The organism is Actinoplanes oblitus (assembly GCF_030252345.1).
GTDB classification, from domain to species: Bacteria; Actinomycetota; Actinomycetes; order Mycobacteriales; family Micromonosporaceae; genus Actinoplanes; species Actinoplanes oblitus.
Window position 1 is genome coordinate 7,088,420 of sequence record NZ_CP126980.1, and the last position, 230,686, is coordinate 7,319,105.

Annotated in this window: 119 protein-coding genes and 1 pseudogene (2 of these 120 cut by a window edge); 28 read left to right on the forward strand and 92 right to left on the reverse strand. The window is 73.4% G+C overall.

Annotation, left to right across the window (positions count from 1 at the left end; genetic code table 11):
- From fabD to Actob_RS32005, 6 genes and pseudogenes are all read right to left on the reverse strand, one after another.
- Nucleotides 1-2,443, reverse strand: the 5' portion of a protein-coding gene (gene fabD, locus Actob_RS31980; RefSeq protein WP_284915579.1) for an ACP S-malonyltransferase. The gene continues 722 nt to the left of window position 1, outside the view; 2,443 of the gene's 3,165 nt are visible here — the first part of the coding sequence; it begins with the start codon at nt 2,441-2,443; its stop codon lies off the left edge, out of view.
- A complete protein-coding gene (locus tag Actob_RS31985) occupies nt 2,427-3,683 on the reverse strand; it encodes a cation:proton antiporter (RefSeq protein ID WP_284915580.1) in 1,257 nt (418 codons plus the stop codon). The genes fabD and Actob_RS31985 overlap by 17 nt, the downstream gene beginning before the upstream one ends.
- Before the next feature lie 329 nt (nt 3,684-4,012).
- Nucleotides 4,013-24,061, reverse strand: a pseudogene (locus Actob_RS31990) (amino acid adenylation domain-containing protein); the annotation flags it as partial.
- 38 nt (nt 24,062-24,099) lie between these two features.
- Nucleotides 24,100-31,242: an SDR family NAD(P)-dependent oxidoreductase gene (locus tag Actob_RS31995; RefSeq protein ID WP_407653727.1), complete on the reverse strand. Its 7,143-nt coding sequence runs from the start codon at nt 31,240-31,242 to the stop codon at nt 24,100-24,102.
- Nucleotides 31,243-31,265: 23 nt separating this feature from the next.
- Complete coding sequence (locus Actob_RS32000; protein ID WP_284915583.1) at nt 31,266-40,355, reverse strand: non-ribosomal peptide synthetase; 9,090 nt, start codon at nt 40,353-40,355, stop codon at nt 31,266-31,268.
- Entirely contained in the window at nt 40,352-52,666 is a 12,315-nt protein-coding gene (locus tag Actob_RS32005) for a non-ribosomal peptide synthetase (RefSeq protein WP_284915584.1), read from the reverse strand. Before Actob_RS32005 ends, Actob_RS32000 begins: the two co-directional genes overlap by 4 nt.
- 723 nt (nt 52,667-53,389) lie before the next feature.
- Between Actob_RS32005 and Actob_RS32010 the strand changes: the two genes are divergently transcribed.
- Together Actob_RS32010 and Actob_RS32015 are read left to right on the forward strand one after the other, a co-directional pair.
- Nucleotides 53,390-54,880 carry a tryptophan 7-halogenase gene (locus tag Actob_RS32010; protein WP_284915585.1) on the forward strand — a complete coding sequence of 497 codons (1,491 nt, stop codon included), beginning with the start codon at nt 53,390-53,392 and terminating at the stop codon, nt 54,878-54,880.
- Nucleotides 54,881-54,951: 71 nt separating this feature from the next.
- Nucleotides 54,952-55,710, forward strand: coding sequence for an SDR family NAD(P)-dependent oxidoreductase (locus Actob_RS32015; protein ID WP_284915586.1), 759 nt, complete (start codon nt 54,952-54,954; stop codon nt 55,708-55,710).
- A 106-nt stretch (nt 55,711-55,816) separates the two neighbouring features.
- Here the strand turns inward: Actob_RS32015 and Actob_RS32020 are convergent, their stop codons facing one another.
- The 4 genes from Actob_RS32020 to Actob_RS32035 are packed head-to-tail and all read right to left on the reverse strand — an operon-like array spanning nt 55,817 to nt 59,637.
- On the reverse strand, nt 55,817-56,503 hold the full coding sequence (locus tag Actob_RS32020; RefSeq protein WP_284915587.1) for a 4'-phosphopantetheinyl transferase family protein: 687 nt from the start codon (nt 56,501-56,503) through the stop codon (nt 55,817-55,819).
- Nucleotides 56,500-57,333, reverse strand: coding sequence for a metallophosphoesterase family protein (locus Actob_RS32025; RefSeq protein WP_284915588.1), 834 nt, complete (start codon nt 57,331-57,333; stop codon nt 56,500-56,502). Before Actob_RS32025 ends, Actob_RS32020 begins: the two co-directional genes overlap by 4 nt.
- Before the next feature lie 7 nt (nt 57,334-57,340).
- Complete coding sequence (locus Actob_RS32030; protein WP_284915589.1) at nt 57,341-58,963, reverse strand: MDR family MFS transporter; 1,623 nt, start codon at nt 58,961-58,963, stop codon at nt 57,341-57,343.
- A gap of 56 nt (nt 58,964-59,019) precedes the next feature.
- Nucleotides 59,020-59,637, reverse strand: a complete 618-nt coding sequence (locus Actob_RS32035; RefSeq protein WP_284922411.1) for an acyl-CoA-like ligand-binding transcription factor — start codon at nt 59,635-59,637, stop codon at nt 59,020-59,022.
- A 588-nt stretch (nt 59,638-60,225) separates the two neighbouring features.
- Between Actob_RS32035 and Actob_RS32040 the strand changes: the two genes are divergently transcribed.
- Nucleotides 60,226-60,876 (forward strand): response regulator transcription factor, encoded by a 651-nt coding sequence (locus Actob_RS32040; protein ID WP_284915590.1) that lies wholly within the window; start codon nt 60,226-60,228, stop codon nt 60,874-60,876.
- Here Actob_RS32040 and Actob_RS32045 read toward each other — a convergent pair.
- The 22 genes from Actob_RS32045 to Actob_RS32150 all read right to left on the reverse strand — a co-directional run bounded on the left by Actob_RS32045 (nt 60,785) and on the right by Actob_RS32150 (nt 105,939).
- Nucleotides 60,785-62,101, reverse strand: coding sequence for a cytochrome P450 (locus Actob_RS32045; RefSeq protein WP_284915591.1), 1,317 nt, complete (start codon nt 62,099-62,101; stop codon nt 60,785-60,787). The genes Actob_RS32040 and Actob_RS32045 overlap by 92 nt on opposite strands.
- Nucleotides 62,098-67,452 carry a type I polyketide synthase gene (locus tag Actob_RS32050; RefSeq protein ID WP_284915592.1) on the reverse strand — a complete coding sequence of 1,785 codons (5,355 nt, stop codon included), beginning with the start codon at nt 67,450-67,452 and terminating at the stop codon, nt 62,098-62,100. The genes Actob_RS32045 and Actob_RS32050 overlap by 4 nt, the downstream gene beginning before the upstream one ends.
- Nucleotides 67,449-69,176 carry a fatty acyl-AMP ligase gene (locus tag Actob_RS32055; RefSeq protein WP_284915593.1) on the reverse strand — a complete coding sequence of 576 codons (1,728 nt, stop codon included), beginning with the start codon at nt 69,174-69,176 and terminating at the stop codon, nt 67,449-67,451. The genes Actob_RS32050 and Actob_RS32055 overlap by 4 nt, the downstream gene beginning before the upstream one ends.
- On the reverse strand, nt 69,173-70,459 hold the full coding sequence (locus Actob_RS32060) for an LLM class flavin-dependent oxidoreductase (RefSeq protein WP_284915594.1): 1,287 nt from the start codon (nt 70,457-70,459) through the stop codon (nt 69,173-69,175). Before Actob_RS32060 ends, Actob_RS32055 begins: the two co-directional genes overlap by 4 nt.
- Nucleotides 70,459-71,823: a condensation domain-containing protein gene (locus Actob_RS32065; RefSeq protein WP_284922412.1), complete on the reverse strand. Its 1,365-nt coding sequence runs from the start codon at nt 71,821-71,823 to the stop codon at nt 70,459-70,461. The genes Actob_RS32060 and Actob_RS32065 overlap by 1 nt, the downstream gene beginning before the upstream one ends.
- 74 nt (nt 71,824-71,897) lie before the next feature.
- On the reverse strand, nt 71,898-86,774 hold the full coding sequence (locus tag Actob_RS32070) for a non-ribosomal peptide synthetase (protein ID WP_284922413.1): 14,877 nt from the start codon (nt 86,772-86,774) through the stop codon (nt 71,898-71,900).
- A 37-nt stretch (nt 86,775-86,811) separates the two neighbouring features.
- Nucleotides 86,812-87,603 carry an enoyl-CoA-hydratase DpgD gene (gene dpgD / locus Actob_RS32075; RefSeq protein ID WP_284915595.1) on the reverse strand — a complete coding sequence of 264 codons (792 nt, stop codon included), beginning with the start codon at nt 87,601-87,603 and terminating at the stop codon, nt 86,812-86,814.
- Nucleotides 87,600-88,829: a (3,5-dihydroxyphenyl)acetyl-CoA 1,2-dioxygenase DpgC gene (dpgC, locus tag Actob_RS32080; RefSeq protein WP_284915596.1), complete on the reverse strand. Its 1,230-nt coding sequence runs from the start codon at nt 88,827-88,829 to the stop codon at nt 87,600-87,602. The genes dpgD (Actob_RS32075) and dpgC (Actob_RS32080) overlap by 4 nt, the downstream gene beginning before the upstream one ends.
- Nucleotides 88,826-89,461: an enoyl-CoA-hydratase DpgB gene (gene dpgB / locus Actob_RS32085; RefSeq protein WP_284915597.1), complete on the reverse strand. Its 636-nt coding sequence runs from the start codon at nt 89,459-89,461 to the stop codon at nt 88,826-88,828. The genes dpgC (Actob_RS32080) and dpgB (Actob_RS32085) overlap by 4 nt, the downstream gene beginning before the upstream one ends.
- A gap of 17 nt (nt 89,462-89,478) precedes the next feature.
- Nucleotides 89,479-90,606, reverse strand: a complete 1,128-nt coding sequence (gene dpgA / locus Actob_RS32090; protein WP_284915598.1) for a 3,5-dihydroxyphenylacetyl-CoA synthase DpgA — start codon at nt 90,604-90,606, stop codon at nt 89,479-89,481.
- Between the two features lie 107 nt (nt 90,607-90,713).
- Nucleotides 90,714-92,015, reverse strand: a complete 1,302-nt coding sequence (locus tag Actob_RS32095; RefSeq protein ID WP_284915599.1) for an aminotransferase-like domain-containing protein — start codon at nt 92,013-92,015, stop codon at nt 90,714-90,716.
- Complete coding sequence (locus Actob_RS32100) at nt 92,012-92,221, reverse strand: MbtH family protein (protein WP_284915600.1); 210 nt, start codon at nt 92,219-92,221, stop codon at nt 92,012-92,014. The genes Actob_RS32095 and Actob_RS32100 overlap by 4 nt, the downstream gene beginning before the upstream one ends.
- Nucleotide 92,222: 1 nt before the next feature.
- Nucleotides 92,223-93,368, reverse strand: coding sequence for a tryptophan 2,3-dioxygenase (locus Actob_RS32105; protein WP_284915601.1), 1,146 nt, complete (start codon nt 93,366-93,368; stop codon nt 92,223-92,225).
- A 124-nt stretch (nt 93,369-93,492) separates the two neighbouring features.
- A complete protein-coding gene (locus Actob_RS32110) occupies nt 93,493-97,392 on the reverse strand; it encodes a non-ribosomal peptide synthetase (protein WP_284915602.1) in 3,900 nt (1,299 codons plus the stop codon).
- Between the two features lie 42 nt (nt 97,393-97,434).
- Nucleotides 97,435-98,487 carry a TauD/TfdA family dioxygenase gene (locus Actob_RS32115; RefSeq protein WP_284915603.1) on the reverse strand — a complete coding sequence of 351 codons (1,053 nt, stop codon included), beginning with the start codon at nt 98,485-98,487 and terminating at the stop codon, nt 97,435-97,437.
- 20 nt (nt 98,488-98,507) lie between these two features.
- Complete coding sequence (locus Actob_RS32120; protein WP_284915604.1) at nt 98,508-99,821, reverse strand: MFS transporter; 1,314 nt, start codon at nt 99,819-99,821, stop codon at nt 98,508-98,510.
- A 166-nt stretch (nt 99,822-99,987) separates the two neighbouring features.
- On the reverse strand, nt 99,988-100,971 hold the full coding sequence (locus tag Actob_RS32125) for a TauD/TfdA family dioxygenase (protein WP_284915605.1): 984 nt from the start codon (nt 100,969-100,971) through the stop codon (nt 99,988-99,990).
- Between the two features lie 33 nt (nt 100,972-101,004).
- Nucleotides 101,005-101,958 carry a TauD/TfdA dioxygenase family protein gene (locus Actob_RS32130; protein WP_284915606.1) on the reverse strand — a complete coding sequence of 318 codons (954 nt, stop codon included), beginning with the start codon at nt 101,956-101,958 and terminating at the stop codon, nt 101,005-101,007.
- Complete coding sequence (locus Actob_RS32135; RefSeq protein ID WP_284915607.1) at nt 101,955-102,791, reverse strand: AfsR/SARP family transcriptional regulator; 837 nt, start codon at nt 102,789-102,791, stop codon at nt 101,955-101,957. The genes Actob_RS32130 and Actob_RS32135 overlap by 4 nt, the downstream gene beginning before the upstream one ends.
- A 268-nt stretch (nt 102,792-103,059) precedes the next feature.
- Entirely contained in the window at nt 103,060-103,839 is a 780-nt protein-coding gene (locus Actob_RS32140) for a thioesterase II family protein (protein WP_284915608.1), read from the reverse strand.
- A gap of 42 nt (nt 103,840-103,881) precedes the next feature.
- A complete protein-coding gene (locus Actob_RS32145; RefSeq protein ID WP_284915609.1) occupies nt 103,882-105,168 on the reverse strand; it encodes an MFS transporter in 1,287 nt (428 codons plus the stop codon).
- Between the two features lie 60 nt (nt 105,169-105,228).
- The gene (locus Actob_RS32150; protein WP_284915610.1) at nt 105,229-105,939 is read right to left on the reverse strand and encodes a LuxR C-terminal-related transcriptional regulator; all 711 of its coding nucleotides are present in this window, start codon (nt 105,937-105,939) and stop codon (nt 105,229-105,231) included.
- A gap of 588 nt (nt 105,940-106,527) precedes the next feature.
- Between Actob_RS32150 and Actob_RS32155 the strand changes: the two genes are divergently transcribed.
- From Actob_RS32155 to Actob_RS32215, 13 genes are all read left to right on the forward strand, one after another.
- The gene (locus Actob_RS32155) at nt 106,528-108,819 is read left to right on the forward strand and encodes a beta-ketoacyl synthase N-terminal-like domain-containing protein (protein WP_284915611.1); all 2,292 of its coding nucleotides are present in this window, start codon (nt 106,528-106,530) and stop codon (nt 108,817-108,819) included.
- Nucleotides 108,816-109,562, forward strand: a complete 747-nt coding sequence (locus Actob_RS32160; protein ID WP_284915612.1) for a thioesterase II family protein — start codon at nt 108,816-108,818, stop codon at nt 109,560-109,562. The genes Actob_RS32155 and Actob_RS32160 overlap by 4 nt, the downstream gene beginning before the upstream one ends.
- A 32-nt stretch (nt 109,563-109,594) precedes the next feature.
- A complete protein-coding gene (locus Actob_RS32165; protein ID WP_284915613.1) occupies nt 109,595-110,416 on the forward strand; it encodes a 3-hydroxyacyl-CoA dehydrogenase family protein in 822 nt (273 codons plus the stop codon).
- Nucleotides 110,413-110,676, forward strand: coding sequence for a phosphopantetheine-binding protein (locus Actob_RS32170; protein WP_284915614.1), 264 nt, complete (start codon nt 110,413-110,415; stop codon nt 110,674-110,676). Before Actob_RS32165 ends, Actob_RS32170 begins: the two co-directional genes overlap by 4 nt.
- Nucleotides 110,666-111,844, forward strand: a complete 1,179-nt coding sequence (locus Actob_RS32175) for an acyl-CoA dehydrogenase family protein (RefSeq protein WP_284915615.1) — start codon at nt 110,666-110,668, stop codon at nt 111,842-111,844. The genes Actob_RS32170 and Actob_RS32175 overlap by 11 nt, the downstream gene beginning before the upstream one ends.
- Nucleotides 111,841-113,007: a class-II aminoacyl-tRNA synthetase family protein gene (locus tag Actob_RS32180; protein WP_284915616.1), complete on the forward strand. Its 1,167-nt coding sequence runs from the start codon at nt 111,841-111,843 to the stop codon at nt 113,005-113,007. The genes Actob_RS32175 and Actob_RS32180 overlap by 4 nt, the downstream gene beginning before the upstream one ends.
- Nucleotides 113,004-114,338, forward strand: coding sequence for an acyltransferase domain-containing protein (locus tag Actob_RS32185; RefSeq protein WP_284915617.1), 1,335 nt, complete (start codon nt 113,004-113,006; stop codon nt 114,336-114,338). The genes Actob_RS32180 and Actob_RS32185 overlap by 4 nt, the downstream gene beginning before the upstream one ends.
- Nucleotides 114,316-115,704, forward strand: a complete 1,389-nt coding sequence (locus Actob_RS32190; protein WP_284915618.1) for a condensation domain-containing protein — start codon at nt 114,316-114,318, stop codon at nt 115,702-115,704. The genes Actob_RS32185 and Actob_RS32190 overlap by 23 nt, the downstream gene beginning before the upstream one ends.
- A 1-nt stretch (nt 115,705) precedes the next feature.
- Nucleotides 115,706-115,972, forward strand: coding sequence for an acyl carrier protein (locus Actob_RS32195; RefSeq protein WP_284915619.1), 267 nt, complete (start codon nt 115,706-115,708; stop codon nt 115,970-115,972).
- Nucleotides 115,969-117,717: a non-ribosomal peptide synthetase gene (locus tag Actob_RS32200; protein ID WP_284915620.1), complete on the forward strand. Its 1,749-nt coding sequence runs from the start codon at nt 115,969-115,971 to the stop codon at nt 117,715-117,717. Before Actob_RS32195 ends, Actob_RS32200 begins: the two co-directional genes overlap by 4 nt.
- A complete protein-coding gene (locus tag Actob_RS32205; protein ID WP_284915621.1) occupies nt 117,707-119,008 on the forward strand; it encodes a condensation domain-containing protein in 1,302 nt (433 codons plus the stop codon). Before Actob_RS32200 ends, Actob_RS32205 begins: the two co-directional genes overlap by 11 nt.
- 167 nt (nt 119,009-119,175) lie before the next feature.
- Complete coding sequence (locus tag Actob_RS32210) at nt 119,176-119,472, forward strand: AfsR/SARP family transcriptional regulator (protein ID WP_284915622.1); 297 nt, start codon at nt 119,176-119,178, stop codon at nt 119,470-119,472.
- A 23-nt stretch (nt 119,473-119,495) separates the two neighbouring features.
- Nucleotides 119,496-122,291: an ATP-binding protein gene (locus Actob_RS32215; protein ID WP_284922414.1), complete on the forward strand. Its 2,796-nt coding sequence runs from the start codon at nt 119,496-119,498 to the stop codon at nt 122,289-122,291.
- Between the two features lie 121 nt (nt 122,292-122,412).
- Here Actob_RS32215 and Actob_RS32220 read toward each other — a convergent pair whose 3' ends face one another.
- From Actob_RS32220 to Actob_RS32230, 3 genes are all read right to left on the reverse strand, one after another.
- On the reverse strand, nt 122,413-123,225 hold the full coding sequence (locus Actob_RS32220) for an alpha/beta fold hydrolase (RefSeq protein WP_284915623.1): 813 nt from the start codon (nt 123,223-123,225) through the stop codon (nt 122,413-122,415).
- 186 nt (nt 123,226-123,411) lie between these two features.
- Complete coding sequence (locus Actob_RS32225) at nt 123,412-123,822, reverse strand: hypothetical protein (RefSeq protein ID WP_284915624.1); 411 nt, start codon at nt 123,820-123,822, stop codon at nt 123,412-123,414.
- A gap of 92 nt (nt 123,823-123,914) precedes the next feature.
- Nucleotides 123,915-124,808 carry a DMT family transporter gene (locus Actob_RS32230; RefSeq protein WP_284915625.1) on the reverse strand — a complete coding sequence of 298 codons (894 nt, stop codon included), beginning with the start codon at nt 124,806-124,808 and terminating at the stop codon, nt 123,915-123,917.
- A 90-nt stretch (nt 124,809-124,898) separates the two neighbouring features.
- Here Actob_RS32230 and Actob_RS32235 point away from each other — a divergent pair, with 90 nt between their 5' ends.
- A complete protein-coding gene (locus Actob_RS32235; RefSeq protein ID WP_284915626.1) occupies nt 124,899-125,438 on the forward strand; it encodes a GNAT family N-acetyltransferase in 540 nt (179 codons plus the stop codon).
- A gap of 15 nt (nt 125,439-125,453) precedes the next feature.
- Here Actob_RS32235 and Actob_RS32240 read toward each other — a convergent pair whose 3' ends face one another.
- Complete coding sequence (locus tag Actob_RS32240; protein ID WP_284915627.1) at nt 125,454-126,776, reverse strand: serine hydrolase domain-containing protein; 1,323 nt, start codon at nt 126,774-126,776, stop codon at nt 125,454-125,456.
- 73 nt (nt 126,777-126,849) lie between these two features.
- Here Actob_RS32240 and Actob_RS32245 point away from each other — a divergent pair, with 73 nt between their 5' ends.
- Complete coding sequence (locus Actob_RS32245) at nt 126,850-127,503, forward strand: TetR/AcrR family transcriptional regulator (RefSeq protein ID WP_284915628.1); 654 nt, start codon at nt 126,850-126,852, stop codon at nt 127,501-127,503.
- A 32-nt stretch (nt 127,504-127,535) separates the two neighbouring features.
- On the opposite strand, the gene Actob_RS32250 is transcribed toward Actob_RS32245, so the two are convergent.
- Nucleotides 127,536-130,310 (reverse strand): helix-turn-helix transcriptional regulator, encoded by a 2,775-nt coding sequence (locus tag Actob_RS32250; protein ID WP_284915629.1) that lies wholly within the window; start codon nt 130,308-130,310, stop codon nt 127,536-127,538.
- Nucleotides 130,311-130,346: 36 nt separating this feature from the next.
- The gene (locus Actob_RS32255; protein ID WP_284915630.1) at nt 130,347-130,703 is read right to left on the reverse strand and encodes a hydroxyisourate hydrolase; all 357 of its coding nucleotides are present in this window, start codon (nt 130,701-130,703) and stop codon (nt 130,347-130,349) included.
- 233 nt (nt 130,704-130,936) lie between these two features.
- Between Actob_RS32255 and Actob_RS32260 the strand changes: the two genes are divergently transcribed.
- Complete coding sequence (locus Actob_RS32260) at nt 130,937-131,092, forward strand: hypothetical protein (protein WP_284915631.1); 156 nt, start codon at nt 130,937-130,939, stop codon at nt 131,090-131,092.
- Nucleotides 131,093-131,117: 25 nt separating this feature from the next.
- Here Actob_RS32260 and Actob_RS32265 read toward each other — a convergent pair whose 3' ends face one another.
- From Actob_RS32265 to Actob_RS32320, 12 genes are all read right to left on the reverse strand, one after another.
- Nucleotides 131,118-134,150 carry an AfsR/SARP family transcriptional regulator gene (locus Actob_RS32265; protein ID WP_284915632.1) on the reverse strand — a complete coding sequence of 1,011 codons (3,033 nt, stop codon included), beginning with the start codon at nt 134,148-134,150 and terminating at the stop codon, nt 131,118-131,120.
- Between the two features lie 502 nt (nt 134,151-134,652).
- Nucleotides 134,653-135,453 carry an enoyl-CoA-hydratase DpgD gene (dpgD, locus tag Actob_RS32270; RefSeq protein ID WP_284915633.1) on the reverse strand — a complete coding sequence of 267 codons (801 nt, stop codon included), beginning with the start codon at nt 135,451-135,453 and terminating at the stop codon, nt 134,653-134,655.
- Nucleotides 135,450-136,784, reverse strand: a complete 1,335-nt coding sequence (gene dpgC, locus Actob_RS32275) for a (3,5-dihydroxyphenyl)acetyl-CoA 1,2-dioxygenase DpgC (protein ID WP_284915634.1) — start codon at nt 136,782-136,784, stop codon at nt 135,450-135,452. The genes dpgD (Actob_RS32270) and dpgC (Actob_RS32275) overlap by 4 nt, the downstream gene beginning before the upstream one ends.
- The gene (gene dpgB / locus Actob_RS32280) at nt 136,748-137,413 is read right to left on the reverse strand and encodes an enoyl-CoA-hydratase DpgB (RefSeq protein WP_284915635.1); all 666 of its coding nucleotides are present in this window, start codon (nt 137,411-137,413) and stop codon (nt 136,748-136,750) included. The genes dpgC (Actob_RS32275) and dpgB (Actob_RS32280) overlap by 37 nt, the downstream gene beginning before the upstream one ends.
- Entirely contained in the window at nt 137,410-138,396 is a 987-nt protein-coding gene (gene dpgA, locus Actob_RS32285; protein ID WP_284915636.1) for a 3,5-dihydroxyphenylacetyl-CoA synthase DpgA, read from the reverse strand. The genes dpgB (Actob_RS32280) and dpgA (Actob_RS32285) overlap by 4 nt, the downstream gene beginning before the upstream one ends.
- A 233-nt stretch (nt 138,397-138,629) precedes the next feature.
- A complete protein-coding gene (locus Actob_RS32290; protein ID WP_284915637.1) occupies nt 138,630-138,827 on the reverse strand; it encodes a ferredoxin in 198 nt (65 codons plus the stop codon).
- A 14-nt stretch (nt 138,828-138,841) separates the two neighbouring features.
- The gene (locus Actob_RS32295; protein ID WP_284915638.1) at nt 138,842-139,942 is read right to left on the reverse strand and encodes a prephenate dehydrogenase; all 1,101 of its coding nucleotides are present in this window, start codon (nt 139,940-139,942) and stop codon (nt 138,842-138,844) included.
- A 7-nt stretch (nt 139,943-139,949) separates the two neighbouring features.
- On the reverse strand, nt 139,950-141,011 hold the full coding sequence (gene hppD, locus Actob_RS32300) for a 4-hydroxyphenylpyruvate dioxygenase (RefSeq protein ID WP_284915639.1): 1,062 nt from the start codon (nt 141,009-141,011) through the stop codon (nt 139,950-139,952).
- Nucleotides 141,012-141,027: 16 nt separating this feature from the next.
- A complete protein-coding gene (aroH, locus tag Actob_RS32305) occupies nt 141,028-141,390 on the reverse strand; it encodes a chorismate mutase (protein WP_284915640.1) in 363 nt (120 codons plus the stop codon).
- On the reverse strand, nt 141,390-142,640 hold the full coding sequence (locus Actob_RS32310) for an aminotransferase-like domain-containing protein (RefSeq protein WP_407653728.1): 1,251 nt from the start codon (nt 142,638-142,640) through the stop codon (nt 141,390-141,392). The genes aroH and Actob_RS32310 overlap by 1 nt, the downstream gene beginning before the upstream one ends.
- A 177-nt stretch (nt 142,641-142,817) precedes the next feature.
- Entirely contained in the window at nt 142,818-144,158 is a 1,341-nt protein-coding gene (locus Actob_RS32315; RefSeq protein WP_284915642.1) for a cation:proton antiporter, read from the reverse strand.
- A 37-nt stretch (nt 144,159-144,195) separates the two neighbouring features.
- Nucleotides 144,196-146,586 (reverse strand): LuxR C-terminal-related transcriptional regulator, encoded by a 2,391-nt coding sequence (locus Actob_RS32320; protein WP_284915643.1) that lies wholly within the window; start codon nt 146,584-146,586, stop codon nt 144,196-144,198.
- A gap of 480 nt (nt 146,587-147,066) precedes the next feature.
- On the opposite strand from Actob_RS32320, the gene Actob_RS32325 reads away from it, so the two are divergent.
- Both Actob_RS32325 and Actob_RS32330 read left to right on the forward strand, forming a co-directional pair.
- Nucleotides 147,067-148,236 (forward strand): alpha-hydroxy acid oxidase, encoded by a 1,170-nt coding sequence (locus Actob_RS32325; protein ID WP_407653441.1) that lies wholly within the window; start codon nt 147,067-147,069, stop codon nt 148,234-148,236.
- A 290-nt stretch (nt 148,237-148,526) separates the two neighbouring features.
- Nucleotides 148,527-149,999, forward strand: a complete 1,473-nt coding sequence (locus Actob_RS32330; RefSeq protein ID WP_328518395.1) for an MBL fold metallo-hydrolase — start codon at nt 148,527-148,529, stop codon at nt 149,997-149,999.
- Nucleotides 150,000-150,119: 120 nt separating this feature from the next.
- Here Actob_RS32330 and Actob_RS32335 read toward each other — a convergent pair whose 3' ends face one another.
- The 29 genes from Actob_RS32335 to Actob_RS32475 all read right to left on the reverse strand — a co-directional run bounded on the left by Actob_RS32335 (nt 150,120) and on the right by Actob_RS32475 (nt 207,571).
- Complete coding sequence (locus tag Actob_RS32335) at nt 150,120-151,109, reverse strand: ParB/RepB/Spo0J family partition protein (protein ID WP_284915646.1); 990 nt, start codon at nt 151,107-151,109, stop codon at nt 150,120-150,122.
- A gap of 603 nt (nt 151,110-151,712) precedes the next feature.
- Nucleotides 151,713-152,768, reverse strand: coding sequence for a 3-deoxy-7-phosphoheptulonate synthase (gene aroF, locus Actob_RS32340; RefSeq protein ID WP_284915647.1), 1,056 nt, complete (start codon nt 152,766-152,768; stop codon nt 151,713-151,715).
- A gap of 207 nt (nt 152,769-152,975) precedes the next feature.
- Nucleotides 152,976-154,568, reverse strand: coding sequence for an MBL fold metallo-hydrolase (locus Actob_RS32345; protein WP_284915648.1), 1,593 nt, complete (start codon nt 154,566-154,568; stop codon nt 152,976-152,978).
- Entirely contained in the window at nt 154,565-155,833 is a 1,269-nt protein-coding gene (locus tag Actob_RS32350; protein WP_284915649.1) for an FAD-dependent oxidoreductase, read from the reverse strand. The genes Actob_RS32345 and Actob_RS32350 overlap by 4 nt, the downstream gene beginning before the upstream one ends.
- A 26-nt stretch (nt 155,834-155,859) precedes the next feature.
- Complete coding sequence (locus Actob_RS32355; RefSeq protein WP_284915650.1) at nt 155,860-157,092, reverse strand: cytochrome P450; 1,233 nt, start codon at nt 157,090-157,092, stop codon at nt 155,860-155,862.
- A gap of 61 nt (nt 157,093-157,153) precedes the next feature.
- Nucleotides 157,154-158,629 carry a tryptophan halogenase family protein gene (locus tag Actob_RS32360; RefSeq protein ID WP_284915651.1) on the reverse strand — a complete coding sequence of 492 codons (1,476 nt, stop codon included), beginning with the start codon at nt 158,627-158,629 and terminating at the stop codon, nt 157,154-157,156.
- 165 nt (nt 158,630-158,794) lie between these two features.
- On the reverse strand, nt 158,795-159,991 hold the full coding sequence (locus Actob_RS32365) for a cytochrome P450 (RefSeq protein ID WP_284915652.1): 1,197 nt from the start codon (nt 159,989-159,991) through the stop codon (nt 158,795-158,797).
- Complete coding sequence (locus tag Actob_RS32370) at nt 159,981-161,135, reverse strand: cytochrome P450 (RefSeq protein ID WP_284915653.1); 1,155 nt, start codon at nt 161,133-161,135, stop codon at nt 159,981-159,983. Before Actob_RS32370 ends, Actob_RS32365 begins: the two co-directional genes overlap by 11 nt.
- Before the next feature lie 23 nt (nt 161,136-161,158).
- Nucleotides 161,159-162,334: a cytochrome P450 gene (locus Actob_RS32375; RefSeq protein WP_284915654.1), complete on the reverse strand. Its 1,176-nt coding sequence runs from the start codon at nt 162,332-162,334 to the stop codon at nt 161,159-161,161.
- 55 nt (nt 162,335-162,389) lie between these two features.
- Complete coding sequence (locus Actob_RS32380; RefSeq protein ID WP_284915655.1) at nt 162,390-163,055, reverse strand: hypothetical protein; 666 nt, start codon at nt 163,053-163,055, stop codon at nt 162,390-162,392.
- A 58-nt stretch (nt 163,056-163,113) separates the two neighbouring features.
- Nucleotides 163,114-165,090, reverse strand: coding sequence for an ABC transporter ATP-binding protein (locus Actob_RS32385; RefSeq protein WP_284915657.1), 1,977 nt, complete (start codon nt 165,088-165,090; stop codon nt 163,114-163,116).
- Between the two features lie 45 nt (nt 165,091-165,135).
- A complete protein-coding gene (locus Actob_RS32390; RefSeq protein WP_284915658.1) occupies nt 165,136-166,986 on the reverse strand; it encodes an ArnT family glycosyltransferase in 1,851 nt (616 codons plus the stop codon).
- 217 nt (nt 166,987-167,203) lie between these two features.
- Nucleotides 167,204-167,917, reverse strand: coding sequence for a class I SAM-dependent methyltransferase (locus Actob_RS32395; RefSeq protein WP_284915659.1), 714 nt, complete (start codon nt 167,915-167,917; stop codon nt 167,204-167,206).
- Nucleotides 167,917-168,918 (reverse strand): NAD-dependent epimerase/dehydratase family protein, encoded by a 1,002-nt coding sequence (locus Actob_RS32400; protein ID WP_284915660.1) that lies wholly within the window; start codon nt 168,916-168,918, stop codon nt 167,917-167,919. The genes Actob_RS32395 and Actob_RS32400 overlap by 1 nt, the downstream gene beginning before the upstream one ends.
- Nucleotides 168,909-169,544 carry a dTDP-4-dehydrorhamnose 3,5-epimerase family protein gene (locus tag Actob_RS32405; RefSeq protein WP_284915661.1) on the reverse strand — a complete coding sequence of 212 codons (636 nt, stop codon included), beginning with the start codon at nt 169,542-169,544 and terminating at the stop codon, nt 168,909-168,911. Before Actob_RS32405 ends, Actob_RS32400 begins: the two co-directional genes overlap by 10 nt.
- Nucleotides 169,541-170,662, reverse strand: a complete 1,122-nt coding sequence (locus Actob_RS32410) for a DegT/DnrJ/EryC1/StrS family aminotransferase (protein WP_284915662.1) — start codon at nt 170,660-170,662, stop codon at nt 169,541-169,543. Before Actob_RS32410 ends, Actob_RS32405 begins: the two co-directional genes overlap by 4 nt.
- Before the next feature lie 43 nt (nt 170,663-170,705).
- Complete coding sequence (locus Actob_RS32415; protein WP_284915664.1) at nt 170,706-171,851, reverse strand: glycosyltransferase; 1,146 nt, start codon at nt 171,849-171,851, stop codon at nt 170,706-170,708.
- 15 nt (nt 171,852-171,866) lie between these two features.
- Nucleotides 171,867-172,688: a class I SAM-dependent methyltransferase gene (locus tag Actob_RS32420; protein ID WP_284915665.1), complete on the reverse strand. Its 822-nt coding sequence runs from the start codon at nt 172,686-172,688 to the stop codon at nt 171,867-171,869.
- 28 nt (nt 172,689-172,716) lie between these two features.
- Entirely contained in the window at nt 172,717-173,937 is a 1,221-nt protein-coding gene (locus Actob_RS32425; protein WP_284915667.1) for a glycosyltransferase, read from the reverse strand.
- 29 nt (nt 173,938-173,966) lie between these two features.
- Nucleotides 173,967-175,181 carry a glycosyltransferase gene (locus tag Actob_RS32430; protein ID WP_284915668.1) on the reverse strand — a complete coding sequence of 405 codons (1,215 nt, stop codon included), beginning with the start codon at nt 175,179-175,181 and terminating at the stop codon, nt 173,967-173,969.
- 4 nt (nt 175,182-175,185) lie between these two features.
- The gene (locus tag Actob_RS32435) at nt 175,186-176,337 is read right to left on the reverse strand and encodes a glycosyltransferase (protein WP_284915669.1); all 1,152 of its coding nucleotides are present in this window, start codon (nt 176,335-176,337) and stop codon (nt 175,186-175,188) included.
- A 115-nt stretch (nt 176,338-176,452) separates the two neighbouring features.
- The gene (locus Actob_RS32440) at nt 176,453-176,662 is read right to left on the reverse strand and encodes an MbtH family protein (protein WP_284915670.1); all 210 of its coding nucleotides are present in this window, start codon (nt 176,660-176,662) and stop codon (nt 176,453-176,455) included.
- Nucleotides 176,663-176,771: 109 nt separating this feature from the next.
- Entirely contained in the window at nt 176,772-178,226 is a 1,455-nt protein-coding gene (locus tag Actob_RS32445; protein ID WP_284915672.1) for an NDP-hexose 2,3-dehydratase family protein, read from the reverse strand.
- A gap of 15 nt (nt 178,227-178,241) precedes the next feature.
- Nucleotides 178,242-183,839 carry a non-ribosomal peptide synthetase gene (locus tag Actob_RS32450; RefSeq protein ID WP_284915673.1) on the reverse strand — a complete coding sequence of 1,866 codons (5,598 nt, stop codon included), beginning with the start codon at nt 183,837-183,839 and terminating at the stop codon, nt 178,242-178,244.
- A gap of 20 nt (nt 183,840-183,859) precedes the next feature.
- Nucleotides 183,860-195,958: a non-ribosomal peptide synthetase gene (locus Actob_RS32455; RefSeq protein WP_284915674.1), complete on the reverse strand. Its 12,099-nt coding sequence runs from the start codon at nt 195,956-195,958 to the stop codon at nt 183,860-183,862.
- Nucleotides 195,959-195,972: 14 nt separating this feature from the next.
- Nucleotides 195,973-199,131, reverse strand: coding sequence for an amino acid adenylation domain-containing protein (locus Actob_RS32460; protein ID WP_284915676.1), 3,159 nt, complete (start codon nt 199,129-199,131; stop codon nt 195,973-195,975).
- A complete protein-coding gene (locus tag Actob_RS32465) occupies nt 199,128-205,334 on the reverse strand; it encodes a non-ribosomal peptide synthetase (protein ID WP_284915677.1) in 6,207 nt (2,068 codons plus the stop codon). The genes Actob_RS32460 and Actob_RS32465 overlap by 4 nt, the downstream gene beginning before the upstream one ends.
- Before the next feature lie 423 nt (nt 205,335-205,757).
- Nucleotides 205,758-206,801 carry a methyltransferase gene (locus Actob_RS32470; protein ID WP_284915678.1) on the reverse strand — a complete coding sequence of 348 codons (1,044 nt, stop codon included), beginning with the start codon at nt 206,799-206,801 and terminating at the stop codon, nt 205,758-205,760.
- A 155-nt stretch (nt 206,802-206,956) separates the two neighbouring features.
- The gene (locus Actob_RS32475; protein WP_284915679.1) at nt 206,957-207,571 is read right to left on the reverse strand and encodes a D-alanyl-D-alanine carboxypeptidase family protein; all 615 of its coding nucleotides are present in this window, start codon (nt 207,569-207,571) and stop codon (nt 206,957-206,959) included.
- Nucleotides 207,572-207,658: 87 nt separating this feature from the next.
- Between Actob_RS32475 and Actob_RS32480 the strand changes: the two genes are divergently transcribed.
- A complete protein-coding gene (locus Actob_RS32480; RefSeq protein ID WP_284915680.1) occupies nt 207,659-208,357 on the forward strand; it encodes a response regulator transcription factor in 699 nt (232 codons plus the stop codon).
- Nucleotides 208,350-209,525: a sensor histidine kinase gene (locus Actob_RS32485; RefSeq protein ID WP_284915681.1), complete on the forward strand. Its 1,176-nt coding sequence runs from the start codon at nt 208,350-208,352 to the stop codon at nt 209,523-209,525. Before Actob_RS32480 ends, Actob_RS32485 begins: the two co-directional genes overlap by 8 nt.
- Nucleotides 209,526-209,531: 6 nt before the next feature.
- Here Actob_RS32485 and Actob_RS32490 read toward each other — a convergent pair whose 3' ends face one another.
- The 6 genes from Actob_RS32490 to Actob_RS32515 all read right to left on the reverse strand — a co-directional run bounded on the left by Actob_RS32490 (nt 209,532) and on the right by Actob_RS32515 (nt 217,800).
- Nucleotides 209,532-210,614 (reverse strand): Dyp-type peroxidase, encoded by a 1,083-nt coding sequence (locus Actob_RS32490; protein ID WP_284915682.1) that lies wholly within the window; start codon nt 210,612-210,614, stop codon nt 209,532-209,534.
- Nucleotides 210,615-210,733: 119 nt separating this feature from the next.
- Nucleotides 210,734-212,467: a hypothetical protein gene (locus Actob_RS32495; protein WP_284915683.1), complete on the reverse strand. Its 1,734-nt coding sequence runs from the start codon at nt 212,465-212,467 to the stop codon at nt 210,734-210,736.
- Nucleotides 212,468-212,687: 220 nt separating this feature from the next.
- The gene (locus Actob_RS32500) at nt 212,688-213,692 is read right to left on the reverse strand and encodes a D-isomer specific 2-hydroxyacid dehydrogenase family protein (protein ID WP_284915684.1); all 1,005 of its coding nucleotides are present in this window, start codon (nt 213,690-213,692) and stop codon (nt 212,688-212,690) included.
- An 82-nt stretch (nt 213,693-213,774) separates the two neighbouring features.
- Complete coding sequence (locus Actob_RS32505) at nt 213,775-215,115, reverse strand: UDP-N-acetylmuramoyl-tripeptide--D-alanyl-D-alanine ligase (RefSeq protein WP_284915685.1); 1,341 nt, start codon at nt 215,113-215,115, stop codon at nt 213,775-213,777.
- 168 nt (nt 215,116-215,283) lie between these two features.
- Entirely contained in the window at nt 215,284-216,156 is an 873-nt protein-coding gene (locus Actob_RS32510; RefSeq protein WP_284915686.1) for a phytanoyl-CoA dioxygenase family protein, read from the reverse strand.
- Between the two features lie 381 nt (nt 216,157-216,537).
- Complete coding sequence (locus Actob_RS32515) at nt 216,538-217,800, reverse strand: serine hydrolase domain-containing protein (protein WP_284915687.1); 1,263 nt, start codon at nt 217,798-217,800, stop codon at nt 216,538-216,540.
- Between the two features lie 297 nt (nt 217,801-218,097).
- On the opposite strand from Actob_RS32515, the gene Actob_RS32520 reads away from it, so the two are divergent.
- The 4 genes from Actob_RS32520 to Actob_RS32535 all read left to right on the forward strand — a co-directional run bounded on the left by Actob_RS32520 (nt 218,098) and on the right by Actob_RS32535 (nt 221,946).
- On the forward strand, nt 218,098-219,141 hold the full coding sequence (locus tag Actob_RS32520; RefSeq protein WP_284915688.1) for a D-isomer specific 2-hydroxyacid dehydrogenase family protein: 1,044 nt from the start codon (nt 218,098-218,100) through the stop codon (nt 219,139-219,141).
- Nucleotides 219,134-220,174, forward strand: a complete 1,041-nt coding sequence (vanA, locus tag Actob_RS32525) for a D-alanine--(R)-lactate ligase (protein WP_284915689.1) — start codon at nt 219,134-219,136, stop codon at nt 220,172-220,174. The genes Actob_RS32520 and vanA overlap by 8 nt, the downstream gene beginning before the upstream one ends.
- A gap of 11 nt (nt 220,175-220,185) precedes the next feature.
- On the forward strand, nt 220,186-220,827 hold the full coding sequence (gene vanX, locus Actob_RS32530) for a D-Ala-D-Ala dipeptidase VanX (RefSeq protein WP_284922415.1): 642 nt from the start codon (nt 220,186-220,188) through the stop codon (nt 220,825-220,827).
- A 144-nt stretch (nt 220,828-220,971) separates the two neighbouring features.
- Complete coding sequence (locus Actob_RS32535) at nt 220,972-221,946, forward strand: D-alanine--D-alanine ligase family protein (protein WP_284915690.1); 975 nt, start codon at nt 220,972-220,974, stop codon at nt 221,944-221,946.
- On the opposite strand, the gene Actob_RS32540 is transcribed toward Actob_RS32535, so the two are convergent.
- The 3 genes from Actob_RS32540 to Actob_RS32550 all read right to left on the reverse strand — a co-directional run bounded on the left by Actob_RS32540 (nt 221,865) and on the right by Actob_RS32550 (nt 225,154).
- Nucleotides 221,865-222,350: a hypothetical protein gene (locus Actob_RS32540; RefSeq protein ID WP_284915691.1), complete on the reverse strand. Its 486-nt coding sequence runs from the start codon at nt 222,348-222,350 to the stop codon at nt 221,865-221,867. The two genes, Actob_RS32535 and Actob_RS32540, sit on opposite strands and share 82 nt — an antisense overlap.
- Nucleotides 222,351-222,565: 215 nt before the next feature.
- Complete coding sequence (locus tag Actob_RS32545; RefSeq protein ID WP_284915692.1) at nt 222,566-224,068, reverse strand: UDP-N-acetylmuramoyl-tripeptide--D-alanyl-D-alanine ligase; 1,503 nt, start codon at nt 224,066-224,068, stop codon at nt 222,566-222,568.
- 399 nt (nt 224,069-224,467) lie between these two features.
- Complete coding sequence (locus tag Actob_RS32550) at nt 224,468-225,154, reverse strand: VanZ family protein (protein ID WP_284915693.1); 687 nt, start codon at nt 225,152-225,154, stop codon at nt 224,468-224,470.
- Nucleotides 225,155-225,308: 154 nt separating this feature from the next.
- Between Actob_RS32550 and Actob_RS32555 the strand changes: the two genes are divergently transcribed.
- Nucleotides 225,309-225,806: a glutathione peroxidase gene (locus Actob_RS32555; protein WP_284915694.1), complete on the forward strand. Its 498-nt coding sequence runs from the start codon at nt 225,309-225,311 to the stop codon at nt 225,804-225,806.
- Nucleotides 225,807-225,879: 73 nt separating this feature from the next.
- Here Actob_RS32555 and cydC read toward each other — a convergent pair whose 3' ends face one another.
- The 4 genes in view from cydC to Actob_RS32575 are tightly spaced (at most 14 nt apart) and all read right to left on the reverse strand, a layout consistent with a single transcriptional unit that may run on beyond the window.
- Nucleotides 225,880-227,556 carry a thiol reductant ABC exporter subunit CydC gene (gene cydC / locus Actob_RS32560; protein WP_284915695.1) on the reverse strand — a complete coding sequence of 559 codons (1,677 nt, stop codon included), beginning with the start codon at nt 227,554-227,556 and terminating at the stop codon, nt 225,880-225,882.
- Entirely contained in the window at nt 227,553-229,208 is a 1,656-nt protein-coding gene (gene cydD, locus Actob_RS32565; RefSeq protein ID WP_284915696.1) for a thiol reductant ABC exporter subunit CydD, read from the reverse strand. The genes cydC and cydD overlap by 4 nt, the downstream gene beginning before the upstream one ends.
- Nucleotides 229,205-230,200: a cytochrome d ubiquinol oxidase subunit II gene (gene cydB, locus Actob_RS32570; RefSeq protein WP_284915697.1), complete on the reverse strand. Its 996-nt coding sequence runs from the start codon at nt 230,198-230,200 to the stop codon at nt 229,205-229,207. Before cydB ends, cydD begins: the two co-directional genes overlap by 4 nt.
- A 14-nt stretch (nt 230,201-230,214) precedes the next feature.
- Nucleotides 230,215-230,686, reverse strand: partial view of a cytochrome ubiquinol oxidase subunit I gene (locus Actob_RS32575; protein WP_284915698.1) — the 3' portion only. Its footprint extends 923 nt past the window's final position; only the last 472 of its 1,395 coding nucleotides appear in the window; the start codon falls outside the window, past its right edge — the gene reads right to left on this strand; the stop codon is at nt 230,215-230,217.

The following is a 230,686-nucleotide window of genomic DNA, read 5'->3' on the forward strand; positions in this document are numbered from 1 at the left end:
CGCACAGGTCGTCGGCCATCGGTGTGCCCCGGGCCGCGCGGGCCTCCTCCTCGGTGACCGCGCCGGACCGCAGCAGCCGGCGGACCAGGTGCTCGGGCGGCTCGGCGAGGAACTCGGCCGCGACGTCGGTGCGGGACACCTTCGCGATGATCCGGCCGCCCTTGAGCCGGAAGCGGACCAGATCCTCGGTGATCACCGGGTGGCCGGACGCCTCGACCAGGTCGACACCGTAGCGCAGCAGCAGGTCGACCAGGGCTGCCTCGCGGCCCGGCTCGCGGTGCGAGTACTGCAGGTTGACGCCGTAGGTGCCGCCGGGGCCGAGGTCGTCGACGACGGCGTGGACCTCCCGCTCGACCTCGTCGAGGGTGAGCCCGGCGGTACCGAGGAAGGCCAGCACACCCGCCTTGGCGGCGGAACGCAGCAGCTCGTGCCCGGAGACGCCGCCGTACATGGAGCCGATCAGGTAGGCGCGGCGCAGGCCGTACCGTTGCCGGAAGTCAGCGGCGCCGAGGTCGTCGGCGCCGCTCGCCCGCGGCGCTGCCGGCTCGGCCGGAGCGGCCAGCGGCCGGGAGGGCGCGGGCAGCGGCTCGGCGAGCGCGGGCAGCGGCTCGGCGGCGGCGCGGATGCGGGTGACCAGCTTGGTGAGCACCTGGCCGGGGCCGAGCTCGACGAACGTGAAGTCACCACCGGCCATCAGCCGCCGCACGGTGTCCGTCCAGCGCACCGGCGCGGCGATCTGCGCGGTGAGCCGTTCCTTCAGCGTCTCCGCGGTGTACGGCAGCCCGTCGACGTTGGCGAGCACCGGGATCGCCGGCGGTCGCAGCGTGACGCCGTCGAGGAACTGCCCGAACGTCTCGGCGGCCGGCCGCATGTACCGCGAGTGCAGGGGCGCGCTGACGTTGAGCCGGACGGTCCGGGCGCCGGCCGCCTCCAGCGCCGGGCACGCGGCGTCGATCTCGTGCGCCGGGCCGGAGATCACGCACTGGTCCGGGGCGTTGTCGTTGGCCAGGTCCAGGCCGGTCAGCCCGGCCGTGGTCAGCACCTCGGCGATCGCCGCCTGGCCGAGCCCGATCACCGCGACCATGGTGCCGGCCGCGCCCGAGGCGGCCATCACCGCGCCGCGCCGCTGCACCAGCCGCAGCCCGGTCTCGAAGTCGAAGACGCCGGCCGCGAACAGCGCGGCGTACTCGCCGAGGCTGTGCCCGACCAGGTAGTCCGGCGGCACCGGGTCGGCGGCGATCCGGTCCAGGTAGCCGAGCGCCTCCACCACGTAGAGCGCCGGCTGGGTGAACTCGGTGCTGCCCAGCCGGCGCTGCGGGTCGGTGAGGCAGAGTTCCGCGACGGAGTAGCCGAGCACCCGGTCGGCGATCGCGGTCTCGGCGGGGAACCGGGCGAACAAGTCCTTGCCCATGCCGCGCCGCTGCGAGCCCTGCCCGGGGAAACCGTAGACCTTCATGACCTCGACCTTTCTGGGCTGCCGCCGCGGCGGCACCTGTGACCTGGCCTTCTCGAACAGCTCGGTGTCCCGGGCGAACGGGCTGAGCAGTGGTATCGACACCGACGCCGACCCCTCGGGCAGCAGCGCGCGCACGAAGTTGTGCAGGCTGCTGGACGGCCCGAGGTCGAGGGAGCGGAACTCGCCGCGGCCGCGCAGCGTCGCCATCGCGGCCTCGAAGTCGATCGGGTCGCGGGCGACCCGCCAGAAGTGCTCGGCGGTGGGCTCGGTGACCAGTGCCCCGCCGACACAGGAGATCCACGGCAGCCGCGGCGGCGTGAGGCGCACCCCGGCGAAGTTGGCCCGGCTGCGCTCCAGCGTCCCGTCCAGCAGGCTGGAGTGGAACGCGTATTCCACCGGCAGGCGCAGGTGCGGCACGTCCGCCGCGAGCAGCGCCGACTCGGCGCGGGCCAGGTCGTCCTCGGTGCCGGCCACCACGAAGTTGCCCGGATAGTTGCGCGCCGCCACCTCGCAGGAGCGCAGGGCCGGCACGCTGTCCAGCACCTCGCTGCCGGCGAGTACCGCCAGCATGCCGCCCGGCGGGCTGCCGCGCAGCGCCGCCGCCTGCCGGGTGAGCAGGCGCAGACACTCGGCCGGGTCGAGGCTGCCGGCGGTGACCGCCGCCGCGTACTCGCCGAGGCTCACGCCGAGCACCACGTCCGGGGTGATGCCGGCCGCGGCCAGCGCGTCCACCAGCGCCAGCTCCAGCATGACGATGGCCGGGTGGGTGAGCCGGGTGTCGACCAGCGGGTCACTCTTGCGCCGGCCCCGGTCGTGGATCCGGTCCAGGACCGAGTAGCCGAGCGCTTCGGCGACCGTCGCGTCGTAACCGGACAGGGCCGTACGGAAGGCCTCGTTGTGGTCGAAGAGGTCCCGGCCCATCTGGTAGTACTGCGAGCCCTGACCGGGAAACATGAAGACGATCGGCGCCTCACCCGACAACGACATGACGGTCCTCCTCGCGTGCGGCACCGGCCCGCGCGGTGATCAGGGTGAGCAGCGGCCCGGTCAGCGCGGTGGTCACCAGCGCCATCAGCAGCAGGGCCAGGTAGAGCGTGGCGGTGAGGACACCGGCGCTGTAGCCGGCCTGCAACAGCACGATCTCGGTGAGCCCGCGGGTGTTCAACAGCACCCCCAGCCGCAGCGCGTCCGCGCGGTCCTCGCCGCCCCAGCGGCTGACCAGGTAGCCGCCACCGATCTTGGCCAGCACGGCCAGCCCGGTGGCGACGCCGGCGACCAGCCACGGCACCCCGCCCGATCCGGTCCACACCTTCAGGCCGGTGGTGACGAAGAAGATCGGCACCAGCCACAGCCCGGCACCGGTGATCCGGCGCACCGGCGGGTCCCAGGCCGCCGATCCGGCCGGGACCATGAGCCCGACCAGAAAGGCGCCGAAGATCGCGGTGAGCCCCCAGGTCTCGGCCGCCGCCGCGGCGGCCAGCGCGGCCGCGGCGAGCAGCACCGCGGTCACCCACGGGGCCCGCCCGACCAGCCGCGTGACGATGTCCTGCCGCAGCAGCCGGCGGACCAGCAGGGTCACCACCAGCCCGGCGACCAGCACGACCGCCGCCGAGACGATGCCGTCCGAGCCGCCCTTGGCGATGCCGAGCGCCACGGCGAGGGTCAGCCAGGCCAGCGCGTCCACGATCACCGCGGCGGTCATCGCGAGCCGGCCGGTACGCGTGCCGGTCAGCCCCCGGTCGGCGAGAACCCGGGCCAGCACGGGGACCGCCGACACCGTCAGCGCCAGCACCATCATCAGCACGAAGGCGCTGGTCGGCGCCGGGCCGACGAACTCCGAGCCGCCGAAGCGGAGCAGTCCGAGGCCGAACGCCAGCCCGGCCAGCACCGAGGGCACCAGGGTGGCCGCGGTGGTCCAGCCGATCGCCCGGTCCCGCAGCCGCTCTCCGCTCAGCCGCAGCTCGTGCGCGACGCCGACCAGGAACAGCACCAGACCGGCGTGCCCCACCTCGCGGAGCACGCCCAGCACCCGGGCCGGCAGCAACGTGTCCCGGGCGTCCGGCCAGAGGGCGCCGAGCAGGGCCGGGCCGAGCAGCATGCCGACCACGATCTCGCCGACCACGGTGGGTTGCCCGACGGCCCGCGCGGCACGGCGGCCGATCAGTCCGGCGAGCAGCATCACGGCGCCCGCGACCAGAACGTGGCCGGCCAGCAGCAACCCGGTCATCGGTAGCTCTCCCAGAACAGGCCGGCGCCGGCGTCGACCCGGCCCCGGATGACGGTCCGCCGGTCGGCGGGCGGCGCCGGCAGCGGCGCGCGGCCGCCACGGAGGTCGCCGGGCGCCGGGGCCAGCAGCAGGTGGGCGTTGGTGCCGCCGTCGGCGAAGCAGTTGATCGCGGCGAGCGCGGCCGACTCCGGCCACGGCCCGCTCCGCCGGGGCAGCCGCAGCGAGGCGGCCTCCAGGTCGAAGTGCTCCAGCGGCTGCTGGCCGGACCGGAACGGGACCTGCTCGCCGTGGTGCAGCATCAGCGCCACCTTGATGAAGGACGCGATCCCCTCGGCCGACAGCGGGTGACCGATGTTCGGCTTGATCGAGCCGAGCGCCACCGGGTCCGGCCGCCCGGCGCCGTAGACCGCGTCGATCGCCTTGAGCTCCAGCAGGTCGGTGACGGTCGAGCCGGAGCCGTTGACCTCCACCCAGCCGACGTCCGCCGGGTCGCCGCCGGCCCGGGCGAGGGCCTCCCGCATGACCTCCTTCTGGGCGACCAGGTTCGGCGTGGCCGGTCCGGCGGTCCGCCCGTCGTTGTTGATGGCGATGCCGCGCAGCACCGCGAGCACCCGGTCGCCGTCGGCCCGGGCACCCGCCAGCGGCTTGAGCACCACGACGCCCAGCCCCTCGCCGAGGATCAGGCCGCCGGCCCGGCGGTCGAAGACGTGGAACTCGTCGCCGGTGTTGAGCAGGCCGCGCCGGTCGAAGACCTGGTAGGGACGGTCGTCGCTGAGCAGGCTGACTCCGGCGACCACCGCCGCCTCGATGTCGCCGGCGGCCAGCGCCTGCCGGGCCATGTCCATGGCGACCAGCGCCGACGAGCACGCGGTGTCGATCACCAGGCTGGGACCGCGGAAGTCGAAGAACTGGGAGATGTTGGCGGACAGGTAGTTCTGCCCGGTCGCCACCACCGGGTTGCGCGCCCGGTCCAGCCGTTCGGCGTCCGGCATGTGGGCGCCCCGGCCGCCGACGTAGACCCCGACCCGCCGGCCCTTGAGCTCCTCCGGGCGGTAGCCGGCGTCGTACACCGCCCGCCGCACCTCGTCGAGCAGCAGCAGCGCCTGCGGGTCCATCGCCTTGACATCGTCCTCGGCCAGCAGGAACAGGTCCGGGTCGAACCGCAGGACGTCGGGCAGCAGACCGGCGTGGTAGCCCAGCGCCCGGCCGAAGCGGCGCTCCGGGATCGGGCGCAGCGCGGAGTCGCCGCGCCGCAGCAGCTCCCAGTACTCGTCGGCGGAACCCGCACCGGGGAAGGTGCAGGACAGGCCGATCACCGCGATCTCGCCGGTCCGCTCGGCCGGGTCGGTCACCCGGGCCGCGCCGAAGGCGGCCTGCCCGGTCCGCTCGGCCGGGGCGGCCTCGCCGAAGGCGGCCTGGCACTGCGCCGGGAACTCCCGGGTCAGGTATGCCGCGAACTCGTCAGCGCTGGGGTGTTCCAGCAGCGCCGACGGGTCGATCGACACGTCCAGCTGCTTGCCCAGGCCCTGCAGCAGCTGGGCGATCAGGATCGAGTCGATGCCGTAGTCGTGCAGCGGGACGTCGCCGGTCAGCTTGGCCCGGTCGAACCGCAACTCCAGCGCCACCTGGTCGAGCAGCCAGCCGGCCACCGCGCTGTCGGCTCCGGTGGCCGGCGGGGCCGGGCGTTCGGTCGCCCGGGCGGGAGCCTGCTCACCGCCGCCCAGCCGGCGGGCGGTGAGCGCCTCCGGCCGCCAGTCGGTGTCCGGGGACACGACGGTGGGCAGCACCACCCGCTCGCCGCTGGCCAGGGCCCGGTCCAGCAGGTCGAGGCCGTCGGCGTCGGCGAGCACGGCCAGCCCGGACGCCTGGTAGGCGGCGCTGCGCGCGGCACCCATCCCGGTGTCCCGCCAGCTCGGCCACTGCACGCTGACCAGCGGCAACCCGTGCGGGCGGGCCTCGGCGACCGCGTCCAGGTAGGCGTTGGCCATGGCGTAGTCGCTCTGCCCGGCGGCCAGCGCCGGCACCGCCGCCGCGACCGAGGAGTACAGCACGAACAGGCGGAGCGGTTCGTGCCGGAAGCACTCGATCAGGGTGTCCAGCCCGCGCGTCTTCGGGCTCAGCACCCGCTCGATGCCGGTCCACGTCTTGCGGACGAAGGCCGGGTCCTCGGTGTCGACCAGCCCCGCGCTGTGGATCACGCCGCCGATCGGGCCCAGGGTGCGCCGTACCTCGGCGAGCGCGGCGGTCACCGCGGCCGGGTCGTCCAGGGCCAGCGCCCGCACGTCCAGCCGCACCCCTTGCTCGACCAGCGCGGCCAGCGGTCGCAACTTCTCACCCAGGGCCGTGCCGGCCGCGATCTCCGACGACCAGGCCTCTTGCGGCGGCAGCTGCTCACGGCCGGTGAGGACCAGTTTGCGTACGCCGTGCCGCGCCACGAAGTGACGAGCCGTCAGCAGCCCGATCCCCCGCGTGCCGCCGGTCACCCAGAGGACGTGGCCGTCCGGCACCACCGGGGCCGTCCCCCGGCCGCCGGGCAGTTCGCGCAGCTCGGCCCGGTGCCGCACGCCGTCGGGGTAGGCGACCTCGGGCAGGTCGCCGGCGGTCCGGAGTTCGTCGGCGATCCACCCGGCCAGCCGGTCGTCCGGAGCGTCGCCGGCGTGCAGCTGACCGGAGCGGACGTGCCGGTACTCGCTCTGCAGCATCCGGTAGAGCGCGGCGCGCGGCGCGGCGGCGGAGCCCCGGGAGACGAACAGCAGTCGCAGGTCACGCCGGCCGGCGTCGACGATCCGCTGCAACCAGGTCACGCCGTCGCGCAGGGCGGTGTCGGCGGCGGCGCAGCCGGTCAGGTCCACCACCGCGTCGAAGCGGTCCACCGCGCCGCCGGCGGCCACGATCTCGGACCCGGGAAGCCGGGCGGTGAGCCGGGCCGCCAGGTCCTCGGTCCCGGCCGGGGCGAGGATCGCGGTCCGGGCCGGCAGTGCCTCGGCCGGCGTCGCCGGTGCCGGCGTCCAGCCCTTGGTCAGCAGCACCTTCCGGCCGCCGGGCGCGGCCAGCTCGGCGTCGGCGGCGGCCAGCCACACCCGCTCGCCGCCGAAGGGATAGCCGGGCAGCGGGATCCGCCGCGGGCGGCCGCCCGGGTGCAGGGCGGCCCAGTCCACAGCGTGACCGGAGGTCCAGGCCTTCGCGTACGCCGCCGGCTCGGCCGCGAGCACGCCGGCCGGTTCGGGCCGGCGCGGATCGACCGCGCCGGTCCAGACATCGGTCCCCGGCTCACCAGCGGCGAACCCGGTCAACCGGCTGATCAGCTCCGGCACGCCGGTGAAGAGGACGGCCAGCCGGTGCGCCATCGGCTCCCGGCCGGACTGCAGCGTCCAGGCCAGCTCGGCCGGGGCGACCGGGGTGGTCAGCAGGTGGTCCGCGAGCCGCTGCGCCTGCGCGGCCAGCCGATCCGGCTCCCGCGCCGACAGCACGGCCAGGTGCGGGCCGGGCGGGGCGGCCACCGGGGCCGGCTCGCCCAGGTACTCCTGCAGGATCACGTGCGCGTTGGTGCCGCCCGCGCCGAACGAGCTGACGCCCGCCGTGCGCGGCCGTGCGGTGCCGTCCGGTCCCTCCCGGCGCGGCCACGGCGCCGCCTCACGCTGCACCTCGAACGGCGTCCGGTCGAAGTCGATGTTGGGGTTGAGCTCGGCGGCGTGCAGCGACGGCGCCAGCTCGCCGTGACGCATCTGGAGCAGCACCTTGGTGACCGCGGCGATGCCGGCCGCCGACTCGGCGTGGCCGATGTTCGACTTGACCGAGCCGATCGGCAGCCGGTCCGGCAGGTCGTCGCCGCGGAAGGCCTGCATCATGCCGGCGATCTCCACCGGGTCGCCGAGCGAGGTGCCGGTGCCGTGCGCCTCCACGTAGTCCAGGTCGGCCGGGCGCAGGCCGGCCCGGTCGAGCGCCGCGCGGACCAGGTCGCCCTGCGCCTTCGGGTTGGGCACGTTGAAGCCGCGACCGGTGCCGCCGTGGTTCACCGCGGTCCCCTTGACCACGGCGAGGATGCGGTCACCGTCGGCCCGCGCCGCGTCCAGCCGCTTGAGCAGCACCGCGCCGGAGCCCTCGGACGGGACGTACCCGGTGCCGCCCTCGCCGAAGCTGCGGCAGCGGCCGTCCTCGGCGAGGAACCCGCGCCACGCCAGCTGCAGGTACTTGGCCGGATGGCTGGTGATGTTGACGCCGCCGGCCACCGCCACGTCGCAGTCGCCGTTGCGGATCGCCAGGCAGCCCTGGTGGATGGCGACCAGCGCGGACGAGCACATGGTGTCCAGGCCGACGCTCGGGCCGCCGAAGTCGAAGAAGTACGACACCCGGTTGGCCACCGAGGCGAACGAGGAGTGCGGGGGCAGCCCCTCGCCGCGCAGCGCCTCCCGCACGCCGAACAGCTGGTACTGGCCGTACATCATGCCGACGAAGACCCCGGTGCGGGCGCCGCGCAGCTGCTCGCGGGTGTAGCCGGCGTCCTCCATCAGGTGCCAGACCGTCTCCAGGAACACCCGCTCCTGCGGGTCGGTCAGCTCGGCCTCGATCTGCGACATCCGGAAGAAGAGCGGGTCGAAGCGGTCGGCGTCGCGCAGGAAGCCACCCCACCGGCCGTACGTCTTGCCGGCCACCGACTTGTCCGGGTGGTAGTAGCGCTCCAGGTCCCACCGCTCCCGGGGGATCTCGGTGATGCTGTCCCGCCCGGCCCGCAGGTTGCGCCAGAACTCGTCGACGTCGTCGGCCTCCGGGTACCGGCCGGCCACGCCGATGATGGCGATGTCGTCGTCGCCGCCGCGCGCCGCCGGGGACACGGGCTCGCTCACCACGACGGCCGGTGGCACGCTCGCGAACGCGTCCGGGTGCTCGGCCCGCAGGTGCTCCGCCAGCTCGCGCACCGTCAGGTATTCGAAGAGCAGGGTCTTCGACAGCGGGCCGAGCCGCTCCTCCATCCGCCGGGTCACCCGCATGGTGATCAGCGAGTCCACGCCGTAGCTGTCGAACGGCTCGGTGGCGATGATCTCCCGCTCGTCGAGCTTCAGCTCCTCGGCCATGATCCGCCGCAGCCACTGCTCCACCGCGGTGTCATCGGCCGGAACCGCCGGCGCGGGGGTCGCGGCCGCCGGGGCCGCCGCCGGGGTGGCCGGGACCGGCTCCGCGTTCAGCGCGGCCAGGATCCGGGCCGGGTCACCGGGCGCCAGCAGCACCCGGGGCGCGGTACCGGCCATCGCCCGCTCCAGCGCGGCCAGCGCCGGGCCGGTGCGCACCTCGCGCATGCCGGTCTCCCGGGTCATCCGCTCGACGCCGCCCGCCTCCAGCCGCATCCCGCCGTCCGCCCAGACCGGCCAGGCCGCGGCGAGCGTGCGGCCGTGCCGCTCGCCCCGGGCCCGCAGGCCCTCCCGCCGCTCGGCGAAGGCGTCGAGGAAGGCGTTGGCGAACGAGTAGTCGGTCTGCCCGGCGTTGCCGAACGCGGCCGACGCCGACGAGAAGACGACGAAGTAGTCCAGCGGCTCGTCCCGGGTGGCCTCGTCCAGCCAGGTGGTGCCGTGCACCTTGGCGGCCAGCACCGCGTCCGTGTCGGCCCGCTCCCGGTCGTGCAGCAGGCCGTCGCGCAGCACCCCGGCCAGGTGCAGGACGCCGCTGATCGAGCCGTACGACCGGCGCACCTCACCGACCAGCTCACCGACCTGCCCGGCGTCGCCCAGGTCGGCGTGCCGGACCTGCGCCCCGATCGCCGCGATCCGGGCGGCGGCCTCGGGTCCGGGCGCGGTGCGGGACACCAGCACGACCCGGCCGGGGCTCCGGCGGGCCACGTGCTCGGCCAGCAGCAGACCGAGCCCGCCGGTGCCGCCGGTGATCAGGTGCGCGCCGGAACCGCCGAACGGCGACCGGAGGTCCGCCGGGAGGGTCAGGCGCTGCCAGCCGGCCCGGGTACGGCCGGTCGCGTCACGGCGTACGTCCGGTGCCCCGTCCTCACCGAGCTCCGCCACCACCGCCTCGGCCAGTGAGCCGGTGGCGACCGCCAGCACGCTCAGGTCGATCGCCGGCTGCTCGCGACGGATGCTGCGGGCCAGCGCCGCCATCGCGGGCTGGGCCGGCGAGGTGGCCGGATCGCGGTGCGCGTAGAGGTAGCGCAGCGGGCCGCGCCGCTCGCGCAGCCAGGACTGCAGGAAGCCGACCGCCAGGTGGTAGTCGGCGTCCACCGCCCCGGAGACGCCGGCCGGCTGGACGACCCGGGCGATGCCGGTGGCCCGCGGGTCCCGCGAGACGGTCACGCCGGCCGCGGTCAGCGCCTCGCACACCCCGGTGACGTCCGGGCCGTCGCCGAGCACCAGCACCGGGCCGGCCGGCGCCCGGCCGGTCGCCGGGGCGGGCAGGCGGACCGGTGCGAAGGCGTGCGGCTCGTCGCCGGCCGGGACCGCCCGCAGCGTGAAGTCCTCGATCTCGGCGAGCACCGCGCCCGCGTCGTCGAGCAGCAGCACGGTGAAGGTGAGCGCGCCGGCGGCCGGGACGGCGTAGGCGTACAGGCTCTCCGGCAGGTCCCGGTGCACCCGGGCGGCGCCGACCGCGAACGGCATGTACGCCACCCCACCGCCCGGGGCGAGCCGGGCGGCCGTCTGCAGCGCGGCGTCGAACAGCGACGGCGGGAACACGTGCTCGCCCCGATCGGCCGTCGCCGGGCGCCGCAGCCGGGCCAGCGCCACGCCGTCACCGAGCGCGAGCTCCTCGATGACGCGCAGGCTGGGACCGTAGTCGAAGCCGGCCGCCGCGAACGTGGCGTAGCAGTCGGCGCCGGAGTGCACGGTGTGGCAGCGGGCCCGCACCGCTGCCGGGTCGACCGGCTCGGGGCGGGCGGTGGGCAGGCCCCGGACCAGGGTGCCGCGGGCGTGTACCGGGCCGTCGTCGGTGCGTACCTCGAAAGTGTCCCGATCCACGGCGATCAGCAACCGGTGGTCCGCCGTGTCCGCCGGCAGGCGGACCGGAACCGACCAGACCAGGTCGCGGACCTCACGGACCCGGTCGCCACCGGCGAGATCGCCGGCCAGCCGGCCCATCTCCAGGTACGCCACCCCGGGCAGCACCCGGTCACCGGCTACCACGTGGTCGCGCAGGAACGGCTCGTCGCCGGTGAGCGTCTTGACGAAGGTGCCCGGTCCGGCCGCGGCGTCCAGCAGCGTGGGGTGCAGCGCCGTCGGCGGCGTGGTGAACCAGTGCCGGGTGCGCGCGAACGGGTAGGCGGGCAGGTGCACCCGGCGCCGGTGCGCGCCCCGGTGCAGCGCGGCCCAGTCGATCACCGCGCCGGCCACCCAGGACGCGGCGACCGCCGCCGGATCGCCGATGTCCCCGGCCACCGGCGGCGTCCGGTCGCGGCCGACGTGGCCGGTGTGCACCGCGGCCGGCCGCCCGGCCAGGTGCTCGGTCAGCTCGGCGCGCAGCCGGTCCGCGCTGTCCGCCACCACCGCCAGCCGGTACGCCATGGCCTCCCGGCCCACCTGCGTGGTGTACGCCAGGTCGCCCGCCGCCACCGGGTGGTCGGCCAGGTGGCCGGCGAGCCGCCGGGCCACCTCGGTCAGCGCCTCCGGCGTGCGGGCCGAGAGCGTGAACACGTGCTCGGCCTGCTCGCCGTCGCGGGTCTCGGGCATCTCCGGTTCCTCCAGAACGACGTGCGCGTTGGTGCCGCCGAACCCGAACGAGCTGACCCCGGCGCGCCGCGGCGTCTCCCGCCCGCCGGCGTCCCGCGGGCGCGGCCAGGGCCGGGCGGTGGTGGCGACCTCGAACGGGCCGCCGTCGAGTTCCAGGTACGGGTTCGGCGCGCTCAGGTGCAGGCTGGCCGGGATCACCCCGTGCCGCATGGCCAGGACGGTCTTGAGCAGCCCGGCGATGCCGGCCGCCGCCTCGAGGTGACCGATGTTGGTCTTCACCGAGCCGATCACGCAGCCGGGTGCCGCCGGACCCGCCGGGCCGCCGCGCAGCCTGCGGAACGCGGTGCTGAGCCCGGCCGTCTCGATCGGGTCGCCCAGCGCCGTGCCGGTGCCGTGCGTCTCGATGTAGCCGATCGTCTCCACCGGCACCCCGGCCGCCCGGTACGCCTCGACCAGCAGGTCGGCCTGCGCGTCCGGGTTCGGCGCGGTGAGCGACGTGGTCCGGCCACCGTGGTTCGCGGCGGTCGCCCGGAGCACCGCGTGCCGGGCGTCGCCGTCACGGCGGGCCACCCGGTCCGGCTTGAGCAGGACGACGCCCGCGCCCTCGCCGCGCACGTAGCCGTCGGCGCCGCTGTCGAACGTCTTGCACCGGCCGTCGCCGCTGAGCATCGCGCCCTGGTCGAGGATCTCGTAGACCGAGGACATCAGCATCACGTTGACGCCGCCGGCGATCGCCAGGTCGCAGGTGCCGTCGCGGAGCGCGGCGGCCGCCTGGTGCACGGCGACCAGCGAGCTGGAGCAGGCCGTGTCGATCACCATGCTCGGGCCGCGCAGGTCCAGCAGGTAGGAGATCCGGTTGGCGATGATGGAGGCCGCCGCGCCGGTGGCGGTGTGCCCCTGCGGCGGCGCGCCGGCGGCCCGCTGCAGTTCCAGGTATTCGGTGTTGGCGACCCCGACGAACACGCCGACCCGGCGCCCGGCCAGGTCGGACGGCCGGTAACCGGCGTCCTCGATCGCCGACCAGACGACCTCCAGCAGCAGCCGCTGCTGCGGGTCCATCAGCTCGGCCTCGCGCGGCGAGATGCCGAAGAACGACGCGTCGAACGCCTCGACGCCGGGCAGGAAGCCACCCCACCGGGAGGCCGGCCGCTCCCGCCAGTCCCAGCGGTCCGGTGGTGTCTCGCCGACCAGGTCGGTGCCGGCCACCAGGTGGTGCCAGAACTCGTCGAGGTCGGCGGAGCCGGGCAGCCGCCCGGCCATGCCGATCACCGCGACGTCGGTGTCCCGTTCCACCGCCGGGGCCGGCTCGCCCAGGATCTCCGGGTGCTCGCCGGCCAGATGATCGGCCAGCGCCGCCAGGGTGCCCTTGCGGTAGAACAGCGTCGGGTAGACCTCGATGCCGTAGGTCTTGCGCAGCTCCACGCTGAGCGTGGTGAAGTTGACCGAGTTCATCCCGACCTCGCCGAGCGGGTCGTGCTCGCCGATCTCGCCGGCCGGCGTGCCGGTCAGCCGGGACACCATCGCGGCCAGCTCGGCGCGCAGCGTTCCGGCCCGCTGCGGCTGCGCGTCCGGGGCGTCGCCGGTGCCGAAGCGGGCCCGGATCTCGGCCGGTGACAGGGCGGCCAGGGTGACCCGGTCGACCTTCTCGTTCAGCGTGTGCGGGAAGGCGGTGACCCGGATCAGCGCGGCCGGGATCATGTACTCCGGCAGCCAGGCCGCGAGCGCCTCGGCGGACGGCTCCGGCGCGCCGTCGTCGAGCAGGTAGCAGCCGACCAGCGACTGGTCACCGGCCGGCGACGTGCGGGCCACCACCACCGCGTCCCGCACCCCGGCCAGGCGGCGCAGGGCCGTCTCGATCTCGGCGGGCTCCACCCGGAACCCACGGATCTTGACCTGGGCGTCGACCCGGCCGAGGTAGTCGATCCGGCCGTCCGGCAGCCTGCGCACCCGGTCGCCGGTGCGGTACATCCGGGCGCCGGGCTCGGTGGCGTACGGGTCCGGCAGGAACCGCTCGGCGGTCAGCTCGGGCCGGTTCAGATATCCGTCGGCGACCCCGTGGCCGCCGATGTACAGCTCGCCGGCGGCGCCGTCCGGCACCGGCCGGCGCCGGCTGTCCAGCACGTACACGCCGGTGTTGGCGATCGGCCGGCCGATGGTGACCCGGTCGCCCGCGCGCAGCCGGCTCACCGTCGACCAGATGGTGGTCTCGGTCGGCCCGTAGAGGTTCCACACCTCGCGGTTGCCGGCCAGCAGCGCCTCCGCCGTCTCCGCGGACAGCGCCTCGCCGCCGCAGAGCACCCGCAGCCCGGGGCTCCCCCGCCAGCCCGCGGCCAGCAGCATCTTCCACGTCGCCGGGGTCGCCTGGACCACCGTGGCGGCGCTGTTCTCGACGGCCTCCCGCAGCCGCAGCCCGTCCCGGGCCACCTCGGCGGAGAGCACCTCCACGGTGCCGCCGGTGATCAACGGCAGGTACAGCTCCAGCCCGGAGATGTCGAAGCAGACAGTGGTCAGCGCGAGCAGGGTGTCCGCCGGCCCGAAGCCGGGCTCGCGGGCCATCGACCAGAGGAAGTTGGTCAGCGCGCGGTGCGGCACCCGGACGCCCTTGGGCCGGCCGGTCGAGCCGGAGGTGTACAGCACGTACGCGATGTCGGCCGGTCCCGCCGGTGCCGGCACCGCCCCCGCGCCCGGTGACCGGTCGTCCACCAGCAGCCGCGGCACCGACGCCGCCAGCGGGGCGGTCACCGCCGAGTGGCTGAGCACCAGGTGCAGGCCGGCGTCCCCGGCCAGGTAGTCGAGCCGCTCCCGCGGGTACGCCGGGTCCAGCGGCACGTAGGTGCCCCCGGCGGCCTGCACGGCCAGCAGGGCGACCGGGAGGCCGGCGTCGCGCGGCAGCAGGACCCCGACGGTACGCCCGCGAGTCACGCCGGCCGCGGCCAGGCGTACGGCGAGCGCCTCGACCTCGGTGACCAGCTGCCGGTAGGTCAGCGTGGTGTCGCCGTGCCGGACCGCCACCGCGTCCGGCCGGGCGGTGGCCTGCCGGCGCACCAGGTCCCACACCACCGCGTCGGCCGGATAGTCGGCCACCGGCGCGGACGGGCCGGCGATCGCCAGGTCCAGGTCGCCGACGGCGGTTCCGGGCCCGGCCACGGCGGCGGTCACCAGCGCGGCGAAGTGCTCGCCGAGCCGGTCCACGGTGGCGGCGTCGAACAGGTCCGGGTTGTACTTCAGCACGTACCGGCAGCCCTCGGGGTGGTCCACCAGGTCGAGGGTCAGGTCGAACTCGCCCTCCTGGTGCACGCCGTCGACCCGGCCGCGCACCAGCGCGTCCGCCGGCATGTCCCGGGTCCAGTTGTGGAAGTAGAAGGCGACGTCGAAGAGCCGGCCGACCACGCCCCGCTCCACCAGGTCGAGCAGCGGGTAGGCGCCGTGTTGCAGGGCCTGCAGCACCATCCGGTGCACGCGCCGGACCAGGCCGCGGAAGTCCTCCTCCGGATCGACCCGCTCGGCGAGCACGACCATGTTCATGAAGTAGCCGATGACGTCGTCGAACTCGTCGCCGGGCCGGCCGGCGACCGGCGTGCCCACGGCGATGTCGGCCTGGTCGCTGTACCGGTGCAGCAGCACGAACCAGCAGGTGAGCAGCACGCTGGAGAGCGAGGCGCGCTCGTCGGCGGCGAGCGCGCGGGCCTGCTCGGTCACCCGCTGCGGCAGCCGGCCGGACACGCTGGCGCCGCGATGGCCGGGCACCGCGGGGCGCGGCCGGTCCAGCGGCAGCGGCACGGTGGTGGGCCGGTCACGCAGCCGCTCGGTCCAGTAGTCGCGCAGCTTCTCCCCGTCCGGGCCGTCGAGCAGTCGCCGCTGCCAGGCCACGAAGTCGGCGTACGTGCGGGCCGGGCCGGGCGTGGGCGCCGGCATCCCGTCGCGCGCCGCCTGGTAGAGGCGTTCCACCTCGGCCAGCAGCAGCGGGATGGAGACCCCGTCGATCACCAGGTGGTGCACGGTGAGCAGCAGTGCCTGCCGGCCGTCGTCGAGGGTGTAGAGGGTGGCCCGGACCAGCGGCCCGCCGACCAGGTCGAACGGCTGGGCCACCTCGGCGCGGACCCGGTCGCGCAGGTCGTCGTCGGCGGCCGTGGGCAGGAAGACGTGCGCGAAGGGCAGCGTGCGGTGCCCGGGAACGGTGAGCGCCGACCCGTCCGGGTCGATCGCGCCGCGGAGCTGGTCGTGCCGGTCGAGCAGGCCCTGCAGCGCGACCCGCAGGCTGGTGACGTCGACCTCCGGCGACAACCAGAACGTCATCGGCAGGTTGTAGGCGCTGTTGCCCGGGGCGAGCTGCTCGACGATCCACAGGGCGCGCTGGCCCGCCGACAGCGGGTGGGTCAGGTCGGCCCTCGGGGTGGCCTCCGGAGTGGCCTCGGGAGTGGCCTCCGGGGTGGCCGGCCGGGCGGCACCGGCGAGCCAGTTCTCCGCCAGGTACCCGGACAGTTCTCGCAGGGTGGGGCGCTCGAAGAACTCGTCGAGCGGCACCGCGACGCCGAACGCCTCGTCGACGGCGGCCACGATCTTCATGCCGCTGAGCGAGTCGAATCCGTAGTCGGCGAGCCGCCGGTCCACGTCGATCCGCTGGTCCAGCTTGAGAACCCGCTCCACCAGCTCGCGCAGCCGGTCGTCGAGCGTTCCGGTGGCGACCGCCGCCGCCGGCCGGACGCTCTCCCGCACCACCGGCCGGGACACGGCGACGGTGTTCTCGGCGATCAGCACGTGCTGGCTCAGGCCGTCGCCGCCGAGCGCCCGGGCCCGCGCGAAGCCCTCCTCGGCCAGCACCCGCAGCCAGGTCGCCGGGGCGGCCAGTGGCGAGGCGGGCAGCCGCAGCTCGACGTCCTGGAACGCCCACCAGCCCTCCATCACGCCGCCGCCGAGCGTCAGGTACGGGCGGATCTCGGTCAGCTCGTTGAGGATCAGCAGACCACCGGGGGTGAGCAGCTCACGGATCTTGCGGAGGGTGGCCCGCAGGTTCCGGGTGGCGTGCACCACGTTGGTGGCGAGCACCACGTCGCAGGAGCCGGGCGCGAAGCCCTGGCCGGCCAGGTCACGTTCCAGGTTGAGCAGCGCGAACCTGGTGTCCGGGTAGGCGGCGGCGAACCGCTCCCGGCCGTACTCCAGGAAACGGGGCGAGATGTCGGTGAAGGTGTAACCCGCGCCGCGCAGCACCGGCAGCACCTTCTCGCTGGTGGCCCCGGTGCCGGCACCCAGTTCCAGCACGTGGGCCGGGCCGGCCGGCGCGCGGTCGAGGTACTGCCGGACCGCACCGGCCACCAGCTCGTTGAAGTGATCGGTGAGGGCGTTGCCGCGGTACAGGTCCTGGACCAGCTCCATCGAGGAGTCCGGGAACATGATCTCGGTGCCGACCACCTCGCCGCGCAGGATCCGCGGGTACGCCCGGAGGAACTCCCGGTTCAGCCCGGCGGTGGCGGCGACAGCGGGGTACCGCGCGGCGACCCGGTCGAGCTCCTCCACCCAGCCGGTCGTACGGTCCGGCGCCCCGGCCGCCACGGTGATCCGGTCCCCGTCGCGGCTGACCAGCCCGGCGCCGGCGAACAGGCCGAGCACCGCCTCGTGCAGGCGGCGGAACTTGTCCCGGATGCCGAGGCTGGTGCGCAGCTGCTCGCTGTCGTACTGCTCGCCGGGGCTGCGGAAGGCGCCCATCCGCTGGTAGACGCCGAACAGGCCGGACACCGAGGCGGCGTCCAGCTCATCGAAACCGGCCAGCACCCGGGCGACGGCGTCGTCCGTCCCGGCCGGCTCGATCGGCCGCGGTGCGGGGATCTCCGGCAGCCAGAGCCGGCGGCGCTCGAACGGATAGGTGGGCAGTTCGATCCGGCGGGCCGCCGGGTCGGTGAGCCCGGACCAGTCGACCGGCGCGCCGGCGACCCAGCGCTCGGCGACCGCCGCCAGGTCACCGGAGGCCGCGGGCAGCGGCTGCCCGGCCGCGTACGCCGCCAGAGCGCCGGCCGCCTCGGCGACCGAGCGGGCCGGGAAGGCGAGGCGGAACTCGTGCGCCGTGCGCCCGGACTGCAGGGTGTACGCGACGTCGGCGAGCCGCACCGCGTCCGGCGTCACCGGCGTCACCGGCGTCACCGGCGGCCGCGGGCGGATCCCGGCGATCGCGCGGGCCACCGCACCGATGGTGTCCGCCGAGGTGGCCGCCGCCGGGAGCCGGGTGCCCAGCTCGTCGGCCAGCGCCGCGAAGTACCGGGCCCGCTCGGCCAGGCCGAACCCGCAGTCCACCAGGTCGGTGCCGAGGTCCAGGGTGTCCGCCCGGACGCCGGCCAGCTCGGCGGCGATCCGCAGGCAGCGCTGCTGCACGTCCTCCCCGGTGCCGTCCCGGCCCAGGAAGGTGGCGAGGTTCGCGGCGTACGCCCGCAGCCGCTCCTCGCTCTTGGCGGAGAGCACGATCAGGTGCTCGGCGTCCGGCGCGGCCGGCGCGCCGGCCGGGGCCGGGACGTGCTCCTCCAGGACCACGCACGCGTTCGCGCCGCCGGCCCCGAACGAGCTGACGATCGCGCGGCGGGGCGTCCCGTTCCGCTCCCAGGCCTCGGTCCGCTGCTGGACCCGGAACGGGGTGGTCGCGAAGTCGATCTCCGGGTTGGGCCGGGCCGAGTGCAGCGACGCCGCCAGCGTGCCGTGCCGCAGCTGGAGCAGCACCTTGGTCAGGCCGGCGATGCCGGCTGCCGCCTCCAGATGGCCGATGTTGGTCTTCACCGAGCCGATCGGGATCAGCGTCCGCTCGTCGCGCCCGGCCTCACTCACCGGCCCGCCGAACGCGTCGACCAGCCCGGCGATCTCGATCGGGTCGCCGAGCAGGGTGCCGGTGCCGTGCGCCTCGACGTAACCGATGGTCGCCGGTGCGATGCCGGCGCGCTCGATCGCCGTACGGATGACCCGGCTCTGTGCCGCCGAACTCGGCACCGTGTAGCCGCCCGCGTTGCCCACCGCGTTGATCGCCGAGCCGCGCAGCACCGCGAGCACCCGGTCCCCGTCGGCGAGCGCCGCCGCCAGCGGCTTGAGCAGGACCGCCCCGACGCCCTCGCCGTCGACGAAGCCGTCCGCGCCGGCGCCGAACGCCTTGACCCGGTCGTCGCGGGCCAGCATGCCGCCGCGGGCCAGGGTGCGCAGGTGCCTCGGGTGCAGGATCAGGTTGACGCCGCCGGCGATCGCGGTGGCGCACTCCCCGGCCCGCAGGCTCTGGCAGGCCAGGTGCACCGCGGTCAGCGACGCCGAGCAGGCCGTGTCGACGGCCAGGCTGGGCCCGGTGAAGTCGAAGAAGTGCGACACCCGGTTGGCCACCGACCAGTGCCGCGAGGAGGCGTCGTTCGGGGCACCGGCCGCCTCGGCCGCTCCGCTCATCCACTCGTAGTCGCTGCCCATCACGCCGACGAACACGCCGACCGGGCCCCGCGCCGCGAGGACCGCCGACGGGTAGCCGGCGTCCTCGACGGTCGCCGCGGCGGTCTGCAGGAACAGCCGCTCCTGCGGGTCCATCGCCTCGGCGTCGGCGGGCGAGATGTGGAAGAACAACGGGTCGAACTTGTCGGCGTCGTCGACGAAGCCGGCCCACTTGCTGTAGGCGCCGCCCGGTGCGGTGTCGAAGTGCGCGTCGGCGTCCCAGCGGTCGGCGGGCACCTCGCGGATCAGGTGGCGGCCGGCGGCGAGATGCTCCCACAGCTCGCCGACGGTGTCCGCGGACGGGTAGCGCCCGGCCACCCCGATGATCGCGATGGCGTCGGTCTGGTCCGCGCCGGCCGGTTCACTGGTCGCGGCCGCCGGGAGCTCGCCGGTCAGGAACGTCGTCAGCGCTCGCGGCGTCTTGTACTGGAACACCATCGTCGCGGGCAGCCGCCGGCCGAGCCGGGCGGCCAGCCGGTTGCGCAGTTCGAGCGCGGCCAGCGAGGTGAACCCGAGCCGGTGGAACTCGGCGTCCGGGTCGACAGCGGTGGTCGAGTCGTGCTTGAGCGTCGCCGCGACCTCGCGCAGGACCAGGTCCGCGACGGCCGCCGGGGTCCAGTCCGGCGCGGTGGCCGGCGCCGCCGGCGCGGTGGCCACGGCGGCGGCCGGGCGGCGGCGCGGGGCCAGCTCGCGGAAGAGCGGCCGCACCGGGGTGCCCACCTCCAGCCGCGCGGGCACCAGGTGCGCCGGTCCGGCACCGACGGCCGCGTCGAACAGCGCCAGCCCGGTCTCGGTCGTCATCGGGGCCAGGCCGGCCTCGGCCAGCCGGGCCAGGTCCGCCCGGCCGAGCTCGCCGGTCAGCCCGGTGGGCTGCGCCCACAGGCCCCAGCCCAGCGAGACGGCCGGCAGGCCGAGGTCGTGGCGGTGCCACGCCAGCGCGTCGACGAAGGCGTTCGCCGCCGCGTAGTTGCCCTGTCCGGCGGTGCCCAGGGTGGCGGCTGTCGAGGAGAACAGCACGAACGCGCCGAGGTCGAGATCCCGGGTCAGTTCGTGCAGGTGCCAGGCGCCGTCCGCCTTGGCGGCCAGCACCGGCCGCAGGCGATCCGGGGTGAGCGAGCCGATGACGCCGTCGTCCAGGACGCCGGCGGCGTGCACCACGGCCCGCAGCGGCCGGTCCGGGTCGATCCCGGCGAGCACCGCCGCCAGCGCCGCGCGGTCGCTGACGTCGCAGGCCACCGACGTCGCCGAGACACCCGCCGAGGTCAGCTCGGCGGCCAGGTCCGCGGCGCCACCGCGGCTGAGCAGCAGCAGGTCGCGAACCCCGTGGTCGGCGACCAGGTGCCGGGCGACCAGCCCGGCCAGGGTGCCGGACGCGCCGGTGATCAGCACCGTGCCGTCGGCGGGGAAGCCGGCCGGGGTGGCCGGGACGGTGGCGGGCACCAGGCGCGGCACCCGGATCCGGTCCCCGGTCACCGACAGCTCCGGCTCGCCGGTGGCCAGCACCGTCGCGAGCAGGCCGGGCAGGGCCGCCGGGTCGTCGGTGTCGACCAGCACGATCCGGTCCGGGTTCTCGGTCTGGGCGGAGCGCACCAGGCCCCGCACCGCGGCCGCCACCGGGTCCGCCGGGCCGCCGGTGGTCACCACCACCAGGCGCTGGTCCTGGTCGGCGTCGGCCGCGGCGAGCCGGCGCTGCAGGCCGTCGAGCACCTCCGCGGTCACCGCCCGCAGCCGACGCGGCACGTCGCCGTCGGCGGACGGGCAGGTCAGCACGGTGACGCCGGCGGTGTCGGCGGTTCCGGTGACGTCCGGGGCGACCCAGCGCACCTCGAAGAGCGAGCCGTCCACGACCGGGGCGCCGATCGGGCGCAGGGCCAGCGCGTCGACGGCCAGCACGTCCCGGCCGATGCCGTCGGCCAGGTACAGCGCGAAGGTGCCGTCCGGTCGCGGGCTCAGCCGGGCCCGCAGGGTGGCCGGCTCGGCGGCCTCCGGGTCCAGCCACCGGGCGCCGGTGAAGCTGAACGGCAGCGTCGGCACCGTCACGTCCAGCGCGTGCAGGGCCGCGTCGAGCAGCGCCGGGCGGATCGGGGCCGGCAGGGACACCTCGGCGAACAGATCCGCACCGGCGCGCCACAGCCGGCGCAGGCCCCGGAAGGCGGGACCGTAGTGCAGTCCCAGGGCGGCGCGGTCGGTGTACCAGGAGGTGAGGTCGACCGGCTCGGCGCCTGGTGGCGGCCAGGCGCCGAGACCGGGGTCGGTGACCGCCGGAGCGGTGTCGGTCAGCACGCCCGTCGCGTGCAGCCGCCAGCTCCCGCCCGGCAGGCGGCTGTGCAGCCGGAACGCGCGCTCCCCGGCGTCGTCCGGCGGGTCCGCGACGAGCTGGACGGCCAGCTCGCCCCGCTCCGGGACGACCACCGGCGCCTGCATGGTCAGCTCGTCGACGGCGGCGCCGGCCCCCAGCGCCATGTCCAGCAGCGCGGTGCCCGGCACCACCACCTGCTCGCGGACCCGGTGGTCGGCGAGCCAGGGGTGCCGGCTCAGCGAGAGCCGGCCGGTCAGCACGCGCTGGCCGGTGCCGGCCAGGTCGACCGGCTCGGACAGCAGCGGAACGGGTGCGGCCAGCCAGTACGGGCGGCGTTCGAAGGCGTACGTCGGCAGCGGCACGATCCGGCCGGCGACCGCGGGCGGCTCGGCGAGCACGCCGTGGGCGTACAGCGCGCCGGCGGCGAGCTGGAAGCGCCGGACCGGGTCCTCCTTGCGGTACAGCGTGCCCAGCACGTACGCCGTCTCCGCGGTGTCCTGGATCGCCATGGTGAGCAACGGGTGCGGGCTGATCTCCAGGAAGACCCCGTGGCCGGCCTCGGCGAGCGCGCGCACGGTGGGCTCGAACCGGACCGGGGCGCGCAGGTTGCGGAACCAGTACGCGGCGTCCAGCCGGTCGCCGTCGAGCGGTCGCGTGGTCACCGTGGACCAGAACGGCACCTGGCCGGCGCGCGGCCGGATCGGCGCGAGCAGCGTCGCCAGCTCGGCCTCCAGCGCGTCCACGTGCGCCGAGTGGGAGGCGTAGTCCACCGCGACCCGGCGGGCGCGGACGTCCTCGGCGTCGCACGCCGCCTCCAGCTCGTCCAGCGCGTCCGGGTCACCGGAGACCACCACGGCGGACGGGCCGTTCACGGCGGCGATCGAGATCCGGTTCGCGTACGGCGCGAGACGCTCCCGCACCCACGGCTCCGGGGCGGCCACCGCGAGCATCCCGCCGCTGCCGGCCAGGGTGCGCAGGGCCCGGCTGCGCAGCGCGACGATCCGCGCGCCGTCCTCCAGGGTGAGCGCGCCGGCCACGCAGGCCGCCGCGATCTCGCCCTGCGAGTGGCCGACCACAGCGGACGGCACCAGGCCGAGCGACCGCCACACCTCGGCCAGCGACACCATGACGGCCCAGAGCACCGGCTGGACCACGTCGACCTGAGCCAGGGCCGCCTTGTCGTCGAGCGCCTCCCGCAGCGACCAGTCCACGTGCGCGCTCAGCAGGCGTTCGCACTCGTCCATCCGCTCGGCGAAGACCGGGTACGCCTCGCGCAGCCCGCGGGCCATGCCCACCCACTGCGCGCCCTGGCCGGGGAACACCCAGACCAGGCCGGAGTCGGGCAGCACGGTGCCCTCGACCGCGTCGAGGCTGGACTCGCCGGTGGCCACGGCGTTCAGCCCGGCCAGCAACTCGTCCCGATCGGCGGCGACCACCACGGCCCGCTGCTCCAGCGCCGAGCGAGTCGCCACCGACGAGAACGCCACATCAGCGACCGACAGATCCGCATCGGAAGCCACCCGATCCCGCAACCGCGCCGCCTGCACCCGCAACGCCGGCACCGAACGCGCCGACACCACCACCGGCACCGGCGACTCCGGACCCGCCGGCACCGGCTCCGCCGCAACCTCCGGCGCCTGCTCCACGATCACATGCGCATTCGTCCCACTGATCCCGAACGACGACACCCCGGCCCGCCGCACCCGACCCACCACCGGCCACGACCGCCGCTCGGTCAACAACCGCACCGCACCCGCCGACCAATCCACATGCGACGACGGCCGATCAACATGCAACGACCGCGGCAACACCCCATGCCGCAACGCCATCACCATCTTGATCACACCACCGACACCCGCCGCCGCCTGCGCATGACCGATGTTCGACTTCAACGACCCCAGCCACAACGGCTCCGCCCGACCCTGCCCATACGTCGCCAGCAACGCCTGCGCCTCGATCGGATCACCCAACGCCGTACCCGTACCGTGCGCCTCCACCACATCCACATCAGCCCCGGACAACCCCGCCACCGCCAGCGCATCCCGGATCACCCGCTGCTGCGACGGACCATTCGGCGCGGTCAGGCCGCTGCTGGCACCGTCCTGATTCACCGCCGAACCACGCAGCACGGCGAGGACCTCGTGGCCGTTGCGGCGCGCGTCGGACAACCGCTCCAGCACCACCACGCCGACACCCTCGGCCCAGCCGGTCCCGTCCGCCGAGTCGGCGAACGCCTTGCACCGCCCGTCCGGGGACACCGCGCGCTGCCGGGAGAACTCCACGAAGGTGCGCGGGGTCGACATGACCGTGACGCCGCCGGCCAGGGCCAGGGAGCACTCGCCGGACCGCAGCGCCTGCGCCGCGAGGTGCATCGCCACCAGCGACGACGAACACGCGGTGTCCACCGACACGGCCGGGCCCTCCAGACCCAGCGTGTACGCCACCCGCCCGCTCACCACGCTCGGCAGGCTCCCGGTCATCAGCTCGCCCTCGTAGTCGCCGGCGTCGCCACCCAGCCGGGACCCGTAGTCGCTGTACATCACGCCGGCGAACAGGCCGGTCCGGCTGCCGCGCAGGGTGGACGGGGCGATGCCGGCCCGTTCCAGGGCCTCCCAGGACACCTCCAGCAGCAGCCGCTGCTGCGGGTCGGTGGCCAGCGCCTCGCGCGGCGACATGCCGAAGAAGCCGGCGTCGAACTCGGCCGCGTCGTGCAGGAACCCGCCGTGCCGGGTGTAGCTGGTGCCGGGCCGGTCCGGGTCCGGGTCGTAGAGGGACGCCAGGTCCCAGCCCCGGTCGTCGGGCAGCGGCGAGATGGCGTCGACCTCGTCGGTGACCAGCCGCCACAGGTCCTCGGGCGAGTGCACCCCGCCCGGGAACCGGCAGCTCATGCCGACTATCGCGATCGGGTCGGGCGCACCGGCCGGCGCGGCGGACTCCAGCTCCGCGATCCGCCCGTTGGCGTGGCGCAGCTCCGCGGTGACCCGCTTCAGGTAATCGAGCAGCCTGTCGTCGCTCACGGTCGCGGTCTCCCCAGCTCGTCTTCGATCATGGCGAACAGCTCTTCCTCGCTCGCGTCCTCGACCTGCCGGTCGGCGACCGGGGCGGCCGGTGCGGCCCCCGTGGTGAGGGTGGCGAGGAGGTCCCAGAGCCGGGCGGTGGCCGTCGATCGCAGCGTCTCGTCGTCGACGGCGGCCACGCCCTCGGCCAGCAGGTCCAGTGCGGCCAGTACCGGCGGCTCGGCCGGCCCGGGCTGCGGTTCGGGTGCGGGTTCCGGCTCCGGCAGCAGCCGGTGCAGGAGGTGCCCGGCCAGCGCGGCCGGGCTCGGATAGTCGAAGATCACGGTGGGCGGCAGGGTGACCCCGGTCCGGGCGGTCAGCCGTTGCCGCAGCTCCAGCGCGGTCAGCGAGTCGAAGCCGAGGTCCACGAAGCCGCGTTCGGCCGGCACGGTGGCGGTGCCGGGCCGGCGCAGCACCGCCGTGATCTCGGTCTGCACCAGCTGCCGCACGGTGCGCTCCCGGTCGTGCTCCGGCACCGCGAGCAGCCGGTCCCGCAGGGCCGGTGTGCTCGGGTCGGCGGCGGTCGCGCGGTCCCGCGGCCGGTCGGCGGCCACCGGCCGGGCGAGGCCGTGCAGGATCGCCGGTGGGCGCACGTCCGGCCCGGTGGTGTCGAGCCAGGCGGGCAGCAGGTGGGCCCGGTCCGCGTACAGGCCGAGGTCGAGCAGGTCCAGCCCGTCGCCGGTGGGCAGCAGGCGCACGCCGGTGCGGCGGACCCGCTCCTTGTCGGCGTCCCGGAGCCGCTCGGTCATCCCGGTGCTCCGCTCCCACAGACCCCAGCCGAGCGCCACGGCCGGCAGCCCGTTGGCCCGCCGGTGCTGGGCCAGGCCGTCGAGGAACGCGTTGGCCGCCGCGTAGCCCGCCTGCCCGGCGAAGCCGACCGTCGCCGTCACCGACGAGAACAGCACGAACGCCGTCAGCCCGGCGTCGCGGGTCAGCTCGTGCAGGTGCCACGCGCCGTCGACCTTCGGGGCCAGTGCCGCGTGCAGGCGTTCCGGGGTGAGCGACAGGGCGGCGGCGTCGTCCATCACGCCCGCCGCGTGGACCACCGCGCGCAGCGGCGCGGCGTCCGGAACGGCCGCCAGCACCGCGGCCAGGGCCGCGCGATCGGTGACGTCACAGGCCGCCACCGACACCGAGGCGCCGAGATCCGCGAGCTCATCGGTCAGCTCGGCCGGCGCGGTCCCACTGCGGCTGAGGAGCAACAGCCGGCGTACGCCGTGCCGCTGCACCAGTCGTCGGGCGACCAGCGCTCCCAGCCCGCCGGTGCCACCGGTGATCAGCACCGTGCCGCCGTCGCCGAACCGCCGGTCCGGGTCGGGCGGCGGCACCGAGCCGCGCGCCACCCGGGGGATGAACAGGCGGCCCGCGCGCACGGCCAGCTGCGGCTCGTCCCGCAGCGGGACGCCGTCCGGCGCGACGCCGTCCGTGCCGACGCCGTCCGTGCCGATGCCGTCCGTGCCGATGCCGTCCGTGTCGACGCCGTCCGTGCCGATGCCGTCCGTGCCGATGCCGTCCGTGTCGATCAGAAAGATCTGGCCCGGGAACTCGGTCTGTACCGGCCGGAGCAGCCCCCACACCGTGCTGGCGGCGCTGTCCACGTCCTCGTCCGGCGTCACCGCCACCGCCCGCCGGGTGACGACCGCCAGCGCCGTGCCGTCCCCGCCGTGCACCCGGAGCCAGTCCTGGACCTCCCGGAGCACCTTCTCGGCGGTCGCCCCGGGAGCGCCCGGCGGCACCGTGAGCACCGTGGCCGGGCCGGGCTGGGCGGCGCCCACCTCGCGCCACTCGACCTGGAACAGCTTCGGGTGGAAGCGGCGGGCGTCAAACGGCCGCAGGCTCAGCCCGTCCACCGTCAGCACCGCGAACCCGGCGCCGTCCGCGACGATCAGCGCCCCGTCCGCGGTGATCCGGGCGCGCAGCCGGGTGGCGCCGACCCGGCCCAGCCGGACGCCGGTCCAGGAGAACGGCAGTACCGTGCCGGAGCCGCGTACCGCGACGAGCGGGTGCAGCACGGCGTCGAGCAGGGCCGGGTGGATCGCGAACGGGCCGGGCTCGCCGGTCAGCGCGACCTCGGCGAAGAGCTCCTCGCCCCGCTGCCACACCGCGTGCACGTTGCGGAACAGCGGGCCGTACTCCAGGCCGCGCGCGGCCAGGTCGGCGTACCAGCCGGCGTGGTCGAGGGCGGTGGCGCCGGCCGGCGGCCACTCGGTGAGCACCGCCGCGGTGGTCTCGCCGGCCCGGCCCCCGGTCACCCGGCCGGTGGCGTGCAGCCGCCACTCACCGTCCTCGCCGCGAGCGTGGATCCGCAGGTCCCGGCCGCCGGCCCGGTCCGGCGCGGCGGCCGACAGCTGGACCTCCACCTCGCCCCGCTCGGGGATGGTGAGCGGGGCCAGCATGGTGAGCTCGTCCACCGTGTCGCCGACGCCCAGCGCCATCTCCAGCAGGGCGGTGCCCGGCACCACGATCGCGCCGTGCACCCGGTGGTCGGCCAGCCACGGGCGGGTTCCCGGCGACAGCCGGCCGGTACGCACCAGCCCGCCGTCGGCCAGCTCGGCGACCTGCGGCAACAGGTCCTGACCGGCGACACCGTCGAGCCAGTAGCGCTCCGGCTGGAACGCGTACGTCGGCAGGTCCACCACGCGCCCGCCGGCGGCCAGCGCCGGCAGGTCGGCCGGGACGCCGTGCGCGTGGAGCCGGCCGACGGCGGTCACCACCTCGCGGGCCTCGTCCCGGTCGCGCCGCTGCGTCGCCACGACCAGCGCGTCCCGGCCGGCCAGGCATTCCTCCAGCATCGGCACCAGGGCGGCGTCCGGCCCGATCTCGACGAACGTGGTCACGCCCCGCTCGGCCAGCCACGCGACGTCGTCGGCGAACCGGACGGTGCCGCGCACGTGGCGGACCCAGCGCTCGGCGGTCTGCGGCTCGCGGGCGGCCATCGGGATGACCGGCTCGTGGAAGGTGAGCGTCTCGGCCACCGCGCGCAGGCGCGGCAGCATCGGCTCCATCAGCGGCGAGTGCGAGGCGTGCGAGATGCGCAGCCGCTTGACCGGCCGCCCGGTCGCCTCGATCCGGCCGGCGATGGCCAGCACGGCGTCCTCGTCGCCGGCGACGACCACCGAGGACGGCCCGTTCACCGCGGCGATCGCGACCCGCTCCGTGAGCAGGGGCAGCACCTCGGCCTCCGGCACGCCCAGCGCGACCATGGCGCCGCCGGCCGGGAGTTCCTGCTGCAACCGGCCACGGGCGGCGACGAGCGCGCAGGCGTCCGGCAGGGAGAGCACGCCGGCCACGTGAGCGGCGGCCAGTTCGCCGGTGGAGTGACCGGCCACGAAGTCGGGTCGCACGCGCCAGGAGCCGAGCAGCCGGAACAGGGCGACCTGGAAGGCGAAGATGGCCGTCTGCATCCAGCCGATCCGGTCCAGCAGGGCCGCTTCCGGGGTGCCCGGCTCGGCGTGCAGGATCTCGCGCAGCGGTCGTTCCAGGTGCTTGTCGAGCTCGGCGCAGACCTCGTCGAGCGCAGCGGCGAAGACCGGCTGGGTGGCCGCGAGCCGGCGTCCCATGCCGAGTCGCTGCGCGCCACCGCCGGTGAAGACGAACGCGGTCCGGCCGGCGCGCGGGGAGCTTGCCGGCACCTCGCCGGTGGCCACGGCGTTCAGCCCGGCCAGCAACTCGTCCCGATCGGCGGCGACCACCACGGCCCGCTGCTCCAGCGCCGAACGAGTCGCCACCGACGAGAACGCCACATCAGCGACCGACAGATCCGCATCGGAAGCCACCCGATCCCGCAACCGCGCCGCCTGCACCCGCAACGCCGGCACCGAACGCGCCGACACCACCACCGGCACCGGCGACTCCGGACCCGCCGGCACCGGCTCCGCCGCAACCTCCGGCGCCTGCTCCACGATCACATGCGCATTCGTCCCACTGATCCCGAACGACGACACCCCGGCCCGCCGCACCCGACCCACCACCGGCCACGACCGCCGCTCGGTCAACAACCGCACCGCACCCGCCGACCAATCCACATGCGACGACGGCCGATCAACATGCAACGACCGCGGCAACACCCCATGCCGCAACGCCATCACCATCTTGATCACACCACCGACACCCGCCGCCGCCTGCGCATGACCGATGTTCGACTTCAACGACCCCAGCCACAACGGCTCCGCCCGACCCTGCCCATACGTCGCCAGCAACGCCTGCGCCTCGATCGGATCACCCAACGCCGTACCCGTACCGTGCGCCTCCACCACATCCACATCAGCCCCGGACAACCCCGCCACCGCCAGCGCATCCCGGATCACCCGCTGCTGCGACGGACCATTCGGCGCGGTCAGGCCGTTGCTGGCGCCGTCCTGGTTGACAGCGGATCCACGCAGGACCGCGAGGACCTCGTGGCCGTTGCGGCGCGCGTCGGACAACCGCTCCAGCACCACCACGCCGACACCCTCGGCCCAGCCGGTCCCGTCGGCGGCGTCCGAGAACGCCTTGCACCGGCCGTCGGGCGAGAGGCCCCGCTGGCGGGCGAACTCGACGAACATCCCGGGGGTGGACATCACCGTCGCGCCGCCGGCCAGGGCCAGGGAGCACTCGCCGGACCGCAGCGCCTGCGCCGCGAGATGCATCGCCACCAGCGACGACGAACACGCCGTGTCCACCGACACGGCCGGGCCCTCCAGGCCGAGGGCGTACGCCACCCGGCCGGAGGCCACGCTGGGCGCCCCGCCGGTCAGCGCGTGCCCGGCGAAGCTCTCCGGCGTCTCGTGCAGGCGGGGCACGTAGTCCTGCCCCATCACGCCGACGTAGACGGCGGTCCGGCTGCCCCGCAGTCCGGCCGGGTCGAGCCGGGCGCGTTCCAGGGCCTCCCAGGACACCTCCAGCAGCAGCCGCTGCTGCGGATCCATGGCCAGTGCCTCGCGCGGGCTGATCCGGAAGAACCCGGCGTCGAAGTCACCCGCGGCGTCCAGGAAGCCGCCGCGAGCCGGCTGCTCCGGTGTGCCGGCGGTGACGCTCCAGCCACGGTCGGACGGGAACCCGGAGATCGCGTCGACCTCGTCGGTGACCAGCCGCCACAGGTCCTCGGGCGAGCTCACCCCACCGGGGAAACGGCAGGCCATGCCCACGATGGCGATGGCGTCGCCGGCGTCGGCGCGCGGGGCCGGGGCGGGGGTCACGGCGGGCGCCGGGTCCGTCGTACGCAACGAGATCAGATGGCGGACGAGCATCTCCGGCGTCGGCTGGTCGAAGAGCAGGGTGTCCGGCAGCGGCAGGCCGGTGGCGAGGCTGAGCCGGTTGCACAGGTCGATCGAGGTGACCGAGTCGAAGCCCAGCTCCTCGAACGGCCGGTCGCTCTCGATCGCGCCCGGGTCCGCGTGCCCCAGCAGTTCGGCGGTCTCGGCGTGGACCAGATCCCACAGGTCCCGCTCGCCGAGCGCGTCCACCGGCGCCGCCTCGGACGCCACCTCGGTCAGCCAGTGCCTCTGCCGCTGGAACGGGTAGGTCGGCAGGTCCACGACGCGGCCGCGCGGCAGCACCGCGGCCCACTCCACCGGTGCGCCCCGCAGGTACGCGTCCACCTGCTCGGCGAACGCCGGAACCGGCGGCGCGGGCCGCCCGGCGGCCAGCGCGGCCAGGCCGGCGAGCAGTTCCGCCCGGTCGGCGGCGACCACCACGGCGCGGTGCTCCAGCGCGGACCGGGTCGTCGCGGCGGAGAAGCCGATGTCGGCCAGGGACAGCTCGGGGTCGGCGGCGACCCAGTCGCGCAGTCGCGCGGCCTGTGCGCGCAACGCCGCGGCGGAGTGCCCGGAGAGCGGCACCGGCGTGACCGCCGGCGCGGGCGCGGGCGCCGGCGTGATCCGTGGCCCGGCGGCGACCACGACGTGGCAGTTCGTGCCGCCGATGCCGAACGAGCTGACCCCGGCGAGCCCGGCGTCGGCGGGCCACGGCTGGGCGGTGGTGCTGACCCGCAGGCGCCAGCGGTCCAGCGGGATCGCCGGGTTCGGCGCGGTGTGGTTCAGGCTGGCCGGGACCGTGCCGTGCCGCAGGGCCAGCGCCACCTTGATCAGACCGATCACCCCGGAGGCGCCGTCGAGGTGACCGATGTTCGTCTTGACCGAGCCGACCAGCAGCGGCTCGTCACCGGCCCGGCCGGCACCGAACACCGCGCCGAGCGCGGCGGCCTCGACCGGATCGCCGACCCGGGTGCCGGTGCCGTGCAGCTCGACGTAGTGGACGCGCGCCGGGTCGGCACCGGCCCGGTCGTACGCCTCTCGCAGCAGCGTCTCCTGCGCGGCGGCGTCGGGAACGGTGAGTCCCGGCCCGCCACCGTCGTTGTTGACCGCGCCGGCGAGCAGCACGCAGGCGATCCGGTCACCGTCCGCCACCGCGTCGGCCAGCCGCTTGAGCACCACGACGCCGCCGCCCTCGCCCCGGACGAAGCCGTTGGCCCGGGCGTCGAACGTGTGGCAGCGCCCGTCCGGCGACAGCGCCCGGGCCCGGGCGAAGGCCAGCGTCCCGTCCGGTACCAGGTTCAGGTGCACGCCGCCGGCCAGGGCCAGCCCGGCCGCGCCGGAGCGCAGGCTCTCGCAGGCCAGGTGGACGGCGACCAGCGAGGACGACTGCGCGGTGTCCACCGTCAAACTCGGCCCGCGCAAGCCGAACCGGTAGGACACCCGGTTGGCGATCAGTCCCCGGCTCAGCCCGGCGAGCGAGTGGGCCGACACCGCCCCGGCCCCGTGCTGGTGGACCAGCGTGGCGTAGTCGTCACCGGTGGCGCCCAGGTACACCGCCGTGGTGCTGCCGTGCACGTCGGCCGGCACCACCCCGGCGCCCTCCAGGGCCTCCCAGCTCAGCTCCAGGGCGAGCCGCTGGCGCGGGTCCATGGCCGCGGCCTCGCGCGCCGAGACGCCGAAGAACGCGGCGTCGAAGTCGGCGATCCGGTCGAGGTAGCCGCCCCGGCGCATGCCCGCCGGCAGCAGCTCCTCCGGTACGTCGTCCGGCCACCGCCCGGGCGGCGGGTCGGTGATCGCGTCGACCCCGTCCCGCAGCAGGCGCCAGAACGCCGGGACGTCCTCGGCGCCGGGCACCCGGCAGGACATCCCGATCACGGCGATGGCATCGGTCACCGGGCGCCCTCCACTCGGTCGCGCAGCTCGGCCAGCGTCCCGTCCGGGTCGGCGGCCACCGCGTGCAGCAGCGCCGCGTAGGCGTCCGCCAGCCGCGTGGCGGTGCGCCGCCCGAACAGGTCGCCGCTGTACTCCAGATAGCCGGCCAGCCCGTCGCCGGTGTCCTGCAGCGACAGGTTGAGGTCGTGCTTGGCGGTGCCGGACTCGACCGCCAGCGGGGTCACCGCGATGCCGCCCGCCTCGGCGGACGCCGCCGCCGGGGCCGCCGGGACCAGGTTGAACATGACCTGGCAGGACGGCGATCCGGGGAGGTCCCGGAACGGCAGGTCCTTGTGCTCCTGCGCCTCGGCGCTGACCTGCCGCACCTGGCCGAGCAACGCCCCGAACGACAGCTCCGGGCTGATGTCCAGGCGCATCGGCACGGTGTTCACGAAGTAGCCGACCAGCTCCTCCAGCTCGGGGCGGCTCCGGTTGGTGACCGGCGAGCCGATCAGCACCTCGCGGTCCGCGGTGATCCCGCCGAGCAGCGTCGCGAACCCGGACAGCAGGGTCATGTAGAGCGTGGCGCCACGCTCCTGACCCAGCGCCCGGAGCCGGTCGAGCAGGCCCGCGCCGACCCGGACCGGGACCGTCGCGCCCACGTACGACCGGATCGGCGGCCGCGGGTAGTCGGTGCGCAGCGACAGCACCGGCAGCCCGGCCAGCCGCTCGCTCCAGTACTCCCGCTGGCGGTCCAGCTCCGCCGCGCCGACGGTGTCCCGCTGCTCGCGGGCGAAGTCGGCGTACCGCAGCGGCAGCGGCGGCAGCTCGCCGGTGCCGTCGTGCACCGCCGACTGGTAGGCGGTGCCCAGGTCGCTCAGCAGGATGCCGGTCGACCAGCCGTCGAAGACACCCCACGGCCGGGTCACCACGGCGACGTGGTCGGTGCCGGACAGGGCCAGCAGGTGGACCCGGATCGCGAACGGGTCCTCCGGGGCGAACGGCCGCGCCCGCTCGGCGCGCAGCCACTCGGTGACCGCGGCCTCGTCGTCGACCGGCAGGACCGGCACCTCGATAGCGGTGTCCTCGTTCACCCGTTGCCGCACCTCGTCGCCGTCGACCAGGTAGCTCGTGCGCAGGATGGCGTGCCGCCCGACGACGGCCCGCACCGCGGTGGTCCACGCGTCGCGGTCCAGCGGGCCGGTGACCCGGATCGCGAGCTGGACGTTGTCGTCGGCCGATGGCCGCAGGAACCAGAGGTCGCGCTGCTGCAGGGCGAGCGGCGCGGGTTCGTCCGGGCGCGCCTGGGCGGCGGCCGGCACCGGCTCCGGCTCCGCGGGCGCCAGCACGGCGGCCATCTCCTCGACGGTGGCCCCGGTGAGGATCAGCTGGAGCGGCAGTTCGGCCTTCAGCTCCTTCTTCACCCGCAGGGTCAGCCGGGTGGCGAGCAGCGAGTGCCCGCCGAGATCGAAGAAGGTGTCCCGCAGGCCGACCCGGTTGAGGCCGAGCACGCCCGCCATCAGCCGGCACAGCGTCCGCTGCGTCTCGGTGCGCGGCGGCACGTAGGTCTCCGTGGCCACGTCGGCCTCGTCCGGCGCCGGCAGGGCCCGCTTGTCCACCTTGCCGTTCGGCGTCACCGGCAGCTCTTCGAGCAGCACGAACGCACTGGGGACCAGGTAGTCCGGCAGCCGGGTGGCGAGATGCTCCTTGAGCGTCCGGACCATCGGCGGGATCAGCCGGCCGATCTGCGGGTTGTTCGCCGACGCCGCGCTCCGGTACGGCGAGCGGGCCAGCACCGGGGGCAGCTCGCCGCGGCCCAGGACCAGGTCCAGGCCGTCCGGCCGGTCCTGCGACCAGGTGGCGGCCACCCGGTAGCCGAGTTCCTCGGCATACGCCAGGACCGCCTCCAGTTCCGCCACCTCGGCGGCCGCGGTCGCGGTCAGCCGGGTGCCGGCGGGCAGCGGGTCGACCTGCCGGGTGGACGCCCAGCGGGTCAGCCCCCGCGCCACCCGGACGTCCTCGGCGATCCGGGGGTTGGTCAGGCCGGTCACCCCGAACCGGTCCGGGGCGCCGTCGCTGAGCAGGTCCCGCAGCTCCCCGGCGGTGGTGGCGGTTCGCCACGGCAGCGGGCCGGCGGAGCGGGTGGCGCCCTTGGTGAGCACCACGTCGTACCGGTAGGCCAGCATCTCGTTGTCACCGGTCCCGCGCTTGACCAGCACGTCGACGCCGGTCACGTCCGGCAGGCGGTCCGCGAGCCGGGCGAACCAGGTGGGGCTGACCAGCAGCTCGGTCTCCTGCCGGCGGCGGCGCTGCACCTGCGCGGCCAGCGAGGCGACGGTGCTGCGGCTGCCGCCCCGGCCGCGCTCGACGGCCACCAGGTGCTCGGCGAACAGGTCCAGGTTGCGGATGTCGCCGAGCAGGATGCGGCCGCCGTCGGCGACCAGCGGCAGCAGCCGGGTGATGACCTCCTCCAGGTAGAGGCGGTTCGGGAAGTACTGGACGACCGAGTTCAGCACCACCGTGTCGAAGGTCGAACCGGCCAGGTCCTGTACGGACAGCGCGTCGCCGTGCGCCAGGGTGACGTGCGACCAGCCGCGGCGTTCCACCCCGCGGCGCACCTCGGCCAGCACGGCCGCCGAGATGTCCAGGGCGTGCACGGCGGTGCAACTCTCCGCGTACCGGAAGAGCAGCAGACCGGTGCCGCAGCCGACCTCCAGCAACCGCTTCGGTCGCAGGTCGGCGATCCGCTGGACGGTGCCCTCGATCCACTCCAGCATCTGCGGTTCCGGGATCGGCTCGCCGGTGTAGCTGCTCTGCCAGCCGGCCAGGTTCATCCCCTCGGTGGCGTCGGCGGCCGGCGCCGGCTCGGCGTACTGGTCCTCGAAGACCTTCTGCCACTGCTCCAGGTGCTCGGTGTTCTGCTCGGCGGTGGCGGTGTCCAGCCACTCCTCGGTCGGGCGCACGTAGGCCGCGAGCGACCGGGTCTCCCCGGAGGCGAACGGGACCACGACGGCGCTGTGCACCGCGGGGTGGGTCTGCAGCGCGCTCTCCACCTCGCCCGGCTCGACCCGGAAACCGCGCACCTTGACCTGGTCGTCGATCCGGCCGAGGAACTCCAGGGTGCCGTCCGGCAGGTGGCGGGCCAGGTCGCCGGTGCGGTAGAGGCGGCCGCCCGGTTCGTCGCCGAACGGGTCGGGGACGAACCGGGCGGCGGTCAGGTCGGGGTCGTCGAGGTAGCCTCGGGCCACCCCGGCGCCACCCACGCAGAGTTCGCCGGCCACCCCGGCCGGCACCAGCCGCAGCCGGCTGTCGGTGACGTACGCGGTGGACCGCGGCACCGGCCGGCCGATCGGGATCCGGGCGTTCTCGTCCAGGTCGCGCGGGATGACGTGGTACGTCGACGCGATGCTGTTCTCCGTCGGGCCGTACCCGTTCACCACGGTGAGGCCGGGCTGGGCCGCGAAGAGCCGGCGCACGTCGCGCGCCGAGAACGCCTCGCCCACCACCGCCAGGTAGGTGAGCGGCAGGTCACGGCCCTCGGCCGCCTCGGCGAAGGCGGGCAGGAACGCCGCCGACAGCAGCATCGTGGTCACCCCGGTCCGCGCCACGCAGTCCAGCAGCCGCTCCACGTCCTTGTTGTCGCCGTCGAGCAGGACCAGCCGGCCGCCCGCCACCAGCGGTGTCAGCACCTCCTGGGTGCCGGCGTCGAACGAGATCGACGAGTGGTGCAGGAACACGGTGTCGTCGCTCGGCGGGAAGTAGTCCGGGTTGCGCAGCAGCCGGACCACGCCGCGCTGCTCCACCAGGACGCCCTTGGGGCGGCCGGTCGAGCCGGAGGTGAAGATGGCGTAGGCGAGGTGCTCCGGGGTCAGTCCGGTCTCCGCCCGGGACAGGTCGTGTTCGGGCAGGTCGCCGAAGTCGGCGGTGTCCAGGTGGACCACCTCCGGCACCGCCTCGAACAGCGTGGCCGGCAGGTCCGAGCGGGTGAGCAGCACGCCCACCCCGGCGCCCTGGAGCAGGGTGTGGATCCGGTCCTCCGGGTACCCGGGGTCGATCGGCACGTACGCGCCGCCGGCCTTGAGGATCCCGAGCATGCCGATCACCAGCTCGGGTGACCGGTCGACGCAGAGGCCGACCAGGGTGTCCGGGCCGATCCCGCAGCGGCGCAGGTGATGCGCGACCCGGTTGGCCCGGGCGTTGAGCTCGGCGAAGGTCAGCGTCCGGTCGCCGTGCCGCACGGCGACCTCGCCGGGCCGCCGGGCCACCTGCTCCTCGAAGAGCTCGGCGAGGCAGCGGTCGTGCGGGTGCCCGGCGCCGGTGCCGTTCCACTCGGCGAGCTGCCGCCGGCGCTCGGCGGCGGGCAGCACGTCGACGTCGAGGGCCGCGGTGCCGGTGCCGTCGTCGGCGGCCAGCGCGCTGACGATGCCGCCGAGGGCGGTCTCCACGTACTCCAGCAGCGCCTCGGGTTCGACCCGGTCCTCGACCTGGACGGTCAGCGACAGCTCGGTGCCGAGATCGTCGAGCGAGATGCCCATCGGGTAGTTGGTGCGGTCCATCGACGCCAGCCAGCGGATGCCGCGCTCCTCGACCCGGGAGGTCTGCGCCGCGTCACCGCGCCGGGGCTCGAAGTGCCGGAAGTTCACCGCGGCGCTGAACAGCGGAGCGTCGCTGTCCAGGCCGGTGGCGCGCTGCGCCACGCTGAGCGAGCTCTGCTCCCGGGCGATGAGTTCCTTCAGCCCGGTGTCGACGTCCGCGATCAGCTCCCGGACGGTCCGGCCGGCCAGCCGGACCCGCAGCGGGAGCGTGTTGATGAAGTTGCCGAGCATCCGGTCGACGCCCGGCACGCCCTGCAGGCGGCCGGACATGACGGTGCCGAAGACGACGTCGTCGCGCCCCGCGGCGGCGCCGATGACCAGCGCGCAGGCGGCGTGGAACAGGCAGGCCGGGCTCAGCCGCAGCCGCTTCGCCTCGGCCCGCAGCCGCTCGGTGAGCGCCGGGTCCAGGGAGCGGCGCGGTTTGCGGGTACGCCGCCCGTCCCCCCGCACGTCGGTCAGGCCGAACGGCGTGGTCGGCTCGGCCACGTCGCCCAGCGTCTCCCGGAAGTACGCCTCCGCGTCGCCGGTGGCGAGCTGGTGCCGGGTGTGCGCGACGAAGTCCCGGTACGCGGCCGGCGGCGCCAGCGACTCCGCGCGGTCGCAGACGTGCGCGGCCAGCTCCTCCATGATCAGCCGCAGCGAGGTGGCGTCCTCGATCAGGTGGTGGAAGGCCAGCAGCAGGTAGCGGCGGCCGGACCCGGCGTCCTCGGCGATCAGCAGCCGGAACAGCGGCGCCCGGCCGACCGGCATCGGCGCGGGGTGGTGCAGCAGCTCGCGGGCCTGCTCCTCGGCGTCCCGGGCGGGATCGAGCCGGACCCGCCCGACCGGCAGCTCGACGGAGCGGTGGACGACCTGCACCGGCTCCGGCAGCCCGGCGGTGACCACGGCGGTCCGCAGCACGTCGTGCCGGTCGATCACCGCCTGCACCGCCGCGGTGAACGTGGCGGCCGCCGTCTCGTCGTCGGCCACGAAGAGCGCGGACATCAGGTACGGGTCGTTCTCCGGATCCACCAGGTGGTGGAAGAGGATCCCCTCCTGGGCCGGCACCAGCGGATAGACGTCCTGGAGGTTCGGCGCCCCGCCGGGGACACCGGCCACGATCGCGTCGATCTGCTCCTGGTTCAGCTGGACCAGGGGCAGCATCTCCGGGGTGATCCGCTCGCAGCCGGCCGGGATGGCGTTCGGCGGCACCTGGAACTCCGTGCCGCCGGTCCCGGCCCCGTCGATCAGGGCGGCGAGGTCGGACAGGGCGGGCGCGCTGAAGACATCCCAGACGGTGGCGTGCAGGCCGGCCGCGGCCAGCCGGGCCACCAGGGAGGTGATCAGCAGCGAGTGCCCGCCGAGCGCGAAGAAGTTGTCGCCGGCGCCGACCCGGCCGGCGTCGAAACCGAGCAGGTCGGCCCAGAGCTCGGCGAGGATCCGCTCGGTGGGCGTCGCCGGGGCGACGTAGGCGCTCTGCACGAACGCGCCGATGTCCGGCGCCGGCAGGGCCTTGCGGTCCAGCTTGCCGTGGGTGGTCAGCGGCAGCGCGTCGAGCAGCACGAAGGCGCTGGGCACCTGGTACTCGGGCAGGGTCCGCTCCAGATGCCGGACGAGGTCGTCGCGCAGCGCGTCGGTGGTCTCCCCCGCCGGCACCACGTAGCCGGTCAGCCGCTGGTCGCCGGGCTGGTCCTCGCGGACGACGACGGCGCAGGCGCGCACCATCGGGTGCTCGGCCAGCCGGTGCTCGATCTCGCCCAGCTCGATCCGGAACCCGCGCAGCTTGACCTGGTCGTCGGCGCGGCCGAGGAACTCCAGGGTGCCGTCGGCCCGCCACCGCGCGAGGTCGCCGGTGCGGTACAGCCGGGCGTCCGGGCCGGCGCCGAACGGGTCGGGCACGAAGCGCTCCCGGGTCAGCTCCGGCTGCCGCAGATAGCCGCGGGCCAGGCCGGCACCGGCGATGTGCAGCTGGCCGACGCAGCCGATGCCCTGCGGGTCCAGCGCGTCGTTCAGCACGTACAGCCGGATGTTCTGGATCGGCCGGCCGATCGGGATGACCCGCGGCACCTGGTCCGCCGGCACGGTCCAGTGGCTGACGTCGACCGCCGCCTCGGTGGGTCCGTAGAGGTTGTGCAGCGGCGCCCGGTGCCGGGCGTAGTGCGCGGCGCACAGGTCGGCCGGCAGCGCCTCGCCGCTGGCGAACACCCGCCGGACCGTGGTGCAGCCGGACCAGCCGGGCTCGGCCACCATCGAGCGCAGCATCGACGGTACGAAGTGCAGGGTGGTGACACCGAACCGGTTGATCGCGGCGACCAGCGCGGCCGGGTCCCGGTGCGCCTCCGGCTCGGCGACGGCCAGGCGCGCGCCGGACAGCAGCGGCCAGAAGAACTCCCAGACCGAGACGTCGAAGCTGTACGGCGTCTTCTGCAGGACGACGTCGTCCTCGGTGAGCCGGTACTCGTTCTGCATCCACTCGATGCGGTTGACCGCCGCCCGGTGCTCGATCATGACGCCCTTGGGCCGCCCGGTCGAGCCGGAGGTGTGGATGACGTACGCCAGTCCGCCGGGTTCGGCGCCGGCTCGCGGGTCGTCGGTCCGTTCCTCGGCGACCGGCTGCCCGTCCCGGTCGGTGATCCGCCCGTCCCGGTGCACCGCGAGCAGGTGCGCGGCGCCGGCCAGCGGTGCGGCGTCCAGGTGCGGCTGGACCAGGACCGCGGCGACGCCGGAGGACTCGACCAGCCCAGCCAGCCGGGCCGCCGGGTACGACGGCTCCAGCGGCAGGTAGGCGCCGCCCGCCTTGAGGATGCCGTAGACGCCGGCCACCATCTCGGCGGAGCGTTCCATGGCGAGGCCGACCGGCTGGTCCGGTACCACCCCGTGCGCGCGCAGCGTGTGCGCGACGCGGTTGGCCCAGGCGTTCAGCTCGGCGTACGTCCAGGAGCGATCGGCGTCGACCAGCGCGACCCGCTCCGGGTGCCGCGCCACCGCGGCCTCGAAGAGCTCGTGCAGGGTCCGGTCGCCGGCGAAGTCCCGGGCGGTGTCGTTCCACTCCTCGACGACCTGGCGGCGCTCCGCCGGGCTGGCCAGCGGCAGCCGGGACACCGCGACCCCGGGATCGCGGACCACCGCCGCGAGCAGCTCGGTCCAGTGCGCGATGAATCGCAGCACGGTCTCCCGGTCGAACAGTGCGGTGTTGTACTCCACCGCGCCGGCCAGGCCGGTCAGGGTCTCCCGCAGGTCGAGGGTCAGGTCGAACTTGGTGACGTCGAAGTCGAACTCGACAGGTGACACGGTGGCCGCGCCGAGCCGGGTCTCCTGCTCGGTCTGCGCCTCCTGGAGCACGATCATGGTCTGGAAGACCGGCGCGTGGGCCAGGCTGCGCTCCAGCTTCAGGGCGTCCACCACCGCCTCGAACGGCACGTCCTGGTGGTCGTACGCCTCCAGCGCGGTGGCCCGCACCCGGCCGAGCAGCTCGCTGAACGCCGGGTCGCCGGTGAGGTCGGTGCGCATCACCAGGGTGTTGGCGAAGAAGCCGACCAGGTTCTCGGTCTCCACCCGGTTGCGGTTGGCGACGACGGTGCCGACCGGGACGTCGCTCTGCCCGGTGTAGCGGTGCAGCACCACGGCGTACGCGGCGAGCAGCGTCATGTAGAGCGTGACACCGTGCCGTTCGCTGAGCTCGCGCAGGCCGGTGAGCAGCTCCGGCGGGCAGCTGAAGAACTCCCGGCGACCCTCGTACGTCTTGACCGCCGGCCGCTCCCGGTCGGCGGGCAGGGTGAGCGTGGGGTCGATGCCGGCCAGCCGCTCCTGCCAGTACGCCACCTGCCGGGCCTGGACGTCGTCGCCCAGCCACTCGCGCTGCCACTGGGCGTAGTCGGCGTACTGCACCGGCAGCGGCGCCAGCGGATCCGGGCGGCCGTCCCGGAACGCCTCGTAGAGCGCGCCCAGGTCCCGCAGGAACACCCCCACCGACCAGCCGTCGGAGCAGCTGTGGTGCATCGTCACCTGCAGGACGTGGTCGTCCTCGGCCAGGGTGAGCAGCTGCGCCCGGATCGGCAGGTCCCGCTCCAGGTCGAACGGGGTGACCGCCTCCCGCTGGACGATCTCGGCCAGCCGCGCGGTGCCGGTGAGCGCCACCGAGCGCACCGCGAAGTCTTCGCCGTCCCCGATCAGCTGGTACGGCACCCCGTCCCGGTCGGCCAGCCGGGTCCGCAGCGACTCGTGCCGCCGCACCACCGCGGCGAGCGCCCGGCTCAGCGCGGGCCGGTCGAGCGGCCCGGTCAGCCGCAGCGCCAGCGGGATGTTGTAGTGCGCGCTCGTCCCGTCCAGCCGGGCCAGAAACCACAGGCGCTGCTGGGCGTAGGACAGCGGCGGCGCGACCCCGTCGGTACGCGGGAACCGGGGGATCCCGTCCAGCGCCGAGACGTCGACGCCCTGCTTGCGCAGCAGATCGAGCAGCGCGCGCTGCCGTTTCGGCGGCAGGGACCGGATCCGCCGGATCAGGTCCAGGGTGTTCTGCTGGTCGGTGGTCATGACCGTCCCCCCGGTGCGGTGTGCTCGATCTCCAAGGCGTCCAGCTCCTCGTCGGTCAGGCTCTCGATCAGGTCGAGGCCGGCCAGGATCGCGCCGGCGTCGGCGCCCCCGTCCGGGCTCCGGCGTTCCAGCTCGGCGGCGAGTTCGCCGAGCCGTGGCGTGGCGAACACCGCCTGCACCGGCAGCTCCACCCCGGCCTCCCGCTTCAACAGGTTGATCAAGCGGGTGACCAGCAGCGAGTTGCCGCCCAGTGCGAAGAAGTCGTCGGCCACGTCGAAGGCCGCGGCGTCGGTGTGCAGCAGCTCGGCCCAGGCGGCGGCGACGGTACGTTCGGCGGGTGTCGCCGGGGCCACCCGCAGCACGTCGGCCGGCCGGTGCAGCGCCGGGTCGGGCAGCGCGCGGTGGTCGAGCTTGCCGTTGCGGGTCAGCGGCAGTTCGTCGAGCAGCACGTAGGTGGCCGGCCGCATGTACTCGGGCAGCCGTCCGCGCAGCGTCGCCTGCAGGTCGTCGCGCAGCGCGGCGGCGTTCGGCCAGCGCACGGCCGGCGCCGGGGGCGTGTCGTCGGCGGCCGGCGCCGCCCCGGGCCGGCGGGCGTAGAGGTTGTAGAGCGACGTCTTGCGCAGCGACTGGTTCGCCTGCTCGCTGACCACCTCGAAGCCGTGGCCGCGCAGCAGCGCGGTGATCGCCGCGAGCCGTCCGCCGACGTCGTGCACCTCCACCACGACCTGCTGGATCTTCGGCCAGTCCGCCGCGTCCACACCGAGCAGCACGTCGTGCTCGGCGTTCTCCACATCGATCTTGAGCAGGTCCACGCGGTCCAGCCCCTCGCCGGCCAGGAACGCCGACAGCGTGGTGATCGGGCAGGTGAACCGCTCGCTGTCCAGCCGGGCGTCGACCACCTCGTCGACCAGCCGGTCCCCGTCGTCGCCGGCCGGCTCGCCGTCGCCGGTCAGGTACGCCCGGGTCAGCTCGTGCGCCTCGGCCGCCGTGGTCCGGCTGCTGGAGATCACCGTGTTGTGCCGGTAGAAGGTGAAGGTCTCCTCCTTCTGCGCCGCGCCGAGCCCCTGTCCGAAGACGGTGGCCGGCAGACCGTGCAGCGCCACGTTGCGGCGCAGCGACTCGGCGACCGGCGGGATCGGCTCGAAGGCGTAGATCCGGGCACCGGGGGCGCGCAGCGCGGCGAAGAGCGTGAACAGGCCGATGTTGGCGCCCACGTCCACGATCCGGTCACCGTCGCGCATGGTGATGCCGTGCCGCAGGTACTCCCGGCCGACGAAGATCTCGTCGTAGAGGAACTCGGTCTCGCTGCGGTTGTGGTGGAAGACCGGCAGCCCGTTCGGCAGCTCGTGGGTGCCGAGCGCCGCCTCCGGCTCGGTCCGGACCAGGCGGAGCAGCTCACGTACCGGCCGGGCCCGCCGCTCGTCCGGCACCACGTAACCGACCAGGCGCCGGTCGTCGTCGCCGAAGTCGCGGACCAGCACGCGGGCGTCCTCGACGCCGTCGTGCTCGGCGAGCCGGGCCTCGATCTCGCCCAGCTCGATCCGGAAGCCACGGATCTTCACCTGCTGGTCGTTGCGTCCGCGGTACTGCAACGTGCCGTCGGGCAGCTGCCGGGCCAGGTCGCCGGTGCGGTAGAGCCGCGCTCGCGGGTCGGCGGAGAACGGATCGGGCAGGAACCGCTCGGCGGTCAGCTCCGGCCGGTTCAGGTAGCCGCGGGCCACGCCGGCGCCACCGACGTACAGCTCGCCGACCGCACCGGCCGGCGCGGGCCGCCGGTGCCGGTCCAGGACCACGGCGTGCAGGTCCGGGATCGGTACGCCGATCGGGCTGGCCGTCGCGTCCAGGTCGGCGTCGGTGAGCCGGTGGTAGGTCACGTGGACGGTGGTCTCGGTGATCCCGTACATGTTGATCAGCTCGGTGTCCCGGTTGGCCGGCCGGCGTCGCCAGGGCCGCAGCGAGGCCGGCTCCAGCGCCTCGCCGCCGAAGATCACGGTCCGCAGCCGGTGCGGCACCGGGTTGTCGCCCTGTGCCGCGATCAGCTGCCGGAACGCGCTCGGCGTCTGGTTGAGCACGGTGACCTGCTCGGCGCAGAGCAACGCGTAGAAGTCCTTCGGGTTGCGGGTGGTCTCGTCCGGCACCACGACCAGGCGGCCGCCGTGCAGCAGCGGGCCCCAGATCTCCCAGACCGAGAAGTCGAAGGCAGCCGAGTGGAACAGCGTCCACACGTCGTCGGCGCCGAACCGGAACCAGTGGTCGGTCGCGGTGAACAGCCGGGTGACGTTGCGGTGCTCGACCATGACGCCCTTGGGCGTGCCGGTGGATCCGGAGGTGTAGATGACGTACGCGAGATCGTCCGGTCCCGCCGTGCCCGGCAGGTCGTCGCCGGCCAGCCCGGCCCAGCTCCCGGCGTCGGCGCGCAGGTCGACCAGGACGGCGCCGGTGTCCAGCCCGGCCGGCAGCGGGCCGTCGGTGAGCAGCACCTTCGGGGCGCTGTCGGTCACCGCGTGGCGCAGCCGGTCGGCGGGCGCCCCCGGGTCCAGCGGGAGGTAGCCGCCGCCGGCCTTCAGCACGGCCAGCACCGCGATCACCAGCTGCTCGGAGCGCGGCAGGCAGAGCGCGACGAGCGTGTCCGGGCCGATCCCGAGCTCGCGCAAATGCCGGGCGAGCCGGTTGGCCCGCTCGTTCACCTCGCGATAGGTCAGCGTGGTCGATCCGGAGGTGACCGCCGGCGCGTCCGGCTGCCGGGCCGCGATCTCCTCGAACCAGGTGTGCGGGCAGCGCTCCACCGCCGGCGCGGCGGGCGCGACCAGCGCGGACGGCGGGAACACCGGCACGTCCAGGGCCGACACCGCGCCGCGGGTGTCGCCGGCCAGCGCGTCCAGCAGGCCGGTCAGCGCGGTCGTCAGACAGTCGACGACCAGCCCGGCGTCCTGGTCCCGGTCGATCAGCGCCTCGATCGAGAAGGCGTTGCCGAGGTCGTCGATGGACACCGCCACCGGGTAGTTGCTCCGCTCGATCACCCCGGTCAGCGGGGTGACCCCGAGGATCTCCCGGGTGATCGCGCCGTCCGCGGCCGGCAGGTGCCGGTAGTTGAAGAACGCGTTGAACAGCGGCGCCTCCGGGTCGAGCCCGCTGAACGACCGGGCCACCGGCAGCGGGACCTGCTCGTAACGCACCAGCTCGCGCAGCGCCCGGTCGGTCTCCTCGACCAGGTCCCGCGCCGAACGGCCGGCCAGGTCCAGCCGGACCGGGAGGGTGTTGATGAAGCTGCCCAGCATCCGCTCGACGCCGGCCGGGCCGCGCATCCGCCCGGACATCACCGTTCCGAAGACCACCGTGTCGCGGTCGCTGCCGGCCGCCACGACCAGCGCCCAGGCGGCGTGGAACAGGGTGGCCGGGCTGACCCGCAGCTCCCGGGACAGGGCCCGGGCCCGCCGGCCCAGCTCGGCGTCCAGGTCGCGGCGCAGCTCGACGGTACGGCTACCGTCCCCGTGCACGTCGGCCAGGCCGAACATCACCGTGGGCTCGGTGACGTCGCCGAGCTGCCCGGTGAAGAAGGCGGCCGGGTCGGGTCCGCGCCGGGTGAGCGCCACGTAGTCGCGGTACGGCGGCACCGGCGCGAGCGCCGCAGCGGTGCCGGCCAGGTGCGCGGCCGTCTCGCTGAGCAGCAACCCGAACGAGGAGGCGTCGTGGATCACGTGGTGGATGCTCAGCACCGCGTGCCACACCCCGGTGTCCGGGTGCCGGGCGGCGCGCAGCCGGATCAGCGGTGCCCGGTCCAGGGCGATCGCCGCGCCACCGGCCAGGATGTCGGCCACCTCGTCGTCGACGGTCGTCCCGGCCTTGAGCTCGAACTCCTCGACGGTCAGCTCGGCCCGCCGGGCCACCACCTGCACCGGCTGGCGGAGTCCGTCGGTGACGATCGCGGTCCGCAGCGCGTCGTGCCGGGCGATCACCGCGCGCAGCGCCGCCGCGAAGTCGTCCAGGTGTGCCCGGCTGTCGAAGGCGAACAGGCAGGACAGCACGTACGGATCCCGGCCGCCCGCGCTCAGGTGGTGGAACAGCATGCCTTCCTGAAGCGCCACCAGGGGCAGCACGTCCTGCACCTCGGGCACCGCGGCGTGCACCGCCGCGAGCTCGTCCGCGGTGAGCGAGACCAGCGAACCGCCGTCGAGCAACGGTTCGGCGGACGACCCGGCGTCGATCGCCGCGGCCAGCTCGCCCAGGCTCCCGGCCGCCAGGATGGTCTGCGACTCGCAGCGCAGTCCCCGCTCCCGCAGCAGCCCGGCGAAGACCGGCACCAGCATGGAGTGCCCGCCGAGCCCGGCGAAGTGATCACCGGGGCCGATCTCACCCGGGCCGTAGCCGAGCAGCTCGGCGCAGGCCTCGACGACCGCCTGCTCGGTGCCGGCCAGCACCACCGGAGCCGGCGCCACCGCCTCCTTCGCGAACGGCTCGAGCCAGTACCGGTCCGCCGCGAACGCGGTCAGCGGCAGCGGCGCCAGCCGGCGTCGCTCACCGTGCAACCCGTGCCACGGCACCCGCGCCCCGCGGACCCACAGCTCGGCGAGCCGTTCCAGGTCGCGGTCGGCGATCAGGGCGGACACGAACGCCTCGCCCCGGGCGCCGTCGAGCAGCATCCGCAGCGGGCCGGCGTCCTCGTCGGCGTTTCCGGTGCGCACCGGCACGCCGGTCTCGTCCGGGGTGGCGTCGCCCGCCGCGTACCGGGCCAGCGCGTCGCTCAACTGCTCCCGCGACCCCGCCACCACGGCCAGCCGCTCCGGCTGCGCCTCCCGGCCCAGCTGCGTGGTGTACGCCAGGTCGGCCAGCGGGACCGTCTCGTCCGCCGCCACGAAGTCGTGCAGCCGGCGTGCCGCCAGCCGCAGCCGGTCGGTGTTGCGCGCGGACAGCAGCACCAGCTGCGGCCCGGTCCCGGCGGCCGGTGCGGGCGCGACCGGCGGCGGTGGCGCCTCGACGACCAGGCTGACGTGGCTGCCGCCGGCCGCCGTCGAGTTGATCAGGGCCCGCGGCCGGCCGGCGCCGTCGCGCGCCACCCAGTCGGTCAGCCGGTCGCTCAGCCGCAGCGGCGAGCCCTCGGTGTCCAGCCGGGGGTTGGGCGTACCGGTCTCGACCAGCGGCGCGATCTGTCCGTGCCGCAGCTGCAGCACGACCTTGGTGAGCTGGGCGATGCCGGAGGCCGCCTCCGGGTGTCCCAGGTTCGACTTCACGCTGCCGACCGCGACCGGCTCGGTCACCTCGGCGAAGACCTCGCGCAGCGCCCGGAACTCCACCGCGTCGGCGAGCGCCGCGCCGTTCGCCGCGGCCTCGACGTACCCGATCGAGGCCGGCTCGACGTCCGCCGCCGCCAGCGCCCGGCGGATCACCCGCACCTGGGAGCGGTGGCTGGGTGCCATGAATCCGGTGCCCCGGCCGCTGTGCACCGACGCGGTGCCCTTGATGACCGCGTGGATCCGGTCGCCGTCGCGCAGCGCCGCCTCCAGCGGCTTGAGCAGGACCGCGCCGACCGCCTCGGCCGGCAGGTAACCGTCGCCGTCCCGGAAGCTGCGGCTGCCCGGGTCGCTGCCGAGCAGTTGCAGCTCGGACAGGGCGACGAACTTGTCCGGGTGGATGTTGAGGTTCACGCCACCGGCGACGGCCAGCTCGGCCTCGCCGCGCCGCAGGTCGGCGCAGGCCAGGTGCACCGCGGTGGCCGACGACGCGCACATGTTGTCGATGGCCAGGCTGGGTCCCTCCAGGCCGAAGAAGTAGGAGACCCGGTTGGCGATCAGGTTGTAGGACATGCTGGAGGTGAGCGCCGCGATGGTCGGATCGGTGGCGTCCACGCCGTACATCTGGTAGCCGGCACCGACGTAGACGCCGACCCGGCGCTGGTACCGCTGCTCGATGACCTCCTGCGTGACGCCGCTCTCCTCCAGCAGGTGCCACACCGTCTGCAGGAACAGCCGCTGCTGCGGATCCATCACCCGGGCGTCCCGCGGCGCGATGCCGAACAGCAGCGGATCGAACCGGTCGACCTCCTCGAGGAACCCGCCCCACCAGCCGCGGACGCCGTCGTACTCCGGCCGGTCCGCCGGCGCCTCGGTGATGCCGTCGCGCCCGTCCCGCAACCGCGCCCACAGCGTGTCCAGGTCCGCGGCCTGCGGATACCGCCCGGAGATGCCGATGATCGCGATGTCGCTGACCGCCGCCTGCGGCGCCACCACGACGGTCCGGGCGGTCTCCTCGGTCGCGGTCCGCGGCCGCTCCGGCAGGGCTGACGGCGACGGTACGACCGGAGCGGTCACCGCGGCCGGCGCGGCGACCGGCGGCTCGGGCTCACCGAGCAGCTCCCGCAGCGCCGGCGCGTGCTCGGTGACGAAGTACTCCGCCAGGTCGCGCACCGTCGGCATCTCGAACAGCAGGGTCTGCGGCAGCGGACCGAACGGCTCCTCCAGCCGGGAGATGACGTTCACCGCGACCACCGAGTCCATCCCGAACTGGTCCAGCGGCGTGGTGACGTCCAGCCGTTCCGGTCCGAGCTTGAGCGCGGCGCCGAGGATCCGGCGCAGGTAGGCCGTCGCCCGGCCGGTCAGCAGCTCCGCGGCGGCCTCGGTCGCCGGTCCGGGCGTGGCGACCGGCGCCGGCGTCGACCGGGCGCGGCCGGGCAGCCGGGACAGCACCTCGTCGCGGCGGCCGGCGAGCACCAGCAGCCGGCTCTCGGCGGCGCTGCCGTCCGGTGCCAGCGCGATCCGCAGGGCGGTCAGGCCCTGCTCGTTGCTCAGCGGCACCAGCCCGGCCGAGCGCAGTTTCTCGCGGACCTCGGCGCCGCCCATGCCGCCGTCCGCCCACAGCGGCCAGCCGATCGACACGGTCCGGCCCCGGCAGCTGCCGGCGGCGACCAGTCCGGCGCGGTACCCCGCGTAGACGTCCAGGAACGCGTTGCCGGCCGCGTAGTCCGCCTGTCCGGGGTTGCCGAACGCCCCGGCCGTGGAGGAGAAGCAGGCGAACACCTCGAGCGGCTGGTCCCGGGTCGCCTCGTCCAGGTTCACCAGGCCGGCCACCTTGGGCGCGAGCACGCGGGCCACGTCGTCGGCGCTCTTGCGCAGGATCAGCCGGTCGTCCACGACGCCGGCGGCGTGCAGCACCCCGGTCAGCGGCCCGTGCCGCTCGACGACGTGCGCGAGCAGGCGCGCCACCTGGGCCCGGTCGGCCACGTCGGCCTGCTGGTAGTCCACCGTCAGCCCGGCCGCGCGCAGTTCGTCCAGGGCGCGCCGCCGCGCGTCGTCGAGCGGGGACCGGCCGGTCAGCACCACGGTGGCCGGGCCGGCCGTCGCGATGTCGCGGGCCACGATCCGGCCGAGCCCGCCGGCCCCGCCGGTGACGAGGTAGACGCCGCCCCGGCGCCACGGCGCCGGCGCGGGGGTGGCGGCCTGCTCCGTCCAGCGCTCGACCAGTCGCCGGCCGTCGCGGTGGCGCACGTGCGGCTCCACCGGCTGCCGGGCCTCGGCGGCCAGGCGGGCGGCGACGATCGCCGGGGAGGCGTCGTCCAGGTTCTCCACGTACTGCGTGTGCAGCAGCGGGCTCTCCTGATGCGCGGTCTTGAGCAGGCCGGCGAGGCCGTTCAGGGTGGTCAGGCGCGCGTCGGCGGCACCCGCGCCGACGGCGGTGACCTGGAACAGCACCGGTTCCCGTACCCCGTCCCGCAGCACCGCCTGGACCAGCGTGAACACCTCGCGGACCGCGCCCGCGTACATCCGGTCGAGCGGGCCCTCGGCCGGCTCGACGAACCGGACGCGGGTGCCGGCCGGCAGCGCGCCGCGCAGGTGCTCGTGGTCGTTGGCGGTGAGCCGGCCGAGCACGACGACGTGCCGCTGCGCCCAGCTCACCGGATCACCGGTGGTACCGATCTCCTCGGCGACCCAGACCGGGCTGGCCAGCACCAGGTCGCCGGCCTCGGTCTCGGTCTCCGCCGCGCCGGCGGCCGGCAGGACCGGGCCGGTCGCCGTGCCGGCGGCCGGGAGGGCCGGGTTGGTCGCCGCCCCGGCGGCCGGCAGAACCGGGTACGCGGAGAGGTCGCCGTCCAGGTCGAACCACAGCCGCTCCCGGGCGAACGGGTAGCCGGGCAGGCCGATCACCCGGCCGGGCCGCGGGTGCGCCGTCTCCCAGTCCACCCGGGCACCCCGGGCCCAGACGTCCAGCAGTCCCTCGGGCCGGCCGTGGTCGCGCCACCGCGCCAGCTCCTCGGCCGCGTCCGGGCTGTCCGGCCCGGCCGTGCCCCGCACCCAGGCGCCGGACCGGCCGGGGTCGGCGGCGAACGCCGCGAGTTTCTCCCGGGCGCCGGCGATCGACGTCGCGGCGAACGCCAGGCGCTCGGGCATCGCCATCCGGCCCACCTGCAGGGTCCACGCCACGTCCGGGAGCGCCTCGTCGGTCAGGTCGGCCAGCCGGCGGCTCAGGCGCCGGGCCTGCTCCACCAGCTGCTCCGCGCTGCGCGCCGAGAGCACGATCAGCGCGGGCCGGCCGTCGCCGGCCGGCCGCTCCGCCGCCGGGGACGGCAGGTACTCGGCCACGATGACGTGCGCGTTCGACCCACCGGCGCCGAAGCCGGAGACCCCGGCGACCCGCGGCAGCGGGTGGCTCCGGTCACCGGTCCCGGCGGACGGGCGGTGCCACGGCTCGACCGTCTGCTGCACCCGCAGCGGCGCGTCGTCGAGGTCCAGGCGCGGGTTGAGGGTGGTCGAGTGCAGGCTCGGCACCAGCTCGCCGTGCCGCAGCTGCAGCAGCACCTTGGTCAGCCCGGCGATGCCGGCCGCGCTCTCGGCATGGCCGATGTTCGACTTCACCGAGCCTATGGCGCAGGGCGACTGCCGCTCCCCCTGCTCGCGCAGCACCCGGACCAGGCCGCTGACCTCGATCGGGTCGCCGAGCGCGGTGCCGGTGCCGTGCGCCTCGATGTAGCCGACCTCGGCCGGATGGACACCGGCGTCGGCGAGCGCGCTGTTGATCACCTCGGCCTGCGCGACCGGGGACGGCACCGAGTAGCCGGAGGTCCGGCCGCCGTGGTTGAGCGCGGTGCCCTTGATCACCCCGTGGATCCGGTCGCCGTCGGCGATCGCCCGGGCGAGCGGCTTGAGCAGGACCGCGCCGACGCCCTCGCCCGGCACGTAGCCGTCGCCGCCGTCGCCGAAGCTGCGGCACCGGCCGTCGCTGGCCAGGAACCGGCGCTGGCTGAGCAGGATGTACTTGTTCGGGTGCGTGTGCAGGTTGACACCGCCGGCCAGCGCCGCGTCGCACCGGCCGCTGCGGATCGCCTCGCAGGCCAGGTGGATGGCGGTCAGCGAGGACGAGCACATGGTGTCGAGCGCGATGCTCGGCCCGTGGAAGTCGTAGAAGTACGACACCCGGTTGGCGATCGTGGAGGCGCTACCGGAGAGGATGACGGCCCGCCCGCGCTCCTGCGCCTGGGCGCCGTAGAGCTGGTACTCCTGGTACATCACACCGACGAAGACGCCCACCCGCGCGCGGCCGTCGCCGGCTCCGGAGCGGCCCAGCCGCTCCGGGGTGTAACCCGCGTCCTCCAGGGTGTGCTGGGCGCACTGCAGGAACAGGCGCTCCTGCGGGTCCAGGGCCTCCGCCTCGTACAGCGAGATCTGGAAGAACAGCGGGTCGAAGCGGTCGATGCCGTCGATGAAGCCGCCCCAGCTCGCGGCCGACGAGCCGCCGATGTCGGCGTAGCGGCGGTGGTCCCAGCGCTCGGCCGGGATCTCCCCGACGCTGTCCCGCCCGGCACGCAGGTTGTCCCAGAACTCGTCGAGGTCGGCAGCACCGGGGTAGCGCCCGCCGACGCCGACGATCGCGATGTCGCCGTCGGCGTAGGCCGGACCGGCATGGGCCGGCTCGGTGCGGGGCTGCTCGGTGCCGGGCTGCTCGGTGCGGGCCGGCTCGGCGACCGCCGGGCGGGCCGGTGCGGGATCGGCCAGGGTTCGCGTGGTCAGCCCGGTGAACTCCGCGGTGAGGGCACCGTGCTCGTCCAGCAGCGTCACGTCCAGCCGGGCCGAGGCCGCCTGCGGCCCGCTGCCGTCCTGGTAGCGGATCCAGGCGTACGCGGTGGCGGTGCCGGCCGCCGCGGTGCGCACGCCGGCCACGGCGAACGGCAGCGCCGGGCGCGGCGGGGTGGCCGGCGCCGGCTGGGCGGCCAGCAGCAGCCCGATCGTGGCCTGCAGGGCGCCGTCGGTGATGCTCGGGTGCAGCAGGTAGTCCGCCAGCGGCTCGGCGGCCGCCGGCAACCTCAGCTCGGCGAGCACCTGCGGCCGCCCGTCCTGGTCCGCGCCGATGTTCACCGCGACGATCGAGCGCTGCGCCGGGCCGTACGCCATGCCCGCCTCGGCGTACCGGTCGTAGATCTCGTCGCCGGCGACGGTCCGCGCCGCGCAGGACGCGCGCAGCCGGTCCAGCGCCGGGGTGCCGGCCCGGTCGGCGGCCGACGCCGTCGCGCGGCCCTTGCAGCACAGTTCGGCGGTGTCGTCGCCGCTGATCCGCTCGATGGTGAAGCTCCACCCGTGCTCGCCGCCGGGTCGCACGGTGACCCGCAGGTCCAGCGGGCCGGGCTCGGCGAAGGCCGGCCGCAGCCAGACCACGTCGTGCAGGCGCACCGGCTCCGGTCCGGCCGCGCCGCGGGCCGCCTCCACCGCCGCCCGGGCCAGCTCCAGCTGGGCCACGGCGGGCAGCAGACGCCGGCCGCCCACCCGGTGGTCCCGCAGGAAGGGCTCGTCGCCGCCGAACGTGGCGTGCCCGACGAGGCCGTCGCCGTCCGGCACCAGCCGGGCGAGCAGGCGGTGCGGTGTGTCGTCGCGGTCCTCCCCGGTCGCGGGCAGGCGTGCCGCGAGCGCCCGGGCGGTCGGTGACTCGATCAGCAGAGCGGGGGTGACGGCCGGGTACCGGCCGGCCAGCCGGGCCGCGAGCCGGGAGAGTCCGGTGGCGTCGAGCCCGGACTCCCGGAACGAGACGCCCGGGTCCAGCGCCGCGACCGGCACCCGGAGCAGCTCGCTCATCGCCTCGAGGACGGCGGCGACGGCAGTGTCGTCCGGACCCGCGGCGGCGACAGCGGCACCGTCCGCATCCGCGGCGGCACCGCCGGCCGGTCCGGCGGACGCGACGGCACCGCCGGCCGGATCCGGGGCTCGCTCCGGCAGCATGTCGTCCAGCCAGGCCGCGAGGTCGGCGATGGATCGGTGTTCGAAGACGATGGTCGGGGACAGCGAGAGCCCGAGCGCCCGCTCCAGCTCGGGCACCAGGGAGACCATCTGGGCGGACGCCAGCCCGATCTCGTAGAAGCTGCCGTGCACGTCGATCCGGGCGGCCGGGCGGTCCAGCCGGCCGGCCACCAGCTCGCGCAACACGGTCAGCGCGTCCGACCCATGCGCCGGCGCGGTGGCGGCGACCGGTTCGGCGGCGACGGACCCGGTCCGCTCGTCGAGGGACGCGACGGCCCGGATCCGCTTGGCCACCAGCTGGCCGATCTCGGCGATCCGCGCTCCGGTCTCGTCGTAGAACTCGACGGCCAGCCGGAAGAGCTCGTCGTCGCGCCGGGCCGAGGCGGCCGGCACGCGCGCGAAGCACCGGCGGCCGAGCGGCGCGGTGGCCCGGAACGACTCGAACACCAGCGGCAGGTAGACCTCGTCGCCCTGGTGCGAGCCGTTCAGCACGTGAATGCCCGCGCCGCCACCGAGCAGGCCGGCCTCGAACAGCGCGGGGTGGAAGAGGAACCCGGCGGCGCTGTCCTGCTGCCCCGCGGGGAGTTCCAGCTCGACGACGGTGTCCTCGGCGCGGTGGTGCACCACCCCGGCGGCCTTCATCAGCCCGGAGTGGACCAGCTCGCGCTCGCGGAACCAGGCGTACAGGTCGGCCAACGGCAGGGTCTCGCGGGCCCCGGTCACCGGCAGCGGCAACCGCTCGGCGAACCCGGCCGGTCCCGGCTGCCTGGCGGTCACCACGACGTGGGTGACCTCCGCCGCGTCGCCGGGACGCCGGCTGCGCACCTCGACCCGGCAGCCGTCCGCCGCCGGCTCGCCCCGCACGGTGACCGCCACCTCGGCACCGCGCGCGACGACCAGCGGGGCCAGGATGGTGAGGTTCCGCAGTTCCGTCTCGGCCATCGGGTGCCCGTGGCGGGTGAGCACCTGCAGGACGAGGTCCACGTATCCGACGCCGGGCAGCAGCGGCCGCCCGTGCACCAGGTGACCGCTCAGCAGCGGATTGTCCGCGGTGACGGTGAAGGTCTCGCTGAACGTCGTCGAGGCGTTCGTTGGCATCTGTTCCCCAGGAAGGTCGGTATTCATCCGCAGAGACGCCGGCGGCAGCGCCGGGCAGCACACCGGCACGGAACACCGGAAAAGGTGATTCCGTCGCGCTGGAATGAATTTCCAGAAATCAACAATGACTTCGCTCGGCGCCGCCACGGCGACACCCTGGAATGGAGGATCCGAACGCGTGACCCGACCCACCGCAAAAAGCCGGGCCCGCGCGGCACCTCACGTAATGACGAGGATCCCCGCTACCAGCGGATACCGACCCTGAAGAATCGCATTGACATGGCCTTACCCCCGTACAGCTCATCCGACAATGCCGGACGCACGACGTCGCGGAACCGCAGCTCCAGCGACCTCCACTGTGCATCGACCGCCGAAGCCTAGCCGTCACCCGACCGTGACGCAACGCGCTGAGCAGTACGAGGAGCACAGGGAATTCCCAGCTCGACGGCGTCATCCGGCCCCGCTCCACAACGGCCGGCCGGGCGTCGCGAGCGTTTCGCCTGCTGATGCGCGCCGATGTCTGCGCGGGCCGGACGGGCCGCGCGATCCGCTGTCATGCCGCCCGCCGGGCGGTGTCGGCCATTCTATGGACGTCCGCCGTCCGCCAAACTTGTGTCACCTTCATTACCTTGACGGCCGGGGGCGGCATTGACATAGTCCGGTGGACACCGCTCTCCCTGGAAGCCTTTGCTGACCTCAGCGAACGAAATGAGAGAGAAACGCGTGGAAAAATCCAAGGAATTCGACGTCGTCGTCGTCGGGGGCGGTCCCGCGGGCTCGACTCTGGCCGCGCTGGTGGCCAAACAGGGAAATTCCGTCCTGGTTCTGGAGAAAGAGTTCTTCCCCCGATACCAGATCGGCGAGTCCCTGCTGCCGTCCACGATTCACGGCATCTGCCGGCTCACCGGCGCGGCCGACGAGCTGGCGAAAGCCGGCTTCCCGCTCAAGCGCGGCGGGACGTTCCGCTGGGGTGCCAGTGAGGAGCCGTGGGCGTTCGACTTCGCCACCTCGCCCAAGATGGCCGGCCCGACCTCCACCGCGTACCAGGTGGAGCGCTCCAAGTTCGACAAGATCCTGCTCGACAACGCCCGGCGGCAGGGTGCCGAGGTCCAGGAGGGCTGCTCGGTCGCCGACGTCATCGAGGACGGCGACCGGGTCACCGGCGTGCGGTACACCGACGACGCCGGCGTACCGCACGAGGTGTCGGCGAAGTTCGTGGTCGACGCGTCCGGCAACAAGAGCCGGCTGTTCAACAAGGTCGGCGGCAAGCGGGAGTACTCGGAGTTCTTCCGCAGTCTCGCCCTGTTCGGCTACTTCGAGAACGGCAAGCGACTGCCGCAGCCGAACCGCCGGAACAACATCCTCTGCGTGGCGTTCAAGAGCGGCTGGTTCTGGTACATCCCGCTGAGCGACACGCTGACCAGCGTCGGCGCCGTGGTGCGCCGGGAGCTGGCCGAGAAGGTGCAGGGCGACCCGGAGAAGGCGCTGTACGCGCTGATCGACGAGTGCCCGATGATCTCCGACTACCTCTCCCCCGCGACCCGGGTCACCGAGGGACAGTACGGCGAGGTCCGCGTACGCAAGGACTACTCGTACCACCAGACGGCGTTCTGGCGCCCCGGCATGATGCTGGTCGGTGACGCCGCCTGCTTCGTCGACCCGGTGTTCTCCTCCGGCGTGCACCTGGCCACCTACAGCGCTCTGCTCGCCGCCCGGTCGATCAACAGCGTGTTGGCCGGCACGGTCGAGGAGAAGGCCGCCATGCAGGAGTTCGAGACCCGCTACCGCAAGGAGTACGGCGTCTTCTACGAGTTCCTGATCTCCTTCTACGAGATGCACCGGGACGAGGACTCGTACTTCTGGCAGGCCAAGAAGGTCACCCGGGCCGAGCGCACCGAGCTGGAGTCGTTCGTCGAGCTGGTGGGCGGCGTCTCGTCCGGCGAGACCGCGCTGACCGGCGCCGAGGAGCTGGCCGAGCGGCTGCACGGCAACTCGGCGGAGTTCTCCTCGGCGATCGGCGCGATGGCGGCCGACAAGGGCGAGTGGGCACCGATGCTGCAGTCCACCGTCGTGCGCAGCGCCATGGTCGAGGGTTCGAAGGTGCAGATGCAGGCCCAGCTCGGCGAGGACGCGGAGGAGGAGACCCCGCTGTTCCACGGCGGCCTGATCCCCTCGCCCGACGGCCTGTCGTGGGTTCCCGCGCCGGTCGAATGATCATCGTGCCGGGTGGGCGCCCGATCGGCGCCCGCCCGGCCTCCGCCGGACATCGCAGAACGGAGAGGCACGTGCGGATCGAGGGCAGCGTCGCGCTGGTGGCCGGCGGGACGTCCGGACTGGGACTGGCGACCGCGCGGCAGCTGCACGAGCGCGGGGCCTCGGTGGTCATCCTGGGCCGCTCGTCGCGCGGCAAGCGGATCGCCGACGACCTGGGCGACCGAGTGCTGTTCGCGCCCGGCGACGTGACCAGCGAGGCGGATGTCACCGCCGCGGTCGAGCTGGCCGGCACGCTGGGCACGCTGCGGATCGCGGTCAACTGCGCGGGCTCGGGCAACGCCGTCAAGACGGTCGGCAAGGACGGCCCGTTCCCGCTCGACGCCTTCGCCGAGGTGATCCGGGTGAACCTGATCGGCACCTTCAACGTGCTCCGGCTCGCCGCCGCCCGGATGGCGCAGGCCGACGAGCTCGGCGAGGAGCGTGGCGTCATCGTCAACACCTCCTCGGCGGCCGCCTTCGACGGCCAGGTCGGCCAGGCCGCGTACGCGGCGTCCAAGGCCGGTGTGGTCGGCATGACGCTGCCGATCGCCCGGGACCTGGCCGGTCTGCGGATCCGGGTGGTCACGATCGCCCCCGGGCTGTTCCACACCCCGATGTTCGACCCGCTGCCCCGATCGGCGATCGACGCGCTCAGCCGCCAGGTGCCGCATCCGGCCCGGCTCGGCGACCCCGCGGAGTTCGCCTCCCTGGTCACGCACGTCGTCGAGAACCCGATGATGAACGGTGAGACGATCCGCCTCGACGGCGCCCTCCGGATGGCGCCGCGCTGACCCCGGCACACCGCGCTGATCCCGGCACACCGCGCTGATCCCGGCACGCCGCGCTGATCCCGGCACGCCGCGCTGATCCCGGCACGCCGCACGCCCGGCGGCGCGCTCAGGGCAGCGCCACCACGACCCGCTGGGCGTGCGCCACGGTCACCGCCGTGACCACGAAGTCGGCCGTGGCGAGGTAACGCCCGCGCAGCTCGGTCAGCGGCGGGCCGCCGTCCACCCGGGTGCCGTCGACCGACAGGTGACCGGTGAACGTCCGGGTGAACGGGTCGATCACCAGCCGCGCCTCCTCGAAACCGAGCCAGCGCCGGGTCAGCGGGTACCAGGCCTTGTAGATCGACTCCTTGGCGCTGAACAGCAACCGGTCCCAGCTCACCGACGGGTCGGTCCGGGCCAGCCGGTCGACCATGTCGCGTTCGTCGAGACCGGCCACCGCCTCCGCCACGCCGTCCGGCAGCGGCTCGTTCGGCTCCGCGTCGATGCCCACGCCGGCCAGGTCGGCCAGCCGGGCCACCACCGCCGCGCGGTACCCGGCGCAGTGCGTGATGCTGCCGATCACCCCGGCCGGCCACTGCGGCGCGCGCCGCGGGTCCGGCCGGATCGGCGCGGGCGGGAACCCCAGCCGGGCGAGCGCCTCGCGGGCGCACCGCCGGGCCGTGACGAACTCCCGGCGGCGGCCCTCCACCGCCTTCGCCACCAGGTCCTCCTCGCCGGGAAAGACCGCCTCGCCCGGTACGTCGGCGAACGCCTCCACGGCGACCACGTCCGGGGGCAACAACCGTTCGATCATGACTGCTCCGGGAGGATCCGGCGCATCGGCGCCGGGTCGGCGCCCCGGCGGCCCCACTCGCGGGGATAGCCGAGTGACACCTCCTCGAAGCGCACGCCGTCGTGGTACGTGGTCCGCGGGATGTGCAGGTGGCCGTAGACCGCCACCGCGCACCGGAACCGGAGGTGCCAGTCGGCGGTCCGCTCGGTCCCGCACCACTGGGCGAACTCGGGGTGCCACATCACCCGGGTCGGTTCCCGGATCAGCGGCCAGTGGCTGACCAGCACGGTGGGCAGCGCGGGATCGATGGCGGCGAGCCGCCGCTCGGACTCCCGCAGCCGGGCGGCGCACCAGGACTCGCGATCCGGGTACGGGTCCGGGTGCAGCAGCAACTCGTCGGTGCACACCACGCCGGCATCGTAGGCCCGCCGCAGCGACTCCTCCTTGGTCGTGGTGCCCGGTGCGCGGAACGAGTAGTCGTAGAGCTGGAAGAGGGGCGCGACCGTTACGGGGCCGCCCGCGCCCCTCCAGACCGGGAACTCGTCCTCCGGGGTCAGCACCCCGTTGTCCCGGCACATCCGCACCAGCGCCTGGTACCGGGCCTCACCGCGCAACCGCACCGGATCGGACGCGTGCGTCCAGAGCTCGTGGTTGCCCGGCGCCCAGATCACCGCCGCGAACCGGCTGCGCAGTTTGCGCAGTACCTCTTCGATGTCGCTGAAGCGCTCGCCCACGTCGCCGGCCACGATCAGCCAGTCGCCGTCCGACTCCGGCGCGAGGCGGTCGGCCACGCGCCGGTTCTCGGCGTACGAGACGTGCAGGTCGCTGACGGCGAACAGGGCTGACGTCACGGGGTGCTCACTCGGCCGGGGTGCCGGCCGACTCCTTCGCCCGGCGCTGCTGAGCGTTGAGCATCTGCAGCGGCTTGTTCTTGATCAGCACGACGGCGACCACGGCCACCAGGGAGATCGGCGCGGCCACCAGGAACAGGTCCGCCGTCGCCGTGCCGTACGCCTCCTGCACCGCCTGCAGCACCGGGGGCGGCAGCTCGCTGAGGTCGGGCACCCGGGTGGAGCCACCACCACCGGCGGCGGCCGCGCCCAGGCGCTCCTGGAGCAGGTCGCTCACCCGGTTGGCGAGCACCGCGCCCAGGGCGCTGACCCCGATGGCGCCGCCCATGCTCCGGAAGAAGCTGACCGTGGCGGTGGCGACGCCGAGATGCTGTGCGGGCACGTCGTTCTGCGTCACCATGACCAGGTTCTGGATCAGCAGGCCGACGCCGGCGCCGGCCACCACCATGATCGCGCCCAGCACCCACAGCGAGGTGTCCGCGTCGATCAGGCTGAACAGCAGCATCCCGGCCGTCATCAGCACCGCCCCGGCCACCAGGTACGGCTTCCAGCTGCCGCTCTTGGCGATCGCGCCACCGGCGACGGTGGACGCGGCCAGCATCCCGAAGACCAGCGGCAGCGACAGCACACCGGCGACCGTCGGCGACTTGCCCAGGCTGATCTGCAGGTACTGGGAGAGGAAGACACCGGTCGCGAACATCACCACACCGACCACCGCGGTGGCCAGGGTGGCGAACGCGACGGTCCGGTTGCGGAAGATGCTCGGCGGGATGATCGGCTCGGCCGCCCGTGACTCGACGAACCACGCCAGGACGAGCAGCAGCACGCCGCCGGAGACCAGGGCGGCGGTCTGCCAGGAGGCCCAGGCGTACTTGTCGCCGGCCAGCGTCGACCAGATCAGCAGGGTGCAGACGCCGCCGACGATGAGCGCGGCGCCGAGCCAGTCGATCCGGACCGGGCGGCGGGTCACCGGCAGGTGCATGGTCCGCTGGAGCATCACCCCGGCGATGATCGAGAGCGGCACGCCGAGGAAGAAGCACCAGCGCCAGCCCAGCCAGGAGGTGTCCACCAGCAGGCCGCCGGCGAGCGGCGCGACGATGGTCGCGGCGCCGAAGACGGCGCTGAACAGGCCCGCGTAGCGGCCCATCTCGCGGGGCGACACCATGCTGGCCAGCACCACGATCGCCAGGGCGTTGACGCCGCCGGCGCCGATCCCCTGGATCACCCGGCTGAAGATCAGGAACTCGACGTTCTGGGTCAGGCCGGCGATCAGCGAACCCGCGATGAACAGGCCGAGCGCCGTCTGGATCAGGATCTTCTTGTCGTAGAGGTCGGCCAGCTTGCCCCAGAGCGGGACGGCCGCGGTCATGGCCAGCAACTCCGCCGTGATGACCCAGGTGTACGCGGCCTGCGTGCTGCCCAGGTCGGCGACGATGCGCGGCAGTGCGTTCGCCACGATCGTCGACGCGAGGTTCGACACGAACATGGCCAGGAGCAGGCCGGAGAGCACCCGGCCGACGTCACGGGCAGCCGGCGCCCCACCGGCCGGGCTGGGGCCGGCGGGGCGCGGGCCGGCCGGCACACCGGGGGAGGTGCGGTGCTGCTCGGGCGGCGAGAGGTCAGCGGTCATGTCGGACCCTTCGATGGATGGCTTGTGGGGGTGCCGGGCACCGGCCCGGTGCGGGCCTAGAGGTGCGCCGGCTGGGTCAGGCCGGTGGCGACGGCGGCGAACGCCTCGTCGACCAGCTCGTCCAGTTGCCGGGCGCCCGCGCACAGCGCCCAGCGCGTCACCGCGGTCCGGTACGCCGCTCCGGCCACCGCGGTGACCAGGGCCGGGAAGCCGCTGTCCGCGGCCGACCCGGTGCGGGCGGCGACGGCCGCGGTGATGGCCTCCTCGGCGGCGGCGTTGCGGGCGAGCAGGCGGGGCATCAGTGACGGGTTCTTGCAGATCACCTGCATGCGCAGGAACCACAGCTCCCGCTCCTCGTGCATCCGCTCGATGCTCGGGGTGACAGCCAGGCGCAGCGCGCTCAGCAGGGGCAGCCCCGGATCGGCGGCCTCGAGCCGGGCGCGGATGTCCTCGCTGTTGGCGAAGTAGTCGCCGACCAGCGCGTCGTCCCGGCTCGCGAAGTAGTTGAAGAACGTCCGGGACGACACGTCGACAGCGGCGCTGATGTCCTCGACAGTGGTGTCGCTCAGGCCGCGCTCCAGCGACAGACGCAGCGCGGCCACGATGAGCGCCGAGCGGGTCTGCTGCTTCTTGCGGTCACGCCGGCCCAGCCCGGCGCCGACCGAAGTCTCCATCACGACAAGGACGGTAGGCGATTGCTTCACACGATGCAATCCTTCAGAGAGTGAAAGTTTGCTCGGTCTGCAGCCCGCGCGCCGGGAACGCAATGAGCAGTGACCGGCGCCATTATTGAGCACTTCTGAAAAATGCGCCCGCCGGGAATCACTCCGGCAACACAGTTAAAAACCCCTCGGGATCAGATATGTACTTGCGGAGGGAAATAAATACATCGCGGACACAAGCTGTCCACAATCTGCCCCGCCGGACCGGCGCGGCTCGCCGGCCGCACCAGGCGGACTGGGCAGCCCTCGCCGGCACCCGCCGCGCCAAGCGCCCTGGCCTGCCACTTCATCGCCCGTCCCGGCTGTCTACATAGGTTGGTCACGCTGGGTGCACCGACCTGTGAAGATCGACGATGATGTTGACACACCGGCCCCCTCGTTGACATAGTTTCGTTACCAAGCTCGTCGATGAAAATGTCACTCCGCGTGAGTGGCGCAAGCCGGTAAACGGTTGCTTAGGGAAAAGGTTTAATGTACACGGGGATGACAACGGTTCCGCGCGCAGCGGAACCTCCAAACCATGCGGTACGCGTGACGGTGATGGGCACCTCCCGTCAACGCTTCGACGAGGCGCTGGCGGCCACCGCCGGCGTCGAGGTGGTGCCATCGGACCGGCGAGTCGCCGAGGGCAGGGTGCCGGCGGCCGGCGCGGCGGAGGTGGTCGTCTACGTCGTCGCCGCTCCGGACGGTCACCACACCCTGGACGAGGTGGCCGCGGTCGCCCGCCAGACACCCACCCTGCTGATCGGCCCGTCCGGCTGGCCGTACGCGCAGGCCGCGCTCGCCGCCGGCGCGTCCGCGTACCTGACCGACGACCGGCCGCAGGTCGCCGTCGACCTGGCGGTGGCGGCGGTGCGTGGTTACCGGCGGGCCCGCCCGCCCGCGGAGCCGGCGGCCACCTCCGGCGCGGCGGCCGCCGACCAGCTGTCGCCCCGCGAGCGCGAGGCGCTGTTCTACATCGCGCACGGTTACACCCACCAGCAGGCCGCCGCCCGGATGGGCGTCAAGAAACCCACGGTGGACACCTTCCTGGCCCGGATCCGGGTCAAGCTCGGTGTCGGCAACAAGGCGGAGCTCACCCGCGCGGCGATGACCCATCTCAACCTCGGCCCGGTGCCGCTGCCGGTTTCGATGCCGATGGACGCCGCACCGGACGAGAACGCACCGGCAAGCTGCGGAAGCCGCGGATGACCGGCGAGTCACCACGGCGCGGGGCCCCGGCCGCTTCGAGCCGGGGCAGGACGCGGGGCAGCGCCGCGAAGGCCACCTCCCCCTCCAGCCTGGCCAGCAACGCGCCCAGGCAGTAATGGATGCCGCTGCCGAAGGCCAGCGGGTCCACGGCACGTGAGCGTCCGAGGTCGAAGCGATCCGGATCCTCGAACACCTCGGGATCCCGGTTCGCCGAGCCCAGCAGGATCAGCACCATGGTGTCCGGGTCCAGCGCCTCGCCGCGCAGTTCCAGTCGCTCCTGCACGATGCGCTGGGTGAACTGCACCGGGGGGTCGAACCGCAGCGCCTCGGTGACCACGGCCGGCGCCAGCTCCGGGTCGGCCACCAGCGCGGCCCACTGGTCGGGACGGCGCAGCAGCGCGTGCACGCCGTTCCCGATCAGGTGGGTCGTGGTCTCGAAGCCGGCGACCAACAGCAGCTCGGCGGTGGCCAGCACCTCGTCGGCGCTGAGCCGGTCGGCACCGGCGGCCCGGACGAGCGCACTGATCACGTCGTCGCCGGGCGCCTCGGTCCGCTCCGCGATCAGCCGTTCCAGCACCCCGTCGAGTGCCGTGGTGGCCTCGACGATGTCGTCGGCGTGGCGCCGGGACCGGACCCCGCCCAGCGCGGTGGTGAGCACCCGCCCGTAATGGGCGAACCGGCCGGTGTCCACGTCCGGGACGCCGAGCAGCTCGCAGATCACCGAGATGGGCAGCGGCGCGGCGAAGTCGGCCATCAGGTCGAAGTCGTCGCGGGTCGCGGCGGCGGCGAGCAGCCGCTCGGTGATCCGCTCCACCATCGGCCGGTACCCGGCCACCTTGGTCGCGGTGAAGCACGCGTGGGCCACCGCGCGCAGCCGGGTGTGTGCCGGCGGGTCCAGTTGCAGCAGTGACGGGCGCGGCTGGTGCTCGGGCGGAAAGCCGAGGCCGCGGGTGCCACCGACGTCACCGTCGGTGAACTGCACGCCGAAGCGCCGGTCCCGCAGGATCTCGTCGCAGATCCGGTAGCCGGTGGCCGCCCGGATGCCGGTCCGGCTGCGCCCGAGCTCACCGCCGCGACGCAGCCGGGCGTAGACCGGGTAGGGGTCGTCCTGCCAGGGCCGGTAGGCCAGCCGGGCCACCTCGTCACCGGAGCGGGCGACCAGCCAGCCACCGGCCCGGCGGGCGCGGATGCCCGCATCCCGCCGCAGCGCCTCCAGAACACTCATCGTCCCGCCTCCTCGATGGATGATCCGGCCGGTGGGCCGGAAGAAGATCCGGCCGGTCGGCCGGTGGAAGTGACGGCGACGACGTCGAGCAGCAACTGCGCCTCCTCGTCGCTGAGCCCGGCCACCTTCGCCACCAGCGCGCCGTCCACCAGCCGGGCCAGGTGGCGGACGGTGAAGTCGGCGAACGCCGCGGCGGTGTCCAGCCGCACGTCGTACTCCCGGTTGATCCGGGTGAGCACCTGGCCGGCCAGCACCGAGTCCCCGCCCCGCTCGTAGAGCGAGTCGTCGGCGCCGATCCGGTCGATGCCGAGGGCCCGCTGCAGGATCCCGGCGATCCGGGTCGCCACCGGCCCCTCCGGCGCCACGTAACGGTGTGTGGCACCGGGCCGGGACGACGCGGCCGCCGGTCCGGTGGGACGCAGCAGCGCGACGCCGGGACCGGCCAGCTCACCGAAGAACTCCGGGTCGGCGCCGGCCGGCGCCAGGTGCACCAGGGCGCCCACGTCGTACGGCAGCACGGCCACCCCGGTGAGGCCGGCGGCGATCACCGCCTCCAGCGCGTCGAGACCCGTGGCCGGATCCAGCGTGCGGACCAGCCGGGCCGCGGGCTGCTCCTCGGCCGCCGCGCCGGCCACCATGCCGATCTCGCCCCACGGTCCCCAGCCGACGGCGGTGGCGACCCGGCCACCGGCACGCCGCCACCGGGCGAACCCGTCCAGGTACGCGTTCGCCGCGGCGTAGTTGCCCTGGCCCGGCGAGCCGAGCAGCGCCGCGGCCGACGAGAACAGGACGAAGAACTCCAGCGGGTCGTCCAGCGTCGCCTCGTGCAGGTGCCGGGCGCCGACGGTCTTCGGCGCCATCACCTCGGTGACGTCGTCCGGGGTCAGTGCCAGCAGGGCCCGGTCGCGCAGCACGCCGGCCGCGTGGACCACCCCGCGCAGCGGCACCCCGCCGGCCCGGGCGCGGTCGGCGGCCCTTCGCACCTCCTCGGCCACCGTCACGTCGGCCCGCCGTACCACCACCTCGCAGCCGCTCCCGGCCATCCGGTCGATGCGTTGCCGGGCCGGGCCGTCCGGGGCGCCGCGGCCGAGCAGGACCAGCCGCCGCGCGCCGCGCTCGGCGAACCGTTCGGCGACCGCCAGGCCGAGCCCGCCCAGCCCACCGGTGATCAGGTAGGCGCCGCCGTCCAGCCGGGGCCGGCCGCCGGGGACGGTGACCGGGGCGAGCCGGGGCGCGTACCACCGGTCCCGCAGGACCAGCTCGGGACGCAGCGCGCCGGTGGCCAGCGCGTCGGCGAACGCGGCCGGGACGCCGTCGCCGGCCGGCAGGTCGACCCAGGAGACGCGCAGTTGCGGCAGCTCGAAGCCGGCGCAGCGGAGCAGTCCGGGTACCGCGGCCAGGTCCGGCCGGCGCGCGTCGTCCACGCCGCTGGTGAGCACCACCAGCTCGCTCACCCCGGGCCGGGCGGCCACCTCGCGCAGCGCGTCCAGCACGCTCAGCACCGGCGCCTCCGGCGACCCGGCCGGGCCGGTGAGATCCCAGATCACGGCCGCCGGTGCCGACGACTCCAGCGCGGCCCGGACGTCCTCGACGGCGGGTGCGCTCACGCGTACCGAAATCCCCGCGGAGCGCAGACGGTCGGTGACCGCGTCGCCGTCCGGACGGCCCACCCACAGCGCGGCGGCGAGCCGGCGGGCCGGGCCCGCCGCGTGCGGACCGGCCGGATGCCGGCGCACCTCGTAGGTTCCGCCGATCGCGGCCGGCACGGCCGGGCGATCCGCGACCAGCGGGCTCAGCCGCAGGCCGAGCAGTTCGGCCAGGAGCGCGCCGCCGGCGTCCACCACCCGGACGTCGGCGATCCGCTCCGCGTCGCCGTCCGGCCGGATCACGACGTGGCTCCAGGCCGTCTCGGCCGCCGCGCCGGCCCGGATCCGCACCCGCTCGAAGCCGCGCGGGACGGCGGGCACGCCGCCGCCGGCCTCGGACAGCAGGCCGGTGGCCGCGGCCACCGCGTGCAGGGCGGCGTCCAGCGGGCCGGTCGTGGCGCGGTACCCGGTCAGCCGCGCCACCGCCTCGCCCGGACCGGTCCACAGCTCGGCGACGTGCCGCAGTCCGGGGCCGTAGTCGAGGGAGAGCCGGCCGAGCGCCCGGTAGAGGTCCGCGCCGGGCAGGTGGCCGGGGCAGCGGGCGATCAGCGTCTCCGGCGGCGTCCACCGGGTGCTCGCCACGGCGTTCTCGGCGGCGCTGCCCAGCCGCCCGGTGACGTGCTCCTGCCAGCCGGTGTCGCGCAGGTGCAGGCTGAACCGCTCGTCGCCGGGGCCCAGCTCGATCCTGGTGAACTGCACGGTGGCCGGGCGAGCCGGATCCGGGCGGTACGCCCGGGTGAACTCCACCTCGGCCAGCGCGATCCAGTCCCCGTCCGGCACGTCGAGCGCCTGCCCGGCGAGGGTCAGCCAGCCGGTCGCCGGCATCATCACCCGGCCGCCCACCACGTGCCCGGTGACGGCGGGATCGTCGTCCGGCAAGCGGGCCTCGCGGACCACCACACCCGGCATGGCGGCCAGGTCGACGCCGCGCCAGGAGAGGTCCCGGGCCGCGGCCGCCTTCCAGTGGTGACGCCACAGCCACGGCCGGGCGGGCAGGTGCGCGCAGCGCCCGGCACCGTCGTCGAACCGCTCCCAGGCCAGGTCGGCACCGGCCTCGTAGAGCCCGGCCAGCACCCGGTCCAGGCCCTCGGCCGGGTCGGTCTCGCGGGTGAGGGCCAGCACCGCGCCGTCCCGGACACCGGCGGCGGTGAGCGCGGCGCCGATGCCGGTGGCCAGCGTCGCGGCCGGCGACAGCTCCAGGAAGACCCGGTGCCCGGCCTGCCCGGCGGCCGTCACGGCGCGCCGGAACAGCACCGGTCGCGCGAGGTTGGCCGCCCAGTAGCCGGCGTCCAGCCGCGGCCCGTCGATCGCGGTGCCGGTGACCGAGGAGAAGACCGGCACCCGGGCCGGTGCCGGGCGCAGCGGGGCCAGGCGCGTTCCGAGCCGGGTCGCGGCACCGGCCACCGCCGGGCCGTGCGAGGCGAACGCCACTCCCGGCACCACCCGGGCGAAGACGCCGCGCTCGGCTGCCTCCGCCACCACCCGGTCGATCGCCGCGGCGGCGCCGGCGAGCACGCTGGTCGTCGGGGCGTTCTCGGCGGCCAGCCACAGTTCGCCGGGCACCAGCAGGTCGGCGCATTCGGCGGCGGACAGCTCGACGACGGCCATGGCGCCGGCCACCGCCGGCGGTTCCTCGTCGATCGCCCGGCCGCGCGCCACGGCCACCCGCAGGGCCTCGGCCCGGGTCAGCACCCCGGCCGCGTAGGCGGCGGCGACCTCGCCGAGGCTGTGCCCGATCACCCCGGACGGCTGGACCCCGAGGCCGGTGAACGCGTCGATCAGGGCGATCTGCCACGCGGTGAACTCCGCCTGGCGGGCCGCCTCACCGCCCTCGTCGCCCAGGACTCCGCGCAGCTCGGCCTGGGTGGCGGCGAGCGCGCCGGCCAGGCCGGGCAGCAGCGGGACGAGTTCGCCGGCCCGGTCTCGCCACGAGCCGCCCTGTCCGGGCAGCACGAACACCACCCCGCCGGAGGGTTCGGCCGGCATCCGCGGCAGACGTGCGTCCGGCTGGTCGATCAGCACCGCGCGGCGGTCCGGCAGGTGCGCGCGCCGCTGCTGGGCGGTGTAGAGCAGGTCGCCGGCCGCGGCCGGATCGAGCTCCGCCAGCAGCCGGGCCCGGTGGATCGGCAGCAGCTCGGGCGCGCGGGCCGAGACCGGCAGCACCCGGGGCCGGCGCGGGCTCGCGGCGGCCGTCGACCGGGGGACGACCGGCGGCCGTTCCAGCACGGCGTGCGCGATGGTGCCGCCGAAGCCGAACGAGCTCACGCCGATCAGCCGGGGTTGCCCGGGCGTCTCGGTGGCGGCGAGCAGCAGGCCCGGCTCCGGACGGGGCCGCTCCAGGTGCACGGTGGGCGGTACCGCGCCGTGCCGGAAGATCAGCGCTGCCTTGATCACCCCGGCGATCCCGGCGGCGGCCTCGGCGTGCCCGATGTTCGACTTGACCGAGCCGACCAGGCACGGCGCGGTACGCCCGGGCGCCCGGCCGAGCACCGCACCGAGACCGGCCGCCTCCACCGCGTCGCCCACCTGGGTGCCGGTGCCGTGCGCCTCGACGTACTCGATCGCGGCCGGGTCCACCCGGGCCGACCGGCAGGCGGCGCGCAGCAGCCGTTCCTGGGCCTCCCGGCTCGGTGCCAGCAGCCCGTTGGAGCGGCCGTCGTTGACCACCGCGCTCCCCCGCAGCACCGCGTAGATCTGATCGCGATCGGCCAGCGCGGCGGCCAGCGGCTTCAGCACCACCACCCCGCAGCCCTCGCTGCGCACGTACCCGTCGGCGCCCTGGTCGAACGGGCGGCAGCGGCCGCCGCGGGAGCGCACCCCGGCCGCCTCGAACGCCTCGGACACCGCCGGGGACAGGATCAGGTTGACCCCGCCGGCCAGCGCCAGCGAGGTCTCGCCGGCGGCCAGGCTGCGCGCCGCCAGGTGCAGGGCCACCAGCGACGAGGAGCAGGCGGTGTCCACCGCCAGGCTGGGCCCGCGCAGGTCCAGGCAGTAGGAGATGCGGTTGGCGGCGATGCTGAACGCGTTGGCGGTCGGGGTGAGCGCGGTGACGCCCTCGCCGGTGGCCCACTCGGCGGCCGCGTACTCGGCGTGCGCGATGCCGACGAAGACACCGGTGTCGCTGCCGGCCGTGTCGGCCCGGCGCAGCCCGGCGTCCTCCAGCGCCTCGGCGGCCACCTCGAGCAGGATCCGCTGCTGCGGGTCCATCTCCCGGGCCTCGGCCGCCGTGATGCCGAAGTACTCATGGTCGAAGGCGGCCACGTCCTGGAGGTAGCCGCCGGGCAGGTCACCGCCCGCCGTGTCGCCCCGCCCGGCCGGCGGGCGGTCGGTGACCGCGTCGCCCCCGCTCCGCAGCAGGTTCCAGAACTCGCCGAGTCCGGCGGCGCCGGGGAAGCGGCCCGCCATGCCGACGATGGCCACGTCACCGGCGGCGCCGGCGGCACCGGGCGACGCGGCCGGGGCGGCGTGCGGGCCACCCGCGAGGTGATCGGCCAGCTGCCGGACGGTGGGGTGCTCGTAGGGCGCGCTGATCGGCACCGGGCGGCCCAGCCAGCCGGCCAGGCGCTCGGTCAGCTCGGCGGTGGCGGCCGAGTCCAGCCCGTAGAGCTCGAACGGCTCGTCCTCGTCGATCGCGGCGGCCGGCAGGTGCGCCGCCTCGGCGACCCACTCCACCAGCCTGTCGCGGATCTCGTCGGCGGCGGTCACGGTGTCCTCCTCCAGTCCAGGACCGGGCGCCACGCGCCGCTGTCGACAGCGGTCCGGCAGCTGCTCCGGCGGATCTTGCCGCTGGTGGTCTTCGGGATGGTGTGCGGCGGCACCAGGCACACCCGGTGCACCGGCACCTCGTGGTGCCGGTGCACCAGGAGGCGGATCTCCCGGGTGATCTCGGCGGCCCGCTCGAACGCGGCCGGCCGCACCTCCGCCACGATGCCGACCGCCTCGCTGTCCCCGTCCGGGCTGCCGTACGCCGCGACGCAGCCGGCCCGCACCCCGTCGTGCGCGTTCTCCGCGGTCAGCTCGATGTCCTGCGGATACACGTTGCGCCCGTGATGGATGATCAGATCCTTGGTCCGGCCGCACAGGTAGAGCTCCCCGTCGTGCAGGAAACCCAGGTCTCCGGTACGCAGGAACGCCGTCTCCCACCCGGGAACCCGTCGCTGGAACGCCCGCGCGGTGTCCTCCGGCCGATTGCGGTAACCGCCGGTCACGCTCGGCCCGGCGACGTGCACCTCACCCACCCGGCCGGCCGGCACCTCCCGGCCGTCGTCGCCGACGATCACCACCCGGTGCCGCTCGTCGGGCCGTCCCGAGGAGGCCAGCGGCACCCCGCCGGCGTCCGGCCGGGCCAGGCCGTCGCCGAGCGCGGCGCCGTCGAACCGGCCCACCGCGCCCGGCCCGCCGCTCACGATGAGCGTCGCCTCGGCCAGGCCGTAGCAGGGCCGGAACGCCTCGCGCCGGAAGCCGCGCGACGCGAACCGCCGGGTGAAGCGGTCCATCGTCGCGGCCCGCACCGGCTCGGCGCCGTTGTAGGCGACCGCCAGCGTGGACAGGTCGACACCGGCCAGCGCCTCCTCGGGGACGCGCCGGGCGCAGAGCTCGTAGCCGAAGTTCGGCGAGCCGGTGCACTCGACACCGTGGCGGGTGATCAGGTCGAGCCAGCGCGCCGGGCTCTGCACGAAGCCGGCCGGCGTGATCAGGTGACACGGCCGGCGCCCGACGAAGCCGTTGAGCACCAGGCCGATCAGGCCCATGTCGTGGAAGAGCGGCAGCCAGCCGCCGAGCACCGCGCCCGAGCCCAGGCCGAGCAGCCGGCGCATCGCGGCGAGGTTGGCCATGATGTTGGCGTGGCTGACCACCACGCCCTTCGGGTCGGCCGTGGAGCCGGACGTGTACTGCAGGAACGCGGTGGCCTCGGCGGGCACCCGCCGGACGGCGGCCGGGTCGTGCCGGGCGGTGCCCCGGCCGTCCAGGCCGAGCCACGGCGCCGGGTCCAGGTCCGGCGCCGCCGCCACGATCTCCGCGCGGCGGGCGGCGAGGGCGGGTGTGGTCAGCACGCCCGCCGGCCGGCAGTCCCGGGCGACGGCCCGCAACCGGCCGAAGGACGCCTGCGGCCGGACCGGGTCCGGCGGCACGATCGGCACGGCGACGCCGCCGCCGAGCATCACGCCGAAGAACCCGCAGATGAAGTCCAGCCCGGCCGGCAGCATGAGCAGCACCGGCGCGCCCGGGGCGCCCAGGTCACGGACCCGCTCGGCGACCGCCGCGGCCCGGCCGAGCAGGTCGCCGTAGGTCAGCGACTGCTCGCCGGCCGGCGCGCCCGACGGATCCCAGCTGTCGCAGAAGGTGAAGGCCAGGTCGTCCGGCCCGGCCATGGCCCAGTCGGCCAGCATGCCGACCAGGTCGGCGGCCGGTTCCGGGCGGCCGGTCACCGGTCACCGTCGCCGGTGGCGCGCCGGCCGGCGTGCAGCCGCCACAGCGCGGCGGCGTTGACCGAGCGGTCCGGGCCGACCACCTCGGCGGTGTTGCTCGCCCGCTGCCACATCGACGGGTACGCCTCCACCTCGGGCACCACCGCGGGCGCCGGCGCGTCGATCCGCTCCCGGGCCCGGGCCACCGCGTCCGCCAGCCGCTTCGCCTTCGCCTCCTCGGCGGCGGCGGCCCGCTCCCGGAACGCCGGGAGCACCTCGGCACCGAACAGCTCCAGCGAGTCGATCACGTCGGGGTGCCGGTACCGGCCGCCCTGCTGGAGCAGGATGACCTGGTCGACGCCGGAGTCCTCGAACTCGGCGAAGACCTCGGTCACCTCCTCGACGCTGCCGATGCCGCCCATCCCGGCCATCGGCTGGCGCGGCGACCCGGCGAACTCGTCCCACAGTTCGGTGGTGCCCGGACGGTGCGTGCCGGTACGGAAGTAGTGCGACAACCCGTACGCGAAGAACTGTTGTCCCTCGGTGGCGAGCGCGCGCGCCCTCTCGCCATCGCGACCGCAGCTGAAGCCGCACAGCATCGCGACGTTCGGGTTGACGTCCAGCCCGATCGGGACGCACTCGCGGTCGAAGATCTCGTAGTACTCCTCGACCCAGTAGCGCGCCTCGCGGTGGTCCATGAAGGCGAAGGTCAGCGCGCCGACGCCGAGCCGCGCGGCCAGCCGCAACGCCTCCCGGTTGGAGCAGGCCATCCAGAGCGGCGGATGCGGGCGCTGCACCGGCTTGGGCACGATGTTGCGGACCGGCATGCTGAAGTACCGGCCCTGGTGGCCGGGGTACGGCGTGCAGGCCATCATCCGGGCCGTCTCGCGGGTCGCCTCCGCCCACATGGCCCGTTTCTCCGCGTACTCCAGCCCGAATCCCTCCAGCTCCACCCGGGAGCTGGACTCGCCGGTCCCCCACTCGACGCGGCCGTTGCTGACCAGGTCGAGCGCGGCGATCTTCTCGGCCACGCGGGCCGGGTGGTTGTAGCCCGGCGGCATCAGCGCGATCCCGTGGCCGAGCCGGATCCGGCTGGTCCGCTGGCTGCACGCGGCGAGGAAGACCTCCGGGGCCGAGGAGTGGCTGTACTCCTCGAGGAAGTGGTGCTCCTGTGCCCACAGGTAGTCGACGCCGATCCGGTCGGCGCACTCGGCCTGTTCCAGCGCCTCGTGGAACAGGTCCCGCTCGGCGTTCTCGGTCCAGGGTTTCGGCAGTTGCAGTTCGAAGAAGACGCCGAAGCGCATCAGTCACCTCCGGGGTGCGGGTGAGCGGCCATCAGGTCGGCGACGAGCGTGTCCGGCCGCGCGACACCGGCCGCCAGCAGCGCCTGGAAACGGCCGGCGATCCGGGCCGCCCAGGTCTCGTCGAGAAGATCGGTGTTGTGCTCCAGGGAGCAGCGGAAGCCGCCGGAGCGGTCCTCCACGTAGAGCGTGAGGTCGACCTTGGCGGTGCCGGTGTCGAGCTGCTCCACCTCGGCGGTCAGGCCGGGCAGGGCGAACGGCGGCAGCGGCGAGTTCTGGTAGACGAGCATCGCCGAGTACAGCGGGTTCCGGCTCGGGTCGCGCGGCGGGTTGACCCGTCGCACCACCAGCTCGAACGGCGCCTCGGCCCGGCTCAGGGCGGCCTGGCAGGTGCGGTGCGCCCGGTGCAGCAGGGTGCGGAACGTGTCGCCCTCCTCGATGGCGACCCGCAGGCAGACGGTGTTGATGAAGACCCCGATCAGCGACTCCAGCTCCGGGCGGACCCGGTTGGCCACCGGGCTGCCGATGGTCATCCGCCGCCGGCCGGTGAGGCTGCCGAGGGTCGCGGCGAAAGCCGCGGTGAGAATGCTGAAACCGGGGGTGCGTTCCCGCTGGGCCAGCTCGCCGAGCCGCCGGACGACCGGCGGATCGACGGCGAACCGGTGGATCCGCCCGCGGAAGGTGAGCCGGGCCGGCCGGGGACGGCCGGTCGGGAAGTCCAGCGGTGGCGGCTCGCCGGCCAGTTCCCGGGTCCAGTGCCGCAGGTCCGCCTCGAAGTCGCCGGCGGCCGCCCGGTCCCGTTGCCAGCGGGCGAAGTCGGTGTACCGCACCGGCAGGTCCGGCAGCTCGGCAGCCGTTCCGTAGTACGCGGACAGCTCCGCGACCAGGACGCCGAGCGACCAGCCGTCGAAGGCGATGTGGTGGCAGACGATCAGCAGGACGTGCCGGTCGGCTGCCCGGCGCAGCAGGCGCAGGCGCAGCGGCCCGTGGGACAGGTCGATCGGCTCCCGGGCCAGGGTGCCCACCTCGGCCTCGGCCCCGGCCTCGATGAGCTCCGGACCGGCGAACAGCTCGGGGGCGGGGCGGTACCGGGTACGCAGCGGCTCGTGCCGGGCCACGATCCGGGCCAGCGCGGCCCGCAGCGCGGCGACGTCCAGCGGCCCGGTCAGGGTGATCGCGGCGGCCAGGTTCTGCACCGCGGTGCCCGGCCACAGCTGCTCGGAGAACCAGATGCGTTCCTGGGCGCTGCTGAGCACGGGCGCCGCCGACGCGCTGTGCGGGATGGTGCTGGTCGAGGTGGTGGCTCCGCCGCCGGCTCGCAACCGTTGCAGGAGAGCGAGCTGGCGGGCGGAGAGTTCCACTGGCATGCTCACGTGATCAGATGATCACGCACCGTTCCAGGGTGTCGAGAGTCCATTGCATTACGCGGGGACCCCGATGCCTAGTGATCGACATCGATGTCGAGCGAACGCACCACAGCCGGCCGCCGCCCCGGCCGCCGCCGCGGACCGGCCGGCGCCGGCTCGCCGCCGGCCACCTCGGCCAGCAGCCGCGCCAGCCGGTCGGTGATCGCCCGGGCGGTGTCCTCGTCGAACAGCTCGGTGCGGAACGAGAGAACCCCGTCGAGGCGGCCGTCCGCCTGCTGCCGGAAGATGAACAGCAGATCGAACTTCGCCCCGGCCACACCCGGCGACGGCATCATCTCGGCCCGCAGCCCGGGCAGCGCCAGCTCGCCCTCGGTGTGCTGGTTCAGCACCAGCTGCACCTGGAAGAGCGGGTGCCGGCTGCGCGAACGCGGCGGGTTGAGATGCGCGACCACCTCGTCGAACGGCACGTCCTGGTGGGCGAACGCGGCCAGATCGGCCTGCCGGACCCGGCTCAGCAGCTCGGGGAACGCCGGATCGCCGGACAGGTCGGTCCGCAGCACCACCGTGTTGACGAAGAAGCCGACCAGATCGTCGAGCGCCTCGTCGGTCCGCCCGGCCACCGACGTGCCGATCGGGATGTCGGTGCCCGCCCCGAGCCGGTGCAGCAGCAGCCCCAGGGCGGCGTGCAGCACCGTGAACAGGGTGACGCCGTGCTCGCGGGCGAGCCGGCCCAGGTCGGCGTCCACGGTGAACTCGACCTGCCCGCCGGCGTTCGTGGGCCGGGCCGGATGCGGCCGGTCGTACGGCAGGGCCAGCTCGGCCGGCGCCCCGGTGAGCCGGTCCTGCCAGTACGCCAGCTGCTCGTCCCGGACCGCCGCGAGCACCTCGCGCTGCCAGAGTGTGTAGTCGGCGTACTGGACCGGCAGCGGCGTCCACCGCGGCGCCGCACCCTCCCGCCGGGCCGCGTACGCCTCGGAGAGGTCCCGCAGCAGCGGCCCGACCGACCAGCCGTCACCGGCGATGTGATGGAACACCACGGCGAACACGTGCTCGTCCGGCGCGATCATGGCCAGGCAGGCGCGGACCGGGACGGCGGCCAGGTCGAACACGTGCCCGGCGACAGCGGCCAGGTCGGCGGCCGGCACCCGCTCGATCTCCACCAGCGCCTCGGCGGGCGGCCGGATCCGCTGCCACAGCGCGCCGCCGGCCTGCTCGTACGAGGTGCGCAACACCTCGTGCCGCGCCAGCACGTCGTGCAGCGCCGCGTCCAGCGCCCCGGTGTCCAGTTCCCCGGTCAGCCGCAGGAAGAACGGCACGTTGTACGACGCCCCGCCGCCCTCCAGCTGGTGCAGGTACCAGAGCCGCTGCTGCGCGTACGAGGCCGGCACCCGGTCGCCGGTGTCCGCCCGCCGGGTGAGCCGCGGCCGGACGTCCTCGGACAGCGCGGTGGCGAGATCGGCCACCGTGGGCGTGCTGAACAGCGCCCGCAGCGGCAGGTCCACGCCGAGCACCGAGCGGACCCGGTTGACCAGGCGGGTGGCCAGCAGCGAGTGCCCGCCGAGGTCGAAGAAGCTGTCGTCGATGGAGACCGACTCCCGGCCCAGCATCTCGGCGAACAGCTCACAGAGCACCTCTTCGCGGGCGTTCCGCGGCGCGCGCCCGCCCGCCGAGCGGTACTCCGGCGCCGGCAGGGCCGCCTTGTCCAGCTTGCCGTTGCCGGTGAGCGGGATCCGGTCGAGCGTCACCACCGCCGAGGGCACCAGGTACTCCGGCAGGCGGGCCGCCATCGCGGCGCGCACCTGGTCCGGGTCGGCCCGGCCACCCTCGTCCGCGATCACGTAGCCGACCAGCCGCTTGTCCCCCGGCCGGTCCTCACGCACCACGGCGACCGCCTGGCCGACTCCGGGGCACTCCAGCAGGGCCTCCTGCACCTCGCCCAGCTCGATCCGGAAACCGCGGATCTTCACCTGGTCGTCGGTGCGGCCGAGCGACTCCAGCTGCCCGTCGGCCCGCCAGCGCACCATGTCGCCGGTGCGGTACATCCGGCCCGGCTCGAACGGGTTCGCCACGAACCGGGTGGCGGTCAGGCCCGGCTGGTTCTGGTAGCCCCGGGCCAGTTGCCGTCCGGCCAGGTAGAGCTCGCCGGCGACGCCCACCGGTACCGGGGTGAGCTGCTCGTCGAGCACGTACACCCGGGTGTTCCAGGACGGCCGGCCGATCGACAGCACGCCGGGCGGGGCCGGCTCGCCGGGGCGGACGTGGAACTCCATGCAGCCGACGGTGGTCTCGGTCGGGCCGTACTCGTTGATGATCGTGACGTTCGGGTGCCGGCGGCGGAACTCCTCCAGGTCCTCGCCGATCAGCGGCTCACCGCCGCAGACCAGTTGCCCCTCGTCCATGGTGGCGCCGGGCAGGCCGCCCAGCACGCTCATGTGGCTCGGGGTCATCTTGAGATAGGTGAGCGGCCCCTGCGGCACCAGGTCCTGGTCCACGCGGGCCAGTTCCATGCAGCCGCCGGCGGCCAGCACGCCGTACAGGCAGGTGACCGTGAGGTCGAAGGCCATCGACGAGTGCAGCACCGACCGGCCGCTCAGCCCGGTGTAGGTGTGCCACGCCCAGCTCAGGTAGTTGTTCAGGGCATCGTGGCTGATCGTGACGCCCTTGGGCCGCCCGGTGGAGCCGGAGGTGTAGATGACGTAGGCGGCGTTGTCCGGGGAGAGGGTCACCTCCGGATTCGAGGCCGGGTATCCGGACACGTCGGGCAGCTCGGTGAAGGACAGCAGCGGGCCGGAATCGGCGAGCATGACCTGCTTGCGGTCCTCCGGATAGCCCGGATCCACCGGCACGTAGACGCCGCCCGCCTTCATCGTGGCCAGCGGCGCCACGATCATGTCGATCGAGCGGGGCAGCGCGAAGGCGACCCGGGTCTCCGGCCGGACGCCCTGCTCGATCAGGTGGTGGGCGAGGCGGTTGGCCCGGGCGTTGAGTTCCGCGTACGTCGCCCGGTCGTCGCCGCACACCACGGCGACGTGCTCCGGCGTGCGCGCCACCTGCGCCTCGAACAGCGGCGGATAGGTGAGCCGGTCGACCGGGTGCGCCGAGGCGTTCCAGTCGACCAGCATCCGGTGCCGTTCCGCCTCGCCGAGCACCTCGATCCGCTTGACCGGCCGGTCCGGGTCGGCGGCGACAGCGGCCAGCACCCGCGGCAGCCGGTCCGCGATGATCCGCACGGTGTCCTGGTCGAACAGCTCGGTCGCGTAGTTGACCACCCCGCTGATGCCGGCCGGCGCGCCGTCCGCGCCGGTCTCGTCCATCAGGTCGAAGGTCAGGTCGAACTTCGCGGTGCCCGAGTCCAGCGGCTCGACGGTGGTGTCCAGGCCGCCCAGGGAGAACTCCACGGCGGGGTTGTTCAGCATCAGCATGACCTGGAAGAGGGGCTGGCGGGCCGCCGAACGATCCGGCGCCAGCTCCTCCACCAACCGCTCGAACGGCACATCGGCATGCGCGTACGCGTCCAGATCCGCCGCCCGCACCCGCCGCAACACCTCACCGAACGACGGATCACCCGACAGATCGGTACGCAACACCAACGTATTGATGAAGAACCCGACCAGATCATCCAGCGCCGCATCCGCCCGGCCCGCCACCGGCGTACCCAACGGAATGTCATCACCGGCACCCAACCGGCACAACAACACCGCCACCGCCGCCTGCACCACCATGAACAACGTGCAGTCGTACGCCCGCGCCAACCCCAGCAACGCCGCATGCGCCCGCGCATCCACCGCGAACCGCACCTCACCACCACGACCCGACAACCGCGCCGGACGCACCCGATCGAACGGCAACGCCAACTCCGCCGGCACCCCCGCCAGAGCACCCCGCCAAAACGCCAACTGCTCCGCCTCGACACCGGCCAGCAACTCCCGCTGCCACACCGCGAAATCCGCGTACGACACCGGCAACGACTCCCACACCGGCACCGCACCCGCCGACCGCGCCGCATAAGCCACCGACAGATCCCGCAGCAACGGACCCATCGACCACCCATCAGCCGCGATGTGATGAATCACCACCACCAGAACACCGTCGCGCCACCACACCCGCAGCGGCACCTCGGCCGACAGATCGAACCGATACTCCGCCGCCGACTCGATGCCCGCCGAGTGCAACACCACCGTGGTGTCGTCCAGCACCCGCTGCACCGGGCCCTCCGCGATCACCGTCCGCAGCACCGGATGCCGCGCCACCACGTCACTCCACGCCGCCGCCAGCGCCTCGACGTCCACGTCACCGTCCACCCGGATGGCGAACGGCATGTTGTACGCCGGGCTCGGCCCGTCCAGCTGGAACAGGAACCACAACCGCTCCTGCACCGGCGACAGCGGCACCTCGGCCAGGGACCGGGGGACGAGAGCGGGCCGGATCGTCTCGCCGCTGTCGCCGGCGGCGGCGAGCCGGGCCACCGTGGGGTTCGCGAACAGGTCACGCAGCGTCCACTGGGTGCCCAGCACGGACCGGACCCGGGAGATCAGCCGGGTGGCGAGCAGCGAGTGCCCGCCCAGGTCGAAGAAGTTGTCCTCGACGGAGACCGAGTCCAGGCCCAGGACCTGGGCGAACAGGCGGGTGAGCAGGTGCTCGCGCGGGGTGCGCGGGGCCCGCGAGACACCGGCGACCGGCACCGCGGGGGCCGGCAGCGCCGCCCGGTCGAGCTTGCCGTTCGGGTTGAGCGGGATCCGGTCGAGGGTCACCACCGCCGACGGCACGAGGTATTCCGGCAGGCGGGCGGCGAGCGTGGCACGCACCTCGGCCGGGTCGATCCGGGCGCCCTCGTCCGCGATGACGTAGCCGACCAGCCGCTTGTCCCCCGGCTGGTCCTCGCGCACCACGGCGACCGCCTGGCTCACGCCGGGGCAGTCGGCCAGCGCGGCCTGCACCTCGCCCAGCTCGATCCGGAAACCGCGGATCTTCACCTGGTCGTCGCCTCGGCCCAGGTACTCCAGCTCGCCGTCGGCACGCCACCGGACCAGGTCGCCGGTGCGGTACATCCGCTCACCGCAGCGGAACGGGCTGGCCACGAACCGCGACGCGGTCAGTCCCGGCCGGTCGAGGTAGCCGCGGCCCACGCCCCGGCCGCCGATGTACAGCTCTCCGGCGCTGCCGGTCGGCACCGGCCGCAACCTCGCGTCCAGCACGTAGAGCTGCGCGTTGTCGACCGGCCGGCCGATCGGCGGCGCCTGGCTGATCTCCTCGCCGCCGTACCAGGCCGCGGCGTAGACGGTGGCCTCGGTCGGACCGTAGATGTTGGCCACCGTCCGGGCGCCGAACCACCGCCGCACCTCGGTGGCGACCGAGAGCGGCAGCGCCTCACCGGCCAGCACCACGGTGTCCGCGGTCAGCTCGGCGGGTTCCTGCTCCATCAGGCCGACGTAGGCCGACGGGACGCCACTGCTCAGGGTGGCGGCCTGCCGGACGGTCGAGCGGGCCAGCGCCAGCAGGTCCGGCACCACCTCGACGGTGCCGCCGACGGTGAGCGGCGCGAACAGCTCGAAGACCGAGACGTCGAAGTTGAGCGAGGTGGACGCCCAGACCCAGGCCAACCCCTCGGCGCCGAAGACCCGGGCGGCCCAGGCCATCAGGTTCACCATGTTGGCGTGGCTCAGCACGACGCCCTTGGGCCGGCCGGTGGACCCGGAGGTGTAGATGACGTAGGCGGCGTTGTCCGGCGAGAGCGGCACCTCCGGACGCGAGGTGGGGTGTCCGGACACGTCGGGCAGCTCGGTGAGGGTGAGCAGGGGGCGCGCGTCGGCGAGCATCAACCGCTTGCGGTCCTCCGGGTAGCCCGGATCCACCGGCAGGTAGGCGCCGCCCGCCTTCAGGATGGCGAGCAGGGCGACCATCATGTCGACCGAGCGCGCCATCGACACCGCCACCCGGACCTCCGGCCCGGCACCCCGTTCGATCAGGTGGTGCGCCAGGCGGTTGGCCCGCGCGTCCAGCTCCGCGTAGGACACCCGGTCCGCGCCACTGACGACAGCGGTCCGGTCCGGGGTCCGCGCGACCTGCGCTTCGAAGACCTGCGGGTACGTCGCCGGCGCCACCACCCGCGCGGTGTCGTTCCAGCCGGTCAGCAGCCGATCCCGTTCCGCGCTGTCGAGCACGTCGAGGTCCGAGATCACCCGGTCCGGGTCGGCGGTCACGGCGGCCAGCACGCGCAGCAGCCGGTCGGCGATGGCCTGGGCGGTCCCGTGGTCGAACAGGTCGGTCGCGTAGTTGACCACCCCGCTGATGCCCTCGCCCGGGTGCGCGGCGATCTCGATGGTCAGGTCGAACTTGGCGGTCCGCGCCGCGACCGTCTCGGGCGCGGTGTCCAGCCCGGTCAGGGCCAGCTCGGTGTCGCCGTAGTCCTGCTGCACGAGCATGACCTGGAAGAGGGGCTGGCGGGCCGCCGAACGATCCGGCGCCAGCTCCTCCACCAACCGCTCGAACGGCACATCGGCATGCGCGTACGCGTCCAGATCCGCCGCCCGCACCCGCCGCAACACCTCACCGAACGACGGATCACCCGACAGATCGGTACGCAACACCAACGTATTGATGAAGAACCCGACCAGATCATCCAGCGCCGCATCCGCCCGGCCCGCCACCGGCGTACCCAACGGAATGTCATCACCGGCACCCAACCGGCACAACAACACCGCCACCGCCGCCTGCACCACCATGAACAACGTGCAGTCGTACGCCCGCGCCAACCCCAGCAACGCCGCATGCGCCCGCGCATCCACCGCGAACCGCACCTCACCACCACGACCCGACAACCGCGCCGGACGCACCCGATCGAACGGCAACGCCAACTCCGCCGGCACCCCCGCCAGAGCACCCCGCCAAAACGCCAACTGCTCCGCCTCGACACCGGCCAGCAACTCCCGCTGCCACACCGCGAAATCCGCGTACGACACCGGCAACGACTCCCACACCGGCACCGCACCCGCCGACCGCGCCGCATAAGCCACCGACAGATCCCGCAGCAACGGACCCATCGACCACCCATCAGCCGCGATGTGATGGATCACCACCATCAGCACGTGCCGGTCGTCGGCGAGTTCCAGCAGCGTGGCGCGGATCGGAAGTTCGGCCGCGAGGTCGAAGCGGTACGCGACGGCGTCCTCCAGCGCCGCGCCGACCTCGGACTCGGCGCAGCGGATCACGGTCAGCGGCGGCACGGCCCGCTCGCCGTCGAGAACGGTCTGCTCCGGCCCGGCGACGATGGTGCGCAGCGTCGCGTGCCGGCCGGCCACGTCGGTGAGCGCCGCCCGCAGGGCCGCCCGGTTCAGCGGGCCGGTGAGCCGGACCGCGATCGGCATGTTGTAGCTGGCGCCGTCGCCGTCGAGCTGGTGCAGGAACCACAGGCGTTCCTGAGCCGACGAGAGCGGCACCGGGCCGTCGTGTGCGGCGGCCACCAGCGCGGGGCGGGCGGCGCTGCCGTCCACGGCGGCGAGCCCGGCCACCGTCGGATGCGCGAACAGGTCCCGGACCTGCAGCTCCAGGCCGAGCACCGAGCGGATCCGGGAGACCAGCCGGACGGCGAGCAGCGAGTGCCCGCCCAGGTCGAAGAAGTTGTCCTCGACGGAGACCGAGTCCACGCCCAGGACCTGCGCGAACACCCAGCACAGCAGCTCTTCCCGGGCGGTGCGCGGCGCACGTCCGGCGACCGGTGCCACGGTGGCCGGGTCGGGCAGTGCCGCCCGGTCCAGCTTCCCGTTCGGCGTCAGCGGCAGCCGGTCCAGCACCAGCACCGCCGACGGGACCATGTAGGCCGGCAGGCGCTCGCCGGCGAAGCCGCGCAGCTCGGCGGGCGACACCTCGGCGGCGCCGGGGACCGGCACGACGTAGCCGACGATCCGGCCGGTCCCGGTGTCGGTGCGCACCACGACCTCGGCCCGTTCGACGGCGGGGTGCGCGGTCAGCACCGCCTGGATCTCACCCAGCTCGATCCGGAAGCCGCGGACCTTCACCTGCTCGTCGGTGCGGCCCAGGAACTCCAGGACGCCGTCCCGGTCGCGGCGCACCAGGTCGCCGGTGCGGTACATCCGCTCACCGGGCCGGCCCCACGGGCAGGCCACGAACCGGCCGGCGGTCTGGCCCGGGCGGCCGGCGTACCCGCGGGCGAGCTGGTCACCGGCCAGGTAGAGCTCACCCGGGACACCCACCGGCACCGGGGTGAGTGTGGCGTCCAGGACGTACGCCCGCGCGTTGGGCAGCGGCCGGCCGACCATCGGACGCGGGTTCCCGGCGACCGGGAAGGCCAGCGCGTCGACGGTGAACTCGGTCGGGCCGTAGTAGTTGAGCCCCGCCGTGTCCGGCGCCTCGCTCAGCTGGTTCCACAGGTGCTGGTCGGCCGCCTCCCCGCCGATCATGAGCAGCGCCGGCCGGTGCCGGGGGTCGGTGAGCAGTCCGGCGTCGACGGCGAGCCGCGCGTGGCTGGGCGTCAGATCCAGGAAGTCGATCCGCTGCTCGGCCACGTAGTCGACGAGGGCCCGCGGGTCACGGCGGGTCGCGTCGCCGATGACGTGCACCTCGTTGCCGGCGGCCAGGGCGAGCAGGCCTTCCAGCGAGGTGTCGAAGGAGAACGACGCGGTCACGGCGCAGCGTAGCCGCTCCGGCCGGCCGAACAGCTCCGCGTGGTGGGTGTGGTAGAGGTTCAGCAGGGCCTGGTGCTCGACCACGACGCCCTTCGGCGTGCCGGTCGATCCGGAGGTGTAGATCAGGTAGGCGGCGTGCCGCGGCGACGCGGCCGGCCGCCGCTCGACCGGCCCGTCGCCGGTGCCGGACAGCTGGCCCGGCTCGGTGATCACGGCGACCGGGGCGGCGTCCTCGATCATGAAGCGGATGCGCTGCTCCGGGTACTCCGGGTCGATCGGGACGTAGACCGCGCCCGCCTTGAAGATGCCGAGCACGGCGACCAGCTGGTCGCCGGAGCGGGGCAGCACGACCGCCACCCGGTCCTCCGGTCCGGCGCCACCGGCCAGCAGCCGGTGCGCGAACCGGTCGGCGCGGGCGTCCAGTTCGGCGAAGGTGAGCCGGGTGCCGTCGCTGACCACCGCCACCTCGTCCGGCGTACGCCGGGCCTGCTCCTCGAAGATCTCGTGGAGCAGACCGGTGTCCGGGCGCGCCACGACCGGCCCGGCGCTCTGCTCGATCATCCGCTGGTGCTCGCCGGCGTCCAGGACGCCGAGCCGGCTGACCGGCGCGTCCGGATCCGCCAGCGCGCCGCTGATCAGGTGGGTCAGGCGGCGGCCGAGGGCATGCACGGTGTCCTCGTCGAACAGGTCGGTGCGGTACTCGACGGTGCACCGCAGCCCGGCGGGCGTGCCGTCGGCGGCGTGCCGTTCCTCGGCGTCGAAGGTGAGGTCGAACTTGGCCGACCCCAGCGGGATCGGCTCGGCGGTCAGGCCGGCGCCGACGGCCGGATCCTGGTTACGCACGTCGATCATGATCTGGAACAACGGGTGGTGCCCGGCACTGCGGACCGGGTTCACCGCCTCCACCAGTCGCTCGAACGGCACGTCCTGATGCGCGTACGCGTCCAGGTCGGTCTCCCGCACCCGGTCGAGCAACTCGGCGAAGGTGGGATCGCCGGACACGTCGGTGCGCAGCACCAGGGTGTTGACGAAGAAGCCGACCAGGTCGTCCAGCGCCGCGTCGGCCCGGCCGGCCACCGGCGTGCCGAGCGGGATGTCGTCGCCGGCGCCGAGCCGGCTCAGCAGCGCCGCGATCGCTGCCTGCACCACCATGAAGAGCGTCGCGCCGCGCTCCCGGGCCAGGGTCACCATGCCGCGGTGCAGTTCGGCGCCGAGGTCGAAGCCGATCTGGCGGCCCGCTCCGGCCGGCCCGGCCGGGCGCGGGCGGTCCACCGGCAGGCTCACCTCGCCGGGCAGCCCGGCGAGGGCCCGGCGCCAGTACGCCAGCTGCTCGTCCGCCACGCCGGCCAGGAACTCCCGCTGCCACACCGCGAAATCCGCGTACGACACCGGCAACGACTCCCACACCGGTGCCGCACCCGCCGACCGCGCCGCATAAGCCACCGACAGATCCCGCAGCAACGGACCCATCGACCACCCGTCAGCCGCGATGTGATGAATCACCACCACCAGAACACCGTCGCGCCACCACACCCGCAGCGGCACCTCGGCCGACAGATCGAACCGATACTCCGCCGCCGACTCGATGCCCGCCGAGTGCAACACCACCGTGGTGTCGTCCAGCACCCGCTGCACCGGGCCCTCCGCGATCACCGTCCGCAGCACCGGATGCCGCGCCACCACGTCACTCCACGCCGCCGCCAGCGCCTCGACGTCCACGTCACCGTCCACCCGGATGGCGAACGGCATGTTGTACGCCGGGCTCGGCCCGTCCAGCTGGAACAGGAACCACAACCGCTCCTGCACCGGCGACAGCGGCACCTCGCCCGAGGACCGGGGAACGAGGGCCGGCCGGACCCGGCCCCGCGCCGCCTCCACCACCGCGGCGATCCCGGCCGGGGTCCGCGCCTGGAAGACGTCACGCACCGACACGTCGGTGGCGAGGGCGGCCCGCAGCCGGGTGACCAGCTTGGTGGCGAGCAGCGAATGCCCGCCCAGGTCGAAGAAGTCGTCGTCGGCGCCGGCGGCCGGCAGTCCGAGCACCCCGGCGACCAGCGAGCAGATGATCTCCTCGAGCACCGTGCGGGGTTCCCGGTGCTCGGTGACCGGCAGCTCCGGTGCCGGCAGCGCCCGCTTGTCCACCTTGCCGTTGGGGGTCATCGGCAACTCGTCGAGCAGCACGAACGCCGACGGCACCAGGTGTTCCGGCAGCCGCTCCCGCAGCCGGGCCCGGTCGACCGGCTCGGTCGTGTACGCCACCAGCCGGTCGTCGCGCAGCACCACCACGCCGTGCCCGGGCAGCGCCGCCTCGATCTCGCCCAGCTCGATCCGGAACCCGCGCAGCTTCACCTGGTCGTCGGCGCGTCCCAGGAAGTCGAGCTGGCCCTCGGCACGCCAGCGCACCAGGTCGCCGGTCCGGTACATCCGCTCACCGGCCTGGAACGGACTGGCCACGAACCGCGACGCGGTCAGCCCCGGCCGGTTCAGGTAGCCGCGGGCCAGCCCGGGCCCGCTCAGGTACAGCTCGCCGGTGACCCCGGCCGGCACCGGCTGCAGCTGGTCGTCGAGCACGTGCACCCGGACGTTGCTGATCGGCCGGCCGATGGTGATCGGGGCGTCGGCCCGCAGCGGCCCGGTCCGGGTCGCCTCGATACCGGCCTCGGTCGGCCCGTACGCGTTCAGGAACCGCACCCGGTGCGCCCACCGCCGCACCTGGTCCGGCGGCAGCGCCTCGCCACCGCTGAGCAGCACCCGCAGGCTGGGCAGCTCGGCGCCGGTCAGCGTCTCCAGCATCGACGGCACGCCGTGCAGGTGGGTGATCCGCTGCTCGTCGATGAGCCGGGCCAGGTCGGCGCCGAGCGGCTGCCCGTCGGCGAGCACCAGGGTGGCGCCGGAGGCGAGCGTCATCATCAGGTCGAGCACCGCCGGGTCGAAGGTGGTGGCGACCCACTGCAGCACCCGGCAGCCCGGACCCAGCTCCAGCCCGCGGATGTTGTCGGCGGTCACGTTCAGCGCGTTGCGGTGGGTCAGCTGCACGCCGTTCGGGGTGCCGGTGGAACCGGACGTGTAGATCACGTAGGCCCGGTGCCCGAACGCCACGGACCGCGGCAGCGGGGCGTCGTCGTAGCCCGCCAGGTCGGCGGCGGCCAGGAACTCCTCGTCCAGCACCACGACCGGCCGGGCGTCGGCGTGGGTGGCGGCGATCCGCTCCGCCGGGTGGGCCGGGTTGACCGGCAGGTAGGCGCCACCGGCGGACCAGACCGCGAGCACCGCGACCACCTGCCGCACCGAGCGTGGCAGCCGCACCTCGACGATCGTGTCCGGTCCGACGCCACGGCGGATCAGCAGCCGGGCCAGCCGGTTCGCCCGCCCGGTCAGTTCGGCGTAGCTGAGCTGGTCAGCCCCGGCGACGACGGCGACGGCCGACGGCGTCGCGGCGGCCTGCGCGGCGATCAGCTCCGGCACTGTCGCGTCCGGCACCTCGGCCGCCGTGTCGTTCCACTCGGTCAGCAGCTTGCGCTCGGCCGGCAGCAGCACGTCGATCGTCGCGATCCGGCGCTCCGGCCGCTCGGCGACCGCGGTCAGCACCCGGACCAGCCGGTCGGCGATCGCCTCGGCGGTGGCGGTGTCGAAGACGTCGGTAGCGTACTCCAGCACGCAGGCCAGCCCGGCGTCCTGCTCGCGCACGTTGAGGGTCAGGTCGAACCGGGAGACGCCCAGGTCCAGCGGCTCGGCGACGGCGGTCGGCTGGAGCACCAGCATCACCTGGAAGAGCGGCTGGCGGGCGGCCGAGCGGTCCGGCGCCAGCTCCTCGACCAGCACGTCGAAGGGCAGATCCTGGTGCGCGTAGGCGTCCAGGTCGGTGCTCCGCACCCGGCTCAGCAGCTCGGTGAAGGCCGGATTGCCGGACACGTCGGTGCGCAGCACCACGGTGTTGACGAAGAAGCCGACCAGCTCCTCCAGGGCCGCGTCCGAGCGTCCGGCGACCGGGGTGCCGATCGGCAGGTCGGCGCCGGCGCCCAGCCGGTTGAGCAGCACGGCCATCGCGGCGTGCAGGACCATGAAGAGCGTGGCGTCGTGGTCGCGGGCGAGCCGGGCCAGCTGCGAACTCAGGTGCCGGTCCAGCGCGAACCGCACCTGACGGCCCCGATGGGTCGGCTCGGCGGGGTGCGGCCGGTCATAGGGCAGGGCCAGCTCACGCGGCGCTCCGGCCAGCGTCCGACGCCAAAAATCAAGATCCTCTTCGCGTACGGCGGCGACGACGTCACCGTGCCACCGGGTGTAGTCGGCGTACTGCACCGGCAACGGCGCCCAGTCCGGTGCCCGCCCGGCGCGCCGGGCGGCGTACGCGATCTCCAGATCCCGCAGCAGCGGCCCGGCCGACCAGCCGTCGGCGGCGATGTGGTGCACCAGCAGCACCAGCAGGCCGTCCGCCAGGCTGGCCCGCAGCGGCAGGTCGGTCGCCAGGTCGAAGGAGTGCCCGAGGTCGTGCCGGTCGTGCAGCACGATCTCCGGCCGGTCGAGGACGAGCTGGTGGGGCGCCTCCCCGGCGACCGGGAAGACGGTGCGCAGCGCCTCGTGCCGCGCCACCACGTCGGCGATCGCGTCCCGCAGCGCGGCGCGGTCCACCGGCTCGGCCAGCCGGTGCTGGACCGCGATGTTGTAGGTCGGGCTCGGGCCCTCCAGCTGGGCGAGGAACCACAGGCGCTGCTGGGCGTGCGACAGCGGCACGTGCTCCGGGCGGTCGGTGGCGACCAGGGCGGGACGGGTCCGGGTGCCGGACAGCTGCGCGATGGTGGGCGCCTGGAACAGGTCCCGGGTGCTGATGTCGACGCCGAGCTCGGCGCGGATCCGGTTGATCAGCCGCAGCGCGGTCAGCGAGTGGCCGCCCAGGTCGAAGAAGTTGTCGTCGATGCCGGCCGGGGTGCCGAGCACCTCGGTGAACAGCTCGCAGAGCACCCGTTCGCGCTCGGTGCGCGGCGCCCGCCCGGTGCTGTCGAAGACCGGATCGGGCAGCGCCTTGCGGTCGACCTTGCCGTTCGGGGTGAGCGGCAGCGCGTCGAGCACCACGAAGGCGTCCGGCACCAGGTACTCCGGCAGCCGCTCGCGCAGGGCCGCCCGGTCCACCGGCTCGGTGGTGTACGCGATCAGCGTGTCGTCGCGGGCGATCACCACGGCGGTGCCGGGCAGCTCGGCCTCGATCTCGGCCGGCTCGATCCGGTGGCCGCGCACCTTGACCTGGTCGTCGGCCCGGCCGCAGAAGATCAGCTCGCCGTCCTCGGTCCAGCGGCCCAGGTCGCCGGTGCGGTACATCCGGCCGGCGCCGAACGGGTTGGCCACGAACCGCGACGCGGTCAGGCCGGGCTGGTCGAGGTAGCCGCGGGCGAGGCCGGCACCGGCCAGGTAGATCTCCCCGGTCACGGCCGGGCGCAACCGCTCGTCGAGCACGTACACCGCGGTGTCCCGCAGCGGCTCGCCGAGCGGCACGACGTCACCCACCACGTCACCGGCCCGCCAGGCGTGGTGGGTGACGCACAGGGTCATCTCGGTCGGGCCGTAGGTGGTCCGCACTGTCGTGTGCGCGATGGCCTCGCGCAACGCGTTCGGGGAGATCACGTCGCCGCCGGTGGTCACCTCGCGCAGCCCGCGGAACGACGCCGGGTCGGTCACCCCGAACAGGCCGGCGGTGAGGCTGAGCCGGGTGACCCCGGTCAGGTCGAGTTCCAGCTCGTCGGCGCCGGCCGGCGCCACCACCACCTCGCCGCCGGCCAGCAGCGCCGCCCAGATCTCGTAGGTCGAGCCGTCGAACGCGTGCGGCGCGTGGAACAGGATCCGGTCGGTGGCGTCCACCTCCCAGCACGGGTCGGTGGCCAGGTCCACCACGCCCTGGTGGGTGATCGCGATGCCCTTCGGCTCCCCCGTCGAGCCGGAGGTGTACATGACGTAGGCGAGCTGGTCCGGGTGGACCACCGGCAACGGGACGTCGCTGTCGGACTCCACCACCCGGTCCACCACCACCGGCCGGCCGGCGACCACCTTCGCCACCCGCGACTCCGGCCACGCCTCGTGGATCGGCAGGTACGCCCCGCCGGCCTTGAGCACCGCGAGCATCGCGACGATCAGGTCGTGGCTGCGCGCCATCCGGATCGGCACCACGGACTCCGGCCGCACGCCCTGCTCGACCAGCCAGCGGGCCATCCGGTCGGAGCGCCGGTCGAGCTCCGGGTAGGCGGCCGCGTGCCGGGCGAAGGCTTCCAGGATCGTGCAGGGCGTCGACGGTCCGTACTCGGCCGCGGCGGGCGCACCCATGTCCAACACTCGCGTTTCCCCCATCAGATGGTGGGCGTTATCGGCCGCACCAGTTCGGTTTGCGTTTCTCGGCGAAGGCCCGCGGGCCCTCGACGGCGTCCGCGCCGCGCATCCGGCGTTCCTCCCACACGTAGCGGGTGGCGAAGGCCTGCTCCAGCGGCAGGTCGACGGAGCGCAGCACGGCTTCCTTGATCGCCCGGACCGACAGCGGAGCCGCCCGGAGCAGGTCGGCCACCCAGCCGGCCACACAGTCGTCCAGCTCGGCGGCCGGCACCACGTCGTTGACCAGGCCCAGCTGCAGGGCCCGGGCGGCGGGGATCTCCCGGCCGGTGAGCAGGTGCCCGAGGGCGGTCCGCAGCGGCAGCTGCCGGGCCAGCCGGAACGCGCCACCCGCCCCCGGGACCAGGCCGAGCTTCGCCTCGGGCAGCCCGAACACCGCGGTGTCGGCGGCCACGATCACGTCGCAGGCCAGCGCCAGTTCGAAGCCGCCGCCCAGCGCGTAGCCGTTGACCCGGGCCACCACCGGCTTGGCCAGCGTGAACCGCTCGGTGAGCCGGGGCCAGCCGGGCTTGTCCCGGCTGCCGAACGTGCTGGTCCCGGCCCCGGATCGATCCAGCTCGGCCCGTTCCTTGAGGTCCTGGCCGACCGAGAAGGACCGGTCGCCGGCCCCGGTGAGCACCACCACCCAGACGTCGTCGTCGGCCTCGACGTCGTCCCAGATCTCGCCGAGCTCGGCGTGCATGGCCAGATCCATGGCGTTGAGCACCTCGGGCCGGTCCAGCGTCACCGTCGCGACCCGGTCGCTCTTGTCGTAGCGGACCCGGCTCACCGGGCGAACCTGCCCGCCTTGGCGACCACGTCGTCGCTGTACAGCCGGTAGGCCTGCTGCTCGGCGAAGGTGGCGAGGTAGAGCCGGAACTCCTCGACCGGCTCGGCGAGCATCATCCGGTTGGCGACCACCGCCGGCTCGCTCAGCCGGCGGGCGGCCCGCTCGGCGGCGGCGCCGACCTGGTCCGGCGCCACCACCTCGTCGAAGAGCAGCCGGGCGTCCGGCTCGTCCGCCGCGATCCGCCGCCCGGAGAGGATCACCTGGCGGGCGATCCGCTGCCCGACCGCCCGGGGCAGCCGCAGGTTGGCCAGGCCCGGGATGATGCCCTCCTGCGCGGCGGGCAGGCTGAAGTACGCGTCGTCGGCCGCCACCACGTGGTCGAACACCAGCACGAGCTGGGCGCCGCCGCCGATGGCGAAGGCGTCCACCGCGGCCACCCAGGGCTTGGCACCCCGGATCAGCTTGTGCAGGTACCCGAGCTCGCGGCGCAGCAAGAAGTCGACAAGCGTGATCTCACCGGCGTGCAGGCGCTTGAGGTTGATCCCGGCGCTGAAGACGCGGCGCCCGGCGTACCGGGGATGGGTCATCTCGCCGCCGCGCAGCAACCCGGCGGTCGCGGCCGGGTCCAGCAGCACCAGGTCGACAGCGGTCTCCATGTCGTCGACCTGCTGGGCGTCCTCGGCGTTGAGACAGTCGTCGCGGCACATGGTCAGGTGCACCACGCCGTCCCGGCGCTCCATCCGCACCGAGGGCAGGTCGAGCCGGCCGTCGCGGCGCCACCGGTCCAGCAGCTCGACGGCCCGCGGGGTGGGTTCCAGCATCGTCTCGATCAGGTGCCGGCCGGCGACCGGGGACCGCAGCACCGCGCCGAAGAAGAGCCCCTGGTCGATCTCCCAGCCCTCCTTGGCGGCCTGGGCCCGGCCGCGTTCCGCCTTGACCTGGTCCGGGCCGGGTACCAGCCCCGGGAAGGCGGCGGCCGCCTCGTCGGCGAGTTCCGGCAGCCGCAGCCGCCGGGAGCGCCCGCCGGTCAGCCGGTGGTAGACGGCGTCGGCGTGCGCCGCGAGGAAGTCGCGGCGTTCCGCCTGGGCCGCCGCCTTGACCTCGGCGGCCCGGCGGCGCTCCTCGATCGACCGGTCGGCGGGCTCCGGCAGGCCGGCCAGGAACGCGTCGACCTCGCTCGCCCGTTCCGCCAGCGCCCGGGCCGCCACGTCGATGTCGGTGCTCACGCGGCCGCCTCCGCCGGCCCCCGGCGCAGCTGCCGGTCGCACGCCGCCAGGTGCCGGCCCAGCGCCTCCTCGTAGCTGGTGGTGGTGGCGTCGAGCAGCAGCCGGCGGCGGACCGCCAGGTCGGCGGCCGAGGCCGTGCCGAGCCGGGTCCGCGCGGCGGCGACCGCCGCGTCCGGGTCGGCGGCGACCTCGTCGATCAGGCCGAGGCCGAGCGCCTCCGCGGCGGTCAGCGGGACACCGAGCAGCACGGCCCGGCGGACCGCGGCCGCGCCGGCCTGGTTGGCCAGCCGGTACAGGCCCATGCCGGGCCAGGGCGACGGGACCAGCCGGGCGCCGGTCACGGCCACCCGGTAGTCGGTGGCCAGCAGGGCCTCCAGCGCCACTCCCCCGCAGTCCCGGTCCACCACGGTGACGGTGAACGCGGCCACCCGCTCCAGCCGGCGCAGCGTCCGCTCCCACTTGTTGACCAGGTGGATGCCGAGGTCCGCGCCGGGGCCGGCGGTGCCCGGGACGCCGCCGGCGCGCAGCACCAGCGTCCGGTCCGCGCCGTCCTCGGCCCGCTCGACGGCCGTGGTCAGGCTCGTCACCAACTCGTCCGAAAGCGGCTCGCCGCCGTCGATGTACACGCTCATCGTGTCCGTTTCTGTGGTCACCATCGGGCCAGCGCCGTTTCGATGGTCGAGCCGGGTCCCATGGTCATCAGGACGCCGTACTCGCCGGGGTTCGTCGCGCCCTCGGCCAGCAGGCGCTGGTAGGAGAAGAGGAAGGAACCGCTGGACAGGTTGCCGTAATCGCGCAGCACGTCCACGGTGTGCCGGACGTCGTGCCGGGTCAGGCCCAGGTTGACCATCACCGAGTCGATGACCTTCTTGCCGCCGGAGTGCACCAGCCAGTGCGCGATGTCGCTGCGGCGCAGGCCGGTGCCGGCGAGCAGCTTGTCGATCACGATCTCGGCGTGCGCGCCGACCACGTACGGCACGTGCGGGTCCAGGAAGAAGCTGAACCGGTCCTGCTCGCCGTCCCAGTCGTAGCGCATCGCGTCGATCGCGTCCGGGATGATGCAGCTCGCGAACTTGAGCAGCCGGGGACCGCCAGCCGGCAGCGCCGCACCGGACCCCTCGCCGGCGACCACGGCGACGGCGGCGGCCCCGTCGCCGAACAGGCTGTTGACCACCGAGGTGCGCATGGTGCCGTCGAAGACGTACGCCGCCGAGCACGACTCGACGCAGACCATCACGGCGAGCCGCCCGGGGTTGGCCCGCGCCCAGCCGGCCACCGGGTTCAGCGCGTTGAGGCCGGCGTTGCAGCCCATCCCGACCACGTCGACCCGGCTGCAGTGCCGGTCCATGCCCAGCTCACGGATGAGCAGCGCGCTGAAGCCCGGGGTGAGGAAGCCGGTGGAGGTGACGCAGCAGAGATAGCCGACGTCGGTCACGTCGGCGCCGATGCCCTTGAGGCAGTCCTGCACCGCGCGGACACCCATGTCGATGCCCTGGGCCTTGTGCTTGGCCAGCAGCTCACCCTGCGCCTCGAGCACCCGGGTGCCGTCCTCGCGCTGCGGCGGCAGGGTGAGGAAGCGCCGTTCGATGGCGCTGTTCAGGAAGACCGACCGGATCCGCTGGTCGGTGATGTCGAAGATGTCCAGCAGTTCCCGCTGGGAGTACGAGGTGGGCGGCACGGCCGTCCCGATGCTGATGATGCGCGCGGTCTCCGGGCCGTCCAGGGCGATCGGCGGAGCGGTCGTCAGGACCCCCGGATGGGGTAGCACCGACGTCATCGGTACATCCAGCCCCACGTGCGTTTCTTTCCGCGGGTCACCAGGTGACGGGTGGTCTGTTCCATGGGAGCTCGCCTTTCCTGTGCAGAGGGATGGATCAGGGGTGATCAGGACCGGTGCTGCTCGGCGACGAACGCCGCGAGCCGGTCCAGGCCCAGCTCGATCTGGGCCGGGCTGAGGTGGCTGAAGGAGAGCCGGATCGTCGGCCGCGGCCGGCCGTCGCCGTGGAAGTGGTGCATCGGCATCCACAGCACGTCGTGCGCGCGCGCCGAGTGCCGGAGCTGGTCGTCGCCGGCCGGGAACGGCACGGTGAGGGTGAGGAAGAAGCCGCCGTCGGGCCGGTTCCAGGTGACCGCCGGCTCGCTGCCCGGCGGGAAGCGCCGCTCCAGCCCGGCCAGCAACTGGGCGAGGTTCGCCTGGTAGATCCGCCGTTCCCGGGCGGTGGCGGCGCGCAGGCTGCCGTCGTGGGCGAGCAGCCGCCCACCGATCACCGCCTGCGCCAGCGGCGGGGTGTTCACGGTGAGCATGCTCTTCAGCTTCGCGATCTCGTCGGCCAGCAGCGTCGCCGTGCCGTCCGGCGCGCCCACCGTCTGGTCGGCCACCACGTAGCCGACCCGAGTACCGGGCATGCAGGTCTTGGCGAACGTGCCCAGGTAGACCACCCGCCGGTCGGTGTCCAGCGCCTTGAGCGTCGGTGGCTGTTCCCGGTCGCCGTGGAACAGCCCGTACGGGTTGTCCTCCAGCAGCAGGACGTCGTGCTCGGCGCTGACCTCGAGCAGGTCGCGCCGGTCGGCGAGGCCGAGGCTGGCCCCGGACGGGTTGGCGAAGTCCGCCATCACGTAGACCGCCCGCGGGCGCAGCCCGGCCGCCCGGGCCTGCTCGATGGCGGTCACCAGCCGGTCCGGCCGGAGCGCGCCGGCCGTGCCGTCGACCGGGACGAGCGGCATGTCCGCCAGGTGCGCGGCGCCGGCCATCCCCACGTAGCTCGGCATCACCGCGAGCACCGCGTCCCGGTCGGTCCGGCGCAGCGCGCGCAGGGTCAGGTAGAGGGCCTCCTGGCAGCCGACGGTGACGACGATCGCTTCCGGGTCGACGCTGATCTTCTCGTCCACCGCGAGGTTCCGCGCCACCAGGTCGTTGATGATGCCCTTGGTCCGCCCGTACTGCATCAGGTGGCTGGTGACCCGGCGCTCGTCACCGCCGAACCGGGCCCGCACGTGGTCGCGGTAGACGTCCAGGTAGCGGTGCACGTCGTCGAGATCGAAATAGCCCTCGTACGGCCGGCCGGCGGCGAACGAGACGGCGTCCGGGTACTCCTGGGCGATCTCGTTGAGGAAGTTCATCGACTCCGCGATGGGCGCGGTCACCAGGTCGTTCAGCTCGTCGATCGGGATGTCGGCACCGGTCATGACCGCATGGCGGCGATCAGGCCGGCCGGGCGCATGTCGGTCCAGTGCTCCTCGACGTAGGCCAGCGCCTCGGCGTGCCCGGCGTCGGTCAGCCGGATCTCCCAGCCGGCCGGCACGTCGATGGCGGCCGGCCAGAGCGAGTGCTGGCCCTCCTCGTTGACCAGCACGTGGAAGCGGCCGTTCTCGTCGTCGAAGGGGTTCGTCACGTCAATCACCTCGTTCGGATCCGGTCGCCTCGATGGGTGCCAGGCGCGGGAAGACCGGGATGTCCCGCACCGCCTTCAGGTAGGGGGTGCCGGCGGTGTAGCCGGTGCCGAGTCGCTCCCCGAGCATCGCGATCGCGATCCGGGTGTGGGTGTTGCGCCAGCGCAGCAGGGCGGCGGCGAACTCCCGCATGGCCCGCTCGACCCGGTGCAGGCCGGCGGCGTCCAGCCGGCCGCCGGTCACCACGGCCTCGAACATGTCGTCCAGATTGGCCTGACCGGCCAGCACCAGCGTCCGGACCTCCGGGACCGACAGATAGGCGGCCGAGTCCAGCCGGTCCTGGTCCGGCATGCGGCACAGCGACTCGAGAATCTTGTAGCTGCGCGACTGGATGGCGCTGGCGCCCTCGGTGAAGTCCCGGAACGTCTGGAACGCCTTGACCTGCATCGTGGCCAGCAGGGAGAACAGCAGCGCGGACTCCCGGAACACGTCGGTGCTGGTGCCGAGCAGGCGTTCCACCTCACCGGCCGCGCCGGCCTCCAGCGCGGCGACCGCGTCGCGCAGGTGGTCGACGAGCATGGCGAACGTCGCCTCGAACGCCTGCAGCACCCGCAGGAACAGGTACTCGTCGTGGATGACGTAGGCCGGCTGCAGGCTGAGCCGCAGGATCCGGCGGTCCCGGTCGGTGATGGCGCCGTCCACGACCGCCCAGAGCCGGCGGCCCGCCGCCACCGGGTCGGCGTCGTCGCCGAGGCCGTCGTCCAGCCCGAGCCGGCGCATCGCCGGGCGGGCCACCCGCAGCGCCAGCCGGCAGCGCTTCACCACCACGGACTGCTCGGGCCGCATCTGCGGCAGGTGCTCGCCGAGACCGTCGAGGGCGGCCAGTTCGAACCGCAGCACGTCGGCGAGCAGGTGCACGACCAGCAGGTCGCGGCGGCGCACCGGGTCACCGGCCGTGGCCGGGTCGCCGGTGCCGTGCAGGGCGAGCAGTTCCAGGGCGAGGTAGCTGCGGTAGTCGTACTCCTTGTCCCACTTGTCGAGCGCGGTCGCCAGGAAGCGACTCAGCAACCGCGCGTCCTCCGGCGCGCCGGGAAGGCCCGGGATGACGGACCGCGCCTTGTCCAGGGCGGCCAGCGTCTCCTCCGGCACGAAGTGCTTCCCGGTACGAAGAAACTCCTGATGTACCCGGTCGTAAGGAAAGTCCTGCAGGTCAGGGCGAGCCAGCCAGGGCTCGATTGCCGGTAACACGTTCCCCCCGTGCATCGGTGGTGCGTCAGTCCGTGGTGTGCGCCCGCTCCACGAGGGCCGCGAGGCCGTCGACGGTCGGCGACCGCATCACCTCGTAGTGGTCTCCGGCGAACGACTCCACGGCGATCCGGTCGCCGAAGAGCGCGGGCCAGCCCAGCAGCGGGTCCCGCTCGTCGGTGTTGAAGTCGTGCTTGGCCCGCAGCAGCAGGAGCGGGTAGTCGGGAGCGGCGGCGAGACGGCGGTTCTGGACGTAGTCCCGCACCGCGGCGATGTTCGCCCGGTAGACCCGGAACAGGGTCTCCAGCCGCTCCACGCCGGCGTCCTCGGTCAGCACGTTCTGCTGGTGCATGGCGGCGGTGAGCACCGCGCGCTGCTCCTCGTCGGACCGGCCGGCCAGGTCCTCCTCGGCGACCGGCAGCTGGTAGTGCGCGGCGAACCGGGCCACCACGTCGTCGTCGAGCATCCCGACGTAGTGCGGGTCGGTCGCCCGGCCGGCGATCACCTCGGCCAGCGCGGCCGGGTCCGGGGCGGCGCCGTCGACGATCGCGAGGTTGCCGACCGGGCGGCCGGCCGCGCGCAGCCGCTGCGCCAGCGCGAAGGCGAAGATGCCGCCCAGGCCCCAGCCGACGACGCTGACCGGACCGGACGGGTCGAGGGCCTCGATGTCCGCGGCGTACCGCTCGACCATCTCGTCGACGCGGGTCAACGGTGCCTGCCCGCCGTCCAGCCCCACCGACTCCAGACCGTAGACCGGGATGTCGGCGTCCAGCGCCCTGACCAGGTCGAGGTAGCCCAGCACGCTGCCGCCACCGGCGTGCACGCAGAACACCGGCGGCCGGCTGCCACCGGCGCGGATCGGGATCAGGGTCGGCGACTGCCACGAGTCCTGCTCGCGGATGGCGCGGGCCATCCCCTCGACGGTGCCGCTGTCGAACAGCACCGAGATCGGCAGGCGGTGCCCGAGCTGCCGGGAGATCTCGCCGAGCAGCTGGAGCGAGAGCAGCGAGTGGCCGCCCGACTCGAAGAAGTCGTCGGTGACCCCGAGCCGGCTCTTCTTGAGCAGCGCCTGCCAGATCTCCAGGACGCGCATCTCCAGCGAGTCACGGGGTGGGACGTGCACGGCGCCGGCGGCCCGCTCGGCCCCGATCGCGGCGAGCGCGGCCTTGTCGATCTTGCCGTTGGCGGTCCGCGGCAGCTCGTCCACCAGCACGACGGCACGCGGCAGCATGTACTCCGGCAGCAGGTCACGGGCGTGCTCGCGGAGCGCGTCCACGGACAGCGACGACCCGTCGCCGACGACGTAGGCGGTGAGCGCCCGGTCCGGCTCGCCGACGACCGCGACCACGCACTCGCGGACGCCCCGGTGCCGGCGCAGGACGGCCTCGACCTCCTGCGGCTCCACCCGGTAGCCATTGATCTTGACCTGGTCGTCGACCCGGCCCAGGTACTCCAGCGCGCCGCCGGGCAGGCGCCGGACGGTGTCCCCGGTCCGGTACCACCGCTGCGCGGACCCGGCGACGGTGACGAACCGCTCGGCGGTCAGCGCCGGCTGATTCAGGTAGCCCCGCGCGACCTGAGGCCCGGCCACGTGCAGCTCCCCGGCGATCCACGCCGGCAGCGGCCGGCCGGCCGGGTCGAGCACCTCGGCCCGCGTCCCCGGCAGCGGCGTGCCGATCGGCACGCTCTTCGCCCGCGGGTCCACCGGCGCCCGGCCGGTCCGGAACGTGCAGACGCCGATGGTGGTCTCGGTCGGGCCGTAGTGGTTCACGACCTCGAGGTCCGGTGCCAGGGCGGCGACCCGCTCGACCAGGTCGGCCGGGCAGGCCTCGCCGCCGAGCACCAGCAGGCGGCGGGGCAGCACCCGCTCCGGGTGGTCCGCGCCGGCCAGCAGCGCGGCCAGGTGCGACGGGACGATCTTCAGGCAGTCGATCGGGTGCGCCGCGAACCAGTCCGCCATCCGGACGGCATCGGTCGCCACCTCCATCGGCACCACCGACAACCGGCCGCCCGAGGCGAGCGCGGAGAAGACGGCGGTGTAGCCGAGGTCGGCGGCGAGCGTGCTGACGATCGCGAAGGAGCCGCCCCGGGTGCCCGGGTGGGTGCCGCCGAGCCCGCGGACGTACGCCGCGAGCGCGCCGTGGCTCACCACGACGCCCTTCGGTGTGCCGGTGCTGCCCGAGGTGAACACCACGTACGCCGGGTCGTCCGGTGCCGGCCCGGCCGTCGTGGCCGGGTCAGTGCCGGCCGGGCCGGTGCCGGCCGGGTCGTCGACCAGCACGGCCGGCACCGCGCCGGCGAGTCCGCCGGCCAGGTCCGCGTTGCTGATCGCGACGGTGGCCGCGGTGTCGGCCAGGATCGCCGCGATCCGGCCGGCCGGGGTGGTCTGGTCGATGACGGTGAACGCCGCGCCGGCCCGCCAGGCGCCGAGCATGGCGGCGACCGCGGCGGTGCCGCGCGGGAGCAGGATCGGGACCACACCGCCGGGGCCGGCGCCCCGCTCGGCGAGGCGGGCGGCCAGTGCCGCCGCCACGCGGTCCAGCTCCCGGTAGGTGAGGGTACCGCCGGCGTCCTCCACCGCCACCGCCTCGGGCGCCTCGGCCACCCGCCGAAGGACCTGATCCAGAACGGTCACCGGGTCGTGCGCGTCCTCCGGGTCGGTGCTCAGCGCCAGATCCGCGACGGGCATCGTGGCCACGCCGCCGTCCAGGTCGTCCACGGCGTGCGCGAGGACCGTGCGCAGCACGGAGCCGAGGGCCCGCACGTCCTCGGCCGGGAAGCGGCCGGGGTCGAAGCAGAGCTCGCCGTCCCCGCCGGCCGGGCCGGCCTGCAGGAAGCACAGCGAGAGCGCCGCTGACGGATGGCCGCCGTGCACCTCGCGCAGCGCGAACGTCACGCCGCCGGCGGTGCCCGGCGCCCCCGGCTCGACCAGGTCGAACGCCGGCACCGGGTGGATCGCGTCCGCGTCCCGGCCGGACCACCACCGGGGATCGAAGAGTTCGGCGTCCGACTCCAGCACCGCCGCCGTGCCCCGGACCACGTCGACCACCTGGCGGAACGTGGTGTCCCCGGCGATCGGCACGGCCACCGGCAGCAACCGGGCCAGCGGCCCGATGGCGGACGACAGCTCGGGCAGCATCCGGCCGTTCTCCGCCACGCCGGTCAGCACGACGTCCGCGCCGCTGTACCGGTGCAGGGTGACGGTCCAGGCCGCCAGCAGCAGGTCACGCAGGCTGCAACCGAGCCGGTGCAGAGCACCCTCGACACCGGCCGGCAGCAGGTCCGGCACGGGCACCACGGCGCGGTCGGCACCACCGGCGCCGGGCAGCTCGAACGGCAGCCGCGGGACCGTCACCCCGTCCGCGATGCCGTCGAGGAAGCGGGGACGTTCGAAGCGGCCGTCGCGCATCCGCTCGTTGAGCCACTCGGCGAGGTCGGCGTACTGCAGCGACTCCTCGTCGGACGCGGCGACCGGGCCGGCGTAGGCCTCGGCGAGGCCGGCGGTGAACAGCGCCGCGCTGGCCCTGTCGAACACCCCGGCCGAGCCGCCGACCAGCAGCAGGTGCCGGTCGTCGCCGAGCCGCACCAGGCGCAGCCGCACCGGCTCGTCGGCCAGCAGCGCCTCGGCCGGCGTCCCCGGCGCGCTCGCGGCCTCGGGGCCGGCCGGTTCGATCCGGGCGTCCACCCGGTCCGCGATCGTCTGGACCGGCGCGACGTAACCGGACGGCAGGACCAGCCGGGTCCGCAGGATCTCGTGCTGAGTGAGCACGTGCCGCACGGCGGCGCCGAGGCGGGCACTGTCCAGCGGACCGGTCAGTTCGACGACGGCTGTGGTGGCGGCCACCCGGCCGTCGTTGTCCTTGGCGGTCCGCCACACCAGGTCCTGCTGTGGCGACAGGCCAAATCCCTGGATCTGGGTCTCAGTCATGGAATCTCCAGCGGCTGTTTCTCGTCAGCGGAAGGGGGCCGGTCAGCGGCCGGAGGCGCCCGGCAGGTCGGCGGAGCCCGGTTCGGCCATCGCCACGAGCACCTTGCGGGGCCCGGTGTAGGGCTGGCGGCCGTGCGAGACCAGGACGTTGTCGATCAGCATCACGTCGCCGTCGCGCCACGGCTCGGCCACCGTCTCCGCCTCGAAGGCGGCGTGGATGCCGGCGATGACCTCGTCCTCGATCGGGGTGCCGTCGCCGTACAGCGCGTTGCGCGGCAGGTCGAGCGGGTCCAGCGAGTCGAGCAGGGTGCCGCGTACCTCGGCCGGGAGGCTGGAGGTGTGGAACAGGTGAGCCTGGTTGAACCAGCAGGTCTCGCCGGTCACCGGGTGCCGCACCACGCCCTGCGCCACCTGCGTGGTGCGCAGCCGCCCGTCGGGCAGCCAGGTGTACTCGATGCCGGACTCCGCGCAGAACCGCTCGACCTCCGCCGGGTCCTCGGTCTCGAAGGTCTGCTGCCAGGACAGGTCCAGGCCGGCGCCGTAGTTGCGCAGGTACATCACGCCCTGCTCGGCGAACCGGTCGCGGACCTCGGCGGGGATCCGCTCGTACACCCGGCGGCTGTCCGCGACCGGGGTCGCGCCACCGGTCTCGGCGGCCCGGTGGCTCAGGAACCACAGCCGCATCGGCCAGTTGCGGGCGTACGCCAGCTCGTTGTGCTGCGGGATCGTCTGGTCCGCCGGGTACTCGGTGGACGTGTACACCTGGCGCATCTCCCGGGAGCGCGGGGTGGACCCGTACACGTAGTTCATCGCCTCCGGCGAGACCGCGAGGACGAGGCGCTCCAGCTCCTCCGCCCCGGACACGCCGAAGCCCTGGAAGAGCACGGCGCCCCGGTCGTGCAGCAGGGCCCGCAGCTGGTCGCGGTTGTCGCCCAGCCAGGTGGCGAGGTCGACGTTGGCGTCCCGGGTGGACACCACGATCGGGCGGCCGGGCTCAGCGGGGGTGTCCACCGTCACCGCGGTGGCGGCGGCCACCGCCACCGACCGGCGGCGGATCTGCCCCGGTCCGGGACGGCGCGAGAGGTTGGTCGTCATGGCACTCCTATCCGGGCCGGTCAGCCCTGACGGACCGCTTCTTCGGGAATTTCCTCGTCGCCGGGCGCGGCGCCGACCGGCGCGGCGTCCGACAGGTCCCTGATCCGGCGGATCGGCGACAGCAGGGTGAGCAGGGCCGGCACGAGCAGCGCCACACCGGCGGTGGCGACCGTGACACGGTTGCCGAAGACCTCGCCGAGGAAGCCGCCCAGCAGCGCGCCCAGCGGCATCGTCGACCACACCACGAACCGCACCGCGGCGGTGGTCCGGCCCATCAGTTCCCGCGGGGTGATCGCCTGGCGGATGGTGGACACGTTCACGTTGAACAGCGGAACGGCGACGCTGACCAGGATCGATCCGAAGGCGACGGTCGCCACGGCGGCGTACGAGGCGCCGCTCGCGGTGGCCATCAGGATGCCGCCGACGGCGCTGAGGCCGGTGGCGAACGCGAGGCCGAGGCCCAGGCCGAGCACCTTGTTGATCCGCTCGACCAGGAGCACCGCCACCAACCCGGTGGCGCTGCCGGCGAACATCACGATGGCGATCTTGGAAGAGCCCAGGTTCAGGTCCCGGGCCATGTAGATGAAGATGATCGTCACCAGGGTCTGCAGCATCAGGTTCCAACTCGCCGCGATGGAGACGATCCAGCGCAGGAACGGGCTGCCGGCCAGGAAGCGGAAGCCGGCGCGCAGGTCCGAGCGCAGCGTCGTCGGCTCGGCGCTGGGCTCCGGCTCCGGATCCTTCGACCGGATCCCGTGCAGGAACAGCGCCGAGACGGCGAACGAGACAGCGTCGACGGCCACCGCGACCGGTGCCGACACCACCTTGAGCAGCCCCGCGGCGACACCCGGTCCGACCGTCTGGGCCACCGAGTGGCTGGCCTCCAGGCGCTGGTTGGCGGGCATCAGGCTGTCCCGGTCGACGATCGAGGTCAGCACGGTCTGCGACGCGATGTCGAAGAACACGGTGCCGACACCGACGACGAACGCGACGACCCAGAGCCACTCGACGGTGAGGACATCGAACGCCCAGGCCACCGGCACCGAGCCCATCACCACCGCGCGGACCCAGTCCGCCGTGATCAGCAGGCGCCGCTGCCGCCAGCGGTCCACCAGAACGCCGGCGACCAGGCCGAACAGCAGCATCGGCGCGGTCTCCAGGGCGTTCAGCACGCCGACCTGCCAGGTGTCGGCGTGCAGCGCCAGGATCGCGGCGAGCGGGAAGGCGATGAAGGTGACCTGGGTGCCGATGAACGAGATCGACTGGGCGATCCACAGCTTGCGATAGTCGGATCGCTCCGGAGCCCAGAACCATCGTTTCGGCGGTGACGACACCATTCCTCCATGCCTGTGTGGGATTGCGGTTGGCCGCGGACGTTGCCGGTGCGGGATCGCGGGAGCCCGCGGACGATGGCGACCATAGACAGCGGCGGTTATCCGCCGGTTACGCGCGCCGAGCGATGCGTATATCGAGCGATCACACGCCGTGGTCTGCCGACGGTCAGAACATTCCGGCGAGGGTGGTGAGCGCCGGGAGCACGCGCGGCTCGGTCATCACGGCCGGCGCCCAGCGCGGGACGGATCGCAGTGAGTAGACCCGGCGCAGCCAGCGGTCCCGCCCGTCGTACCGGGGCACGAACGAGGTCCGGCCGTGCGCCACCACGTAGTTGTCCAGGATCACCAGGTCGCCCGGCGTCATCGGGACGTCGACGGTGACCTCGGCCAGCGCGCCGCCGAGCCGGGCCAGCGCCTCGACGCCCGCCGGCAGGTCGGCCTCGGTGTTGTCGGAGTCGAACCGCATCCACGGCCGGTCCTCGGGCCCGAAGATCACCGGGTGCGGGCCGGACCGCACGGCGCCGGTCCGGCCCCGGGTGAACGAGGTCGGGTACCGGCTGTAGAAGATCGGGCTGCGCAGCAGCTCCAGGACGGCCGGGTCCAGGACGGTCACCGCGTCCTGGATGGACGCGACCCGGGTGGCGGCCTTGCCGAGGTGGTCGGCGCGCAGGCAGAGCAGCGCGAGGAAGTCCGGCCGCAGCGGGTGGTGGGCGTTCTCGGTGTGGAAGCCCAGGGCGGTGATCGAGCCGCTGTTCTCCAGCTTGTGCTCCTCGCCGGGCACCGGATGGACCTCGTGCACCAGCGCACCGGACTTCTCGTCCTGGTAACCGACCAGCGAGCCGAGCGCGTCCGCGACCAGCGCGAGCACCCCCGAGGTGACGTGCTCGCCGAGCACCATCGAGGAGTACGTGGTGGGCGTGTCCGGCACCGCACCCACCCCGACACCGCGGATCAGCAGCACCCCGCCCGAGTGCGGCGACGCGGCGAAGTCCTGCAGCGCCTGGGCGAAGTCGTCAGGCAGCTTGGCGACGTACCCGCGGATCTCGGGTCGCCGATCGGTCAGCAGCCGGGACACCTCGATGCCCAGATGGTTCAACTCGTCCGACTCGGCCGGTGACAGCCGATAGCTCTGCACCTCGGCAGACAGCATGATTCCCCCGTGTTCGACTGGCGTGGACTCGGCTCAGGACGGGACCGGCGTGGCGCCGCGCCGGGCGACGCTGCGCAGCGATCGGGCAGCCGACCGGGGCCGGTCACCGGCGATGCTGACGCGCTCGAGGATCCGCCGGTTCGGGTAGTAGTCGGAGACCGCGTAATGCTGCGTCGACCGGTTGTCCCACATCACCACCGCGTCCTCCGACCAGCGGAACCGGACCTGGTACTCCGGGTGGTGCGCCTGATCGCACAGCAGCTTGAGCAGCTCGTCGCTCTCCCGCTCGCTGACGTCGAGGATGCGAGTGGTGTACATCCGATTGACGTAGATGACCTTCTGACCGGTCTCCGGGTGCACCCGGACGACGGGGTGCTCGGCGCCCCGGAACATGCCCCGGCCGGCGACCTCGCGTGCCCCGGTCCGCTCGTCACCGAAGAGCGCCAGCAGGTCGTGGACGGCCCGCAGACCGGCGATCCGCTCCTTGACCTCCGGCGCGAGCCCGTCGTACGCCGCCGCCATGTCGGCCCACAGGGTGTCGCCGCCGGTGTCGGGCAGCCGCACCGCGCGCAGGATGGAGCCCAGCGACGGCGCCTCGTCGTAGGAGACGTCGCTGTGCCAGATGTTCTCCACCCCCGGGTCCTCCGGGCCGTGGTTGAGGTTGACCAGCTCCGGGAACTCGCCCTTGTCCGGCAGCGGGTAGACCACCGGGTTGCCCCAGTGCCGGGCCAGCTCGACGTGGCGTTGCGGGCTCAGCGCCTGGTCGCGGAAGAACAGCACCTTCCAGTCCAGGAAGGCCCGCTTGAGGTCGGCCAGCGCCGGACCCGCGAGCGGGACGGAGAGATCCAGTCCGGAGATGTCCGCGCCGATCGTCGGCGTGCACGGCCGCAGCTCGAAGTGGTCGCTCTGCCGGATGGCGTCCGGACGCGCCATCACCCTGGTGCCGCCCACCTCGCGGGCGGCGCGGCCGCCGGATTCCGTCATCATGGCGCCACTACCTTTCTGGCATCTGTCAGATTTCCGGGAAAGTCATTCACCAGCACCCGATACAGGCGCTGGGTATCTTCGTCGGGAAATGCTTCCGCGCTGTCCCTCAAACGTTCGGCACAAAGGTCGTACCAACGGCGCGCCTGCGCCGGTTGACCGAGTCGCGAATGCACCGAAATAAGCATTCGATAGGACGGCTCATGTAACGGGTCGATGGCCAGCATGCGCCGGCACAGATCAATGACGCTCACCTGGTCGCACTGGGCCAGCCGGCGCCGGGAGAGGAATTCGAGCGCGTACAGCTGACGGCTGCGCAACCATTCGCGATGGGTCGCGGCCCAGTCCTCGTGCACGTCCGGCAGGAAGTCACCCCGATAGAGGCGGCTCGCCCGGCCGTACAGGTCGTCGGCCGCCGCGAGGTCGCCGGAACGCTCGCGGGTGTGCGCCTGAGCGACCAACTCCTCGAACTCGTCGTGGTCGGTCCAGACCTCACGCGCCTCCAGCATGTACCCCGACTCGCAGGTGACCAGGCGCAACGACGAACCCGACACCGTGGAGAGGTGCTGCTCGTGTGCTCCGGCCAGCACCCGGCGGAGCATGTGGACGGCGACTTTCAGCGAGCTGGAACCCGCCGATCCGGCCGGCCACAGCGCGTCGACCAGGACGTCGCGCAGGACCACCCGGTTGCGGTGCAGCAGCAGCAACTGCAGGAGGTGCCGCGCTTTTCCCGCTTTCCAGGGACCCACCGAAAAACCGTTGAAGGTGACTTCGAAAGAACCGAGCGTACGAACCGAAATCCCTGAAATCGGGCGGGCGGCAATTGTTACGGACACTCAAACCACACCCTCTCGCCGAAAACGGAGGGGTTGCGACGTTCCCAATATTTCGTCTCCCCCGTGAGACGCCACATCGACGACAAGCGATTCGGACGAGGATCTTAGGGAGGATCAACGGGGCAGCATATGACGTAGATCACACTGGCGAATTTCGGCGGGAAGTCGAGCGCCGATCCACGGTGAACGAGCGTTTTTGTAGAACAAAAGAATGACAACGCACCGATCCTGGTGATCACTTTCGGGCGGCGGCCCGGGCGCCCGGGTGTCAGCCGGCCGAGCCGACACCCTCCACGGCGCCGGACAGCACGCCGGCGACGGCACGCACCACGGCGGCCCGCTCCGTGTTCACGAACATGTGCCCGCCGTCGAACATCAGCACCCGGGACCGGCCGCCGGTGAGCTCGGCCCACCGCGCCAGGTCGGCCTCGCCGACGCTGTCGGCCCGGCCGCCCAGCACGGTGATCGGGCAGTCCAGGGCCGGCCGCGGGGTGTACCGGTAGCCGTCGACCACCTGGAAGTCCGCCCGCAACGTGGGCAGCACCAGGTCCATCATCTCCGGCGACCGCAGGATCTCCTCGGGAGTGCCGCCGAGGTCGCGGAGCACCTGGATCAGACCGTCGCGGGACAACTCGTGCCGCCGCCGGCCGGAGCCGCCGGGCCGGGGCGCGCCGGCACCGGACACGACGAGATGCCGCGGACCGGCCAGGCCCCGCTCCCGCAGCGCACCGGCGATCTCGTAGCCGAGCAGCGCGCCCATGCTGTGCCCGAACAGCACGTACGGCAGGTCCGTCCGATCCCGCAGCGCCCGCACCACGGCCGGGACGATCTCCGCGGCGCTGGTGAGGGCGGGCTCCAGGATCCGCTCCTCGCGGCCGGGCAACTGCACCGCCCACGCCTCGACGTGCCCGGGGAGCAAGGGCGCCCAGGCCCGGTAACCGAGCGTCCCGCCACCGGCGTGGCTGAGGCAGAACAACCGGACGGTGGGCCGGGACCGCTCGACGATCGGGACGAGCCAGGGATTGCGCCGAGAATCGATCAATGTCACTCGGCCACCCTACGGTCACCGGCGGAAGGGCGGCAACGGCGATCATTTTCGGACAGGCTGCTCCGAGCCGGGCAGGTCATCCGCCACCTCGCCGACCGGTGCCGGGGCCGTCCGGCGCAGCGGGGACAGCACCACCGGCACGAACCCGAAGAGGTATCCGATCGCGCCGACCAGCATCGCCGGGCGCACCCCGAGGTACTGGCCGAGCACCCCGCCGACGAGGCTGCCCAGCGGCAGGGTGCCCCAGACCATGAAGCGCATCGTCGCGTTCATCCGGCCGAGCAGGTTCGGCGGGGTGAGGGCCTGGCGCAGGCTGACCTGGGCGATGTTGTAGACGGTGCCGCCGAAGTACGTCACCGCCCAGCCGATCATCGCCGCCCACAGCAGCCAGCCCTCGCGGGCGAACGGCAGCAGCAGGCCGAACGGGGCGGTCACCACTATCGACACCCAGATCATCCGGCGCTGGCCGAATCGGTCGGTGACCCGGCGCGCGCTGAGCGCTCCGGCCAGGGCGCCGAGGCCGATCAGCGACAGCAGCAAACCGATGACGCCCGCCGACAGGCCGAGGGTGCGCGCCAGCAGCAGCAGGATCATCGACTCCAGGATCGCGCTGAAGAAGTTGAGCCAGGCGGTCGACAACGCGATGGCCCGGAGCACCGGGTTGGCCAGCACGAACCGGAGTCCCTGCATGATCTCCTGGCCGATCCGGGTGCGCTCCGGGCGCGGTGCCGCCTGCTCGACGGACCGGATGCGGCCGACGAACAGCGCGGAACCCAGGAAGCTGAGCGCGTCGAGCAGCACCGCGATCGGCGCGCCGACCAGACGGACCAGCAGGCCGCCGACCGCCGGGCCGCCGATCATCGCGACGTTCTGCACCGCCTCCAGCTTGGCGTTGCCCTCCACCAGGTCCTCCTCCCGCACCAGGTGCGGGAGGTAGCTCTGATAGGCGACGTCGAAGAAGACGGTGAGCACGCCGCTGAGCAGGACGACGACGTACAGCTGCGGCATCGACAGCCAGTCCAGCGCCCAGGCCAGCGGGATCGAGCCCAGCAGGACGGCCCGGCCGAGGTCCGCGGCCACCAGGACCCGCCGGCGGCGCATCCGGTCCACCAGTGCGCCGGCCGGCAGGCCCACCACCAGGAAGGCCAGGTATTGGAACGTCATGAGCAGGGCGACCTGGAACGGCGGCGCGTGCAGCACCGCGACCGCCACCAGCGGCAGCGCCAGAATGGTGATCTGGCTGCCCAGATGGCTGATCGACTCGGCCACGATCAGTTGCCGGAAATCGTGGTGGCGTAGCAGCCCCCACCGCTTGGTCGACTCACTCATCCGGCGAGTATGGCAAACCGGACAGTCGCCGCACCGCACCGGATCATCGACCGGCGCCGATCAGGTGCCGGCGAGCACCGGATGACCGAGTGCCGCCGAGGCGATACCCGCGCCGACCGCCACCAGCGCGGCCTGCACGCGGCCCCGGACGCCGAGCTTCTCGAACACGTGCGACGAGTACGACTTCACGGTGGCCTCGGCCAGGTTGAGCCGGCTCGCGATCTCGAGATTGGACATGCCCTGCGCGATCAGGCAGAGCACCGCGAACTCCCGCTTGGTCAGGGCCGCGGCGATCTTCGCGGCGGCGTCGCCGGTGGCGGCCGGCAGCAGGATGAAGTTCTTGAACAGCTGGGTGGTGAACGGCGAGGACAGGAAGACGTTGCCCTGCCGGGCGGCGTTCAGGGCGGCGAACAAGACCTCCGGCGGGGCGGACTTGTCCACGATGCCGTCGGCCCGGGCAGCCAGCGCCGCCATCAGCTGATCGTTCGTCAGCCGTCGCCCGAGCAGGAGCGCGATCGGCGCCTCAGCGCGCAGCGTGTCACGCAAATGCATCACGACGTCGATCCCGCCATGCGGCATGAGGTCGATGTCACAGATCAGGACGTCGGGCCGCGACCGCTCGGCGAGCGCGACCGCCTGCTCGCTGTCCGCCGCCTCCGAGACCTGCGCGCCACCCGGCCAGGTCTCCAGGCAGTGCCGCAGGCCCGCCCTGGTGAATCCCTCCGGTTCCGCGATCAGGACCCGCAGCCCTTGCTTCTCCCCGTTGATCATTGCTCTCCTTCTCGAGCGGCACGGTCGCCCTCTTGGGGTTCCTCCGTGCCGGAAATGGGCCGCCTCATCGGCGCCTGGCCTGCCGAAACCGTCGGCAATCGCCGAATCCGCCGCTTTGCGGAATGGAACGCCTTGCCAATGCCATCGCCCGGGCCGGGATCTGCGTAATTGCCACGAGGGCAACTGCCGAAGAATCGTCAGATCCGGATATTAACTTTAGTTGTCCGGCCGATGAAGCGTCACGTGCGGGTCGGATGCCGCCGACCGGCATCGATCCTAAACGATCACCCGCGACCCCCGCAAGCAAGCGCTTCCCAGGTCCTCCGCCCGAGACGAGCGCACCGGATGCCCCGTAAATGCACTGGAAATGATCCGCCGATTCCATTCCAGCGGCTCGTCCCGACCGCCCGGTAAATGTTAATTGATCGCCGATCATTTCCAACGAACGGTGACCGTCGACCACATCTAAAGTTGTCCGAGAACAACACGTTGGGCGCGTTGGCGCAGCGAACCGGCGTCCGTAGTCTCGGTGCCGAAGATGCGCCGGAAATCAGATCCGATGAGCATCCGGCGGGGGAGGTAATCGACATGTCCGGCCACATCGCGGTCATCGGCATGGCCGGCCGGTTCCCCGGCGCCGGCACCGTCGACGAGTTCTGGCAGAACCTGCTCGACGGCCGGGACGCGATCACCCGCGTCGCGGTCCCCGCCGGGGTGGCCGCCCGGGGCCTGCTGGACCGGCCGGAGTGGTTCGACGCCGGCTACTTCGGCATCCCGCCCGCCGTCGCCCGGGTCATCAACCCCCAGCAGCGGCTGTTCCTGCAGTGCGCGGTGGAGGCCCTGGAGAACGCCGGTTACGACTCGTTCCGTTACCCGGGGACCATCGGCGTGTACGCGGGAAGCGGTGAGAACGCCTACGCCCAGGTGCTGCGCTCCCGGGCCGGCGATCTGCCGGCCCTGTCCGAATGGGAGATCCAGGTCGCCAACGGGCCCGACTCGCTCTGCAGCCGGGCCGCTCACAAGCTGGGGCTGCGCGGTCCGGCCGTCACCGTCCAGGCCGGCTGCGCCACCTCCCTGCTGGCCGTGCACCTGGCCATCCGGGGACTGCTCGGCGGGGACTGCGACATCGCGCTGGCCGGCGGCGTCAAGGTGCGCATCCCGGCCGGCGGCCCGGCCGTCGACGACGTGGGCATCCAGGCGCCGGACGGCTACTGCCGTGCCTTCGACGCGGCCGCCGCCGGCCCGGTGGGCGCCGACGCGCTCGGGCTCGTGGTGCTCAAGCGACTCGAGGACGCCGAGGCCGACGGCGACCGCATCGACGCCGTCATCCGCGGCTCCGCCATCAACAACGACGGCGCCAACCGCGTCGGCTTCACCGCGCCGAGCGCCGAGGGTCAGGCCGCGGTGATCCGCAAGGCACACCGCGCCGCCGGGATCACGCCGGAGTCCTGCACCTATGTCGAGGCGCACGGCACCGGCACCCCGCTCGGCGACCCGATCGAGATCGCCGCGCTCACCGCCGCGTTCGGGTCCGGCGGGCCGGCCGGTCACTGCGGCGTCGGATCGGTGAAGACCAACATCGGGCACGCGGACGCCGCGGCCGGTATCGCCGGACTGATCAAGACGGTGCTGGCCGTCAAACACGGCGTCCTCCCGGCGAGCCTGCACTTCGCCGTGCCCAACCCGCAGATCGACTTCGCTCGCAGCCCCTTCCGGGTCGTCACGGAGCGGCGCAAGTGGCAGCCGGAGGAGGGCCCGCGGCGAGCGGGGGTCAGCGCCTTCAGCGTCGGCGGCATCAACGCGCACGTCGTTCTGGAACAGCCACCCGAGGCACCGCTCGGCACGCCGCCGTCGCCGTACCCGCAAGTCCTGGTCCTCTCGGCGAAGACGCCGAGCGCGCTGACGGCGATGACCGGCCGGCTCGCCGAGCATCTGCGCGCCTCTCCCGGGACGCCGCTGGATCACCTGGCCTGGACGCTGCAGACCGGGCGCGGTGAGCACGGCCACCGCGCGATGGCCCTGGTGCACGATCACGCCGACGCGGTGTCCGTGCTGGCCGGCGAGCAACCGGACCGGCTGATCCGGGCGGCCGGGCCGACCCGGTCCCGCCCGCTGGTGTTCCGGCTGCCGGCGATCGAGGACCCCCTCGCCGAGTACGCCACCTGGGCGGCGCTCTACCGGACCCAGCCGGCCTTCCGGCGGGCCGTCGACGAGTGCGGGGCCCGGGCGGCCTTCCGCGACGGCCCCGACGCCTGCCCCGCTCCCCTGCTCGCCTTCGCCGGCCTGTACGCGATGGCCCAGCTGTGGCGGCGCTGGGGCGCGGAACCGGCCCGGGTGACCGGATCCGGCGTCGGCGCGCAGGTCGCCGACAAGCTGACCGGGATGCTCGGCACGGGCCCGGAGCACGCCGTGGCCGGGGACGAGGTCACCCTCGAGATCCGGACCGGCACCTGCCCGGCCGACGAGCGCGCCATGCTGGACGCGATCGGCCGGCTGTGGCTCGCCGGCGCGTCGATCACCTGGTCGGCGCTGCACGAGGGGCGGTCCCCGGTCCGGGTCGCCGCGCCGGCCTACCCCTTCGAGGGCGAGCGGCACATCGTGGCCGGCCCGGCCGCCGCTCCGGTGCCCGGCCCGGCGGCCGGGCCGGCCACCGCGACCACGATGCTGCCGCTGGTCACCGACCTGTTCGGGGAGATCCTCGGCCTGCCGGAGGTCGATCCGGACGACAGCTTCTTCGATCTCGGCGGCGACTCGCTGCTCGCCATGCGCTTCGTGACCCGGCTGCGCGACTTCCTCCCGGTGGAGTTCGCCCCCCGGACGCTGTTCCAGGCGCCGACCGCGGCGGCGATGGCGGCCGTCCTCGAGGAGCAGGCCCGATGACCCGGTGGACGGTACGACGACTCCGGCGCCCGGACGCCGCTGTCACGCTCTACTGCTTCCCGCACGCCGGCGGCTCACCGGGCGAGTACGTCCGCTGGTCCGACGATCTGCCCGAGTTCCAGGTCTGGGGCGTTCACCTGCCCGGGCGGACCACCCGGGCGGGCGAGCCGCCGTACACCGAGATGGCATCGCTGGTGCGGGACCTGGTCGCCGCGGTCCCGTTCGCCGAGCGGTCGGTCTTCCTCGGGCACAGCCTCGGCGCGCTGGTCGCCTTCGAGACGGCGCGGGAGCTGCGCCGGCGCGGCCGTCCCCAGCCGGAGGGACTGATCGTGTCGTCGTGCCCGGCGCCGCCCTACCCGGAGCGCGGGGAGTCCCTGTCCGCGCTGGCCGACGACGAGCTGCTCGGCCGCGCGACCGAGTTGTGGGGCCTGCCGGCGGCGGACCTGTCCGCCGATCCCGCGCTCCAGGCGCACGCGCTCGCCTGCCTGCGCAACGATCTCGCGCTGCTGGAGAACTACCGGTACCGCCCGGAGGAACCACTGGACGCCTGGCTCCACGTCCTGCGCGGCGATCGGGAACCCACCCGCGCGGACGCACCGACCTGGCGGGCACAGACGCGGGGGCCGATCGGCGAGACGCTGCTGCCCGGCGGTCACTTCTATTTCCGAGAGCAACGGCACGAGACCCTGCGCGCAGTGCGCGAGACCGTGCTGACGAGGGGAGGCCGGCAGTGCGCCGAATAGGTGTGGTGGGCGCGGGGACCATGGGCAGGGGCGTGACACAGCTCTTCGCCTCGCACGGGCACGAGGTCGTGCTCGTGGACCTCAGCGAACAGATCCTCGACGACGCCCGCGCGAGCATCGCGACGTTCGCCCGGCTGGCGGCACTGGTCCGTCCCGGCAGCACGCCGCCACCGGCCGGTGAGGTGCTGGGTCGGATCACCTTCACCACCGACCTCAAGTCGCTGAGCGACGCGGAGCTCGTCGTCGAGAACGTCACCGAACGGTGGACGGTCAAGCAGCCGCTCTACGCGGAGCTCGACGCGGTGTGCTCCCCGGACACCGTCTTCGGCGTCAACACGTCGGCCATCCCGATCACCCGGGTGGCGGCCGCGACCGAGCGGCCGGAGCAGGTGATCGGCACGCACTTCATGAACCCCGCCCATCTCAAGCCCACGGTCGAGGTGATCCGCGGCCTGCGCACCTCGCCGGAGACGGTGGAGCGGACCAAGGCCGTGCTGGACGACGCCGGCCGGCGGCACGTGCTGGTGGGTGACTCGCCCGGCTTCGTCACCAACCGGGTTCTGATGATCACCATCAACGAGGCGATCGCGCTGGTGCACGAGGGCGTCTCCACCCCGGCCGACGTCGACCGGCTCTTCAAGGAGTGCTTCGCGCACTCGATGGGCCCGCTGGAGACGGCGGACCTGATCGGGCTGGACACCGTGCTGCTCTCCCTCGAGGTGCTGTACGCCGACTTCGGCGAGCTCAAGTACGTGCCGAACCCGCTGCTGCGCCGGATGGTCGAGGCCGGGCGCTGCGGGCGCAAGACCAACCAGGGCTTCTATCCGTACGCGTCGGAGGGGGTACGTCAATGAGTGACGAGTTGCGAGGCCGCGTCCGGGAGTTCGTCGCCACCCAGGCGCCGGGCGCCGACGTGGACGACGACGATGACCTGTTCGCCAGTGGACTGGTGAACTCGCTGTTCGCGGTGCAGCTGGTGCTGTGGCTGGAGCAGACGTTCGACGTACGGGTGGAGAGTCACGAGCTCGTCATCACCACCTTCGCCACGGTCTCGTCGATCGCCGACTTCGTGGCGCGCAAGCAGGCCGGCCCGGCGGTGGCGCGTGGACTTTGAGCTCAGTCCCGAGCAGCGCCGGCTCCGTGCCGACATCGTCGCCTTCGCCCGGGCGGAACTCGGTCAGCAGGTCGCCGACGACGACCAGGCCGGGCGCTTCCCCTGGGCGGACTGGCGCCGGTGCGCGGAGTTCGGCGTCCTCGGCTGGCCGATCCCCCAGGAGTACGGCGGTTCCGGTTTCGATCCGCTGACCACCGTCGTGGCGCTGGAGGCGCTCGGCTACGGCTGCCGCGACAACGGCCTGGTGTTCGCGGTCAACAACCACCTCTGGGGTTGCGCGATCTACCTGATGCTGCACGGCACGCCGGAGCAGAAGGAGCAATACCTGCGCCCGCTCGCCGCCGGCTCCCTGATCGGCGCGCACGCGCTCTCCGAGGAGCAGGCTGGATCGGACGTCCTGGCGGTCGCCACCACCGCGAAACGCGACGGGGACGGCTACCGGCTGGACGGCAGCAAGTGCTTCGTCAGCAACGGTCCGGTCGCCGACGTCTTCGTCGTGATGGCCCGCACCGGGGAGCGGACGGCCGGGCAGAACCACCTGTCCGCGTTCATCGTCACCAGCGACATGCCCGGCGTCGCCGTCCGGCGCGAGCTGCCCAAGATGGGCCTGCGCACCGCGCCGATGGGCGAGGTGTCGTTCGACGGCACCCCGGTGCCCGCCGCCAACCTGCTGGGCGCCGAGGGGGCCGGCTACCGCGTGTTCGCCTCGACCATCGACTGGGAGCGCGCGTTCATGTTCGCCCCGCAGGTGGGCGCGATGGAACGCCTGCTGGAGGCCTCGATCCGGCACGCCCGGTCCCGGCACCAGTTCGGCCAGGCCATCGGCGGCTTCCAGGCGGTCTCCCACCAGGTGGCGGACATGAAGATCCGGCTGGAGCTGGCCCGGACGCTGCTCTACAAGGTCGGGTGGCTGAAGCGGGAGGGCCGGCTGGCGCTGCTGGAGACCACCATGGCGAAGGTCTTCGTGAGCGACAGCCTGGTGCAGACCGCCCAGGGCGCGATGACCATCCACGGCGCCCGCGGCTACCTCGCGGGCGACGGGTTCGAGCGGGAGCTGCGCGACGCGCTCGGTGGCCCGATCTACGGCGGCACGAACGCGGTGCAGCGTGGCGTGCTGGCCGAACTCCTCGGCGTGCCCGGCGCCCTGCACGGCAGCGGTTCGCGATGACCAGGATCATGCTGACCACGCCGATCCCCGAGGCGCTCGCCGACGAGGTCGCCAAGCGGGTCTACTTCGTCTCCGCGGCGATCACCGGCTTCACCCTGGTCCGGTCCGGCGGGCAGGTCACGGCGGTGGACGTGACCACGCGTACCGCTGACCCCGGCGACACCGCGGAACTGGGCCGCAAGCTCAACCGCGTGCTCGGCACCGACGTGGCGGAGCAGCGGCACCTGCCGCCGCGGGTGATCTGGCGGAGCGAGGGCACCGGCCCGGTCCGGGACGTGTTCGACACGTTGGTGGCCGACGGCGTCGCGTTCGAGACCGGCGAGGGCCAGATCGCCGTCGGTGAGCCGTTCCTGTCGCTGATGGACCGCCTCGACGCCCTGATCCTGGCGCTGGTGACGGCGGAGTTCGCGGCCCGGGACCTCCGCTACCCGACCCTGATCCGCTCGGACGTGCTGCGCCGCACCGGATACCTCAACTCCTTCCCGCAGCTGGTCATGTCGGTGTCCCGGCTGCACGACGACGCCGACGCCTACCGCGGGTTCCTCGACGCGCTGGGCACCGACGGCGACCTCTCCGAGGCGTGGCGTACGCACAGCGGCGGTATCGACTACTGCCTCCCGCCCACCATGTGCTTCCACACCTACCAGCAGTACGCGGAGCGGGCGTTGCCGTCGCCGTCGACCACGGTGACCGCCCGCGGCAAGTCGTTCCGCTTCGAGAGCCGGTACCGCCGCTCCCTGGAGCGGCTGTGGGACTTCACCATCCGCGAGGTGGTCTTCCTCGGCTCGCGCGACTTCGTCCTGGACGCCCGCGCCCGGCTGATGGATCGCGCGTACGCCCTGCTCGACTCGCTCGGCCTGGGTGGCCGGTGCGAGGTGGCCAACGATCCGTTCTTCCTCAACGGTGCCGCCCCCAACTGGTCGCAACGCCTGATCGAGGCCAAGTACGAGCTGCGACTGCCGCTGGACGACTCCCGGGATGTCGCGGTCGGCTCGTTCAACCTGCACGACCAGCATTTCGCGACCGCGTTCGGCATCCGCACGGACGCCGGCGAGCCCGCGTTCACCAGCTGCGCGGGCTTCGGGCTGGAACGGCTCACCTACGCGTTCCTCTGCCGGCACGGGGTGGACCCGGCGGGCTGGCCGGCGGTGGTGCGACAGTGACCGGCGCCCGCCTGCTGACCCTCACCGCGCCGACCGCCGAGGCGCTGGAACGCGACACCGATGAGCTGGCCGAGTGGGTGGCGGCCCTGGACGCGACGGCGTTCGCCGGGTTGCCCGTGGTGCCGGACACCGGTACCACCGACCAGCCCGCACGCCGCGCGGTCGCCGCCAGCACCCCCCGGGACGCCGCACGCTGGCTGCGCAAACGCGATCCCCGGCGGGTCTTCACCGCCGGGCCCGGCCGGCCGGCGAACACCGCGTTCCTGTTCTCCGGCGTCGGCGACCAGTACCCGGGCCTCGGCGGGCGGCTGCACCGCGGCCTGCCGGTCATGCGCCGGGAGCTGGACCGCTGCCTCGACCTGCTCGCCGCCGAGGAGGACCTGGACCTGCGGCCGCTGCTGGCACCCGCCGAGTCCCCCGGCACCGGCCCGGACCTGGCCGCCCTCTTCGACCGGCGGGCGACGACCCAGCCGATCCACGAGACGGCGGCGGCCCAGCCGCTGCTGTTCGCTCTGCAGTACGCCCTGGCCCGGGCCCTGATCGAACGGGGTGCCCGGCCCACCGTCCTGGCCGGCTACAGCCTCGGCGAGTACGTCGCCGGCTGCCTCGCGGGCGTGCTGCCGGTCGAGGACGCGCTGCGCGTCGTCGCCCGCCGCGCCCGCCTGATCGACCGGCTGCCGCGCGGCGCGATGCTCGTCGTCAACACCGGACCCGAGTCGCTGCGCCCGTGGCTGCCCGACGGGGTGTCGTTCGCCGCGATCAACGGACCGGAGCAGTGTGTGCTCTCCGGAATCGCCGAGGCGATCGAGGGCCTGGCTGTCGAGTGCACCGCGCGGGGCTGGGCCTGCCGGCGGACGGCGACCTCGCACGCGTTCCACTCGGCGATGATGGCGCCGCTGGTCCAGCCGTTGCACGAGCTCCTGGAGACGGTCCCGTTACGCGCACCCCGCCTGCCGATCCTGTCCACCGTGACCGGGACGTGGCTGCGGGACGCCGAGGCAGCCGATCCCGGGTACTGGGCCCGGCACCTGTGCGAGACGGTCCGCTTCACCGACGTGGTGGCCGGCCTCTGGCGGCTGCCCGATCCGCTGCTGGTCGAGCTCGGCCCGGGGCAGACTCTGGCCCGGCTCGCGCAGCAGCACCCGGGTCGCCCGGCGACGGCGCGGACCCCTGTCGTGCAGACCCTTCCCGGCCAGTTCGAGACCCGCACCGAGGACGAGGTGCTGCTCGCCGCCGCCGGGCAGCTCTGGGCGTCGGGGCTGGAGATCGACCTGGCCGGACTGGCGCCGAACCTCACGGAGGGTGGACATGCGACACCGTGTGACGCGTAGGCCGCGCGACGGGCACCTGCCGCTGTCGTGCTCGCAGGAACGCCTGTGGTTCATCCTGCGGCTGCATCCGGACATCCGCGCCTACCAGTTCCAGGCGACGATCGCGCTGACCGGGAAGCTCGACACCGGCGCCCTGCGGGAGGCGCTCACCGAGGTCGTCCGCCGGCACGAGATCTTCCGCACCACGTTCGCCGACAGCCGCGACGGTCCCCGGCAGATCGTGCACCCGCCGTTCCCGGTGGACCTGCCCCTCGACGACGTCAGCGAGCAGCCGGACTCGGAGCGGGCGGCCCGCCGGGCGCTGGACGAGGCGGTGGACGTCGACATCCCGGTGGACCGGTTGCCGCTGATCCGCTGGCGCCTGGTGCGCCTGGCCGACGACCGGCACGTGCTGCTGCACCTGGAACACCACCTGATCCACGACGGCTGGGGGTTCAACGTCTTCCTGGCGGAGCTGAGCGAGCTGTACCGGGCGTACGCGAGCGGGCAACCGTCCCCGCTGAGCGAACCCGAGCTGCAGTTCGCCGACTTCGCGGCCTGGCAGCAGGACTGGGTCCGCGGCCCGTCCGCCCAGCGGCAGCTCGACTACTGGCGCCGCCGGCTCGACGGCGTCCCGCACCTGGTCGACCTGCCCACCGACCACCCCCGGACGCCGGCCCGCCGGTTCGCCGGTGCCGCACCCCGGTTCGTGGTCCGGGCGGAGCTGGCCGACCGGTTGCGCGAGCTGGCCCGGCGCGAGCGGGTCTCGCTGTTCGTGGTGATGCTCGCCGCCTACGCCGTGCTCCTGCGGGACTGGTCGGGCAAGGAGGACTTCTGTGTCGCCTCCGGGGTCGCCGCACGCCACGCGCCGGAGACCGAACGGATGCTCGGCATGATCGTCAACACCGTCGCGCTGCGGACCGACCTGCGGGCCGATCCCGCGTTCCCCGAGCTGCTGCGTCGCGTCCGGGACACCACGTTCGGCGCGCTGGAGCATCAGGACGTGCCGTTCGACCAGGTAGTGGCGGCGCTACGGCCCCGGCGGCAACCGGGCCGCCAGCTGCTCAGCGACGTCGCGTTCTCGTTCCACGACTCGCCGCTGCGCACCGTGGAGATGCCGGACCTGCGGGCCGAGGTGACCGTCGGTATGTCCAACCACACCGCCAAGTTCGACCTGAGCGTCATCGCGATCCCCGAGGCGGAACAGGCGGCCGGGCAGCCCGGCCGCGCGGTGCCCGGCGAGGTGGAGCTCATCTGGGAGTACGACACCGACCTGTTCGACGCCGCGACCATCGCCCGGATGGCGGACCGCTACGACAGGTTGCTCACCGCCGTGGTCGCCGATCCGCAGGCCCGGCTGTCCACGCTGATCGAGAGAGCGAGCTGAGATGACCGACAGATCCGAGCTGATCGTCACGGTCCGGGACGCGTGGGCCGAGGCGCTGGCCGTCCACCGGAACGCCGTGCCGCTGGACCAGGGCTTCTTCGACGCCGGCGGCAACTCGCTGCTGCTGGTGGTGCTCGCCGAGGACCTGGCCGAGCGGACCGGGGCCGACCTCCGGGTCACCGACCTTTTCCAGCACGCGACGGTGCTCGCCCAGGCACAGCTCCTCGCGGAGCGGGCGGCCGGCAGCACGACGGGAGGAACGCGATGAGCATCCTGCACGGCCCGGTCACCTCGTTCCCGGACGACGCCACGATCACCGCGGCCTTCGCGGAGCAGGTGCGCGATCGCCCGGACGCCCTCGCCGTCGTCGACGGCGGCCACTCGCTGACCTATCGGGAGCTGGACGAGCGGGCGGACCGGCTGGCCACCCTGCTGCGCCGGCGTGGTGCCGGCGCCGAGTCGCGGGTCGGCATCGTCCTGGAGCGCGGGCACGAGATGATCACGGCGATCCTGGCGACGCTGAAGGCGGGCGCCGCCTATGTCCCGATCAGCGTGGCGTACCCGGCCGACCGGCAGCGCACCATCGCGGCCGAGGCCGAGGTGTCCGTGCTGGTGACCCCGGAACTGATCGAGCAGGCGGCCGACCCGGCCCTGACCGTCGAGCGGCTCGCCCCGCCGGCCGGCTCGCGGGCGCTGGCGTACGTGCTGTTCACCTCCGGCTCCACCGGACGGCCCAAGGGCGTGATGGTCGAGCACCGGTCGGTGCTGCGCCTGGTCCGCGACCCGGACTACATCAGCCTCGGGCCGGACGAGCGGATCGCCCAGGTGGCGAACCCGTCGTTCGACGCGTTCACCTTCGAGATCTGGGGCGCGCTGCTGAACGGCGGCACGCTGTGCGTCATCCCGACCGCCGCGGTGCTGAGCCCGGGCGCGTTCAAACGGGCGCTGGCCCGGCACCGGGTCACAACGACGGTGCTGGCCACCGCCCTGTTCGCGGAGATCATGGCGGATCAGCCGGACACCTTCGCCGGTCTGCGCAACGTGCTGGTCGGCGGCGACGTGTTGAACGTGGCACACGCCCGGCGGCTGGTCGAGGACCCGCGGCACCGCCCGGGCCGCCTGCTCAACGTCTACGGCCCGACCGAGACCACCGCGTGGGCGACGTACGCCGTGGTCGAGACGGTTCCCGCCGGCGCCACGTCGATCCCGATCGGCGGTCCGATCGCCAACACCTCGTGCTACGTGCTGGACGCGGACCGCAAGCCGGTGCAGCCGGGCGAGACCGGCGAGCTCTTCGTCGGCGGGACCGGGGTGGCGCGCGGTTACGCCGGCCAGCCGGAGCAGACCCGGGAACGGTTCCTGCCCGACCCGTTCGGCACCCGGGACGACGCCCTGATGTACCGGACCGGTGACCTGGTCCGTACCGGCCCGGACGGCCTGCTGCAGTTCCTGGGCCGGATCGACGACCAGGTCAAGATCCGGGGGTACCGGGTCGAGCCCGGCGAGGTGGAGGCGGCGCTGAGCGCGCACTCGCAGGTCCGGCAGGTCGCCGTCGTCGCCGAGCGGGCCGAGGGCGACCGGCGGCTGGTCGCCCACGTCGTCCCGGCGTCGCCCGAGCTGACCGCCACCGAGCTCCGCCAGTTCCTCGCCGGGCGGCTGCCCGAGTGGATGGTCCCGGCCCTGTTCGTCTTCTCCGAGCGGCTCGCCCTGTCGGCGCACGGGAAGATCGACAAGTCGCGGCTGCCGGAGACCCCGGCGGACCTGGCCGAGGAGACGGCGGTGCCGCCGCGCACCGAGCTCGAGGAGTCGCTCGCGGCGATCACCGCGGAGATGCTCGGGCTGACCTCGGTGGGCGTGACCGACGACTTCTTCGCGCTCGGTGGTCACTCGTTGCTGGCGATGCGGCTGCTGTCCCGGGTCAACGACCAGTTCGACACGTACGTCGCGCTCGGCACGTTCCTGTACGAGCCGACGGTCGAGCGGCTGGCGGCCGAGGTGTCCGGTGGTCGATGACCATCCGGTCTCCTATCCCCAGCAGGGCCTGTGGATCCTCGATCGGCTGGACCCGGGGCAGCCGACCTACGCCGTCCCGATCGTCCACCGCATCGACGGCGAGCTGGACACCGATGCCCTGGCACTGTCGATCGGCGAGGTGATCGGGCGGCACGAGGTGCTGCGGACGGTCTATCGCCGGCGGGGTCGCGCGGTCCGGCAGGTGGTCCTGCCGGCGGAGCCGGTGCGGCTGCCGATCGTCGACCTCACGGCGCACCGGGATCCGGAGGCCGAGGCGGCGCGGCTGGCGGACGCCGAGGCCCGGGTGCCGTTCGACCTGAGCACCGGCCCGGTCGTGCGTCAGCTGTTGCTGCGCACCGGGCCGGGCCGGCACTGGCTGTGCCTCACCCTGCACCACATCGCGTGTGACGGCTGGTCCCTGCAGATCCTCGGCGACGAGTTGTCCGCCGCGTACCGGTCGCTGGTCACCGGTACGGCGCCGCGGCTGCGTGCCCTGCCCGAGCAGTACGCGGACTTCGCCGAGTGGCAGGCCGAGCAGCAGGACAGCCCCGCCGTGCGCGCCGCGCTCGGGTACTGGCGGCGGCGTCTCGGCGACCTCCCGGCGCTGTCGACGATCCCGGCCGACCGGCCGTCCGGCCCGCTCAGCGGCGACGGCGCGAACGTGCCGTTCACCGTCGCGAAGCCGGTGTCCGACCGGGTGGACCACCTGGCCGGCGAGTGCCGGGCGACCCCGTTCGCGGTGCTGCTCGCGGCGTTCGCGGCGCTGATCCACGCCCGCAACGGCGGCCGGGACGCGGTGATCGGCATGCCGGTGACCGCCCGCGAACGGGAGAGCCACCAGCACCTGATCGGCATGTTCGTCAATTCCGTCGTGATCCGGCTGGCGGCCGCTGACGCCACCTGCTTCCGGGACCTGGTGTGCCGGGCGCGCGACGAGAGCCGGGCCGCGATCGCCCACCGGAACGCGCCGTTCGACAGCGTGGTCGCCGAGCTGAGCCCGCCCCGGACCGCCGGGATCCACCCGGTGTTCCAGCTCATGATCACCTATCAGGGCAGCGCGCCCGGCGGTCTCACGCTGCCCGGCTGCGCGGTGACCTCGGGGTTCGGCGACACCGCGACGACCAAGGTGGACATGTCGCTCTCCCTCACCCGGACCGGCACCGGTTACTCCGGGCGGCTCGAATACAGCACCGATCTCTTCGAGGCGTCCACCGCTCGCCACCTGGTGGACCAGTTCCAGGAGATTCTCGCCACCGGTACCGCGGACCCGCTGGGCAGCCTCGTCGCCTGATGCGCAACCGCGAGCCCGGCCCGGCTCCGGGCCGGTGTCCAGGCCTGTCGCCGTCCTGCCGGCGGCCCACCCCGGGTGGCTCCCGCACGGCAGGGCGTGCTTCGAGACGTCCGATCCGGACTCTACGATGGGAGCCGCCCGACTGCTGAGGATCCAGGCTGGAGACGATGACCGCGCATCTCCCCGGCATGTTGTTCAGCATCCTGGGTTCCGTCGAGATTCGTCACCCCGATGGCACCGCCGTGGCCGTCGCCGGCGCGAAACGTCAGGCGATTCTCGCGCTGCTGTTGCTCGAGGGCGGACGCACCGTCAGCACCGATCGCCTGCTCGAGGGTTTGTATGCGGATGGCCCGCTGGCTGATGCGGCCAACGCCCTGCACGGGCAGATGTCCCGGCTGCGTCGCCTGGTGCGCGGCACCGGGGCCACGATCGAGTCGGCGCGTCCGGATACCGCCTCGCCGTAGACCCGGACGCGGTCGACGCCCACCTGTTCAGCCGTCTCGCCGCTGACGGACGCCGGATCCTGGCGGCCGATCCCGCCACCGCCGAACGCCTGCTGTCACGGGCCATCCAGCTGTGGCGCGGACGGGAGTCGCCCGATCTGCCCGATGTCCCCTTGCTGAGCGCGCACGTCTCCCGCCTCGCCCAGCTTCGCCTGGCCGCGGTCGAGGATCACGCCGAGGCGGCACTCGCCGTCGGCGACACCGTCACCGCCGTGGCCGACCTGTCAGCGCTGGTGACGGCGCACCCCCTCCGCGAACGGGCCGGCGCGCTGCTGATGCGTGCCCTCTACGCCTCCGGACAGCAGGCGCAGGCGCTCGAGCTCTACGAACGCATCCGCCGCTCACTCGCCGCCGACCTCGGCGCCGACCCCTCGCCCGAGCTCGCCGCCGCACACCTGGCCATCCTCCGTGACCGTCCGTCGCCGGGACCACGGCGGGTGCCCGCCCAGCTGACCAGCTTCGTCGGCCGCGACGAGGAACTCGCCCGGCTGACCGAGCTACTCGCGGGCGAACGGCTCGTGACCCTCACCGGCCCCGGCGGCACGGGCAAGACCCGGCTGGCGATCGAGGCGGCGGGCGCGATGGACGGCGAGCACGCCTTCACCGAACTCGCGCCTCTGACCGATGCCCGGCTTCTCGCCCAGACCATCACCGCGGCGCTCGGCCTGAACGACCCCGTTCTGCTGTCCACCGCCGCCGGGCCGCCCGCTGCCGAGTCGCACCTGGTCACCGCACTCGCCGACCGGCGGATCCTGATCATTCTGGACAACTGCGAGCACGTCGTCGAGGACACCGCCCGGCTCGCCCAACGGTTGTTGGGGGCGTGCCCCGGGCTGCGGATCCTCGCCACGAGCCGCGAGTCGCTGGGGATCACCGGGGAGACGCTCGTCCCGCTCGGGCAGCTCGCCGTCGCCGGGGTGGACGCGCCCTTGCCGGAGCGGCTGGACGCTCCCGCGGTACGCCTGTTCGCCGATCGCGCGCGCGGGGTGCGGCCGGGCTTCCGCCTGGACGCCGACGGCATCGACGACATCGCGAAGATCTGCACCGAACTCGACGGGCTCCCGCTGGCGATCGAACTCGCCGCGGCGCGGCTACGTTCGCTCGTCCCCGCGGAGATCGCCGCGGGGCTTTCTGACCGCTTCCGTCTGCTGTCCCGCGGCAACCGGGCCGCCGAGCACCGGCACCAGACACTGCGGGCGGCGGTCGAGTGGAGCTGGGAGCTGCTCAGCCCGGCCGAACGGACCCTCGCCCGGCGGTTGACCGTGTTCGCGGGCGGTGCCACCGTCGCCGCGGCCACCGCGGTGTGCGGTCTGCCCGAGCCGGAGCTGCACGATCTGCTCGCCGGACTCACCGAGAAGTCTTTCGTCGACCATGCCGGTGGCCGATACCGGATGCTGCAGACGATCCGCGCCTTCGGCGCCGAACGCCTGGCCGAGTCCGGTGAGGAGCCTGAGGTGCGCCGGACGCATGCCGAGTACTTCTGGGGACTCACCGCGTCTGCCGACCCGCACCTGCGCGGCTCTCGGCAGCTGGAGTGGCTGGACCGGCTGGCCGCTGAGAACGACGACCTGCGGGCCGCGCTGCGCTGGGCGATCTGCACCGATCCGCGGCTGGCACTGCGGATGGCCGCGGCGATGTCCTGGTACTGGCACCTGCGCGGGCTGCGCCGCGAAGGCGCGGCGTTGTCCATGGAGCTGTTGTCCCAGCTGGACGGAGCGCCACCGGATGACCTGGCGGAGGAGTACGGCCTGTGCGCGGCCACGGCGATCTCCGTCGTCGACCCGGACGCGGGCGCATCGAGCCTGCTGGCGTACGCGACGGGTCGGACCGCGAGTGATCCGCCCCGCTGGCCGGCGACGGCGGTGCTCTGCCCCGCGCCGGATCGGCCGGCCGCGGCGGACGCGTGGTCGCAGGCCACCGCGCACCTGCACCGCGGCAACCGGCACCTCGTCCGCGGGGAGGCCGCCGAGGCCGAGGCGGCGCTGCTGCTGGCGCTGGAGCGGTTCCGGGCCATCGGTGAGCGCTGGGGCACCACCAACGCCCTCGACTCACTGGCCGAGCTGGCCGCCTGGCGCGGGGACTGGGCCCGCACCATCTCCCTGCAGAGTCAGGCGGTCGACCTCGCCGACCAGCTCCGCTCCGCCGAGGCGCTCACCGACCTGCTCTGCCGCCGTGCCAAGGTCCGCATGTTCGCCGGGGACCTGTCCGGAGCTCGCGCGGATCTGGAACGCGCCGGCGAGACCGCCGCCCGCACCGGCCGCCCCGAAGTGCTCGCGGAACTCCACCAGGGCTTCGGGGACGTCGCCCGGCACCAGGGTGACCGGACCGAAGCCGCCCGCAGGTACGAACGCGCGATCGCCGCCGTGGGCGGTGACGCGGCGCGCCCCGCGCGCCTCAAAGCTCTGCGCGGGCTCGGGTGGATCGCCTGGTCCACCGATCGCCCCGAAGAGGCGGCCCGGCTCCACCGCGTCCTTCTCGATGAGGCGGTCGATCAGGGCAACTACCTGCTCGCCGCGGACGCGGTCACTGGTCTGGCCGGTGTCGCCCTGCTCGAAGGCGACGGGATCCGTGCGGCGCTGCTGCTCGGTGCCGCCCGCGCCGTACACGGAGCACGCCTCGCCGGCAACGCCGACACCGACCGTGTCGTACGGGCCACCCGGGAGCTGATCGGGCCGGCGCGGTACACGGCAGCGCTCGCCGACGGGCAGGCGTTGAGCCGGGACGAGGCGCTGGAAGTGGCGACCGGTGCGGCCTTCCACGTCAACGGCAGCGAGACCTGACCCGAGGCCCCGGCACCGCGCCCTTCGGCGGCCGGTGCCGTGGCCCCCTGCCTTTCCAGCAGGGCGGCGACGTCGGCGCGGCCGGCCGGAGGCGACCGCGCGCATCGTTGCGGGCGGCGCCTCACCGCCGGTGGCGGGCGAGCCCGGCGACCTCGCGGACGGCCTTGGCAACGGCCGGGGCGTCCTTCTTGAGGATCGCGCCGTGGTTGCTGGAGACCTTGGCGCTGATCTCGATGTTCGGGTTGCGGGCGGTCACCGCACCGAGGCTGGCGCGGATACGTTCCTGCTCGTCGCCCTTGCTGCCGAACGACCTGCCGGACGCGATGACGTACCGCGTCGGGACGCTGATGTCGTCCAGCACCGGGGCCAGCTCCCGCTCGCGGGAAAGCCGGCCGACCTCGATGTTGATCTCTGCCTGCTGTGCGGCGGTCATCCTCGGGGTCAGGCCCGTCGGACGCAGCAGCGCCGTGAGCCAGCGGATCCGCTTGAACAGCTTGCGGATCCGCCGCTCCATCGCGGCGTCGAGCCAGTCGTACGGTTCCGCGCCCTCGATCAGGACCGCACCGAGGGCACGATCCGGATTCCGGCTGGCCCAGTGCGCGGCCACGAAGGCCCCGTAGGACCAGCCCACCACCACGGCCCGGTCCACGCCCCGGGCCGCGAGGACGAGATCGACGTCGCGAAGGGCGGCAGCGAAGGAGTAATCCGCCGACATCTTCGACTTGCCGCGAGCCCGCTCGTCGTAGGTGATGTGCCGGAAGCCGGGGCCGAGTTCGGCGATGGTCCTGCGCCAGTAGCCCTGCGTGGCGAACTGGCCGTTGAGGTAGACCACGGGCAGTCCGCCGCCACCGGTGTCGGTGACAGCGAGCGCCGTGTCCTCGACCGGCAGCATGCCGGTCCACTCGGAACCGTCAGTGAACTCTCTGTTCGACATGAGAATGTTCCTCCTCATCGCCTTCTTGCTTCGGTACGGGGTCTCCGGACCCCGCGTGGGCAGGCTGCGCACTGATGCGGCGGGACCGGGCAGTCAGGTGCGGGTGCCGCCGGGGCGCCCGGAACGGAAACGAGAACGAATCGGCGTCAACCCGCCGGGCGTCACCTTCGCCGCGGCAGCATGCCGTCAGGCGGCGTCGAGGGCCTCGGTGATCTTCTGGATCATGTCCGCGACGACGGGGCTGGGCCGGCTCTGCCGGCTGGCGGATCGGATCGCGGTGAGAACGGTGCCGCGGAAGTTGTCGGCCTCTTCCGGAACCTGCTTCTTGAGCAGGGTGATGGCCGCCGTCAGGGCCGGAAGCACGCTGTCGGCGACCTCGGCGACGGATTTGCCGGTGACCGCCGTGCCTCGGGGACAGCCGGCGAGCACGTGCCCGACCATGCCGGTGGCCGCGCCCAGCGCGATGCTGCCATCGGCCGCGATCCGGTGCGGTGAGCCGCCGGCCGCACCGGCGGCCGACAGCAGCGTGATGGCGCCGTACGCGGCGACCTGCAGCGTGCGCTTGTCCGGTTCGCTGAGAGCGATGTCGTTTGCCATGCGTCCACCCTGGTCGCCTGGCCTGACACCGACCTGTCACGGCGCTTACCCGCTGATCCCGCTGGTCGAAGCGCGTGACAGGGTGCCGGGCGTCAGCGGCGGCGGGCCAGCGCCACCCCGGCCAGCGCTATCGCCCCGCCCACCAGCGCCAGCACGTGCGGCGTCTCGGACAGCAGCGGCCACGCCAGCAGAATCGTCAGCGGCGGCACCAGGTAGGTCGTCACCCCGAGGCGCCCGGCGTTCATCCGGGACAGCGCGTACGCCCAGGTGCCGAACGCCAGCGCGGTCGGCACCAGCCCGAGGTAGAGCACCCCGGCGATCGACCCGGCCGTCGCCGAGCGCAGGTCGTGCGCGAGACCGCCGGCGAACGGCAGCGTCGTGAGCATGCCGACCACGCAGGCCATCTGGGTGACCTGCAGGGCCGGCAGCCGCCGCAGCGCCGGCTTCTGCAGCGTCACGCCGACCGCCCAGCCCGCCGCGGACAGCAGGCAGAGGGCCACCCCGACCGGGTCGGCGGCGGCGCCCCCGCGCCCGGCGAAGCCGATCAGCAACACCCCGCCGAACGCCACCCCGGCACCGAGCAGCAGGCCGCGCGGGAAGCCCTCACCGAGGAACGCGCCGGCCAGCAGCGCGATCAGGATCGGCCCGACGTTGACGAGCATGGCCGAGGTGCCTGCGTCCAGGCGTTGCTCGGCGGCGTTCAGCGCGACGTTGTAGAGGCCGAACCAGACGACACCGCAGCCGGCCACCAGGGCCCACTCCCGGGCGGTCGGCCTGACCCAGGTACGGGTGGCGAGCAGCGCCACGGTCAGCGCCACCGCGCCGGTGACCAGCCGGCCCAGGGCGAGCGGGCCGGCCGCGAAGTGGGCGTGCACGGCGCGGATCGCCACGAAGGCGGAGGCCCAGGCGGTGACGGTGACCACGACCGCGGCGACCACCGGCAGGGCGGGGCGGACACGGTTCTGAGGGACAGCGGAGACGGACATGGACGCCACCGTAGAGGGGCGACAGTTCGGCCGTCGCCGCAGTATCGTGGCGCTCGCCGGAATTCCGGCCGGTTCCTGCGATCATGCGGCATGACTGTTGTGCGCACCATGGCCAGCGCGGACCTGACCGCGAGTGATCACACCCGGATCCGCGCGCTGCTGGACGACGCCTTCGACGGCGATTTCGACGACCAGGACTGGGACCACTCGCTCGGCGGGCTGCACGTCCTGATCACGGTGGACGGCACGATGATCGCGCACGGCGCCGTGGTGCAGCGCCGCGTGCTGCACCAGGGCCGGTCGTACCGGTGCGGTTATGTCGAGGCGGTCGCCGTGCACCCGGCGCACCAGCGACGCGGGTTCGGCGCCGCGCTGATGGCCGAGGCCGAGCGGATCATCGACAACGGGTACGCCCTCGGTGCCCTGTCCGCCTCCGACGAGGCCCTCAAGCTCTACCTGGGTCGCGGCTGGCGGCGCTGGCCCGGCGGCACCGCCGTGCTCGCGCCGGCCGGGGTGATGCGCACCGCGGAGGACGACGACAGCACCCTGGTCCGCCCGGTGGCCGGCGGCGCGACGCTCAACGAGGCCGCGCTGCTGATCTGCGACTGGCGCGAGGGCGACGTATGGTGATCGGCACCCGGCGACTCAGCGGATCCGCCGGAACAGGCGCCCGGCCAGGTCGGCGCCGATCACCGCGCCGGCCGCGTCACGGGTGACGTAGCCGCGCTGCCCGGCCAGCCCGCCGTCGGTGATCACGTACTCGTCGTCGGGGAGCAGACCGAGCGTGGCGGCGGGGTAGTCCGGCGGCATGTCCGCCTCGGACGCCCGCCGGATCGCCGGCTTGATCCCCACGGCCAGGGTCAGCCCGGCGCCGTCGGTGGCGATCTCCAGGTCCATGGCGTCCAACTCGTAGCGCCCGGCGATCTCGCGAGCGCGGCTCTCGTCGTACGCCAGCGGTCGGACCTCCCGCTCGCGCAACCCGAGCCGGTCCGCCAGAGCCCAGCCGACCACCTCCTGGTTCGCCGGATATCCGGCCGGCCCGGCGTTGGCCAGGCTGACCACAGCGAAGTCGCGACTGGGCACGATGAGCAGCTCGGCGAACTGACCGTTTCCGGACCCGCCGTGCCCGATGGTGCGGACGCCGCCGACGTCGCGCAGGAACCAGCAGATCCCGAAGGCGTCACCGAGCGTGCTGGCCCGCAGCGGCACCGTCGGCTCGGTCATGGCGTGCAGGTCCGCCGAGCCGAGGTGGTGCCGGGCCCAGCGCAGCAGGTCGCTCACGCTGGACGCGATGCCGCCGCCGGGGTTGTTGGCGCGCATGCCGGCCGGCCACGCCGCCCACGGCGTGGCCGGCCGCGGGACACCGTCGCCGTCGGCGGTGTGCCCGATCGCGAACCGGTGCCGGACGACCTCGTCGAGACCGAAACAGGTCCGCTCCAGGCCGGCCGGCCGCAGCGCGAGGTCCGCGACGACCTTTTCGTACGGCTGCCCGGTCACCTTCTCGATCACCAGCCCGGCCAGGTTGTAGCCGGCCTGACTGTACGACGCCCGGGTGCCCGGCGGCGCGATGATCGGCAGCCGGTCCAGCTCGGCGGCGAACCCGTCGAGCGTGGCCTGCTCCCCGTCGATCAGGTTCCACTCCAGGCCCGCGGTGTGGTTGAGCAGCTGGCCCACGGTGATCTCCGCGGTGCTGCCCGGGTCGGCGAGCCGCAGCTCCGGCACGTAGCGGCGGACCGGCGCGGACAGGTCGAGCCGGCCGGCGGCGGCGAGCCGGACCAGCGCGGTGGCGGTGAACGTCTTGGTGATCGAGGCCAGGTGGAACAGGGTGTGCTCGTCGACCGGCTGCGGGTTGCCCAGGTTGGTGACGCCGTGTGACGCGTACACGATCTGGTCGCCCATCAGGATGCCGGCGGCCATCCCGGGGATCTCGTGCTTCTGTGCGATCTCGGTCAGCTTCTGCTGGAACATGGGTTCCTCCGATCGACTTGAACTAAGTTCAAGTTACCGCGGCGCTTGAACAAAGTTCAAGTACGATTCCGGCATGCCCCGGAACACCCTGACGCCCGAGCAGATCCTCCGAGCCGCCATCGACCTGCTGGACGAGCAGGGTCTCGACGGGCTCAACATGCGCAGCCTCGGCCAGCGCCTCACCTCGGCGGCGACAGCCATCTACTGGCACATCAAGACCAAGGACGATCTGGTCCGGCTGGCCGCCGACGCGGTCTGGACCGAGATCGCCCTGCCCGACCCCGCCGCCGTCGGCTGGCGGACCGCCGCCGAGTCGCTGGCCACCGGCATGCACGACATGTGCACCCGCCATCCCTGGCTGGGCCAGGCCATCGGCAGCCACCTGATCTACGGACCCGGCAAGACGCGCTTCGACGACCGCACCCTCGCCGTCTACGAGCGGGCCGGCTTCTCCCCCGCCGACGCCGACCGCGCCGCCGCCACCGTCTTCGTCTACGTCCTGGGCAGTTCCCTGGGTCCGGCCGCGCAGGTCTCCCTGACCCGCCGGCTGTCCCCGGCGGCCCTCGGCGAGGCCGTCGCCGAGGCGCAGTCCATCGGCCGGGACTTCCCGCACGTCCGGTCCCGCCTCGGCACCACCGCCGGCACCGGGTACGCCGCCGCTCCGGACGACACCTTCGCCTTCGGCCTGGCGGCCATCCTGGACGGCTTCGCCGCCCGTCTCCGCTGACCCGGCCCCGGCCCGGCTCCCGGGGCGGGCGGTCAGCCGGCGGCGGCGGGCTCCCGGAACAGGTGCGTCGGCAGGTCGGTGCGCCGGTTCACCCGGAGCTTGCGGTAGACCTTGGTCAGGTGCTGCTCGACGGTGCTGACCGTGATGTACAGCTTGGCGGCGATCTCCCGGTTCGTGTATCCGTCCGCCGCCAGGACGGCGACCCGCCGTTCGGCGTCGCTGAGCGCCAGCGCGGCGGACGCCAGGTTCGGCAGGGCCGGCCGCGGTTCGCCGCTCGCCTCGGTGAGCCGCCCGCCCAGCTTGGCGCGCAGCGGCTCAGCCTCGGTCTTCTCGGCCACCGCCCGGGCTCGCCGGGCGATCATGCTGGCCCGCCGGGTCTCGCCGAGGGCCAGGTAGGCCTCGCTGAGGTCGATCAGCGCGCGGGCGTGTTCGTACTGGTCGACGAGCTGCAGGTCGGCCGCCTGGCGCAGGTAGGTCGGGCGGTGCTCCGGCCGGCTGATCGCCGCGTACAGCCGCATGGCCATGCCGCGGACCCGGGGGTTGATCCGGCCGCAGCGCTGGAGCTGCTCCTCGATGAGCGGCCGGGCCCGGCCCGGCTGGCCCAGCTGGAGCAACGCCTCGGCGGCGTCCACCCGCCACGGCACCAGGCCGGGCACGTCAAGCCGCCACCGGCCGGCCAGCTCCCCGCAGCGCTCGAAGTCGCGCAGCGCGAGCTGGTGCTGCCCGACGGCCATGCTGTACCGGCCGCGCGCCTGGAGGTAGTGGACGCCGTACCGGGTCTCGAACATCTCCTCCGGCACCGGCCGGTCGAGCTGGTCGCGGGCCAGGTCGTAGCGGCCCATCGCGGTGGCCGCCACGATCAGCGGGGCTACCGCGGCGCCGATCGCCACACCCCAGCTGGGCGCCGGCATGGTGTCCAGCGCGAACCGGGCGTGCCGCACCGCGCCGGGCAGGTCGCCGGTCCGCAGCGAGACCTCCGCGCGGATCGCCGACAGCCGGGCCAGCCGGCTGGGCGCGCGCCGGGTGACCGCCTCCTCGACGAACCTGTCGCACCAGGACGCCGCCTGGCCGGACCAGCCGCCGTAGGTGAGGGTGAGCAGCGCGCTCTCCACGGCGTCCAGGCTCATCTCGTCCAGCCGGGAGTTGTGCAGGATCCGCTGCATGGCGACGGAGACCTCCTCGGCGGGTCCCCGGGAGAGCACGGTGGCCAGCGCCTGCGCCGCCTCCAGCCGGTGGCTGGCGCCGACCGTGGCCGCCGCCGGCTGCTGCCGCGACGGCTCGCGCAGCAGGGTGAAGAACTCCGGATACGTGCACTGCAGCAGCGGCCGGGCGATGGCCAGCTCGGTCCGGCCGTCCTCGTCGAGCTCGTCGAGCACGCCGTTGAGATGCTCGATCACGTCCCGGGCGGACGCGAACCGGCCGTCCCAGAGCAGCGCCCTGGCCAGCGTGAGGGCGTCGTCGCCGAGCAGGAACCCGTGGCGCAGCGCCGCTGTCAGCTCCGGCAGGTACGCGGTCGACGTACCCGGGTTGATCCGCCAGGCGGCCCGCAGCATCGTCGTCATGATCTTGGCGCGGCGCGGTCCGTCGGGACAGTTCTGCCAGGCCAGCCGGAGGTAGCCGATCGCCGCGTCCACCCAGCCGTCCCGCAGGTCCTGCCGGGCGGCCTCCTCGAGCACCGCGACGGCCCACGGCTCGTCGGCGCGACCGGCGCCGAGCAACTGGTCGGCGACCACCCGGGCGCCGGCGCCGCCGTAGTGGGCGAGCACCGCCGCCCGCCGGTGCATCGCCCGGCGTTCCGCGTCCGGGATCTCGGCCAGCACCGCCTCCCGGGCCACCGGGTGCCGGAAGTCGCCGTCGCGCAGCACCCCGGCGGCGGTCAGCTCGCGCAGCGCCTGGCCGAGCTGCACCGCGTCGACGCCGAGCAGCTGGCCGAGCAGGCTGGTCTCGGGCAGCAGGGCCACCCCGCGGGCGACCTGGGCGGGCAGCGGGTCGCTGCGGTGCAGGAGGGCGACGACGGCCTGCGCGTAGTGACCACCGGCGACCGGCACGCCGTCCGGGGCGCCACCCTCGGCGGCCACCTGCCGCTGATCCGCGATCAGGCCGGTGACCAGCAGCGGGTTTCCCCCGCTGAGCTGGTGCCAGCGGGGCGCTAACCGGTCCGCGTCGCCGTCGGGCAGCGAGTCGGCGGCCAGCCGGCGGACGCCCCCGGGTGACAGGGCGGCGAGTTCCAGGTGGGCGCCGTGCGGTGTCCGGCTCCACGCCTCCAGCTCCGCCGCCAGCTCGTGCGGGCGCGGGTGGGTGGCGTGGCTGAACACGGCGAGCATCGGCGCGAACCGGGCCCGCCGGGCCAGGTACGACAGGCAGACGATCGAGGCCGGGTCGGCCTGGTCGACGTCGTCGACGACGATGACCAGCGGACAGCGCTGCGACAGGTCGAGCAGGATGGCGCAGAGCGCGTGCACGATCTGCGGATCCAGCCGGGCGGCGCCGCCGGGGTCCGCCGGGATGCTCTGCACACCCTCGTGGAGCAGGTCCATCGCTCGCCGGCTCTCCCGCGCGACCAGCGGCGCGTCCATCAGCAGCTGGCCGAACACCCCGAGGGGCAGGTCCCGTTCGGCCCGTGACCCGACCGCGGTGAGCGGCAGGGCGTTCCGGTCGACGACCCGGTCGGCGAACGTGTTCAGCAGTGCGGTCTTGCCGGTGGCCGCGGAGCCCGTGACCGTCGCGATCCGACCCTTACCGGCGACGGCGGCGACCAGCAGGCCGTCCAGCGCCGCCAGCACCTCGTCGCGTTCCACCAGTCCCATGGCCTTGTTCTCCCCGGTTTTGAAAAACGGGACGGATCAGTCCCGATGAGCGAAATACATCGAGTAGTAATAGGGCGCCAGCCGCACCTGGAGCTGACAGAAATCCGACTCACCGATCAGCCGCACGACGACCGACACCTCCTTGTAGGCGGTGCGCAGTCCGAGCGTCGCGAAGTAGGCGTTGCTATCGAAGATCAATTGGTACGGTCCCCGGCCGAGCCGCTGCCCGGCATCCGCGCGGACGTATCCCATGCCGTCGGTCTCGGCGTGCTCCACAGTCAGCCAATCGTCCAGCTCAATGCCGAGATCCGAGGTCTTCCGCTGAACCCGCACCCGGATACCCGCGGCTGGTCGCCCGTGGATCACGTCGACTGCCTGCGCGGAGATACTCATGAGACTTCCACCCTGCCGTCCGGTCCCGCGGCACCGTCGCCGCCCATTGGCGACATGCTCGGTCATCGCGTTATCGGCATGTATTCCATCCGTTATCGCCGGCCCGAGCCGCCGGAAAGGCATCGAATAGATCAACCGATAACGAGTCGATAGGCGACGCCTCTAACGTCATTGGCATCGGCCGGAAAACACGACCGGAGCCGGAATCCTCGCTAACGGAAGGCAAACATCCCATGCGTGAGCTCTCCCGCGTCGGCGCTCGTCTCGTCCTCGCCGCCGCCGCCCTCGCTGTCGCTTTCATCGGCGTCGGCGCGGCGCACGCCGGCACCCCCGCCACGCAGACGTCGGTCGCCGGCGCCGCGGTCAGCGGCGACTGGCCCTGGGGCTGAGCCGACGGCAACGGGCGCTGCCCGCTCACGCCACGCGGCAGCGCCCGTCCAACCGGCTCAGCAGGGCCAGCACCCGCGCCTCGAACAGGGGCGCGCGGATCTCCCGGAACATGTCCAGCGCCCGTTCCAGATGAACCGTCGCCGCCTGTGTCCGGTCGCCGGCCAGCGCCAGCTCCCCCATGCAGAACTCGACACGCGCCTCGACCATCGTCTCGCCGCTGGCCACCGCGAGTCGCCGCGCCGACGTCAGCGTGCTGTCCGCTTTCCCCAGGTCACCGACGTGCAGGTAGGCCATGCCGAGACCGAGCGTCGCGTACGCCTCGCCGATGGCGTCACCCGACTCGCGCGTCGCGGCCAGCGCCTCGCCGAAGATCACCACCGCCTCATCCGGCTCGCCGGCCTGCAGGTGCACCTGGCCGAGCCGGTCCAGGGCCTGCGCCTCGATCCGCCGGCCACCGACCTGGCGGCTGAACTCCAGCGCCTGACCGAGGATCACCTTGGCCGCCGCGGGGTTCCCCCGCTCCAGCTCGATCTGGGCGATGCTGTGCAGCACGTAGGCGATCGCGGCCGGGTTGCCGTCCCGGCGGACCACCGGCAGGACCAGCTCGTAGCGGCGGGCGGCCTCCGCGAGGTTGCCGTCCATCCGCTCCAGGAAGCCGAGCTGGCGATTGACCATGGCCTGCCCGTGTTCCTCGCCGAGCGTCTCGAACAGCCGCAGGGACTCCTCCAGCCGGCGGCGCGCCTCGGCGAACCTTTTCTCCACCAGGGCCAGCGCGCCCACCGAGTAGAGCACCGCGGCGTTGCCCAGCTGGTCGCCGGCCTCCCGCACGGCGGTCAGCGCGATCTCGTGGGTCTCCCGCCAGTCGTTGAGGTAGACCCGCGACTCGAACAGGGTGACGGCGGTGACCGCCAGGTCCCAGCAGTACTCGACGGCGCCCACCTGGGCGGCCTGGCGCACCGCCGCCACGATGAACTGCCGCTCGCGTTCGAACCAGCCGAGCGGCTCGCTCAGCATCCGGTCGGTGGCCCGGGCCGGGATCTGCCAGCGCGGGGCCGGACTGTGCAGGTTCTTGTTGCCCTCGCCGTACAGTTTCCGGTGCGCCTGCTCGGCCAGGAACTGCAGGCCGCCGAACACCCGGCGCAGCGCCGCGGCCCGCTCGGCCAGCGGCTCCTCGGCGGCCAGCCGTTCCCGGGCGAAGACCCGGATCAGGTCGTGGAACCGGTACTGCCGGCGCGGGCCGGTCCCGGTGCCATCGATCTCCACCAGCTGCGCGTCGACGAGATCGTCCAGCAGGTCGTACGCGTCGGTCAGCCGCTGGTCCAGCAGGGCCGCGCAGACCCAGGCCGAGAAGACCGGGATGTCGACGACGGCGAGCAGGCGGAACAGCCGGCGGGCCGGTGCGCTGAGGTTGTCGTAGGTCAGTGAGATGCTCACCCGTACGCCCATCACGCCGTGGTTGAGCTCGTCCAGCCGGCGCGATTCGTTCTCCAGGCGGTCGGTGAGCTGCTCGACCGACCAGTGCGGGCGCGCCGCGAGCCGGGCGCCGGCGATCCGCAGGGCGAGCGGCAGCCGCCCGCACAGCTCGGTGAGCGCCTCGGCCGCTGCCGCCTCGTCACGGACCCGATCGTCCCCGGCGATCCGGGACAGCAGCTCGACACTGTGCGCCGCGTCCAGCACGTCGATGTCGACGTGCACGGCGCCGGGCAGGGCGCCGAGCCGGCTGCGGGCGGTGATCAGTACGGCGGTCCGCGGGTTGCCCGGCAGCAGCGGCAGCACCTGCGCCTCCGAGCCGGCGTTGTCCAGCACCACCAGCATCCGCCGGTCGGAGAGCAGCCCCCGGTACATCTCGGCGCGCTCCTCCAGGCCGTCCGGGATCGAGTTGCCCGGTACGCCGAGGATCCGCAGGAACCGCTCCAGGATCTGCATCGGACTGACCCGGTCCGAGGAGCGGCCGTGCAGGTCGGCGAAGAGCTGGCCGTCCGGGTACCGGACCGCGAGCCGGTGCGAGACGTGGATGCCCAGCGCCGTCTTGCCGATGCCGGGCTTGCCGGCCACCACGATGATCGGCACGGCCAGCTGCCCGGGATCGTCCGCGGCCGCCGCCAGGTACGCCTGGATGGCGTCGATCTGCTCGCTGCGGCCGGTGAAGTCGGCGATGTCGGTGGGCAGCATGCACGGGACGGGCCGGCCGCCGCGTGCCGCCGGGGCCGGCTCGCTCCCCGGCGTCCGTTCCGGGTTCACCAGCTCCAGGGCCGGCTCGGCCGGTTCCACCGCCATCGCGGCGGTGACCGGCGACTCGGGCGCGCTCAGCTCGCTGTCCGCCGACAGGATCGACCGTTCCAGCTGCTGCAGCCACTCGCTCGGCTCCAGGCCCAGCTCGTCGATCAGCGTGCGCCGGGCCGCGCGGTAGGCGTCCAGCGCCTCGGCCTGCCGGCCCGAGCGGTAGAGCGCCACCATCAGCTGCCCGCGCAGGCGCTCGTGGAGGGGATGGGTGGCGACCAGGTCGTTCAGCTCGGGGATGACCTCGCGGTGCCGGCCCAGCTCCAGGTCGTACTCGACGCAATCCTCGATGACGGTGACCCGGCTCTCGGCTAGCCGGTCGGCGACCAGCCGCAGCGGCTCGCTGTCGAGTCCCTCCAGGGCGGGTCCGCGCCACAGGTTCAGCGCTTCCCGGTACAGCGCGCTCGCCTCCCGCTTGCGCCCGGCCTCACCGGCCGCCCGGGCCTCCTGGACGAGCCGCTCGTAACGCTGGAGATCGACCTCCATCTCGGCGAGACGCAGCAGGTAGCCCTGGTTGCGGGTGACGATGCTGCCGGGATGGCCGTGCCGGCCGAACAGCCGCCGCAACGCGGAGACACAGATCTGCACCTGGACCCGGGCGCTGGACGGGAGGCTGTCGCCGTAGACCGCTCGCATCAGGCGGTCGATGGAGACCACCGAGCCGGCCTCGAGGACCAGGCAGGCCAGCACGATCTGCTGACGATTGCCACCGATATCGATCCGCTGACCGTCGATCAGGGCGTCCAGCGGCCCCAATACGCGGAATTCCACGGCCACCGGGGGTTACCGCCGGCCATGTGAGTAATAGCGGGTCGCCGCTATGACTATTCGCCGCCCTTCGTGGTTTCCCGGCCGGTTACGCGGGCCGGAGACAGCGGGTAGCCGGTGACCTTGTATGCGCAAGATTCTGTCCCCCATGTGTCGCCCCGAGCCTACGAAGTCTCCTATGTGGTCGCTACACCCGGCCTACCAATTGGAACCAACCACCCCGAAAACAATGGCCGATCAACCTATTGCTCGCGACGGGGCTTCATGCATTCGCGCTGGTCAACGCACCGAAAATCACCATTGCGAGGCTTAGGTCCTGAATGCCCGGTGTGGACGATAGCGCGCACCGGCGCTCTCCTCGATCAGATACGGAAATCCCCGGCGCGCGAATGAGAAACGCGGTGAGTCAATTCTTGCGCGTCTGTTACCAAGCTGGTCAGCCACCCTTCCCCGGCACGCGAAGCAAAGACGGCTGTCTATTCAAGGGCGGCGCCCTAAAACGCCACTACGGTCATCGCCCGGTCCATCGGGGCGCCCGCTTCGCGGCGAACGCCCGCGGGCCCTCGACGGCGTCGGCGCTGTTCCGCCGGCGCTCCTCCCAGCGGTACCTGGCGGTGAAGGCGTCCGGCAGTGGCAGGTCCACCGAGCTCAGCGCGGCCTCCTTGATCGCCCGGACCGACAGCGGGGCGCTCGCCACCAGGTCGGCCACCCAGCCGTCCACGCACTCGTCCAGAGCCGCGGCCGGCACCACCTCGGTGACCAGACCATACGCCTGGGCGGTCGCCGCCGGCAGGGTCCGCCCGGTGAGCAGATGAGCCATCGCCACCTTCTGCGGCAGCTGCCGGATCAGCCGGAACACGCCGCCGGCGCCCGGGATCAGGCCGAGGCGTACCTCCGGCAGGCCGAACACCGCACGGTCGGTGGCGATGATCAGGTCACAGGCCAGGGCCAGCTCGAAGCCGCCGCCCAGGGCGTACCCGTCGACCCGGGCGACCACCGGCTTGCTGAAACCGAAGCGCTCGGTCAGCCGTGGCCAGCCCGGCTGTCCCCGGCTGCCGAAGGAGGACGGCGGCGTGCCCGCCGCGTCCCGGCGGGCCCGCTCCTTGAGATCCTGTCCCACCGAGAAGGCCCGGTCACCGGCGCCGGTGAGCACCGCCACCCGGATCTCGTCGTCCGCCTCGACGTCGTCCCAGATCTCCGCCAGTTCCTCGTGCATGCGCAGGTCCATGGCGTTGAGCACGTCCGGCCGGTCGAGCGTGACCCGGGCGACGTGGTCGCACTTCTCGTACCGCACCCGGGTCACGCCGGTCATGCCGTCCGCCCCGCGAACCGGCCCACCTTGTCCACCACGTCCTCGGCGTGGATGCGCAGCGCCTGCTCGAGCGCGAACTCGGCCAGGTACTCGCGCAGCTGGTCGAGGGATTCCTCGGCCACGTTGAGCATCCGCCGGTTGGCCGCCACGGCGTCGCCGAGGTACCGGGTCAGGGCGTTCTCCACCGCCGCGTCCAGCTCCTCCGGTGGCACCACCTCGTCCACCAGCAGGCGGGCGTCCGGCTCACCGGCCTCGATCCGGCGGCCCTCCAGGATCACCTGACGGGCGAGCCGGGCCCCGGCGACGCGGCCGAGGCGCAGGTTGGCGGCGCCCGGCACGATGCCCTCCGCCGCGGCGGGCAGGCTCAGGTACGCGTCCGACGCGGCCAGCACGTGGTCGAAGACCAGCAGCAGCTGGCAACCCCCGCCGATCGCGAAGCCGTCCACCGCCGCCACCCACGGTTTCGCCACCGGCGCCGTCCACCGGCACACGTCGTCGTCCGACAGTCCCCGCACCAGCTTGTGCAGGTAGCCCAGCTCGCGCCGGAGCAGGAACCCGGTCAGCGAGATGCGCCCGGCGCTGATGCTCTTCAGGTTGATCCCGGCGCTGAACACCCGGCGGCCCCGGTAGCGCGGATGGCTCATCACCCCACCGCGCACCAGGCCCACCCGCACCGACGGATCGAGCAGGGCCAGGTCGACGGCGGTCTCCATGTCGTCGACCTGCTGCTCGTCCTCGGCGTTGAGGCACTCGTCCCGGCACAGGGTCAGCCGGGCCACCCCGTCGCGCCGTTCCAGCCGTACCGCTTCGGTCTCCAGCACCCCGGTACGCCGGAACTCGGGGAGCAGGTCCAGGGCCCGGGGAGTGGGCCGCAGCATCGCCGCCATCAGGTGCCGCCCGGAGCGCTCCGAGCGCAGCACGGCCCGCAGGAAGATGCCCTGGTCGATCTCCCGGCCCTCCTGGTCCGCCTGCGGGCGGGAGCGTTCCCCGGCCAGCTGTCCGGGCGTGGGCACCAGGCCGGGGAACACCGCCGCGGCGGCCTCGGCGAGCTCGCCGACCCGCAGGTACCGGGTACGGCCGGCGGTGAGCTCGTCGTAGACCTGGTCGGCGTACGCGTGCAGGAAGCCGGCCCGCAGGCGGCGCACCGCGTCGTGCGCCGCCGCCGCCTCGGCCCGCTGCCCGGCCGTCCGGTCACCCGGCGGCGGCAGCGTCCCGAGCAGCCGTTCGGTATCCGCCGCGGCCTCGGCCAGCCGCGCCCGGGCGGTGCCGAGGTCGTGCGGTGCGGTCAGCGTGGTCACGCCGCCGTCGCCCGGCGCAGGGCGCGGTCGCACGCGGCCAGGTGCGACCCGAGCGCCTCCTCGAAGCTGTGCTGCGGGGCGTCGAGCATCAGTCGCCGCCGGATCGCCAGCTCCTTGCCGGTCACCGAGCCGGCCACCACGGCCAGCTCCGCGAGGGCCTCGTCCGCCTGGTCGACGATGACGTCGACCAGCCCGGCCGCCGCCGCCTCCGCGGCGTCGATCGACGTGCCCAGCAGCGCGGCCTTGCGCAGCCGCGGCCCGGTGCCCTGCCGGGCGAGCCGGTACAGCGCCATCCCCGGCCAGGTGGCGTCGCCGCTCGACGTCACGACGAAGCCCGCGCCGGCCACGGCGATCCGGACGTCGGTGGCCAGCAGCACGTCGAGTGCCGTGCCACCGCACACGCCGGCGGCCACCGACACCGTGGTCAGGCCGACGTGCTCGAGGCGGCGTACCGCGCGTTCCCACTTGGTCAGCAGTCCGACGCTGATCTCCTTGGTCCAGCCCGGCTGCGGGGTTCCCGAGACGTAGGCGACGAGCAGGCCGGAGCCGTACCCGTCCTCGGCCCGGTCGCAGATCTTGAGCAGTTCCTCGACCGCCGCCGGCGAGACCGGCTTGCTTCCGTCGACGCGCAGGACCAGGTCGTCGACCCCCGCCGCGCTCACCACTGGACCAGCGCCATCTCGATCGTCGAGCCGGGGCCCATGGTCATCAGAACTCCGTAATCTCCGGGCATGGTGACGCCTTCCTTGACCAGTCGTTCGTAGGAGAAGAGGAACGAACCGCTGGAGAGATTCCCGTGGTCGTTCAGCACGCCGATGGTGTGCCGGACGTCGTGCCGGCTCAGGCCCAGGTTGATCACCACGGCGTCGATGACCTTCTTGCCGCCGGAGTGGACCAGCCAGTGCCCGATGTCGCTGCGGCGCAGTCCGGTGCCGGCGAGCAGGCGGTCGATCACCCGCTCGGCGTTGGCGCCGACGACGTACGGGATCTGGGGGTCGAGGAAGAAGCTGAAGCGATCGAGGTCGCTGTCCCAGTCGTAGCGCATCGCGTCGATCGCGTCGGTGATCACGAAGCTGGCGAACTTGAGGATCCGCGGTCCCGGCCGGACCTCGCCCGGCCCGTCGCTGACCAGCGCCAGGGCGGCCGCGCCGTCCCCGAAGAGGCTGTTGACCACGGCGGTCCGCATGGTCCCGTCCAGGGCGTACGCCGCCGAGCAGGCCTCCGCACAGAGCACCACGCCGAGCTCACCCGGGTGCGCCGCGGACCAGCCGGCGACCACGTTGAGCGCGTTGAGACCCGCGTTGCAGCCCATCCCGACGATGTCGGAGCGGCTGCAGTGCGGGTCGATGCCGAGGTCCTTGATGATCAGCGCGCTGAGACCGGGGGTGAGGAAGCCGGTCGACGTCACGCAGCAGAGGTGACGCAGGTCCGAGAGCGACGCGCCGATGCTCTTGAGGCAGTTCTGCAGTGCCTGGCCGCCCATCTCGACGGCGAGGCGCTTGTGCTTGGCGAGCAGCTCGCCCTGCGGCTCCGGCCGGCGCCGCCCGTCGGCGTCCGGCTCCGGCAGGGTGAGGTTCCGCCGGGCGATGGCGCTGTTCAGATAAACCGAGCGGACCTTCGGGTCCTGGATGTCGAGAAGCTCCATCAATTCGGTCTGGGAGACCGATGTCCCGGTCACCGCGGTGCCCACCCCGACCATACGGGAAATGGCCCGGGACGCGACCGGGACGGGCGACTCCAAAGGCCGCTCGAGAATTGCCGTCATCGGTACATCCACCCCCACATACGACGCTTGCTGCGCAACACTTCCTTGACTGACTCCGCAGTCATCTCGCACCTCCGATAATCAGGTGAACAACTGTTTTCCACAGTGGAGACTCACGGCTCCACGAGCCGGATCGCGGTACCGGGGCACACCGCCGCGGCCTGCCGGACCAGGTCGTGCTGGCCGGGGCCGGGCCGGGCGTCCAGCACGATCGCCACACCGTCCTCGTCGCGCTGGTCGAACACGTCCGGCGCGGCCATGACGCACTGGCCGGCGGCGACGCATCGCGATTCGTCGAATTGCACTCGCATGAGCGGCGGCTCCTTCAGGTGGTCGGTCCTAGTGAGGTGAGCTCCGCGTGCCCGGCGTTCCAGCCGGCCGCGCGCAGCTCCGCCAGCGCGGCGCCGGACGCGGCAGCCGGGAGCCGCAGGTGCACGACCAACTCGTGGTCGCCGGGCCCGACCGGGTCGGCCCGTTCCGCGACGACGCCGTGCGGCGCCGCCGCCCGCAGCAGGCGGCCCAGGGCGCCCGGCTCCCGGCCGAGCACCACCCGGAGCCGGCCGGCCGCGCCGTCCTGCCGGGTGCGGCCGGCCCCGGCGACGCCACGCGCCAGCACCTCGGTGACCGTGCGCACGGCCCGGTCGTGGCCGTCGGTTCCGGGCTCGGCCAGGGTGTCGACAGCGGCCGACAACCGCAGCAGGTCACGGCCGACGTCGCGGAGCACCGCGGCCACCGCCGGGGCGTTCGACCGCACGATGTCCGCCCACAGCTCGGGGTCACCGGCCGCGATCCGGGTGACGTCGCGGAAGCCCTGGCCGACGAGGGTCTCGGTACCGGCCGGCGCCTCGCCCAGCCGGGCCGCGGTGAGGCTGGCCATCAGGTGCGGGACGTGCGAGGTCACCGCCACCATCGCGTCGTGGCTGCCGCTGCTCAGCCGTACCGGCACCGCGCCGCAGAGCTCGACCAGCGCGGTGGCGGCCCGCAGCGCCGGTGCGCCGGTCCGCGCGGACGGGCTCAGCACCCAGGTCTTGCCGGTGAACAGGTCGGCGGTGGCGGCGAGCGGACCGGATCGCTCCCGGCCCGCCATCGGGTGTCCGCCGACGTACGCGACCGGATCGGGCGCCAGGCGCAGCACGTCGCGCTCCGGCTCGCCCTTCACCCCGGCCACGTCGGTGTAGCTGTCCGCCGCGCACCGCAGCTGCGCGTCCCGCAGTGCCGGGCCGACCTGGGCCGGCGGCACCGCGAGCACGGCCAGGTCGACCGGGGACCGGGGCGTCTCGGCCAGCCCGGCGCCGAGCGACTCGGCCACCCGGGCCGCCGTGACGTCGCGGTCGGCGAGGAAGACGGTGACCCCGGCGCGCCGGGCGGCCAGCGCCACCGAGGTGCCGACCAGGCCCGTTCCGATCACCAGGAGGCTGCGCGGCACCGGGGACTCAGGACTGCGCCGCGGCCTGCTCACGCTCGACCGCCTCGTACAGCGCCTTGATGTTGTTGCTGCCGAAGGTGCGCGCGCCGCGCCGCTCGATCAGCTCGTAGAAGAGCGTGCGCCGCGGGTGGACGGACGCCGTGAAGATCTGCAGCATCACGCCGGCGTAGTCGCGGTCGGCCAGGATGCTGAACTCGCGCAGCTGCTCCACCGGGACGCCGACCGAGCCGAGCCGCCCCGGCAGCGCCTGGTAGTACTCCCCCGGGGTGGACAGGAACGGCACGCCCCCGGCACCGCAGGCGCGGACCCCGGCCACGATGTCCTCGGTGCGGAACGCGACGTGCTGCACCCCGGCGCCGTCGTGTGCCTCGATGAAGGCGTCGATCTGCCCGGGGTCACGGGTGAGGTCCGGCTCGATGATCGTGAAGGTGACACCGCGGGACGCGCTCTGCACCACCTTGGACCGCATCGCCTGGCTGCCCACGATGATCTGCTCCTCGAAGGTCTGCTCGAGGTCGAACACGTCGCGGTACCGGCGGATGGCGCCGTCCAGCTGCCCGGCCGGCAGGCAGACGGCCAGGTGGTCCACGTCCCGCAGCAGGCCGGTGGCCGGCTGCGGCCGCTCGGCGAACAGGCCGGGGGCGAACAGCCCGGACGGCTGCCGGCGGGAGGTGAAGCGGTGCTCGACGTCGCCGAACCCGTCCACCGAGGCGAAGGTGACGGCGTCCGCCTCGCCGCCGTTGGTGTTGGGCGGCTCGAGCGGCAGCGCGCCGCGCTCGACCGCCTCGGTGAACGCCGCCGCGGCGTCGTCGACGGCGAACCCGACCACCGCGATGCCCTCGCCGTGCCGGGCCAGGTACTCGTGCGCCCGGTGCCCGGCCGCCAGCGGCGTGGTCACCAGCAGGGTGATGTCGTGCTGCCGGAGCAGGAGTGACAGGCAGTCGGTACGCCCGGTCTCCGGCCCGCTGCGGCCCTGCACGGTGAAGCCGAACCCGGTGCAGAGCGTAGCGGCTGTCTCCTCCGCGTTCTCGGTGAAGATCTCCAGGTGGTCGATCGTGCGAATGTCCATGTCAGAGCTCCTATCGTCAGTGCTCGAGGTCCGGGCGCAGCGCCTCGGCGCCGCCCAGATAGACATGCCGGATCTCGGTCCGGCTGCGGTCGACGTCGACGTGCGCGAGCAGGCGCACCACCCGCGGCATGGCTCCCGGTACGGCGATCTCGCTCGCGCACAACAGCGGCACGTCGTCGAGCCCGGACTTCCGGGCGGCGAGGGCCGGGAACTCGGCGGTCAGGTCCGGTGTCGTGGTGAACAGCACGCTGACCACGTCGTCGCTGGTCAGGTCGTTGCGAGTCATGATCTCGGTGACCAGCTCGACGGTGGCCTCCACGATCTGCGCCCGGTCGTCGGCGGGCACCTGGACGGCGCCGCGGATGGCGAGCATCGCCATCAGCGGCTTCCCTCGTGACGGCCGGTCTCGGCGTCGATGAACGCGACCAGGCGGGTGATCCCCTCGTCGATCTCCTCGGGGGACAGGTAGCTGACGGACAGGCGGATGGAGCGGCGGCCCCCGTCGTCCGGGTGGAAGTAGCGCATCGGGGTCCAGATCACGCCGTACTCCTCGGCGCAGCGGGTGAGCGCCGCGTCGTCCGCCTCGAAGCCGACGGTCAGGTTGAGGAAGAAGCCGCCGGTGGGCTCGTTCCACCGCACCCCCAGCTCGGCCCGGCGCGAGGCGGGCAGCAGGGTGGCGAGCCGGTCGAGCACCCGTCGCATGGCGTCGCCGTAGTGCCCGGCCGCCTTGGCGGTCAGTTCCGAGACCCGGCCGCCGGCGGCCAGCAGCGCGCCCGCCACCACCGCCTGGCTCAGCGACGAGGTGTTGACGGTGATCATGCTCTTGATCTTTGAAAGCTCGTCGGCCAGCAGTCCGGTCCGGCCGTCCTCGCCCACCACCGTCTGGTCGGCCACCGCGAAGCCCACCCGCGCGCCGGGAAAGATCGTCTTTGAGTACGACCCCAGGTGCACCACCGAGCGATGCCTGTCCATCGCCTTCAGCGTCCGCAGCGGCTCGCCCGGGCTGACCAGGCGATAGGGCGTGTCCTCGAGGATCAGCAGGTCTTCCCGCGCGGCCAGCTCCAGCAGCCCGGCCCGGTCGCTCGCGGACAGCGTGGAACCGGACGGGTTGGCGTGGTCGGGCACCAGGTAGAACGCCCGCGGCCGGCGACCCGCGGCGCGCTCCGACCGGATCGTCGCCGCCAGGGTGTCCAGGCTGAAGCCCTCCGGCGGCTCGGCCACCGGGCTGAGCGTCACGTCGAGCAGCCGGGCCACCCCGGTGATGCCCACGTAGCAGGGGCTGGAGACCAGCAGCACGTCGCGCGGGTCGCGGATCAGCGCGCGGACGACGAGCATCATCGCCTCCTGCGCGCCGACGGTGACCACGATGGACTCGGCCGGCACGTCGATGCCCTCGTCCCGGCGCAGCGAGTCGGCGATGATCTCGCGGATCTGACCCGCGGTCGGGCCGTACTGGTAGACCGCGGTGCGCACCTGGGCGGGCGAGACACCCTGATCGGCGAGGTGGTCGAGATAGCGGCGCACGTGCGCGATGACCTCTTCGGTCTCGAAGAAACCGTCGTACGGGCGTCCCGGGGCGAAAGAGATGGCCGCCGGATAGCGCAGGGTCACCTCGTTGAGGAAATTCATCGTGTCGAGGACCGGGTCGGACACACTGGAATGCAATTCCGACTTACGCAGCACGGACGTTTCCACGACAGTTTCTGCAGTCAAGGTGACTCCCGACGTGGCGAAGAATTGACTTGATCCAGAGTCACATGGGCAACAGCGGAGAACAATGTGTCCAACTAACTGTCTAATGAGGCCTCAGGACGGGGTTCGCCGGGCGTCGGGCACCCCGCTCCAGGTGTCGTGGTCGATCTTCCGGAGCCGCTCGTTCTCGTTCTCCGCGACGCGGGCGCAGGCGTAGCGCAGGATCGGCGGAGCCATCACCGAGGTCACCACGGCGACCAGCACGATGATCGTGTAGCTCGCGGTGGTCAGGATGCCCAGGCGCAGGCCGGTGAGCGCCACCACCACCTCGACCACCCCGCGGGAGTTCATGCCCGCGCCGATCGCGAGGCTCTCCCACCGGCTCAGCCGGCTGAGGCGGGCGCCGGCGTACGCTCCGGCGAACTTGCCGAGGATCGCGACGGTCAGCACGACCAGCGCGGCGAGCGCGACCTTCGGGTCGGCGAGCGCGGTCAGGTCCATCCGGAAGCCGGCGGTGGCCAGGAAGATCGGTGCCAGCACGCTGATCACGACGGTACGCAGGGCGGCCAGCTTCGCCTGGTTCGCCGCCCGGGGCAGCCCGACCAGGATGCCGGCCACGAAGGCGCCGAAGACCGGCTCCATGCCCAGCGCCTGGGTGATCACCGCGCCGGTCAGGACGATGACGACCGCCGTCACGATGCTGGGGCCGGGCGCGTCGTCCCGGTCGGCCAGGCGCATCGCCGACCGGACCAGCGGCCGGCCGAGGAGCACGGCGAGCAGGACGAACCCGAGCAGCGTGGCGGCCGCCCGGACGACGTGCCCGATGCTCAGCCCGGCGGTCGCGGCCATCGACACCACCGAGAGCAGGAACCAGCCGGCCGCGTCGTCCACCGTGCCCGCCGCCATGGTCAGCTGGCCCATGTCGCGGTGCAGCAGCCGCATGTCGGAGAGCGTCTTGGCGATCACCGGGATCGCTGTCACGCACATCGCCACGCCGATCAGCCCGGCGAACAGCAGCCGGTTCCCGGCCGGGCCACCGTTGATCCAGTCGGTCAGCAGGTAGCCGGCCGCCAGCCCGAGGGCCAGCGGCACGACCATCCCGCCCAGGCTGATCCGCGCGGCGGTGGCCTTGCGCCGCCCGACCATGGCGACGTCCAGGTGCGTCCCGGTGAGGCCGACCAGCAGCAGGATGCCGATCTGGCCGACCGCGTCCAGCAGGTGTGCCTGCTCGGCGGCGGGCGGGAAGATCCAGCTCAGCGGGCCGGGCAGCAGGTGGCCGAGCAGGGACGGTCCCAGGATGATGCCGGTGGCCAGCTCGCCCACGATGGCCGGCAGGCCCACCCGTTCCGCCAGCCGGGCCAGCAGGCGGGCGATCACCAGCAGGGTCACCACCGCGACCAGGAATACCAGCAGCGCGTGCCCGCCGAGTGCGGCCGGCGGCGCGGTGAGGTTCATCTGACGAGTCCTCCAGACCGAATCGAGCGGCGATCGTTCAGGTGAGGGGCCGTAGTCCGGAGCGGCTGCGCACGTTGAGCTTGCGATAGACCTTGGTGAGGTGCTGCTCGACGGTGCTGACCGTGATGGAGAGCCGCTCGGCGATCTGCCGGTTGGTGTTGCCCGCCGCGGCGAGCGCGGCGACCCGCTGCTCGGCGCCGGTGAGCCGGCCGGCGTCCGCCGTCCCGGCCTCGGCGGCCCGGCCGGCCCGGGTCAGGCCGGCGGCCGGCTGCCCGCCGGCCGGGAACGGCGCCCGGGCGCGCCGGCGGCGTCCGGCGCCGGCCGTGGCCCGCCCGTGCCGGGTCGCCCGGGTGGCCACCTCGGTGCCGTCGACACCCCATCGGGCCATCAGCTCGGCGCACGACCGCAGGTGCGTCAGCGCCCGCTGCCGATGCCCCATGCCCTGGTGGTACCGGCCCAGTGCCTGCAGGTAGGGCAGCACGAACGGGGTGTCGAACATGACCGGCGGCACCGGCACGGCGAGGTACGCCCGCGCCGCCTGCGTGTCACCGAGATCGGTGGCCGCCCGGACCGCCACCGACAGGGGCAGCCCGGCCACCACCCCCCAGGCCGGTGACGGCACCGCGTCGAGCACCGCACGGATCTCGTTCAGCGCGGTCCCGCTGTCCCCGCTACGCAGCGCCGCGACCGCCTTGGTGGTGCCGATCATCGCCCGGCGCATCGGCACCCGGGCGATCCAGTCCTCCTTCAGCAGGCCGTCGCACCAGGTGACCACCTCGTCCGACCGGCCGGTCCGCAACAGCACCACCAGGGCGTAGAGCGCCGGGGTGAACGAGGTGCCGGCACGCAGCCCGGCCAGCATCTGGTCGGCCTGCTCGGTCGCCATGTCGTCGTACGCCGCGGTGGCCGCCGCGCTGAGGTAGGTCACCGCGGCGATCGGGCCCGGACCGGCCATCGGCGGCTCGGCGTGCGGCCCCGACTCCGCGTACCGGTCCGAGCCCATGCCGGCCCGGCAGTACAGCCGCCACAGCCGGGCGATGCTCGGATCCTCGTCCAGCACCCCGGCGAGCCGGGTCAGGTCGTCGGCCTCACCGAACTCGCCCCACCAGAGCAGCTGGTTCACCACGATCAGCACCTCGGGCCCGGCGAGCAGCCCGGCGCGGGCGTCCCGGGCCAGCCCGTGCAGCCAGCGCGCGGCCCGGCCCGGGTCGGCGTGCCACTGCGCCTCGGCGGCCAGCACGGCGGCCTGGGCCCGCTGCGTCTCGTCCGGGCTGGCGCCGACCGCGTACCGGAGGCTGTTCACCGCGCTGTCCACGTCGCCCGCCGTCATCGCCTCCCGGGCCGCCTCGCACAGGATGGCGACCCGCCACGTGCCCCGGCCGCCGTCCTGGGCGGTGACCAGGTGCTCGGCCACCGCGAGGGCCGGCGCCCCGCTCGCGTGCAGCAGTTCGGCGGCGCGGCCGTGCAGCGCGGCCAGGTCGCCCAGCGGGATGCTGGCGAGCACCGCCGACCGGGTGTGACCGTGCCGGAAGCCCTCGGCCCCCTCGGTGCCCAGCAACCCGATCTCGTACAGGTCCCGCAGGCACTCGCGGACCAGCACGATGTCGGTGCCGCCGAGCTCGGCGACCAGGGCCGGCGTGGCGTAGTCGCCGAGGACCGCCAGGTACCGGGCGACCGCGGCGGTGGCCGGCGACGCCCGGTGCAGGATGCGCAGCACGGCCTGCCGGAAATTGACACCGGGCTCGCCGGACGGCTGCCCCGGCGAGGCCCTCCGGTCGGCGATGAGGGCATGCATCAGCAGCGGGTTGCCGCCGCTGGTCTCGGTGCAGAACCGGATGAAGCCGGTGTCGGCGGCGGCGCCGAGCTGCTCGATCAGCTGCTGGGTGACCTCCGCCGGGGTGAGCGGCGCCAGCTGGATCCGATGGCAGTAGGGCAGATGCAGCATCTCGGCCCGCAGACCGGCGGTGTCCCGCTCGTACGACGTGCTCTCGTTGAGGATGACGAGCATCTCCGAGTGCTCGATCCGCCGGATGGTGTAGCTCAGGCAGCGCAGCGACTGCTCGTCGGCGAAGTGCACGTCGTCGACCCCGATGAGGACCGGCCGCCCGCCGGCGAACTGCTGGATCGCGGCGCCGAGCTGGTCCATCAGCAGCTGCGGGTCGCGGTGCCGGCAGGGCACGCTGTCCGGGAAGGGCCGTGGCAGTCCGGCCACGTGCATCGCCTCGACGAGCCGGTCCAGCACCCCGAACGGGCGGTCCTGCTCCCCCGCCGAGGCGGTGACCAGGAAGCTGTGACCGCCGAGGCGCCGCACGTGCGCCGCCATCTCCTGCGCGAGCGCCGTCTTTCCCGATCCCACCGGCCCACTGATCAGCAGCACCGCACCCTTGCCCCGGGTCGCCGTCGCATAGACCTGTTCAACCAGAAGCAATCTCGAATTCTGCTTACTCAGCGTCACAGGTCCCCCGTACTCGGCAATTCTCATTGCGACCCGGAGTTTGACCATACGCGCACCGAGGGCCCGTAGAACACGGTGTCCACTCTGGACTGGGGTACCCCGATACGGTTCACGCGGAACCCCTATACATCGGCCCGACCTGGACTTCCCGGGCCGCCGACGGTGATCCGAACCCCTACGAGGTGATGCTCGATACATCGATGAACGTCATATTGCCTGGGGTGGCTGCCGCGTCACCGCGCGCTGGTGCCGGCCATCGTGCGAATCCCGGCCGCCGCCCGATTGTTAAGAAGCCCCCGGAATGCACGCCGCCATGTCCGGTCACGATTTAGCCAGATAGCCGGCCCGAGCCCTAAGGTTTCGGTGGTTCTCGAATTCGAGATTGGGGGATGTCAATGCTGGAGATACCAGGCGCCCGGAAGCGCTCGACTTCCACTCAGCGGGAGGGGAGAGGTGGGCGTGGACCGCAGCGCTGAACCGGTCAACATCGGCGACTTCGAGCGCGCCGCCGCCGCGATCCTCCCCACCGAGGTCTGGGACTTCGTCGCCGGCGGCAGCGGCGCCGAGACCACCGTCGCGGCGAACCGTGACGCCCTGGACAGTGTCTTCCTGCTTCCCCGGGTGCTGCGCGACGTCTCCGCCTGCACCACCCGCGCCACCCTGCTGGGCCGCCCGGCCGACCTGCCGGTGGCCACCGCGCCGGTGGCGTACCAGCAGCTGCTGCACCCCGACGGGGAGATGGCCACCGCGCGGGCCGCGGCCGCCGCCGGCGTACCCTTCGTCGCCAGCACGCTGAGCAGCGTGCCCATCGAGCGGATCGTCGAGGCCGGCGGCCGGGTCTGGTTCCAGCTCTACTGGCTGCGCGACGACGACGCCACGCTCGGCCTGGTCCGGCGGGCCGAGAAGACCGGCTGCGAGGCCATCGTCCTCACCGTCGACGTGCCCTGGATGGGCCGGCGGCTGCGCGACATCCGCAACCGGTTCGCGCTGCCCGCGCACATCCGCGCCGCCAACATCACCACCACCTCCACCGCGCACGCCCGCGATCACCAGGGCTCCGCCGTCGCCGCGCACACCAGCCAGGAGTTCAGTCCCGCGCTGACCTGGTCGGTGATCGACCGGATCCGGCAGCAGACCCGGCTGCCCGTGGTGCTCAAGGGCCTGCTGGCCCCGGAGGACGCCATCCAGGCGGTCGAGTACGGCGTGGACGCGATAGTGGTCTCCAACCACGGCGGCCGGCAGCTCGACGGGGCGGTCACCAGCATCGCCGCGCTCCCCGGGATCGCCGACGTGGTGGGCGGCAGCTGCGAGGTCCTGCTCGACAGCGGCATCCGCACCGGTACCGACGTGTTGCGGGCGCTGGCTCTCGGCGCGTCCGGCGTCCTGATCGGCAGGCCGCTGATGTGGGGACTGGCCGTCGGCGGCGAGCGCGGCGCGGCCCGCGTGCTGGAACTGCTGGCGACCGAGCTGCGGGACGCCATGGGCCTCGCCGGGTGCGAGGACGTCGCGAGCGCACGACGGCTGCGGACGGTGCCCGGGCCACGCCTGCCCGGCACGCCGATCACCTGGGCCCGGCCGCCTGTCGTACCGGCTCCGGTGCCGGCCGGCCGGCCGGCCGGCTGAACCACGGTTCCCGCCGCCGCGGACGGCCGTTCGCACCACCACTCCCCCGTGCCGGAACCGGCCGTCGCCGGTTCCGGCCGTGGCAGACGACCGCGTCCAACCGCCGATTCCGGCCCGGTTGGACAAACGACGGCGAGAATGGCGAGAACACCGGCCAGAGTTTGATCAACGTCATTCCGAATCGGTTGACAACGGCCCCGAGTTCGCTGCGATAGTGGCGGAAAGGTAGCGCTTTCCCGGCTGGAGGGTTCATGAATGCCAGTGCCGAACCGGTGTTTCTGAAATCGAACGTGATCATCGAACCACTGGTGGACCGGTTCTACGCCTGGATGCACACCGTGTCGCCGGCCGCCGCCGCGCTGAATCTGGCGAAGGTACAGATTCCGCTGCTGGAGTCGTACCCGCGGGATCCGGAGATGGCGGCGCTGCTCGCGTCGATCAGGGCGGACCGCGCCGACATGCTCGCGTTCGCCGACGCCATCACCCGGGCCGGCGCCCTGCTCCGGCGGAGCGCCACCGGCCGCGAGCTGACGCACCTCTACCAGCAGCTCCCCGCGGCCCTGAACGGGCTGGTCGAGCTGGCCTACGACGGCGGCGACCAGCCGGCCCTGCGCCTGATCGAGCCGCTGCTGTACACCAGTCCGTACTACGACGTGAGCCGGCAGTCGATCCAGCTGTCGCTGGACACCGGCGAGGAGCGGCCCTCCGTCCTCGGCGCCCCGCGGCTCTCCCGTCCGGGCGTGCTGGACCTGCCGATCCCGTTCACCCATCCCGGCATCGACGCGCTGTTCGCCGCGCGGCTCGCCCCCACCACCCTGGGCGACCTGTGCGAGGCGCTCGAACTCGACGCCGCCCGGGCCGGGGAGCTGGGACGGCTGCTCACCGGCGAGCCGGCGTTGGCACCCGACCGGCACATCGGCGAGGGCGGCCGGATCCGGTACTTCGGCCACGCCTGCCTGGTGATCCAATCAGCCGAGACGACGATCGTCACCGATCCGCTGATCAGCACCGACGGCCGTCACGGCGACCGGTACACCCTGGCCGACCTGCCGGACCGCATCGACCTGGCGCTCATCACCCACGGCCACCCCGATCACCTGGTCCTCGAGACGCTGCTCCAGCTCCGCACCCGGATCGGCGCGGTGGTGGTGCCGCGCTCGTCGCGCGGCAGCCTGTGCGACCCGTCGATCGGGCTCATGCTGAGGGCGCTGGGCTTCGCCGTCGTCGAGGTCGACGACTTCGACGAGATCCCGATCCCGGGCGGCCGGGTGGTGGCCACCCCGTTCCTGGGCGAGCACGGCGACCTGGACGTCCGCGCCAAGTCCACCTACTTCGTCCGGATCGCCGGTGCCGGCCTCTACATCGGCGCCGACTCGTCGGGCATCGACCCGGTGGTCTACCGCCACGTCCGCAGCCGTCTGGACCGCGTGGACATGGCGTTCCTCGGGATGGAGTGCGACGGCGCCCCGCTCGGCCGGCTCTACCGGGGCGTGCTGACCGACCCGGCGACCGAGCAGACGAGCGCGTCGCGCACGCTGTCCCGCTCCAGCGCCAAGCAGGCGGTGGCGGTGATGACCGAGCTCGGCGCGGACGAGGGCTACATCTACGCCATGGGTGACGAGGTCTGGCAGCGGCACCTGATGGCGGCGACCCCCGCCGAGGACCCCTACCAGGCCGCGCAGATCGAGGAGTTCCTCGGGTGGTGCTTCGGCAGCGGCATCACCGCCGACCGCCTGCGCGACAAGCGCGAGTGGCGCTGGTAGGGGTCGCGGCGAAAGCCGGACCGTCTCGACGGTCCGGCTTCGCTGTCGCATCTCCCGGTTTCCGGTACGCCACGCGGCTCCCGCGTCAGCCCGTTTCCGGTACGCCGCGCCGCTCCGGTGTCAGCTCGCCAGGCGGTGCTCCGGCACCCGGGTGGCGAAGTCCGCCCACAGCTCGGCGAACTGGCGGGCCAGGTCGGCCACCACCCCGGTGCAGTGCGCCGGCACGTTGTCGACGATCGTCTCCCACTCGTTCGCCCAGTGCGAGTGCAGCGAGAGCAACCGGAGCAGGTTGCGGCCGGTGTCGGTGTACCGCAGCGCCGGGTCGCTCATCAGCCGCTTGATGACGACCGCCCGGTCGATCACCGGCTCCTGCCGGCCGATGCTCCGGACCAGGTTCAGCGGCTGCCGGTCCGGTCCGGCACCCTCGGCGGTCCGCTGCCCGGCATCCCGGCCACGCCGGGACGGGACCAGCTCCGCGCCGCTGAGCAGCCGGTTGCGTACGTCGCGGGCGGTCTCCGGGGAGATCGACGCGGCCTTGGCGACCTGGCGCAGCGACAGGTGGGGGTTCTCGGTCATCAGCTGGCCGGCGAGCAGGCGGCCCGCGCTGCAGTCCAGCGGGCGCACCCGGCCGTCCTGGCCGATCCGGCTGGACTCCGGGGCCGACGCCCCGGCCACCCGCCGGCGGATGTCGGCGACGGTGCCCGGCGAGATGCCGGTCACCGCGGCGACGCGGCGGTCCGACCACTGGGGATGGGTGACGGCGATGCGCTCCGCGGCGTGCTTGCGGTCGGCCAGGGCGAGTGGCAGGCCGTGGGCGACGTTGAGCCACACGGACAGGACGAAGGCCTCGTCCTCGGGTCCCTCGAAGAACCGGCCGGCGATCGTCGTCTCCCCACGCCGCAGCGCCGCCCGCACGCGGTGGGCGCCGTCGATGACGCGCATCGTCGCCCGGTGCACCAGGATCGGGGGCAGTTCCTGCTGCACCGCGGCCATCGCCTCCACGTGCACCATGTCGGCGCCGGCCAGCCGTGGCGAGCCGGTGAGCTGGAGGGAACTGATCTCCATCTCGACCACCGGCTGACGATTGATGTCCTCTTCCTCGGGTGTCAAAGAAGCTCCTAAGCGCAGACGCGCGATCCGGTGGTGACCGGCACACGCGTGAGTCAAGGCGGCCTCGACGAGGCCGGGCACGACACTTCTTCGGTACGGCGGGCGCGTCCCGGCCACAGCGGGCGCCGCGCCGGTGGGGGTCTCCGGGCGGCTCCCGACCGGTTCCGGGCGAATCCGCGCAGGCCGGGACGGCGGGCTGAGCAATGGCAGCCCGCTGGAATCAGCGGCAGAAACGCACAGAACCGGATGGCCGAACAAGAAATGCACGCTGGATCTGGCCAGTCGTGCCGGCATCCCGCAACCGAAATCAGACCGCCGATCGGCCGGCACCGGCCGTGGCGGGAATGGTGAATCGCATTGTCCCCGGGCTGATTGCCCGTCCGAACTCAGTCAGGAATCATCGGCTCGTCTCCCCGTGCTCGCACCGCAGTGTGACGCGCCATGTCCGAGAACATGGCGCGCTGTGGCCAGTGGGCTTGACAGGCCAAAATTAACATCCACGTCTGCTGATGGATAACCCCTGACATCCGCGCCGGCCCGAACCCCTAACCCCTAATCGGGGCCGGGCCGCACCCCGCTGTCACACCCCTGTGACCCACTACCTCAGACCCCTGCGGGTACCTGCCCGGCGGCCTCCGCGGGCAGGGTGAGCGAGCGCCCGAGCAGGGGCGGCATGCTCACCACGATGTCGGCGATCTCCCGGATGTCGGACTCGGGCAGCGCCTGGTCACCGTCGCAGAGCGCCATCTTGGGCTCGGGGTGCACGTCGATCATCAGGCCGTCCGCGCCCACCCCGATCGCCGCGCGGGTCAGCGGCACCACCAGGTCGCGGCGCCCGCCGGAGTGCGACGGGTCCACGATCACCGGCAGGTGCGAGAGCCGCTGGGCCACCGGCACCGCGCTGATGTCCAGGGTGTTGCGGGTGGCGGTCTCGAACGTCCGGATACCCCGCTCGCAGAGCACGATGTCCAGGTTGCCGCGCTGGGCGATGTATTCGGCGGCGCTCAGCCACTCCTCGATCGTCGCGCTGAACCCGCGCTTGAGCAGCACCGGTTTCCCGGCCGAGCCGACCGCCTGGAGCAGGGCGAAGTTCTGCATGTTGCGGGCGCCGATCTGCAGCATGTCGGCGTACGACGCGACCATGCCGACGCTGCCCGGATCGATCACCTCGGTGACCACCGGCAACCCGGTCTCGGCGCGGACCGCGGCCAGGATGCGCAGCCCCTCCTCGCCCAGTCCCTGGTACGAGTACGGCGAGGTCCGCGGCTTGAACGCGCCACCGCGCAGCAGCGCGGCCCCGGCGGACCTGGCCAGCCGGGCCGCCTCCAGCGTCTGCTCGTACGACTCCACCGCGCACGGCCCGGCGATCACGGTGAGCGTGCCGGGGCCGATCGGCACCCCGCCGACCCGGATCACCGAACGGTCCGGGTGGTGCTCGCGGCTCACCAGCTTGAACGGCACCGACACCCGGATCACCTGCAGCACGCCCGGCAGGCTGCCCAGGTTGAGCGCCTCGAAGTCGGCCACGTCGCCGACCAGCCCGACGATGGTCCGGGACAGCCCACGACTGACGAACGCCTGCCCACCGGCCGACTGGACCAGGTAGACGACCGCCTCCACGTCCGCCGGAGTAGCCCCCGGCGCCATCACGACGACCATGACAGTTCTCCTCTTCTCGCCTCATGCGATGCGACGCGGTCCCGGCCCGGGACGAGCCGGCCGCGCGGTTGACGGTGCTGCCGCACGCGGTCCCGGCCCGGGACGAGCCGGCCGCGCGGTTGACGGTGTTCCGGAGCCGGGCACGTCGAGGCGCCGGCGGTCGCATCGGACCACCGGCGCCGCGGACACTGCTCGGACCGGCCCCGATCAGGGGTGGGGCCAGTGCCATTCGTGCTGGTCGAGCAGGTGGGCGAACTTCACCCCGCGGTTCGAGCACCAGGTCTCGAACTTGGCGATCTGCTGCAGCTGGTAGGAGTCCTCGTTGTAGCTGGTCGCCATGACGTGGCCGAGCCAGCTCTCCTCGCCCATCGCGTAGATGTAGACCTCCTCGGCGCCCAGCTCGTTGACGATCTCGCCGGCCTGGTCCGCGTCGGAGCCGGACATCTTGCGGCTCTCCGCCATCTTCTTCGGCAGCGGCTGGGTGAGGAACGGCTGGTACTGCCAGTTCAGCGGCGCTCCGTCGCACTCCATGCCGAGGAACGCGATGTCGACCTTGCCGAGGTGCCGGCGGACGTAGCGGTAGAGGACCGGGTCGACGCCGGACGAGTCGGCGCCCACGTAGATCGACTTGCCGCCCAGGCTGATGAAGTACGTCGACTTGGCGCGGATGTCGAGATCGGCGTGCTCACCGAAGAACGGGGTGGCGACGATCTTGCCGCCGGGGAAGGCGATCTCGTCGAAGTCGTCCACCTCGATCGCCGGCAGCCCGTAGCTCTTCAGGTAGAGCGCCAGGGACGGGTCGGCCAGGTTGCCGCGCGAGGTGCGCGGCACCACGAACGTGCCCACCCGGCCGCGCAGCTGCAGCAGGGTCTCCGGCACGAGGTGGTCGGAGTGCCCGTGCGTGATGATCACGTAGTCGATGTGGTCGGGCAGGTCGTTGTAGGTGTACCGGCCGGTGGCGTCGGTGTCCGCGCTGATGAACGGGTCGGTCATGATGGTCACGTCAGGCGTCTGCATGAGCAGGCAGGCGTGACCCCAGTACCGGATCCGGGCGCCGGACGTGACGTGCCGGTCGCCGTGCAGCGCGGACTCCGGGACCAGCAGGCCGGCGAGCTGAGCCGCCTGCGCGTCGTCGAGTTCCAGCGCGGCGCGCAGGGCGGACAGGGTGGTGGGCCGGATCCGGGACAGGAAGAGCTCCTCCAGGCCCGGGTGCCGGAACGGGATCTTCAACTCCAGCACGTCCGGCGACGGCAGCCGCGGCGTGCTCATCACGAACGGCCGCTCGATCCCGGTCTCCACCGAGAGCTGCACCGACTGCCGGTCCTCGGTGTACGCCGCGCTCTTGTAGACCAGCGGCTCCTGGAAGTGCAGCGACGGGTTGTTGCTGGTGTCGTAGGTGACCTCCACCAGACCCGCCAGCTCGGTGGGCAGTTTCGGGTACAGCGGCCGGAGGTCGTACCCGGTCGCCTCGGCACGGACGGTCTTCTCGGCCTCGGCGATCGCCTCGGCGAACCGGATCATGCCGGCGCGGTCCCGCCGGATGGCGGTGAGCAGCGCCTGGACCTCGTCCTTGCGCTTGTCGTCGACGTTGACGAAGAACCCGCCCCGGAACTTCGGGTCCCGGCTGCCCTTGTAATGCCATTCCGGGGCCTGCAGATAGGACTCCAGCATCGGGATCAGCCGGAAGGCGAGGCTCATGGTGGCAGTGACCGGAGCCGTCGCGTACATCGAGGCGTAGAACCTGTCGACCAGTGGCTCGATGATGGTGTTGGGCCGGAGAAAGAGGCGCTCCTCGCTCACTTCCGCTCCTCAATGTCGCAGTGCTCGTCAGAATCGAAGTGCTTGCCGGGCAATTCACCGGAGGACACTCCTCCGGCCAGGGTCGCGAAGGACTCCGCGGCGGAGTGCTCGCCGGTGGTGATGTGCGTGGCGTACCGAAAAACGGTTTTCTGATCGGCGTCCTTCTCGTGGAAGGACGCCGTGAGGTCGTGGAGGACCGCGAACTCGCGGCGATACGCCGCCTCGAACGCGGTCAGCGCCGCCTTCTCGTCCGCCGCACCGGCCAGGACGCTGTTGATCGCCCGGGCCGCGAGCAGCGCGCCGTGGGTCGCCAGGTGCACGCCGGAGGGCAGCACCTGGTCCACGAAGCACGCGGCGTCACCGACCAGCACCATCCCGGGCCGCCAGAACGTCGTGTGCGCGTAGGTGTCGTTCGCGGTGAGCCGCAGCCTGCCGAAGCTGCCGGCCGTCACCCGCGCCGCCTCGGCGAGCAGGTCCGCGATCGGCGGGCAGCCGGCGATCAGGGCCGCGAACGCCTTCTCCGGGTCGTCCCGGACCTGGTCCGCCAGCTCCCCGCGGACCACCGCGCCGACGCTGGTCAGCCCGCCGGTCACCGGGGTGTACCAGAACCAGCCGCCGTCGAAGGCGACGATCAGGGTGTTGCCGCCGTACGGTGCCGGCTGCCGGCAGCGGCCGAAGTACCCGGACACCGCCAGGCCGCCCGGCGAGTCCGCGTGGTCCCGGACACCGCCGACGGCGGTGGACAGCTTGCCGCCGGCGCCCGAGGCGTCGACCACCCAGCGCGCCGCCACCTCGTGCTCGGCGCCGTCCGCGTCGGTGTACCGCAGGCCGGTGACCCGATCGCCGGCCTCGGTCACCCCGACGACCGCGCAGCCCTCCCGCACCTCGGCGCCGTTGCGCTGCGCGTTGCGCAGCAGGATCTCGTCGAAGCGCCGCCGCTCGGCCTGGTAGGCGAACGACGTCGCCCCGGTCAGCCGCGGCGAGTCGGCGAAGGAGTAGCTCCACGGCTCCGGGTCGGCGCCCCAGCGGTACGTGCCGCCGGATCTGACCCGGAACTCGGCCGCCGCCAGCTCGTCGGTGACGCCGAGCGCCCGGCACACCCCGTGGACGGTGGCGGGCAGCAGCGACTCGCCGATCTGGAACCGGGGAAAGACCTCCTTCTCCAGCACCAGCACCCGGTGCCCCCGCATGGCCACCAGGGCGCCCACCGTCGAACCGGCCGGGCCGCCGCCGGTCACCACCACGTCGAACTCTTCCACCAGCACGTTCGTCATCCCTTCCGCAGTGCCGATCACCAGGCGACCGGCAGCTGGTCAGGGCTGTCGATGAACGCGTTCCGCAGCCGCACCCGCTCGACCGGAACGGCCAGCCGCAGGCCGGGAAGGCGCTGCCAGAGGGTCTGGTAGGCCAGCCGCAGCACCGATCGCGCCACCGCCGCGCCCACGCAGTGGTGGATGCCGTGCCCGAATCCGATGTGCGGCGCCGGAGCGCGCCGGGCGTCCAGCACGTTGGGGTCCGGGGTCAGCGCCTCGTCGCGGTTGGCCATCAGGATGGAGCACAGGACGTACTCCCCCGCCTTGATCAGCTGGCCGCCGACGACGACGTCCTTGACGGCCATCCGCGGGGTCGGCTGCTGCACCGCCGACAGGTACCGCAGCAGTTCGTTGACCAGGCGGTCGGTCTGCTCCGGGCCGGCGAAGAGCAGGTCCCGCTGGCCGGGGTTGTCGAGCAGCGCCATGACCCCGAAACCGAGCATGCCCGCGACGGTCTCGACCCCGCCGAGCACCAGTGCCGTGCAGACGCCGCGCAGCTCCTCGTCCGTGACGTCGTCGCCGTGGTCGCGCACCAGCATGCCGAGGAACTCCTCGTCGGGGTCCCGCCGCTGCCGGGCGATGAGGCTGTCCAGGTACCTGTTGAAAGCCGCGCTGTCCGCCGCCCGGGCCTTGAAGCCGCGGCTGAGGTCGACGTTCTGCCGGACCCGCCGCATGAACAGGTTCCGGTCGTCGCGCGGGATGCCGAGCAGCTCGCACACGGCGCCACCGCCGACCGGATCGGCGAACACCGTCTGCAGGTCCGCCGGCTGTCCCTCCGCCTCCAGCGCGTCGACGCGCTCGTCGATGAGCTCCTGGATGGCGGGCTCCAGCCGGCGGATCCGCCGGACGGTGAACTCCGGGGTGAGCATCCGGCGCAGCCGGGTGTGCTCCGGCGGATCGTAGGTCGCGATCTGGCCGACCAGCTCCGGCGGCATGGTCGTGCCCTCCCCGCTGATCGGCTGTGAGTTGGTCAGCCGCAGCCGGGTGGTGAAGTTCTCGTGGTCACCGAGGATCCGCCGGACGACGTCGTAGCCCATCGCCTGCCAGAGGTACTCCGCGCCCATCTGGATGGCGGCGTTCCCGCCGATCCGGATCAGCGGGCCGTGCGCCCGCAGCGCGAACATGTCCTCGTGCGGATCGCAGTTCGTTCTCCTCATGTAGTTCGCCGTCGGCTCCACGAGGGGCGCGACCTCATCGATGACGTGATCCATACCGGTGAACACTCCTTTCGCCTGTGCCGTCAGCCACCGGGCCCGCTGGGGGCGGGGCGGTTCAGACCGGGCGGTAGGGCAGCCACTTCATCCCGTCGGGCGAGACCACCAGGCCGCCGGGGAACAGCGGCAGTTCGGGCTCGGCGTCCGCACCGAGCAGCGCCTTCATCTGCACCGAGCCGCCCTCCTGCATGACCTGCCGGACGACCTGCGACTTGAACAGCGGCACCATGTTGCCGTCGTCGTCGGCGGCCATCTGGTCCACCGCCGCGGCGAACTCGGCGCTGTGCTCGGCGATCCGGCCGGACGCCGCCAGCGCCGACTCACCCGACGACACCCCGCCGATCAGCTCCACGAAGGACTCGAGCTCGGTGTGCTTGTTGTTGGTGACCTTCTTGGCCTGCCAGAAGTACGACTCCTCGTTGACGTTCATCTCGTAGAACGACACCAGGAACTCGTAGAACACCCCGTACTCGCGGCGGTACCGCGCCTCGAACTCGGTGAGCGCGGTCTTCTCGTCCAGGTCGCCGGCGAGGATGCTGTTGATCGACCGGGCGGCGAGCAGGCCGCTGTACGTCGCCAGGTGCACGCCCGAGGAGAACACCGGGTCCACGAAGCAGGCGGCGTCGCCGACCAGCACCATCCCGGGACGCCAGAACGACGTCTGGTGGTACGAGTAGTCCTTGCGGACCCGCAGCTCCCCGTACGTGCCGGTGGTGATCCGGCGGGCGTCGGCGAGGTACTCGGAGATCAGCGGGCACTCGGCGATCAGCGCCCGCAGCGCCTCCTCCCGGTCACCCTGGATCTTCTCCGCCATCTCCCGGCGGACCACCGCGCCGACACTGGTCATCGTGTCGCTCAGCGGGATGTACCAGAACCAGCCGCTGTCGAAGGCGACGCTCAGGATGTTGCCCGAGTACGGCTGGGGCAGCCGCTTGCCGTTCTCGAAGTAGCCGAACAGCGCCAGGCTGCGGAAGAACTCCGAGTAGTTCCGGGTGCCGCCGACGCTGGAGTACAGCCGGCTCTTGTTGCCCGAGGCGTCGATGACGAAGCGCGCCGCCACCTCGTGCTCCACACCGTCCGCGTCGGTGTACCGCAGGCCGGTGACCCGGTCCTCCGCCTCGGTCACGCCGGTGACGGCGCAGCCCTCCCGTACCTCGACGCCCTTGCGCTGGGCGTTGCGCAGCAGGATCTCGTCGAAGCGGGACCGCTCGACCTGGTAGGCGAACGACGTCGACCCGGTCAGCTTGGGCGACACGCCGAACGAGAAGGTCCACGGCTCCGGGCGGGCACCCCAGCGGAACGTGCCGCCCCGCTTGATCGGGAAGCCGGCCGCCGCGAGCTCGTCGGCGACACCGAGCATCCGGCACACCCCGTGGACCGTCGAGGGCAGCAGCGACTCACCGATCTGATATCTGGGGAAGACCTCCTTCTCCAGCAGCAGCACCCGATGGCCCTGCATGGCCACCAGGGTGCTCACCGTCGAACCGGCCGGCCCGCCGCCGGTCACCACCACGTCGAACTCTTCCACCGGCATGTGCCACCACCCAACGATCGATTTACCGGAAAGCGAAAGCGGACAAGCGCGCATTCTCATCCATCCGAGCGAATGTGAATCGCACGGTGGGAATGCCATCATCCTGCATCTTTTTCGGCCGCTCAAGGAGTGTCCAATTGAGCAGAGCCGACCGGACGGACTCCGTTACCAGGCGACCAGCAGACTGCGCAATCCGTACGCCGGGGTGCTCGTCCGGAACATGATTTCCTGGTCGGGATCCGCCAGCCGCAGGCCGGGGAAACGCCGCCACAGGGCGGTGTACACGATCCGCAGCTGGAGGCGGGTCAGCGCCGCGCCCAGGCAGTGATGGATGCCGTGCCCGAACGCGACGTGCGGCGCGGGCGTGCGGGTGACGTCGAGGCGGTCGGGGTCGGGCATCAGGTCGGGGTCACGGTTGGCCATCGGCAGCGAGCAGAGGACCGTCTCCCCCTTGCGGATCACCTGGCCGTCGATGGTGACGTCCTCCATGGCGGTCCGCGGCGTCGGCGCGTACGGGACCGTCAGGTACCGGATCAGCTCGTCGACCGCCCGGTCCGCCGACTGGTCGTCGCCCCGCACCGCGGCGATCTGCTCGGGGTTGCGCAGCAGCGCCAGCACGCCCAGGCCGATCATGCCGGAGACGTTGTCGTCGCCGGCCAGCATCACCTGTACGCAGAAGCCGCGCAGTTCCTCGTCGGTGATCGTGTCGCCGTGCTCGGCGACGATCGACCCGATCAGCCCCTCACCCGGGTCCTTGCGCTCGCGGGCCATCATCGCCAGCAGGTAGCGGGAGAACGCCTCGCCGGCGACCGCCCGCTTCCGCTGGCTCCGCGTGGGGTCGAGGTGCCCGTGGCACAGCTGCAGGAACATGGCCTGGTCGTCGCGCGGCACCCCGACCAGCTCGCAGAGCACGGTCCCGGGCACCTGGTCGGCGACCAGCTCGACCAGGTCCGCGGGCGAGCCCTCCTGCTCCATCGCGTCCAGCCGGTCCGCCACGATCTCCTCGATGCGCGTGGCCATCCGGCGCATCCGGCGCTGGGTGAAGCCGGGCGTCATCAGCTGCCGCATCCGGGTGTGCTCGGGCGGGTCGTAGTCCATCAGGTTGCCGACCAACTCCTGCGGCCGGAACCGGCCCCGCCCGCCGATCTCGTCGGCGTCGTCGTGCCGGCGGCGGGTGCTGAACCGCTTGTGGTCGCCGAGCACCTGCCGCACCACCGAGTGCCCGGCCGCGAGCCAGGTCGTCGTGGCCTCCGCCCCGGACCCCAGGGAGATCTTCGTCAGTTTCCCGGCGGCGCGCAGTCGGTCGGCCGGGTCGAACCCCTGCCGGAGGATGTGGATCGGACGCTCGTTGTCACCACTCAAGGGGAAGCTCCTCCACGGCGAAGGGCGCCGGCCGGCCCGGCTTGAACCGCACCTCCCGCTCCGGGACCGCCAGCCGCAGCGACGGGAACCGCCGGACCACTGCCGGCAGCACCGCCCGCAGCTCCATCCTGGCCAGCGGCGCGCCGATGCAGTGGTGGATGCCGTGCCCGAACGACAAATGCGTGATGTTCTCCCGGGTGATGTCGAACCCGTCCGCGCGGGAGCGGTTGACCGCCAGCATCGCGCAGGTCAGGACGTCGCCGGCGTGGATCTCGCGGCCACCCAGGGTCAGGTCGGTCAGGGCGACCCGGGGCGAGGGCGCCTCGACGACGGAGGTGTAGCGGAGCATCTCCTCGATCGCGGCGTCCAGCAGCTCGGGACGCTTGCGCAGCAGCGCCATCTGCTCCGGGTGGGTCACCAGGAGCAGCACCGCCACCGCCAGCTGGGCGGCCATCTGCTCGGTCGCCATGGTCAGGTTCGCCTCGGCGAGCCCGGCCAGCTCCTCGTCGCTGACCTGGTCGCCGTGCTCGCGTACCAGGGCCCCGATCATCCCCGCACCCGGCTCGCGGCGCAGGCGGGCCGCCAGCCGCTGGGTGTAGTTGACGACGCCCAGCCCGGCCGCGGCCCGCTGCCGGGGGATCCGGCTCTCCCGGCTGTCCCGGATCATCCGGGACAGCTCGGCCTGGTCGTCCCGCGGGACGCCGAGGAACTCGCAGGCGATGAACGCCGGGATCGGCCAGGCGGCGTACCTGACGAAGTCCACCGGCGAGCCGATGCTCTCGAAGTCGTCGAGGCACTCCTCGACGATCTCCTCGATCCGCGGCCGCAGCGACTTCAGCCGCCGGGCCGAGTACGCCGGGGCCACCGTCTTGCGCAGCCGGGTGTGGTCGGGCGGGTCGTACGCCTGCAGGATGCCGGGCAGCTGGGCGCGGTCCGCCTCGTTCTCGACCGGCCGGGCCGAGCTGAACCGGACGTGGTCGGCCAGGATCGTCCGGACCTCGTCGTACCCGGTGACCAGCCACTGCTTGCGGCCGTCCATGCCGGGCTCGGTGTCGTACTCGTGCAGCGGCCCGCTCTCCCGCATGTCGTGGAACTCCGGCACCGGATCGAGCCGGTGCCGCTGGTGCGGCAGGGGAAGTGCCATCGGTCCTCCTCATGTGTGCGGCACTACCAGTCGAGGAGCAGGGCTTCCACGTCGAACGGCGGCGGGCCCAGCCGGATGGCGCGGTCCGGGTCGGCCAGCCGCAGCGTGGGGAACCGCTGCGCCAGGGCCGGGATCGCGGTCCGGAACACCAGCTCGGCCAGCGACCGGCCGAGGCAGTGGTGAATGCCGTGCCCGAACGCGACGTGTTCCGGCCGTTCCCGGGTGATGTCGAAGGCGTCCTCCGGGCCGGGGAAGTTCCGCCGGTTCGCGGCCAGCAGCGAGCACGTGACGGTGTCGCCGGCCCGGACCAGGCGATCCCCGATCAGCACGTCCTCGACGGCGACCCGCGGATGGGTCTTCTCGTCGCTGGTGAGATAGCGGGTCACCTCGTCCAGCCAGTCCGGTACCGTCTCCGGCTTCTCCCGGAGCAGGGCGAACTGGTCCGGCTCCCGGACCATCAGCCACGCGCCGGCGGCGAGGAACCGGGCCACCTGATCCGCCCCCGCGCCCATCACGAAGGCCGCCACCCCGGTCAGCTCGGCGTCGGTGATCTCGTCGCCGTGCTCGCGCACCACGACGCCGAACATGTCGTCACCGGGGTCGCGGCGGGTACGCGCCGTCACCTTGTTCATGTAGGTCATGAACTTGTTGCCGGCGGCCACCCGCCGCTTGTCCGACCGTTCGGTGCGGCTGGCGTGCAGGCAGCGGGACAGCTCCGCCTGGTCGTCCCGGGGGATCCCGAGAAAGTCGCAGGTCGCCGTCGTGGCCACGGCCCACCCGAAGCGCGGGACGAAGTCCACCGGTCCGCCGGTGGCCTCGATCGTGTCCAGAGTGTCCTCGACCACCCGCTCCACCCGCACGCCGAACTTCTGCATCCGCCGGACGGCGAAGGCGGACGCGACCAGCCGGCGCAGCCGGGTGTGCTCCGGCGGGTCGTAGTGGGTCAGGAAGCCCGGCCAGGCCAGGCCGGCCGCGGTCCCGCCGAAGACCAGCCGGGCGCTGAACTTGTCGGAGCCGAGCACCTGCCGGATCTCGTCCAGACCGGTGGCGAGCCAGGCGGTCCGTCCCCCGGGCTCCTCCTCGGTGCCCAGCGCGGTCATCGGCCCCTGGGCCATCAGGGCGCTCAGCTTCGGCACCGGATCGAAGCCGTCCCTCCGGTGCAGGTCCAGAGCCTGGACGACGTTGATCTCCTCGAACATGCCACCGTTCCTCTCGGTCCGCCCGTCCAACCCGCCCGCGTCGCACGGTTGGACATCACCGCTCCGGCGGGTTCTCCATGACCATGTAGTAGGCGCCGATCCGCATCGGCGTCGCGCTGGTGACCGTCGACAGCCCGGTGTCCTGGAACCGATCGAGCGGAATCACCCGGAAGTCGAAGCTGACCCGGCAGGCGCCGGTGTCGTTGGCCAGGTTCCCGTGCCGCAGGTTGATCGCGTCGAACTGCAGCACCTCCCCCGGGACCAGCTCGACCGGCTGGTAGTCCGCCCGGCCCGGGGCGCTCTCGATCCAGATCGAGTTGGTGCCGAACGCCCGGGTCAGCGGCAGCCAGAAGTTGACGGTGCCCGGCTGGTGGTGGAAGTCCGCGTCCCGGTGGAAGGTGCTGACCGCGACGCCGCCGGGCGGGCACACCCGGAAGGTGGGCACGGCCTGCACGCACACGTCGCCGGTGAAGAGCGGCAGCACATGCGTACGCAAGAAGTCGTGATAGAGACCGCGGATGGAGTCGAACTCGGCGTAGAACCTGGCATGCGCCTCGGTCGCCTGGTCGGTCGTGCCGGGCTTCGGATGGACCGCACAGCTCTCGTCGATCCGGGCCAGGTCGGCATCGCCGAACATGTCGCGCACCCGGCGGACGAACGGGAAACGGTCCTGGTCGTAGGTGTGGATCACCTGGTCGAGAAGCGGCGTCTCGGATGTCATCTCGGATGTCATCTCGTTCCTCTCCCGCTCCGGCCGCGGCCGGAGCCTCTGCGCTCGGTCATCCGCCCCGCACCACGTGGCGCAGCGGTTGCGGCTCGGTGACGATGAACTCGGTGCCATTGCTCGCCGGCTGGATCTCCTCGGCCGGCCTGGTCCCGTTGCGTTCCGGCCGGGCGAACTGCGTGTGGTACAGCTCGGCGTAGAGACCGCCCCGGGCCAGCAGTTCCTCGTGCGTCCCGCTCTCCGCGACCCGGCCGCCGTCGATCACCAGGATCTGGTCGGCCTCCCGGATGGTGGACAGCCGGTGGGCGATCACCAGGGAGGTGCGGTTGCGCAGGGCGGTCTTGAGGGCCCGCTGGACGGCGGCCTCCGACTCGGAGTCCAGGTGCGCGGTGGCCTCGTCCAGCACCATGACGGTGGGCTCCTTGAGCAGCAGCCGGGCGATGGCCAGCCGCTGCTTCTCGCCGCCCGACATGCGGTAGCCGCGATCGCCGGTGACGGTGTCGAACCCACCCGGCAGAGACGCGATCAGATCCCAGATCTGGGCGCCCTTGCACGCCTCGATCAGCTGTTCCTCGGTGGCGTCCGGACGGGCGTAGAGCAGGTTCTCGCGGATCGTGTCGTGGAAGAGGTACGCGTCCTGGCTGACCACCCCGACCGTCTCGCGCAGCGAGTCGAACGAGACGTCGCGCAGGTCGTGCCCGCCGACCCGGACCGTTCCGGAGACCGGGTCGTAGAGCCGGGACACCAGGTGGGTGAGCGTGCTCTTGCCGGCGCCGGACGGCCCGACGAGCGCGGTCATGGTGCCGGCCGGGACCCGGAAGTTCACGTCGCGCAGCACCTGCGGCGGCGTCTCGCCGCGCATCTTCTCCGCCCGCACGTACTCCAGCGACGCCAGCGAGACCTCGTCCGCCGTCGGGTAGCGGAACGCGACATCCTCGAACGCGATGTCCGGCGCCACGTTCTTGGGCAGCGCGACCGGCTCGTCCCGCTCCTCGATCAGCGGCTTGAGGTCGAGCAGCTCGAAGGTGCGGGAGAAGCCGACCACGATGGTCTGCGCCGTCTCCTGCAGCCCGGACAGCTGGACCATCGGCCCGAACAGCCGACCCAGCAGGGTCACGATGGCGACCAGCGTGCCCAGCTGGAACGCGCCGTCGAGCACCAGACTGCCACCGAGCCCGTAGACCAGCGCCGTGGCGAGCGAGGCCATCAGCCCCATCATCACGAAGGCCAGCCGGCCGTACACGGAGAGGCTCACGCCGATGTTGCGGATCTTCCCGGCCCGGCTCGCGTACTCCGCCATCTCCTCGTCCGGACGGCCGAAGAGCTTGGAGAGCATCGCGCCCTGGACGTTGAACCGCTCCTGGAGGAGCCCGCCGAGCCCGGCGTTGGCGTCCATCAGCCGTTCGGTGCGCCGCTGGATCACCCGTCCCACGTAGACCCAGGGAATGATGAACAGCGGGATCACCACCAGGGTGACGACCGCGACCAGCCACGACAGGTAGAAGAGCTCGACCAGCACCAGCACCACGGTGAGCCCGCTGGTGGCCGCCATCAGCAGGTAGCCGAACTGCTGCTGCGCCATGATCAGTTCGGTGTGCAGCCGGCCGATCAGCACGCCGGTCTGTGTCCGGGTGAAGAACGCGATGGGCAGCCGCTGCACGTGGCGCAGCGCCTGCACCCGCAGGTCGTAGCTGACGCCCTGGCCGATCCGGCCGGAGATGTAGGCGGACACCAGCTCCAGCAGCCCGCCCGCCACGGCGAGCCCGGCGGCCAGGCAGGCCATCAGCACCACGACCCGGAGATCGTTCTTCAGAATGCCGTCGTTCACCAGTTTCAACAGCAGCAACGGGGAGGCGACGACGATGAGCGAATCCAGCGAGGCGATGAGAACGAAGAGCGCCACCTTGCCGATGTGCGGGCGGAAATAGCCGAGCACCCGGCGCAGCGTCCCCGGGCGGACCTTCGTCTGCCAGGGATCCGGATCGTCCTCCTCACTCTTCGCAGGTCCACCGAATTGCATTACTACATCCACAGCAGCGCTCCTTTCACGCGAGCATTTCCGGTCAGCGACAGGCCGTCACGCGGAACCCGACGCCGGTCCGGCGTTGGCGTCGAAGGAGTCGCCGGAGTAGTCCGGATCGAGTACCGAGAGGGCGTAGGTGGCCGGCGCCGCCAGCATGGCCGCCACCCCGAGGGCGAGCGCGGTGGTGAGCAGAGCGGTGGACGCGGTCCTGGTCATCCGGGCCAGCACCAGCGCCACCAGGGCGACCGCGCCGAGCGCGAGCGTGCCCCACTTCGCCCAGGTCAGGAAGTTCGGGAAGTGCGACCACAGCCAGGCGCCGTAGGCCACCTCGGCGGCGACCGCGACGGGCAGCAGCCAGGACTGCGTGCCGCCCTGCCGGTACGCCCGCCAGAACAGCACGATGCCGAAGGCGCAGACGGCCGCGATCGCCGGAGCCAGGTCGGCCACGAACGCGGTGTGGTCGACGTTGCCGCCGCTGAAGACCAGGCCCAGGGTCACCAGCCAGACGCCCCACATCACCAGCCCGCCACGCACCGGATCGGTGCGCTCGGCGCGGCGGCGTGACCAGAGCCCGTACAGCAGGCTCAGGACGCTGAGCGGGAAGAGCCAGGCGATCGCGACACCGAGGTGGCCGTCGAACAGCTTGGTCCAGCCCATCGGGTCGGTCCGGCTCTCCCTCTTGGACTCGTCACCGCCGGGCGGCCCCATCGGCCCGCCGGCCTCGGCCGGGCCGCCGGCCTCGCCGAGATCCTGTGCCTTCGAACCGACATTGCCCTGCGCGTCCGGCCCACCCGTCTCGCCCAGATCCTGCGCCTTCGAACCGACGTTGCCCTGCGCGTCCGGACCGCCCGTCTCACCCAGATCCTGCGCCTTCGAACCGACGTTGCCCTGCGCGTCCGGCCCACCCGGACCGCCCGTCTCACCCTGGTCCGCGGCCCGGGAGCCGACCATCCCGGTGTTGTCCTGGCCGGCGGTCCCGTCCGGGCCGAGCGCCGGCGGGCCGCCCCGGAAGTTCAGGGGCGAGGCGCCGGGCAGCTGGATGCCGAATCGGGACAGGCCGTTGTATCCGAACACCATGGCGAAGGCGCTGTTGTTCGTGCTGCCACTGACATAGGGCCGCTCGCTCGCCGGGGTGACGGTGTAGAGCATCACCCACGACAGCGACACGGCGAGCATCACCACCCCGGCGAGTCCGAGGTGCCGCACCCGGCGGCGCAGCGCGACCGGCGCGGTCAGCAGGTAGCCGAGCGTCAGGGCCGGCAGGATCATCCACGCCTGCAGGCTCTTGGTCTGGAAGGCCACCCCGATCCAGACACCGGACCAGACCAGCGACCGGAGCCGGCCCTCCAGGACCGCGCGCTGGTACGCGTCGGTGGCCAGGATCAGGCACATGACCAGTGCGCCGTCCGCCATGCTGTGCCCGAACAGCGAGGCGGTGACCGGGGTGAGGGTGAAGATGGCGGCGGCCAGCAGGCCGGGCACCACCCCCGCCCAGCGCCGCACCACGCGGTACAGCACCAGTACCGAGATCACCCCCTCGATGACCTGCGGCAGCGCGAGCGACCAGGCGTGATAGCCGAAGATCCGGGCGGAGATGGCCTGCGGCACGAAGGAGCCGGCGAGCTTGTCCAGGGTGTACGTGGCCTCCGGGTCGGCAGCGCCGTAGAAGAACGCCTTCCAGCTCCCGGACATGCTCTTGACGGCTTCGGAGTACAACGGCGCGAAATCGGCCCGCCGCAGGTTCCAGGCGTACAGCACCAGTGCGACGAGGGCGATGCCCAGCAGCGCGGGACGGGCCCACCGCGGCTGGTCGTCCGGCGAGCGCCAGAACGTCCAGCGGGGGGAACGGCTGGCGGGCACCGGGTCATGGGCGGGCGACGACAGTTCGGTGAGTGTTTCAGACACCCGGTACCTCCAGGCGTGAATAATCGACAACGGAATTCATCGCGGGAATCCAATTCAGCGACCGTTTCTCCGGCGCCGAAAAACGAAGTGCGGTTACCATTTTGCGGACGCCATTGCCGCACGACAACCGGCCTGGGTTGGACAGAATGCCGCCGGCCATCGGGCGGCGGCGAGCCGTCCAACCGGACGCATTGCGCGGCTGGACACCCCGGCCCGGTCAGCCGGGCGTGCGGGCCACCACGAACACGGACTGCCCGAACGGCGGGCGGACGACCCGCTCGGCGGCCCTGGTGACCGGCAGCACGAATCGGTCGTACAGCCGGACCATCGGGCCCTCCTTCGGCGCCAGTTTGAAGATGCTGGTGGCGCCGTAGTAGCCGATCAGGCCGAGGGCGTTCGCGTAGTGCAGCCGCTCGATCCGCAGACCGGCCTCGTCCATGGCCGCGCGCATCGATTTCTTCGTGTACCGGCGGAGGTGGCCGGTGGCGATGTCGACCCGGCTCATGGCGAACATGAACGCCGGCACGATCAGGATGACGCGGCCGCCCGGCCGGACCAGCGCGCCCATGCCCCGCAGCGCGCCGACGTGGTCCTCGATGTGTTCGAGGACGTTGTACGAGACGGCGGCGCTGTACTCGCCGGCCAGGCCGTCGGCGGGCAGCAGCAGCTGGCGCACCTCGATGTTGGCGAACCCGCTCATCCGCTTCTCGAGCTGCACGAGCCGATCCGGGTCGGCCTCGGTCGCGGTGAACCGGGGCAGGCGGGCGGCCCACTCGATCGCGTAGTCGCCGAGGCCGCTGCCGACCTCGATCGGGTTCTCCCCCAGGTACGGCATCGCCAGCTCGACGAACCACCGCCGGTGGTTCACCGCCGTCGCCAGCCCTTCCAGCACCTCGGATTGGATCCGCTGGTCTCCGGTGATATCTGCCATCAGGACGGCTCGACCTCCTGGACGCAATGAGCCACCGTACGCGCGAGCGCCTCGTCCAGCGGCACCCGCGGCTCCCAGCCGGTGACCGCGCGGAACGCCGAGGCGTCGATGGTGACGCTGCGGAAGTCGCCGGCCTCGGCGTTCGCGGGCGGCGGCACCGACAGCACCGCCACCGGCGGCTTGCCGGTCTCGGCGGCGACCAGCTCGGCCACCGTGGCGAACACCTCGCCCAGCGGGGTGCCGTGCCCGGAGCCGAGCAGCCAGGCCCGGCCGGCCAGCTCCGTGACGTGCTCGGCGGCGGCCACCAGGGCGCGGGCCACGTCGTCGATGTAGACCAGGTCGCGGCGTACCGTGCCGTCGTGCCACATGGTGATGTCCTGGCCGGCCACGGCGCGGCGCACCATCAGCGACACCACACCCTTGTCCCGGGCCGTGGACCGCGGACCGGAGCCGAAGACCGTCGGCAGCCGGATCGAGGTCGCCTCGACGACGCCCTCCGCGTGGGCGGCCAGCAAGGTCGTCTCGGCGGCCAGCTTCTGCCTGTCGTACTCCCCGGCCGGCCGGTCGGTCTCGGTGCCGTCCAGCACCTCGCGGGGTGCCACGCCGACCTGCGAGGCCGCGCCGGTGAACACCACCCGCAGCGGCGGCGCGCCATCGGCCCGCCCGGACCGCGCGACGTCGACCAGATCACGGACCAGGCCGACGGTGACCCGCTCCGCCGCCGAGTCGCCGTCCGCGACCCGCCAGGTCGTCACCCCGTCGATGTACGCCACGGCGTGGATCACGATGTCGGCGCCGGCCACCGCCTCGGCCATCCGGCCCGGCTCGCACAGGTCGACGGTCAGCACCTCGATCTCGGCGCGGGCGTCCCCGGGCACGACGGCCGGGCGGCGGGACACCGCGCGTACCCGGACCGGGCGGGTGGCCAGCTCCCGCAGCACCGCCGAGCCGACGAACCCGCTGGCGCCGAGCAACACGATCAGGGGTGGGGTCAGCGCCACAGCTTCGCCTCCACGTTCCGGCACAGGTCGTAGTCGTCCAGCAGGCCGCGCTCGCGGGCCTCGGCCAGCGTCGGCGCCGCCCGGTCCCGGTCGGACTGCTGGATCTCCAGGTCATCCGGGATCGGCAGGCCGATCGCCGGGTCCAGGGGCGAGACCGCGAGCTCGTTGGCCGGGACGTATCCCTCGGACATCACGTAGACCACCACGGAGTCGTCCCGCAGCGACAGGAACGCGTGCCCCACCCCGACCGGGATGTAGAGGGCCCGGCAGTTGTCCCCGCTGAGCTCGGTCATCTCCCACCGGCCGTAGGTGGGTGAGCCGACCCGCAGGTCGACCAGGTAGTCCCGGACCTCGCCGTACGGGCAGTAGACGTACTTGGCCCGGCCGGGCGGGGTGGCCGTGTAGTGGATGCCGCGCAGCACGCCCCGGGCGGACCGGTTGTGGCTCACGTCCCGGACCGGGAAGAGCGGGCGGCCGAGCGCCTCGGCGAACGCGGCGTCCTGGTACGGCGACGAGAACAGCCCCCGGCTGTCCGGGTACACCGCGGGCTCGAACCGGAAGGCGCCCTCGATGACGGACGGCACGACGGTCACCCCGCCGACGGTCCGGCTGCCGGCGGCGGTCACAGCTTCTCCAGCACGGTACGCAGCGCGTCGATGACCCGGTCCTGCTCGCTCTCCGGCAGCGACGGGTACATCGGCAGGGAGAAGATCTCGCCGGCCAGTTCCTCGGTGACCGGCAGCGAGCCCGGCCGGTAGCCGAGGCCGGCGAAGCCGCTCATGGTGTGCACCGGCCACGGGTAGCTGATGTTCAGGAAGATGTCGTGGCTCTTGAGCGCCTCGATGATCTCGTCGCGGCGCGGGTGGCGGACCACGTACACGTAGTAGACGTGGGTGTTGCCGGGGTTGGTGGCCGGCAGCAGCAGCCCGCCCGGCCCGGTGAGGTCGCCGAGGCGTTCCTCGTACCGGCGGGCGACGGCGTTGCGCCCGGCGATGTAGTCGTCGAGACGGCGCAGCTTGCGGCGCAGGATCTCGGCCTGGACCTCGTCGAGCCGGGCGTTGTGACCCGGCGACCGCACGACGTAGTAGACCTTCTCCATGCCGTAGTAGCGCAGTTGCCGGAGGTTGCGGTCGATCTCCTCGTCCGAGGTCAGCACCGCGCCGCCGTCGCCGTACGCGCCGAGCACCTTGGTGGGATAGAAGGAGAACGCGGCGGCGTCGCCCATCGTCCCGGCGATCCGCCCGTGCTGCCGGGCCCCGTGCGCCTGCGCGCAGTCCTCCAGGATCTTGAGCCCGTGCTCGCCGGCCAGGCGGTTCAGCGCGGCCATGTCGGCGCACTGGCCGTACAGGTGCACCGGGACGATCGCCTTGGTCCGCGGGGTGATCGCGGCGGCGACCTGGTCGACGTCGATCAGGAAGTCGTCGGCCCGGATGTCGGCGAAGACCGGGGTCGCCCCGGCGCCGGCGATGGCGACCACGGTGGGCGCCGCCGTGTTGGACACGGTGATCACCTCGTCGCCGGGGCCGATGCCCAGGGCCTCGAGGCCGAGCTTCACCGCGTTGGTGCCGTTGTCGACGCCGGTGCAGTGGGCGAGCCCGTGATATCCGGCGAACTCGGCTTCGAACTCCCGGACACTCTCGCCGAGCACCAGCTGCCCCGAGCCGAACACCTTCTGCACGGCGTCGAGAATGTCGTCCTTCTCCTTGGCGTACTCCGCCAGGTAATCCCATACACGAGTCGTCACTTGTCTGGCTCCCGATCGTCGAAGGAATTGCCGAACCGGCGGCCTACACCGAGGCCCGGCTGACCGCGTCGAGCAGCGCCGCCGCCGCCACGGTCGTCCCGCCGGCGCGGATCGTGCGGGCCACGGCGGCCGCCCGCTCGCCGGTCTCCGGCGCCAGCGCCGAGGCGAGCGCCGCGCCGAGCGAGGCGACGGTCGGTGCCGGGCCGTCGTGCGCCACGCCGATGCCCAGCTCGGCCACCCGCGCGGCGAAGTACGGCTGGTCCGCGATCTGGGGCACCACGATCTGCGGGACGCCCGCCCGGGTGGCCACGTGCGTGGTGCCGGTGCCGCCGTGGTGCACGACGGCGGCCACCCGGCCGAACAGCACCTGGACGTTCACCTCGTCGACGGCGAGCAGGTCGTCCCCGTCGTCGGGCGGTTCCAGGCCGGCCCAGCCACGGGACAGGATCACCCGCCGGCCCTGTGCCCGGATCGCCGCGACGGCGACCTCGGCCACCCCGGCCGGAGCGGGCCCGCTGCCGAAACCCACGTACACCGGCGGCGGGCCGGCCGCCAGGAACGCCGCCAGCTCGGCGCCGAGCGGACGCTCGTCGGGCACCAGCCACGCACCGGTCTGCTCGGCCACCTGGCCCGCGTCCAGCGGGGCCAGGACCGGATCGGCCGCCAGCCACGGCCGGTCGGTGCGGCCGTAGTCGAACAGGTTCCGCACCGGCGGCAGGCCGAGCGCCAGCCGCCGCTCGTTGATCGGGCCGCCGAACATCGCGTCGGCACCCTGGTTGTACTGGGCGCGCTGGGCCGGCGAGAGCCGCAGCAGCAGCGGTGACGGAACGGCGTAGAAGTAGGGGATGCCGCGGCTCTCGGCGATCGACCGGACCGCTGCCGCGCCGGACAGCAGGCCGGCGGCCACCACCACGTCACATCCGTCGGCGACCGCCGGTACGGTGTCGAACAGTTCGCCGATCTCCGCGGCCACCTGCCCGGGCTCGGGCGGGCCACCCAGCCCCCGGGCGCCCTCGAACACCGACCGGCCGGCCAGCGTCATCGGCAGCCCGAGCTCGGCCAGCCGCGCCGCGAAGTCCGAGGGCACGCACATCCGCGGCTCCGCGCCGAGGTCGCGTACCCGGGCGGCCAGGGCCACCAGCGGTTCGACGTCGCCGCGAGGTCCGTACGACCAGAACAACACACGCATGTCGGCACTCCTGTGTCAGCGCTTGAGCGCGGTGATCCCGGCCGTCGTGTAGGTCACGGTGAACGCGCCGCCGAGGTCGTCGATCGCGGCGCCGACGTGCTCGAGGAACCGGGCGCGCGCGTCCTCGGGCAGGTGGTGCAGGCCGCCCTGGGTGGGCAGCACGTCCAGCCACTCGTCGCGGGTGTACGTCCGCTCCCAGGTGAAGCGCAGCTCCGCCGGCTCGCCGAACGCGCCGGTGCGCCGGATGCCCTCGGCGGAGCGCACGTACTGCTTCGCGTAGATCTGCTCGGCGTGGCTCTCCGCGTCCGCCGCCGGCCGCTCCGGCTCGGCGGGTTCCGCGGCGGACGACTCCGGCACGGCCCGCCGGTACGCCTCGGCCTGCGCCGCCAGCACCGCCGGCGGGATCTCGAAGCCGTTGTCGAACAGGGCCAGCAGCCCGTGCGGGGCCAGCACCTCGGCCACCTTCCGGGCACCGGCGAACGGGTCCACCCAGTGCCAGGCGGTGCCCGAGACGACAGCGTCGAAGCTGCGCCCGGCCGGGTCCCACTCCTCGAAGCGGGCCACCTCGACGTCCAGGCCCCGGGTGCGGGCGAAGGCGGCCATCCGCGCGTCCGGCTCGACGCCGAGGACCTGGCACCCGGCCGCCTGGAACGGGCGGGAGGAGATGCCGGTACCGCACCCGACGTCGACGAATCGCTTGCCGGGGCTCAAGGTGACGATCCGGTCGATCAGCGCCTCGGGATAGGTGGGCCGGGCGCGGTCGTAGCGGGCGGCGTCCAGGCCGAACCACTCCGCCATCTGCCGGTTCTCGTGCGCTTCAGGAGCTAGCTCAGTCATGGGTCACCCTCGTCGGTGTCGGTGGGGTTCAGGCGGGGACGGACGCCGTCGCCGGGCGGACCGTGTCGTGCAGCAACCGCGCGGCGACCGCCGGCCCGTCGGAGCGGATCGTGCCGGCCACCTCGGCCGCCCGGGCGCGGGTCGCCGGGGCCAGCGCCGTGGTGAGGGCCGCCGACAGCGAGTCGAAGGTCGGGATCGGACCGTCGTGCGCGACACCGATGCCCAGCTCGGCCACCCGCTGCGCGAAGTACGGCTGGTCGGTGTACTGGGCGATCACGACCTGCGGGGCGCCGGCCCGCGCCGCGGCGGTGGCCGTGCCCGCGCCGCCGTGGTGGACGACCGCCGCCATCCGGCCGAACAGCAGGTGGAAGTTGGCCTCCTCGATGGCGAGGCAGTCGTCCGCGTCGTCGGGCAGGTCGGCGTCGGCCCAGCCGCGCAGCAGGATCGCCCGGCGGCCCTGTGCCCGGACCGCCGCGAGGGCCAGCTGGGCGATGTCGCCGGTCTCCGCGGTGCTGCCGAAGCCCACGTACACCGGCGGCGGGCCGGCCGCCAGGAACGCCTCCACCTCTCGGGTGAGCGGGCGGGTGTCCGGCATGATCCACGCGCCGGTCTGCACGGCGTCGGTGCCGGGCTGCAGGGGGGCCAGGACCGGGTCCGAGGCCAGCCACGGGCGGTCGGTGTAGCCGTACCGGAAGATGTCCGCCACCGGCGGCAGCCCCAGCCTGGCCCGCTGGCTGTCGATCGCCTCGCCGAACCGGTCCTGGAAGTCCGCGGCGCGCTGGTCCCAGAGCGCCTGGTTGTCGGTCACGCCCGGGGCGGTCGGTTCGTCCAGCGGCGGCGGGTAGTGCGGCGACGGCAGGTAGGCCGGGCTGTAGGCCGCGTAGAAGTACGGGATGCCCAGCTTCTCGGCGACCGACCGGACGGCGACGGCGGCCGCCAGCTCCCCGCTGGCCACCACCGCGTCACAGCCCTCGGCGGCCGCCGGGACCTGGTCGAACTGGACGGCGACCGACTCGGCGGCCATCCGCCGCTCGTCCTCGGGCGACGGCGGCGCCATCCCGTCCTGCAGCATCATCCGCATCGCCTGGCCGACCGGCACGAACGGCACGCCGACCTCGGCCAGCCGCTCCGCGGAGGCGGGCGGTGCGCAGATCCGCACCTCGGTACCGATCTCCTGCAGTCGCACCGCGAGCGCCAGCTGCGATTCGACGTCACCTCGGCTCCCCGACACCGCCAACAACACACGCATCTCGTATCTCCCCTCCGGAAAAGTGCGGGTCACGCGGGAACGACCGGGCTCGCCGCGCCGAGCAGCAACTCGGCGGCGACGGTCGTCCCGTCGGTGCGGATCGTGCCGGCCACCTCGGCCGCCCGGGCCCGGGTCCGCGGGTCCAGGACCGCGGGCAGCGCGGCCGACAGCGACGCGACGGTCGGTACCGGGCCGGGGTGCGCCACCCCGATGCCCAGCTCGGCCACCCGGCCGGCGAAGTACGGCTGGTCCACCATCTGCGGCACCACCAGCTGCGGAACGCCGGCCCGGGCCGCGGTGGTGGTGGTGCCCACGCCGCCGTGGTGGATCACGGCGGCCACCCGGCCGAACAGCGCCTGGTGGTTCACCTCGCCCACGGTGAGGCAGTCGTCCCCGTCGTCGGGCAGCGCCAGGCCGGCCCAGCCCCGGGACAGGATCACCCGGCGGCCCTGTGCCCGGATCGCCTCGACGGCCGCCCGCGCGGCCTCGGCCGGCGCGGGCATGCTGCCGAAGCCCACGTACACCGGGGGCGGGCCGGCCGCCAGGAACGCCTCCAGCTCCGCGGCGAGCGGGCGCTGGTCGGGCAGGATCCACGCGCCGGTCTGCACGGCGTCGAGGTCGGTCGGCCGCATCGGGGCCAGGACCGGGTCCGCCGCCACCAGGGGACGGTCGGTGAAGCCGTACCGGAAGATGTCCCGCACCGCGGGCAGGCCGACAGCCGCGCGCTGGCTGTTCAGCGGGTCGCCGAACCGCCGCAGGGCGCTCTGGTTGTTCCGCTCCCACAGTGCCCGGTTGTCGGTGCCGTCCGGTGCCGGCGCCTCGCCGAGCGGGGGCGGCGGCGGGTAGTGCGGGGACGGCACGAAGATCGGGCAGTAGAAGCCGTAGAAGTACGGGATACCGAGTTTCTCGGCCACCGACCGGACGGCGACGGCGGCGGCCAGCACCCCTGTCGCGATCACCACGTCACACCCGTCGGCGGCCGCCGGGACCTGCTCGAACTGCGTGGCCATCGCCTCGGCGGCGAGCCGCGGCCCGTCCTCGGGACGCGGCCGGCGGCCGTTCATCACGGCCCGCGCGGACGCGCCGACCGGCACGAACGGCACACCGACCTCGGCCAGCCGGTCGGCCGAGTCCGGCGAGGCGCACACCCGCACCTCGGCGCCCAGCTCCCGCAGCCGTACCGCCAGCGCCACCAGCGGTTCGACGTCGCCGCGACTTCCCGAAGTGGACAACAAGACGCGCATCGCCCTATCCCCTCCGCGCCGCGGCGGCAACCGGCGGCTTCGCCCGGCCGACGACATCGAACAGCTTCCGCGCGGCCACCTCGGCCCCGTCGGTCCGGATCGTCCCGGCCACCTCGGCCGCCCGGACCCGGGTCGCCGGGGCCAGGGCCGTCGTGAGAGCTGCCGAGAAGGACTCGAGGGTCGGTGCCGGACCGTCGATCGCCGCGCCGATACCCAGCTCGGCCACCCGGTCGGAGTAGTAGATCTGACCGACGATCTGGCGTACCACGATCTGCGGGACGCCGGCCCGGGTGGCCACGTGCGTGGTGCCGGTGCCGTCGTGGTGGATGGCGGCGGCCACCCGGCGGAACAGCGCCTGGAGGTTGACCTCGCCGACCGCGAACAGGTCGTCCCCGTCGTCGGGCAGCGCCAGGTCGGCCCAGCCGCGGGAGAGGATCACCCGGTGGCCCTGCGCGCGGATCGCCTCGATCGCCACCTGCGCGGCGTCGGCGGTCCCGTCCGAGCTGCCGAAGCCCACGTACACCGGCGGCGGCCCGGCCGCCAGGAACGCCTCCAGCTCCGCGCTGAGCGGACGCTCGTCGGGCAGGATCCACGCGCCGGTCTGCTCGGCCTCCAGGCCCGGGCCCAGCGGGGCCAGCACCGGGTCGGCGGCCAGCCAGGGCCGGTCGGTGCAGCCGTAGTCGAACAGGTTCCGCACCGGCGGCAGGCCGATCGACGCCCGCCGCTCGTCCAGCGCGCCGGCGAACAGGCCGTCGGCGCCCTGGTTGTACCGCGCCCGCTGTGCCGCGTCGAGCGCTGTCGGCAGGTGGATCGGGCAGAGCGCGACGTAGAAGTACGGGATGCCCAGCTTCTCGGCCACCGACCGGACCGCTGCCGCGCCGGACAGCAGGCCGCCGGCCACCACCACGTCACAGTCCTCGGCGAGCGCCGGGACCTGGTCGAACTGCTCGGCGATCCCGGCGGCCGCGAACTCCGGCCCGGGCCGCTCCGGCCGGCTGACCGGCACCAGCGGCACGTCGGTCTCGGCGAGCCGCTCGGCGCTGTCCGGCGGGGCGCACATCCGTACCTCCGCCCCGAGGGCCCGCAATCGTACGGCCAACGCCACCAGCGGTTCCACATCTCCGCGTGATCCGCAGGACCACAACAGCACACGCATCTCGCATCCCCTATTCCGCGGGTTTCCGGCCGGCTTCGGCCCGATCAGCTCCGGCGAATTCGGCAACGCTGCTCATCGCGTACCGAAAATCGTGTTCGGCGAAAAATGGCGGCGCTCAGGCGCCGATCTCGGCGATCAGGCTCTTCGGCCGCAGGTCCGTCCAGTTCTGCTCGACATAGGCAAGGCATTCCTGACGGGACGCCGCACCGTGGGCCACGGTCCAGCCGGCGGGCTGCTCGGCGAAGGCCGGCCACAGCGAATGCTGACCCTCGTCATTGACGAGCACAAAAAAGGAACCGTTTTCGTTGGCGAACGGGTTGGTCATCGTCGTGTCCTTTCAGCAATGCGGCAGCGATCTCGATTGTGCGGAACGAAGCCGATGTCCACGAGGCGGTCCAAGCGGCCATTACTGACACTTGGACACGTCGTATTCGTCAGGCCGGCAGCCCGCTCAACATTCCGTTCAGGCAGGCGAGCAGGCTGCGCGCCTGCACGTTGACGTAGTTGTTGTGGCGGACCAGGGACATCAGCTGGCCCACGGTGACCCAGCAGAAGCCGGCCGGCGGGTCGAGCGGCGCCTGCTCCGGAGCCGGCTCCAGGACCAGGTAGCGGCTCTCCGCGTTGAGGAACCGGCCGCCCTCCTCGGAGTGCACCGCCTGGTAGCGCACGGTGGCCGGGTCGGCGCCCAGGACCAGGTCGAGGAAGGCGGGCCGGTCACCGATCGGCAGATCGTCGTGGTTGCCCGGCACGCACTGCACGGTGGGTCCCAGCTCCAGGGCGCCCAGGAAGCCGGCCTCCGCCCGGGCCGCGACCAGCACGTGCAGCACGCCGTCGATCCGGCGCGTGACGAACGCGTTGATCCCCATCCCGCGCGGCTCGATCACCGGCTGGGTCCACCGGCTCACCTCCCGGCTGCCGGCCTCCACCGACAGGGCCACCACCTCGAAGAACCGCCCGTCGGGCCGGCCTATCGCGTGCGTCCCGCGTACCCAGCCGGGCAGTCCCCCGAGAGGCACCCGCTCGGCGCGTACGCTCAGCCGCGCCCGCTCGGCGGTCAGCCAGGACAGCACCTCGACGTCCGGGTGCAACGCCGCGCCGTGCCGGGAGTGGGCCAGCGCGGCCAGGAACGACCCCGGCGCCCGGCCGGCGTCCACCGACCCGATCGGCGCGCAGGCCAGCACCGTCCGGGCGTCCATGTTGATCACGTTGTCCCGGTGCAGCAGCTCACCGATCTGCCCGAGGGTGAGCCAGCAGAAGTCGGCGTGCGGCTCGACCTCCTCGTCCACCTCGACGATCATGTTCCGGTTGTTCTTGCGGTGGAACCACGAGCCGTGCTCCGACTGCAGCACGTCGGCCACCACCCGGCCCCGGCCCGGCTGCCGGAAGTAGTCCAGGTAGCGCACCGGCGCGCCCTCGTGCACCCGGGTGTAGTTGCTCCGGGTGGCCTGCACCGTCGGCGACAACTGGAGCAGATTGGGGTTGCCCGGCTCCATCTTGGCCTGCATCAGGAAGTGCAGGACCCCGCCGATCCGCTTCACCAGGATGCCGAGGATGCCGACCTCGGGCTGCTTGATGATCGGCTGGTACCACTCGGCCCGCGGGCCGGTCTCGGAGCTGACCCGCAGCCCCTCGACGGTGAAGAACTTGCCGCTGGCGTGGACCAGGTTGCCGGTGTCCGGGTGGAAGGACCACCGGTCCAGCTCGCTGAACGGGATGCGCTCGACCCGGAACGCGTGCCGGCGCCGGACGTCGGCCAGCCAGTCGCCCACCTCCTCGGTGCGCAGCAGCGCACCCTGCGAGGCGGTGAGCGACTCGGCCAGCCGGCCGGGCAGCGCGGCGTCGGCGCGCGGGCGCAGCGCGACGCGCTGCTCGACGAGCTGTGCCTGCATGGCTGCCCGCCTTCCCTACGACGCCGGCCGGGAGCGGAGCTTCTCGGCGAGGATGGCGCCGATCTGCGCCAGCGCCGCCGGTTGCACCATCTCGTAGTGGTTCGTCGGGATCTCGTGCGGCTCGATGGTCCCGCTGGTCACGTCCTTCCAGCTGGCCACCGCCTCCGGGACCGGCAGGTGCGCCGGGCGGTCCACGGTGGCCACGAAGAGCAGCACGTCGCTGGTGAACGGCGACGCCGTGTGCGCCGGGCCGACCTTCCAGAGGTTGCGCATCACCGCCTCCAGGCGCTGCCGGGCTCCGGCGCCCCGCACCATCTGACCGGCGAGTTCCAGCTCCTGCTGCTTGCGTTTCTCCAGGGCCGCCTCGTTGCGCGCGGCCTCCTCGGTCACCGTGCCCTTCGCGTTCTTGCCCATGTAGACCGGGTACGCGTCGAGCAGGGCGAGCAGGCTCACCTGCTCCCCCTCGGCTTCGAGCAGCACCGTCATCGCCTGCGCGATCCGGCCGCCGAGCGACCAGCCGAGCAGCTGGTACGGCCCGGACGGCTGCACGGTGCGGAGCTGCGCGACGTAGTCGGCGGCCATCTCCTCGACGCTGGCCGGGAGCGTCTCCGTCCGGGCCAGGCCACGGGCCTGCAGCCCGTACACCGGCTGGTTCGCCGGCAGGTGCCGCAGCAACGGCCCGTAGTTCCAGCTCAGGCCGCCGCTGGCGTGCACGCAGAACAGCGGCGGGCGGTCACCGGCCGGACGCAGCGGCAGCAGCACCTCGTAGTCGCCGGTCTTCACCGAGGCGCTCGACCCGCGCCGCTCCCCCACCACGACCAGCGTCTTGGCGGCGGACTTGCGGACCAGCAGGCCGGTCCGCAGCATCGAGTGCCCCGGCTCGCCGAACGGGCACGGCACGCGCGGCTGGTCGCCGGCGCCCGCGTCCACGGCGGGACCGGTGAGGTACAGCTCGCCGACCGCGCCGGGCGCGACCGGACGCTGCCGGTCGTCGAGCAGCAGCGCGCCGAGCGGGCCGTCCCCGGCCAGGTCGGCGGCGAGCGCCGGCACCGGCCCGGACCAGCGCGCCGGGGCGATGGCCGGCCGGGACCGCTCGGTGTCGTCCAGGAAGAGGTCCAGCTCGCTGATCCGCCGCCGCGGATCCGCCGCCACCTGCTCCAGCACCCGGACCAGCCGGTGCGCCAGCGCCTCGGCGGTGTCCTCGTCGAACAGGTCGGTGAGGTAGTGCAGGGCGCCCTCCAGGCCGGCCTCCTCGTCCTCGTCGTCCCGGCGCTCGGCGAGCTTGACCGCGAGGTCCAGCTCCATGGCCTCGACCCCGCCGGGTTCGACACTCGTGCGCAGGGCGGGCAGTTCCGCGGCGTCCCAGGCGCCGTTGTCCGCCTCGCTCAGTTCCAGGCCCACCTGGAACACCGGGTGGCGGGAGAGCGAGGCCGGCAGGTCCAGCAGCTCCGGGATCTTCTCGAACGGCACGTCCAGGTGCTGGCGTGCCTCCCGGACCGCCTCCTGCACCCGGGCGACCACCTCCAGGAAGGTCGGATCGGCCGAGACATCGGTACGGATCGGGAACGGCCGGGCGAACGGGCCGACCATCGGCTCCAGGTCGATCAGGTCCTCGTCCCGGGGCAGCGTCGTGCCGATCACCAGGTCGTCACCGGCGCCGTACCCGGCCAGCAGCATGGCGAGCGCCGCCTGCACCGCCTGGAGCAGGTCCACGCCGGCCGACTCGGCCGTCTCGGCCAGCCGGGCGTGCGACTCGGCGCCCAGCCGCAGCTCGACGGTGCCGGCCCGGCGCGACGGGAGGGCCGGCCGCGGCCTGTCGAACGGCAGCACCGTCTCCCCGTCGATGCCGGCCAGGTGGTTGCGCCAGAAGTTCAGCTGGTCGCTGATCAGGCTGTCCTGGTCGGTCTCGGCCGCCAGCAGGCGCCGCTCCCAGATCGCGTAGTCGGCGAACTGCAGGGCCAGCGGCGCCCGCTGCGGTGCCCGGCCGGCGCGGCGGGCGCCGTACGCGGCAGCGAGGTCCCGGAAGAACACGTCCGTCGAGTCGTCGTCGGCGGCGATCCGGTGCAGCGTCACCGACAGCACGTGCTCCCGCTCGCCGAGCACCAGCAGCCCGGACCGCCACGGCACGTCCCGGGTCAGGTCGAACGGCTCCTCGCGCCACCGCGCCAGCAGTCCGGGAACGTCCCGCTCGGTGGCCGGGACCGGGTCCAGCCGGACCGGCACGCTCGGGTGGATGTGCTGCCGGACGGTCTGCGCGTCGCCGGGGAACGTGGTCCGCAGGATCTCGTGCCGGTCGGCGACGTCGCCGAGCGCCGCCTCCAGGGCGGCCACGTCCAACCGGCCGCGCAGCCGCAGCGCCACCGAGACGTGCCGGCCCCGGGTCTCCTCCGACGGGCTGGCCAGCAGCCAGGCACGCAGCTGCCGGGCGGTGAGCGGCACCCGCTCCGGCCGGGCCACGGCCTCCAGGGCGGGCCGTGCCTTCGCGGCCAGCGCCCGGGCGACACCGGCCGGGGTCGGCGAGGAGAACAGCTGGCGGATCGGCAGGTCCGCGCCGAGTTCCTCGCGGATCCGGGCGATCAGCCGCATGGCCAGCGCGGAGCTGCCCCCGAGGTCGTGGAAGGCGTCGTCGACGCCGACCCGCTCGACGCCGAGGATCTCGGCGTAGAGGGCGCAGAGCACCTTCTCGGTCTCGCTCTCCGGCGCCTTCGCCGACGTGCCGCCGGCCAGGTCCGGGGCCGGCAGGGCGCGGCGATCCACCTTGCTGTTGGCGGTGATCGGCAGGCTGACCAGCCCGACCACCGCGACCGGCACCATGTACGCGGGCAGCACCCGGCCCAGCTGCCGCCGGATCTCCTCGGTGTCCAGCTCACCGGTATCCGAGACGACGTAGCCGACCAGGCGCTTCTCGCCCGGCTGGTCCTCGCGCGCCACCACCACCGCCTCGCGCACCCCGGGCTGGGCGGCCAGCGCCGCCTCCACCTCGCCCAGCTCCACCCGGAAGCCGCGGATCTTCACCTGGTCGTCGGCCCGGCCGAGGAACACCACCTCGCCGTCGGCGTTCCAGCGCGCCAGGTCGCCGGTCCGGTACATGCGCTCACCGGGCCGGAACGGGCACGCCACGAACCGCTCGGCGGTCAGGTCCGGCCGGGACAGGTAGCCGCGGGCCAGCCCGGTGCCGGCGATGTACAGCTCGCCGGTCACCCCCGGCGCGACCGGGCGCAGGAAGGCGTCCAGCAGGTAGATCCGGCGGTTGCGCATGGGACGGCCGATCGGCAGTTCCGGACCGAGTTCCGCACCGGGCTCGATCGGCTTCCAGGTCGCGCACAGGGTGGTCTCGGTCGGCCCGTAGGTGTTGCGCACCCGCAGGCCGGGCTGGGCCCGCCGCAGGTTCGCCACCGTGTGCGCGGGCACCACGTCGCCGCCGGTGCCGACCTCACGCAGGCCGGCGAAGCAGTCCGGGGACGCCTCGGCCAGCGCGCGGAACGTGCCGGCGGTGAGGTGCACGGCCGTGACGCCGCGTTCGACGGCCCGCCTGATCCCGGCCGCGTCGACCACACCGGGCTCGGCGACCAGGATGCGGCCACCGGTGGTGAGCGGCACCCACATCTCGTAGAGCGAGGGGTCGAAGACGTGCGTGGCGTGCATCAGCAGGCAGTCGTCCGGGCCGATCTGCCAGCCGGGGTCGCCGGCCAGCCCGGCCACCGCGCCGTGCGGGACGGCGACACCCTTCGGTACGCCTGTCGAGCCGGAGGTGTACATGACGTACGCCAGGTCGTCGGCACCGAGCCGGAGCCCGGGCGCGGTGGCCTCGGCGCCGTCGACGGCGGCCCGGGTCGCCGGCTCGTCGAGCACGACGGTGATCCGGTCCGCGGTCGCCGGCGGCAGCCCCTCACCGGTGGCCTCGGTGCACACCACCGCCGAGACCCCGGAGTCGGCGAAGATCAGCGCGATCCGCTCGACCGGGTAGGCGATGTCCACCGGGACGTACGCGGCACCCGCCTTCCAGATCGCCAGGAACACCACCAGCAGGTCGGCGGACCGGTCCATGGCCACCCCGACGCGGTCGCCACGGCGGACGCCACGCGCGGTGAGGTGCGCGGCCAGCCGGTTCGAGGCCTGGTCGAGTTCGGCGTAGGTGAGCTCCGCGCCGGCGGCGTCGGTGACCGCCACCCGCTCCGGTGCCGCGGCCACCCGCCGCCCGAACATCTCGACCACCGAGTCCCCGGGCACCGGGCCCGCCGTGGCGTTCCAGTCGTCCAGCACCGCCGCGCGCTCGGCGTCACCGATCAGCGTCAGCCGGCCGACCAGCACGTCCGGTTCGGCCACCAGGCGCAGCAGCACGCGGACGACCGCGTCGGCGACCGAGGCCGCGAACGCCGGGGTGAACAGGCCACGGTCGTAGTTGAGGATCACCGGCATCCGCTCGCCCGGGCCGGTGACCAGCGTGAACGGGTAGTGCGACGAGTCGCGTCCCTTCTGCACCGGAATCATGGTCAGCCCGTCGTCGGCCGAGCCGCCGAGTCCGGTGCGCGGGAAGTTCTCGTAGATGACCAGCGTGTCGAAGACCGCGCCGGGCCCGGCCACGGCCTGCACCTCCTGCAGGCCGAGATGCTGGTAGGCACCGAGCGCCGACTGCTGGCGCTGCACGTCGGCGAGCAGGTCGACGACCCGCTGCCCGCCGTCCAGCCGGACCCGTACCGGAAGGGTGTTGAGCAGCATGCCGACCATCTGCTCCACCCCGGGCAGGGCGGCGGGCCGCCCGGCGGCGGTCGCGCCGAACACCACGTCGGTACGACCGGCGAGCTGCGACAGCACGACCGCCCACGCGCCCTGCACGACGGTGTTCATCGTGAGGTTCCGACCGCGCGCCCAGCGCAGCAGGTCGTCGGTCTGCTCCGGGGTCAGCTCGGCCACCACCGTGTCGATGTCCGGCACCCGGGTCGGGTCGGCCGGGACGACGGCGGTGGGCGTCTCCAGCCCGGCGAGCGCGTCCCGCCAGGCGGCCCGGGCCGCCTCCTTGTCCTGCCGGCCCAGCCAGGCGAGGTAGTCCCGGTAGGACACCGCGGGCGGCAGGCCGGAGGCGTCGCCGCCGGCCGCGTAGATCGCGGCCAGCTCGCGGTGCAGGATCGGCATGGACCAGCCGTCCAGCAGCACGTGGTGCAGGGTGTGCACGAGCCGGTGGCGGTCCGGGCCGAGCCGGATCAGGTGCAGCTTCATCAGCGGCGCGGCCTCGAGGGAGAGCCGCTCGGCCATCTCGTCGCCCGCCAGCCGGCTCACCTCGCCGTCGGCGATCTCGTCGGGCAGCCCGGAGAGGTCCGTCTCGCGCCACGGGATCTCCACGTCGCGCTGGATGACCTGCACCATCTGGGCGCCGCTGACGTAGCGGAAGCAGGCCCGCAGCGCGGCGTGCCGGTCCACCAGAGCCTGCCACGACGCCCGCAGGCGTCCGGCGTTCAGCGGCCCGTCGATGCCGTAGACGGACTGCACGGTGTAGGTGTCCGGGCCGTCGCCGTCCAGGGCGGTGTGGTAAAGCATGCCCTCCTGCAGCGGCGACAGGGGCCAGACGTCCTCCACGCTGGAGCGGGGCTTTGCTCGAGTGTCGTCAACAGTCATGGTCTGCTCCTTCAGGGAGGTCACTTGAGTTGGTCCAGCTGTTCCGGGGAGAGGGCGACGAGCATGCCGGTGTCCCCGGCCGCTGCCGGTTCGGCCGCTTCGGCGGGTTCGGCCGGCAGTTCCTTGACGAGCGCCGCCAGCCGTTCCGGCGTCTTCTCGTCGAACACCTGCCACGGGGTGAGTTCGAGTCCCTCCCGGCGAGCCCGGGTGGACAGCTGCATCGAGGTGATCGAGTCGCCGCCGAGCTCGAAGAAGCTGTCGTTGGCGCCCACCTGGTCCAGGCCCAGCACCTCGGCGAAGAGCGCGCAGATCCGGGCTTCCATGGCGGTGCGCGGGTCCCGCCCGGAGGACATCCCGGCGAAGTCGGGAGCCCGCAGCGCCCGATGGTCCACCTTGCCGTTGGGTGTCAGGGGCATCGAGTCGAGCGGCACGAACGCCGCCGGGACCATGTGCTCCGGCAGGCGGCCGGCCGCCGCCTCGCGGAGCGCGGCGATCAGCGGGCCGGCCTCGGCGGCCGGGCCGGCCGCCGGCACCACGTAGGCGACCAGCTGCTTCTCGCCCGGGCCGTCCTGCCGGGCGACGACCACCACCTGGGCGACACCCGGCTGGCCGGCCAGCACGGCCTCGATCTCACCCGGCTCGATCCGGTACCCGCGCACCTTGACCTGCGAGTCGGTCCGGCCGACGAAGACCAGTTCGCCGTCGGCGGTCCAGCGGGCCCGGTCGCCGGTGCGGTACATCCGGCCGCCCGAGGCGAACGGGTCGGCGACGAAGCGTTCCGCGGTCAGCCCCGGTTTGCCGAGGTAGCCCCGGGCCAGGCCGGCCCCGGTGACGTAGAGCTCGCCGGTCAGGCCCGGCGGCACCGGTTGCAGGAAGGCGTCGAGCACGTAGGCCCGCATGTTGCTGATCGGGCCACCGATCGGGACCTCGTCGCGGCCCGGCGACAGCGGGACGCTCATCGTCGCGCACACCGTCGTCTCGGTGGGGCCGTACCCGTTGATCATCCGGCGCTCGCCCGACCAGCGGTCGACGAGCGCCGGCGGGCAGGCCTCGCCGGCCACGATCAGGGTCTCCAGCGCCGGCGGCAGGTCGTCCTCGACGGCCAGCACGCTGGGCGGCACCGTGACGTGGGTGATGGCCCACCGGCGTAGCGCGTCGCCCAGCGACACCCGCGGCGGCATGCTCTCCGGGTCGGCCAGCACGATGGTGCCACCGGACAGCAGGGCCATGCACACCTCGGAGATGGCGGCGTCGAAACCGAGCGAGGCGAACTGCAGGATCCGCGACGCGGACGTCACGCCGAACCGCTCGATCTGCGCGCTCGCCAGGTTGCCCAGGCCGGCGTGGCTGACCAGCACGCCCTTGGGCACGCCGGTCGAGCCGGAGGTGTAGATGACGTACGCCCCGTCGCTGACCGCCACGCGCGGCAGCGTGACCTCCGGGCCGGCCGCGGGCGGGTGCTGCGGCAACAGCACCACGCCCGCGAACCCCGGCGGTACCACCGCCCGGGTCTGCGCCGTGCACACCAGCACCTCCGGCGCCGCGTCGGTGAGCATCAGGGCGATCCGCTCGGCGGGATACTCCGGATCGACAGGTACGAACACCCCGCCCGCCAGCGACACCCCGAGCAGCGCCACCACCAGTTCCACCGAGCGCCCGACCAGCACCCCGACCCGGGTCTCGCGGCGTACGCCCGAGGCCACCAGCTGCCGTGCGAGGCTCTCCGCCTCGTCCAGCAACGCGCCGTAGGACAGGCTGCGCGCCGCGTCCTGAACGGCCACCGCGTCCCGGGACCGGGCCACCTGCCGGCGGAACAGCTCCGGCAGCGGCGCCGCGGCGAGCGGGGCCTCGGTCCGGTTCCACACCCGCACCACCAGCTCGCGCTCGGCCGGTCCGAGCAGGGCGATCCGGCCCACCGGGAGCCACGGGTCGGCCACCACCTGTTCGAGGGCGTGGACGATCCCGGCCAGCATGGTCTCGGCCTCGGCCCTGTCGAACGCGTCCGGACGGTAGATGAACTCGCCGTGGACGCCGCCGTCCTCGGACGCGCGCAGCGACACCGGGTAGTGCCCGTTGTCGTTCGGGATGCCGACCGGGTGCATGGCGATCGCGTCGGGGCCCTCGGCGGCACGCGGCGGGCGCGGGTAGTTCTCGAACACCACCAGCGTGTCGAAGGCCGCGCCCGGACCGGCGTGCTGGGTGATCTCGGTGAGCCCCAGGTGCTGGTGGCCCATCATCGCGACCTGGCGGGCCTGCAGGTCGGTCAGCATGTCCAGGAACGGCACCGCGGCGTCCAGGCGGGCCCGGACCGGCAGCGTGTTCATGAACAGGCCGACCACCGACTCGACACCCGGGATCTCCGGCGGGCGCCCGGCCACCGCGGCGCCGAACACCACGTCGTCGCGCCCGGTGAGCCGGACCAGCAGCAGCGCCCAGATGCCCTGGAAGAGGGTGTTCATCGTGACGCCGTGGCGGCGGGTGAGCTCGGCCAGCCGCCGGCTCAGCCCGTCGTCGAGCGTCAGCCGGATCCGGTCCGGCTCGATCGGCGTGGTCATCCGGTCCGGCGGCACCACGTGGGTGGCCTCGTCGAGCCCGGCCAGCTCCTCGCGCCACGCCTCCCGGGCGGCCTCCTTGTCCTGGCGGGCGAGCCAGGCGAGGTAGTCCCGGTACGAGGTCGCGGCCGGCAGTGACCGGCCGTCGCCACCGGATTCGTACGCCGCCATCACGTCGACCGAGAAGACCGGAAGTGACCACCCGTCGCAGGTGATGTGGTGCGACGCGAACGCCAGCCGGTACCGCCGCTCCCCGATCCGCACCAGGTGCAGCCGCAGCAGTGGCCCCCGGGTCAGGTCGAACCGGTCCTCGCGCAGCTCCGCCGCCAGCCGCTCGAACTCCGCCAGCGCCTGGTCCTCGGGCAGGTGCGACAGGTCGGTCTCCTGCCACGGCAGCGTCATCCGGCGGGCGATAGCCTGCACCGTCGTACCGGATGCGAGCTGGTGGAAGCTGGCCCGCAGCGCGGCGTGCCGGTCGAGCAGGGTCTGCCAGGACGCGCGGAACCGGGCGACGTCCAGCGGCCCGTCGATGGCCAGCGTGCGCATGCCGGCGTACACGTCCGGGCCGCGCTCGTCGACGGCGTGGAACAGCAGGCCCTCCTGCAGCGGGGAGAGCGGCCAGACGTCGAGCAGATCGGGCACCGCCGCTTCGAGCTCGGCCACCTCTTGCTGCGTCAGCGTGGTGAGCGGGAAGTCCGACGGCGTGTGCCCGCCGGCGCCGGCCTGCCCGGCCAGCTCGGCCAGCGCCGCCAGCCAGGCCGTGCCGAGCGACTCCGCCTCGTCGTCGCCGAGGATCCGCCCGGCCCAGGTCAGGTTCAGGGTGAGCCGCGGCCCGTCGGCGCCGTCCAGGACGGCGGCGTCGACCTCCACGACGTGCCGCAGCGGCAGGTCGTCGCCGGCCGTGCCGCCGATCGTGCCCACCGGCTGCCAGGGCTCGGCTGCGCCGCCGGGCCGGGCGGCGAACCGGCCCAGGTAGTTGAACCCGATCCCGGCGGCCGGCAGCGCCGCCAGGACCGGCCCGGTCTCGGCGTTGAGATGCCGCAGCACGCCGTAGCCGAGGCCGCCGTCGGGCACGCTCCGGACCGTCTCCTTGACGCTCTTCAGCAGTTCCCCGGCGGTGCCGGTACGCGGCACCGCCAGCCGGAGCGGATGCACGTCGGTGAACCAGCCGACCGTCCGGGACAGGTCCATCTCCCCGATCGGCTGGCGGCCGTGCCCCTCGACGTCGACCACGACGGCGGTGCCGCCGCGCCACCGGGCCACCGCGCCCGCCAGCGTGGCCAGCAGCACCTCGTGCACGCCGCAGTGGAAGGCCGAGGTGACCTGCTCCACGAGCGCGGCGGCCTGCTCCCGCGGCACCGTCCAGCTCCGCCGCCCGGCGGTCGCCATGGTGTCCCGCGCGCCGTCCAGGTCGCCGAGCGACGGCGTCCCGCCGAGGATCTCGGTCCAGGTCGCCAGCTCGGCGGTGCGGGTGGCCGCCTGCTCGGTCAGTGTCCGGGCCCAGCGGCGGAACGAGACGTCCACCGGGTCGAGCGCCGGTTCCCGGCCGGCGGCCGCCGCCTGGCACGCCTCCCGCAGGTCCAGCTGCAGGATGCGCCAGGACACCGCGTCCACCACCAGGTGGTGTGCCACCAGCACGAGCCGGCCGACCCGGTCCGGGCCGGCGTCCACCCAGACCGCCCGGACCAGCACGCCGGCCGCCGGGTCGAGCCGGGTGGCCGCCCGCGCGGCGTGGCGCTCGGCCAGGCCGTCCAGGTCGCCGGCGCCCGCCTCGACCCGCTCGACCAGCCCGGCCGCCCGCACCGCGCCACGCTCGGCCACCACCAGGCCGGGCTCGCCGGTCCCGTCGCCCACGAGCCGGCCGCGCAGCATGTCGTGGGTGTCGAGGACCGCGTCCAGGCCGGCGGTCAGCACCTCCAGCGTCAGGTCGCCGGGCGCGCCCAGCGTCACCCACTGCGCCATGGCGCCGCTGGTCAGCGCGCCGGGATCGCTGTCGAGCAGCGCCCGCGTCACCGGCGTCCAGGCCACCTCGCCGACGCCGTCGTCCGGTCCGGCCTGGCCCGCGCCGCCCCGCCTGGCGATCGCCGCGATGCCGGCCGGCGTCCGCTGCTCGAAGACGTCCTTCGCGCCGAAGACCACTCCCAGCCGGCGTGCCCGGGCGGCCAGCTGCATCGTCAGGATCGAGTCGCCGCCCAGCTCCAGGAAGCTGTCGTCGGCGCCGACCCGGTCCAGCCCGAGGATCTCGGCGAACAGGCCGCACAGCAGGCGCTCGGTCTCGGTGACCGGCTCCCGGCCGGTCGCCTCCGCCGCGAAGACCGGGGCGGGCAGAGCCGCCCGGTCCACCTTGCCGTTGCCGGTCAGCGGCAACGCGTCCAGCGTCAGCACCACGGCCGGGACCATGTACTCCGGCAGCACCGCACCCAGCCGCTCCCGGATCAGCCCCGGGTCGGCACCGGTCACCGCGTAACCGACCAGACGCCCGCCGACCGCCAGCACCACCGCCTCGTGCACGTCCGGCTGCGCGATCAGCGCCGCCTCGACCTCACCCGGCTCGACCCGGTAACCACGGATCTTCACCTGATCGTCGGCCCGGCCGGCGAACAGCAGCTCACCGTCGCGGGTCCAGCGCGCCAGGTCCCCGGTGCGGTACATCCGCTCACCGGCGGCGAACGGATCGGCCACGAACCGCTCCGCGGTGGCCGGCCCGGCGCCCAGGTAGCCGCGGGCCAGACCGGCACCGGCCAGGTACAGCTCGCCGGTGACGTCCGGGGCCACCGGCTGCAGGAACGCGTCCAGCACGTACGCCCGCCGCCCGGCCATCGGCCTGCCGATCGGCAGCGTCTCGCCGGTCGCGGCACCCGGCTCGATCAGGTGCCAGGTGGCGCAGAGCGTGGTCTCGGTCGGGCCGTACAGGTGCCGGACCCGGACCTCCGGGCACACCTGGCGCAGCCGGGCCACCGAGCCCGGCGGCACCGCGTCCCCGCCGGTCAGCACCTCGCGCAGGCCGCGGAAGGACTCCGGAGACTCGTCCGCCAGCACCCGGAAGGAGCCGGCGGTCAGGTGCACCGTGGTCACCCCGGCCGCTGTCGCGTCACGCAGCCGCTGCGCGTCCACCGCGCCCGGCTCGGCCACCAGCACCCGGGCCCCGTTCACCAGCGGCACCCAGATCTCCAGCAGCGACGCGTCGAACGCGTGCGGGGCGTGCATCAGCACGCAGTCGTCGCCGGTGACCGCCCATCCCGGGTCGCCGGCCAGCGCCGCCACGCTCGCGTGCGGCACCGCGACACCCTTGGGCTCGCCGGTGGAGCCGGACGTGTACATCACGTAGGCCGTGTCCCACGCGCCGGCCTCGGCCGCCGGCACCTCGTGCCGCGCGCCCTCGGCGGGCGGCGCGTCCAGCAGCAGCGGCTCGATCCCGGCCGGCACCGCGTCGCGGTGCGCGGCCGGGCAGACCGCCACCGAGACGCCGGCGTCGGCGAGCATCCGGTCGATCCGCGCCGCCGGGTGGTCGAGATTGACCGGTACGTACGCGGCGCCCGCCTTCCAGACGGCGAGGAACGCGACGAACAGGTCCACGCCACGCTCCATCACCACCCCGACGTGGTCGCCGCGCCGCACACCGGCGCCGGCCAGCCGCGCCGCGAGCAGGTCCGATTCCCGGTCGAGGCCGGCGTACGACAGGGTCCGCCCGCCGTCGGCCACCGCCACCGCGTCCGGGGTGGTCCGCGCCTGCCGCCGGAAGGCCGCCAGCACCGACGACCCGCCGGCCGCCGTACCCGTCGCGTTCCAGCGCTCGACCACCGACTCGCGGGCCGCCTCGCTGATCACGCCCAGCCGGCCCACCGGCCGGTCCGGCTCCGCCACCAGCGCGTCGAGGACCCGGACGACCTGCCCGGCCACCTCGCCGGCGGTCGCCCGGTCGACCCGGTCCGGCCGGTAGGACACCCGGATCCGCAGGCGTCCGCCCAGGCTGACGCTCATCGTCAGCGGATAGGTGGTGCCGGCCCGGGTGAGCACCGAGCCGATCGTGACGCCGCCGTCGCCGAGGCCGGCCGCGTCCATCGGGTAGTTCTCGACCATCACGATGGTGTCGAAGACCGCGCCCGGCCCGGCCACCTTCTGGATCGCCGGCAGCCCCAGGTACTGGTGCTCGGTCAGCGCCGACTGGCGGGCCTGCAGGTCCTCGAGGACGTCCAGCACCGGCTGGGCGCCGTCCAGGCGTACCCGGACCGGGACGGTGTTGATGAACATCCCCACCATCCGCTCGACGTCCGGCAGCTCGGCCGGGCGCCCGGACACCACCGAGCCGAACACCACATCGGTACGCCCGGTCAGCCGGGACAGCACCAGCGCCCAGGCGCCGTGCAGGATGGTGCTCAGCGTCAGCCCGTGCCCGCGGGCGAACTCGGTGAGACGCCGGGTGGCGTCCTCGGACAGCTGCTCGCACCGCTCGTCGGGCATCGCCATCGACTTGTCCGCGTCGGCGTCCACCACCGTCGGCTCGTCCAGCCCGGCGAGTTCGGACCGCCACGCCGACCGGGTGGCCGCCTCGTCCTGACGGCTCAGCCAGGCCAGGTAGTCCCGGTGCGAGGGCGCCGGCTCGGGCTGGGCGCCGGCGTACGCGGCCGACACCTCGCCCAGCACGATCGGGGTCGACCAGCCGTCCAGCACCAGGTGGTGCGACGTCAGCACGAGCCGGTGCCGGTCCTCGGCGAGCCGGATCAGCATCAGCCGCAGCAACGGCGCCCGGGTGACGTCGAACCGGTCCGCCTGGTCCTCGTCGAGCAGGCGACCGGCCTCGGCGGCCGCGTCCGCCTCGGCGAGGTGCGACAGGTCCACCACCCGCCAGGGCACGTCCGCCGTACCGGCGACCACCTGCACCGTCCGGCCGGAGGCCGGCTGGTGGAAGCTCGTCCGCAGCGCGTCGTGCCGGGCGGCCACCGAGGTCCACGCCGCGTGCAGCGCGTCGGCGTCCAGCGGCCCCTCCAGGTCGAGGATCCGCTGGCTCTGGTAGACGTCGAGGCCGTCCTCGTCGAGGGCCCGCTCGAAGAGCATGCCCTCCTGCAGGGGCGACACCGGCCAGATGTCGGTCAGCCCGGGCGCCGCCGCCTCCAGTTCGTCGACGTCGTCCTGCGTCAGCTCGACCAGCGCGAAGTCGGAGGGGGTGTGCCCGCCATCCTGGCCGGCCAGCGCGGTGAGCTGGTCGAGCCAGGCCTCACCGAGCAGCTCGACCCGGGCCGGGTCGAGGTCCCGGCCGTACAGGGTGAGCCGCAGCCGCGGACCGCCCGGGGTGTCCTGGACGTCGGCGGCGGCCTCCAGCGAGTGCGCCACCACCACGTCCGGACCGGCCTCCGCGGCGCCGATCGACCCGTCGCGCTCCTGCCACGGGGTGACCCCGGCGGCGGTGCCGGAGCGGCCCAGGTAGTTGAAGCCGATCCGCGGGGTGGGCAGCGCGGCCAGGGTGGCGGCGGTGTCCGGGTTGAGGTGGCGCAGCAGCCCGTAGCCGAGCCCGTCACCGGGCACCGCCCGGAGCTGCTCCTTCACCGATTTCAGCAGGCGGGCCGGGTCGAGCCCGGCGACCTCCAGGCGGACCGGGTGCACGCTGGTGAACCAGCCCACCGTCCGCAACAGGTCCTCGCCGTCGGCGGCGTGCCGGCCGTGACCCTCCACGTCCACCAGCACCCCGGCGTCGCCGCCGCGCCAGCGCGCCACCGCACCGGCCAGCCCGGCGAGCAGGACATCCTGGACACCGCAGTGGAAGGCGCCGGGCACCTCGCCGGCCAGGCGGTGCGCCGCGGGCCCGGACAGCGTCCAGGACCACGAGTGCGGCTGCCCGGTCCGCTCGCCGAGCGAGTCGTCCGCGCCGTCCAGCACGCCGATCCAGTGCTCCAGCTCGGCCACCGTGCTCGCGCTGGACGCCTGCTCGGTCAGTCGCCGCGCCCACTGGCGGTACGACGTGGCAGCGGGTTCCAGGGCGGGGGTGCCGCCGGCGACGAGCGCGTCGTACGCGGTACGCAGGTCCGGCAGCACGATCGACCAGGACACCGCGTCGACCACCAGGTGGTGTGCCACCAGCGCCAGCCGGCCGGGCTCGGTGTCGCCGGCGTCGATCCACACGGCTCGCACCGCGCCACCCGCCGACGGGTCCAACCGGCTCGCCGCCTCGTCGGCCGCCCGCGCGGCGGTCTCGTCGAGGTCGCCGGTGCCGGCCGGCACCCGGCTGATCAGGTCCGCCGCGGTGACGGCGCCCCGCTCGGGCACCACCAGCCGCCCGCCGGGCTCCACCCGGGCGCGCAGCATCTCGTGCGTGTCCAGCACCGCCTGCAGGGCGCCGGCCAGTGCCTCCCGGTCGAAGCCGGGCGGGGTGGCGACCACCCGCGCCTGGGCGAAGCCGGGGCGCGCCGCCTCCGCCCCGAGGGCACGCATCACCGGCGTCCACGGGATCTCGCCGAGACCCGCGCCGGCGGCCGGACGCGCCGGCCGGGCCGGCCCGATCTCGCGCACCTGCGCCGCCAGGCGTTCCGCGGTCCGGTGCTCGAACACCTGCCGCGGGGTCAGCCGGATCCCCTCGCGCCGGGCGCGGGCGGCCACCTGCATCGACGAGATCGAGTCGCCGCCCAGCCGGAAGAAGTCGTCGTCGACGCCGACCCGGTCCAGGCCGAGCACGCCGCCGAAGACCGCGCACAGGATCCGCTCGGCCTCGGTGGCCGGCTCCCGGCCGGTCGACGCCGCGCCGAAGTCCGGTTCCGGCAGGGCCTGCCGGTCGACCTTGCCGTTGACCGTCAGCGGCAGGTCGTCCAGCACGAGCACCGCGGCCGGCAGCATGAACTCGGGCATCGTCGTGGCGAGCTGCTCGCGCAACCCGGCCGGGTCCAGCTCCCGGCCGGACTCGGCGACCACGTAGCCGACCAGGTGCTCGCCCCGGACCGCCACCACGGCCTGGCCGACACCGGGCAGCCCGGCGAGGACCGCCTCGACCTCGCCCGGCTCCACCCGGTAGCCACGGATCTTGACCTGGTCGTCGGCCCGGCCGGCGAACGCCAGCGCGCCCTCGGCGGTCCAGTGGGCCAGGTCCCCGGTGCGGTACATCCGGTCGCCGGAGGCGAACGGGTCGGCGACGAACCGCTCGGCGGTCAGCGCCGCACGACCCAGGTAGCCCTGTGCCACACCGGCGCCGGCGATGTACAGCTCACCGGTCACACCCGGCGGCAGCGGCCGGAGGAAGGCGTCCAGGACGTAGACCCGGCGGCCGGCGAGCGGCCGGCCGATCGGCAGCACCGAGCCGGTCGCGGCGCCGGGCTCGAGCAGCCACCAGGTCGCGCACAGGGTCGCCTCGGTCGGGCCGTAGAGGTGCCGCACCCGGACGTCCGGGCAGGCCCGGCGGACCCGGTCCACCGCCGCCAGGGGCACCGCGTCGCCGCCGGTGAGCACCTCGCGCAGACCGGCGACCGACGCCGGTGACTCCTCGGCCAGCACCCGGAACGCGCCGGCGGTCAGGTGCGCGGTGGTGACGCCGCCGGCCACGTGACCGGCCAGGGCCTCGCCGTCCACCGCGCCCGGCCCGGCGATCAGCACCCGCGCGCCGGACAGCAGCGGCACCCAGATCTCAAACAGGGAGATGTCGAACGCGTGCGAGGCGTGCATCAGCACGGTGTCGCCCGGCCCGGTCCCCCACCCCGGCTCGCCGGCCAGCGCCGCCACGTTGCCGTGCGACACCGCGACGCCCTTCGGCGTGCCGGTCGAGCCGGAGGTGTACATCACGTAGGCGAGGTCGTCCGCGCCGACGGTGACGGCCGGCGGCGCGCTCGCCGCCACCTCCCGCGCCGTCTGCGGGTCGTCCAGCACGATCGGGTCCAGCCCGCCGTCCAGCACCACGGCCCGGAACGCCTCGGCGCACACCGTCGCCGCCGGTTCCGCGTCCGCGAGCATGAACTTCACCCGTTGCGCCGGGTAGGCGGGGTCGATCGGCACGAACGCCGCCCCGGCCTTCCAGACCGCGAGCAACGTGGTGATCAGCTCGGCGGAGCGGTCCATCACCACTGCCACCCGGTCACCGCGCCGGACGCCGCGCCGGCCCAGGTAGCCGGCCAGCCGGTCCGCCCGGGCGGCCAGCTCCCGGTACGTCAGCTCCCGCACCCCGTCGATCACCGCCACCTCGTCGCGACGGCGGTCCACCTGGTCGCCGAGCGACTCCAGCGGCAACCGGACCGGGGCGGGGCCGGATGCCGTACCCCAGAGCCGCACCACCTTGTCGCGCTCCGCCGCGGTGGTCACGTCGATCTCGGCCACCGTGGCCCCGCGCGCGTCCACCAGCTGCCGCAGCACCCCGGTGAGCCGCTCGACGACGGCGAGCGCGCCGGCCTCGTCGAGGAACGCGGTCAGGTAGTCGAGCTTGAGCAGCATCGCCTCGCCGGGCACGGCGACCAGCGTCAGCGGGTAGTGCGCGGCCTCCCGGCCCTGGTGCACCCGGATGCCGAAGGTGTCGGCGGCGGCCGAGCCGCCGAGCTCGCGAGGGAAGTTCTCGAAGACCAGCAGGGTGTCGAAGACGGCGCCGGGACCGGCCGCCCGCTGGACGTCGGCCAGCCCGACGAACTGGTCCGGGATCAGGGCCGACTGCCGGTCCTGCAACTGCGTCAGCATCTCCACCACCGGCTGGCCGCCGTCCAGCGGCACCCGCACCGGCACCGTGTTGAGGAAGAGGCCGACCATCCCCTCGACGCCCGGCAGGTCCGCCGGACGCGCCGAGACCGTCGCGCCGAACACCACGTCGGTACGCCCGGCCAGTCGCGCCAGCACCAGCGCCCACGCGCCCTGCACCACGGTGTTCAGGGTCAGCCCGTGCCCACGCGCCAGCTCTTCCAGCGACCGGGTGAGGTCACCCGGCAGCTCGACCTCGACGCTCTCCGGCATGCCGGACGCCCGTCCCGGGTCGGCGGGCGCGACGAGTGTCGGCTCCTCGGCGCCGCGCAGCTGTTCCGTCCACGCCGCCACCGCCCGCTGCTTGTCCTGCCGGCTCAGCCAGCCCAGGTACTCCCGGTACGGCGTCACCGCCGGCAGGTCCGCCGGGCCGTCGCCGGCCGCGTACAGGGCGGTCAGCTCGTCGAAGACGATGGGCAGCGACCAGCCGTCCATGACCGCGTGATGACAGGTCACCACCAGGCGGTGCCGGTCGCCGGCCAGCCGGATGAGGGTCAGCCGCAGCAGGGGCGCCGCCGTGACGTCGAACGGCGTGAGCCGGTCCTCCTCGGCCAGCTCCCGCACCGCCTGCTCGGGGTCGTCGAGGTGGGAGAGGTCGATCACCCGCCACGGCAGGTCGATCCGGCCGGCGATGACCTGCACGGTCTCGCCCGTCTTGCGCTGCCGGAAGCAGGCCCGCAGCGCGGCGTGCCGGTCCAGCACCGCCTCCCAGGCCGCACGCAGCCGGGCCGGGTCCACCGGCCCGTCGAGATCCAGCAGCCAGTGCCCTACGTAGACGTCCGGTCCGCCCTCGTCGTAGACGGTGTGGAAGAGCAGGCCCTCCTGCAGCGGCGACAGCGGCCAGATGTCCTCGATACGCGACGTGGTCACGGTTGTCCCCCTGATCAGAATTCGGATTCGAGTTCGGCGATCTCTTCCCGGTCCATCGCGACGAGGCCGAACCGCCGCACCGTCTCGCCCTGGTCGCCGGGCGCCGGGGCTGCCGGCTCGACGGCCGCCGCGAGCGCGGCCGGCGTGCGGTGCTGGAACACCTCGCGAGCGCCGATGGCCATCCCGTCGCGGCGGGCCCGTGCGGCGAGCTGCATCGACGTGATCGAGTCCCCGCCCAGCTCGAAGAAGCTGTCGTCGGCGCCGACCCGGTCCAGGCCGAGCACCTCCGCGAAGAGGGCGCACAACGCCCGCTCGGCAGCGGTCGCCGGCTCCCGGCCGGTCGCCCGGCCGCTGAAGTCGGGTTCCGGCAGCGCACCCCGGTCGACCTTGCCGTTCGCGTTGACCGGCAGGGCGTCCAGCACCAGGATCACCGCCGGCACCAGGTATTCCGGCAGTACGGCGGCGAGCTGATCGCGCAGCCGGTCCGGATCCACCCCGGTGCCGGAGACCACGTAACCGATCAGCCGCCCGTCCCGGGCCAGCACCACGGCCTCGTCGACGCCCGGCTGCTCGGCCAGCGCCGTCTCGATCTCGCCCGGCTCCACCCGGTAGCCACGGATCTTGACCTGGTTGTCGGCCCGCCCGGCGAACGCCAGCTGCCCGTCGTCCAGCCAGTACGCCACGTCGCCGGTCCGGTACATCCGCTCGCCCGGTGTGAACGGGTCGGCGACGAACCGCTCGGCGGTCAGCTGAGGGCTGCCCAGGTAGCCACGCGCCACCCCGACACCGGCGATGTAGAGGTCGCCCGCGACGCCCGGCGGCAACGGCCGCAGGAAGGCGTCCAGGACGTACAGCCGCCGGCCCGGCAGCGGCCGGCCGATCGGCAGCACCGTGCCCAGCCGCTCGCCGGGCTCGACAGTCATCCAGGACGCGCACAGCGTGGTCTCGGTCGGCCCGTACGAGTGCCAGACCCGCAGCGTGGGGCAGGCCTGCCGGACCCGTTCCAGGGCGCCGAGCGGCACCACGTCACCACCTGTCGAGACGGCGCGCAGCCCGGCGAACGACTCCGGCGCCTCCTGTGCCAGCGCCCGGAACTGCCCGGCGGTGAAGTTCACCGCGGTCAGGCCGGCGGCGACGTGCGCGGCCAGCCGTTCCGCGTCGATCACGCCCGGCCCGGCGATCATCACCCGCGCGCCGGCCAGCAGCGGCACCCACACGTCGAACAGCGACGCGTCGAAGGTGTGCGGCGCGTGCATCAGCACCGCGTCGCCGGGTGCCATCTCCCAGCCCGGGTCGCCGGCCAGCGCCGCCACGCCGCGGTGCTCGATCGCCACGCCCTTCGGCGTCCCGGTCGAGCCGGACGTGTACATCACGTACGCCAGGTCGTGCGGCCCGATCGCCACCGGCGCCACGTCGCCGGCGACGGCGTCCTCCACGGCGATCCGCGGGTGGTCCGCCGGCACCAGGCCCGCGCCGTCCGCCCGGCACAGCACCGCGGTGGCCAGCGAGTCGGCCAGCATGAACGCCACCCGCTCGGCCGGATAGGCCGGATCCACCGGTACGAACGCGGCGCCCGCCTTCCACACCCCGAGCCACGCCGCGAGCACCTCGGCGGACCGCTCCAGGAGCACCGCGACCCGGTCGCCGCGGCGGACGCCCCGTTCGGTGAGCAGCCGGGCCAGGCCGCCGGACCACTCGTCGAGCTCCCGGAACGAGAACGACCGGTCGCCCTCGGTGATCGCCGGCGCGTCCGGGGCCAGCGCCACCCGCCGGCGGAACAGGTCGACCGCCGAGATCGCCGGCACCGCCTCGCCGGTCCGGTTCCACCGGGTGACGGTCAGCTCCCGTTCGGCCTCGCTGAGCACGTCCAGGCGGCCGACCGGCGTCTCCGGATTCTCGACGATCCGCTCAAGGACCCGGGTCAGTCCGTGCAGCGCCGCACCGGCGACCCGGGCGTCGAGCATCTCCGGGTGGTGCTGCGCCTCGATCTCCAGGCGCTCGCCCGGCATCACGCCGAGGGTGATCGCGTACGGCGACGCCTGGTGGAAGTCCCGCAGCGTCAGGGTGATGCCGCGCGGGCCGGCCGGCGCCGCTCCCGGGTCGGCGTAGTTCTCGAAGACCAGGATGGTGTCGAAACCCGCCCCGCCCAGCTTCTGGATCTCCGGCAGCCCCAGGTGCTGGTGCGAGATCAGCGCGGACTGCCGCTGTTGCAGGTCGGTCAGCATCCGCACCACCGGCTGGGCGCCGTCCAGGCGTACGCGTACCGGCACGGTGTTGATGAACAGCCCGACGCACTCCTCCACGCCGGGCAGCTCGGCCGGGCGCCCGGCGACCGTCGCGCCGAACACCACGTCGGTGCGCCGGGCCAGCCGGGCCAGCACCAGCGCCCACGCACCCTGCACCAGCGTGTTCAGCGTCAGCCCGTGCCGGCGGGCGAACCGGACCAGCGCGGCGGTGAACTCGGGCGAGTGCCGGACCACCTCGCGTACCGGCAGTTCCGGCGCCTTCCCGGCCGCCTCGGCGTTGCCCACCGTCGACCCGTCGGCGCCGGCCAGCTCGGCCCGCCAGGCCTCCCGGGCGGCCGCCTTGTCCTGCCGGTTCAGCCAGGCCAGGTGGTCGCGGTAGGAGCCGGGCCGCCGCAGTCCCGCCGCGCCGCCCGCCTCGTAGATCGCCAGGAGATCGGACTCGAGGATGGCCCGGGACCACCCGTCCATCAGCACGTGGTGGCTCGTCGTCACCAGGCAGTGCCGCTCCGGGCCGAGCCGGATCAGCAGCAGCCGCAGCAGCGGAGCCTTCGCCAGGTCGAACCGGGCGGCGCGCTCCTTCTCGGCGAGCACGCCCACCTCGGCCAGCGCGTCCTGCTCGGCCAGGTGCGAGAGGTCGCGGGTGGCCCAGGGCAGCTCGACCCGCCGCGGGATGAGCTGCACCGTCTCGCCGGACTTGCGCCGGTGGAAGCAGGCGCGCAGCGCCGGGTGCCGGTCGAGGACCGCCGCCCAGGCCTGCCGGAAGCGCTCCGGGTCCAGCGGCCCGTCGATGATCTGTGACTGCTGGATGAGCTGGAGGTCGGGGGCCGCCTCGTCGAACGACGCGTGGTAGAGCATCCCCTCCTGCATCGGGGAGAGCGGCCAGACCTGCTCGAGCGCCGAGCCGGGGGACGTCGTCGAAGTGTTCACGCTGCTCTGCCTCCACCATGTGCGGCTGCGATGGCCTCGAAGTTCTCGATCTCGTCCTGATCCAGGTCGAGCAGGTCGAAGTCGGACGCGGTGTGTCCGCCCGCGGTCGGATCGTCGGCCTGGCGGGCGAGCCCGGCCAGCACGTCGGTCCAGATCCGGCCGAACCGGTCGATCTCCGCCTCGTCGCATCGATCGGCCGGCCAGCTCAGCGCGAGGGTCAGCTCCGGGCCGTCCCGGGTGTCCCGGACGAACGCGTTGACCTCCAGCGCGTGCGGCAGTGCCATGCCGGGCTCCATCAGGCCGCCGACCGCGCCGACCGGCTGCCACGCCCGTACCTCGCCGTGCTGGTCGCCGGTGAACCGGCCCAGGTAGTTGAACCCGATGGCCGGCGACGGCAGCGCCGCCAGCACCGGTCCGGTCGTCTCGTTGAGGAAGCGCAGCAGCCCGTAGCCGAGCCCGTCACCCGGGACCGCCCGGAGCTGCTCCTTCACCGACTTGAGCAGCCGGCCCGGGTCCAGGCGGGCGACCTCCAGCCGGACCGGGTGCACGCTGGTGAACCAGCCCACCGTCCGGGACAGGTCCATCCCGTCGGCCGGATGCCGGCCGTGGCTCTCCACGTCCACCAGCACGAACTCCCGGTCGTGCCAGCGCGCCACAGCGGCCGCCAGCCCGGCCAGCAGGACGTCCTGGATCCCGCAGTGGAAGGCGGCGGGCACCGTCTCCACCAGGGCGGCCGCCCGCTCCGGCGGCAGGGTCCACGACCGCTGCCCGGCGGGCGATCCGCCGACCGGCGCGGGCCACGGTTCCGCCTCGCCGACGACGGCGGTCCAGGCGTCCAGTTCGCCGGTCCGCTCCGCGGTGTGCGCCCACTCGCCGAGCAGATCCGCCCACCGCCGGAACGAGACGTCCACCGGGTCGAGCTCCGGTTCCCGGCCCGCGGCCACCGCCTCGCACGCCGCCCGCAGGTCCGGCAGCAGGATGCGCCAGGACACCGCGTCGACGGCGAGATGGTGCGCCACCAGCACGATCCGTCCCGCCCGGCCGGCGTCCGCCGTCACCCACACCAGCCGCAGCGCCGCGCCGGTGGCCGGATCCAGCTCGGCGGCCACCCGCCGGGCGCAGCGATGCGCGATGTCGTCCAGATCGCCGTCGCCGGCCTCGACCCGCTCGACCAGGCGCGCCGCGTCCAGCGACCCGCGCTCGCCGACCACCAGCCGCCCGGCGTCCACCCGCATCCGCAGCGCGTCGTGCACGTCCACCACCGCCGCCAAGCCCGCGACCAGCACGTCGGTGGTCAGCTCCGGGGGCGCGCCGGCCACCACCCACTGCGCGAACCCGGGTCCGGTCACGCCGTCGCCGAGCAGCCGCATCACCGGCGTCCGCGCGACCTCGCCGGCCCCGTCGTCAGCACCGGTCCGGCCGGACCGCCGCGGTGCCGCCCGGGTCGCCAGCCGGGCCAGCCGTTCCGGCGTCCGCAGGTCGAAGACGTCCCGGGCGATGAACGTCAGACCGGCCCGCCGGGCCCGCGCCACCAGCTGCATCGACGTGATGGAGTCGCCGCCCACCTCGAAGAAGCTGTCGTCCACGCCGACCCGGCGCAGGCCGAGGACCTCGGCGAAGAGGTCGCACAGGACCCGCTCGGCGTCGGTACGCGGCTCGCCGCCGGCCGCACCGGCGGCGAAGTCCGGGTCCGGCAGCGCGGCCCGGTCGATCTTGCCGTTCGGGGTGACCGGCAGCGCCGCCAGCGGCACCACCACCGCGGGCACCAGGTGGTGCGGCAGCCGGGAGGCGAGGTCGTCGCGTACCGCGCGCGGGTCGACGTCGGCCGGCGACACGTAGGCCAGCAGGCGGTCCGCGCGAACCGTCACCGCGGCCTGGGCGACACCCGGGTAGCCGGACAGCGCGGCCTCGATCTCGCCGGGCTCGATCCGGAAGCCACGGACCTTCACCTGGTCGTCGGCCCGCCCGGCGAACACCAGGTCGTGCCGCTCGGTCCAGTACGCCAGGTCGCCGGTCCGGTACATCCGCTCGCCGGGCACGAACGGGTCGGCGACGAACCGCTCGGCGGTCAGCCCCGCCCGGTTCAGGTAGCCGCGGGCCAGCCCGATCCCGGCCACGTACAGCTCACCGGTGATCCCCGGCGGCACCGGCCGCAGGAACGCGTCGAGCACGTAGGAGCGGCCGCCGGCGATCGGCGTACCGATCGGCACCACGTCGCGGCCCGCCACCAGCGGCGGGCTCATCGTCGCGCACACCGTGGCCTCGGTCGGCCCGTACGCGTTGATCATCCGCCGCCCGCCCGACCACCGATCCGCCAGCCCCGGCGGGCAGGCCTCCCCGGCCACCACCACCGTCGCCAGCAGTTCCGGCAGGTCGTCGGCGGTGGCCAGCACCGACGGCGGCACCGTCACGTGGGTGACGTCCCACCGCCCGATCGCCTCGGCCAGCGACACCTGGGGTGGCAGGTCCCGCTCGGGCGCCATCAGCAGCGTGGCCCCGGACAGCAGCGCCATCAGCGTCTCCGACACCACGGCGTCGAAGCCGAGCGCGGCGAACTGCAGGACCCGCGACGACGCGGTGACGGCGAACCTGTCGATCTGCGCGGCGGCCAGGTTGCCCAGGCCCGCGTGCGTCACCACGACGCCCTTCGGGGTCCCGGTGGAGCCCGAGGTGTAGATGACGTACGCCGCGTCGTCCGGCCGCACGCGCGGCGGCTCGCCGACCGGGCCGCTGACCGGTTCCAGCGCGTCGGCCACCACCAGCCGATCCGCGAACCGGTCCGGCACCGTCTCCCGAGTCTTGGCCACGCAGACCACCGCCACCGGATCCGCGTCGCCCAGGATCCAGGCCACCCGCTCGGCCGGGTACGCCGGATCCACCGGCACGAACGCCCCGCCGGCCAGCGACACCCCGAGCATCCCGATCACCGACCACGCCGACCGGCCGACCAGCACGCCGACCCGGCTCTCCGGTCCGACGCCGCGCGCCCGCAGCCCGGCCGCCAGCGCCGCCGCCCGGGCCCACAGCTCGGCGTACGTCAGCTCGCCCTCGTCGTCGGCCACCGCGATCGCCCGCGGCCGTTCCCGCACCACCCGCTCGACCAGCGCGGGCAACGACTGCCCCACCGCCAGCGCCGCGGGCGGATCGCCGATCGGGCCGGCGGCCAGGCCGATCCGGCCGACCAGCTCGCCGGGATCGGCGGCCAGGCCGGCGAGCACGCCGGTGAACCAGTCCAGCACCGACCCGGCGACGGTCTCGTCGACCTGCTCGGGCCGGTAGGCGAGCTGGATCCGGCAGCGCTCCCCCGGGATGATCCCGAGGGTCAGCGGGTAGTGCGTCCCCTCGACGGTGCCCAGGTAGGTGAACTGGCCGGCGTAGTCGCGCGGGTAGCTCTCGAACACCAGCAGGGTGTCGAACGTCGCGCCCGGCCCGGCCACCTTCTGGATCTCCGGCAGCCCCAGGTGCTGGTGCGGCATCAGGGCCGCCTGCCGCCGCTGCAGCCGGGCCAGCAGGTCGGCGACCGGCTGCCCGGCGTCCAGCGTCACCCGGACCGGCACCGTGTTCATCATCAGGCCCGGCATCGATTCGACACCCGGCAGTTCCGCGGGGCGGCAGGCGACGGTGGTGCCGAACACGACGTCGGTACGCCGGGTGAGCCGGGACAGCACCATCGCCCAGGCGGCCTGCACCACCGTGTTCAGGGTCAGTCCGCGGGCCCGGGCGACCTCGGTCAGTCCAGTGTAGAGCTCCGGCGGGAGGAACGTGACACGGTAGTCGTAGCCGGTGCCGGCCGAGGTGCGGGCGATCGGCGCCGGCTCGTCGAGGCCGGCCAGCTCGGCCCGCCACGCGGCCCGGGCCGCCTCCCGGTCCTGCCCGGCCAGCCAGGCCAGGTAGTCCCGGTACGAGGCGGCCGCACCGGCCCGCTCCGGGAGCCGGCCGCCGGCCGCGTACGCCTCGGCGACCTCGTTCAGGATGACCGCCACCGACCAGCCGTCGGTGAGGATGTGGTGGTGGACCACCAGCAGGCGGTGCCGGCCCGCGCCGTACCCGACCAGGACCAGCCGGAACAGCGGTGCCCGGGCGAGGTCGAAGCGCTGCCGCTGTTCCCGCTCGGCCAGCTCGGCGACGGCCCGGTCGACGTCGGCGTCCGCGGCCAGCTCCACCTCCCGCCACGGCAGCACCACCTCTCCGGTGGCGACCTGCAGCGTCCGGCCCGAGGTCAGCCGGACGAACCGCAGGCGGAGCTCGGCGTGCCGGGCGAAGACCGCCTCCCACGCGGCGCGCAACCGGGACGCGTCCAGCGGCCCGTTCAGCTCCAGGATCCACTGCGCCTGGTAGATGTCGGTGCCCTGGTCGTCGAGGGTCGACTGGAAGAGCAGGCCCTCCTGCAGCGGCGCCAGCGGCCAGATCTCCCGCGCCCCCGGCACGGCTTCCGCCAGTTCCGCCTCCTCGTCCGCGGTGAGGACGACCAGCGGGCGATCGGTGGTCTCGCCGGCCGGCACGGCGCGCGCCGCGGCCGCCAGCCCCGCCGGGGTCCGCTCCACGAAGATCTGGGTGGGCGTCACCAGCAGGCCGGCCTTGGCCGCCCGCGCCGCCAGCCGCATCGCCGCTATCGAGTCGCCGCCCAGGTCGAGGAACCCGTCGTCGGCGCCGACCCGGTCCAGCCCGAGGATCTCGGCGAACAGGCCGCACAGCAGGCGCTCGGTCTCGGTGACCGGCTCCCGGCCGGTGGCCTCCGCCGCGAAGACCGGGGCGGGCAGAGCCGCCCGGTCCACCTTGCCGTTGCCGGTCAGCGGCAACGCGTCCAGCGTCAGCACCACGGCCGGGACCATGTACTCCGGCAGCACCGCACCCAGCCGCTCCCGGATCAGCCCCGGGTCGGCACCGGTCACCGCGTAACCGACCAGACGCCCGCCGACCGCCAGCACCACCGCCTCGTGCACGTCCGGCTGCGCGATCAGCGCCGCCTCGACCTCACCCGGCTCGACCCGGTAACCACGGATCTTCACCTGATCGTCGGCCCGGCCGGCGAACAGCAGCTCACCGTCGCGGGTCCAGCGCGCCAGGTCCCCGGTGCGGTACATCCGCTCACCGGCGGCGAACGGATCGGCCACGAACCGCTCCGCCGTCAGGGCGGGATTGCCCAGGTAGCCGTCCGCCAGGCCGGCACCGGACAGGTACAGGTCACCCACCACGCCGGCGGCCACCGGCCGGAGCGACGCGTCGAGCACCTGAGCCCGGCGGCCGGGAAGCGGGCGGCCGATCGGCAGCACCGGGCCCAGCACGTCACCCGGTTCGAGCAGGTGCCAGGTCGCGCACAGGGTCGTCTCGGTCGGGCCGTACAGGTGCCGGACCCGGACCTCCGGGCAGACCGCCCGCACCTTCGCCACGGCGTGCACCGGCACCACGTCACCGCCGGTGAGCACCTCGCGCAGGCCGGCGAACGACTCCGGCGACTCCTCGGCCACCGCGCGGAAGCTGCCCGCGGTCAGGTGCACCCTGGTCACTCCGGCGGCGATCGCCTCCCGCACCCGCCGGGCGTCCACCGGGCCGGGTTCGGCGATCACCACGCGGGCGCCGGACACCAGCGGCACCCAGATCTCGAGCAGGGAGGCGTCGAAGGCGTACGGCGCGTGCATGAGGATCGACTCGCCCGGGGTCACCGCCCAGCCGGGGCTGGCCACCAGCTCCGCCACGCTGCGGTGCGGGACCGCGACGCCCTTCGGGGTGCCGGTCGAGCCGGAGGTGTACATCACGTAGGCCAGGTCACCCGGGCCGGCCGTGACCGCCGAGCCGTCACCCGCCTCGGCACCGGTGACCACGAGCGTCCCGATGCCGTCCGGCACCCGGCCGCGCGTCGCGGCCGAGCACACCAGCAGCGACACCCCCGCGTCCGCCACCAGGAACGCGATCCGCCGCGCCGGATGGGCGGCGTCGATCGGCACGTAGGCCGCTCCCGCCTTCCACACCGCGTACAGCGTCACCAGCAGGTCCGCCGAGCGGTCCAGGAGCACCGCGACCCGGTCGCCGCGGCGCACGCCCCGGGCGGCCAGCCGGCCGGCCAGACCGTTCGCGAGGTCGTCCAGCCGCCGGAACGTCAGCACCCGATCCCCGTCGGCCACCGCCACCGCGTCCGGCGTCCGGTCCGCCTGACGGGCGAGCAGCTCGGGCACCGTCACTCTGGTCTGCGCTGCGGAAATCATCGTTCCCCTTCACCTACCGTCTGGTGCGCCGGCCCATTCACCACTGCCGTCCACTTCGGCGAATTGCCATTCGGCGCGCTCCGCGCAATGGCCTTTCCCGACTCTTTCTCACCTCGATGATGCTGGTGAGATCCGCTGTCCACGAGCGAGTCCAAGCGACCATCAAGAACAGTTGGACACCATTCAAAAATCCAGTTTTCGGTACGGCGGAAAGCCGCCGTGGCAACGGAACCAGAGAGTGCGCGGCCGCGGTCCGGCGGCTCACTCCCCCGGCCGGGGTCAGGACGCGCTGACCGGCACGTCGTCGACCACGAGGCCGGTCTCCGATCCGGATCGCGGCGGAATGCCTCGCCGCGACGAGACTCGGCGCACGGTGGTGACTCCGCCCGGCCGGGGCCAGACGGAGTCGCGGGAGGGGTTCTGCTACGGCTTGGTGCCGACGACCAGCGCGTGCTCGAAAGGCAGGTCGCCGATCGCCGTGACGTCGGTGAAGCCGGCCCGCCGCAGCCAGCCCTCGATCTCGGGCACCGGCCATGCCATCCCCCGGCCGGTGGCCAGGATGTTCAGGTAGAGCGACAGCCGGGCGGCCAGCGGGCCACCCACCTCGTCGTCGGCGGCACTGAAGCCGTACACCGAGACCTTGCCACCCGGCGGCAGCACCTCGAACGCCTTGCTGACCAGGGTCTGCGCCTGCTCGGCCGAGACGGTGTCCAGGACGTGGCTGAACAGCACGTGGTCGGCGCCGGCCGGGAACGGGTCGGCGAGCATGTCGGCCGAGCAGAAGTTGACCCGGCCGGCGAGATCGCCGGGCAGCCCGGTCTTGGCCATGTCCATCACGTTCGGCAGGTCGAGCAGCGTGGCGGTGAGACCGTCGTGGGCGCCGAGCAGGTGGGCGCAGTTCGTGCCGGCGCCGGCCCCGACGTCCAGCAGGTGCCGGCTGTTCGCGACGTCGAGGTGGTCCAGCAGGCCGGGCATGGTCTGCAGGGTGAACGCCGACATGGCGGAGTGGAAGATCTCGGCCAGCTCCGGGTCGTGGGCCAGGCGCTCGTACAGCGTGCCCTCGGTGCCCTCGTGCGCGCTGATGGTGCTGTTCGTGCCGGCCGTCAGCGCCGCGGTCATGTGGTAGAAGGCCGGGTAGTACAGCGTCTTCCAGCTGCGCAGGATGTGGCGCCAGCTCTCCGGGCCGGTGGCGGCCAGCAGCTGCTCGGCGACCGGGTGGTTGGCGTACTCGTCGCCGGTCTTGGTGACCAGGCCGGACGCGGTCAGGCCGAGCAGCAGCACCCGGGTCTTGTGCGGCTCCATGGCGGTGAACCCGGCGAGCTCTGCCGCGGTTGCCGTGCCGCGGCCGGAGAGGAAGTCGAACACTCCCAGCTCGACGCCGGTCACAACCGCGTTGAACAGCGCCGGGCCGTTGACGATCAGCTGGAAACGACGATAGACGTCGTCGGACTCCCTCAAATCACTCATCAACCTGATCCTTTCCTGCGCGTTCGCCTCACGACACGTGAGATCAGCGATCCTCATCATGCTGATCCGACTCGATGTCTACGAGACGGTCCAAGCGAGCATTTCCGACGCTTGGACGCGGCGCGGGACGATCAGGTGACGCGCGTACCGGTCGCTCAGCGCATCCGCGGGTCCTCGCTGGCGTCGGCGTACATGGCCGGGCAACCGTGCTCGATCGCGGCGGCCCGCAGCTCGTGGTGCCAGGGCTCGTTGCGGTAGATCTGGCACAGCCCGTAACCGGCGCCGTGCGCCGCCAGCCAGGCCCCGCCGTCCGAGGACACCAGGTCGACCGCGTGGCCGGCCACGTGAGCCGACTTGTCCGCCGGCGCGACCCAGCGGGCGGCCTCCCGCTCCGAGCCGTACTTGACCTTCGCCTCACGCAGCAGCCGCTCCTGGTACGCCCGGGCCCGCCAGCCGCTGCTGACCTGGAAGGTCACCCCGGCCCGGGCGGCGTCCGCCGCGGCCGCCCGCAGGGCGTGGAGCAGCTCGGGGTCGAGGTTGGCCACACCGGGATACCTGTCGTCGAACACCGTCGCGCTGTCCGGGAGACCACCGTCGCCCTCGGCCACCGGGCCGCCGCGACCGTGCACCAGGTCGCCGATCGAGACCCCGGTGAAGCCTGCCGACAGGGACACCAGGATGCCGAGGACGAGCGCGACGGCGGCGAGGCCGACGACGCCTGGTCCGGTGGTCTCGCGGGTCGTGGTGCGGGCTGTCCGGATACGACTCATGCCGGTCAGCTCACCCAACGTGCTGTTGCCGGCACGTATGGGAATTCCGATAGGCGGACGATAAGGGACGCCTCGTACCATCGGACCGTGCGCGTGTTGATTGTGGAGGACGAGCCCTACATGGCGGAAGCCGTTCGCGACGGCCTGCGGTTGGAGGCGATCGCCGCCGACATCGCCGGCGACGGTGACACCGCGCTGGAGTTGTTGAGCGTCAACGCCTATGACATCGCCGTGCTCGACCGCGACATCCCCGGCCCGTCCGGCGACGAGGTCGCCCGGCGCATCCTCGCCTCCGGCAGCGGGATGCCGATCCTCATGCTCACCGCCGCCGACCGGCTCGACGACAAGGCGTCCGGGTTCGAGATCGGCGCCGACGACTACCTGACCAAGCCGTTCGAGCTGCGCGAGCTGGTGCTTCGCCTGCGGGCGCTGGACCGTCGCCGCGCGCACAGCCGGCCGCCGGTGCGCGAGATCGCGGGCCTGCGCCTGGACCCGTTCCGGCGCGAGGTCTACCGCGACGGGCGGTACATTCCGCTCACCCGCAAGCAGTTCGCCGTTCTCGAGGTCCTGATCGGCGCCGAGGGCGGTGTGGTCAGCGCCGAGGAGCTGCTCGAGCGGGCCTGGGACGAGAACGCCGACCCGTTCACCAACGCGGTCCGCATCACCGTCTCGGCGCTGCGCAAACGCCTCGGCACGCCCTGGATCATCGCCACCGTGCCCGGAGTGGGATACCGCATCAGTGCCCAGCCCGAGGCGGAGGACGACGGCGGCGGCGACCGTGGCTAGGGCTCCCGGCTGGAGTGTCCGCCTCAAACTCACTCTCAGCTACGCGGGGTTCCTCATGCTCGCCGGCGCGCTGCTGCTGGCCGTCGTCTGGGTCTTCCTCCTGCGCTATGTGCCCGACCAGCCCCATCCCCCGCCGCTGGACACGCTCGGCGGGACCGTCTATCGTGCCGACGATCTCATCCTGCAAGGTCCCAGCCGCCATGACCTGCTGAGCGCCTTCGCGCCGCGGGCCGCCGAGGTGATGGTGTTCCTGCTGGTGTTCGGTCTGCTGGGCGGCTGGATCCTGGCCGGCCGGATGCTCTCCCCGGTCACCCGCATCACCGAGGCCACCCGCCTGGCCGGCACCGGATCGCTGTCCCACCGCATCCGGATGCCCGGCCACAGCGACGAGTTCCGCGAGCTCGCCGACGCCTTCGACACCATGCTGGAACGGCTCGAGTCGCACGTCGCCGAGCAGCAGAGGTTCGCCGCCAACGCCTCGCACGAGTTGCGTACCCCGTTGTCGATCACGAAAACCCTGCTCGACGTGGTCCGCAAGGATCCGAGTCACCTCACCGAGGAGTTCCTCGACCGCCTGCACGCCGTCAACTCCCGGGCGATCGCCCTCACCGAGGCGCTGCTCATGCTCAGCCGGGCCGACCAGCGCTCCTTCGAGCCGGAGCGCGTCGACCTGTCGCTGGTCGCGGAGGAGGCCACCGAGACCCTCCTGCCCCTCGCCGAGAAGTGCGACACCACGGTGGAGACGTCCGGCGACCTCGCCCACGCGCTCGGCTCACCGGCCCTGCTGCTGCAGCTGACCACCAATCTGATGCAGAACGCGATAGTCCACAACCTGCCCAAAGCGGGGTCGGTGTGGGTGACCACCGCCCTGCACGACCGGAGCGTGGCGCTGACCGTGGAGAACACCGGTGAGGAGCTCACCCCGGAGCTGATCTCGACCCTCACCGAGCCGTTCCAGCGCGGCACCGAGCGGATCCACGCGGACCACGCCGGCGTGGGGCTCGGCCTGGCGATCGTCAAGGCCATCGTCACCGCCCACGACGGGACCCTCACCCTGGCCCCCCGCGACGGCGGCGGTCTGCGCGTCACGGTGCGGCTGCCCGCGGCCCCGCCGCCGGAGCGCGATGGCCGGCGCCTGCCGCCGGCGCCCCGCCGCTCGCCCGAGTGAGGCCTGTCACGCCAGCATGGCCTGCCCGGGGAAACCGGCGCCGCCGGGCAGGACGAAGTAGTAGCCACCGCCGAACGGCTTGACGAACCTCTCCAGCGCCTCGCCGGCGAGCCGGCGCTGGATGGCGGCGAAACCCTGGTCCACGTCGCGCTGGAAGCAGACGAAGATCTGGCCGGTGTCCGTCCCGGCGAGACGGTAGGCATGGCCACGGCGCAGGATCGGCCGTTCCCGGCCGGTGTCCGGATAGGCCCGCCGGATGTGGGCGTCGAGCGGGATGACCGCGCCGCGCGGGTCGGCCGCGAACCGGGGCAGGTCGCGCTCGCCGGACTCGCCGAGAGGCGCTCCGGTGTTCTTGTGCCGCCCGATGACCCGTTCCTGGACGGCGGCCGGCTGCGCGTCCCAGGCCGGCACGGCCAGCCGGATCAGCCGCACCACCTGGTAGCTGCCACCCACGCACCAGGCCGGCTCGTCGTCGTAGGGCTGGACCCATACGCAGCGGTCCATCAACTCGCCGTTCTCCGGGTCGGGATTCCCGGCGCCCTCCTTGAATCCCAGCGGGTTGCGCTGCCGGTGCGTGCCGGCCAGCCGCCACCGCGGCGTGAGATGCGGGAACCCGCCGGCCAGCATCGCCGCTATCGGTTCCCGGGTCTCCGCGCCGATCTGGACCAGCAGGTCGCCGTGGCACCACCGCGGATCGAGCGCGTCGTTGGGGAAGGACGGCATCCGGGTCAGCCGGCGTGGCCGCTCGATGCCGAACCGGCCGTCGAACAGCGAGGCGCCCGCGGCGATCGTCACTGTCGCGCCGGAGACGGGTGCGCTCAACGCCCGGAGCGCCTCGGCGAGTTCCCCCGCGTCCCGGGCTGTCACGTCGAACGCCACGAACTCCGTTGCGGCGCACGAGGGCGTCACCACGCCGGCTTGGCGCCCGGGTGCGGCGGCCGCCACAGCCGGCGGGTCCGTCCTTCTCGGTCCGGCCCCCTCGATCGCCGTGCATCCGGCGAGACCGGCCAGGCTGGTGGCGGTCAGCAGCAGAGCCCGCCGGTCGACGGCCAGGTGGGTGAGGTGCCCACGGTCAGCGTCCTCGGACAAGATCGGTTCTCCTCCATCGGCTCCGGGAGCACCGGGCGGGGCCGGGTGCTCGGTACCGCGGGCCGGCCGCACCACCTGGTGTGGCCGGCCCGCTGACGTGGCGGGACTCGAGCCCGCTGTCACTTCCCCCCGAGGACGTACAGCTGGCCGTTGTTCTGCGCGTACACCCGGCCCCGGGAGTCGAGCGACACGGGCGTGTAGGCGGACGCGATGGTCTTGGACAGGAAGACCTTCTCGCGCCGCTGCCCACGGCTGTCGATGACGTAGAAGTTGCCGTCCTGGGACAGGCCGTAGACCGCACCGTCGCGGTCGACGGCCGGCGCGCTGATGCACCACTCGAAGCCGTCCGGGTGCTGCCCCTCGTCGACGCAGCTCACCGTGCCGTCCGGGAGCCGTTCGCAGGTCCTGGTCTCGGTCTCGGCGTGTGACCACTCCGGCTTCAGGTCGGCGTTCAGCCGGGTGATGTACTGCGCGCCGCCGTCGTAGTGCAGGTCCTTCACGTACAGCGAGTACGTGCCGTCGTGCCGGTACACCGCCGGTGTGATGTCCCAGCCGTAGTCGTAGTTGGTCAGGTAGTGGCCGCGGCTGTCGAACTTCATCAGGTGGCCGCGCTGCACGTTGTAGAAGTTCCGCGTCCCGTAGACGACAGCACCGTCGGGCAGCACCACCGGCGACGCCGTGCTCTCGTCCTCCACGCCGGCGGCCGGTCGCAGGTTGGTGTACGGGTCGACACCGCGGGGCGCGCCGGCGCGGCAGTCGAAGGGGCCGGTGCCGTAGGGGACGAGCACGCCGCACCCGTCGTTCAGGATGCCGCGCAGCGACGTGGCCCAGCGCAGGGTGAGGTCGGCGTTCAGGGCGACCAGGTACCCGTAGTTGTGGCCGCCCGCGACGTTCTGCGCGCGGGTGACGGTGTACACGGCGCCGTCCGGGCCGACCGCCGGCGCGACACCGAACGCCGCACGCTGGGAGAGGCACGGCGACCGCACGGGTTTCGCCAGTGAGCCGTCCGGCTTCGGCGGCGGTGGCAGTGGCAGGTCCTCGGTGAACTCCTCGTAACAGAGGTCGGTGGGCCGCGGTGCGCCCGGGATGAGCGTGCGGTAGTCGACCGTGCTGAGCTTCCCGCCCGGGGTGGCCCGCACCAGCCAGCCGTGCACGTCGTCCAGCCCGCTCGCGGTCCGTTCGCGGCGGACCACGTTGTAGAGCAGCGTGCCGTCCGCGTCGAGGGTGAGCGCGCCCGGGGTGAACGCCGCGGGATCGACGGCGCCGCCGAACGGGTTGATCCGCCGGATCACCCGGCCGTCCTTCTTGTCCAGCTGGAACACGGTGCCGCCGGAGCCGGGCACGTAGACCGAGGTCCGGCTCATCGCGGACTGGAACAGGCTCTCCCGCCCGACGATGGCGCTGGGCTTCCAGTCCGACGTGAACGACCAGGCCGGCACCAGGCGGCCGGCCCGCCAGCGGGATGCCTGGATCGACCAGGTCTCGCGTCGCAGGTTTCCGACATCCCGCCCGCAGGGAGCCGGCCGCCCCGATCGGGGCGGATCACAACTGACGTACGAGCCGCCCTTCTTCAGGACGAACACGTTGCCCTCGCCGTCCACCAGGGGCGCGGGGAGGTGCACCGGGATGTAGCTCCCGGACTGGGACTCCCCGGCCTCCTGCTCGGCGAAGGGATCGACGACCATGTGCTCGACCAGCTGAAGGTTCCGCTGGCCCGGCGCACAGGAGTGCCCGGTGTGCGCGGCACTCTGCCCCCACTGCGTCCAGGCGCAGTCCGGCCGTATCTGGGTGGGGGTGACCGGAGAGGTCAGGGGTAACACGATGGCGGCGAGAGCCGCGAGGCGCAAGAACATGCAATGCCCTCCAACGGGAACGCACTATTCGGCCATTCCCTGGGGACATTACTTTCGCACCGCCGCTGTCCAAACAATCACCTTGGACAATCGGCGGCGCCCGGTACGCTCACGGCGAGAGCGCTTTCTTATCGCGTACCGAAAAATGATCTTCCGATAAAGCCGGCGGCGCGCATCCGGCGGCCGGACACCGGCACCAAAGGCGATGCCGGTGCTCCATTCATCGGCCGTTCGCGAAGTTCAAACAATTGATAATGCTGTTCTCGACGGTGTCGGTCAGCGCGTGATCGGTATGAAAGGCCATGTGCGGGCTGATGATGGCGTGCGGCATCTCCTGCAGACGCGCCACGGCGGTGCTCGCGATGGGCTTGCTCCGGCAGTCGTGGTAGAAGATGCCCTCCTCACCCTCGACGACGTCCAGTGCCGCACCGGCCAGCCGGCCGCTCTGCAGCGCCGGGATGATGGCATCGGTGTCGATCAACGCGCCACGTCCGGTGTTGATGACGACGGCGCCGTGCTTGAGCTGCGCGATGCGCCGGCGGTCGAGCAGATGACGCGTGTCGGCGACGAGCGGGGTGTGCAGGGTGACGATGTCACTCTCGTGCAGCAGCTCGTCGAGCGGCACGTAGCGGACCGACGTCCCCCGGCGCGTGTCGTGGGCCAGGATGCGGCAGCCGAAGCCGCGCAGCCGGTCGATGACCGCCGACCCGATACGACCGGTGCCCACCACGCCGACGGTCAGGTCGCGCAGCTCCCGGCCACGCCTGTCGGGCAACCGGTAGTCGTGGGCGTCCGCGCGACGGAGCATGGACTTCATGTGCCGCACCGCCATGAGCATCAGCATCAGCGTGTAGTCGGCGACGCTGTCCGACGAGTAGGAGACGTTGCCCACGGAGATGCCGACGCTGCGCGCGTACGCCACGTCGATGTGGTTGAAGCCGATGCTGCGGGTGGAGATGTAGCGCACCCCGACCCGGCTGAGCGCGAGCAGCGTCCGGTCGGTGACCTGGGTCTTGTGGCTGACGCTGATGCAGCGCGTCCCGGTGGCCAGTTCCGCGTTGGCCTCGGAGACCGCCGCCTCGGTGATCGTCGGCAGCACGCCGAAGCGCGGCGCCAGCGCACGGAACAGGACAGCCTCGTCCTCGCCGCAGCCGTAGATCGTGATTTCCGACGGCAGCGACGTGACCTGAGAATCGACGGTTCGCCCCGGCTCGCTGTAACCCATCCGCACAGTGAAGAGAGGCCGGTGTTGCCAGCACGTATGCGATTTTCAATATGCCGGCGATATGTTTCCGGCGGCGTTCCCGTCACACCAGCGCGGCGGCGACCTGGTCGAGTCGCGCCCCGCGGGAGGCTTTGACGAGCACCACGTCGCCGGCGGCGAGGTGGTCGCGCAGCCAGCCGATGGCGGCGTCGTTGTCGGCCAGCGCCACGGCTCGCTCCCCCGCTCCGGCGGCGAGCGGGCGCACGGCCTCGCCGACGGCGATCACCATGTCGGCCCGGGCGGCGGCGTACTCGCCCACGGCACGATGCTCGGCCTCGCTGGCCTGGCCGAGCTCGAGCATCTCGCCGAGCACGGCGATGCGGCGGCCGCCCTGCACGGCGAGCAGCGCGTCGAGGGCGGCGCGGGTCGAGTCCGGGCTGGCGTTGTAGGAGTCGTTGAGCAGCGTCACGCCGCCGGTGAGGTCGTGCCGCTCCATCCGCCACTTGGAGAGCGAGGCGGTGGCCAGCGCCGCCGCGGACGCGTCCGGCGTCACGCCGGTGGCCAGCGCCGCGGCAGTCGCCGCGGCCGCGTTGATCGCCTGGTGCGCCCCGACGAAGGGCAGCGTGAACGAGGCGGAGCCGGCGCCGGTGTGCAACGTGAAGGACGGGCGGCCGAGCCGGTCCAGGGTGAGGTCACGGATCTGGACGTCCGCGTCGCCGTAGCCGAAGGTCACCACCGGCCCGTCGGTCAGCGAACGCATCGCCGCCACCCGCCGATCATCGGCGTTGAGAACGGCTGTCCCGCCGGGCACCAGCCCCTGCACCAGCTCGCCCTTGGCCTTCGCGATCGCCTCCCGGGAACCGAACTCACCGAGGTGCGCCTTGCCCACGCTGGTGACGACGGCGACGTCGAGCGGGTACCGCGAGGTGAGCTTGGCGATGTCGTCGACGTGCCGGGCACCCATCTCGATGACCAGGAACCGGGTGTCCCGTCCGGCGCGCAGGATGGTCAGCGGCACCCCGAGCTCGTTGTTGCGGTTGGCGATCGTGGCGATCGTCGGCGCGCTGCTCGCCAGCACGGCTCCCAACTGGTCCTTGGTGCTGGTCTTGCCCTGCGAGCCGGTCACCCCGATCACTGTCAGCCCGTCCCGCAGGCGGCCGAGGACATGCTGGGCGAGCGCCTGCACGGCGGCCTGCGCGTCCGGCACCACCACGGTGGGCAGCTCGGTGGGCCGGGAACCGAGCACCGCGACGGCACCCGCCCGACCGGCCTGACCGGCGAAGTCATGACCGTCGACGCGCTCACCGTCGAACGCGACGAACAGGCCGCCCGGCTGGGCCTCCCGCCCGTCCAGCACCGCCGGAGCGGTCACCGTCACCGCGGGATCCCCCACCACGGTCCCAGCGACCACCGTGGCGATCTCCTCGAGACTGAGCGGGATCATGCCTGATCACCGCCGGAAACTGCATCGTGGAAGTTCATGCTTTCCAGTCAAGGTCGGCTCGTGTTGCCGGTGCGTATGCGATTTTCGATACGCCGGCGATACAGGCTGTGACCACACGCTCGCGCACGGCCCGGCCGTCGAGCGGCCGGGCCGTGCGTGAGCGGGGTGTTACGGCTTCAGCGGCGGGTAGTCCGGGTCGAGCAGGCCGTTCTCCTTGAGCAGCCCGTGCAGCGGGACCTGGTCCGGGTAGTGGCCCCAGGCGTGGTCACCGTCGCCGTCCGCGAGACCGAGCAGCTGCCGCTGCACCGGGGTGAGGCCGGGCAGGTCCGCCGACATCGCCTCGCGGCTGCGCACCCAGCGGTACGTGTACCCGAAGAAGACGCCCTTGCGGGTGATCTCCGAGTAGTTGTTCGAGCGGGCGTGCCAGATACGCCTGTCGAAGAAGACCGCGTCACCGGGGTTGGCGGTCACCTCGATCGCGCCGTCGGGGTTGGGCCACTCGACGTCCCGGCGCGGCGGGCCGGCGATCCAGTTGGTGAGGTGGCTGCCCGGCACGACCTGGAAGTTGCCCCGCCCGGTTTCCGAGACGTCGGACAGCCAGTACGCGAGCTTCACCGACAGCCGCGGCCGCGGGTCCGTCTCGATCTCGCGGTTCTGCCGGCCGCCGTCCTGGTGCCACTCGAACCGGAAGGGCTTCTTCTCGGTCAGCGGCGGGTGCACGTCGAGGTGCGAGTGGTACATGTGCACGTTCCAGCCGAGCATCGACCAGACCAGGCCGAACACCTTCGGATGGTCGAGCAGCGGCGCGAGTTCGTGGCAGCTCTCGACAGCGTTGAGCTTGTGCAGCGACCGGTCGGCGGCGAGCTTGCCGGCGGCGGCGTGCTCCTCGTAGACCCGGTCGACGGCGGCCGCGTAGTGGGCGACCTCGTCGTCGGAGAGCACGCCGGGCACGACGAGGAAACCGTCCCGCTCGAACGCGGCGCGCTGCTCGTCGGTCATTGCGGTGCCCGGATCGAGCCGGGTCGGGATGGGGGTGGTCACGAAGGGTCCTTCCTCCCGTGAACAGATTCCTGCTGCACGTGCGAACAACCCGCCCGGCTCGGCGCGCCGGCCGACGGGCACGATCGAGCGGTCGCCGGTACGGCGCCCGTTTCCTCGACCGTCCCGCCGGGGACCGCGGCGATCGCGCCGAGGCCGAGCGGGATCATGCCCAGGCGGAGCTGGCGCCGGCGATCCGCAGCGACAGCCACCCGGCCGCATCGACGGCGGGCGGCGGCCCGCTGGTGGGAAGGCGATGCACGGCGGCTGCTCGGCCATAGGTCACGCCGTGCAGTAAAGGCCACCCGATGTTGCGGCCACGTATGCGCTTTTCGATACGCCGACCATATGTGACCCGTCGGTAACTCCGGTGCCCCGGCCGGGTCAGCCGCCCGCCCCGGCCATCGGGGCGGCCCCGGTGACCGCCTGCGTCTCCCGCGCGATGATGTCCTGCAGCGGCACGCCCTCGGCGTTGCTGAGGATGACACCGGTCCAGCCGGTCTGGGGATAGACGCTCCAGTTGGCGCCCACCCCCGGGTTGCCACCGGACCGCTGGTACACCCACTGGCCGTCGACGATGTCCATGACGATGCCGTACGCCCCGAAGGTCACCGGGCCCAGTGGTGTCCGGGCCGCGAGGAGGACGTCGGTCCACGGCCGGTTCAACAGCTTGCCGCCGGTCAGCGCACCCGCGAACCGGGCCAGATCGCGCGCCGAGGCGAAGCCGCCGTCACCCGGCGCGTCGATGAAGACCCGGCCCGGGTTGACGCCGAGCGCGTACGGGCTCGGGCTGCCCTGGTCGAGATGGCGTACCGCGTCCACCGTCGCGCCGCCGGTCACCGTCATGTACGGGTGCGCGAGCCGCGGGTCGGTGAGCCACTGCGCCGTGGTGTAGAACCCGGCACCGGTCATCCCGCAGCGGCGGAAGATGTTCTCCTCGACGTGGTCCCAGTACGTCTTGCCGGTCACCGCCTGCACGATCAGCGCGGGAAGCAGGGCGTCGGGCTCCGCGTGCACGGTGGACGGCGCGCCCGGGATCCCCCGCAACCTCGCCTGCCGGGCGCGGCGCTCGTAGTAGTCGTGCACCTCCCGCCGGCTGCGGAAGACCCGGTCGCGGTCCTGGGCGCCGAGGTACAGGCCGGAGGTCCCGGTGAGCAGGTGGTGGATGGTCACCCGCTCGGCGACGTCCTTGGGGAAGCCGGTCAGGTGCCGGCCCACCGGGTCCGTCAGGTGCAGCCGGCCCTGCTGCGCCAGTTGCAGCACGGCCACCGCGCTGAACGGCTTGCCCGCCGAGCTGAGGTTGAACGCGGTGGCCTCGCTGTTCGGGATCTCGCGCTCCCGGTCGGCCAGGCCGTAAGCACGGGAGAGCACCGTGCGGCCCCGGTGTGCGAGCAGCACCACGCCGGAGAACTTGCCCTGGGCGGCCAGCCCCGCCAGGTACCTGTCGTACGCCCCGCCGGGCAGGGTGGCCGGCGGGATCCGGTCCGGATCCGGCGAGGCGCCCGGCGCCCGCGCGACCCGTTCCCGGGTACCGGCGAACGAGGTGCCGGCCAGCGAGACACCGGCCGAGGCCACCCCGGCCGCGGCCAGTCCACCCCAGCGGAGCAGTCGCCTCCTGTCGACGCCACGCACCGAGTTCGAGTCCATGATGGGGTCCTCTCCCGTAGACGGATGTCGGCGCGGGACGGTCACGCGCCGTGATTCGTGCTTCCGGTGCGCTAACGATCAAGCGACATGCGCGACGTCGATCGGTCACCCGGGTGGGGGTGACGGTGTCCGGCGGGACCGGGATGCGGGAGCCGTGAGAAGGGCGCGGCCGAGGGCGCCGATCACGGTCGGCAGGCGTACCGCTACGCGGCCGGATATTACTGGCCGGTAATATATCGCCCGCGTATCGAAAACCACATACGCGCTGGCAACACCCCATTGCCTTGACTGATGGGTATGACCTACAGCGAGCTAGCGACAGCACCAGCACGAGCCGGCGGCCAGTCGCTGAGGTCCCGCACTCCCGCCACCGTCCCGGCGACCGGGATCACCATCTATGGATGCGGGCCGGACGAGGCCGATCTGTTCCGGGCGCTGGCCCCGCGCCTCGGCGTGCTGCCGACGCTCGTCGACGAGCCCGTGTCCGAGGCCAACAGCCACCTCGCCGTCGGTAACCGATGCGTCAGCGTCAGCCACAAGACCCCGATCACCAACGACACGCTCCTCGCGCTCAGCCGAGCCGGCGTGGAGTACGTGTCGACGCGCAGCATCGGTTACAACCACATCGACGTGGCATACGCGGCCGGCCTCGGCATCACCGTGGGCAACGTCGCCTATTCACCGGACAGCGTCGCCGACTACACCCTGATGCTGATCCTGATGGCGATCCGGAACGCCAAATCCATGATCCGCCGCACCGACGCCCACGACTACCGGCTGCACGAGACGCGTGGCAGGGAGTTGCGCGACCTGACCGTCGGCGTGATCGGGACGGGGCGCATCGGCGTGGCGGTCATCGACCGGCTGCGCGGCTTCGGGTGCCGGATCCTGGCCAACGACAACCGGCCGAAGACCTCGGTGGAGTACGTACCGGTCGACACGTTGCTGCGGCAGAGCGACATCGTCACGCTGCACACCCCGCTCACCCCGGCCACCCATCATCTGCTGGACCGCCGGCGGTTCGCGCTGATGAAACCCGGGGCGTACGTCGTCAACACCGGCCGCGGCCCGCTCCTCGACACCGAGGCCCTCGTCGACGCCCTGACCAGCGGCCGGCTGGGCGGTGCCGCGCTGGACGTGGTCGAGGGCGAGGAAGGCGTCTTCTACGCCGACCGCCGGGACACGCCCATCGCGAGCTCCCCGCTCCTGGCGTTGCAGGAGATGGCGAACGTGCTGGTCAGCCCGCACACCGCCTACTTCACCGACCACGCCCTGAGCGACACCGTGGAGAACTCCCTCGTCAACTGCCTGACCTTCGAGAGTAGGAATCAGCGTGGATAAGCTGAAAGTCGGAATCATCTTCGGGGGCGTCTCCGAGGAGCACCCCGTCTCCATCAAGTCGGCGGTGGAGGTCGCCAAGGCCCTCGACACCGACAAGTACGAGCCGTTCTACATCGGCATCACCCGTGACGGCGCGTGGAAGCTCTGCGACGCCCCCGGCCCGGACTGGGAGGACGGCAACACCCGTCCGGCAGTGCTGTCCCCGGACCGTGGCGTGCACGGGCTGCTGGTCCTGGAGCCGGGACGATACGAGACGATCAGCCTGGACCTGGTCCTGCCCGTGCTGCACGGCAAGCTCGGCGAGGACGGTGCGATGCAGGGCCTGCTGGAGCTCTCCGGCATCCCCTACGTCGGCTGCGACATCCAGAGCTCCGCGGTGTGCATGGACAAGTCCCTGACCTACGCCGTGGTCGGCAACGCCGGCATCGCGACACCCCAGTTCTGGGTCGTCTCGGCGGACGAGCTGCCCGATCCCGAGCAGCTCACCTATCCGGTCTTCGTGAAGCCGGCCCGCTCCGGCTCGTCCTTCGGCGTCACCAAGGTGAACGGCCCGGACGAGCTGCCGAGCGCCGTCGAGGAGGCCCGGCAGTACGACTCGAAGATCCTGATCGAGGCGGCCGTGATCGGCAGCGAGATCGGCTGCTCGATCCTCGGCAACGACGAGGACCTGATCGCCGGCGAGGTGGACCGGGTCGCCCTCTCCCACGGCTTCTTCCGGATCCACCAGGAGAGCTCGCCGGAGACCGGCTCGGAGAACTCCTCGTTCATCGTTCCCGCCGACATCCCGGCGGAGTCGCGCTCGCTCGTGCAGGAGACGGCCAAGGCCATCTACCGCGTCCTCGGATGCCGGGGTCTGGCCCGGGTCGACATGTTCCTCAAGGAGGACGGCAGCGTCGTCCTGAACGAGGTCAACACCCTGCCCGGGCTCACCTCCTACAGCCGCTACCCGCGGATGATGGCGGCCGCCGGGCTGCCGCTCAGCGAGGTGATCGACCGGATGATCTCGCTCGCGCTGACCGGGAAACTCCGATGAGCACAGCTTCGATGAACAAGGACTTCGTCTTCGTCGATGACGTCGTACCCGGCATCCGGTGGGACGCCAAGTACGCGACCTGGGACAACTTCACCGGCAAGCCCGTGGACGGCTACCACGCCAACCGGATCGTCGGCACCACGGCGCTGTGCGCGGCGCTGGCCCGGGCGCAGGAGGCGGCCGAGGCTCGCGGCTTCGGCCTGCTGCTCTGGGACGGGTATCGTCCGCAGCGCGCCGTGGACTGCTTCCTGCGCTGGTCGCAGCAGCCCGAGGACGGCCGGACGAAACTGCGGCACTATCCGAACATCGAGCGGGCACAGATGTTCGACCTGGGATATGTCGCCGCCAAGTCGGGTCACAGCCGCGGCAGCACCGTCGACCTGACGCTCTATCACCTGGCCACCGGTGAGCTCGCGCCGATGGGCGGTGACCACGACCTGATGGACCCCGTCTCCCATCACGGTGCCGCCGGGATCACGCCGACCGAGACGGCGAACCGCCAGCACCTCTGCTCCATCATGGAGGAATCCGGTTTCGTCCGCTACGACTGCGAGTGGTGGCACTACACGCTGCGGGACGAGCCGTACCCGGACACCTATTTCGATTTTCCGATCACCGAGGTGAGCCGGATGAAGCAGTTGGCGGGGCGTTGACGCGTCCGCGCGGTGCGTGATCGGTGAAGACGAGGCTCCGTCGGCCACCCGGCCGGCGGAGCCCATCAGCGCGCGTACCTCTGGCACACGTTCCTTTCGCACGTTCTTCTCAACAACGGGCGCCTGATCCCTTGGAGTGCACTGATGTCGGAGCTTGGTCGCGTTCTCGTGCTGGCCGGCGGGCTCTCCCCCGAGCGCGACGTGTCGCTGCGGTCCGGGCGGCGGGTGCTCGAGGCGCTGCGCGGCCTCGACGTGGACGTGGAGTTCGGCGATCTCGGCACCGAGTTGATGGCCTCCCTGATCGCCGACCCACCGTCGGTGGTACTGCCCGTCCTGTACGGCAACCCCGGTGAGGACGGCACCGTCCGTGAGGTGCTGGAACTGGTCGGCGTGCCCTATGTCGGCGCGTCGGTGGAGGCCTGCCGGCTCGCCTTCGACAAGCCCCTGGCGAAGGCGCTGCTCGTCAAGGCCGGCCTCGGCACGCCGGCATCCGTGACGCTGCCCCGGGAGGCCTTTCACGACCTGGGCGCCGCCCCGCTGATGTCACTGATCCTCAAGCGGCTCGGCCTGCCCCTGTTCGTCAAGCCCCGCGCCGGCGGATCCGCCTTCGGCGTCACGCAGGTCCGGGACGCCGACCAGCTGCCCGCGGCGCTGATGGCCTGCTTCGCCTACCACGACACCGCACTCATCGAGCGGGCCGTGGTCGGTGTCGAGGTCGCCGTCGGCGTGGTCGACCTGGGCGAGGGGCCGGTGGCGATGCCGGCGGTCGAGATCGTCCCGCGGCGCGGCATCTACGATTACGCCGCCCATTACTCGGCGGGAGCGACCCAGTTCTTCTGCCCGGCCCGCCTGAGTGAGCGGGCGGAGCAGGCGGTCGCGCGGGCCGCGCTGACCGCCCACCGGGCGCTGGGCCTGCGGGACCTGTCGCGGACCGATCTCATCGTCGACCAGGACGACCAGGTGTACGTGCTGGAGACGGCAGTGGCGCCCGGGCTCACCGACACCTCCACCTTCGCGATGGGCCTGGCCGCCAAGGGTTACGCGTTCGACCGGGTCTGGCTGCAACTCGCCAGGCTCGCCGAGGCCCGGGGCAGTTCACCGGCGGCCCGCCACTCGTAAGGCACCGCGTCGACCAGCAGCGGCGCCACGTGCGCGGGCATCAGCCCGGCGATCGTGCTGCGCGCCGCTGCCGCCCGCCCGTCGAGATCGGTCAGCACCGACTCCATCAGGTCACGGACCCACGGGAAGTCGGCCGACCTGATGAGGCGGACCACCTCGTCGTCGCTCGCGTCGGCGAAGGCGGTCTCCATGATGGCGAAGGCCCGGCGCGACGTCCGGCTCGCGGCCGCCCAGCGGAGCAGGTCGACCAGGGGGATCGCGGGTGCCGCCGGTCCACCCGCGTCGAGGACGTCGGCGAGCACGACATCGTTGATGTACAGGATCGGCGTGAGATCCTCCAGCAGGGTCGCCTCGTCATCGGCGAGGCACTGCAGGACGGCGAGCTCCTCCAGGACCTCGCGCATCCCCCTGCGGGGGCCGGTCAAATGCAACCGGAATCGTCCGCGGCCGACATTTACCGGGACGATCATATTCACCGTCTCCACGGGCGACACGTCCGAGTCACGGGCAGAAATCACGGCGTTCTCCAGCCATGTTCCGAAGATGTGGTTTTCATTCAGCCGCACCCGGGCCGCTTTCTATCGACATCCAGAAATGTACGCGGCGGGGGTCCACGGCGCTATGCCGTCCACTGTCCGAGCGCGTCGGCGACCTCGTCGAGACGTGCCATCCGGGACGCCTTGACCAGCACCACGTCACCGGCGGCGAGGTGGTCGCGCAGCCAGCCGATGGCCGCGTCGTTGTCGGCCAGTGCTACGGCCCGCTCCCCCGCCCCGTCGGCGATCGGAGCGGCCGCCTCGCCGACCACGACGACCAGGTCGGCGGCGAGCGCGGCGTACTCCCCGATCGCGCGGTGCTCGGCCTTGCTGTCGTCGCCGAGCTCACGCATCTCGCCGAGCACGGCGATGCGCCGGCCGCCCGCGATGGCCGCCAGCGCGTCGAGAGCGGCGCGGGTCGAGTCGGGGTTGGCGTTGTAGGAGTCGTTGATCAGCGTGGCACCGCCGCTGAGGTCGCGCAGCTCCATGCGCCACTTCGACAGCTCGGCGGTGGCCAGCGCCGCGGCCGCCGCCTCGATCGCGACACCTGCCGAAAGCCCGGCCGCGACGGCGGTCGCGGCGTTGATCGCCTGATGCGCGCCGATGAACGGCAGCGCAACCGAAACGGAGCCGCGCCCGGCCGGCAGCAGGTCCGGCGCAGCGTCGCCGCTGCCGCCGGTCGGCCCGTCCGGCGCGACCTCGCCGCCATCGGTCCGCGGCGCATCCGGCGCGGCGTCGCTCCGGCGACCGGCCTGCGGCTCATCCGGCGCGACCTCGCGGCTGCCGCGGACCCGCAGCGTGAAGGACGGGCGGCCGAGCCGGTCCAGGGTCAGACTGCGGATCTGGACGTCCGCGTCGCCGTAGCCGAAGGTCACCACCGGCCCGTCGGTCAGCGAACGCATCGCCGCCACCCGCGGATCATCGGCGTTGAGAACGGCTGTCCCGCCGGGCACCAGCCCCTGCACCAGCTCGCCCTTGGCCTTCGCGATCGCGTCCCGGGAACCGAACTCGCCGAGATGCGCCACGCCGACGTTGAGCACGACGGCGATGTCGAGCGCCACCAGATCGGTCAGCTTGGCGATGTCGCCGATGTGCCGGGCGCCCATCTCGAGAACGAGGAACCGGGTCTCCGGAGTGACCCGCAGCATGGTGATCGGCACCCCGAGCTCGTTGTTCAGCGAGCCGACCGTGGCGACGGCCGGCCCCGCCATGGCGAGCACCGCCGCCAGCATGTCCTTGGTGCTGGTCTTGCCCTGCGACCCGGTCACCCCGACCACTGTCAGCCCGTCCCGCAGGCGGCCGACGACAAATGCCGCCAGCGTCTGCAGCGCCGCCCGCGCGTCCGGCACCACCACGGTGGGCAGCTCGGTGGGCCGGGAACCGAGCACCGCGACGGCACCCGCCCGACCGGCCTGACCGGCGAAGCCATGACCGTCGACGCGCTCACCGTCGAACGCGACGAACAGGCCGCCCGGCTGGGCCTCCCGCCCGTCCAGCACCGCCGGAGCGGTCACCGTCACCGCGGGATCCCCCACCACGGTCCCAGCGACCACCTCGGCGATCTCCGCCAAGCTGAGCGGAATCATGCTTCACCACCGGCGTCGACTGATTCGTGGAAGTTCATGCCGCCCAGTCAAGGCCACCCGGTGTTGCCAGCATGTATGCGGTTTTCGATACGCCAACGATAGGTTACGGCGAGTAGTCCGCCTGGTACCGCTCCGGTGCCTTCGCGCAGCGAATTCCTCGGCGATCGCACCGGCAGGCCTCGCCCTCAGCGGCCTCGCCCTCAGCGGCCTCGTTTCAGCGGCCTCGTTTCAGCAGCCTCGCCCTCAGCGGCCTCGCCGAGGTCGCGTTGAGCCCCGGGGCCGATGCACGGGGGGACATCAGCCCCGGGGCGTCCATGAGGTGCGGAAGGCCGCACCGTGAAGCGGCGCCCGATGATCGGGCGCCGACGGCGGATCGGGCGGCGAACGCCCCGCTGAGAGCTACTCGACAGCCACCGAGGCACGGTGCCGCTGATCCGACCGCGTCTCCGCCGCGGTCCGCCACCAGCGGCGCGACAAGAGCCCGGCGAGCGCCGCACCGGCCGCGTTCACCAGCACGTCGTCGATCGACGAGACCCGGTCCAGCTGGAACACGTACTGCGCGGTCTCCACCAGGATCGAGCAGACCGCCCCGAGCGCCAGGATCCGTGGCAACGACGCCAGCACCGCGAAGCGCATCGGCGCGAAGAACCCCAGCGCCGCGAAGATCAGCAGGTTGCCCCCGATCCCGATCGGCCCCATCGTGGCCAGGTCGCGCAGCGGCACCAGGCTCAGCCGGCCGGGGACGACACCGGCCCCGGGCCCCGGCATCAGGGTCAGCCACACCATGGGGACCGTCCCGTAGACCATGCCCACCTCGGCCAGCGACGAGCGCCACGCCGACACCGCACCGGCAGCGCGCCGCCAGGTCGCCAGCGCCCATGCCAGCAGAACGGCGAACGGCAGCCCCACCAGCATCATCAGCACCACACCGTTCTCGGTGTCGTAGCAACCGTGCCAGTGCCCGCCCAAACACCGCGGAGCGGACATCAGGAGCGGCCGCCGTACGGCGTACACCGCGCTCATCAGCCCGAGTAGTGCCAGGCCGGCGAACACGACGCTCCGAGTACGGCGCGTGCTGTGGTTCATGCCTCTATTAGAGATGGCGCGCCGTAGCGGCGGCGTATGAACTTTTGAATACGCCCGCGATATACGGCTCACAGCGGTTCCCGGGCACTCCCGGGGAGCCGTTACGCTTCTTCTCGTGGATCACCATCCACTCCGGCAAGCAACAGGAGGACCTGTGTCGCAAGCGCCCGTCTACGACATCCGGATCGCCGACCTGCACGGTAAGCCCCTGGATCTGGAACAGTTCCGCGGCACCGTCACCCTGGTCGTCAACGTCGCTTCCCGGTGCGGCCTGACCCCGCAGTACGCGGCGCTGGAGCAGCTGCACGAGCGCTACGCGGACCGGGGTTTCAGCGTGCTGGGCGTACCGTGCAACCAGTTCGGCGGTCAGGAACCGGGCACCTCCGACGAGATCGCCGAGTTCTGCAGCGCCACGTACGGCGTGACGTTCCCGATGACCGAGAAGGTCGCCGTCAACGGGGCCGACCGGCACCCGCTCTACGTGACGCTCACCGACCACCCCGACGCCGACGGCCACACCGGCGACATCCGCTGGAACTTCGAGAAGTTCCTGGTCGGCCCGGACGGCACGGTCCGCGCCCGCTTCGCCCCGCAGACCGCGCCGGACGCCCCCGAGGTGATCACCGCAATCGAGTCGGCCCTGCCGTCCTGATCACCCGGCCCGGCCGGATTCCCACCCGGCGCGCCACCGCCGCCCGGCCGGCCCGGCTCGGGAGCCCTCCGGGTCAGCCACCGGCGCCTCGCCCGGCTGCCACCGCGGCCGGGCGCTGACCCAGGTCGAGCACCTCGTCGACGCGGGGGCCGAGGTCGGTGCGGTGGGTGATGAGGAGCACCGTGCGATGACCGGCGGCGGCCAGCAGGTCGTCGAGCAGCGTGGCCGCGGTGTCGTCGTCGAGGTGCTCGGTGGGTTCGTCGAGGATGAGGACCGGGAAGTCGGCGAGCAACGCCCGGGCCAGGGCGAGCCGGCGGCGCTGGCCGCCGGACAGGTCGCGGCCGTGCTCGCCGACGAGCGTCGCCAGGCCGTCGGGCAGACCGGTGACCCAGTCGAGAAGGCGGACCTGGGCCAGCACGTCGCGCAGTTGTTCGTCGGTGGCGCCCTGGCGGCCGATGCGCAGGTTCGCCGCGATGGTGGTGTCGAACAGGTGGGCGTCATCGGGCAGGTAGCCGACGATCTGCCGGAGCCGCTCCGGAGCGATCCGGCGCAGGTCGATGCCGTCGAGGGTGACCCGGCCGGTGGTCGGGTCGAGGAAGCGGACCAGCAGCGCCGCGACGGTGCTTTTCCCGCAGCCGCTCGGGCCGACCAGCGCCACCCGCGCGCCGGGCCGCAGCTCCAGGTCGACGTCGTGCAGCACGGCGCGGCCGGGAGTCCAGCCGGCGGTGACCGCCTCCAGACGTACGGTGTGCGGGCCGTCCGGCAGGTCCACGGGCGCGTCGGGCGCGGTGATCCGCACCGGTGTGGCGAGCACGTCGGCCAGCCGGCGCAGCGAGGCACGAGCCGCCGCGAAGTGCTGCGCCGCGGCGGGCAGGCCGGCGGCGGTCTCGAACACCGCGAGCGGGGTGAGCACGACCAGGGCGAGCAGTTCACCGGGGAGAGCGCCGGCGCGGACCGCTACCGCTCCGGCGGCCAGACCCACGAGCAGGCAGATGCCGGTGACCAGGGCGGTCACGGCCGCGGCCAGGCCGGCCATCGCGCTGGAGCGCTGTTCGGCCTGGCCCAGCCGCACGCCGGTGTCGGCGAGCCGGGTGAGGCGGGCGCCGCTCGCACCGTACGCGAGCAGGTCGGGCAGACCCTCCACCAGCTCGGTGGTGCCGATGGCGAGCTCGGCGCGCAGCGGTGCGAGCCGTCCGTCGGCGCGGCCCGCGGCGCGGGCCCGCACCGCCGGGACGACCGCGCCGACCAGCAGCAGCCCGCCGGCGAGCGCGAGTGCGGCGGGCTTCGAGTACGCGCCGACCAGCACCACCGACCCGGCTCCGACCAGAGTCGCGACGGCGTAGGGCAGCACGACCCGGGTCAGCATGTCCAGCACCGCGTCGACATCGGCGGCCAGGCGGTGGGCGAGGTCGGCACGGCGGTAGCCGGCGAGCCCGGCCGGGGCGAGGTCGGCGAGCCGGGTGAAGACCCGTACCCGCAGCCGGCCGAGGACCCGCAGCGCGGCGTCGTGGCCGGTCAGCCGCTCGACGTAGCGCAGGACGCCGCGGCTGAGGCCGAACGCCCGCACCGCCACGATGGCGACCATCAGGTGCAGGACCGGCGGATGCAGGGCGGCGCGCGAGATGAGCCAGGCGGAGACCGCCATGAGCCCCACCGCGGCACCGGCCGCCCCGGCACCGGCGAGGACGGCCGGCAGCAGTCCGGCGGTGGCGGGACCGGCAGCGGCCAACAGCGGGCGAAGCCGGCTCACGAGACACTCACCAGCACCGGCTGCGCCGTGAGGTCGATGACCCGGTCGGCCAGCGCGATCAACTCCGGGCGGTGGGCGGCGAGGATCACCGTACGGCCGTGGGCCAGGTGCCGGATCGCGGCCATCACGTCGTCCGCCGTGGCGGTGTCGAGGTTGGCGGTGGGCTCGTCGAGCAGCACGACAGGCGCGTCGCGCAGGAAGGCCCGGGCCAGCGCGACCCGCTGCCGTTGCCCGGCGGACAGCCCGGCACCGTCGTCGCCCAGCACGGTGTCGTAGCCGTCGGGCAGGGCCGCGGCGAACGAGTCCACACCGGCGGATCGCGCCGCGGCGACCACATCGCGGCCGGGCGGGAGCGGAGGCGTCGCCGCGGTGCCATGGCCGAGGGCGATGTTCTCACGGATCGTGCCGGCGAACAGGTACGGTCGCTGCGGCATCCAGGCGACGCCGGTCCGCCACGCCGCCGGGTCGACAGTGGTCAGATCGACGCCGCCGACCGTGACCCGGCCGTGGTGCGGCGTGACGAAACCGAGCAGCACGTCGAGGGCCGTCGACTTGCCGCAGCCGCTCGGCCCGGTCAGGGCGACGATCTCGCCCGGCTCGACGGTGGCGGTGAGCCGCAACGCGACCCGTCCGCGGTACCGCACCACCACGTCGTCGAAGACGATCGTGCCGCGCGGCACCGGGCCGGTACCGGCCGCGGGCAGCGGGGTTTCGAGGATGGCGAAGGCGTCCTCCGCGGCCGCCAGCCCCTCGGCGCTGGCGTGGTAGTGAGCGCCCACCTGCCGCAACGGCAGATAGGCCTCCGGCGCCAGGATCAACACGAGCAGCGCCGTCGACAGGTCGAGATGGCCGGACACCAGGCGGAGCCCGACACCGACCGCCACCAGCGCCACCGACAGGGTGGCCAGCAGTTCCAGCACGAGCGAGGACAGGAACGCCACCCGCAGCGTCCGCATGGTGAGCCGGCGTTGCTCGGCACTGACCCGGCGGATGTTGGCGGCCTGCGCGCCGGCCCGGCCGAAGATCTTCAGCGTGGTCAGGCCGGCGACCACGTCGAGGAAGTGGTGCGACAGACGGGTGAGCAGGCGGAACTGGCGCCGGTTGGCGGCCTCGGTGTGCAGGCCGACCAGGGCCATGAAGACCGGGATGAGGGGCAGGGTCAGCACGATGGTCACGGTGGCGGTGAGGTCGGCCGGCAGCATCCGGGCCAGGACCACGGCGGGCACGAGGACCGCCAGGACGAGCTGAGGGAGATAGCGCGCAAAGTAGGCGTCCAGCGCGTCGAGCCCCCGGGTGATCAACGTGGTGGCCGCCCCGGTGTCCGGTCCCCGGCCGGGGCCGAGGGCCGCGAGGTGGGCCAGCAGCCGCCCGCGCAACTCGCGCTTCACCGCGGCCGACGAGCGGGCCGCGGTCGCCTCCTGCGCCCAGGCGACGGCGGCTCGGAGGGCGACCACGGCGGCGAGCGCGACGAGTGTGGGAGTCAGGGCGCGTACGTCGGCGCCGTCCAGGAACACGGCGGTGATGCCGTGGGCCAGCAGGGTTGCCTGGCCCACGATCAGGACGGCCAGCAGCACGCCGAGCGCCACCGTGGCGGCGAGGTAGGTGCGGGTGCCGCGGGCGTACCGCAGCAGCCGCGGGTCGAGCGGCTTCACGCCGGGATCCGTTCGACGGTCAGCCGCTTGCGGAACACCCAGTAGGTCCAGCCCTGGTAGGCCAGCACGAGCGGGGTGAACGCGACAGCGACCCAGGTCATCACCTTGAGCGTGTACGGGGTGGACGCGGCGTTGTGGACGGTCAGGCTGTTGGCCGCCGCGACGCTGGACGGCATCACGTCCGGGAACAGCGTCACGAACAAGCCGGCCACCGCGAGCACCAGCGTCGCCCCGGTGGCCAGGAACGCCCAGCCTTCGCGCCGCGACCGGGTGGCGAAGGCGGCACCGGCCAGGGCGGCCGCGGCGGCCCCGAAGATCAGCCAACCGGTGACGTCGTGATGCGTGCGCGCGGTCCAGGCCAGGAAGCCGCCGGCCACCAGGATCGCCGGCGGGGCGAGCCGCTCGGCCAGCCGACCGGCGCGCTCACGCATCTCGCCGCCGGTCTTGAGGGCCAGGAAGACCGCGCCGTGCAGGACGAACAACGTCAGCGTGGTCAGCCCGCCGAGCAACGCGTACGGGTTGAGCAGCTCGAAGAAGCCGCCGACGTACTCGTGATCCGCGTCCAGGCGTACGCCGCGCACGATGTTGCCGAAGGCGACGCCCCAGAGGATCGCCGGTACCAGGCTGCCGCCGATGATGCAGGCGTCCCAGCGGCGCCGCCACGTGTCGTCGTCGCGCTTGCCGCGATACTCGAACGCGACGCCGCGCAGGATCAACGCGACCAGGATGATCAGCAGGGGCAGGTAGAAGCCGGAGAACAGGGTCGCGTACCACTCGGGGAAGGCGGCGAACGTGGCACCGCCGGCGACCAGCAGCCACACCTCGTTGCCGTCCCAGACCGGGCCGATCGTATTGATCAGCAGACGGCGTTCCCGGTTGTCGCGGGCCAGCACCGGCAGCAGGATGCCGACGCCGAAGTCGAATCCCTCGAGCAGGAAGTAGCCCGCCCAGAGGACGGCGATCAGGGCGAACCAGACGGTGGTGAGTTCCATGTCGGTGTTCCCGTTCAGTAGGCGAAGGCCAGCGGGCGGTCGTCAGGCTCGTTGTCCGCCTCGGGCGGGATCTCCGGCGCCCCGGCGCGGGCGTAGCGGACGAACAGCCCGACCTCGACAACGGCGAGTACGCCGTAGAGCAGGGTCAGCACGATGAGCGAGGTGGCCACCGAGCCGGCGCCGACCGACGGCGACACGCTCCGCGCGGTCGTGAAGACGCCGAACACCGTCCACGGCTGGCGGCCCATCTCGGTGAAGATCCAGCCGAACGAGTTCGCCGCCAGCGGCATGCCGATCGAGGCGATCGCGGCGATCCACCACCAGCGACTCGACGGGGTACGCCCCCGGCGGGTGAACCAGAGCGCCGCCGCGGCGACCAGCACGGCGAGTCCACCGAACCCGATCATCAGGCGGAACGACCAGTAGGTGGCCGGCACGTACGGCTTGTAGTCGCCGGGACCGTACTTCTCGGCGTACGCGGTCTGC

Coding starts and splice junctions, on each gene's coding strand:
- Actob_RS31985 (WP_284915580.1), bottom strand. CDS start 3,683: ATGACCGGGTTGCTGCTGGCCGGCCACGTTCTGGTCGCGGGCGCCGTG.
- Actob_RS31995 (WP_407653727.1), bottom strand. CDS start 31,242: ATGTCCTGCCGGGTGCCCGGCGCCGAGGACGTCCCGGCGTTCTGGCGC.
- Actob_RS32000 (WP_284915583.1), bottom strand. CDS start 40,355: ATGACCACCGACCAGCAGAACACCCTGGACCTGATCCGGCGGATCCGG.
- Actob_RS32005 (WP_284915584.1), bottom strand. CDS start 52,666: ATGCCAACGAACGCCTCGACGACGTTCAGCGAGACCTTCACCGTCACC.
- Actob_RS32020 (WP_284915587.1), bottom strand. CDS start 56,503: ATGATCGAACGGTTGTTGCCCCCGGACGTGGTCGCCGTGGAGGCGTTC.
- Actob_RS32030 (WP_284915589.1), bottom strand. CDS start 58,963: ATGACCGCTGACCTCTCGCCGCCCGAGCAGCACCGCACCTCCCCCGGT.
- Actob_RS32035 (WP_284922411.1), bottom strand. CDS start 59,637: ATGGAGACTTCGGTCGGCGCCGGGCTGGGCCGGCGTGACCGCAAGAAG.
- Actob_RS32040 (WP_284915590.1), top strand. CDS start 60,226: ATGGGCACCTCCCGTCAACGCTTCGACGAGGCGCTGGCGGCCACCGCC.
- Actob_RS32045 (WP_284915591.1), bottom strand. CDS start 62,101: ATGAGTGTTCTGGAGGCGCTGCGGCGGGATGCGGGCATCCGCGCCCGC.
- Actob_RS32060 (WP_284915594.1), bottom strand. CDS start 70,459: ATGCGCTTCGGCGTCTTCTTCGAACTGCAACTGCCGAAACCCTGGACC.
- Actob_RS32065 (WP_284922412.1), bottom strand. CDS start 71,823: ATGCCAGTGGAACTCTCCGCCCGCCAGCTCGCTCTCCTGCAACGGTTG.
- Actob_RS32070 (WP_284922413.1), bottom strand. CDS start 86,774: ATGGGTGCGCCCGCCGCGGCCGAGTACGGACCGTCGACGCCCTGCACG.
- dpgB (WP_284915597.1), bottom strand. CDS start 89,461: ATGAGCGTGTACATCGACGGCGGCGAGCCGCTTTCGGACGAGTTGGTG.
- dpgA (WP_284915598.1), bottom strand. CDS start 90,606: ATGACGTCGGTGCTACCCCATCCGGGGGTCCTGACGACCGCTCCGCCG.
- Actob_RS32095 (WP_284915599.1), bottom strand. CDS start 92,015: ATGACCGGTGCCGACATCCCGATCGACGAGCTGAACGACCTGGTGACC.
- Actob_RS32110 (WP_284915602.1), bottom strand. CDS start 97,392: ATGACTGAGACCCAGATCCAGGGATTTGGCCTGTCGCCACAGCAGGAC.
- Actob_RS32115 (WP_284915603.1), bottom strand. CDS start 98,487: ATGACGACCAACCTCTCGCGCCGTCCCGGACCGGGGCAGATCCGCCGC.
- Actob_RS32125 (WP_284915605.1), bottom strand. CDS start 100,971: ATGCTGTCTGCCGAGGTGCAGAGCTATCGGCTGTCACCGGCCGAGTCG.
- Actob_RS32130 (WP_284915606.1), bottom strand. CDS start 101,958: ATGATGACGGAATCCGGCGGCCGCGCCGCCCGCGAGGTGGGCGGCACC.
- Actob_RS32145 (WP_284915609.1), bottom strand. CDS start 105,168: ATGAGTGAGTCGACCAAGCGGTGGGGGCTGCTACGCCACCACGATTTC.
- Actob_RS32150 (WP_284915610.1), bottom strand. CDS start 105,939: ATGATCAACGGGGAGAAGCAAGGGCTGCGGGTCCTGATCGCGGAACCG.
- Actob_RS32155 (WP_284915611.1), top strand. CDS start 106,528: ATGTCCGGCCACATCGCGGTCATCGGCATGGCCGGCCGGTTCCCCGGC.
- Actob_RS32160 (WP_284915612.1), top strand. CDS start 108,816: ATGACCCGGTGGACGGTACGACGACTCCGGCGCCCGGACGCCGCTGTC.
- Actob_RS32170 (WP_284915614.1), top strand. CDS start 110,413: ATGAGTGACGAGTTGCGAGGCCGCGTCCGGGAGTTCGTCGCCACCCAG.
- Actob_RS32180 (WP_284915616.1), top strand. CDS start 111,841: ATGACCAGGATCATGCTGACCACGCCGATCCCCGAGGCGCTCGCCGAC.
- Actob_RS32190 (WP_284915618.1), top strand. CDS start 114,316: ATGCGACACCGTGTGACGCGTAGGCCGCGCGACGGGCACCTGCCGCTG.
- Actob_RS32195 (WP_284915619.1), top strand. CDS start 115,706: ATGACCGACAGATCCGAGCTGATCGTCACGGTCCGGGACGCGTGGGCC.
- Actob_RS32200 (WP_284915620.1), top strand. CDS start 115,969: ATGAGCATCCTGCACGGCCCGGTCACCTCGTTCCCGGACGACGCCACG.
- Actob_RS32210 (WP_284915622.1), top strand. CDS start 119,176: ATGACCGCGCATCTCCCCGGCATGTTGTTCAGCATCCTGGGTTCCGTC.
- Actob_RS32220 (WP_284915623.1), bottom strand. CDS start 123,225: ATGTCGAACAGAGAGTTCACTGACGGTTCCGAGTGGACCGGCATGCTG.
- Actob_RS32225 (WP_284915624.1), bottom strand. CDS start 123,822: ATGGCAAACGACATCGCTCTCAGCGAACCGGACAAGCGCACGCTGCAG.
- Actob_RS32230 (WP_284915625.1), bottom strand. CDS start 124,808: ATGTCCGTCTCCGCTGTCCCTCAGAACCGTGTCCGCCCCGCCCTGCCG.
- Actob_RS32235 (WP_284915626.1), top strand. CDS start 124,899: ATGACTGTTGTGCGCACCATGGCCAGCGCGGACCTGACCGCGAGTGAT.
- Actob_RS32240 (WP_284915627.1), bottom strand. CDS start 126,776: ATGTTCCAGCAGAAGCTGACCGAGATCGCACAGAAGCACGAGATCCCC.
- Actob_RS32245 (WP_284915628.1), top strand. CDS start 126,850: ATGCCCCGGAACACCCTGACGCCCGAGCAGATCCTCCGAGCCGCCATC.
- Actob_RS32250 (WP_284915629.1), bottom strand. CDS start 130,310: ATGGGACTGGTGGAACGCGACGAGGTGCTGGCGGCGCTGGACGGCCTG.
- Actob_RS32255 (WP_284915630.1), bottom strand. CDS start 130,703: ATGAGTATCTCCGCGCAGGCAGTCGACGTGATCCACGGGCGACCAGCC.
- Actob_RS32260 (WP_284915631.1), top strand. CDS start 130,937: ATGCGTGAGCTCTCCCGCGTCGGCGCTCGTCTCGTCCTCGCCGCCGCC.
- dpgD (WP_284915633.1), bottom strand. CDS start 135,453: ATGACCGGCGTGACCCGGGTGCGGTACGAGAAGTGCGACCACGTCGCC.
- dpgA (WP_284915636.1), bottom strand. CDS start 138,396: ATGGAGCTTCTCGACATCCAGGACCCGAAGGTCCGCTCGGTTTATCTG.
- Actob_RS32290 (WP_284915637.1), bottom strand. CDS start 138,827: ATGCGAGTGCAATTCGACGAATCGCGATGCGTCGCCGCCGGCCAGTGC.
- hppD (WP_284915639.1), bottom strand. CDS start 141,011: ATGGACATTCGCACGATCGACCACCTGGAGATCTTCACCGAGAACGCG.
- aroH (WP_284915640.1), bottom strand. CDS start 141,390: ATGGCGATGCTCGCCATCCGCGGCGCCGTCCAGGTGCCCGCCGACGAC.
- Actob_RS32310 (WP_407653728.1), bottom strand. CDS start 142,640: ATGAATTTCCTCAACGAGGTGACCCTGCGCTATCCGGCGGCCATCTCT.
- Actob_RS32315 (WP_284915642.1), bottom strand. CDS start 144,158: ATGAACCTCACCGCGCCGCCGGCCGCACTCGGCGGGCACGCGCTGCTG.
- aroF (WP_284915647.1), bottom strand. CDS start 152,768: ATGGTCGTCGTGATGGCGCCGGGGGCTACTCCGGCGGACGTGGAGGCG.
- Actob_RS32355 (WP_284915650.1), bottom strand. CDS start 157,092: ATGGATCACGTCATCGATGAGGTCGCGCCCCTCGTGGAGCCGACGGCG.
- Actob_RS32360 (WP_284915651.1), bottom strand. CDS start 158,629: ATGCCGGTGGAAGAGTTCGACGTGGTGGTGACCGGCGGCGGGCCGGCC.
- Actob_RS32370 (WP_284915653.1), bottom strand. CDS start 161,135: ATGGCACTTCCCCTGCCGCACCAGCGGCACCGGCTCGATCCGGTGCCG.
- Actob_RS32375 (WP_284915654.1), bottom strand. CDS start 162,334: ATGTTCGAGGAGATCAACGTCGTCCAGGCTCTGGACCTGCACCGGAGG.
- Actob_RS32380 (WP_284915655.1), bottom strand. CDS start 163,055: ATGACATCCGAGACGCCGCTTCTCGACCAGGTGATCCACACCTACGAC.
- Actob_RS32395 (WP_284915659.1), bottom strand. CDS start 167,917: ATGGCAGATATCACCGGAGACCAGCGGATCCAATCCGAGGTGCTGGAA.
- Actob_RS32415 (WP_284915664.1), bottom strand. CDS start 171,851: ATGCGTGTGTTGTTCTGGTCGTACGGACCTCGCGGCGACGTCGAACCG.
- Actob_RS32420 (WP_284915665.1), bottom strand. CDS start 172,688: ATGACTGAGCTAGCTCCTGAAGCGCACGAGAACCGGCAGATGGCGGAG.
- Actob_RS32425 (WP_284915667.1), bottom strand. CDS start 173,937: ATGCGTGTGTTGTTGGCGGTGTCGGGGAGCCGAGGTGACGTCGAATCG.
- Actob_RS32430 (WP_284915668.1), bottom strand. CDS start 175,181: ATGCGCGTCTTGTTGTCCACTTCGGGAAGTCGCGGCGACGTCGAACCG.
- Actob_RS32435 (WP_284915669.1), bottom strand. CDS start 176,337: ATGCGTGTGCTGTTGTGGTCCTGCGGATCACGCGGAGATGTGGAACCG.
- Actob_RS32440 (WP_284915670.1), bottom strand. CDS start 176,662: ATGACCAACCCGTTCGCCAACGAAAACGGTTCCTTTTTTGTGCTCGTC.
- Actob_RS32445 (WP_284915672.1), bottom strand. CDS start 178,226: ATGCAGGCACAGCTCGTCGAGCAGCGCGTCGCGCTGCGCCCGCGCGCC.
- Actob_RS32450 (WP_284915673.1), bottom strand. CDS start 183,839: ATGACTGTTGACGACACTCGAGCAAAGCCCCGCTCCAGCGTGGAGGAC.
- Actob_RS32465 (WP_284915677.1), bottom strand. CDS start 205,334: ATGATTTCCGCAGCGCAGACCAGAGTGACGGTGCCCGAGCTGCTCGCC.
- Actob_RS32470 (WP_284915678.1), bottom strand. CDS start 206,801: ATGAGTGATTTGAGGGAGTCCGACGACGTCTATCGTCGTTTCCAGCTG.
- Actob_RS32475 (WP_284915679.1), bottom strand. CDS start 207,571: ATGAGTCGTATCCGGACAGCCCGCACCACGACCCGCGAGACCACCGGA.
- Actob_RS32495 (WP_284915683.1), bottom strand. CDS start 212,467: ATGTTCTTGCGCCTCGCGGCTCTCGCCGCCATCGTGTTACCCCTGACC.
- Actob_RS32500 (WP_284915684.1), bottom strand. CDS start 213,692: ATGGGTTACAGCGAGCCGGGGCGAACCGTCGATTCTCAGGTCACGTCG.
- Actob_RS32505 (WP_284915685.1), bottom strand. CDS start 215,115: ATGATCCCGCTCAGTCTCGAGGAGATCGCCACGGTGGTCGCTGGGACC.
- Actob_RS32515 (WP_284915687.1), bottom strand. CDS start 217,800: ATGGACTCGAACTCGGTGCGTGGCGTCGACAGGAGGCGACTGCTCCGC.
- Actob_RS32520 (WP_284915688.1), top strand. CDS start 218,098: ATGACCTACAGCGAGCTAGCGACAGCACCAGCACGAGCCGGCGGCCAG.
- vanX (WP_284922415.1), top strand. CDS start 220,186: ATGAACAAGGACTTCGTCTTCGTCGATGACGTCGTACCCGGCATCCGG.
- Actob_RS32535 (WP_284915690.1), top strand. CDS start 220,972: ATGTCGGAGCTTGGTCGCGTTCTCGTGCTGGCCGGCGGGCTCTCCCCC.
- Actob_RS32540 (WP_284915691.1), bottom strand. CDS start 222,350: ATGCGCGAGGTCCTGGAGGAGCTCGCCGTCCTGCAGTGCCTCGCCGAT.
- Actob_RS32545 (WP_284915692.1), bottom strand. CDS start 224,068: ATGATTCCGCTCAGCTTGGCGGAGATCGCCGAGGTGGTCGCTGGGACC.
- Actob_RS32550 (WP_284915693.1), bottom strand. CDS start 225,154: ATGAACCACAGCACGCGCCGTACTCGGAGCGTCGTGTTCGCCGGCCTG.
- cydB (WP_284915697.1), bottom strand. CDS start 230,200: ATGGAACTCACCACCGTCTGGTTCGCCCTGATCGCCGTCCTCTGGGCG.